The organism is Lysinibacillus sp. ACHW1.5, assembly GCF_022014815.1.
Lineage (GTDB): Bacteria > Bacillota > Bacilli > Bacillales_A > Planococcaceae > Lysinibacillus > Lysinibacillus capsici.
In genome coordinates, this window is the sequence record NZ_CP091777.1 from 3,516,739 (window position 1) to 3,747,424 (window position 230,686).

Annotated in this window: 218 protein-coding genes, 41 tRNA genes, 4 rRNA genes, 1 other RNA gene, 1 pseudogene and 1 riboswitch (2 of these 266 running past the window's edge); of the genes and pseudogenes, 62 read left to right on the forward strand and 203 right to left on the reverse strand. The window is 37.5% G+C overall.

Going from position 1 to position 230,686, the window contains the following annotated elements:
* A protein-coding gene (locus L6W14_RS17520) for a diaminopropionate ammonia-lyase (protein ID WP_237898529.1) crosses the window boundary here: on the reverse strand, nucleotides 1–568 show its 5' portion. It extends 647 nt beyond the left edge of the window; the window shows 568 of its 1,215 coding nt (coding positions 1–568); it begins with the start codon at nucleotides 566–568; the stop codon falls past the left edge of the window.
* A 134-nt stretch (nucleotides 569–702) separates the two neighbouring features.
* Complete coding sequence (locus L6W14_RS17525; protein ID WP_131521249.1) at nucleotides 703–1,683, reverse strand: ABC transporter substrate-binding protein; 981 nt, start codon at nucleotides 1,681–1,683, stop codon at nucleotides 703–705.
* Nucleotides 1,684–1,842: 159 nt separating this feature from the next.
* Between L6W14_RS17525 and L6W14_RS17530 the strand changes: the two genes are divergently transcribed.
* Genes L6W14_RS17530 through L6W14_RS17540 form a run of 3 tightly spaced genes read left to right on the forward strand, consistent with a single transcriptional unit; the run spans nucleotide 1,843 to nucleotide 4,709 of the window.
* Nucleotides 1,843–2,844, forward strand: coding sequence for a FecCD family ABC transporter permease (locus tag L6W14_RS17530; RefSeq protein WP_131521248.1), 1,002 nt, complete (start codon nucleotides 1,843–1,845; stop codon nucleotides 2,842–2,844).
* Nucleotides 2,844–3,899 (forward strand): FecCD family ABC transporter permease, encoded by a 1,056-nt coding sequence (locus L6W14_RS17535; RefSeq protein WP_048391031.1) that lies wholly within the window; start codon nucleotides 2,844–2,846, stop codon nucleotides 3,897–3,899. Before L6W14_RS17530 ends, L6W14_RS17535 begins: the two co-directional genes overlap by 1 nt.
* Nucleotides 3,900–3,914: 15 nt before the next feature.
* The gene (locus L6W14_RS17540; protein WP_131521247.1) at nucleotides 3,915–4,709 is read left to right on the forward strand and encodes an ABC transporter ATP-binding protein; all 795 of its coding nucleotides are present in this window, start codon (nucleotides 3,915–3,917) and stop codon (nucleotides 4,707–4,709) included.
* Nucleotides 4,710–4,848: 139 nt separating this feature from the next.
* Here L6W14_RS17540 and L6W14_RS17545 read toward each other — a convergent pair.
* The 22 genes from L6W14_RS17545 to L6W14_RS17650 form a co-directional block, all read right to left on the reverse strand.
* Nucleotides 4,849–4,920 (reverse strand) — tRNA-Glu (locus L6W14_RS17545).
* Between the two features lie 2 nt (nucleotides 4,921–4,922).
* Nucleotides 4,923–5,013 (reverse strand) — tRNA-Ser (locus L6W14_RS17550).
* Between the two features lie 11 nt (nucleotides 5,014–5,024).
* Nucleotides 5,025–5,101, reverse strand: a tRNA-Asn gene (locus L6W14_RS17555).
* Between the two features lie 4 nt (nucleotides 5,102–5,105).
* Nucleotides 5,106–5,182, reverse strand: a tRNA-Ile gene (locus L6W14_RS17560).
* A 1-nt stretch (nucleotide 5,183) separates the two neighbouring features.
* A tRNA-Gly gene (locus tag L6W14_RS17565) sits at nucleotides 5,184–5,257 on the reverse strand.
* Between the two features lie 5 nt (nucleotides 5,258–5,262).
* A tRNA-Phe gene (locus L6W14_RS17570) sits at nucleotides 5,263–5,338 on the reverse strand.
* Nucleotides 5,339–5,396: 58 nt separating this feature from the next.
* A tRNA-Asp gene (locus L6W14_RS17575) sits at nucleotides 5,397–5,472 on the reverse strand.
* 3 nt (nucleotides 5,473–5,475) lie between these two features.
* Nucleotides 5,476–5,550, reverse strand: a tRNA-Met gene (locus L6W14_RS17580).
* A 53-nt stretch (nucleotides 5,551–5,603) separates the two neighbouring features.
* Nucleotides 5,604–5,696, reverse strand: a tRNA-Ser gene (locus L6W14_RS17585).
* Nucleotides 5,697–5,711: 15 nt separating this feature from the next.
* A tRNA-Ile gene (locus L6W14_RS17590) sits at nucleotides 5,712–5,788 on the reverse strand.
* 7 nt (nucleotides 5,789–5,795) lie between these two features.
* Nucleotides 5,796–5,869, reverse strand: a tRNA-Met gene (locus L6W14_RS17595).
* Between the two features lie 28 nt (nucleotides 5,870–5,897).
* A tRNA-Ala gene (locus tag L6W14_RS17600) sits at nucleotides 5,898–5,973 on the reverse strand.
* 15 nt (nucleotides 5,974–5,988) lie between these two features.
* A tRNA-Pro gene (locus L6W14_RS17605) sits at nucleotides 5,989–6,065 on the reverse strand.
* A gap of 9 nt (nucleotides 6,066–6,074) precedes the next feature.
* A tRNA-Arg gene (locus L6W14_RS17610) sits at nucleotides 6,075–6,151 on the reverse strand.
* An 8-nt stretch (nucleotides 6,152–6,159) separates the two neighbouring features.
* Nucleotides 6,160–6,248, reverse strand: a tRNA-Leu gene (locus tag L6W14_RS17615).
* Nucleotides 6,249–6,253: 5 nt separating this feature from the next.
* A tRNA-Gly gene (locus tag L6W14_RS17620) sits at nucleotides 6,254–6,328 on the reverse strand.
* A 36-nt stretch (nucleotides 6,329–6,364) separates the two neighbouring features.
* Nucleotides 6,365–6,449 (reverse strand) — tRNA-Leu (locus tag L6W14_RS17625).
* A 17-nt stretch (nucleotides 6,450–6,466) separates the two neighbouring features.
* A tRNA-Lys gene (locus L6W14_RS17630) sits at nucleotides 6,467–6,542 on the reverse strand.
* 7 nt (nucleotides 6,543–6,549) lie between these two features.
* A tRNA-Thr gene (locus L6W14_RS17635) sits at nucleotides 6,550–6,625 on the reverse strand.
* A 3-nt stretch (nucleotides 6,626–6,628) separates the two neighbouring features.
* Nucleotides 6,629–6,704, reverse strand: a tRNA-Val gene (locus tag L6W14_RS17640).
* A 10-nt stretch (nucleotides 6,705–6,714) separates the two neighbouring features.
* Nucleotides 6,715–6,830, reverse strand: a 5S ribosomal RNA gene (rrf, locus tag L6W14_RS17645).
* A 278-nt stretch (nucleotides 6,831–7,108) separates the two neighbouring features.
* Entirely contained in the window at nucleotides 7,109–8,179 is a 1,071-nt protein-coding gene (locus L6W14_RS17650) for a cysteine desulfurase family protein (protein ID WP_237900999.1), read from the reverse strand.
* Between the two features lie 100 nt (nucleotides 8,180–8,279).
* On the opposite strand from L6W14_RS17650, the gene nadB reads away from it, so the two are divergent.
* The 4 genes from nadB to L6W14_RS17670 all read left to right on the forward strand — a co-directional run bounded on the left by nadB (nucleotide 8,280) and on the right by L6W14_RS17670 (nucleotide 12,353).
* A complete protein-coding gene (gene nadB / locus L6W14_RS17655; protein ID WP_237898531.1) occupies nucleotides 8,280–9,866 on the forward strand; it encodes an L-aspartate oxidase in 1,587 nt (528 codons plus the stop codon).
* The gene (gene nadC / locus L6W14_RS17660) at nucleotides 9,823–10,683 is read left to right on the forward strand and encodes a carboxylating nicotinate-nucleotide diphosphorylase (RefSeq protein ID WP_237898534.1); all 861 of its coding nucleotides are present in this window, start codon (nucleotides 9,823–9,825) and stop codon (nucleotides 10,681–10,683) included. The genes nadB and nadC overlap by 44 nt, the downstream gene beginning before the upstream one ends.
* A complete protein-coding gene (gene nadA / locus L6W14_RS17665; protein WP_131522745.1) occupies nucleotides 10,670–11,773 on the forward strand; it encodes a quinolinate synthase NadA in 1,104 nt (367 codons plus the stop codon). Before nadC ends, nadA begins: the two co-directional genes overlap by 14 nt.
* 163 nt (nucleotides 11,774–11,936) lie before the next feature.
* Nucleotides 11,937–12,353: a VOC family protein gene (locus L6W14_RS17670; RefSeq protein WP_131522746.1), complete on the forward strand. Its 417-nt coding sequence runs from the start codon at nucleotides 11,937–11,939 to the stop codon at nucleotides 12,351–12,353.
* Between the two features lie 59 nt (nucleotides 12,354–12,412).
* Here the strand turns inward: L6W14_RS17670 and L6W14_RS17675 are convergent.
* The 24 genes from L6W14_RS17675 to L6W14_RS17790 form a co-directional block, all read right to left on the reverse strand.
* A tRNA-Glu gene (locus tag L6W14_RS17675) sits at nucleotides 12,413–12,484 on the reverse strand.
* Between the two features lie 2 nt (nucleotides 12,485–12,486).
* A tRNA-Ser gene (locus L6W14_RS17680) sits at nucleotides 12,487–12,577 on the reverse strand.
* Between the two features lie 11 nt (nucleotides 12,578–12,588).
* Nucleotides 12,589–12,665, reverse strand: a tRNA-Asn gene (locus L6W14_RS17685).
* A 4-nt stretch (nucleotides 12,666–12,669) separates the two neighbouring features.
* A tRNA-Ile gene (locus L6W14_RS17690) sits at nucleotides 12,670–12,746 on the reverse strand.
* 1 nt (nucleotide 12,747) lies between these two features.
* Nucleotides 12,748–12,821, reverse strand: a tRNA-Gly gene (locus tag L6W14_RS17695).
* A gap of 5 nt (nucleotides 12,822–12,826) precedes the next feature.
* A tRNA-Phe gene (locus L6W14_RS17700) sits at nucleotides 12,827–12,902 on the reverse strand.
* Between the two features lie 58 nt (nucleotides 12,903–12,960).
* Nucleotides 12,961–13,036 (reverse strand) — tRNA-Asp (locus tag L6W14_RS17705).
* 3 nt (nucleotides 13,037–13,039) lie between these two features.
* Nucleotides 13,040–13,114, reverse strand: a tRNA-Met gene (locus L6W14_RS17710).
* 53 nt (nucleotides 13,115–13,167) lie between these two features.
* Nucleotides 13,168–13,260: transfer RNA gene (locus L6W14_RS17715), tRNA-Ser, on the reverse strand.
* Nucleotides 13,261–13,275: 15 nt separating this feature from the next.
* Nucleotides 13,276–13,352: transfer RNA gene (locus L6W14_RS17720), tRNA-Ile, on the reverse strand.
* 7 nt (nucleotides 13,353–13,359) lie between these two features.
* Nucleotides 13,360–13,433, reverse strand: a tRNA-Met gene (locus L6W14_RS17725).
* A 28-nt stretch (nucleotides 13,434–13,461) separates the two neighbouring features.
* A tRNA-Ala gene (locus tag L6W14_RS17730) sits at nucleotides 13,462–13,537 on the reverse strand.
* A gap of 15 nt (nucleotides 13,538–13,552) precedes the next feature.
* Nucleotides 13,553–13,629, reverse strand: a tRNA-Pro gene (locus L6W14_RS17735).
* A 9-nt stretch (nucleotides 13,630–13,638) separates the two neighbouring features.
* A tRNA-Arg gene (locus L6W14_RS17740) sits at nucleotides 13,639–13,715 on the reverse strand.
* Between the two features lie 8 nt (nucleotides 13,716–13,723).
* A tRNA-Leu gene (locus tag L6W14_RS17745) sits at nucleotides 13,724–13,812 on the reverse strand.
* Nucleotides 13,813–13,817: 5 nt separating this feature from the next.
* A tRNA-Gly gene (locus L6W14_RS17750) sits at nucleotides 13,818–13,892 on the reverse strand.
* A gap of 36 nt (nucleotides 13,893–13,928) precedes the next feature.
* A tRNA-Leu gene (locus L6W14_RS17755) sits at nucleotides 13,929–14,013 on the reverse strand.
* A 17-nt stretch (nucleotides 14,014–14,030) separates the two neighbouring features.
* Nucleotides 14,031–14,106: transfer RNA gene (locus L6W14_RS17760), tRNA-Lys, on the reverse strand.
* A gap of 7 nt (nucleotides 14,107–14,113) precedes the next feature.
* Nucleotides 14,114–14,189: transfer RNA gene (locus tag L6W14_RS17765), tRNA-Thr, on the reverse strand.
* A gap of 3 nt (nucleotides 14,190–14,192) precedes the next feature.
* Nucleotides 14,193–14,268: transfer RNA gene (locus L6W14_RS17770), tRNA-Val, on the reverse strand.
* A 10-nt stretch (nucleotides 14,269–14,278) separates the two neighbouring features.
* Nucleotides 14,279–14,394: ribosomal RNA gene (gene rrf, locus L6W14_RS17775) — 5S ribosomal RNA — on the reverse strand.
* Between the two features lie 113 nt (nucleotides 14,395–14,507).
* Nucleotides 14,508–17,435 (reverse strand): 23S ribosomal RNA (locus L6W14_RS17780).
* Between the two features lie 180 nt (nucleotides 17,436–17,615).
* Nucleotides 17,616–19,168: ribosomal RNA gene (locus L6W14_RS17785) — 16S ribosomal RNA — on the reverse strand.
* Together the 16S, 23S and 5S rRNA genes with 20 tRNA genes alongside form the textbook arrangement of a ribosomal RNA operon.
* Nucleotides 19,169–19,438: 270 nt before the next feature.
* Complete coding sequence (locus L6W14_RS17790; RefSeq protein ID WP_237898538.1) at nucleotides 19,439–20,338, reverse strand: DMT family transporter; 900 nt, start codon at nucleotides 20,336–20,338, stop codon at nucleotides 19,439–19,441.
* Nucleotides 20,339–20,470: 132 nt separating this feature from the next.
* Between L6W14_RS17790 and L6W14_RS17795 the strand changes: the two genes are divergently transcribed.
* Nucleotides 20,471–21,193, forward strand: coding sequence for an MgtC/SapB family protein (locus L6W14_RS17795; RefSeq protein WP_004233792.1), 723 nt, complete (start codon nucleotides 20,471–20,473; stop codon nucleotides 21,191–21,193).
* Between the two features lie 14 nt (nucleotides 21,194–21,207).
* Nucleotides 21,208–22,191: a cation diffusion facilitator family transporter gene (locus L6W14_RS17800; RefSeq protein ID WP_237898541.1), complete on the forward strand. Its 984-nt coding sequence runs from the start codon at nucleotides 21,208–21,210 to the stop codon at nucleotides 22,189–22,191.
* Between the two features lie 53 nt (nucleotides 22,192–22,244).
* On the opposite strand, the gene L6W14_RS17805 is transcribed toward L6W14_RS17800, so the two are convergent.
* The 5 genes from L6W14_RS17805 to pruA all read right to left on the reverse strand — a co-directional run bounded on the left by L6W14_RS17805 (nucleotide 22,245) and on the right by pruA (nucleotide 29,148).
* Nucleotides 22,245–22,943 (reverse strand): hypothetical protein, encoded by a 699-nt coding sequence (locus L6W14_RS17805; protein WP_048395809.1) that lies wholly within the window; start codon nucleotides 22,941–22,943, stop codon nucleotides 22,245–22,247.
* A gap of 360 nt (nucleotides 22,944–23,303) precedes the next feature.
* Nucleotides 23,304–24,467, reverse strand: a complete 1,164-nt coding sequence (locus tag L6W14_RS17810; protein WP_237898542.1) for an iron-containing alcohol dehydrogenase — start codon at nucleotides 24,465–24,467, stop codon at nucleotides 23,304–23,306.
* Nucleotides 24,468–24,831: 364 nt separating this feature from the next.
* On the reverse strand, nucleotides 24,832–26,076 hold the full coding sequence (locus L6W14_RS17815) for a Glu/Leu/Phe/Val family dehydrogenase (protein ID WP_004233781.1): 1,245 nt from the start codon (nucleotides 26,074–26,076) through the stop codon (nucleotides 24,832–24,834).
* An 83-nt stretch (nucleotides 26,077–26,159) separates the two neighbouring features.
* A complete protein-coding gene (locus tag L6W14_RS17820) occupies nucleotides 26,160–27,353 on the reverse strand; it encodes an ornithine--oxo-acid transaminase (protein ID WP_004233780.1) in 1,194 nt (397 codons plus the stop codon).
* Between the two features lie 250 nt (nucleotides 27,354–27,603).
* Nucleotides 27,604–29,148, reverse strand: a complete 1,545-nt coding sequence (pruA, locus tag L6W14_RS17825; RefSeq protein ID WP_202342493.1) for an L-glutamate gamma-semialdehyde dehydrogenase — start codon at nucleotides 29,146–29,148, stop codon at nucleotides 27,604–27,606.
* Nucleotides 29,149–29,293: 145 nt separating this feature from the next.
* Here pruA and L6W14_RS17830 point away from each other — a divergent pair, with 145 nt between their 5' ends.
* Nucleotides 29,294–30,601 carry an AAA-type ATPase lid domain-containing protein gene (locus L6W14_RS17830; protein ID WP_237898546.1) on the forward strand — a complete coding sequence of 436 codons (1,308 nt, stop codon included), beginning with the start codon at nucleotides 29,294–29,296 and terminating at the stop codon, nucleotides 30,599–30,601.
* Nucleotides 30,602–30,642: 41 nt separating this feature from the next.
* On the opposite strand, the gene yugI is transcribed toward L6W14_RS17830, so the two are convergent.
* The 3 genes from yugI to L6W14_RS17845 form a co-directional block, all read right to left on the reverse strand.
* Nucleotides 30,643–31,020, reverse strand: coding sequence for a S1 domain-containing post-transcriptional regulator GSP13 (yugI, locus tag L6W14_RS17835; protein WP_004228409.1), 378 nt, complete (start codon nucleotides 31,018–31,020; stop codon nucleotides 30,643–30,645).
* 86 nt (nucleotides 31,021–31,106) lie between these two features.
* Nucleotides 31,107–32,759 (reverse strand): hypothetical protein, encoded by a 1,653-nt coding sequence (locus L6W14_RS17840; protein ID WP_237898547.1) that lies wholly within the window; start codon nucleotides 32,757–32,759, stop codon nucleotides 31,107–31,109.
* Nucleotides 32,752–33,300, reverse strand: coding sequence for an RNA polymerase sigma factor (locus L6W14_RS17845; RefSeq protein WP_237898549.1), 549 nt, complete (start codon nucleotides 33,298–33,300; stop codon nucleotides 32,752–32,754). The genes L6W14_RS17840 and L6W14_RS17845 overlap by 8 nt, the downstream gene beginning before the upstream one ends.
* 200 nt (nucleotides 33,301–33,500) lie before the next feature.
* Between L6W14_RS17845 and L6W14_RS17850 the strand changes: the two genes are divergently transcribed.
* Entirely contained in the window at nucleotides 33,501–34,841 is a 1,341-nt protein-coding gene (locus tag L6W14_RS17850) for a sodium-dependent transporter (protein ID WP_237898550.1), read from the forward strand.
* A gap of 78 nt (nucleotides 34,842–34,919) precedes the next feature.
* Here L6W14_RS17850 and L6W14_RS17855 read toward each other — a convergent pair whose 3' ends face one another.
* The gene (locus L6W14_RS17855) at nucleotides 34,920–35,180 is read right to left on the reverse strand and encodes a DUF1871 family protein (protein WP_004228396.1); all 261 of its coding nucleotides are present in this window, start codon (nucleotides 35,178–35,180) and stop codon (nucleotides 34,920–34,922) included.
* 72 nt (nucleotides 35,181–35,252) lie between these two features.
* Between L6W14_RS17855 and L6W14_RS17860 the strand changes: the two genes are divergently transcribed.
* Together L6W14_RS17860 and L6W14_RS17865 are read left to right on the forward strand one after the other, a co-directional pair.
* Entirely contained in the window at nucleotides 35,253–36,425 is a 1,173-nt protein-coding gene (locus tag L6W14_RS17860; protein ID WP_237898552.1) for a MalY/PatB family protein, read from the forward strand.
* Nucleotides 36,426–36,535: 110 nt separating this feature from the next.
* Nucleotides 36,536–37,954 (forward strand): magnesium transporter CorA family protein, encoded by a 1,419-nt coding sequence (locus tag L6W14_RS17865; RefSeq protein WP_237898554.1) that lies wholly within the window; start codon nucleotides 36,536–36,538, stop codon nucleotides 37,952–37,954.
* Between the two features lie 59 nt (nucleotides 37,955–38,013).
* On the opposite strand, the gene L6W14_RS17870 is transcribed toward L6W14_RS17865, so the two are convergent.
* Entirely contained in the window at nucleotides 38,014–38,226 is a 213-nt protein-coding gene (locus L6W14_RS17870; RefSeq protein WP_066038174.1) for a hypothetical protein, read from the reverse strand.
* Nucleotides 38,227–38,248: 22 nt separating this feature from the next.
* Nucleotides 38,249–38,836, reverse strand: coding sequence for a peptidylprolyl isomerase (locus L6W14_RS17875; protein ID WP_004228389.1), 588 nt, complete (start codon nucleotides 38,834–38,836; stop codon nucleotides 38,249–38,251).
* Nucleotides 38,837–39,073: 237 nt separating this feature from the next.
* Here L6W14_RS17875 and L6W14_RS17880 point away from each other — a divergent pair, with 237 nt between their 5' ends.
* Entirely contained in the window at nucleotides 39,074–40,924 is a 1,851-nt protein-coding gene (locus L6W14_RS17880; RefSeq protein ID WP_237898556.1) for a transglycosylase domain-containing protein, read from the forward strand.
* 474 nt (nucleotides 40,925–41,398) lie between these two features.
* Here L6W14_RS17880 and L6W14_RS17885 read toward each other — a convergent pair whose 3' ends face one another.
* Nucleotides 41,399–41,962, reverse strand: coding sequence for a DUF5366 family protein (locus L6W14_RS17885; protein WP_131522560.1), 564 nt, complete (start codon nucleotides 41,960–41,962; stop codon nucleotides 41,399–41,401).
* Between the two features lie 155 nt (nucleotides 41,963–42,117).
* Here L6W14_RS17885 and L6W14_RS17890 point away from each other — a divergent pair, with 155 nt between their 5' ends.
* The 7 genes from L6W14_RS17890 to mnhG are packed head-to-tail and all read left to right on the forward strand — an operon-like array spanning nucleotide 42,118 to nucleotide 47,876.
* Complete coding sequence (locus L6W14_RS17890) at nucleotides 42,118–44,532, forward strand: Na+/H+ antiporter subunit A (RefSeq protein WP_131522559.1); 2,415 nt, start codon at nucleotides 42,118–42,120, stop codon at nucleotides 44,530–44,532.
* The gene (locus L6W14_RS17895) at nucleotides 44,519–44,941 is read left to right on the forward strand and encodes a Na(+)/H(+) antiporter subunit B (protein WP_004228380.1); all 423 of its coding nucleotides are present in this window, start codon (nucleotides 44,519–44,521) and stop codon (nucleotides 44,939–44,941) included. Before L6W14_RS17890 ends, L6W14_RS17895 begins: the two co-directional genes overlap by 14 nt.
* Entirely contained in the window at nucleotides 44,941–45,282 is a 342-nt protein-coding gene (locus L6W14_RS17900) for a Na(+)/H(+) antiporter subunit C (protein ID WP_004228379.1), read from the forward strand. The genes L6W14_RS17895 and L6W14_RS17900 overlap by 1 nt, the downstream gene beginning before the upstream one ends.
* Complete coding sequence (locus tag L6W14_RS17905; protein WP_281115513.1) at nucleotides 45,275–46,762, forward strand: Na+/H+ antiporter subunit D; 1,488 nt, start codon at nucleotides 45,275–45,277, stop codon at nucleotides 46,760–46,762. The genes L6W14_RS17900 and L6W14_RS17905 overlap by 8 nt, the downstream gene beginning before the upstream one ends.
* Nucleotides 46,763–46,766: 4 nt before the next feature.
* Nucleotides 46,767–47,246, forward strand: coding sequence for a Na+/H+ antiporter subunit E (locus L6W14_RS17910; protein WP_131522557.1), 480 nt, complete (start codon nucleotides 46,767–46,769; stop codon nucleotides 47,244–47,246).
* Entirely contained in the window at nucleotides 47,243–47,524 is a 282-nt protein-coding gene (locus L6W14_RS17915) for a Na(+)/H(+) antiporter subunit F1 (RefSeq protein WP_131522556.1), read from the forward strand. The genes L6W14_RS17910 and L6W14_RS17915 overlap by 4 nt, the downstream gene beginning before the upstream one ends.
* Nucleotides 47,508–47,876, forward strand: coding sequence for a monovalent cation/H(+) antiporter subunit G (gene mnhG / locus L6W14_RS17920; protein ID WP_131522555.1), 369 nt, complete (start codon nucleotides 47,508–47,510; stop codon nucleotides 47,874–47,876). Before L6W14_RS17915 ends, mnhG begins: the two co-directional genes overlap by 17 nt.
* A gap of 44 nt (nucleotides 47,877–47,920) precedes the next feature.
* Here mnhG and cysC read toward each other — a convergent pair whose 3' ends face one another.
* The 4 genes from cysC to L6W14_RS17940 form a co-directional block, all read right to left on the reverse strand.
* Nucleotides 47,921–48,514 (reverse strand): adenylyl-sulfate kinase, encoded by a 594-nt coding sequence (gene cysC, locus L6W14_RS17925; RefSeq protein WP_237898559.1) that lies wholly within the window; start codon nucleotides 48,512–48,514, stop codon nucleotides 47,921–47,923.
* Nucleotides 48,511–49,650, reverse strand: coding sequence for a sulfate adenylyltransferase (gene sat / locus L6W14_RS17930; protein WP_237898560.1), 1,140 nt, complete (start codon nucleotides 49,648–49,650; stop codon nucleotides 48,511–48,513). The genes cysC and sat overlap by 4 nt, the downstream gene beginning before the upstream one ends.
* A 70-nt stretch (nucleotides 49,651–49,720) precedes the next feature.
* Complete coding sequence (locus L6W14_RS17935) at nucleotides 49,721–50,785, reverse strand: sulfate permease (protein ID WP_131522552.1); 1,065 nt, start codon at nucleotides 50,783–50,785, stop codon at nucleotides 49,721–49,723.
* 12 nt (nucleotides 50,786–50,797) lie between these two features.
* Nucleotides 50,798–51,499 (reverse strand): phosphoadenylyl-sulfate reductase, encoded by a 702-nt coding sequence (locus tag L6W14_RS17940; RefSeq protein ID WP_131522551.1) that lies wholly within the window; start codon nucleotides 51,497–51,499, stop codon nucleotides 50,798–50,800.
* Between the two features lie 464 nt (nucleotides 51,500–51,963).
* Here L6W14_RS17940 and L6W14_RS17945 point away from each other — a divergent pair, with 464 nt between their 5' ends.
* Genes L6W14_RS17945 through L6W14_RS17960 form a run of 4 tightly spaced genes read left to right on the forward strand, consistent with a single transcriptional unit; the run spans nucleotide 51,964 to nucleotide 55,833 of the window.
* Nucleotides 51,964–53,016 (forward strand): sulfate ABC transporter substrate-binding protein, encoded by a 1,053-nt coding sequence (locus L6W14_RS17945; RefSeq protein ID WP_237898561.1) that lies wholly within the window; start codon nucleotides 51,964–51,966, stop codon nucleotides 53,014–53,016.
* 11 nt (nucleotides 53,017–53,027) lie between these two features.
* The gene (gene cysT / locus L6W14_RS17950; protein ID WP_237898562.1) at nucleotides 53,028–53,861 is read left to right on the forward strand and encodes a sulfate ABC transporter permease subunit CysT; all 834 of its coding nucleotides are present in this window, start codon (nucleotides 53,028–53,030) and stop codon (nucleotides 53,859–53,861) included.
* 10 nt (nucleotides 53,862–53,871) lie between these two features.
* Nucleotides 53,872–54,747: a sulfate ABC transporter permease subunit CysW gene (gene cysW / locus L6W14_RS17955; RefSeq protein WP_048394442.1), complete on the forward strand. Its 876-nt coding sequence runs from the start codon at nucleotides 53,872–53,874 to the stop codon at nucleotides 54,745–54,747.
* 15 nt (nucleotides 54,748–54,762) lie between these two features.
* A complete protein-coding gene (locus tag L6W14_RS17960; RefSeq protein ID WP_237898563.1) occupies nucleotides 54,763–55,833 on the forward strand; it encodes a sulfate/molybdate ABC transporter ATP-binding protein in 1,071 nt (356 codons plus the stop codon).
* 43 nt (nucleotides 55,834–55,876) lie between these two features.
* Here the strand turns inward: L6W14_RS17960 and cysI are convergent, their stop codons facing one another.
* From cysI to L6W14_RS17995, 7 genes are all read right to left on the reverse strand, one after another.
* Nucleotides 55,877–57,592 carry an assimilatory sulfite reductase (NADPH) hemoprotein subunit gene (gene cysI / locus L6W14_RS17965; RefSeq protein WP_066038183.1) on the reverse strand — a complete coding sequence of 572 codons (1,716 nt, stop codon included), beginning with the start codon at nucleotides 57,590–57,592 and terminating at the stop codon, nucleotides 55,877–55,879.
* A gap of 123 nt (nucleotides 57,593–57,715) precedes the next feature.
* On the reverse strand, nucleotides 57,716–59,509 hold the full coding sequence (locus tag L6W14_RS17970) for an assimilatory sulfite reductase (NADPH) flavoprotein subunit (RefSeq protein ID WP_237898567.1): 1,794 nt from the start codon (nucleotides 59,507–59,509) through the stop codon (nucleotides 57,716–57,718).
* A 43-nt stretch (nucleotides 59,510–59,552) separates the two neighbouring features.
* Nucleotides 59,553–59,702, reverse strand: a complete 150-nt coding sequence (locus L6W14_RS17975) for a YezD family protein (protein ID WP_004228347.1) — start codon at nucleotides 59,700–59,702, stop codon at nucleotides 59,553–59,555.
* A complete protein-coding gene (locus tag L6W14_RS17980) occupies nucleotides 59,702–60,442 on the reverse strand; it encodes a sirohydrochlorin chelatase (RefSeq protein WP_237898568.1) in 741 nt (246 codons plus the stop codon). Before L6W14_RS17980 ends, L6W14_RS17975 begins: the two co-directional genes overlap by 1 nt.
* A 12-nt stretch (nucleotides 60,443–60,454) precedes the next feature.
* The gene (gene cobA, locus L6W14_RS17985) at nucleotides 60,455–61,228 is read right to left on the reverse strand and encodes a uroporphyrinogen-III C-methyltransferase (RefSeq protein ID WP_112116474.1); all 774 of its coding nucleotides are present in this window, start codon (nucleotides 61,226–61,228) and stop codon (nucleotides 60,455–60,457) included.
* 352 nt (nucleotides 61,229–61,580) lie between these two features.
* Entirely contained in the window at nucleotides 61,581–61,784 is a 204-nt protein-coding gene (locus L6W14_RS17990; RefSeq protein ID WP_016991509.1) for a hypothetical protein, read from the reverse strand.
* A 135-nt stretch (nucleotides 61,785–61,919) separates the two neighbouring features.
* Nucleotides 61,920–63,428: a leucyl aminopeptidase gene (locus tag L6W14_RS17995; RefSeq protein WP_131522543.1), complete on the reverse strand. Its 1,509-nt coding sequence runs from the start codon at nucleotides 63,426–63,428 to the stop codon at nucleotides 61,920–61,922.
* Nucleotides 63,429–63,551: 123 nt separating this feature from the next.
* Here L6W14_RS17995 and L6W14_RS18000 point away from each other — a divergent pair, with 123 nt between their 5' ends.
* Nucleotides 63,552–64,034, forward strand: coding sequence for a divergent PAP2 family protein (locus L6W14_RS18000; protein ID WP_131522542.1), 483 nt, complete (start codon nucleotides 63,552–63,554; stop codon nucleotides 64,032–64,034).
* Between the two features lie 89 nt (nucleotides 64,035–64,123).
* On the opposite strand, the gene L6W14_RS18005 is transcribed toward L6W14_RS18000, so the two are convergent.
* The 6 genes from L6W14_RS18005 to L6W14_RS18030 all read right to left on the reverse strand — a co-directional run bounded on the left by L6W14_RS18005 (nucleotide 64,124) and on the right by L6W14_RS18030 (nucleotide 70,330).
* The gene (locus tag L6W14_RS18005; protein ID WP_004228336.1) at nucleotides 64,124–64,453 is read right to left on the reverse strand and encodes a YuiB family protein; all 330 of its coding nucleotides are present in this window, start codon (nucleotides 64,451–64,453) and stop codon (nucleotides 64,124–64,126) included.
* Between the two features lie 245 nt (nucleotides 64,454–64,698).
* The gene (locus tag L6W14_RS18010) at nucleotides 64,699–66,492 is read right to left on the reverse strand and encodes a carbon starvation CstA family protein (RefSeq protein WP_237898570.1); all 1,794 of its coding nucleotides are present in this window, start codon (nucleotides 66,490–66,492) and stop codon (nucleotides 64,699–64,701) included.
* Between the two features lie 117 nt (nucleotides 66,493–66,609).
* Entirely contained in the window at nucleotides 66,610–67,353 is a 744-nt protein-coding gene (locus L6W14_RS18015) for a LytR/AlgR family response regulator transcription factor (RefSeq protein WP_131522541.1), read from the reverse strand.
* Between the two features lie 6 nt (nucleotides 67,354–67,359).
* Complete coding sequence (locus tag L6W14_RS18020; RefSeq protein WP_131522540.1) at nucleotides 67,360–69,111, reverse strand: sensor histidine kinase; 1,752 nt, start codon at nucleotides 69,109–69,111, stop codon at nucleotides 67,360–67,362.
* Nucleotides 69,112–69,136: 25 nt separating this feature from the next.
* Nucleotides 69,137–69,634: an NUDIX hydrolase gene (locus L6W14_RS18025; RefSeq protein ID WP_036078588.1), complete on the reverse strand. Its 498-nt coding sequence runs from the start codon at nucleotides 69,632–69,634 to the stop codon at nucleotides 69,137–69,139.
* Between the two features lie 321 nt (nucleotides 69,635–69,955).
* Nucleotides 69,956–70,330, reverse strand: coding sequence for a HesB/IscA family protein (locus tag L6W14_RS18030; RefSeq protein ID WP_048394421.1), 375 nt, complete (start codon nucleotides 70,328–70,330; stop codon nucleotides 69,956–69,958).
* Between the two features lie 186 nt (nucleotides 70,331–70,516).
* Between L6W14_RS18030 and L6W14_RS18035 the strand changes: the two genes are divergently transcribed.
* Entirely contained in the window at nucleotides 70,517–71,209 is a 693-nt protein-coding gene (locus L6W14_RS18035) for a DUF2225 domain-containing protein (RefSeq protein ID WP_237898572.1), read from the forward strand.
* 50 nt (nucleotides 71,210–71,259) lie between these two features.
* Here the strand turns inward: L6W14_RS18035 and L6W14_RS18040 are convergent, their stop codons facing one another.
* Nucleotides 71,260–71,496 carry a NifU family protein gene (locus L6W14_RS18040; RefSeq protein WP_004228295.1) on the reverse strand — a complete coding sequence of 79 codons (237 nt, stop codon included), beginning with the start codon at nucleotides 71,494–71,496 and terminating at the stop codon, nucleotides 71,260–71,262.
* Nucleotides 71,497–71,579: 83 nt separating this feature from the next.
* On the opposite strand from L6W14_RS18040, the gene L6W14_RS18045 reads away from it, so the two are divergent.
* Entirely contained in the window at nucleotides 71,580–71,915 is a 336-nt protein-coding gene (locus L6W14_RS18045) for a YuzD family protein (protein WP_237898573.1), read from the forward strand.
* A 53-nt stretch (nucleotides 71,916–71,968) separates the two neighbouring features.
* On the opposite strand, the gene L6W14_RS18050 is transcribed toward L6W14_RS18045, so the two are convergent.
* Nucleotides 71,969–73,033 (reverse strand): NAD(P)/FAD-dependent oxidoreductase, encoded by a 1,065-nt coding sequence (locus tag L6W14_RS18050; RefSeq protein ID WP_004228288.1) that lies wholly within the window; start codon nucleotides 73,031–73,033, stop codon nucleotides 71,969–71,971.
* 269 nt (nucleotides 73,034–73,302) lie between these two features.
* On the opposite strand from L6W14_RS18050, the gene L6W14_RS18055 reads away from it, so the two are divergent.
* Complete coding sequence (locus L6W14_RS18055; protein ID WP_004228286.1) at nucleotides 73,303–73,539, forward strand: YuzB family protein; 237 nt, start codon at nucleotides 73,303–73,305, stop codon at nucleotides 73,537–73,539.
* Between the two features lie 79 nt (nucleotides 73,540–73,618).
* Here L6W14_RS18055 and L6W14_RS18060 read toward each other — a convergent pair whose 3' ends face one another.
* Entirely contained in the window at nucleotides 73,619–74,371 is a 753-nt protein-coding gene (locus L6W14_RS18060) for a TIGR01457 family HAD-type hydrolase (protein WP_237898574.1), read from the reverse strand.
* Nucleotides 74,368–74,820 (reverse strand): DUF86 domain-containing protein, encoded by a 453-nt coding sequence (locus L6W14_RS18065; protein ID WP_009371987.1) that lies wholly within the window; start codon nucleotides 74,818–74,820, stop codon nucleotides 74,368–74,370. Before L6W14_RS18065 ends, L6W14_RS18060 begins: the two co-directional genes overlap by 4 nt.
* 88 nt (nucleotides 74,821–74,908) lie before the next feature.
* On the opposite strand from L6W14_RS18065, the gene L6W14_RS18070 reads away from it, so the two are divergent.
* On the forward strand, nucleotides 74,909–75,175 hold the full coding sequence (locus L6W14_RS18070) for a DUF3055 domain-containing protein (protein ID WP_009371988.1): 267 nt from the start codon (nucleotides 74,909–74,911) through the stop codon (nucleotides 75,173–75,175).
* Nucleotides 75,176–75,258: 83 nt separating this feature from the next.
* Here L6W14_RS18070 and L6W14_RS18075 read toward each other — a convergent pair whose 3' ends face one another.
* The 15 genes from L6W14_RS18075 to sufC all read right to left on the reverse strand — a co-directional run bounded on the left by L6W14_RS18075 (nucleotide 75,259) and on the right by sufC (nucleotide 89,233).
* The gene (locus L6W14_RS18075; RefSeq protein WP_175400780.1) at nucleotides 75,259–75,453 is read right to left on the reverse strand and encodes a hypothetical protein; all 195 of its coding nucleotides are present in this window, start codon (nucleotides 75,451–75,453) and stop codon (nucleotides 75,259–75,261) included.
* Nucleotides 75,454–75,504: 51 nt separating this feature from the next.
* Complete coding sequence (locus tag L6W14_RS18080) at nucleotides 75,505–76,032, reverse strand: D-glycero-alpha-D-manno-heptose-1,7-bisphosphate 7-phosphatase (RefSeq protein WP_131521226.1); 528 nt, start codon at nucleotides 76,030–76,032, stop codon at nucleotides 75,505–75,507.
* A 112-nt stretch (nucleotides 76,033–76,144) separates the two neighbouring features.
* Nucleotides 76,145–76,492 carry a YutD family protein gene (locus tag L6W14_RS18085; RefSeq protein ID WP_004228271.1) on the reverse strand — a complete coding sequence of 116 codons (348 nt, stop codon included), beginning with the start codon at nucleotides 76,490–76,492 and terminating at the stop codon, nucleotides 76,145–76,147.
* A gap of 33 nt (nucleotides 76,493–76,525) precedes the next feature.
* Nucleotides 76,526–77,443 (reverse strand): lipoyl synthase, encoded by a 918-nt coding sequence (lipA, locus tag L6W14_RS18090; protein ID WP_004228269.1) that lies wholly within the window; start codon nucleotides 77,441–77,443, stop codon nucleotides 76,526–76,528.
* 107 nt (nucleotides 77,444–77,550) lie between these two features.
* Entirely contained in the window at nucleotides 77,551–78,327 is a 777-nt protein-coding gene (gene yunB, locus L6W14_RS18095; RefSeq protein ID WP_131521225.1) for a sporulation protein YunB, read from the reverse strand.
* Nucleotides 78,328–78,370: 43 nt separating this feature from the next.
* Entirely contained in the window at nucleotides 78,371–79,480 is a 1,110-nt protein-coding gene (locus L6W14_RS18100; protein WP_131521224.1) for an HD-GYP domain-containing protein, read from the reverse strand.
* Nucleotides 79,481–79,513: 33 nt separating this feature from the next.
* Nucleotides 79,514–80,881, reverse strand: coding sequence for a bifunctional metallophosphatase/5'-nucleotidase (locus L6W14_RS18105; RefSeq protein WP_131521223.1), 1,368 nt, complete (start codon nucleotides 80,879–80,881; stop codon nucleotides 79,514–79,516).
* Between the two features lie 20 nt (nucleotides 80,882–80,901).
* Complete coding sequence (locus L6W14_RS18110) at nucleotides 80,902–81,726, reverse strand: sulfite exporter TauE/SafE family protein (protein ID WP_131521222.1); 825 nt, start codon at nucleotides 81,724–81,726, stop codon at nucleotides 80,902–80,904.
* Nucleotides 81,726–82,583 (reverse strand): DUF72 domain-containing protein, encoded by an 858-nt coding sequence (locus L6W14_RS18115; RefSeq protein ID WP_237898575.1) that lies wholly within the window; start codon nucleotides 82,581–82,583, stop codon nucleotides 81,726–81,728. Before L6W14_RS18115 ends, L6W14_RS18110 begins: the two co-directional genes overlap by 1 nt.
* A 156-nt stretch (nucleotides 82,584–82,739) precedes the next feature.
* Nucleotides 82,740–83,735, reverse strand: coding sequence for an ABC transporter substrate-binding protein (locus L6W14_RS18120; protein ID WP_237898578.1), 996 nt, complete (start codon nucleotides 83,733–83,735; stop codon nucleotides 82,740–82,742).
* A gap of 252 nt (nucleotides 83,736–83,987) precedes the next feature.
* Nucleotides 83,988–85,385 (reverse strand): Fe-S cluster assembly protein SufB, encoded by a 1,398-nt coding sequence (sufB, locus tag L6W14_RS18125; protein WP_016993620.1) that lies wholly within the window; start codon nucleotides 85,383–85,385, stop codon nucleotides 83,988–83,990.
* 98 nt (nucleotides 85,386–85,483) lie between these two features.
* Nucleotides 85,484–85,909 (reverse strand): Fe-S cluster assembly sulfur transfer protein SufU, encoded by a 426-nt coding sequence (gene sufU / locus L6W14_RS18130; RefSeq protein ID WP_036078619.1) that lies wholly within the window; start codon nucleotides 85,907–85,909, stop codon nucleotides 85,484–85,486.
* Nucleotides 85,899–87,128: a cysteine desulfurase gene (locus tag L6W14_RS18135; RefSeq protein ID WP_048394396.1), complete on the reverse strand. Its 1,230-nt coding sequence runs from the start codon at nucleotides 87,126–87,128 to the stop codon at nucleotides 85,899–85,901. The genes sufU and L6W14_RS18135 overlap by 11 nt, the downstream gene beginning before the upstream one ends.
* Nucleotides 87,128–88,435, reverse strand: a complete 1,308-nt coding sequence (gene sufD, locus L6W14_RS18140; RefSeq protein WP_131521219.1) for a Fe-S cluster assembly protein SufD — start codon at nucleotides 88,433–88,435, stop codon at nucleotides 87,128–87,130. Before sufD ends, L6W14_RS18135 begins: the two co-directional genes overlap by 1 nt.
* Before the next feature lie 18 nt (nucleotides 88,436–88,453).
* Entirely contained in the window at nucleotides 88,454–89,233 is a 780-nt protein-coding gene (sufC, locus tag L6W14_RS18145; RefSeq protein WP_016994918.1) for a Fe-S cluster assembly ATPase SufC, read from the reverse strand.
* Between the two features lie 589 nt (nucleotides 89,234–89,822).
* On the opposite strand from sufC, the gene L6W14_RS18150 reads away from it, so the two are divergent.
* Nucleotides 89,823–90,725 (forward strand): glutamate biosynthesis transcriptional regulator GltC, encoded by a 903-nt coding sequence (locus tag L6W14_RS18150; protein WP_131521218.1) that lies wholly within the window; start codon nucleotides 89,823–89,825, stop codon nucleotides 90,723–90,725.
* A gap of 38 nt (nucleotides 90,726–90,763) precedes the next feature.
* On the opposite strand, the gene L6W14_RS18155 is transcribed toward L6W14_RS18150, so the two are convergent.
* From L6W14_RS18155 to L6W14_RS18220, 14 genes are all read right to left on the reverse strand, one after another.
* A complete protein-coding gene (locus L6W14_RS18155; protein ID WP_237898580.1) occupies nucleotides 90,764–93,943 on the reverse strand; it encodes a hypothetical protein in 3,180 nt (1,059 codons plus the stop codon).
* Entirely contained in the window at nucleotides 93,940–95,361 is a 1,422-nt protein-coding gene (locus L6W14_RS18160) for a glycosyltransferase family 2 protein (protein WP_237898582.1), read from the reverse strand. Before L6W14_RS18160 ends, L6W14_RS18155 begins: the two co-directional genes overlap by 4 nt.
* Nucleotides 95,362–96,405 carry a HEAT repeat domain-containing protein gene (locus tag L6W14_RS18165; RefSeq protein WP_131521215.1) on the reverse strand — a complete coding sequence of 348 codons (1,044 nt, stop codon included), beginning with the start codon at nucleotides 96,403–96,405 and terminating at the stop codon, nucleotides 95,362–95,364.
* Nucleotides 96,402–97,274: a response regulator gene (locus L6W14_RS18170; protein ID WP_131521214.1), complete on the reverse strand. Its 873-nt coding sequence runs from the start codon at nucleotides 97,272–97,274 to the stop codon at nucleotides 96,402–96,404. Before L6W14_RS18170 ends, L6W14_RS18165 begins: the two co-directional genes overlap by 4 nt.
* 212 nt (nucleotides 97,275–97,486) lie before the next feature.
* A complete protein-coding gene (locus tag L6W14_RS18175; protein ID WP_131521213.1) occupies nucleotides 97,487–98,338 on the reverse strand; it encodes a MetQ/NlpA family ABC transporter substrate-binding protein in 852 nt (283 codons plus the stop codon).
* A gap of 68 nt (nucleotides 98,339–98,406) precedes the next feature.
* Nucleotides 98,407–99,075 carry a methionine ABC transporter permease gene (locus tag L6W14_RS18180; protein ID WP_131521212.1) on the reverse strand — a complete coding sequence of 223 codons (669 nt, stop codon included), beginning with the start codon at nucleotides 99,073–99,075 and terminating at the stop codon, nucleotides 98,407–98,409.
* Nucleotides 99,065–100,093: a methionine ABC transporter ATP-binding protein gene (locus L6W14_RS18185; protein ID WP_131521246.1), complete on the reverse strand. Its 1,029-nt coding sequence runs from the start codon at nucleotides 100,091–100,093 to the stop codon at nucleotides 99,065–99,067. The genes L6W14_RS18180 and L6W14_RS18185 overlap by 11 nt, the downstream gene beginning before the upstream one ends.
* A gap of 82 nt (nucleotides 100,094–100,175) precedes the next feature.
* A riboswitch (SAM riboswitch) is annotated at nucleotides 100,176–100,279 on the reverse strand.
* A gap of 56 nt (nucleotides 100,280–100,335) precedes the next feature.
* Nucleotides 100,336–100,647, reverse strand: coding sequence for a thioredoxin family protein (locus L6W14_RS18190; protein ID WP_036078640.1), 312 nt, complete (start codon nucleotides 100,645–100,647; stop codon nucleotides 100,336–100,338).
* Nucleotides 100,648–100,661: 14 nt separating this feature from the next.
* Nucleotides 100,662–101,003 (reverse strand): toprim domain-containing protein, encoded by a 342-nt coding sequence (locus L6W14_RS18195; protein ID WP_004228229.1) that lies wholly within the window; start codon nucleotides 101,001–101,003, stop codon nucleotides 100,662–100,664.
* Between the two features lie 91 nt (nucleotides 101,004–101,094).
* Nucleotides 101,095–101,475: a glycine cleavage system protein GcvH gene (gene gcvH / locus L6W14_RS18200; RefSeq protein WP_004228227.1), complete on the reverse strand. Its 381-nt coding sequence runs from the start codon at nucleotides 101,473–101,475 to the stop codon at nucleotides 101,095–101,097.
* A gap of 81 nt (nucleotides 101,476–101,556) precedes the next feature.
* Entirely contained in the window at nucleotides 101,557–101,913 is a 357-nt protein-coding gene (locus L6W14_RS18205) for an arsenate reductase family protein (protein WP_131521211.1), read from the reverse strand.
* A gap of 184 nt (nucleotides 101,914–102,097) precedes the next feature.
* Complete coding sequence (locus L6W14_RS18210; protein WP_131521210.1) at nucleotides 102,098–103,882, reverse strand: acyl-CoA dehydrogenase family protein; 1,785 nt, start codon at nucleotides 103,880–103,882, stop codon at nucleotides 102,098–102,100.
* A 126-nt stretch (nucleotides 103,883–104,008) separates the two neighbouring features.
* Nucleotides 104,009–105,181, reverse strand: a complete 1,173-nt coding sequence (locus L6W14_RS18215; protein ID WP_131521209.1) for an acetyl-CoA C-acetyltransferase — start codon at nucleotides 105,179–105,181, stop codon at nucleotides 104,009–104,011.
* A gap of 49 nt (nucleotides 105,182–105,230) precedes the next feature.
* Nucleotides 105,231–107,615: a 3-hydroxyacyl-CoA dehydrogenase/enoyl-CoA hydratase family protein gene (locus L6W14_RS18220; protein WP_054549465.1), complete on the reverse strand. Its 2,385-nt coding sequence runs from the start codon at nucleotides 107,613–107,615 to the stop codon at nucleotides 105,231–105,233.
* 353 nt (nucleotides 107,616–107,968) lie between these two features.
* Between L6W14_RS18220 and L6W14_RS18225 the strand changes: the two genes are divergently transcribed.
* Together L6W14_RS18225 and L6W14_RS18230 are read left to right on the forward strand one after the other, a co-directional pair.
* Nucleotides 107,969–108,313 carry a thioredoxin family protein gene (locus L6W14_RS18225; RefSeq protein ID WP_081010969.1) on the forward strand — a complete coding sequence of 115 codons (345 nt, stop codon included), beginning with the start codon at nucleotides 107,969–107,971 and terminating at the stop codon, nucleotides 108,311–108,313.
* 56 nt (nucleotides 108,314–108,369) lie between these two features.
* Nucleotides 108,370–108,873, forward strand: coding sequence for a C39 family peptidase (locus L6W14_RS18230; protein ID WP_237898584.1), 504 nt, complete (start codon nucleotides 108,370–108,372; stop codon nucleotides 108,871–108,873).
* A gap of 90 nt (nucleotides 108,874–108,963) precedes the next feature.
* On the opposite strand, the gene L6W14_RS18235 is transcribed toward L6W14_RS18230, so the two are convergent.
* The 9 genes from L6W14_RS18235 to L6W14_RS18275 form a co-directional block, all read right to left on the reverse strand.
* Complete coding sequence (locus L6W14_RS18235) at nucleotides 108,964–109,851, reverse strand: 5'-3' exonuclease (protein ID WP_193767380.1); 888 nt, start codon at nucleotides 109,849–109,851, stop codon at nucleotides 108,964–108,966.
* 115 nt (nucleotides 109,852–109,966) lie between these two features.
* Nucleotides 109,967–110,953 (reverse strand): agmatinase family protein, encoded by a 987-nt coding sequence (locus L6W14_RS18240; protein ID WP_237898585.1) that lies wholly within the window; start codon nucleotides 110,951–110,953, stop codon nucleotides 109,967–109,969.
* A 378-nt stretch (nucleotides 110,954–111,331) separates the two neighbouring features.
* Nucleotides 111,332–112,324, reverse strand: a complete 993-nt coding sequence (locus tag L6W14_RS18245) for a polysaccharide deacetylase family protein (protein ID WP_131521204.1) — start codon at nucleotides 112,322–112,324, stop codon at nucleotides 111,332–111,334.
* 4 nt (nucleotides 112,325–112,328) lie between these two features.
* Nucleotides 112,329–113,075, reverse strand: a complete 747-nt coding sequence (locus tag L6W14_RS18250) for a hypothetical protein (protein WP_227744941.1) — start codon at nucleotides 113,073–113,075, stop codon at nucleotides 112,329–112,331.
* Nucleotides 113,056–114,729, reverse strand: coding sequence for a GNAT family N-acetyltransferase (locus tag L6W14_RS18255; protein WP_237898586.1), 1,674 nt, complete (start codon nucleotides 114,727–114,729; stop codon nucleotides 113,056–113,058). The genes L6W14_RS18250 and L6W14_RS18255 overlap by 20 nt, the downstream gene beginning before the upstream one ends.
* Nucleotide 114,730: 1 nt before the next feature.
* Nucleotides 114,731–115,861, reverse strand: coding sequence for a glycosyltransferase family 4 protein (locus tag L6W14_RS18260; protein ID WP_237898587.1), 1,131 nt, complete (start codon nucleotides 115,859–115,861; stop codon nucleotides 114,731–114,733).
* 10 nt (nucleotides 115,862–115,871) lie between these two features.
* Nucleotides 115,872–116,507, reverse strand: coding sequence for a sugar transferase (locus L6W14_RS18265; RefSeq protein WP_131521202.1), 636 nt, complete (start codon nucleotides 116,505–116,507; stop codon nucleotides 115,872–115,874).
* 141 nt (nucleotides 116,508–116,648) lie between these two features.
* Nucleotides 116,649–117,098, reverse strand: a complete 450-nt coding sequence (locus tag L6W14_RS18270; RefSeq protein WP_237898589.1) for an SACOL1771 family peroxiredoxin — start codon at nucleotides 117,096–117,098, stop codon at nucleotides 116,649–116,651.
* 68 nt (nucleotides 117,099–117,166) lie between these two features.
* Nucleotides 117,167–118,768: a Na/Pi cotransporter family protein gene (locus L6W14_RS18275; protein WP_227744948.1), complete on the reverse strand. Its 1,602-nt coding sequence runs from the start codon at nucleotides 118,766–118,768 to the stop codon at nucleotides 117,167–117,169.
* A gap of 225 nt (nucleotides 118,769–118,993) precedes the next feature.
* On the opposite strand from L6W14_RS18275, the gene L6W14_RS18280 reads away from it, so the two are divergent.
* Nucleotides 118,994–119,611 (forward strand): 3-ketosteroid-delta-1-dehydrogenase, encoded by a 618-nt coding sequence (locus L6W14_RS18280; RefSeq protein ID WP_131521199.1) that lies wholly within the window; start codon nucleotides 118,994–118,996, stop codon nucleotides 119,609–119,611.
* A gap of 38 nt (nucleotides 119,612–119,649) precedes the next feature.
* Here the strand turns inward: L6W14_RS18280 and L6W14_RS18285 are convergent, their stop codons facing one another.
* From L6W14_RS18285 to L6W14_RS18295, 3 genes and pseudogenes are all read right to left on the reverse strand, one after another.
* A complete protein-coding gene (locus L6W14_RS18285) occupies nucleotides 119,650–121,263 on the reverse strand; it encodes a GNAT family N-acetyltransferase (protein WP_237898590.1) in 1,614 nt (537 codons plus the stop codon).
* Nucleotides 121,264–121,396: 133 nt separating this feature from the next.
* Nucleotides 121,397–123,085: an FAD-dependent oxidoreductase gene (locus L6W14_RS18290; RefSeq protein ID WP_237898592.1), complete on the reverse strand. Its 1,689-nt coding sequence runs from the start codon at nucleotides 123,083–123,085 to the stop codon at nucleotides 121,397–121,399.
* 222 nt (nucleotides 123,086–123,307) lie between these two features.
* Nucleotides 123,308–123,550: pseudogene (locus L6W14_RS18295) on the reverse strand (alcohol dehydrogenase catalytic domain-containing protein); the annotation flags it as partial.
* A 208-nt stretch (nucleotides 123,551–123,758) separates the two neighbouring features.
* Between L6W14_RS18295 and L6W14_RS18300 the strand changes: the two are divergent.
* The gene (locus L6W14_RS18300) at nucleotides 123,759–124,445 is read left to right on the forward strand and encodes a ZIP family metal transporter (protein ID WP_227744947.1); all 687 of its coding nucleotides are present in this window, start codon (nucleotides 123,759–123,761) and stop codon (nucleotides 124,443–124,445) included.
* 40 nt (nucleotides 124,446–124,485) lie between these two features.
* Here L6W14_RS18300 and L6W14_RS18305 read toward each other — a convergent pair whose 3' ends face one another.
* Nucleotides 124,486–125,547 (reverse strand): S-layer homology domain-containing protein, encoded by a 1,062-nt coding sequence (locus L6W14_RS18305; RefSeq protein ID WP_237898596.1) that lies wholly within the window; start codon nucleotides 125,545–125,547, stop codon nucleotides 124,486–124,488.
* 434 nt (nucleotides 125,548–125,981) lie between these two features.
* On the opposite strand from L6W14_RS18305, the gene L6W14_RS18310 reads away from it, so the two are divergent.
* The gene (locus L6W14_RS18310; RefSeq protein ID WP_237898597.1) at nucleotides 125,982–126,881 is read left to right on the forward strand and encodes a 3-hydroxyacyl-CoA dehydrogenase; all 900 of its coding nucleotides are present in this window, start codon (nucleotides 125,982–125,984) and stop codon (nucleotides 126,879–126,881) included.
* A 108-nt stretch (nucleotides 126,882–126,989) separates the two neighbouring features.
* Here L6W14_RS18310 and L6W14_RS23090 read toward each other — a convergent pair whose 3' ends face one another.
* The gene (locus L6W14_RS23090) at nucleotides 126,990–127,124 is read right to left on the reverse strand and encodes a hypothetical protein (RefSeq protein ID WP_256451365.1); all 135 of its coding nucleotides are present in this window, start codon (nucleotides 127,122–127,124) and stop codon (nucleotides 126,990–126,992) included.
* Between the two features lie 3 nt (nucleotides 127,125–127,127).
* Nucleotides 127,128–127,679, reverse strand: a complete 552-nt coding sequence (locus L6W14_RS18315) for a sigma-70 family RNA polymerase sigma factor (protein ID WP_131521193.1) — start codon at nucleotides 127,677–127,679, stop codon at nucleotides 127,128–127,130.
* A gap of 173 nt (nucleotides 127,680–127,852) precedes the next feature.
* Between L6W14_RS18315 and L6W14_RS18320 the strand changes: the two genes are divergently transcribed.
* Complete coding sequence (locus tag L6W14_RS18320) at nucleotides 127,853–128,011, forward strand: YvrJ family protein (protein WP_131521192.1); 159 nt, start codon at nucleotides 127,853–127,855, stop codon at nucleotides 128,009–128,011.
* Nucleotides 128,012–128,426: 415 nt separating this feature from the next.
* Here L6W14_RS18320 and L6W14_RS18325 read toward each other — a convergent pair whose 3' ends face one another.
* A complete protein-coding gene (locus L6W14_RS18325; protein ID WP_131521190.1) occupies nucleotides 128,427–128,924 on the reverse strand; it encodes a GNAT family N-acetyltransferase in 498 nt (165 codons plus the stop codon).
* Nucleotides 128,925–129,032: 108 nt separating this feature from the next.
* On the opposite strand from L6W14_RS18325, the gene L6W14_RS18330 reads away from it, so the two are divergent.
* Entirely contained in the window at nucleotides 129,033–129,611 is a 579-nt protein-coding gene (locus L6W14_RS18330; RefSeq protein WP_131521189.1) for a DinB family protein, read from the forward strand.
* 76 nt (nucleotides 129,612–129,687) lie between these two features.
* On the opposite strand, the gene L6W14_RS18335 is transcribed toward L6W14_RS18330, so the two are convergent.
* From L6W14_RS18335 to L6W14_RS18355, 5 genes are all read right to left on the reverse strand, one after another.
* The gene (locus L6W14_RS18335) at nucleotides 129,688–130,608 is read right to left on the reverse strand and encodes a DMT family transporter (protein ID WP_237898598.1); all 921 of its coding nucleotides are present in this window, start codon (nucleotides 130,606–130,608) and stop codon (nucleotides 129,688–129,690) included.
* A 37-nt stretch (nucleotides 130,609–130,645) separates the two neighbouring features.
* On the reverse strand, nucleotides 130,646–131,932 hold the full coding sequence (locus L6W14_RS18340; protein ID WP_237898599.1) for an McrC family protein: 1,287 nt from the start codon (nucleotides 131,930–131,932) through the stop codon (nucleotides 130,646–130,648).
* On the reverse strand, nucleotides 131,916–133,832 hold the full coding sequence (locus L6W14_RS23160; RefSeq protein ID WP_284705882.1) for an McrB family protein: 1,917 nt from the start codon (nucleotides 133,830–133,832) through the stop codon (nucleotides 131,916–131,918). The genes L6W14_RS18340 and L6W14_RS23160 overlap by 17 nt, the downstream gene beginning before the upstream one ends.
* Before the next feature lie 27 nt (nucleotides 133,833–133,859).
* Nucleotides 133,860–134,276, reverse strand: a complete 417-nt coding sequence (locus tag L6W14_RS18350; RefSeq protein WP_131521186.1) for an SRA domain-containing endonuclease — start codon at nucleotides 134,274–134,276, stop codon at nucleotides 133,860–133,862.
* A 301-nt stretch (nucleotides 134,277–134,577) separates the two neighbouring features.
* Nucleotides 134,578–135,426 (reverse strand): pyridoxamine kinase, encoded by an 849-nt coding sequence (locus L6W14_RS18355; RefSeq protein ID WP_131521185.1) that lies wholly within the window; start codon nucleotides 135,424–135,426, stop codon nucleotides 134,578–134,580.
* 178 nt (nucleotides 135,427–135,604) lie between these two features.
* On the opposite strand from L6W14_RS18355, the gene L6W14_RS18360 reads away from it, so the two are divergent.
* Together L6W14_RS18360 and L6W14_RS18365 are read left to right on the forward strand one after the other, a co-directional pair.
* On the forward strand, nucleotides 135,605–136,159 hold the full coding sequence (locus tag L6W14_RS18360) for an ECF transporter S component (protein WP_004228177.1): 555 nt from the start codon (nucleotides 135,605–135,607) through the stop codon (nucleotides 136,157–136,159).
* A gap of 131 nt (nucleotides 136,160–136,290) precedes the next feature.
* On the forward strand, nucleotides 136,291–136,731 hold the full coding sequence (locus tag L6W14_RS18365; protein WP_004228176.1) for a cell wall hydrolase: 441 nt from the start codon (nucleotides 136,291–136,293) through the stop codon (nucleotides 136,729–136,731).
* A 70-nt stretch (nucleotides 136,732–136,801) separates the two neighbouring features.
* On the opposite strand, the gene L6W14_RS18370 is transcribed toward L6W14_RS18365, so the two are convergent.
* The gene (locus tag L6W14_RS18370; RefSeq protein WP_131521184.1) at nucleotides 136,802–138,058 is read right to left on the reverse strand and encodes an MFS transporter; all 1,257 of its coding nucleotides are present in this window, start codon (nucleotides 138,056–138,058) and stop codon (nucleotides 136,802–136,804) included.
* A 135-nt stretch (nucleotides 138,059–138,193) separates the two neighbouring features.
* Nucleotides 138,194–139,654, reverse strand: a complete 1,461-nt coding sequence (locus L6W14_RS18375; protein WP_237898600.1) for an amidase — start codon at nucleotides 139,652–139,654, stop codon at nucleotides 138,194–138,196.
* Nucleotides 139,655–139,784: 130 nt separating this feature from the next.
* Here L6W14_RS18375 and L6W14_RS18380 point away from each other — a divergent pair, with 130 nt between their 5' ends.
* Nucleotides 139,785–140,516 carry a helix-turn-helix transcriptional regulator gene (locus L6W14_RS18380; RefSeq protein ID WP_131521182.1) on the forward strand — a complete coding sequence of 244 codons (732 nt, stop codon included), beginning with the start codon at nucleotides 139,785–139,787 and terminating at the stop codon, nucleotides 140,514–140,516.
* 157 nt (nucleotides 140,517–140,673) lie between these two features.
* On the opposite strand, the gene L6W14_RS18385 is transcribed toward L6W14_RS18380, so the two are convergent.
* From L6W14_RS18385 to L6W14_RS18425, 9 genes are all read right to left on the reverse strand, one after another.
* The gene (locus L6W14_RS18385) at nucleotides 140,674–141,570 is read right to left on the reverse strand and encodes a hydroxymethylglutaryl-CoA lyase (RefSeq protein ID WP_237898601.1); all 897 of its coding nucleotides are present in this window, start codon (nucleotides 141,568–141,570) and stop codon (nucleotides 140,674–140,676) included.
* Between the two features lie 19 nt (nucleotides 141,571–141,589).
* Nucleotides 141,590–142,945, reverse strand: a complete 1,356-nt coding sequence (locus tag L6W14_RS18390) for a tripartite tricarboxylate transporter permease (RefSeq protein WP_066037148.1) — start codon at nucleotides 142,943–142,945, stop codon at nucleotides 141,590–141,592.
* Nucleotides 142,942–143,382: a hypothetical protein gene (locus tag L6W14_RS18395; RefSeq protein ID WP_048394316.1), complete on the reverse strand. Its 441-nt coding sequence runs from the start codon at nucleotides 143,380–143,382 to the stop codon at nucleotides 142,942–142,944. The genes L6W14_RS18390 and L6W14_RS18395 overlap by 4 nt, the downstream gene beginning before the upstream one ends.
* Before the next feature lie 3 nt (nucleotides 143,383–143,385).
* Complete coding sequence (locus L6W14_RS18400; protein ID WP_237898604.1) at nucleotides 143,386–144,642, reverse strand: hydroxymethylglutaryl-CoA reductase, degradative; 1,257 nt, start codon at nucleotides 144,640–144,642, stop codon at nucleotides 143,386–143,388.
* A 137-nt stretch (nucleotides 144,643–144,779) separates the two neighbouring features.
* Nucleotides 144,780–145,328: a helix-turn-helix domain-containing protein gene (locus tag L6W14_RS18405; protein ID WP_237898605.1), complete on the reverse strand. Its 549-nt coding sequence runs from the start codon at nucleotides 145,326–145,328 to the stop codon at nucleotides 144,780–144,782.
* Between the two features lie 620 nt (nucleotides 145,329–145,948).
* Nucleotides 145,949–146,098: a hypothetical protein gene (locus tag L6W14_RS18410; RefSeq protein ID WP_237898606.1), complete on the reverse strand. Its 150-nt coding sequence runs from the start codon at nucleotides 146,096–146,098 to the stop codon at nucleotides 145,949–145,951.
* Between the two features lie 343 nt (nucleotides 146,099–146,441).
* Nucleotides 146,442–149,549 (reverse strand): Eco57I restriction-modification methylase domain-containing protein, encoded by a 3,108-nt coding sequence (locus tag L6W14_RS18415; protein ID WP_237898612.1) that lies wholly within the window; start codon nucleotides 149,547–149,549, stop codon nucleotides 146,442–146,444.
* Nucleotides 149,550–149,613: 64 nt separating this feature from the next.
* Nucleotides 149,614–151,323, reverse strand: a complete 1,710-nt coding sequence (locus tag L6W14_RS18420) for an HsdM family class I SAM-dependent methyltransferase (RefSeq protein WP_237898614.1) — start codon at nucleotides 151,321–151,323, stop codon at nucleotides 149,614–149,616.
* 704 nt (nucleotides 151,324–152,027) lie between these two features.
* Nucleotides 152,028–152,696, reverse strand: a complete 669-nt coding sequence (locus L6W14_RS18425) for a hypothetical protein (RefSeq protein WP_237898616.1) — start codon at nucleotides 152,694–152,696, stop codon at nucleotides 152,028–152,030.
* A gap of 323 nt (nucleotides 152,697–153,019) precedes the next feature.
* Here L6W14_RS18425 and L6W14_RS18430 point away from each other — a divergent pair, with 323 nt between their 5' ends.
* Nucleotides 153,020–153,361, forward strand: coding sequence for a helix-turn-helix domain-containing protein (locus L6W14_RS18430; RefSeq protein WP_237898617.1), 342 nt, complete (start codon nucleotides 153,020–153,022; stop codon nucleotides 153,359–153,361).
* A 98-nt stretch (nucleotides 153,362–153,459) separates the two neighbouring features.
* On the opposite strand, the gene L6W14_RS18435 is transcribed toward L6W14_RS18430, so the two are convergent.
* Together L6W14_RS18435 and L6W14_RS18440 are read right to left on the reverse strand one after the other, a co-directional pair.
* Entirely contained in the window at nucleotides 153,460–153,936 is a 477-nt protein-coding gene (locus L6W14_RS18435) for a hypothetical protein (protein ID WP_237898618.1), read from the reverse strand.
* Entirely contained in the window at nucleotides 153,933–154,769 is an 837-nt protein-coding gene (locus tag L6W14_RS18440; RefSeq protein ID WP_237898619.1) for a ParA family protein, read from the reverse strand. Before L6W14_RS18440 ends, L6W14_RS18435 begins: the two co-directional genes overlap by 4 nt.
* Before the next feature lie 1,007 nt (nucleotides 154,770–155,776).
* On the opposite strand from L6W14_RS18440, the gene L6W14_RS18445 reads away from it, so the two are divergent.
* From L6W14_RS18445 to L6W14_RS18455, 3 genes are all read left to right on the forward strand, one after another.
* Nucleotides 155,777–156,670 carry a hypothetical protein gene (locus L6W14_RS18445; RefSeq protein WP_237898620.1) on the forward strand — a complete coding sequence of 298 codons (894 nt, stop codon included), beginning with the start codon at nucleotides 155,777–155,779 and terminating at the stop codon, nucleotides 156,668–156,670.
* A 2-nt stretch (nucleotides 156,671–156,672) separates the two neighbouring features.
* Complete coding sequence (locus tag L6W14_RS18450) at nucleotides 156,673–157,245, forward strand: lecithin retinol acyltransferase family protein (RefSeq protein ID WP_237898621.1); 573 nt, start codon at nucleotides 156,673–156,675, stop codon at nucleotides 157,243–157,245.
* Between the two features lie 171 nt (nucleotides 157,246–157,416).
* The gene (locus L6W14_RS18455; protein WP_237898622.1) at nucleotides 157,417–157,884 is read left to right on the forward strand and encodes a JAB domain-containing protein; all 468 of its coding nucleotides are present in this window, start codon (nucleotides 157,417–157,419) and stop codon (nucleotides 157,882–157,884) included.
* A gap of 59 nt (nucleotides 157,885–157,943) precedes the next feature.
* On the opposite strand, the gene L6W14_RS18460 is transcribed toward L6W14_RS18455, so the two are convergent.
* Nucleotides 157,944–159,266, reverse strand: coding sequence for a hypothetical protein (locus tag L6W14_RS18460; protein WP_237898624.1), 1,323 nt, complete (start codon nucleotides 159,264–159,266; stop codon nucleotides 157,944–157,946).
* 243 nt (nucleotides 159,267–159,509) lie between these two features.
* Here L6W14_RS18460 and L6W14_RS18465 point away from each other — a divergent pair, with 243 nt between their 5' ends.
* The 6 genes from L6W14_RS18465 (at nucleotide 159,510) to L6W14_RS18485 (ending at nucleotide 163,048) form a co-directional block, all read left to right on the forward strand.
* Complete coding sequence (locus L6W14_RS18465; protein ID WP_237898626.1) at nucleotides 159,510–160,049, forward strand: hypothetical protein; 540 nt, start codon at nucleotides 159,510–159,512, stop codon at nucleotides 160,047–160,049.
* A 16-nt stretch (nucleotides 160,050–160,065) separates the two neighbouring features.
* The gene (locus L6W14_RS18470; protein WP_237898629.1) at nucleotides 160,066–160,476 is read left to right on the forward strand and encodes a hypothetical protein; all 411 of its coding nucleotides are present in this window, start codon (nucleotides 160,066–160,068) and stop codon (nucleotides 160,474–160,476) included.
* 8 nt (nucleotides 160,477–160,484) lie between these two features.
* Nucleotides 160,485–160,766: a hypothetical protein gene (locus tag L6W14_RS23215; protein ID WP_371824170.1), complete on the forward strand. Its 282-nt coding sequence runs from the start codon at nucleotides 160,485–160,487 to the stop codon at nucleotides 160,764–160,766.
* Entirely contained in the window at nucleotides 160,708–161,565 is an 858-nt protein-coding gene (locus L6W14_RS18475; protein ID WP_371824171.1) for a DNA primase family protein, read from the forward strand. Before L6W14_RS23215 ends, L6W14_RS18475 begins: the two co-directional genes overlap by 59 nt.
* A gap of 5 nt (nucleotides 161,566–161,570) precedes the next feature.
* Nucleotides 161,571–161,777 (forward strand): helix-turn-helix domain-containing protein, encoded by a 207-nt coding sequence (locus L6W14_RS18480; protein WP_237898630.1) that lies wholly within the window; start codon nucleotides 161,571–161,573, stop codon nucleotides 161,775–161,777.
* Nucleotides 161,778–161,881: 104 nt separating this feature from the next.
* Entirely contained in the window at nucleotides 161,882–163,048 is a 1,167-nt protein-coding gene (locus tag L6W14_RS18485; protein WP_237898632.1) for a site-specific integrase, read from the forward strand.
* 133 nt (nucleotides 163,049–163,181) lie between these two features.
* Here L6W14_RS18485 and ssrA read toward each other — a convergent pair.
* The 17 genes from ssrA to secG all read right to left on the reverse strand — a co-directional run bounded on the left by ssrA (nucleotide 163,182) and on the right by secG (nucleotide 180,386).
* Nucleotides 163,182–163,537, reverse strand: a transfer-messenger RNA (tmRNA) gene (gene ssrA, locus L6W14_RS18490).
* A 194-nt stretch (nucleotides 163,538–163,731) separates the two neighbouring features.
* The gene (locus tag L6W14_RS18495; RefSeq protein ID WP_131521159.1) at nucleotides 163,732–164,655 is read right to left on the reverse strand and encodes a DMT family transporter; all 924 of its coding nucleotides are present in this window, start codon (nucleotides 164,653–164,655) and stop codon (nucleotides 163,732–163,734) included.
* A gap of 208 nt (nucleotides 164,656–164,863) precedes the next feature.
* Nucleotides 164,864–165,172: a Zn-ribbon domain-containing OB-fold protein gene (locus L6W14_RS18500; RefSeq protein WP_237898635.1), complete on the reverse strand. Its 309-nt coding sequence runs from the start codon at nucleotides 165,170–165,172 to the stop codon at nucleotides 164,864–164,866.
* A 3-nt stretch (nucleotides 165,173–165,175) separates the two neighbouring features.
* Nucleotides 165,176–166,309 carry a thiolase C-terminal domain-containing protein gene (locus tag L6W14_RS18505; protein ID WP_112116596.1) on the reverse strand — a complete coding sequence of 378 codons (1,134 nt, stop codon included), beginning with the start codon at nucleotides 166,307–166,309 and terminating at the stop codon, nucleotides 165,176–165,178.
* Nucleotides 166,306–167,787, reverse strand: coding sequence for a class I adenylate-forming enzyme family protein (locus L6W14_RS18510; RefSeq protein ID WP_237898637.1), 1,482 nt, complete (start codon nucleotides 167,785–167,787; stop codon nucleotides 166,306–166,308). The genes L6W14_RS18505 and L6W14_RS18510 overlap by 4 nt, the downstream gene beginning before the upstream one ends.
* A gap of 11 nt (nucleotides 167,788–167,798) precedes the next feature.
* Complete coding sequence (locus L6W14_RS18515; protein WP_054549532.1) at nucleotides 167,799–168,275, reverse strand: PCC domain-containing protein; 477 nt, start codon at nucleotides 168,273–168,275, stop codon at nucleotides 167,799–167,801.
* Nucleotides 168,268–169,014 (reverse strand): SDR family NAD(P)-dependent oxidoreductase, encoded by a 747-nt coding sequence (locus tag L6W14_RS18520; RefSeq protein ID WP_036219397.1) that lies wholly within the window; start codon nucleotides 169,012–169,014, stop codon nucleotides 168,268–168,270. Before L6W14_RS18520 ends, L6W14_RS18515 begins: the two co-directional genes overlap by 8 nt.
* A gap of 17 nt (nucleotides 169,015–169,031) precedes the next feature.
* A complete protein-coding gene (locus L6W14_RS18525) occupies nucleotides 169,032–170,357 on the reverse strand; it encodes a TRAP transporter large permease (RefSeq protein WP_054549533.1) in 1,326 nt (441 codons plus the stop codon).
* Nucleotides 170,354–170,851: a TRAP transporter small permease gene (locus L6W14_RS18530; protein WP_131521155.1), complete on the reverse strand. Its 498-nt coding sequence runs from the start codon at nucleotides 170,849–170,851 to the stop codon at nucleotides 170,354–170,356. Before L6W14_RS18530 ends, L6W14_RS18525 begins: the two co-directional genes overlap by 4 nt.
* 11 nt (nucleotides 170,852–170,862) lie before the next feature.
* Entirely contained in the window at nucleotides 170,863–171,888 is a 1,026-nt protein-coding gene (locus L6W14_RS18535) for a DctP family TRAP transporter solute-binding subunit (RefSeq protein ID WP_237898638.1), read from the reverse strand.
* 164 nt (nucleotides 171,889–172,052) lie between these two features.
* On the reverse strand, nucleotides 172,053–173,153 hold the full coding sequence (locus L6W14_RS18540) for a CdaR family transcriptional regulator (protein ID WP_193767376.1): 1,101 nt from the start codon (nucleotides 173,151–173,153) through the stop codon (nucleotides 172,053–172,055).
* A gap of 45 nt (nucleotides 173,154–173,198) precedes the next feature.
* The gene (locus L6W14_RS18545; protein ID WP_237898640.1) at nucleotides 173,199–174,539 is read right to left on the reverse strand and encodes a (Fe-S)-binding protein; all 1,341 of its coding nucleotides are present in this window, start codon (nucleotides 174,537–174,539) and stop codon (nucleotides 173,199–173,201) included.
* On the reverse strand, nucleotides 174,526–175,941 hold the full coding sequence (locus L6W14_RS18550) for an FAD-binding oxidoreductase (protein WP_237898644.1): 1,416 nt from the start codon (nucleotides 175,939–175,941) through the stop codon (nucleotides 174,526–174,528). Before L6W14_RS18550 ends, L6W14_RS18545 begins: the two co-directional genes overlap by 14 nt.
* 236 nt (nucleotides 175,942–176,177) lie before the next feature.
* A complete protein-coding gene (gene smpB / locus L6W14_RS18555) occupies nucleotides 176,178–176,642 on the reverse strand; it encodes an SsrA-binding protein SmpB (protein ID WP_009373233.1) in 465 nt (154 codons plus the stop codon).
* Between the two features lie 71 nt (nucleotides 176,643–176,713).
* On the reverse strand, nucleotides 176,714–179,185 hold the full coding sequence (gene rnr, locus L6W14_RS18560; protein WP_048390899.1) for a ribonuclease R: 2,472 nt from the start codon (nucleotides 179,183–179,185) through the stop codon (nucleotides 176,714–176,716).
* A 38-nt stretch (nucleotides 179,186–179,223) separates the two neighbouring features.
* The gene (locus tag L6W14_RS18565) at nucleotides 179,224–179,970 is read right to left on the reverse strand and encodes an alpha/beta hydrolase (RefSeq protein ID WP_004228103.1); all 747 of its coding nucleotides are present in this window, start codon (nucleotides 179,968–179,970) and stop codon (nucleotides 179,224–179,226) included.
* Nucleotides 179,971–180,158: 188 nt separating this feature from the next.
* Nucleotides 180,159–180,386: a preprotein translocase subunit SecG gene (gene secG / locus L6W14_RS18570; protein ID WP_004228101.1), complete on the reverse strand. Its 228-nt coding sequence runs from the start codon at nucleotides 180,384–180,386 to the stop codon at nucleotides 180,159–180,161.
* A gap of 206 nt (nucleotides 180,387–180,592) precedes the next feature.
* On the opposite strand from secG, the gene L6W14_RS18575 reads away from it, so the two are divergent.
* The 7 genes from L6W14_RS18575 to dltD all read left to right on the forward strand — a co-directional run bounded on the left by L6W14_RS18575 (nucleotide 180,593) and on the right by dltD (nucleotide 188,154).
* Nucleotides 180,593–181,840, forward strand: coding sequence for a transglutaminase domain-containing protein (locus tag L6W14_RS18575; RefSeq protein WP_237898645.1), 1,248 nt, complete (start codon nucleotides 180,593–180,595; stop codon nucleotides 181,838–181,840).
* Between the two features lie 148 nt (nucleotides 181,841–181,988).
* Nucleotides 181,989–183,635 carry an alkaline phosphatase gene (locus L6W14_RS18580; protein WP_237898646.1) on the forward strand — a complete coding sequence of 549 codons (1,647 nt, stop codon included), beginning with the start codon at nucleotides 181,989–181,991 and terminating at the stop codon, nucleotides 183,633–183,635.
* Nucleotides 183,636–183,915: 280 nt separating this feature from the next.
* Complete coding sequence (locus tag L6W14_RS18585) at nucleotides 183,916–184,053, forward strand: teichoic acid D-Ala incorporation-associated protein DltX (protein ID WP_004228095.1); 138 nt, start codon at nucleotides 183,916–183,918, stop codon at nucleotides 184,051–184,053.
* A gap of 17 nt (nucleotides 184,054–184,070) precedes the next feature.
* On the forward strand, nucleotides 184,071–185,546 hold the full coding sequence (gene dltA, locus L6W14_RS18590; protein WP_237898648.1) for a D-alanine--poly(phosphoribitol) ligase subunit DltA: 1,476 nt from the start codon (nucleotides 184,071–184,073) through the stop codon (nucleotides 185,544–185,546).
* Nucleotides 185,543–186,706, forward strand: coding sequence for a D-alanyl-lipoteichoic acid biosynthesis protein DltB (dltB, locus tag L6W14_RS18595; RefSeq protein WP_131521148.1), 1,164 nt, complete (start codon nucleotides 185,543–185,545; stop codon nucleotides 186,704–186,706). The genes dltA and dltB overlap by 4 nt, the downstream gene beginning before the upstream one ends.
* A 42-nt stretch (nucleotides 186,707–186,748) precedes the next feature.
* Nucleotides 186,749–186,982, forward strand: a complete 234-nt coding sequence (gene dltC / locus L6W14_RS18600) for a D-alanine--poly(phosphoribitol) ligase subunit 2 (protein ID WP_016994756.1) — start codon at nucleotides 186,749–186,751, stop codon at nucleotides 186,980–186,982.
* On the forward strand, nucleotides 186,979–188,154 hold the full coding sequence (gene dltD, locus L6W14_RS18605) for a D-alanyl-lipoteichoic acid biosynthesis protein DltD (protein WP_131521147.1): 1,176 nt from the start codon (nucleotides 186,979–186,981) through the stop codon (nucleotides 188,152–188,154). The genes dltC and dltD overlap by 4 nt, the downstream gene beginning before the upstream one ends.
* 300 nt (nucleotides 188,155–188,454) lie before the next feature.
* Here the strand turns inward: dltD and L6W14_RS18610 are convergent, their stop codons facing one another.
* The 11 genes from L6W14_RS18610 to L6W14_RS18655 form a co-directional block, all read right to left on the reverse strand.
* Complete coding sequence (locus tag L6W14_RS18610) at nucleotides 188,455–188,982, reverse strand: DUF6241 domain-containing protein (RefSeq protein ID WP_237898650.1); 528 nt, start codon at nucleotides 188,980–188,982, stop codon at nucleotides 188,455–188,457.
* 340 nt (nucleotides 188,983–189,322) lie between these two features.
* Complete coding sequence (locus L6W14_RS18615) at nucleotides 189,323–189,586, reverse strand: site-specific integrase (RefSeq protein WP_256451379.1); 264 nt, start codon at nucleotides 189,584–189,586, stop codon at nucleotides 189,323–189,325.
* 187 nt (nucleotides 189,587–189,773) lie between these two features.
* The gene (gene eno, locus L6W14_RS18620; RefSeq protein ID WP_004228070.1) at nucleotides 189,774–191,066 is read right to left on the reverse strand and encodes a phosphopyruvate hydratase; all 1,293 of its coding nucleotides are present in this window, start codon (nucleotides 191,064–191,066) and stop codon (nucleotides 189,774–189,776) included.
* 2 nt (nucleotides 191,067–191,068) lie between these two features.
* Nucleotides 191,069–192,610 (reverse strand): 2,3-bisphosphoglycerate-independent phosphoglycerate mutase, encoded by a 1,542-nt coding sequence (gpmI, locus tag L6W14_RS18625; RefSeq protein WP_131521145.1) that lies wholly within the window; start codon nucleotides 192,608–192,610, stop codon nucleotides 191,069–191,071.
* A complete protein-coding gene (tpiA, locus tag L6W14_RS18630) occupies nucleotides 192,603–193,364 on the reverse strand; it encodes a triose-phosphate isomerase (protein ID WP_048390882.1) in 762 nt (253 codons plus the stop codon). Before tpiA ends, gpmI begins: the two co-directional genes overlap by 8 nt.
* 19 nt (nucleotides 193,365–193,383) lie before the next feature.
* On the reverse strand, nucleotides 193,384–194,568 hold the full coding sequence (gene pgk, locus L6W14_RS18635; protein WP_237898652.1) for a phosphoglycerate kinase: 1,185 nt from the start codon (nucleotides 194,566–194,568) through the stop codon (nucleotides 193,384–193,386).
* Nucleotides 194,569–195,105: 537 nt separating this feature from the next.
* Nucleotides 195,106–196,122, reverse strand: coding sequence for a type I glyceraldehyde-3-phosphate dehydrogenase (gene gap / locus L6W14_RS18640; protein WP_004228061.1), 1,017 nt, complete (start codon nucleotides 196,120–196,122; stop codon nucleotides 195,106–195,108).
* A 126-nt stretch (nucleotides 196,123–196,248) separates the two neighbouring features.
* Nucleotides 196,249–197,301, reverse strand: coding sequence for a sugar-binding transcriptional regulator (locus L6W14_RS18645; protein ID WP_054549559.1), 1,053 nt, complete (start codon nucleotides 197,299–197,301; stop codon nucleotides 196,249–196,251).
* Nucleotides 197,302–197,476: 175 nt separating this feature from the next.
* Nucleotides 197,477–197,599 (reverse strand): hypothetical protein, encoded by a 123-nt coding sequence (locus L6W14_RS23100; protein ID WP_004228055.1) that lies wholly within the window; start codon nucleotides 197,597–197,599, stop codon nucleotides 197,477–197,479.
* Nucleotides 197,600–197,860: 261 nt separating this feature from the next.
* Nucleotides 197,861–198,094: a glutaredoxin family protein gene (locus tag L6W14_RS18650; RefSeq protein WP_054549560.1), complete on the reverse strand. Its 234-nt coding sequence runs from the start codon at nucleotides 198,092–198,094 to the stop codon at nucleotides 197,861–197,863.
* A 52-nt stretch (nucleotides 198,095–198,146) separates the two neighbouring features.
* A complete protein-coding gene (locus L6W14_RS18655) occupies nucleotides 198,147–199,064 on the reverse strand; it encodes a DMT family transporter (RefSeq protein ID WP_237898654.1) in 918 nt (305 codons plus the stop codon).
* Nucleotides 199,065–199,186: 122 nt separating this feature from the next.
* Between L6W14_RS18655 and L6W14_RS18660 the strand changes: the two genes are divergently transcribed.
* Nucleotides 199,187–200,557: an aminotransferase-like domain-containing protein gene (locus L6W14_RS18660; protein WP_237898659.1), complete on the forward strand. Its 1,371-nt coding sequence runs from the start codon at nucleotides 199,187–199,189 to the stop codon at nucleotides 200,555–200,557.
* 54 nt (nucleotides 200,558–200,611) lie between these two features.
* On the opposite strand, the gene L6W14_RS18665 is transcribed toward L6W14_RS18660, so the two are convergent.
* From L6W14_RS18665 to L6W14_RS18675, 3 genes are all read right to left on the reverse strand, one after another.
* Nucleotides 200,612–202,885, reverse strand: a complete 2,274-nt coding sequence (locus tag L6W14_RS18665; protein WP_237898660.1) for a S9 family peptidase — start codon at nucleotides 202,883–202,885, stop codon at nucleotides 200,612–200,614.
* A 148-nt stretch (nucleotides 202,886–203,033) separates the two neighbouring features.
* Complete coding sequence (locus L6W14_RS18670; RefSeq protein WP_237898661.1) at nucleotides 203,034–203,783, reverse strand: TPM domain-containing protein; 750 nt, start codon at nucleotides 203,781–203,783, stop codon at nucleotides 203,034–203,036.
* The gene (locus tag L6W14_RS18675; protein ID WP_131521138.1) at nucleotides 203,783–204,364 is read right to left on the reverse strand and encodes a LemA family protein; all 582 of its coding nucleotides are present in this window, start codon (nucleotides 204,362–204,364) and stop codon (nucleotides 203,783–203,785) included. The genes L6W14_RS18670 and L6W14_RS18675 overlap by 1 nt, the downstream gene beginning before the upstream one ends.
* Before the next feature lie 133 nt (nucleotides 204,365–204,497).
* Here L6W14_RS18675 and L6W14_RS18680 point away from each other — a divergent pair, with 133 nt between their 5' ends.
* A complete protein-coding gene (locus L6W14_RS18680) occupies nucleotides 204,498–205,112 on the forward strand; it encodes a spore coat protein (RefSeq protein WP_004228038.1) in 615 nt (204 codons plus the stop codon).
* 87 nt (nucleotides 205,113–205,199) lie between these two features.
* Here the strand turns inward: L6W14_RS18680 and L6W14_RS18685 are convergent, their stop codons facing one another.
* The 4 genes from L6W14_RS18685 to L6W14_RS18700 all read right to left on the reverse strand — a co-directional run bounded on the left by L6W14_RS18685 (nucleotide 205,200) and on the right by L6W14_RS18700 (nucleotide 208,086).
* Nucleotides 205,200–205,922: an amino acid ABC transporter ATP-binding protein gene (locus L6W14_RS18685; protein WP_131521137.1), complete on the reverse strand. Its 723-nt coding sequence runs from the start codon at nucleotides 205,920–205,922 to the stop codon at nucleotides 205,200–205,202.
* Nucleotides 205,919–206,629: an amino acid ABC transporter permease gene (locus tag L6W14_RS18690; RefSeq protein WP_004228035.1), complete on the reverse strand. Its 711-nt coding sequence runs from the start codon at nucleotides 206,627–206,629 to the stop codon at nucleotides 205,919–205,921. Before L6W14_RS18690 ends, L6W14_RS18685 begins: the two co-directional genes overlap by 4 nt.
* Before the next feature lie 86 nt (nucleotides 206,630–206,715).
* Entirely contained in the window at nucleotides 206,716–207,513 is a 798-nt protein-coding gene (locus L6W14_RS18695; RefSeq protein WP_131521136.1) for a basic amino acid ABC transporter substrate-binding protein, read from the reverse strand.
* A 498-nt stretch (nucleotides 207,514–208,011) separates the two neighbouring features.
* Nucleotides 208,012–208,086 (reverse strand) — tRNA-Arg (locus tag L6W14_RS18700).
* 309 nt (nucleotides 208,087–208,395) lie between these two features.
* Between L6W14_RS18700 and clpP the strand changes: the two genes are divergently transcribed.
* Nucleotides 208,396–208,986, forward strand: coding sequence for an ATP-dependent Clp endopeptidase proteolytic subunit ClpP (gene clpP, locus L6W14_RS18705; protein ID WP_004228025.1), 591 nt, complete (start codon nucleotides 208,396–208,398; stop codon nucleotides 208,984–208,986).
* Nucleotides 208,987–209,040: 54 nt separating this feature from the next.
* Here clpP and L6W14_RS18710 read toward each other — a convergent pair whose 3' ends face one another.
* From L6W14_RS18710 to L6W14_RS18775, 14 genes are all read right to left on the reverse strand, one after another.
* A complete protein-coding gene (locus L6W14_RS18710; RefSeq protein WP_004228023.1) occupies nucleotides 209,041–209,298 on the reverse strand; it encodes an HPr family phosphocarrier protein in 258 nt (85 codons plus the stop codon).
* A gap of 112 nt (nucleotides 209,299–209,410) precedes the next feature.
* Complete coding sequence (gene whiA / locus L6W14_RS18715) at nucleotides 209,411–210,358, reverse strand: DNA-binding protein WhiA (protein WP_004228019.1); 948 nt, start codon at nucleotides 210,356–210,358, stop codon at nucleotides 209,411–209,413.
* 65 nt (nucleotides 210,359–210,423) lie between these two features.
* A complete protein-coding gene (gene yvcK / locus L6W14_RS18720; RefSeq protein ID WP_054549565.1) occupies nucleotides 210,424–211,419 on the reverse strand; it encodes a gluconeogenesis factor YvcK family protein in 996 nt (331 codons plus the stop codon).
* Between the two features lie 4 nt (nucleotides 211,420–211,423).
* Nucleotides 211,424–212,317 carry an RNase adapter RapZ gene (gene rapZ, locus L6W14_RS18725; protein WP_054549566.1) on the reverse strand — a complete coding sequence of 298 codons (894 nt, stop codon included), beginning with the start codon at nucleotides 212,315–212,317 and terminating at the stop codon, nucleotides 211,424–211,426.
* Nucleotides 212,318–212,326: 9 nt separating this feature from the next.
* Nucleotides 212,327–212,794 carry an NUDIX hydrolase gene (locus tag L6W14_RS18730; protein WP_131521135.1) on the reverse strand — a complete coding sequence of 156 codons (468 nt, stop codon included), beginning with the start codon at nucleotides 212,792–212,794 and terminating at the stop codon, nucleotides 212,327–212,329.
* A 349-nt stretch (nucleotides 212,795–213,143) separates the two neighbouring features.
* Nucleotides 213,144–214,088: a thioredoxin-disulfide reductase gene (gene trxB, locus L6W14_RS18735; protein ID WP_237898662.1), complete on the reverse strand. Its 945-nt coding sequence runs from the start codon at nucleotides 214,086–214,088 to the stop codon at nucleotides 213,144–213,146.
* Between the two features lie 162 nt (nucleotides 214,089–214,250).
* Nucleotides 214,251–215,774, reverse strand: coding sequence for a tetratricopeptide repeat protein (locus L6W14_RS18740; RefSeq protein WP_237898663.1), 1,524 nt, complete (start codon nucleotides 215,772–215,774; stop codon nucleotides 214,251–214,253).
* 90 nt (nucleotides 215,775–215,864) lie between these two features.
* Nucleotides 215,865–216,482 carry a bifunctional phosphoribosyl-AMP cyclohydrolase/phosphoribosyl-ATP diphosphatase HisIE gene (gene hisIE, locus L6W14_RS18745; RefSeq protein ID WP_131521133.1) on the reverse strand — a complete coding sequence of 206 codons (618 nt, stop codon included), beginning with the start codon at nucleotides 216,480–216,482 and terminating at the stop codon, nucleotides 215,865–215,867.
* A complete protein-coding gene (gene hisF / locus L6W14_RS18750) occupies nucleotides 216,479–217,240 on the reverse strand; it encodes an imidazole glycerol phosphate synthase subunit HisF (protein WP_237898668.1) in 762 nt (253 codons plus the stop codon). The genes hisIE and hisF overlap by 4 nt, the downstream gene beginning before the upstream one ends.
* Nucleotides 217,234–217,866 (reverse strand): imidazole glycerol phosphate synthase subunit HisH, encoded by a 633-nt coding sequence (gene hisH / locus L6W14_RS18755; RefSeq protein ID WP_131521131.1) that lies wholly within the window; start codon nucleotides 217,864–217,866, stop codon nucleotides 217,234–217,236. Before hisH ends, hisF begins: the two co-directional genes overlap by 7 nt.
* Complete coding sequence (gene hisB, locus L6W14_RS18760; RefSeq protein WP_004227994.1) at nucleotides 217,863–218,462, reverse strand: imidazoleglycerol-phosphate dehydratase HisB; 600 nt, start codon at nucleotides 218,460–218,462, stop codon at nucleotides 217,863–217,865. The genes hisH and hisB overlap by 4 nt, the downstream gene beginning before the upstream one ends.
* A 4-nt stretch (nucleotides 218,463–218,466) precedes the next feature.
* On the reverse strand, nucleotides 218,467–219,741 hold the full coding sequence (gene hisD / locus L6W14_RS18765) for a histidinol dehydrogenase (RefSeq protein ID WP_237898670.1): 1,275 nt from the start codon (nucleotides 219,739–219,741) through the stop codon (nucleotides 218,467–218,469).
* 42 nt (nucleotides 219,742–219,783) lie between these two features.
* Nucleotides 219,784–220,419: an ATP phosphoribosyltransferase gene (gene hisG, locus L6W14_RS18770; protein WP_048390844.1), complete on the reverse strand. Its 636-nt coding sequence runs from the start codon at nucleotides 220,417–220,419 to the stop codon at nucleotides 219,784–219,786.
* Nucleotides 220,412–221,584 carry an ATP phosphoribosyltransferase regulatory subunit gene (locus L6W14_RS18775; RefSeq protein WP_131521129.1) on the reverse strand — a complete coding sequence of 391 codons (1,173 nt, stop codon included), beginning with the start codon at nucleotides 221,582–221,584 and terminating at the stop codon, nucleotides 220,412–220,414. Before L6W14_RS18775 ends, hisG begins: the two co-directional genes overlap by 8 nt.
* A 524-nt stretch (nucleotides 221,585–222,108) precedes the next feature.
* Here L6W14_RS18775 and L6W14_RS18780 point away from each other — a divergent pair.
* The gene (locus L6W14_RS18780) at nucleotides 222,109–222,312 is read left to right on the forward strand and encodes a hypothetical protein (RefSeq protein ID WP_237898672.1); all 204 of its coding nucleotides are present in this window, start codon (nucleotides 222,109–222,111) and stop codon (nucleotides 222,310–222,312) included.
* 92 nt (nucleotides 222,313–222,404) lie between these two features.
* Here the strand turns inward: L6W14_RS18780 and L6W14_RS18785 are convergent, their stop codons facing one another.
* The 9 genes from L6W14_RS18785 to L6W14_RS18825 form a co-directional block, all read right to left on the reverse strand.
* Nucleotides 222,405–222,947, reverse strand: a complete 543-nt coding sequence (locus L6W14_RS18785) for an acyltransferase (protein ID WP_237898674.1) — start codon at nucleotides 222,945–222,947, stop codon at nucleotides 222,405–222,407.
* 5 nt (nucleotides 222,948–222,952) lie between these two features.
* Nucleotides 222,953–223,594 carry a pyrophosphatase PpaX gene (ppaX, locus tag L6W14_RS18790; protein WP_237898675.1) on the reverse strand — a complete coding sequence of 214 codons (642 nt, stop codon included), beginning with the start codon at nucleotides 223,592–223,594 and terminating at the stop codon, nucleotides 222,953–222,955.
* A gap of 13 nt (nucleotides 223,595–223,607) precedes the next feature.
* Nucleotides 223,608–224,429 (reverse strand): prolipoprotein diacylglyceryl transferase, encoded by an 822-nt coding sequence (gene lgt, locus L6W14_RS18795; RefSeq protein WP_131521125.1) that lies wholly within the window; start codon nucleotides 224,427–224,429, stop codon nucleotides 223,608–223,610.
* Nucleotides 224,430–224,472: 43 nt separating this feature from the next.
* Entirely contained in the window at nucleotides 224,473–225,408 is a 936-nt protein-coding gene (hprK, locus tag L6W14_RS18800; RefSeq protein ID WP_131521124.1) for an HPr(Ser) kinase/phosphatase, read from the reverse strand.
* Between the two features lie 142 nt (nucleotides 225,409–225,550).
* Entirely contained in the window at nucleotides 225,551–225,874 is a 324-nt protein-coding gene (cccB, locus tag L6W14_RS18805) for a cytochrome c551 (protein ID WP_048390832.1), read from the reverse strand.
* Between the two features lie 48 nt (nucleotides 225,875–225,922).
* Entirely contained in the window at nucleotides 225,923–226,765 is an 843-nt protein-coding gene (locus L6W14_RS18810; protein WP_004227970.1) for a YitT family protein, read from the reverse strand.
* A gap of 164 nt (nucleotides 226,766–226,929) precedes the next feature.
* The gene (locus L6W14_RS18815; protein WP_131521238.1) at nucleotides 226,930–228,159 is read right to left on the reverse strand and encodes an EAL and HDOD domain-containing protein; all 1,230 of its coding nucleotides are present in this window, start codon (nucleotides 228,157–228,159) and stop codon (nucleotides 226,930–226,932) included.
* A 164-nt stretch (nucleotides 228,160–228,323) separates the two neighbouring features.
* Nucleotides 228,324–228,971 (reverse strand): VTT domain-containing protein, encoded by a 648-nt coding sequence (locus L6W14_RS18820; protein ID WP_004227966.1) that lies wholly within the window; start codon nucleotides 228,969–228,971, stop codon nucleotides 228,324–228,326.
* Between the two features lie 249 nt (nucleotides 228,972–229,220).
* Nucleotides 229,221–230,686, reverse strand: the 3' portion of a protein-coding gene (locus L6W14_RS18825) for a fatty acid--CoA ligase family protein (protein ID WP_048390826.1). The gene runs 82 nt beyond the window's last position; only the last 1,466 of its 1,548 coding nucleotides appear in the window; its start codon lies off the right edge, out of view; it ends in the stop codon at nucleotides 229,221–229,223.

The window sequence follows — 230,686 nt, forward strand, 5'->3', positions numbered from 1 at the left end:
CTTGTGCAAGCTGTGAGGTATAACGAACAGTATCGTCATAATTCATTGTCGTAATTTCAGCAAAAGCCCCTTCACTTTTAATATGCAGTAACCGCTCAGCGGCGCTACCAGCTGGCATATATATTCTTGCTTGAAAACCCAGTTCTCTTGCAGCCCATGCCACACCACGACCATGATTTCCATCTGTCGTTGAAATAAATGTTAGATTGCCTACTTGCGCTCTTACTTCTGGAGTTTTTAACTGTTCAAACGATAGCTCCTCTATATTCCTTCCAAGCTTATTGGCAACATATTGCGCAATTGCATAAATACCGCCTAAAACTTTAAAGGCATTTAAACCAAATCGATAAGATTCATCTTTAATCATAATTTTTTCTACATCTATATATGAAGATAGTGCCTCAAGATGATGGAGTGGTGTCTTCTCAAATTGCTTATATGTACGCTGAAATTGACCAACCTTCCTCACTTGATCTAGTGAAAAATATGGAAGTATTGCTGTTGCTTGTTTTATATGATCTTGCTCTAAATAATGCTGATTATAAACCCACCTTAATTTTTCCTTCATCGCCATCCCCCTCAATTTATGATCACTCTCTACATCATAGTCTATCTAACTTTAAAGTACCAGGAGAGTATATATTAGGAAATAAAAAACTATACATGTATCGAACATCGATACATGTATAGTTTATAAGAAAATTATTTAACAAAGATTTCTTGCACTTGATCTAGCATAATATTCGCAGCTAAAATGCCTCCAGCCGTATTCCAAATGACATCATCCACCTTATGTGCTTTGCCTTTTTGGACTGCTGTTAAGTTTTTCCAAAGCGGGTCTTGTGTCCATTCTTGTTCAGTTGCTAGTGCTGAATCATCGCCTGTTGGCATGTACGTGAAGTAGAAAATAACATCCCCATCCATTTGAGGGATCGCTTCTTTCCCTACTTCAATCGCTAAGTTTCCTAGTTTAGCATTATCTTTAAATAAATCTGCTTGCGCTGCAACACGTTTAAATCCTAAAGCATCAAAAATCACACCTGAGAATGAATCTGTGTAATAGATACGAGATTTATCGGCCATAAAGCGTACAAATGAAACTTCTTGGTTGGTTTGTTCTCCAAGTTCTTCTTTCAGAGCTTGTAACTTATCTTCGTAAGCTTTTAGAACTTCTTCACCTTTTGTTTCTTGATTTACTGCTTTAGCGTATAATTTAAAATTCTCTTTCCAGTCACCACGTAATGTATCAGAAAACACAGTTGGAGCAATTTTGCTAAGTTTAGCATAATCTTTTTCTTGTCGTAATTTATTGCCAATGATTAAATCTGGCTTTAAAGAAGCAATTTTTTCGATATTTATTTCATGTTCAATACCGACAACCTCTACACCTTCCATTTGATCCTTGATGTGATCATACCATGGATCGCCTGTCCAAGATTGAACAGCACCTACTGGTTTAATACCTAGAGCTAATAATGCTTCTGTTCCTTCATTAGTTAAAACAACGATACGTTTTGGTGTGTCTTTTACTTCAGTTGTCCCCATTGCATGGTCAACACTGTAAGCATTGCTTTCTTTTGTACTTTCTTCTTTGGCATTATCTTTAGAAGTACCGCATGCTGCCAGAACAAAAATAGCAACCACAGCTAGTAAAACTAATAGTTTTGGAAAAGCTTTTTGCACCTTTTCTTCCTCCAATGTATATGATAAAATGTTTAAGCATATTTGACGAGAATGAAAATCACTTTCATCTGTCTAAGAACGATATTAATCGTATTGTATGTAACTATCAATGTCAATAACTAATTTATTAATTTTCCAAGAAAAGAGTACACGTTAAATATGATATTAAAAAATAATTATTCTAAAATGATTGCTTTACTAGTAGGAGTCATACTATTACTTCTTTCTATGGGGATCAGTATTGTGTATGGTTATGCAAATACTTCTATTCAAACTACGTATGAATCTTTTAGACAATTTAACCATTCAAATGAGCATCTTATTATTCAAAATGTTCGAATTCCAAGAGCTCTTATAGCCAGTTGCGTTGGTGCTTCATTAGCTATTACAGGCGTGCTTATGCAGACCTTAACGAAAAATCCATTAGCCTCTCCTGGAATTTTGGGCATTAATGCAGGAGCAGGCTTTGCTGTTGTCTTTGCCATGATTTTTTTCCACATTTCAAGCTTGCAATCTTTTGCGTGGATTGCATTTCTTGGTGCAGCAATCGCTGCTTTATCCGTTTATGGGATTAGTTTCTCAGGTAGAGATGCTGTTACTCCAGTGAAAATAACTTTAGCTGGTGCTGCCATCAGTGCCCTATTTGCATCATTTACGCAAGGTTTACTCGCTACAAATGAAGCAGAGCTTGATCAAGTTTTGTTTTGGTTAGCAGGTTCTGTACAAGGTAGAAAACTTGAAATTCTACTATCTGTTCTACCATATCTAGTAATTGGGTGGATTGCTGCCCTCATCATTTCCCCCAAAATGAATATTCTCGCTCTTGGCGATGATGTAGCAAGAGGTCTTGGTTTACGTTTAGGACTTATGAAGATATTGGTCGGTCTTATTGTTATTTTTTTAGCAGGGGGAGCAGTTGCAATTGCTGGCCCCATTGGTTTTATAGGGATTGTCGTTCCCCATTTTGCGCGCAAGTTTGTCGGCACTGATCATCGATGGCTTATTCCTATGGCTGCTTTACTTGGGGGGATACTTTTATTGCTGGCTGATGTTGCGGCTCGTTATATTATCATGCCACAAGAAGTTCCAGTAGGCGTCATGACTGCTATGATTGGCACACCATTCTTTATTTACCTTGCGCGAAAAGGTGGAAAAAAATAATGAAACATGTAAAAACAATTCGTTTACTTCAACAAAAAATTTCATTTTTAATAGATGTACAAGCTATAAAAAAATTAACAGTGATTTGCATACTAACTCTTGCCGTGTTCTTTCTTAGTGCATCATTTGGTGATTCATTCATCAATCCATTTAAAGTTTTACAAGCTTTTTTTGGTTACGGCTCAGATTTTGATCAACTGATTATTATTGATTTTCGAATGCCTCGAATTTTCATGGCCTTGTTTGCTGGAATGGCGTTAGCCGTCGCAGGTGCAGTTTTACAAGGAATCATTAAAAATCCACTTGCCTCACCTGATATAATCGGCATATCTGCTGGTGGTGGGGCAGCGGTTGTTGGTTTCTTAGCCATTTTCAGTGATTCTAATCACTCTTTAACAGTTAGTATAGAGTGGTTGCCATTAGCAGGATTCATAGGTGCTACTATCGTCGGATGTATAGTCTACCTATTTGCTTGGAAAGATGGTGTCACACCAAATCGTCTTGTCTTAATCGGTATTAGCGTGTCGGCATTCATGCAAGCAATTACTACAATGTTAATGATTATCGGCCCAATTTATCAAGCAAGTGAAGCGAATAAATGGATTACGGGTAGTGTCAAAAGTTCGGATTGGGATCAAGTACAAATCGTTGTTCCATTGATTATTGTACTTCTACTTATAACCTTTTTTATTACTCGGCAGTTAAATGTTCAAGAATTAGGTGATGATACAGCATCAAGCCTAGGGCAGCCTGTTCAAAAAACACGCCTTTACTTAATTCTATTATGTTCCAGTTTAGTAGCGAGTGCCATAGCATTTGCTGGTGCTATTGGGTTTGTAGGATTAATGGCTCCTCATATTGCACGACGCATTGTTGGTTCATCGTTCGGTGTACTTATTCCAGCATCCGCTGCAATTGGTGCATTGCTTGTAATGGTTGCAGATATTATAGGTCGTACAGCATTTAGCCCATTAGAAGTACCCGCAGGCGTCTTTACTGCTGCTATCGGTGCTCCTTACTTTATCTATTTATTATTTAGAAACCCTAAAAAATAAAGGAGTCTATACTACATGACTGAATCTTTATTAACCAAATCCCTAACATTAAGTTATGGTGATTTTAATATTATCGAAGATCTCAATTTATCTATTCCTTTGAATGAAATTACTGTATTAATCGGAGCGAATGGCTGTGGAAAATCCACACTCTTACGCTCCATTGCTCGATTATTAAAACCTAAAAAAGGCTCCGTTTTATTAGACGGTGAGGATATTTTTAAATTATCAACAAAACAAGTGGCTAAAAACCTCTCTATTCTTCCTCAATCTCCTGTTGCACCAGAAGGGTTAACTGTCCTACAACTTGTGAAACAAGGTCGCTATCCTTACCAGAGTTGGCGACAACAGTGGACTGAAAAGGATGAAGAAATCGTTTTAAACGCTTTAAAAGCTACAGGCACTGAGCATTTACAAGATAGACCAGTAGATGAGCTATCAGGAGGACAACGTCAACGTGCTTGGATAGCTATGACGCTTGCTCAAGATACAGATATCATTCTTTTAGACGAGCCTACGACATACTTAGATTTAACTCATCAAATAGACGTTTTAGATTTACTATACGAATTGAACCAACAGCAAAAGCGAACTATTATTATGGTCCTACATGATATTAATCTTGCTTGTCGCTATGCCGATCATATTATTACAGTGCGTGACCGTGGTGTCTATCGTCAAGGGAAACCAGAAGAAATTATGACCACTGATTTAGTTAATCATGTGTTTGACCTTGATTGCCAAATGACGACAGATCCAATCTTTGGTACACCTCTTTGCATCCCATATGGAAAAGGACGAAAAATTTAATCACTATTTTAAAAAAAAACAAGCCTACACAGTTTAATCATTCTGTGTAGGCTTTCATTTATTATAGCTAAGTTATAAATCTAAATATCAAGTAAATTAAAAAGTGCAGTAGATGTAAATTCATCTACTGCACTTAGTATGACCCGTACGGGATTCGAACCCGTGTTACCGCCGTGAAAGGGCGGTGTCTTAACCACTTGACCAACGGGCCCATGGCGGAGAAGGAGGGATTTGAACCCTCGCGCCGGTTACCCGACCTACACCCTTAGCAGGGGCGCCTCTTCAGCCTCTTGAGTACTTCCCCAAAATAAAAAATGGCTCCGAAGGCAGGACTCGAACCTGCGACAACCTGATTAACAGTCAGGTGCTACTACCAACTGAGCTACTTCGGAATAATGGTGGGCCTAAATGGACTCGAACCATCGACCTCACGCTTATCAGGCGTGCGCTCTAACCAGCTGAGCTATAGGCCCTTGGAGCGGGTGATGGGAATCGAACCCACGACATCAGCTTGGAAGGCTGAGGTTTTACCATTAAACTACACCCGCATAAATGGTGGGTCAGGACGGAATCGAACCGCCGACACTTAGAGCTTCAATCTAATGCTCTACCAACTGAGCTACTGACCCATTTCGTCCATGCTAAGCTTTCTCACTCTTTTGCTTCTCATGACTTTTATTTTAAAAATGGCGGTCCCGACCGGGATCGAACCGGCGATCTCCTGCGTGACAGGCAGGCATGTTAACCGCTACACCACGGGACCTTTTGGTTGCGGGGGCCGGATTTGAACCAACGACCTTCGGGTTATGAGCCCGACGAGCTACCACTGCTCCACCCCGCGATAATTTTATGTTGTTTCGAGTTTTTAAAGCACCATTTATAAAAATTTAAAACTGGAGGAGGTAGAGGGATTCGAACCCCCGCGCGGTGTTACCCGCCTGTCGGTTTTCAAGACCGATCCCTTCAGCCAGACTTGGGTATACCTCCGTTACAATATATAAATGGTGGACCTTGCAGGACTCGAACCTGCGACCGGACGGTTATGAGCCGTCTGCTCTAACCAACTGAGCTAAAGGTCCTTTAAGATGGCGGCAGAGGGGATCGAACCCCCGACCTTACGGGTATGAACCGTACGCTCTAGCCAGCTGAGCTACGCCGCCAGGATCTTTATACTGGTTAATTTACTTATGGTGGAGCCTAGCGGGATCGAACCGCTGACCTCCTGCGTGCAAGGCAGGCGCTCTCCCAGCTGAGCTAAGGCCCCATAATTTTTTGGAAATGGTCGGGAAGACAGGATTCGAACCTGCGACCCCTTGGTCCCAAACCAAGTGCTCTACCAAGCTGAGCTACTTCCCGTTGTTCTTATGGCGCGCCCGACAGGAGTCGAACCCATAACCTTCTGATCCGTAGTCAGACGCTCTATCCAATTGAGCTACGGGCGCATTTAAAATGGTGCCGAGGACCGGAATCGAACCGGTACGGTAGTCACCTACCGCAGGATTTTAAGTCCTGTGCGTCTGCCAGTTCCGCCACCCCGGCACATTTGGAGCGGAAGACGAGGTTCGAACTCGCGACCCCCACCTTGGCAAGGTGGTGTTCTACCACTGAACTACTTCCGCATGTGCATAAGCTTTTTTATCTGGCAATGAAAATAATGGTGCGGGTGAAGGGAGTCGAACCCCCACGCCTTGCGGCGCTAGATCCTAAGTCTAGTGCGTCTGCCAATTCCGCCACACCCGCTTATTATTATTTAAAAATGGTGAGCCATGAAGGACTCGAACCTTCGACCCTCTGATTAAAAGTCAGATGCTCTACCAACTGAGCTAATGGCTCGAAAAAATGGTGCCGGCTATAGGAATCGAACCCACGACCTACTGATTACAAGTCAGTTGCTCTACCTGCTGAGCTAAACCGGCATATGGTGGAGGATGACGGGCTCGAACCGCCGACCCTCTGCTTGTAAGGCAGATGCTCTCCCAGCTGAGCTAATCCTCCTGGGTATTATGCCTAGCGACGTCCTACTCTCACAGGGGGAAGCCCCCAACTACCATCGGCGCTAAAGAGCTTAACTTCCGTGTTCGGTATGGGAACGGGTGTGACCTCTTTGCCATCATCACTAGACTTTGTTATGTATCTTGTTTTGAAGTTGTTTACCTGTCCTTCAAGACAAGAATTATTGTATAACGTTTTCTAACATTGTGCAATACTTTTTTATAAAAAAAAGAAATTATTACTTTTTAAAGATATTTTTGTTAAGTAAGAGAAAATATTGCCCTGCAAAATATTATAGCAATTGTTGGTTCAAAAGAAAACAATTATTTTATTTGGCCGATATTATTAGCTTATAATCTATTTCAATACAAGTGAAGAATATAGATAATCCTTCACTCGTCTATTCATTAAATATTTGAAAGCTCTATTTTTAATTTTACAATATCCTCAAGTGTAGTGGCGGGACCAAAAGATATTCTAAAAAATTGGCGTGCCGCTTCCAAAGAGAATCCCATTGATAGAATAGCCTTTGTTCCCGATTTACTACGAATATCACATGCACTACCTGTAGAGATACAGATTCCCGCCTCATTTAACTTTAAAAGAACATATTGCCCCTCTACTTTTTCCATCATTACCCCACAAATATTAGGTAGTTGCTGTTTACACTCAACGAGCTGACATTTTTCAGGTAAATTATTTTCAAAATAATTTCTTAGCGTTTCATAATGTTGCAATTCATATTGATAGTTTTCAATTGCCGCGGCAAAGGCCACGATTGCAGGAGTATCTAATGTCCCCCCTCTAAGACCCCTCTCATGTGTCAAACCCGGTGTTAATGCAGGTACTCTGATTGCAGGGTTCAGATATATAGCACCACAGCCCTTTGGTCCGCCTATTTTATGAGCCGAGATGGTAATCGCATCTGCCCCTTTTGGTATAGCTAGTTTGCCAAATGATTGTACACAATCAACATGACAGAATATATTTGATTTTCTTGCCATCTTTACGATTTTCTCTACAGGCTGGATTGAACCAATTTCAGAATTGACATGTTGAATGGTAATCAAAGCAGTCTCTTCCCGGATTGCTTGTTGCAATTGCCCCAGATCCACACAACCATCCTTCTGCAAAGGTAATTTTGTTACAGTAAAGCCCTTTTTCTCAAGTGTATTCAAAGCCGCATGCACTGACGTATGCTCAGCTTGAGATGAAATAATGTGTTTTCCTTTTTTTGAGGCTAGCGCTAACGACAAGATGGCTATGAGATTTCCTTCTGTTCCACTACCCGTAAAAATTACGCCATCACTAGTTACACCTAGGGCTTGGGCTACAACCTCCCTTGATTGCTGGACAAAATAAAAAGCTTGTCCCCCTAAATCATGCAAACTCGCACTATTTCCATAATACCGTTGTGCCACCTCTACATATGCCTCAAGAGATTCCCTCATCATAGGTGATGTTGCAGCATAATCCATATAAATCATCGTCTTCTTCCTCTCTTGTTCATCAGGTCTTGTTTTCTTTTATATTTTATGTAAAGATAAGTGTCAAGACAACTGTAAAGAAGGTATAACGATGGATGTAAAGACAGACATCCTTATAATTGGTAGTGGTATTGCTGCACTTCAGGCTGCTTTAGTGCTTGAAAAACATTTTCAAATACAAATTGTTACAAAATCATCTGTATATATGAGTAGTTCTTATCGTGCACAAGGTGGGATTGCTGCTGTTACCAGTGAGGAGGATCATATTCAACATCATATTGCTGATACATTGAAAGCTGGAGAGTATCATCATGAGAAAAGGCATGTTAAAACACTTATAAAAGATGGCACTGAGATTATGCAAAACTATCTAAAGGATGGCCTCCCTGTTGATCGGCAGGTCGATGGAAAACCTGTTTTAGGACTTGAAGGAGCACATAGTCATCATCGTATTCTACATGCAGGTGGTGATCGTACTGGTCAGATTTTCATAGATTACTTGCTTCATAAACTTTCGCCCAAAACAAAGATCAATTGCTATGAAATGGCTTATGAGCTTTTACGGAATACAGATGGTGACTGTGTAGGAGTACTAACTAAAGGAGAAAAAGGTACAAAACGTTATTTGGCTCATCATGTTATTTTAGCGACAGGTGGCGCAGGTGCCCTTTATTCAAGTACATCTAATTTTCCAACTAATACAGGGGATGGGATCGCATTAGCATTTCGGGCAGGCGCTGCCATTAGTGATATGGAATTTATGCAATTTCACCCGAGTCTTCTGTGGTGTAAAAATGAAGCAAAGGGATTAGTTTCTGAAGCTGTCAGAGGGGCTGGTGGTATTTTTGTTAATGCCCAGCATCAGCCCATTATGACAGGTTTACATGCTCAACTTGACTTAGCACCAAGACATATTACTGCACTTGCCCTATTTACAAAACGTGCAGCGGGTGAAGAAACGTTTATTGATATCACTAACATTCAAGACTTTGAAGTAAAGTTTCCAACAATTGCTCAGCTGTGCCATGTTCACCGCGTTCATTTACAAGATGGTCTAATCCCCGTGGCTCCAGGAAGTCATTTCTTGATGGGTGGTGTTATTGCTGATGACAAAGGAAGAACTACGATACCGAACTTATATGCAGTCGGTGAGGTTGCCTGTACAGGCGTACATGGTGCGAATCGTTTAGCAAGTAACTCCCTATTGGAAGGTATTACATTTGGTCAAAAAATGGCGCAGTTCATTATTCAAAAAGGGTGTCATCAAAAAAACTTTTTACTGGAAAAGCATCAATGTGCTGATAAAATGCCACCTTTATTTAGCAAACCCCAATTACAGCAAAACATGATGCGGTTCCTAGGTATTGTTAGAAATATGGATGACTTGCAGCATTTTGTAAAGCAACTCCCCTCCTTGCAATCACTTATTCAAGTTAATTTAAAGGGTTTAGAACTAGCTGAGTTGGAATTATTTATGATGCATGTAGTCGCCACATTAATGGCACATGCAGCAATTACGCGAACGGAAACAAGAGGAGCTCATATTCGGACCGATAAACCCGAAATGGAATCACACTGGGCAAGCCGATGGATTATTTTTTCGCAAGGACAAATGAAAGTGAGGAACTCATTGTATGAATATCATCAAACTCGAGGAAATGCTCAAGCAATTTTTTAATGAGGATTTAGGAGATGGAGATTTAACGAGTGAATTTATCTTTTCAGCCGAACAACAGGGAGCTTTTTCTTTTTACGCGAAAGAAAGCGGAATTTTTTGCGGAGCTAACATTATTGAGCATGGCTTTCTCTTACTCGATCGATCAATCGAAGTCAACCTTCATACAAAAGATGGGGAGATGGTGAAGTCAGGTGATGTACTCGCTGTGATTAAAGGTCCCTTACAAAAATTATTAATCGGTGAGCGTGTCATTTTAAATCTTATTCAACGTATGTCTGCTATTGCAACTGCAGCCCATCTTGCCGTTCAAGAAACAGTAGGTACTCACGCAAAAATATGTGATACGCGTAAAACACTACCAGGACTGCGTATGTTAGATAAATATGCTGTTCGAATTGGTGGTGCTTTTAATCATCGTAATGGCCTGTATGACGCAATTATGCTAAAGGATAATCATATTGCCTTTGCTGGTAGCATTACAAAGGCAGTTCAGGTAGCTAGGGCGAAAGTCGGTCATACCGTGAAAATTGAAGTTGAAATTGAAACAAAAGAACAATTAGAAGAAGCTGTCCACGCAGGAGCAGATATTATTATGTTTGATAACCGTAGCCCAGAAGAAATCCGTGCATGGCTTCCCATTGTTCCTCCCACTATTGCGACTGAAGCATCTGGGGGCATCACACTTAAAAATTTAAAGGCATATGCCCAATCGGGTATTCAATGGATTTCTCTTGGCTCCTTAACACATTCAGTTAAAGCTTTTGATATTAGTGCACTCGTTCAAATGAAAGGAGATCATTCCCTTGTCCATCACTAGTTTATTACAACAGACGACATTACTCCCAGAGCATTATCGGGCACTATCTGTAAAGGAAATGGAATCTCGTATTTTATCAATAAAGAAAAAATTAGGTCCTAAATTATTTATTCCTGGCCACCATTATCAAAAAGATGAAGTCATTCAATTTGCAGATGCAACTGGGGATTCTTTACAGTTAGCGCAATTATCCGCAGCAAATAAGGAAGCTGAACACATCGTATTTTGCGGTGTACATTTTATGGCAGAGACTGCTGATATGCTGACAACGAAACAGCAACATGTCTATTTACCAGATATGCGCGCTGGTTGTTCAATGGCTGATATGGCAGATATTTATCAAACTGAACAAGCATGGCCAATTCTTCAAGAACTCTTTGGGGATACGATTATTCCTCTAACCTATGTTAATTCAACTGCGGCTATTAAAGCCTTTACTGGAAGACATGGTGGTGCTTGTGTCACTTCGTCGAATGCAAAGGAACTTGTTCAATGGGCTTTTACCCAAAAACAGCGTATCTTCTTTTTACCTGACCAACATTTAGGAAGAAATACTGCCTATGATTTAGGTATACCTCTTGAAAATATGGCTGTTTGGAATCCACATAAGAACATGCTCGAAACAAAAGAGCCTCTTGAAAATATCCAAGTTATTCTTTGGAAGGGTCACTGCTCTGTGCACGAAGGTTTTACTGTTCAACATACAGAGGTTATTCGCAAAGAACACCCGACTATGAGGATTATCGTTCACCCAGAGTGCAGCCGTGAAGTGGTAGCAGCGGCTGATGATGCAGGCTCCACAAAATACATTATTGATACAATCAATCGAGCTCCAAGCGGATCTGCATGGGCAATTGGAACAGAAATGAACCTTGTCAATCGCATTATTAAGCAGCATCCTGATAAACATATTGTCTCCTTAAATGAAAACTTTTGTCCTTGTTTAACAATGAATCGAATTGACCTTCCACATTTGTTATGGAGCTTAGAAAGTATTGATCAGGGTCAACCTCATAACCGTATACAAGTAGATGAACATACTACTTCTGAAGCACTTAGTTCACTTGAAAGAATGCTAGCCAGAGGATAAATAGTTAAAGCTTTTTAAACAGAAAGGTTGAAGATATAACCTTTCTGTTTTTTTTGACATAACACCTACTTTCAATAGTGCTGATGGCTTCATTTTCGCCTGTATTGCTATAATTGACACGACTTTATGCTCCATGATACTGTCAATTTGGAGGTGATACTAAATGGCTTTTCAATCGAAAAATATCTTTATCAATTTACCAGTAAAAGATCTAAACAAATCTATCAGTTTTTTTAAGGAATTAGGTTTTGCGTTCAATCAACAATTCAGTGATGAAACAACAGCCTCAATGATTATTAGTGAAAATATCTTCGTATTAATAATGGTTGAAGAACGATTTAAAGGATTTAGTAAGAAAGAAGTTACAGATACTACTACTTCTGCAGAAGCAATCTTATGTCTCTCTGCTGAAAACCGAGAACAAGTAGATCAATTAGTGAATAAGGCACTTGCCTCTGGTGGTAAACCTTATAGTGAACCACAAGATCACGGATTTATGTATGGTTGGGGTTTTCAGGATGTAGATGGACATATCTGGGAAGTAGTTTATATGGATGAAAATGCATTGAATCAAGAGTAAATTTTGTATCTATGAATATCAAAAAACAGTAGATGCAATTGCATCTACTGTTTCTAGTATGACCCGTACGGGATTCGAACCCGTGTTACCGCCGTGAAAGGGCGGTGTCTTAACCACTTGACCAACGGGCCCATGGCGGAGAAGGAGGGATTTGAACCCTCGCGCCGGTTACCCGACCTACACCCTTAGCAGGGGCGCCTCTTCAGCCTCTTGAGTACTTCCCCAAAATAAAAAATGGCTCCGAAGGCAGGACTCGAACCTGCGACAACCTGATTAACAGTCAGGTGCTACTACCAACTGAGCTACTTCGGAATAATGGTGGGCCTAAATGGACTCGAACCATCGACCTCACGCTTATCAGGCGTGCGCTCTAACCAGCTGAGCTATAGGCCCTTGGAGCGGGTGATGGGAATCGAACCCACGACATCAGCTTGGAAGGCTGAGGTTTTACCATTAAACTACACCCGCATAAATGGTGGGTCAGGACGGAATCGAACCGCCGACACTTAGAGCTTCAATCTAATGCTCTACCAACTGAGCTACTGACCCATTTCGTCCATGCTAAGCTTTCTCACTCTTTTGCTTCTCATGACTTTTATTTTAAAAATGGCGGTCCCGACCGGGATCGAACCGGCGATCTCCTGCGTGACAGGCAGGCATGTTAACCGCTACACCACGGGACCTTTTGGTTGCGGGGGCCGGATTTGAACCAACGACCTTCGGGTTATGAGCCCGACGAGCTACCACTGCTCCACCCCGCGATAATTTTATGTTGTTTCGAGTTTTTAAAGCACCATTTATAAAAATTTAAAACTGGAGGAGGTAGAGGGATTCGAACCCCCGCGCGGTGTTACCCGCCTGTCGGTTTTCAAGACCGATCCCTTCAGCCAGACTTGGGTATACCTCCGTTACAATATATAAATGGTGGACCTTGCAGGACTCGAACCTGCGACCGGACGGTTATGAGCCGTCTGCTCTAACCAACTGAGCTAAAGGTCCTTTAAGATGGCGGCAGAGGGGATCGAACCCCCGACCTTACGGGTATGAACCGTACGCTCTAGCCAGCTGAGCTACGCCGCCAGGATCTTTATACTGGTTAATTTACTTATGGTGGAGCCTAGCGGGATCGAACCGCTGACCTCCTGCGTGCAAGGCAGGCGCTCTCCCAGCTGAGCTAAGGCCCCATAATTTTTTGGAAATGGTCGGGAAGACAGGATTCGAACCTGCGACCCCTTGGTCCCAAACCAAGTGCTCTACCAAGCTGAGCTACTTCCCGTTGTTCTTATGGCGCGCCCGACAGGAGTCGAACCCATAACCTTCTGATCCGTAGTCAGACGCTCTATCCAATTGAGCTACGGGCGCATTTAAAATGGTGCCGAGGACCGGAATCGAACCGGTACGGTAGTCACCTACCGCAGGATTTTAAGTCCTGTGCGTCTGCCAGTTCCGCCACCCCGGCACATTTGGAGCGGAAGACGAGGTTCGAACTCGCGACCCCCACCTTGGCAAGGTGGTGTTCTACCACTGAACTACTTCCGCATGTGCATAAGCTTTTTTATCTGGCAATGAAAATAATGGTGCGGGTGAAGGGAGTCGAACCCCCACGCCTTGCGGCGCTAGATCCTAAGTCTAGTGCGTCTGCCAATTCCGCCACACCCGCTTATTATTATTTAAAAATGGTGAGCCATGAAGGACTCGAACCTTCGACCCTCTGATTAAAAGTCAGATGCTCTACCAACTGAGCTAATGGCTCGAAAAAATGGTGCCGGCTATAGGAATCGAACCCACGACCTACTGATTACAAGTCAGTTGCTCTACCTGCTGAGCTAAACCGGCATATGGTGGAGGATGACGGGCTCGAACCGCCGACCCTCTGCTTGTAAGGCAGATGCTCTCCCAGCTGAGCTAATCCTCCTGGGTATTATGCCTAGCGACGTCCTACTCTCACAGGGGGAAGCCCCCAACTACCATCGGCGCTAAAGAGCTTAACTTCCGTGTTCGGTATGGAAACGGGTGTGACCTCTTTGCCATCATCACTAGACTTATTCGACCTTCAAAACACGGCGTATTACTGCGTCTTGAAGCTCTCTTTTTTGTTGAAAGATTTGTTCTTTCAAAACTGGATAAACGGTGCATTGAATGTTTCAAACTTTTTTGGTTAAGTCCTCGATCGATTAGTATTCGTCAGCTCCATGTGTCACCACACTTCCACCTCGAACCTATCTACCTCATCGTCTTTGAGGGATCTTACTTACTTGCGTAATGGGAAATCTCATCTTGAGGGGGGCTTCATGCTTAGATGCTTTCAGCACTTATCCCGTCCACACATAGCTACCCAGCGATGCCTTTGGCAAGACAACTGGTACACCAGCGGTGTGTCCATCCCGGTCCTCTCGTACTAAGGACAGCTCCTCTCAAATTTCCTACGCCCACGACGGATAGGGACCGAACTGTCTCACGACGTTCTGAACCCAGCTCGCGTACCGCTTTAATGGGCGAACAGCCCAACCCTTGGGACCGACTACAGCCCCAGGATGCGATGAGCCGACATCGAGGTGCCAAACCTCCCCGTCGATGTGGACTCTTGGGGGAGATAAGCCTGTTATCCCCGGGGTAGCTTTTATCCGTTGAGCGATGGCCCTTCCATGCGGAACCACCGGATCACTAAGCCCGTCTTTCGACCCTGCTCGACTTGTAGGTCTCGCAGTCAAGCTCCCTTGTGCCTTTACACTCTACGAATGATTTCCAACCATTCTGAGGGAACCTTTGGGCGCCTCCGTTACCTTTTAGGAGGCGACCGCCCCAGTCAAACTGTCCGCCTGACACTGTCTCCTGCCCCGCTAAGGGGCATGGGTTAGAATTTCAATACAACCAGGGTAGTATCCCACCGACGCCTCCTTCGAAGCTGGCGCTCCGAGATCTCTGGCTCCTACCTATCCTGTACAAGTTGTACCAAAATTCAATATCAGGCTACAGTAAAGCTCCACGGGGTCTTTCCGTCCTGTCGCGGGTAACCTGCATCTTCACAGGTACTATAATTTCACCGAGTCTCTCGTTGAGACAGTGCCCAGATCGTTACGCCTTTCGTGCGGGTCGGAACTTACCCGACAAGGAATTTCGCTACCTTAGGACCGTTATAGTTACGGCCGCCGTTTACTGGGGCTTCAATTCGCAGCTTCGCTTGCGCTAACCACTCCTCTTAACCTTCCAGCACCGGGCAGGCGTCAGCCCCTATACGTCACCTTACGGTTTTGCAGAGACCTGTGTTTTTGCTAAACAGTCGCCTGGGCCTATTCACTGCGGCTCTCATGCGCTTGCACGCTCAAGAGCACCCCTTCTCCCGAAGTTACGGGGTCATTTTGCCGAGTTCCTTAACGAGAGTTCTCTCGCACACCTTAGGATTCTCTCCTCGACTACCTGTGTCGGTTTGCGGTACGGGCACCTCTCACCTCGATAGAGGCTTTTCTTGGCAGTGTGAAATCAGGAACTTCGTCCATACGGACTCGCCATCACAGCTCAACGTTACAGTGTGCGGATTTGCCTACACACACGCCTTACTGCTTGGACGCGCACAACCAACGGCGCGCTTACCCTATCCTACTGCGTCCCCCCATTTCTCAAACGGTGAGGAGGTGGTACAGGAATATCAACCTGTTGTCCATCGCCTACGCCTATCGGCCTCGGCTTAGGTCCCGACTAACCCTGAGCGGACGAGCCTTCCTCAGGAAACCTTAGTCATACGGTGGACGGGATTCTCACCCGTCTTTCGCTACTCATACCGGCATTCTCACTTCTAAGCGCTCCACCAGTCCTTCCGATCTGACTTCAACGCACTTAGAACGCTCTCCTACCACTGACATCGTAGATGTCAATCCACAGCTTCGGTGAATCGTTTAGCCCCGATACATTTTCGGCGCAGCGTCACTCGACCAGTGAGCTATTACGCACTCTTTAAATGATGGCTGCTTCTAAGCCAACATCCTGGTTGTCTGTGCAACGCCACATCCTTTTCCACTTAACGATTACTTTGGGACCTTAGCTGGTGGTCTGGGCTGTTTCCCTTTTGACTACGGATCTTATCACTCGCAGTCTGACTCCCGTGTATAAATATCTGGCATTCGGAGTTTGTCTGAATTCGGTAAACCGGGATGGCCCCCTAGTCCAAACAGTGCTCTACCTCCAGTATTCTCATCACGAGGCTAGCCCTAAAGCTATTTCGGAGAGAACCAGCTATCTCCAAGTTCGATTGGAATTTCTCCGCTACCCACACCTCATCCCCGCACTTTTCAACGTGCGTGGGTTCGGGCCTCCAGTAAGTGTTACCTCACCTTCACCCTGGACATGGGTAGATCACCTGGTTTCGGGTCTACGACCACGTACTACTTCGCCCTATTCAGACTCGCTTTCGCTGCGGCTCCGCCTTCTAAAGCTTAACCTCGCACGTAATCGTAACTCGCCGGTTCATTCTACAAAAGGCACGCTATCACCCATTAACGGGCTCTAACTACTTGTAGGCACACGGTTTCAGGATCTCTTTCACTCCCCTTCCGGGGTGCTTTTCACCTTTCCCTCACGGTACTGGTTCACTATCGGTCACTAGGTAGTATTTAGCCTTGGGAGATGGTCCTCCCGGATTCCGACGGAATTTCACGTGTTCCGCCGTACTCAGGATCCACTCAGGAGAGAACGAACTTTCGACTACAGGGCTTTTACCTGCTCTGGCGGACCTTTCCAAGTCGCTTCATCTAACTCGCTCTTTTGTAACTCCGTATAGAGTGTCCTACAACCCCAAGAGGCAAGCCTCTTGGTTTGGGCTCTTCCCGTTTCGCTCGCCGCTACTCAGGGAATCGATTTTTCTTTCTCTTCCTCCAGGTACTTAGATGTTTCAGTTCCCTGGGTCTGCCTTCAAGACGCTATGTATTCACGTCAAGATACTACGCGATTAAACGTAGTGGGTTCCCCCATTCGGAAATCTCCGGATCAAAGCTCACTTACAGCTCCCCGAAGCATATCGGTGTTAGTGCCGTCCTTCTTCGGCTCCTAGTGCCAAGGCATTCGCCGTGCGCCCTTAATAACTTAACCAAGTTATTAAGCCTATAAAAAACTTAAAAAATAAATGTGTTTGTTACAATTTCAATGTCGTTTTATCCAGTTTTCAAAGAACAAGTTTTGAAGTGTTTCATTCAGAAGAATGAACCTTCAAAACTGAACGCAAAACGTAATCTTACAAACCCAAGGTTTGTATTCCGAAATAATCCTTAGAAAGGAGGTGATCCAGCCGCACCTTCCGATACGGCTACCTTGTTACGACTTCACCCCAATCATCTATCCCACCTTCGGCGGCTGGCTCCAAAAGGTTACCTCACCGACTTCGGGTGTTACAAACTCTCGTGGTGTGACGGGCGGTGTGTACAAGGCCCGGGAACGTATTCACCGCGGCATGCTGATCCGCGATTACTAGCGATTCCGGCTTCATGTAGGCGAGTTGCAGCCTACAATCCGAACTGAGAACGACTTTATCGGATTAGCTCCCTCTCGCGAGTTGGCAACCGTTTGTATCGTCCATTGTAGCACGTGTGTAGCCCAGGTCATAAGGGGCATGATGATTTGACGTCATCCCCACCTTCCTCCGGTTTGTCACCGGCAGTCACCTTAGAGTGCCCAACTAAATGATGGCAACTAAGATCAAGGGTTGCGCTCGTTGCGGGACTTAACCCAACATCTCACGACACGAGCTGACGACAACCATGCACCACCTGTCACCGTTGCCCCCGAAGGGGAAACTATATCTCTACAGTGGTCAACGGGATGTCAAGACCTGGTAAGGTTCTTCGCGTTGCTTCGAATTAAACCACATGCTCCACCGCTTGTGCGGGCCCCCGTCAATTCCTTTGAGTTTCAGTCTTGCGACCGTACTCCCCAGGCGGAGTGCTTAATGCGTTAGCTGCAGCACTAAGGGGCGGAAACCCCCTAACACTTAGCACTCATCGTTTACGGCGTGGACTACCAGGGTATCTAATCCTGTTTGCTCCCCACGCTTTCGCGCCTCAGCGTCAGTTACAGACCAGAAAGTCGCCTTCGCCACTGGTGTTCCTCCAAATCTCTACGCATTTCACCGCTACACTTGGAATTCCACTTTCCTCTTCTGCACTCAAGTCCCCCAGTTTCCAATGACCCTCCACGGTTGAGCCGTGGGCTTTCACATCAGACTTAAAGGACCGCCTGCGCGCGCTTTACGCCCAATAATTCCGGACAACGCTTGCCACCTACGTATTACCGCGGCTGCTGGCACGTAGTTAGCCGTGGCTTTCTAATAAGGTACCGTCAAGGTACAGCCAGTTACTACTGTACTTGTTCTTCCCTTACAACAGAGTTTTACGATCCGAAAACCTTCTTCACTCACGCGGCGTTGCTCCATCAGGCTTTCGCCCATTGTGGAAGATTCCCTACTGCTGCCTCCCGTAGGAGTCTGGGCCGTGTCTCAGTCCCAGTGTGGCCGATCACCCTCTCAGGTCGGCTACGCATCGTCGCCTTGGTGAGCAGTTACCTCACCAACTAGCTAATGCGCCGCGGGCCCATCCTATAGCGACAGCGAGATGCCGTCTTTCAGTCTTTTACCATGAAGCAAAAGAGATTATTCGGTATTAGCCCCGGTTTCCCGGAGTTATCCCAAACTATAGGGTAGGTTGCCCACGTGTTACTCACCCGTCCGCCGCTAACGTCAAAGGAGCAAGCTCCTTTTCTGTTCGCTCGACTTGCATGTATTAGGCACGCCGCCAGCGTTCGTCCTGAGCCAGGATCAAACTCTCCATAAAAGAAATTTGATTAGCTCAAATTGTTTTGCTGGCATCATGTTTGATGTCCAAAATTGTGTTTCGTTCACCAGTGAAACTAGCTACTTAAAACTTTATTGATTACGTTTTGCTTGTTCAGTTTTCAAGGTTCATTTTACCTAAGTCGTTTTCAGCGACTTTATTATCTTATCTCATTACCAACTAAAAGTCAACAACTTTTTTAAAACTTTATTTTTAAGTGTTCCTTCTTGTTAAGGACAAGTAATAATATATAATATAGCATTTTAAAAATCAAGCATTTTTCATAAAAAAATTAAAAATCTTTTTAATATCTATTACAAACAATAGAATTCCTGCTAATACAATCAATCCGCCGATGATTTGTGTCATGATTAAATACTCTTTAAATATCACCAAAGCTAAAAGAGCAGCTCCTACAGGCTCAAATAATATAGCAATTGAAACAACATTCGTACTAACATATTTAATTGACCAATTAAACAAAGTATGACCAAGTAGATTTGGTATTAATGCTAATAAGATAAACCATAACCAATCCATCGAAGAATATGGACCAAAGGATTCTCCTTTAACCATTACATAAATAAATAAAGTGATGGTACTTACAACATATACAACCATTGTATAGGTCACAAGTGATAATCTCTTACGTACATCCTGCCCTAATAGAAAATAAGCTGTCGCTAGTGCACAAGCAACGAGCGCAAGTACATCTCCATAAAAGGCTGTTCCACTTACTTTAAAATCGCCCCAACTAATTAAAACACTTCCTAGTATTGCAATTGAACCTGCTATGATGGTTTTCATCGTTATTTTCTCTTTAAAGAAAAAGGAAGTGCCCACAAACGCAAACAAAGGTTGTAGCGTTACTAAAACTGTTGAACTTGCTACTGAAGTATAGTTGAGTGATTCAAACCATAATATAAAATGAAAAGCTAAAAAAATCCCCGCAACTGAAGAAAATAACCAATCACGTCTTTTTAAAGTTGCTAACTCCTTTGTATATCCCCTTAAAAACCATGGCGCCATGATTAAAACGGAAAATAGCATGCGATAAAATGCTATAATTCCCGCTTCCGCAGATGCTAATTTCACAAAAATAGCTGACATCGATACTGAAATAACACCAATCACAATCGGGATGTATGGATGAATTTTTGGCTGCTCCAAAAAACCTCACCTTCCTAAAAAAATACTTATATGTCCTTACTTCATGTTGTACAATACAAAAAAGTGATGCACATATAATAATGACAGTTTGCATATCTCTTAGCAATACGAAATATCAATGGAGGGTTGTGTATGGAAACATTATTCGAAAATATGATTACATATGAAGTTGGCATAAAATTAGTTATTGCAGCCACATTAAGTTTAGTAATCGGTATCGAAAGGGAATTAAAGAAAAAACCAGTTGGATTAAAAACAAGTTTAGTTATTGCTACTTTCAGCTGCTTATTAACGATTATCTCCATTGAAACAGCCTACTCAACCCCCGCTAGAGAAGATATTAATATTACGATGGACCCTCTACGTTTAGCCGCACAAATTGTTAGTGGAATTGGCTTTCTTGGTGCAGGAGTCATTCTAAGACGCGGTAATGACAGCATTACGGGTTTAACAACCGCTGCTATGATCTGGGGAGCCGCTGGTATCGGTATTGCAGTTGGTGCAGGTTTTTACATGGATGCAACACTAGCTGTTGTGATCATTGTTTTTGGAATTGAAGTACTATCACCTTTTCTTATGAAAATCGGACCAAAGCGAATTCGTATGCGGGAAATTTTATTAAAAGTTCAAATTGATGATGACAACCATACAGAATCATTTCTTTTATTTTTAAAGGACAACAACATTATCATTGAAAATATACGCATTAAAGATGTGCACTTAAAAAACGATAGTGTTTTACATGAGTTAGATTTACGCCTTTCCTTAATCGTCTCGGATAATTTGTTGTCATTTTATCGTTCATTACGAGCACTATCTTATATAGAAAAAATCGAAATGGAAATTTTAAACTAGTTGGAGGATTTTTTATGGCAGAACTATTAAAACTACTAAAAGACGGTAACAAACCCTCTCTAATGGCTGCATGTGTAAATGCATTTTTAGGAATTATTAAAGGAATCGCCTTTTTCTTTACAGGTAACGTTGCGATGTTTGCAGAAATGATGCACTCTCTAGGCGATGCTGCAAACCAATTATTTGTATATATAGGTTCAGCACTCTCTAAAAAGGCACCTACAAAACAATTTCCCGGTGGCTTTGGTCGTATTGTCAATTTAGTATGCCTTTTTGCCGTAATAATTGTAGCTATCCTTTCTTATGAAACAATAAAGGAAGGTTGGCATCATTTTATTCATCCCGCAGGCGAGTCTAGCGGGATACTGATTGCCCTAGGGGTATTATTCATCGGGATTGTTTTAGAAGGGACAGTGCTAGCTAAAGCGGCTGCAGAAGTGTTACATGAAGCAGGTCAAGAAAAGGCAGGTATCGCAGCTATTCCCAAAGCCTTCTCATATTTGAATAGGGCAAAACCGGCAACAAAATTAGTTTTTATGGAAGATTTAGTTGCTACTGGGGGCAACTTCTTAGCCTTTGCTGCTATTTTAATTGCTTATTTTACAGGTTGGAGTCGAATAGAAGGTCTCGTTTCGATGATAATTGGGATCATGATGTTTTATGTAGTCGGTAAGGTGTTCCTCGATAATGCACGTGGCGTCATTGGCGAGACTGATGAAGAGATGTTAAACCATATTGCTCACCTTGTAATGGATGATCCGAATATTAAAGATATTGTGCGTCTTGAAGTAATTAAAGAAGGAGAGTTTTTACATGTAGAATTAGTAGCTGAAGCTGATCCGCTTTTATCGTTAGCCTTTTTAGATGATGTTCGTGATCATTTAACCGAGGTAATCCTAAGCCAAAAAGGAGTATCTAAAGTAGCTATATTATTCGACGAAGATGATGGGAAAACAAGCTGGATACATGTTGGTGAAAAACCAAACAACTCCATTTAATACTTTATAAAAACAAATAGCCAATTGCCGTATTTCAGGCAGTTGGCTATTTGTTAGACTAATTTTAAATTAGGAATATCCTCATAACCTACATAAACATGGTTTGTAATCATAAAAGTAAGTAATTTATTACAAGCAATCATTTGTCTTTTACCATTCTGCTGAATAACGATTTTTGAAAATAGTAAGGAGGCTTGACGATTAGCTAATGCATATTCTTCTGCATTGAGAATATTTCTGCCATCCACATGACAACCCAACACGAAATTTCCTAAAAAAGAATCCTTTAATACATTCGGATGCATGGATTGATAATGTACTTCAGCAATTGAATCTTCTATATTCATAAATTGATGGGCCACCAAATAATGTTTTAAAGCACCTTTTAAATCAATTGCAATAGCTGTATCTGCTAAAATTGTTCGATAATAAACAGGAACAATCTCAGCACCCCCCAAATACGGCTTAACTTCTACAACAATTTCTCCAGAAGGACGAACAAATAATTGTACAATTGCTTTATTTACACCATCCGAAAAAATAACATTCGTTCGCCCAAAACGCACGCTTTTAAAAAATATACTTTGATCAACAATGTATCCAGTGATAATTTTATCATTTTCAATTTGCAATGATTTCGCTTCAATCCCCAATACCTCTACACAATTTTGCATTTTATAAACATGTTGCTGAAATGGCATTTCTATACAACTTAATGTAACAATACGATCCTGTAGCAATTGTTTCAACATTTGATCCCTCTCCTCTTTGTTTAATATTGTAATTATTTTAGTAAAGGTGGCTGAACAACTTCTGAACATTGACACACGAATTGACTGATTACGACAAAAAACTATACTTTTCTGTCATTCCATAAATCACCTTATAGTAAAATAATCTATAATATAAGTTGAATGACTCAGCTAAAAACATGACTTTTCTCACTTAAAATAAAGAAAAATACATTTATATTCCTTCTATTATGTATCTATTTTATTATATTGCAGGACTAAAGAAACTTCTACGACAAAATTCTACATTAATCGTTAATTTTTCTTAACCTTGCAATAAAAAAAGTATGAGGCTATAAGCATAGCCTCATACTTAAAGTATTAAAGAGAATTTCGTAAAATGGTTCTTACATCTTCCTCTTGCAATCGATTAAAGTTGCCAAAAGGGCCATTTTGCATAGCATGATCTACAATTTGCTGGAATTTCGAATCATCAATATCGTAATCTGCCAAACGACTAGGTGCCCCTAATGATGTCCAAAATGCAGATAAACGATCAATCCCCTCATAAGCAACCTCTTCTACTGTTTTGCCTGTTGCCTCGACTCCAAACACACGTGTTGCTATACCTGCAAAACGCTCAGGATTTACTGGTACATTTAAACGCATCCAATGCGGTTGAAGAATGGCTAAACCACCTGCATGTGGAATGTCATATACAGCAGATACAGCATGTTCAATATTATGAGATGCCCAATCCCCTCGTGAACCAATTGATAGAAATCCATTTAAACCAATTGTCCCTGCTAATAGAATGGTTTCGCGTAACTTCGTATTTTCTAGGTCCTCTAATAATTTTGGAGCTGTCGTAATAACTGTTCGCAATACCCCTTCACACATTTCATCTGTGATAGGAGTATTCGTTGTATTGTGGAAATATTGCTCAAATACATGCGACATCATATCCACTATTCCATACACAGTGTGATTTTTAGGTACAGTCACTGTATATGCTGGATTTAGTATTGAAAATTTCGGGAAGGCTGCTGGACTACCCCAACTTAGTTTTTCTTCTGTAGCAGCATTCGTTATCACAGATCCAGCATTCATTTCTGAGCCTGTAGCAGCAAGTGTTAATACCGTTCCTAGTGGTATAGCTTGTTCTACAATCACTTTACGTTTCACGATATCCCAAGCATCGCCATCATACTTAGCGCCAGCAACAATTAATTTAGAACAATCGATTACTGAACCACCACCAACAGCAAGAACTAAGTCAATTCCTTCAGTTTTGCATATCTCAATACCTCGTCTAGCTGTTTCTACTCGTGGATTTGGCTCTACACCACCTAATTCAAATACGGTTTTATCCGCCTGTTGTAATTTTTCTATAACAGCATCGTATACACCATTCGATTTAATACTTCCGCCACCATATACAACTAATACCTTGTTTCCAAATTGCTCTAATTCTTTCGGCAATTTTTCAAGTGCATCCTCACCAAAATGTAGTTTCACTGGGTTAAAAAAAGTAAATGAATCCATCTAATTCGCCCCTTTCTAGTTGGATTTTCTCATAATTACGCTAAAGAAAGCAAAGATTAAACGCTGTCAACACTTCGCTATTTCGAAAGCGTTTTTCAAACTGTTCAGATTTTGTTCAGGCAATAGTTGTATAGTACTATACATTACATAAAGTAAAAGGAACTTTTGCACATGCTTATTATTGTAATTGTTGTTGTAATCATAATTTCGAGCCTTTTTCTTCTAAGATTTTTTAAAATCAAAAAAATAAGGAACGAAAAAAAGATGCTATTAGAACAGCGTCTAGACCACCTTCTTCAATCGAATAAAATTGAAAAAAACGAGTCATCCGATTAAGGAAATGACTCGTTTTTTCATTTTTTGCTTAAACCCAACCACGGAAGCGAGAAGCTTCTGCAGTACGGCGAACACCTACCATGTAAGCTGCTAAGCGCATGTTGATGTTACGTGTTGTTGCTGTTGTATATACATTATCAAATGCTTCGACCATTTTTTTGTATAGACGTTCTTCCACTTCTTCTTCTGTCCAATAATAACCTTGGTTATTTTGCACCCATTCAAAGTAAGAAACTGTAACTCCACCTGCAGAGGCTAATACGTCTGGTACAAGTAAAATGCCACGCTCTGTTAAGATTTTAGTTGCTTCAGCTGTTGTTGGACCATTTGCTGCTTCTACTACGATATTTGCTTTCACATTATGTGCATTGTCAGCAGTAATTTGGTTTTCAATAGCAGCTGGTACTAAAATATCACAATCAAGCTCTAATAGTTCTTTGTTTGAAATTGTGTTTTCAAATAAAGTAGTTACTGTTCCGAAGCTATCGCGACGATCTAATAAATAGTCGATATCTAAACCTTCAGGATCATGAAGTGCACCATAAGCATCTGAAATACCGATTACTTTCGCACCTAAATCATGCATGAATTTCGCAAGGAAGCTTCCTGCGTTACCAAATCCTTGAATAACAACACGAGCACCTTTAATATCAATACCACGTTTTTTTGCTGCTTCTTCGATTACGATTGTAACACCTTGTGCAGTCGCACGGTCACGACCTTGAGAACCACCAAGTACTAGTGGCTTACCAGTGATGAAGCCTGGAGAGTTGAACTCATCCATGCGGCTATATTCATCCATCATCCATGCCATAATTTGTGCATTTGTAAATACGTCTGGCGCAGGAATATCTTTTGTTGGTCCTACGATTTGACTTACCGCACGAACATAGCCACGGCTTAAACGTTCGATTTCGCCCATTGACATTTGACGAGGATCACAAATGACACCGCCTTTACCACCGCCGTACGGTAGATCGACAATACCACATTTCAATGTCATCCACATTGAAAGCGCTTTAACTTCCTCCTCAGACACTTGTGGGTGGAAACGAACCCCACCTTTAGTTGGTCCTACAGCATCATTATGTTGTGCACGGTAACCAGTAAATACTTTTGTTGTACCATCATCCATTTTCACTGGGATACGTACTTGTAGCATGCGAAGCGGTTCTTTTAGTAATTCATACATTGCTTCATCATAGCCAAGTTTATTTAGAGCATCTTGAATGACATCTTGTGTTGATGTGAAAAGATTTAAGTTTTCAGACATTATTAAATCGCCTCTTTGTTTTTTTTAATGATAGTTATCGGCATCATTGTAACATACTTCCGAATTAAAATGTGAACATTTTGTTAAAGTTTAAATACTTTTTCAATTTGTTCAATTGACCAATCTAAATCCTCTTGAGAAATAACAAGTGGTGGGGCAAAACGAATTACTGTATCATGTGTTTCTTTACATAATAGACCTAATTCTTTAAGTTTTTCACAATATGGACGAGCTGCTTCTGTTAGCTCCATACCGATAAATAAACCACGACCACGTACTTCCTTAATAACTGGGTTGTTAATTTCTTTTAATTTACCTTTGAAGTATTCACCAAGTTCGTGTGAACGCTCTGCTAATTTTTCATCTAATAATACTTTAATAGATGCAATTGAAACTGCACAAGCTAAAGGATTACCTCCGAAAGTTGAACCATGTGAACCTGGGTTGAAAACACCTAAAATACTACGGTTTGCAGCCACACAAGAAATTGGGAATACGCCGCCACCTAGAGCTTTACCCAAGATATACATATCTGGTTCTACTTCTTCCCAATCACAAGCAAACATTTTACCTGTACGTGCTAAACCAGCTTGAATTTCATCAGCAATGAATAGTACATTATTTTCACGGCAAAGTTCACGAGCTGCTTTTAAGAAGCCTTCTGTTGGAATGACGATACCCGCTTCACCTTGAATCGGCTCAATTAAAAATGCAGCAGTGTTTGGTGTAATAGCAGCTTTTAAAGCTTCAAGATTACCATAATCTACTAATTTAACATTTGGTAGCATTGGACCAAAACCACGACGGTATTCTTCATCAGAAGATAAAGATACAGCTAGCATTGTACGACCATGGAAATTACCATTACATGCAATAACTTCAGCTTTACCCTCTTCTACGCCTTTTACATCATAGGCCCAACGACGAGCTGCTTTAAACGCAGTTTCTACTGCTTCAGCACCAGTATTCATTGGTAATACCATTTCTTTATTTGTTAATTTCCCTACTAGCTCATACCATTCACCAAGGTTTTCACTGTAAAAAGCACGTGAAGTTAACGTTACTTTATCAGCTTGCTCTTTTAAAGCAGCGATAATTTTTGGGTGACGGTGTCCTTGGTTTACTGCTGAATAAGCAGATAACATATCTAAATATTTGTTACCTTCTGGATCTTTAACCCAAGCACCCTCAGCCTCTGAAATAACGATTGGAAGTGGATGATAGTTTGCTGCACCAAAATTTTGTGTTTGTTCAATAACTTGTTGAGTTTTTGTCATATCCTATTCTCTCCTTACTAATCATGTTGAAAAACTTTATAAAAGAAAGGGACTATGTATCACTATAAGTAGAATGATTAAGCATATAGCAACAATTCAAACGGTAAATTTGCTAACTTCTCCAAGGTAAACTACGTCATGAAAGTCTACGGTTTTAGCCAGGGTAGCGTTACCTGGAGAAGTGTCACAAATTCATTCAAAATGCCTCAATTTCTACCTACTTTGAACAGCCCTCACGTCAATGTGAAAATTAAAGCATTTCTGAAGTTGTTTTTGCTTGCATATGCAGTTGTAGGTAGTCTGGGCCACCTGCTTTTGAATCTGTACCTGACATGTTGAAGCCACCAAATGGTTGGTAACCAACGATTGCACCTGTACAGCCACGGTTGAAGTAAAGGTTTCCTACATGGAATTCTTCACGCGCTTTTTCTAGGTTCATGCGGTTTGTTGTGATAACAGCGCCTGTTAAACCGTATTCTGTATCGTTTGCAATTTCAATCGCATGGTCGAAATCTTTTGCTTTTGCAATGGCTACCACTGGTCCGAAGATTTCTTCTTTCATAATACGAGCTGAAGGATCTACGTCCGCGAACACAGTTGGTTGTACGAAGTAGCCAACTGAATCGTCTGCTGTACCACCAGCTACTAAACGACCTTCGCCTTTACCGATTTCAATGTACTCTGTAATTTTATTGAATGCTGCTTGGTCAATTACTGTTGCCATGAAGTTGCTGTAATCAGTTGGGTCACCTACTGTTAAAGCGTTTGTTAACTCTTCTACGCGATTTACCACTTGCTCATACACATCTTCTACGATGACAGCACGCGAACATGCTGAACATTTTTGACCTGAGAAACCAAATGCTGATTTCACGATGGATTGTGCAGCTAATTCTAAATCTGCTTCTTTATCCACTACGATTGTATCTTTACCGCCCATTTCAGCGATGACACGTTTAATCCAAATTTGGCCTTCGTTTAATACAGATGCACGTTGGTTGATACGTAAGCCAACATCACGTGAACCTGTGAAGCTGATGAAGCGTGTTTTTGGATGATCCACTAAGTAGTCACCTACTTCAGCACCAGAACCTGGTACGAAGTTCACCGCACCTGCTGGAAGACCAGCTTCTTCTAATACTTCGATAAATTTATACGCTACAACTGGCGTTGTAGAAGCTGGTTTTAATAACACTGTATTCCCTGTTACTAAAGCAGCTACTGTTGTACCAGCCATGATTGCAAATGGGAAGTTCCAAGGAGAAATGACAATACCGATTCCTAATGGAATGTAGTCATAACGGTTGTATTCACCTGGACGGCTTTCGACTGGCTGACCGTTTTTAATGCGTAGCATTTGGCGGCCATAGTACTCCATAAAATCGATTGCTTCCGCTGTATCTGCATCAGCCTCTGCCCATGGTTTCCCAGCTTCTTTTGTTAATAATGCAGAGAATTCATGTTTGCGACGACGGATAATCGCTGCCGCTTTGAAAAGAACGTCCGCACGAATGGCTGGATCAACTTTTTTCCACGTTTTGAATGTTTCATCTGCCGCTTGCATCGCTTTTTCAGCTAAATCTTTGCTTGCTTTCGAAACGCGACCAATGACTTCTGTTTTCTTTGCAGGATTGTACGAAACGATTTTATCTTCTGTTGTAATGCGCTCACCACCAATAATTAGTGGGTAGTCTTGACCTAAGTAACCTTCAACTTTATTTAAAGCCTCTACATAAGCATTGTAGTTTGCCTCTTGTGAAAAATCTGTGAATGGTTCGTGTTTGTATGGAATCATACTTAATCCTCCCTTGTGAGATGTGTTTGGGTATGCAAAAAACATTGACGCAAAATATCTTTGCGTATAAAATATTCTTACACTTATTATAATGCAAAATTTCGTTGCATATTTCAAGTAAAAAATTTTTGAGGTGCACATTTTTATGAAAAATTCTGAACCTTTACTACCTTTTTATGAGTTTATTGCAACAAATGTATCCGTTGGTATTCATGCAGTAGACCTATCTGGTAAAACGATTATTTACAATACGAAAATGAAAGAAATTGAAGGGTTTCATTTTGATGAACTTGCGGATCGTTCCATTATTGAAATGTTTTCCTTCCGTCAACATGAAAGTACATTAATGCGTGTTCTACAAACAGGAAAAAAAGAAATTAATGTTAAACAATCCTACTGGAATAAAAATGGTCATGAAATTACAACAATCAATGATACTTTTCCACTTTTTGTTGAAGGCAAACTGATTGGCGCAATCGAATTTGCACGTGATATTACCTCACTGGAAAAGCTTGTTTATCAACCCCTTCGTCGTTACGATGAACCTTTAACATTTGATATGATTAAAGCTGATTCTGAATCCATGAAGCAGGTTATCGACAACGCTAAAAAAGCAGCTGCTGTAAAATTACCAGTATTATTAATTGGCGAATCTGGCACAGGGAAAGATTTAGTAGCAGAGGGAATTCACCACGCAGCTTCACCTGATCCTGATGCCTTTGTGACACTCGTTAGTCGCCGTTCAGCTCAATCGGTGCTCGATAAATTACAACAATTACTAGAAGAAGATAAGGATTACACCTTTTTCTTCGAACGTATCGATTTTTTGAGCTTAGACATTCAAGAGCAACTTTTAGATATACTACATTCACTTCCACAGTCCAAATATATGCTAATTGGCAGTGTGGGTAGTGATCCCATTACATTGATTGCCGAAAAGAAGCTGTCAAAATCGCTATATTATTTCTTTGCAACAATGGCTATTACTATTCCCAATTTAACGGATCGAAAAGAAGACATACTTCCATTTGTAGAAGATTATTTTAGTCGACATCGAGAACGATTTGCCTCACAAGTCACTGAACTTGCACCAGACGTACAGGAATTATTTTTACAATATGATTGGCCAGGAAATCTAAAAGAGCTTGAGCTGCTACTGGATGAAATTGTTTCATTTATGACAACGGAATCCACTGTTACTTCAGATTTATTACCATTACATTTCCGCTTCAAAGTGCAGCAGCAAGATACAAATAATCGTGAACCAGAATTTTTTATGTTCCATCAAAATAACAATGTCATGCCACTCGATGCCTATTTGCGTGAAGCCGAATCATATTATGTGCAAAATGTCTTAAATTTATATGAGGGCAATATTACAAAGGCAGCAAATGCACTTGGTATGAGCAGACAAAACCTACAATATCGAATCCGCAAAATAAAAAAACAATAGAAAAAACGAGGATACTTTCATTCGAAAGCATCCTCGTTTTTTTATTGACCAGATTGTTCAATCCAGTCCTGCAATTTATCTTTTAAGGAATTAAAACCATTTGCATCCGATTCATCTACACGGTCCTGCAATGATTTACGTGGTGGTGCGTCTTTTTTTCTTACTGTTGCTGGGCGATCCTGTAGCGCTCTCATCGATAAACTAATTTTTTCGGCCTCTTCATCGATTTCAAGAATTTTGACTTCAACTTCTTGCCCAACAGCTAAAAATTCACTAACGTCCTTCACAAAGCCGTATGTTATTTCCGAAATATGCACAAGGCCTTGCGTATTGTCATCTAGTGCAACAAATGCACCGTATGGTTGAATACCTGTAACTTTTCCGGTCAACACGTCTCCTAATTCATATTTTTTTACCATAACCTTTGCCCACTTTCTTTTGTTTGCTACGTATATATCGCTTAAATTATAACATACGTGTAAAAACGGGGCAAAAAATCATCTCATCAATCCATGATACCAATTATACGGTAAAAGCCATCTTCATTTTGAGATAATCTAAACAAAATCTGCTTGCCATACTCTTTTTGATGTTCTTCATCAAGTCGTACAGCCACCATTGGGTAATTTCCGTTGTATTGCGACATTTGGCTAATAATGGATAAGTTTTTTACTTTGTTTAAAAAATCAGACTCTATTTCTACATTTGATAGGATTACTTTCTCTTGCAATGATTCATCTCCAATAGAAATTGCATATAAATAAAGGGAAACCATATTTAAAGGACTGAGCTGATTAATAAATGGCTCAGGGTCACTTTTCAAATACTGATCATAAATTCTCTTAACTTGTGCAATCTCCGCATCATCGATGTCTACAATATTAAATTCTTCAACTGCCGTATCTTTCCTAACTTGCAAAATGGCCGTTGAAATATCTTGTATTGTCAGCCCTACTAACGTTTCTGAGTTATTATATTGGTGTAATTCATTTAAAATAGTTGCTGCATTCTTTGTCATTACCTCCCCATACTTTCCATTAGCGACTTTTTGTAAAAAATTCAGGTATTCTTTATTAACGATTCCCTTTTCAGCATACACTTGATAATTAGTGGATCCTTTCATTAGAGCTAACCAAGTATTTTCAAATACTGCCTTTAATTCCTTATAAGTAACATTCCCCGTATTGATATCAAACAGCAATGAACGCTCCATAATTTTTAAGGATTCAGCTGTTTCTTCTCGTGTATACCTCAAGCCTTCTTCTCCTACTAAAAATCCCTTTTGTAAAAACTCAAAGTAACCAAAAATATCAGGATGCATGTATTTTATAGGTTCAAAAGCAAATTCCCCATCGATGGGATTAGCTTTAAAATAATAGGAACCATCCACATCCAAATGAAGTTCCATATATTGCTTGTTTGCTGTTTCAATGATTGCTTTTAAATCTGATGGATACTGACTACGATCTATCTTTTTCTTTAAAAACTGTTCATAAGGTTCAAGTAAAGAATTAAAATACATTTCTATGTCATTAAGCGATTGCTTATATAAGTTAAAGATTCCATAAGATTCATTAAAGGATAATGGCCCGTATCCTTTGATTGTCTCTAAGGCTCGTCTCGGGGTCATTAATCCGTCTAGAATTTCCTTCTCCATTATTTGCAATTCCCAATCCTCCTTTATCGGACGTTCGTAACTCGTATAGAAGGCCAACATGGAATCTGCATTTTGAATATATGAAAAAGTATTCAGTTCTTCTACTGAAACTTTCAACTCCCTACTTATATCTTCTTTCACTCTCTTGTATTTCTTGGTGATTCGCTCTACCCATTTTTCATACGTCCCTATCGTGTTGTCATCATTTTCTTGGGAAATCTGTTTATCACTGTTATTGTATGTTTCAGGCTGTCCAATCATATATGAAGTTCCCAATAAACCCACTAATAACACGCTCGCAATACTTACAAACCAAACAACCGACTTTTGCCATCTGGAGGGGCGCTGATGACCTTTATTGATAATTTCAAAAGATAATTCCTTGGATATATCCTCTTCTTCAATTTGTTTAAAGACAGTATCAGGATCAAGCTTCGCTTCCATTCGTTCATAGGATTTTTTCAGTAGTGCCATACGTTGGTCAAATTGCTTATCATCCATTTTCAACACTCCCATCTTGCATTAATGCTGCCTTTAGCTTTTCCTTCGCTCGTAATAATCGCACTTTCACCGTCGATAACGAAATATTTAAAACCTCAGCGATTTCTTCGTATTTTAATTCGTGGAAATAAAACAACACGAGAGGATAACGGTATTTTTCGTCAAGTGCCTGAATAGCACCATGTAGATGCCTGTCCTCTTCAAACAAAAGAACATTCTCTTCAGCAGATGAATGAGTCTTTTGCTGTTGGGCCTGTAGCTTGTCCTCTTTAGCCTGCTGCCGTTTTTCCTTACGATAATAATCACGCGTAGCATTTAATGTGATTTTATAGAGCCACGTGGTAAATCGATCCTGTTTAAATTGGTGTAAAAAGCGATACAGTTTAACAAATACCTCCTGTGAAACATCAGCTAAATCATTTGTATGTACGCCACATTGAAAGGCAAACTTTTCAACGGTTTGCTGATGTATGCGGATAAGCTCGATATAGGCATCTTTATCTCCTTGCTGCGCCCTTGCTATTAGTTCAACCTCCGTCATAGCTACCCCCCCTTTTTGATAATGAAACGAAGCATTCTACCTAATTGTTACATAATTTAAATGTCTTTCCTCACATGTCATCTCTCTATATTTTTACTCCTTCAAATGTCTTTCTTGCTATCATCAATTTTCTGATATTTGCTTGTGTTATGAGAATATTGAGGTAAAATAATACTTTAGTATAAGGAGGATTTATTTTCGTGTCATCGAGGGATCAATTTACAACAAAAATTGGGTTTATTTTAGCTGCCGCAGGAAGTGCTATAGGGTTAGGAGCCATTTGGAAATTCCCCTATATGGCGGGTACGAATGGCGGTAGTGTCTTTATTTTATTATTTATTTTATGTACTTTCTTTATTGGCTTACCCGTCCTCATTGCTGAGTTCATGATTGGTCGTCGAGGTCAAAAGGATGCTGTTACTTCCTTTAAGGAACAAGCGCCAGGAAAGCCATGGTATTTGATTGGCTGGGGCGGTATGGTAATCGCAGGCCTTATCCTATCATTCTACAGCGTTGTTGGTGGATGGATTTTAAGCTACTTGGGTCGTGCCTTTACATTTAAGCTAACGAATGCTGGCTCTGACATCAACTACGCTGATTTATTTGGCGATATTATTTCAAGCCCTTTTGAAGCAGTACTTGTACAGGGACTATTTATGTTATTGACAGTGGTCATTGTGTCAGCAGGTATTAAGGGCGGAATTGAAAAAGCCAGCACATGGATGATGCCTCTCCTCTTTATTTTCTTTATTGTCCTAGTTATTCGCTCTTTAACTTTAGACGGGGCTATGGAAGGCGTTAAATTTATGTTTGTACCTGATTGGTCCTATTTAAATGCTGAAACATTTTTAATGGCCTTAGGACAAGCATTCTTCTCACTAAGTGTAGGTATTGCGGTTATGATTACATATGCTTCCTATTTATCTAAAACAGAGAAGATTGGTAACTCTGCGATTAATGTAGCATCTATGAATATTATTATCTCTTTACTTGCAGGACTTGTTATTTTCCCAGCAGTGTTTGCGCTTGGTTATACGCCTGATCAAGGGCCAGGCTTAGTATTCATTATTTTGCCAGCTGTATTCGAGCAGTTACCTCTTGGTGGCTTGTTCTTAATAATCTTCTTCATTCTATTGCTTTTTGCTACAGTCACTTCTTCCATTTCCATGTTAGAAATAGTCGTAGCAATCGCTATTGGTGATAAACCAGAAAAACGCAGAAAAATTGCTTGGATTGGTGGAATCATTATTTTCATCGTTGGTATTCCAAGTGCCCTTTCATTTGGTATATTAGCAGATGTAAAAATAGTAGATCGCTCTATTTTTGACTTTGTTGATTTTATGACTAATAGCATCGGTATGCCGATTGGAGCTATGTTGATTTCAATTTTTGCAGGTTATTATTATACAAGAGATATTTCACGTAAAGAATTAGCTGCGTCAAGCTTCATGTTTAATATTTGGTACATTTTAATTCGCTACGTCTCCCCACTCGCCATTCTTATTATTTTCATTCAGGGGATTTTGCCTTTATTTAAATAAGTCTTAGCCTCAAAGATGTATTAAAAAAGAGGTTGTCCATTGACAACCCCTTTTTTTATAAGGAATATGCAAAATATTTTAAATAATACATTTCGCTTCAAATTTAATGGCAATTAGTTTGTAAGAAATGGCTACACAATCTTCAAATGGAATCCATTGCTCAAACGAATGCTCATATGTTTCTTGAATAACTTTTGCAAGTGTTGATGGATCATCAATCCCTTGTAATGCTGCAACTACATCTGCTGTTTCTGTATCATAATGGTCTGGACCTAAGTGGAATGGATCCCACTCCTCTAGCAGATGGACAGCTGCTTGATTCATTTTTATATTTTCCAAAATACTCACCTATTATCCTTTGATCATACTCGTATGATACCATAGTAAAAAAAAAAGAAAAGAGTGATTTACTTGTCTATTTTTGATCAAACTATCAAACGTCGATGTACAAACTCTGTCAAATGGGACGCAATGGAAAAGGTTTATGGCCTAAACGATGCCTCAGATATCTTACCTATGTGGGTAGCCGATATGGATTTTGCGGCTCCAACAGCCGTTTCAAAGGCTCTACAACAACATGCTGAACATACTATTTTTGGCTATAGTTATATGAGTGAGGAAGCGATTCAATCCATTGTAGACTGGCAAAGTACTCGCCATGACTGGCACATTGAGAAAGAAGCTATCCTATTCTGTAATGGTGTGGTGGCTGCATTAGCTAACAGCGTTGTTGCCCTAACTAACCCTGGTGACAAAGTACTCATTTCACCACCAGTTTATCCGCCATTCTTTAACATACCAAAAAGTAATGGTCGTGAAGTTGTGAGCTGTCCATTAATTGAAAAAGATGGATTGTTTGTCTATGATTTTGAATCCTTCGAGCAGTCTTTAGCTCAAGATGTGAAAGCCTACATACTATGTAACCCACATAATCCAGGAGGCTATGTATGGGATGAAGCTACTTTAAAGGAAATTGTACGACTTTGTGCTAAATATGATGTCATCATTATTTCTGATGAAATCCATGCTGATTTAATGATTAATGGGGATAAACATATTCCTTTAGCTAAAGTTGCAGGTGATGAAATCAATCGCATTGTTACGTGTATGGCTCCTACTAAAACATTTAACTTAGCAGGAATTCAAGTTTCATATATGATCGTAACAGATAAGGAAAAACGCTTGAAGCTAGAGGCCATCAATATGGCAAGTGGTCAAGGCTCATTAAATACATTTGCCTCTGTTGCCCTTCATGCAGCATACACAGAAGGGGCTCCTTGGTTACATGAATTACTTCCTTATATTTCTGCCAACATGGATTATGTGAAAACGGAGTTAGAGCAGATTCCAGGTATTCGTGTTACGATTCCTCAATCCACTTATTTAATCTGGATTGATTACCGAGAACTAGCGCTTGAAGAGAAGGAGATCATGAACCGCTTACTTGAAATCGGGAAGCTAGCTCTAGAACCAGGGACAAAATACGGAGAAGAAGGTCGTGGCTTCCTACGTATGAATGTTGCTTGTTCATTTGATACTGTGAAAGATGGAGTCGAGCGTTTTAAAAAGGTCTTTGCGCAATAAAATGATTGAAAGGATATCTCTCCCCTTAGAGCTATCCTTTTTCTATGTTTAAAAACAAAATTTTGTGGAAAAGGTTCTTATCAATCGGATTTATAAAGAGGTGATTTTACATGGACATTGTCCCATTAACGATTAAACGTGCTTATATGACATTCCTATTCCCCTTCGCCTATTCCGAAAAAAATCGTCAAAAAATCAGTGATATACTACTAAACGAGGGCTTTTTCTTTTTCACCTTAAACAATACATCTCTTGAAGACGCTTTTTATGGTGATATGACGATTATACATGAGGAACTTGCCCAATTTTTCTATCCTTTTTTGGAGGATAAATTATTTCCAAACGAAATGAATAACCCTGACTTTATTCGTTTTTCGAAAGCTTTTTATACACAAGGCGCCTTACATCTGCAAGAAAGTCAAATCAAATATGATTACGAAGTGATGAGTATTGATGTGACACTATGTCCTTTTGGGAATGGGATTATAACAGTAAGAACAAATATTACAGATCAATCACATGATCTAAGTGATATTTTAAATTTTATCCACTATTTTAGAGTATTAGAGGCTAAACTAAGAGAGGAGAAAGGTGCAAGTCATCATTTTTCATTTGGTCATTGTTCTTCTACGAGTGAATTATTATTTAAGTATTTTATACCTTTTTTAAAACCTTTTCTATTACATCAACAAGACCATAGCTACGAAGGCTTACCTTTCTTTGAAGATGAGCGAATGTTTGCCTCAGCTTATTTAATGGCAGAGGAAGAAGCTAAAATTATACCTGAGCATTTATTTCGCTTAGGACAAGTAGACGGTAGGACACCTGCTGGCAAACCCTTTATTTCTAGCACTAATCCTTCATATATCTCTAATTATGTACAAGAGCATGCCCATAAACGCTGGGCTCCTAACAGTTATATTATCACCTCCTCACAAGCACAAATAACGATTACAAATAGGCCGTTTGCCAAATGTACACATAGTATTCAAGAATTTATGGGTACGCACTATTATAATTTGTTCATTCATTATTTTTATAAAATGATGCTCTTAAAGCTTTCCTATGAGTATAGTGAAATAAAGTGGGGCAAAGATAAACAGATTGTCAATGAACTAATCGAGCTGATTACAAAGTTTTCTGCACGCTATTATTTTGAAGAAGTTATCGTACGAACAGAAGGCAGAGAAATTGCTCAATTGCTACGAAAGTACTTCCGTATAAATGAACATTATGTAGAAACGAAAGAAACATTGAATAGTTTGTATCGAACACAGGAAGATCAATCCGATAATCGAAGTAATAATTTACTATTTATTTTAACAGTCTTTACTGTGGTATCGGGCATTTATGGGATGAACTTAGTCATTGAAGGGTGGAAAGATAGCAGTGATTTCGATAGCATCGGTAGTTATACACTCTTTGAATGGGTAGCCTTTATTACTGCATTGAGTGGGATTGGCTTGTCACTTGTACTGGTTTGTTTCACTGCCATCAAGGCCCTGCAAAATACTATTCGACGCTTTTAAAAAAATTGATACAATAAAAAAGAATCTGCTCGCCCTCTGTGGCAAGCAGATTCTTTTTATTAGACATTCTGTTGATTGTTTGTGTTTTTCTTTTCTGCTAAAATACGTGCTTCAATTTCTTTTGATTTTAATTCTTGTTTCTTAGAAATTTTTCTGAAAAGCGTAAACACGATAATACATAGAATAAGCATAATTAAAAATTCAAATGCTGCTGGAATATAACCTGATTTGTCTTCTGGGAAATATAAAAATTGATACATAAAGTTCTGCATGTTCTACACGTCCTTATACGTATTATTCAAAGACTGTAATTGACTCAATTTTCACATCTTCTAATGGTTTGTCACGGAAATCTTTTTCCACATCTGCAATTTTATCCACAATGTCCATACCTTCTACTACATGACCGAATACTGTGTGTTTATGGTCTAACCAAGGTGTACCACCGTTTTGAGCATAAGCTTCGATGATCTCTTCAGGGAAGCCCGCTCCTTGTAATTGGCGAAGCATATCACTTGGAAGGTGCTTCATTTGTACAATAAAGAATTGAGAACCATTTGTGTTTGGTCCTGCATTTGCCATTGAAAGCGCGCCACGTAGGTTAAACAATTGCTCTGAGAACTCATCTTCAAAGGAATTACCCCAAATTGATTCTCCGCCCATTCCAGTACCAGTTGGGTCGCCGCCTTGAATCATGAAGTCTTGAATAACACGGTGGAAAATAATGCCGTTATAGTAGCCTGATTTAGCATGACCTAAAAAATTCTCAACCGTTTTCGGTGCGTGCTCAGGGAATAATTTAATTTTGATAGCACCTAATGTTGTGTTCATTTCTACAAGCACTTCGCCTGCTTGTACGTCTGTTGTTAACTGTGGAAACATGGAAGTCTCTCCTTTAATGATAAATTTCAGTTTCAATGAAAAAGATGCCCTTGCACCTTTTCTGACCTCATTTTAGTCTAACATACTTCCTACTGGTTTTCTCCCTCTAAGTATTGACGATTTTTGCACTTTTACTATTCATGTTTAAAACTATGTAAATAGGTCTGAGCGAGTATTTGGAATCAATCCAAAATATGTTATTCTGATGAAGGATTTATAGAAAGAGTGGAGGCACACATGAAAAAGGCTTTTGGTTTTTTTATTATAGCTCTATCCCTTCCTGCTTTATGGTGGATTAGCTCAAACATTAAAACAGAAATCAATATTGCACAAGCACATGAGGAACAAATGACTAATGCAATACATTTACCCGAGGTAGAGGCCCAACTACCTGTTACCCTTATTGATCGAAATGGGCAAACTTTTAGTGAGGAATATGTCGAATGGCGGCAGCCACTAAGTTTACAAGAAATTCCACAAATTGCCCAGGAAATATTCATTACTAGTGAGGATGCTGATTTTTATACGCATATTGGCTTTGATTTAAGTGCTATTATTCGTGCAGTTGTAGCCAATTCAAATAGCAACACAACCTCTCAAGGAGGTAGTACAATTACGCAGCAGCTTGTCCGGATGCGTTATTTATCTGAGGAAAAAACATATGAACGGAAATTAACAGAGCTTTTTTATGCCTATGAATTAGAAAAAGAATTTGATAAAGAAGCCATTTTAACGATGTACCTAAATGAGTCCTATTTCAGCAATCAAGTTTATGGCATTGGCGGAGCAGCCACCTATTATTTTCAAAAGCCACTCCAAGAATTATCCATAGCTGAAATAGCTTTCATTGCTGCCATCCCAAATAACCCTTCCCTTTATAATCCTTTAAAGAATTATGATCAAACTAAAGCAAGGCAGGAGCGTTTGTTAGATACCCTTGCAGCAAATGAAGCTATTACAGAGGAAGAGGCAAAAAACTATAAGGCTGATCCCATTACATTAAATGTGAAAGATAAAATTCAAAGTTATCCAATGTATAGCACTTATGTTCTTCAAGAGCTAAAATGGCTTATTGCAGAAAAAGAAGGTTATGCGGATCGACTAAGCTTAACAGAGAATGAGGAAGAAAAGAAAAAAATTAAAGCACAATTAGACAATCGACTCAATACATTATTTCAAAATGGACTCATCATTCACACAGCGCTTGATCCTACTAAACAGCAGCATGATGAGGAAAAAATGTCAGCTATTTTAGGTACTAGCCCATTCCAAGCAGCAGGTGCAGCCATTGAAAACCAATCAAGAGAAATAGTCAGTCTGTATGCAGGAAAGAATTATGAAAAATTTGATTTCCATCGTGCATTCCAAGGAACACGTCAGCCAGGTTCAGCTTTTAAGCCTCTGGCAGTCTATGCACCATTCTTCGAAACAACATCTCATACACCTGATTCGATTGTCAATGGTGGGCGTTATTGTGTGGGCTCGTTTTGCCCACAAAACTATGGGGGCTATACGTATGGTGATGTGTCAATTCGTACTGCTTTTCGACATAGCTATAATACATCTGCACTTCGTCTCTTTCAAACCGTTGGCGTCGAGACAGCCTTTCATTATCTTAATCGCTTTCACTTCCGCTCGATTGTAGAGAAAGATTATAATTATGCCGCATCATTAGGAGGACTAACCTATGGTGTAACAGCATTAGAACTAGCAGATGCTTATACTAGCTTTATTGATGGCTCTTATGTACTTGCTCATAGTATTCGCAAAGTCACAGCATTAGATGGAACAGAGCTTTATAGTTGGGATACACAGCGTGATCAAATTTGGTCTCCGAAAACAGTAAAATACATGCGTGAACTCCTTGCAGATGTTGTAGCAAACGGTACGGGTCAAGGTGTCTATAGTAACAGCAGCTACGTTGGTGCAAAAACAGGGACAACGAATGACTATCGTGACTACTGGCTTGCTGGACTCAATAATGAATATACTGCTGCTGTATGGCTAGGGTATGATAAACCTCAATCGATGCAGCAATTAGAAGAGTACAAAATCCATCACCAATTATTTAATGTTTTGCTTGAGTAGTGAAACATGCAAAAGGTAGTAGTCTCAATCGACTACTACCTTTTCAACGTGTTAAAAAACAAAACCATCCATAAAATTTTTATGAAAGATGTAAATGGTTTTCCGTTTCAGGCTACTTGCTTTCCTATGGGCGAGCATCAAAAGCCTTCTACTCTAACCCTTAAAAAGGTTAGCTTTTTAGCAACAGTTTTCAAATAAAGTGAAAGTGTTCACTATTCTCTATGGAGGGTGGGTCTCACTCATCGCTTCTCAACATTGAAAATAAGAGCCTACCCTCTCTCTAATTATACAAAAAATGGGTTATTTTGTTTATGCAGCTAGTAAAAAATAAGGAAAAGGCAATTTTGCACCTGGTTGATTGGAGAGGAGCCAGCTTCACTCCTAGGGATTTAGCGTCACAGATGGGACGCTGGCGGAACGGAAATCAATCCCTCGCTTTTTCTACTATTAACATCACCATTTTAATAGTATGTATTAATTTGCAAACGGCAGACTTGCCAAAATGCCATTATATAGCTTTAATACGACATAAACAACTAATGTTAAAAGAATCGTCCACATAAAAAGCTCAAAGATTAATAGACCGATTGTGCCGCCCATTGATATAAAATGACTCATTTTATAAATCAGATAAACAAAGTAGGTAAATATCGTTATGACAAAAATACCTATTAAAACATAAATAAATTGGATGGCAAATGCAGAACACATAGCACCTACAAATAAAATAATATAGCCACCTCGAGCCTGACTAACTGTGGCTCCTTCGTTGTCCTTTGAAAAGAACAGCATTCCTACCTCATGAATGGTTTCGCCTACAAGTTTAAGGGCAGAAAATAACATAAAAAAAACAATGGCAAAGACGATGAGTAGAAATACACGTAATTCAAAATCTGATAAAAACTCTCGCATTCCTGAATATACACCGATGGCTTGAAAAATCTGTAATGATTTACCAACAGCATACATCCCAAATGTCAAACTAAACAATAAAATTGTAATTAATGGTAGATAACCATAGATATATGGGTTCTTCATAAAAAATTTTTTTCCTCTATTTTTATTGATAACTTCCTATTTATAATATAACGAAAATTCTCCAACGACCGCAAGCTAAATCCCAATAGTACATATGCATTCCCAATTAAAGTACGTTATAATTGATTTACTTACCTGCATAAAGGAGGGTTTTTTTGTTACAAGTACTTTATATTTTTATTCCAATGCTTGTTGCAATATTAGTGCCATTTTTATATAAACGCATGAATAATATTCACACAGGTTGGTTTGTTCTTGCTGTACCTGTTACGCTTGCTGTTATTTATGCAACATATATTGCTCAAGTTGCTAAAGGTGAAGTATTTACTGCAGAGCTACCTTGGATTCCATCGCTTGATATTTCCATCATCTCATATTTAGATGGACTTAGCTTATTATTCTCATTACTCATTACTGGAATTGGCTCGTTAGTTGTGCTTTACTCCATTTTTTACTTAGATAAACATAAAGAAAAATTACATAACTTTTATGTTTACCTACTGTTATTTATGTCAGCCATGCTGGGAGTAGTACAGTCAGATCATTTAATTACACTCTATTTCTTCTGGGAGCTAACATCCATATCATCATTTTTACTCATCGGCTATTGGTATAATCGGGATGCCTCACGCTTCGGCGCATTAAAGTCTATGATGATTACAGTTGGCGGCGGCTTAATGATGCTAGGTGGCTTCGTTCTTCTTTATTTAATGGGAGGAACCTATTCTATTCGAGAATTGATTGTCATGGCACCAAATTTAGTAGATCAGCCTTTATTCACTTGGTCACTTGTCCTATTACTCTTGGGAGCATTTACAAAATCCGCGCAATTCCCATTCTACATTTGGTTACCAGATGCCATGGAGGCGCCAACACCAGTAAGTGCATACCTTCACTCAGCAACAATGGTCAAAGCAGGTATCTATTTAGTTGCACGATTTACGCCGATTTTTGCAGCCTCTGAGCTTTGGGTGTGGCTTGTAACAGGTGTAGGTATCTTAACTTTATTCTGGGGTTCCTTCTTTGCAGTGAAGCAAACTGATTTAAAAGGCATTCTAGCATTCTCTACAGTCAGTCAGCTTGGGCTTATTATGTCACTACTTGGGGCAAGTGCTGTTGCTTTTCATGCAAATGGCTCAGTCGATACCATTAAGTTTGCTGCATTTGCTGCCATTTTCCACCTTATTAATCATGCCACATTTAAAGGTAGTCTCTTCATGATTGCAGGCATTGTGGATCATGAAACAGGAACTAGAGATATTCGTAAACTCGGTGGCTTAATGAGTATTATGCCAATTAGTTTTACCGTGGCTGCAATAGGAAGTTTATCAATGGCTGGTCTTCCGCCATTTAATGGCTTCTTAAGTAAAGAAATGTTTTTAACAGCCATGCTTGCACTTCAGAAGTTTGAATTATTTGGCTTTGAAACATGGGGAGCACTCTTCCCTATTGTTGCGTGGATTGCTAGTATTTTTACATTTATCTATAGCTTCTATTTTGTTTTCCGAACATTTAATGGGAATTACAAACCAGAGCAGTTACCTCATAAACCACATGAGGCGCCGATTGGTATGCTAATTTCACCTATTCTTTTAGGGACTTTAGTTGTGACAATCTTCTTTATTCCAAACATTATCGGTAATATCTTTGTAAAACCAGCCGTTCAAGCGATACAGCCATTTTTGTATGATTCGCCTCAAGCTGTTGATATTCATGTATCAGCTTGGCATGGTAAGATCACTCCTGAGCTACTGATGACTATTGGAATTATAATTGTAGGGGTATTGTTATTTGTTGCCTTACCAAAATGGCAAGGGATGTATCAACGATTCCCGCAAGCGTTAACATTAAACAATGCCTATGACAAAATCATGCAGGGATTAGATGTTGGCTTAAATCGTATATCTCGACGCTATATGACAGGTTCTATGCGTCACTATTTACTCTATATGTTTAGCGGAATTACTATTATTGTTATCGGCTCTCTATTCGTGAAAGATGCATTTAATATTTCATTCCAAGGAGCCTCCCCAATTAATCTATACGAAATTATCTTGATCATTGTCTTATTAATTGGTACTGGCATCACCATCTTGGCAAAATCGCGATTAACGGCCATTATTGGGCTTGGTACTGTTGGCTATACAGTCGCCTTATTCTTTGTCATTTTTAACGCACCTGATTTAGCGCTGACCCAGCTCGTTATTGAAACGATTTCAGTTGCACTATTTTTATTAGCATTTTACCATCTACCTAAGCTTGGTAAACGAGAGGAGCGAATGAGGTTCCAGTTAAATCGTGCCATTGTTTCAGTTGCAGTTGGTGTGATGGTAACACTTGTTGCGCTATCAGCTCATTCTCAAAAACTAATTCCCTCTATTGCTAAGTACTACGAGGAAACCGTCTATTCATTAGCTGGTGGTGGAAATATTGTAAACGTAATTTTAGTAGACTATCGTGGTTTCGATACATTGTTTGAAATTACAGTACTCGGCATAGCTGGCATGGGCATCTTAGCTATGATTAAGTTACGTATGAATAGAAAGGAGAACACTCATGAAAACAAATGATGTGATAATACAATTTACAGCTAAAATTGTATTTTTCATTATTTTCTTCTTCTCCATTCATATTTTTTTAGCTGGTCACTATACGCCTGGTGGAGGCTTTGTTGGGGGGCTGTTAACATCAAGTGCACTTGTTCTTTTAGTGTTAGCCTATGATATCAACACAGTCCGCCATATTCTACCTATTAATTACACGTATTTAACAGCCATTGGCTTACTATTAGCCCTTGCTACTGCGGCATACCCAATGTTTGTGGGCAAACCGTTTTTCACACATTTCTTTGATTATTTCGATTTACCGCTTCTAGGCAAACAGTCATTACACACGGCTATGCTTTTTGATAGCGGGGTCTATTTGGTTGTTGTCGGCGTTACGATGACCATTATTCAAACGATTGGAGAGGATGAATAATGGAAATAATTATGGCCTTTGTGATCGGCTTTCTCTTTATGGCAGCGGTCTATTTAATCTTATCAAAAAGTTTATTGCGCATTATTATTGGAACAGGTCTGTTAAGTCATGGTGCTCATCTACTCATCTTAACAATGGGTGGTCTTGGTGGTGAAGCTCCACCCGTCTTAAACGAAGGAGCCAAAACATTTGCTGATCCCTTACCCCAAGCACTTATTTTAACTGCAATTGTTATAAGCTTTGGGGTGACAGCATTCTTCCTTGTACTTGCCTACCGTTCCTATCAAGAGCTTAACACGGATGATATTAGCTTAATGAGAGGAAGTGATGAGGATGAATAACTTCCTACTATTACCCATTATCATCCCGTTTTTCTTCGGTATGATTTTAATGTTTGGACAAAAAAATCTAACTTATCAGCGATCATTTTCATTACTTGGGATTGGACTAGCCCTCCTCTCTGCCCTCTCTCTGCTTTTAACAGTGAAAGAAGATGGTATTCAAAAGGTCACATTTGGAAATTGGCCTGTTCCTTACGGTATTACAATGGTATCTGATATGGTGTCTGCATTGCTCGTTACAACGACATTGCTCATTGCGCTATTTGTTGTTTGGTATGGCTTCGGTTCCATCACGAAGGAACGCGAACGCTTCTTTTATTACCCTGGTATTATGTTTATTTTAACTGGGGTCAATGGTGCCTTTACAACAGGAGATATTTTTAACTTATTTGTGTTCTTTGAAGTATTGTTAATGGCTTCCTATTTACTCATTGTTTTAGGTGGTGAGAAGGGGCAACTGAAAGGGTCTATTAAATATATTTTAATCAATGTTATTTCTTCGGCCTTATTTGTCATAACCGTTGCCTATTTATATTCTGTAGTAGGAACATTAAACATGGCTGATATTGCGGTAAAAATTGCTGAAATTAATCAACCAGGAATTATTACTGTTATTGCCGTACTATTTTTAATGGTATTTGGACTTAAAGCAGCTATTTTCCCATTATATTTTTGGCTTCCTACTTCGTATGCAGCAGCACCGATACCTGTCTTAACTCTATTCGGCGCACTGCTCACAAAGGTTGGGGTATATGCCATTACACGTACCTATACACTATTTTTTGTACATGATTTATCCTATACGCATGATTTACTAATGGCATTAGCTATTGCAACAATTGTGGCTGGTTGTATTGGGGCGCTCGCTTATTTTGATGTAAAGCTCATTATTATCTATAACATTGTCATTGCAGTAGGTGTCATTTTATTTGGTGTCTCTCAAATGAATGAGGCTTCTTTAAAAGGAGCTATGTTTTATTTAATTCACGATATGCTAATTAAGGCAGCACTCTTTATGTTAATCGGCATTGTCATCTACATTACTGGTACATCTGACTTGCGTAAAATGGGTGGACTTATGAAAAAATACCCTGCACTGGGTTGGTGTTATTTAATAGCAGCGTTTGGCTTAGCTGGAATTCCACCACTTAGCGGGTTTGTTGGAAAGCTGTTAATTGTTCAGGGAGGCTTTGAGGCTGGAAGTATGTGGAGCAGTATTTTCATTTTAGCATCTTCATTGCTTGTTTTACTATCCGTGATTCGTATTTTCCTTTATGCCTTTTGGGGTGAGGAAAAAGAAACACAAGGTACCGTCGACAAATCTACCTATAAAATGCTGTTTATGCCTACTGCCTTTTTAGTACTTATTACAGTCGCATATGGTGTGGGTTCTGAATGGATTACGCCATTTATGGATGATGCTGCAAAACTATTAAATGATCCATCTATCTATATAGATGCTGTGATGAAGGAGGATTAGCACTATGGCATTTCAAATGATTTTAAATTTTGTACTTGCCTTTGTCTGGATGTTCCTTTCCTCTAATTACACAGCAACTGGTTTTATCATAGGATTCATAATGGGCATACTTTTACTTATTCTCATGCGGAGGTTTTTCAAGTCTCGTCTTTATGTCTATCGATTATGGGCTCTGCTAAAATTAACGTTGTTGTTCTTTAAAGAATTAATTTTAGCAAATGTTCAAGTGTTGAAAGTAGTGTTGAAGCCTAAACTGGACATGCAACCAGCCTTTTTTGCTTATCCAACTGTTTTAACACAAGACTGGGAAATTACGTTATTATCAAGTCTTATTACTTTAACACCAGGAACAGTGGTAGTGCATGTTTCGGATGATGCGAAAACATTGTATGTACATGCCATTGATATTAACGATGTGGATGAAGCCATTGCTTCCATTCGAGATTCATTTGAAAAAGCGATTTTGGAGGTGAGTAAATCATGACAACATTTATTATTGCTGTAATCGTAGTGATTTGCTTATCAATGATAGCGGTCATTTATCGAATGGTAAAAGGTCCTTCCTCATCCGATCGTGTTGTAGCTTTGGATTCACTAGGTGTTTCACTCATTTCCCTAATCGGACTATTTTCGATTTTAGTGGAAACAAGCTTCTTTCTTGAAATCATTTTATTGCTAGCAATTTTATCGTTTATCGGTACGATGGCTTTCTCTAAATTCATAGAGAAAGGAGATATCATCAAACGTGACAATTCTCGCTAATAGCTTAGTTATCTTTTTCATTACTGTTGGAGTACTCTTTATTGTCGTGACAGCTATCGGACTTGTCCGCTTACCCGATTTGTATACACGTGCACATGCCGCTTCAAAAAGTGCAACACTTGGCGTCATGTGTGTACTAATTGGTGTATTCTTTCACTTTTGGCTGATTGAAGATCATTTCAACCCTCGTATTTTACTGGGGATACTCTTCCTCTTTATTACTGGTCCTGTTGGTGGACACATTATGACACGTTCTTCCTATATTGCTGGTGTTAAGCCATGGAAAGGTACCGTACGTGATGAACTAGGTCCTGAAATTGACAAAATGAAAAAGGAACAAGGTGTAAAATAAACGTAAAAATCTGCCCGATTACTAAATCGAGCAGATTTTTTTAGTTAAATATATCCCTTGGCAGTTAAAATATTTGTCAGTTGCTCCACGCATTCTTCAATGGAATGCTGTTCTGTATCCAAAATAACTTCTGGGTTAATCGGTTCTTCATATGGAGCGCTAATCCCTGTAAAATTAGCAATTTCAGCATTCCTTGCTTTTTTATACAAACCTTTAGGATCTCTTTTTTCACATGTTTCTACTGAACACTTTACAAAGACCTCTAAAAATTCACCATCCTCTACAAGTTCACGGACTACCTGACGATCTTCTCGATAAGGTGAAATAAAAGCCGTTAGCACAATTTGACCGCTCTCTATAAATAACTTTGAGACTTCACCTATTCGACGAATATTTTCCTTGCGCCCTGCCTCATCGAATCCTAAGTCACTATTTAAGCCATGACGCACATTATCACCATCTAATACGAAGGCTTGATTGCTCCTTTCAAATAATCGACGGGCAAATGCATTAGCCACTGATGATTTTCCTGAAGCAGATAAACCCGTAAACCATAAAATAAAGCTTTGATGTTTATTTTTTGAACGGCGTTCGTCTTTTGTAATGGAGGCTTCATGCCAAACAATGTTTGAACTCATTTCACTACCTCCTTACTCATACCTTTAATTAAAATGTCTACGACTTCTTTACGACTGAATGTACTTGGTGGTACTTCTCCATTTCGTAGCATCTCACGTACCTTCGTTCCTGATAGAATGACATGGGCAGAGCTATCATGTGGACACGTCTTTGTCGTCGCCATGCCTTCACATTGCTGGCAATAAAAGCTATGCTCAAATTTCAGTGGGACAATTCCTAATTCATCTTCAGTAAACTGTTCAAAAATCTTTTGTGCATCATATGTGCCATAATAATCACCCACACCTGCATGATCACGACCAACAATAAAATGCGTACAGCCATAATTTTTTCTAACAAGTGCATGGAAAATAGCTTCCTTTGGTCCTGCATACCGCATAGCGGCTGGAAAAATACCTAATTGTACACGACTTTCAGGATAATAGTTTTCTAATAAAACCTCATAGCTCTCCATACGTATAGCAGCTGACACATCATCTGACTTTGTTTCTCCAACAAGTGGATTTAGAAATAACCCATCAATCGTTTCAAGTGCTGCCTTTTGAATATATTCATGCGCCCTATGGACTGGATTACGTGTTTGGAAGCCAACAATAGTTTTCCATCCCTTGTCAGCAAATAATTGTCGCGTTTCTATTGGGTCAAATGAATAAGCAGGGAACTTTTGTGTAAGACGTTTAATTAACGTAATTTTCCCTCCAACATAAATGGCAGGACGATCAAAAAGCTTTTGAACGCCCGGATGTGCTAAATCCTCTGTTCCATAGACAAGTAAAGCCTCTTTTCGTTTATTCGGCTCATAAATATCTGCTACTTCAATAACGCCATATACTTCATCACCATAAACCAGCTTCACCTCGTCACCAGGCTGTAAAATGAACGCTTTCTCTTTTGTAACAGGTAATGTAATCGGAATACTCCATACTACACCTGATGCTAAACGACTTTGTGCCACGACTGACTCATAGTCTACTTGTGTTAAAAAACCTTCAATTGGGCTATACCCCCCTATAGCAATTAGCTCTAAATCACTCAACGAAATTGCATCCAACTCAATTTCCTTATGAATAGTTGTGATTTTTTTTTCCGGATTAAATGCTTGCACAAGTAGTCCACCATGTGGTTGTAGACTCATAAAAATCTCCTCCTAATTCTAGTTAAATACTAAGTTTTGTAGTCAAAAGATAGTGATGATATGATTCAATTTAAATGCCTTCCCCTGCATCATAGATAGACTGCTCTTCTTCACGCATCGTACGCATCAGACTAATGACCCCTAGCGTCCCAACAATAATGCTGCCATTTAAAATAATGGCATAAAGGTCTTTTTCTAAAAATAACTGCACTAAAAAATAAGAAATGACTAATGAAAAGATGGGTGATACAACCCAAATACGTATAATTTTTTTCACAATATGCTTATGGAAGATTTGCTTTCCGTTTTTCGCCATCCCCATACCAATGATGGATGAAGAAGTGACTTGTGTTAAGGGTACTGGAAGCCCAAAAATTGAGCTTACGCCAACAAGCAGTGCACCTGTACTTGAAATGAGAATGCCCTCTGCCTTTTGAAAGCGCACTATTTTTTTACCGTTTGTTTCAAGCACTCGTTTACCAAGTAGCAGAGCACCTATTGCGACAAATGCACCGCCAAGCACAATGCCCGTTGTCACATCTATCATTCCTGCTCCCACCAACGGCCCAACTGCATTGGCAACATTATTCATCCCCGCTGAAAATGCTTCGAAAAATCCTGCTAAAACGAGAAGAACAGTTAAAATTGGTCGATCTTTCAGCAACCCTGTGTTTTGTAACTTATATAATAACTTTCCACAGACAAGAGCAATGACAAAGGCAACAAGCGGTACAATCACCCAAAATGATATAATGACAAGCAGCGAATTGACGAATAGTACTTTATAGGCAATTCCTACACCCACGACAGCACCCACTGTTACTTCACTCGTTGATAAGGGAATGCCTAAAAGATTGGCGAAAAATAACGAGCTTGTCGCAGAAATCAAGATAATGATAACAACCTTTACCGTAATATATTCCTGGGGCATAATGCCTGAGCTTATCGTTTTAACTACCTCTCCTCCGCCTAATACAGCTCCACTGTAGACGCCTATCGCGCATAAAAGCAATGCTTGCCACGCTTTTTTGATGGCACCTGCCCCATAAGCAACACCCATTGAGGCTGCTGCACCACTTGCTCCTATGTTCATCGCAAAAAATAAACTAATAGCTATTGCAAAATATTCAAGCATGGCAGAACTCCTTTATTCATGTAACCCGCACTCGGTTTTACCAGAGCCTTGCCATCTACCTGAACGTAAATCCTCCATTGTAAATGCTGGTTTCGTACAATGCTCACAGCCGATGCTTGGATAGCCTTGATCGTGTAACGGATTATATGGCAAACTGTACTTTGAAACATAACGCCAGACATCCTTCCAAGTCCAATGAATCAATGGACAAACTTTAATCGATTTAAATTTATCGTCACGATTTAAAAAGTTTGTTTGTTGACGTGTTGGTGATTGCTCACGACGTAAACCTGATATCCAAGCCTTTTTACCTGATAAGGCTTCGTGTAAAGGTTTTATCTTACGAATATCACAGCACTTATTTGGGTTGGTTTTCCATAGTTCGTCACCATGTTGTGTCGCTTGTTGCTCAAGTGTAAGGGTTGGCTTTTTCATGACAATGTTGAGTTGTGGATATTTTTCTTTGACTTTATGAATGGTTTCATATGTTTCTTTAAAGTGTACATCTGTATCTAAAAATACAATCGTAGCGTTAGGCTTTACCTTTGAAATGAGATCAATTAAGACAATGCCCTCAATACCAAAGCTACATGCATAGACGATTTCATCTCCATATTCTTGATAGCTCCACTGTAAAACCTCTAGTGCAGCCTTATACATATCATCAACCTGAAAATCAATGATCGGTTCTTGCCAATTTTCGTAAGTTAACATCGAATCCCCCTCATAGCAAAAAAGGCGTTTTAACAAAAGACATAGGAAAAACAGGTCTTTGTTAAAACGCCTCTAGTTTGACTAGCCAGCTCTATATTTAATGATTGTTCACTAGTAGTTGTTACCTCGTACTACAATCATTCTTCTTATTACCAAATATATACTAAAGTACACCAAGCAGTCAACTAGGTTTTTTAAATATCTTTTCCATACACCCATTTTTTTTGCTCTTTGCTGCATATGATGAGTGGTATCTAAGGACACTTTTATTAATTTTCAAAATAAATAATCTTTTTTATAATTCCTTGTTGACTAATAGGAAATATATGTTTAATGTATTACTAAAGCTTTGACCTAAAAAAAAACGCTGATCAGAGGATCTGAAGGCCATCTACCCAATGTTGTCATGTCATTGTGGGTGATGGCTTTTTGCATTCTTAAGACAGAAAAGGGGCGGATTTACTATGAAAAAAAAGAGCTATGTTCTCCAATCATTGGCATTATTAACTATTCTAACGCTTAGTTTAACTGGCTGTGGAAGTGCTAACTCAGATGAAAAAGCAAGCGGTCAGGAAGACAAGAAGTCTGTAGAGCTACTAAATGTTTCCTATGATCCAACACGGGAGCTTTACGATGAGTTCAACAAAGATTTTATAAAAAAATGGAAGGATGATACTGGCCAAGACGTCACAATCAATCAATCACATGGTGGATCTGGCAAACAGGGGCGTGCAGTGATTGATGGTCTTGAAGCCGACGTTGTGACACTCGCACTCGCTTACGATATTGATGAAATTGCTCAAACGCGTGAGCTGCTGAATAAAGATTGGCAAACCGAATTTGATCATAATTCGACTCCCTATACATCTACAATTGTTTTTTTAGTTCGCAAGGGCAATCCAAAAAACATACAAGATTGGGATGATTTGATTCAAGATGATGTAGCTGTCATTACACCTAATCCCAAAACCTCTGGAGGTGCACGTTGGAACTACCTAGCTGCTTGGGCTTATGCCGGAAAGTTATATAACAATGATGAGACAAAAATAAAAGAATTTATGAAATCACTTTACAGCAATGTAGAAGTACTTGATTCTGGCGCTCGTGGAGCTACAACAACATTCGTAGAACGTAAAATTGGAGATGTCTTAATTGCGTGGGAAAATGAAGCATACCTCTCTCTTAATGAATTAGGTAAGGATGAATTTGAAATCATCACGCCTTCATTAAGTATTTTAGCAGAGCCACCAGTTGCAGTTGTAGACAAAATCGTAGATAAAAAAGGGACACGTGAAGTCGCTGAAGCTTACTTACAGCATTTATATAGTGATACAGGGCAAGAAATTGCGGCGAAAAATTATTATCGACCACGTAGTGAAACGATTCTAGCAAAGTATAAAGATCAATTCCCTCAGCTTGAACTTGTTTCCATCGATGATTTTGGTGGTTGGTCACAAGCACAAGCAACCCATTTTAAAGATGGTGGTACCTTTGATGAAATATACGTACCACAATAAGGAGCGTTTTGATGAGCAGTTTAATCATTCCTAAAAAATCGCGTCGAATTATTCCAGGCTTTCATTTATCTCTTGGTTATACAATGCTTTACGTAAGTTTACTAGTGTTACTACCACTTTCCATGATTTTCATTCATACCATGTCCTTAAGCTGGTCAGCATTTATCGATATCATTACAGATCCCCGTGCTGTTGCTTCCTACAAAGTGAGCTTCAGCACTGCACTGATTGCAGGCTTACTAAATGTTTTTTTCGGTACGACTATTGCATGGGTTCTCGTTCGCTATCAATTTCCCTTTAAACGAATCATTGATGGGCTTGTAGACTTACCTTTTGCATTGCCTACTGCTGTCGCTGGAATTGCTTTAACATCTCTTTATGCACCAAATGGTTGGATTGGTCAATTTTTTGATTTTAAAATTGCCTTTACACCTCTTGGCATCATTATTGCTTTAACCTTTATCGGGCTACCATTTGTTGTACGAACGGTCCAGCCCGTTTTACAAAATATCAGTGCTGAGGTGGAGGAAGCTTCGGCAAGCCTTGGAGCCAATCGTTTAAAAACCTTCCGTAAAGTCATCTTACCAGAGCTAGTACCAGCAATTTTAACTGGCTTTTCCTTGGCCTTTGCGCGCGCTTTAGGTGAATATGGCTCGGTTGTTTTTATTGCAGGAAATATGCCGATGAAAACGGAAATTACGCCGTTAATTATTATGACAAAGCTTGAGCAATATGATTATGCGGGGGCAACTGCCATAGCTGTTGTCATGCTTGTGACATCCTTTATTTTGTTGTTCACCATTAACTTGATACAATGGCTAGCCAATCGTCGGTTTGTACATTAGGAGGTACTATATGGAACAATCAACTTTTATTCAGCAGGCTAGTACAGGAAAAAGGAAAGCAGCTACACAGACTGCTGCCTTACAGGAGCCTCGTATTATTCGCTATACGTTAATATTTATTGCCTTAGCTTTTTTAGCTTTCTTTATCGTACTACCTTTAGTATCTATTTTTATTACAGCCTTTCAAAAAGGATCCGATGTTTACTTTGCTGCGATTACACATCCAGATGCATTAGCTGCTATTAAGCTTACATTAATCGTCGTAGCCATTACTGTACCCCTCAATGCGATCTTTGGCGTAATGGCTGCCTGGGCACTTACAAAGTTTAATTTTAAGGGGAAAAATCTATTACTTACTATGGTAGATTTACCTTTTGCAGTTTCACCTGTTATCGCAGGTTTAGTGTTTATTTTATTGTTTGGCTCACAGGGACTATTTGGTGAATGGTTGTTTGCACATGATATTAAAATAGTTTTTGCACTACCTGGTATTGTCCTTGCCACAATTTTCGTCACATTGCCCTTTGTTGCACGTGAATTAATACCGCTGATGCAAACCCAAGGTATATCTGAGGAAGAAGCGTCCATTTCATTGGGGGCAAGTGGCTTTAAAACCTTTTGGTATGTCACATTACCCAATATAAAATGGGGACTATTCTATGGTTTGATTTTATGTAATGCACGAGCCATCGGAGAATTCGGGGCTGTGTCTGTGGTATCTGGTCATATCCGTGGCATGACAAATACGATGCCCCTTCATATTGAAATTCTCTATAATGAATATCAATTTGCAGCAGCCTTTGCAGTTGCTTCCTTAATGAGCGTAATGGCCATCTTTACATTAATTGTGAAAGACATTATTGCTTGGAAATCAAAATCTAGTTAAAAGGAGATGGTCTCAATGAGTATACAAATTCAAAACGTATCCAAAAAATATGGGTCCTTTCAGGCACTAGAGGATATATCCGTACATATTCAGTCTGGGGAGCTAGTAGCACTGCTTGGCCCTTCTGGATCAGGAAAAACCTCATTATTACGTGTGATTGCTGGGCTTGAAACAACGGATGTCGGCAATATTTTATTTGATGGTCAATCCATCACAGATCGTCATCCAAAGGAACGCAATGTGGGCTTTGTCTTTCAACATTATGCGCTTTTTCGCCATATGACGGTCTTTGACAATGTTGCTTATGGCCTGAAGGTACGTCCTCGAAAAAGCAGACCTTCAAAACAACAAATCAAAGATAAAGTGATGGAATTATTGCAACTTGTGAAGCTTGAAAATTTCTCAGATCGATATCCAACACAGCTCTCAGGTGGGCAACGACAACGTGTCGCACTGGCAAGAGCGCTTGCTGTAGAGCCAAAGGTACTGTTACTAGATGAACCATTTGGAGCTCTCGATGCAAAAGTACGCAAGGAGTTACGTCGCTGGCTTCGAAAGTTACATGATGAATTTCATATTACAAGTATTTTTGTGACACATGACCAAGAGGAAGCTCTCGATGTTGCAGATCGCATTGTGGTCATGAATAATGGCAAAATCGAGCAAATTGGTAGTCCAGATGAGGTCTATACAAACCCCAAAAGTCCGTTTGTCTATGACTTCTTGGGCAATGTTAATCTATTTAAAGGTCGCTTACATAATGGTAAGCTCATGCAGGGTGAAGTTGCACTTGATGTACCTGATGCCCTAACACATTCAGAGGACAATGCGATAGGCTATGTACGTCCACATGATATTCAGATTGAGAAAACAAATATTTCAGGTACAGTTCCTGTTAAAATCAGCCACATTCATTTGCTGGGACCTATCGTTCAAATTGAACTACGCCGTGAGGATCTTGATGAATTTTTAGAAGCGGAGTTATCAAAAGAACAATTTCATCTTCTTCAACTGAAGGTGGGCGATCAGGTATTTGTAAAGCCGAAACAATTAAAGGTATTTATTCCTGAGGATTATTCTATATAAAAAACCATGTAGCAAATTTTTCTTTGCTACATGGTTTTTATTTTTAATGAAATTCTCTTCCATCATAGACAGCTGTGACATACCCAGCACGAATGACAAAGTCTCCAAAATGTTCGCCCTCTAAACGTTCCTTTGAAAAATGCAGAAGAATTGGTCGTAGCTCTGCTAAAATTTCCTCCTCACCAATATTTTCACGATAGATTTTATTTAAGCGATTGCCTGTAAAACTTGCACCAAGGTACATATTGTATTTACCTGGCCCTTTGCCAATAAAGCCGATTTCACCCATTGCTGCACGTGAACAGCCATTTGGACAACCAGACATGCGAATAACAATTTCTGTTTCATTTAAGCCAGCCTCATCAATAATGGCATCAATTTTTGTTATAAGAGAAGGTAAATAGCGTTCTGCTTCTGCCATGGCTAAGCCACATGTCGGTAATGAGACACAGGCAATGGAATTGCGGCGTAAGGCAGAATAATGCGCACCGTCTGTTAGCTTGTATTGTTTAATAAGCGTATTTATTTGTTTCTTTTTCTGGGGTGTTACATTGCTAATCATTAGGTTTTGGTTCGGTGTTAAACGAAAATCACCCGTGTGCACCTTAGCTATTTCACGTAAGCCAGTTAACAACTGATAATCCTCAAAGTCTTTTATACGGCCATTTTGAATAAATAACGTATAATGCCAATGACCATCTGCCCCTTTAATCCAGCCAAATTCATCACCTGTACGCTCAAAAGTATAAGGACGAGCCTGCTGAATTTCCCAGCCTAGACGACGCGTTAATTCTTCTTGGAACCATTCAAGTCCTCTCGCATCAATCGTGTATTTAAATCGTGCATTTTTACGGACAGAGCGATTCCCATAATCACGCTGTATCGTTATTATTTTTTCTGCTGTTTCTAATAATTTATCTGGCGTTATAAAGCCAATTTCACGAGCAAGCTGTGGATAGGTTTCATGATCACCATGTGTCATGCCCATGCCTCCACCAACCGCTACGTTAAAACCAACAAGCTGATTGTCTTCAACGATGGCAATCAGTCCGATATCTTGTGAAAAAACATCTACATCATTACTTGGTGGAATCGCAATACCAATTTTAAATTTACGCGGCAAATATTGAGCTCCATAAATCGGTTCAATTTCTACATCCTGACTATCTACTACCTTTTCTCCATCTAACCATAATTCATGATAAGCGCGTGTTCGCGGCAGTAAATGCTCACTTAGTTTTGCAGACCAATTATAAACCTCTTCATGTAATGCAGACTGGTTTGGATTGACATTACACATCACATTACGGTTCACATCTCCACATGCAGCAAGAGAATCCAATAACACCTCATTGATTTCCTGCATATATTTTTTAACATTCCATTTTAAAATGCCATGTACTTGAAATGCTTGGCGTGTTGTTAATTTTAAAGAGCCATTGCCATACTTTCTAGCCATTTCATCCATCACAAGCCATTGCGCTGGGGTAGCTGCTCCACCTGGTGTTCGTACACGTACCATAAATTGATAGGCCGGTTCCAGCTTTTGTTTCTGACGTTCATTCCGAAGATCTCGATCGTCCTGTAAGTAACTGCCATGAAATTTCATAAGGCGATTATCGTCCTCTGGGATACCAGAGCTTAATGGATTATTCATGGTACGTTCGAGTGTTCCACGTAGGTAATTACTTTCGGTTTTAATACGCTCTACATCACTTGGTTTCCCGGGCTGTGGAGGTAACACTATTTTTTCAGTCATTCTTTATCGCTCCTTTAATCCATTACACCTCAGCGTATTGGGCATACCTGAGGGTTTACTTGCTAACAAAGAGATCAACTCATTAATAAGGGAAGGTTTTCGAGAAATTTGTGTTGAACTCCATTAATAAACGTCACGTTGGTAGCGTTTTTGCTGTTTTAATGCATTCACATAGGCTTTTGCTTCCTCTGGTGTTTTCTGTCCTTGCTGCTCAATAATTTGATGAATGGTTGCATCCACATCAGATGCCATTGATTTTTCGTCACCACATACATAAATGACAGCCCCCTGCTCCAGCCACTCATAAAAACTTGCGGCATTTTCTTGCAATTTATGTTGAACATAGATTTTTTGGTCTGTATCACGTGAAAAGGCTACATGCATGTGACTTAATGTGCCAGCAGCTAGCCAACGTTGCCAATCCGTTTGATAGAGGAAATCCGTAACAAAATGCTGATCACCAAAGATGAGCCATGCTTTCCCCTCAATCCCTAACTCTTCTCGCTCCTCTAGAAAAGCTCGATATGGTGCAACACCTGTGCCTGCACCAATCATAATAATTGGCGTTTCATTATTCTCTGGCAATCTGAAATTCGGATTTTTATGAACATAGATTGGTAATGTATCACCTATTTGTATTCGTTCTGCCACACTTCCAGAGCAAACACCAAGACGTTGTCTACCTGCTGTTTCATAGCTTACCTTGCCAATCGTTAAATGAACCTCTTCGCTATTGGCCTTTTGGCTACTAGCAATAGAATAAAGTCGAGCTGGAATTTTACGCAGTAACTCTACAAATTGCTGTGCACTCCAAGTAAATGGTGTAAATTCCTCTACTAGGTCGAGCAAGTCTCTTCCTTTTGCATAGTCCTTCCAGGCTTTTGGTTCTTCAAATAGCTTAGAAAATTCTTTATGCTCTGTATAAGCAGCAATTTTTTCGAGTAACGGTTTAGATAACACCGTAATTTCTAATTTTTTCTGTAGTGCTTCTTTTATTGTTATTGTTTCATCAAAAACAGTCACTTCTGTCTCCGAATCAAATTGAAGTGCTGTCAGCAATGCATTGACTAATTGTTCATCATTCTCTGGCAGAATGCCAATGCTATCGCCAGGTTCAAAATGAAAATTAGCTCCCTCAATCGATAATTCAAGATGACGCGTCTCTTTATTGGAGCCACGACCATTTAGATTTATATTTTCAAGTACTTCAGCGTAAAATGGATTTTTTCTTGAATATGTAGATTCTTCAAGTACTTGCGCCCCTTCGGTGTGTGCTGAAGTAGACGTTGCTGAAGTTGTATGCTGAAGAAATTCCTGTTGAACCGCGGAGAACCACTGTGCAGCTGCGTCATCATAATCTACATCGCAATCTATACGAGGAACAATTCTTGTTGCACCTAATTGCGCAAATCGCTCATCGAAGTCCTTACCTGTCTTACAAAAAAATTCATAGGAGCTATCCCCTAAAGCAAGAACCGAATATTGTAGGTGTTCTAATTTAGGCGCCCGCTTGCTATGCAAAAATTCATAGAATTGTATCGCTTGATCTGGTGGATCTCCCTCTCCATGTGTACTCACAATAAGTAATAGATTGGTGATCTTTTTTAAATTACTAGCTTTAAATTTCCCTAATGATGAGACAGTTACATCTACCTGCTGCTCTTTTAAAGCTGCTGCATACTTTTCAGCTAATCCTTGACTATTGCCTGTTTGGGAACCATATAAAATTGTTATTGTTTTGGTAATCGGCTGGGCTGCTGGTGGTGCCTGTTCAACAATTGCTTCAAGAGTTGCTTGGGGAGCACTTAGGTAACCGTTTAGCCAAAATTTTTGTTCAATTGTTAATTTAGGGAGAAGCTCGTTTAATAACTTCACCTGCTCTTCATTAAATGGACTGTTTATTACTTGTAATTTCAATCTTTGCCACCTCACGAATCATCTTCATTTCATATTTTTTAATTTATCGAAGCCTTATTTTTTCCTTTTTCTCAATCTGAACCACATAGGAATTTTGAACAATCAATGTAATTGATCCGTGGTTCACAGTATTTAACATTTGGCGGACATTATCTAATGCTAGATTTACATTTTCAGTTCTTTTATCTACCATTACGAAACACCTTCCTCTTTAAAATGTAGTAATTCATCAATACGTTCCACTAATACTTTTTTCACATTGTCGTCATAGCCTAAGCTTTCACATAACATAATGTTTTGACTGTCAAAGCCTTGTAATCGCTTGGCAATACTTTGTCTTAAAATGCCTGTAAATAATAAATAAGGGACAATAAAAACTTGCTGTTGCTTCCCTTTAACTTGCAGTAACCAGTCTTCAAAGGTTGGTCCCATTCCGTATAAGAAGCATGTATCAACGGCTTTATAGTGATATTTAGTACGTAGCCTTTTGGCAATTTTTGCTAAATCCCTCTTGACGGCTGGATCACTACTCCCACGTCCTATGAGTAAAACACTCGCATTGCTGTTAGGTTGCTGTTTTTCTATTATCCTAGCTTGTAATGTGTCAATTAATCGTTCATGAATGCCAAGAGGCTCACCATATGTAAACTTTACATATGGGTATAGTTTTTGAGCTTTTGCCATTTCTTTCGGAATATCATGTTTTGCGTGTTGAGCAGCTAGTAGGAGAATAGGCATTACGGCAATCGCTGTTGCCCCTTTCCGAATACAGCTAGCAATGCCTTCTGCAATGGTTGGTGTTGCCAGCTCTAGAAAGCATATTTCCTGAATAGGTACTGTCACTTCTTGTCGTACACCTTGAAGAAAGTTTACGGCCTGCTCTACACCTTCCTTGACACGACTGCCATGTGCAATATATAAAATAGCCTGCATAATCCCACAACCTTATCCCGTTATTTGGATTGGCTGTGCGGGGTTTTGCTCAAACCAATGAATGGTTTCTCTTAAGGTCACAACCTTCCCTACTAATATGATGCTAGGGTTATGAATATTTTCTGTACGCACAATTTCCTCAATTGTAGCTAAAGTCCCCGTAACAGTTCTTTGCTTAGTAGAAACTGTTCCCCAGTGAATAACAGCCACAGGCGTTTTTTCATCACGGCCAAATTTGAGTAATTGTTGACGGATATACGGAAGATTACCAACACCCATATAAATGGCAATCGTATCAATTCCTTTTGCAAGACTTTCCCAACGGATAGCATCTTCTTTTCCATCCTGCATATGCCCAGTAACCATAGCAAAACTTGAACCTAAGTTACGATGTGTGACAGGAATACCTGCATATGCTGGAGCTGCTATACCTGACGTAATACCAGGCACAATTTCAAAGGGAATTTGATGCTTCGCTAACACATCTGCCTCCTCTGCCCCTCTACCAAAAACAAATGGGTCTCCTCCTTTTAATCTTGTGACAACATATCCTTGTTGGGCATAATCAACAAGCGTTTGGTTGATTTGCTCCTGAATCATGGCATGTTGCTGAGGCAATTTCCCGCAAAAGATTAATTTAGCGTCTTTCTTGGCATAGGCTAATAGCTCTTTATTAATGAGTCTGTCATATAAAATGACATCTGCACATTCAATGCAACGTAATCCTTTAATCGTAAGGAGGTCAACATCTCCAGGACCTGCACCAACAATATAAACTTTCCCCATTTCATCTCACTCCTTCTGTCAATTACGCCTCGTTGTCATGGCATTTCAGATTGATTAAACTTACTAATAAGGGTCCTCGATTTTCTAAACCTGACACTTTGCTTTCGGTACAAAAACCTTTACTAAATTAAGATAAAGAAAAAAGGCTAATATTATCCTTAGACACAAAAATGCCTATGAATAATAAAAGCCTCTAGTTTGCTAGTCAGCCACATATTTAATTCTTAGTAATATAATAAGAATAATAAATAATTTAGTATATTCTGTCAACACTAATTTTGATACTTCGTTAGGCACAATAAAAACCAGTTGTCGATATCAAGATCGACAACTGGCTGATCTAATTATGTGCTTACCATGGTCTACGATATCGCGGACCTGGTCGAAAATATGGACCTGGTGGATATGGTCGATAGTTTGGATAATATGGATTGTAAGGATATTGATTAAATTGAGAGCCAAGGAAACTGCCTAAAAAACCACCAAAAAACGGTGCGCCAAATGGCCAAATAAAGCCTCCAAATCCTCCGCCTGGATAACCTCCGAAATTGCGCATATGCTACCTCCCCTTTTTACTCTATCGTATGAAGGAAGATACATCTATCATATGTAGAATGCCTATTCCATCGGGATTAGTACATAAATCACAAAAAATCAGCGAGAATAAACTCCCGCTGATTGACACGCTTTATTATTTTTCTTCCCCTAAACGTTGGACAAAATTCGCGAGTGTACGGACCATAACACCAGTACCACCCTTAGGTCCTAAATCATGTACAGCTACTGCATCAGATGTGCCTGCTATATCCAGGTGAATCCATGGTGTATCACCAACAAATTCGCCCACAAAACCGCCGCCGAAAATCATATGACCATCACGACCAGGTGAATTATTTAAATCAGCTACATCTGATTTTCGAATTCGTTTTTTATCATTTTCTGTTAAAGGCATACGCCAAACAAATTCATCAGTCTCTTTTGCAGCTTCCATAAATGCTTCAAAAAATGCATCATCATTTGCAAGAGCACCTGTTTTATCCATACCTAGTGCAGTAATAACGCCTCCAGTTAAAGTAGCAACATCGATCAGTGATGTAGCCCCTTGCTGTTTAGCATATGTAGTTGCATCTGCCAGAACTAAACGCCCTTCTGCATCCGTATTTAATACTTCTACCGTTTTTCCACTGTACGTCGTAATCACATCATCTGGTTTAAACGCTGTATCAGACACCATATTATCTGTAGAACCGATAACGGCTACAACATTTTTATTTGGACGTAATTCTCCGATAATTTTCATCGCACCAAGTACAGCAGCAGCACCACCCATATCACCTTTCATACCAACCATAGAGTCCTTTGGTTTTAAAGAATAGCCGCCTGTATCATACGTTACACCCTTACCAACAAGGCCAATTGGATCTTCAAAATCTTCAGTCGCTTTATATTTTAAGGTAATTAATCGTGGTTCTTCATAAGAGCCTTGGTTAACACTCAATATACCACCCATACCTAGTTCCTCTAATTGTGCTTTATCTAATATCTCTACTTCAAAATCGTATTCCACAGCAAGAGATTGTGCATAGTTAGCTAAATCCGTAGCTGTTAGTAGATTTGGAGGTAAATTAATTAAGCTACGAGCTTCATTGACAGCATCCGCGTAAATCACACCTACCTCAAAGCTTGCCACCACTTCATCTAAATCCTCTGCTGTAGTCACAAGGTGAACAGCATCAATACGTTTATCTACTTCGTTTGAAGTGGTTTTATAATGTGGGACAGCATAATAGCCAAGGCCAATTCCTTCACCCGCTAAAAATGCTACATCTGCTGTTGAAATTGACTCTGTTGTAAATGATTCAAGCCAGATGGAATACTCTTTTACTTTTAAAGATCTTAATTCTTTTCCTACCAAACCAAATGCTGCGCGAATATCACCTTCTGTTAGGTTTTTACGCTCATCTAAACCTACGAATACAATACGTTTCAGGTTGGCATGGTCTTTCACAAATGGTAATTTCGTTAATTTCTTTAATTCAGTTGAGACGTCCCCTGCACTAATCCATGTATCAAGGGCTTCACCGTAAAAAGTTGAAAAGCTTGCCCAGTCCTGCATTTGTTCACGATGTTTTGTGACTCCTACCACTAATAGTTCAGTAGAAATCGTTTCAAATGTTTTTGCTTCTTTTACAATATGCATGTAAATTCCTCCATTCCATATACTATTATAACGAAGTTTCTGAAAAGCGCGTAATATTTGCCTAAATCTTCTTTTAGAAAATAATGAATGTTATAATAAAAGCAATTATTTACGAAGGTTGTGATGAGATTGAGTTTACTCCAAAATACCCCATTACTAATTGCCCTCTTTGCGGTTCTCTTTGCACAGTTTGTTAAAATCCCCATTCATTTTTTAATGACCAGACAAGTAAAATGGGGGCTTTTTACCTCAACGGGTGGAATGCCTAGTTCTCACTCTGCTTCTGTCACTGGTTTGGCAACCTCAATTGCCTATGAGACGGGTTTGGAATCCCCAATTTTTGCGGTAGCCGCCATGTTTTCCATTATCGTAATGTACGATGCTAGTGGTGTTCGTTACCAAGCAGGGCAGCATGCAGCCATTTTAAATCAACTGCGTAAGGATTTCCAAACATTGCTTCATGATTTAAAAAAATGGCCACAGATGGACGGACAAGAAAAAATGGAGGAATTAAAAACATTATTAGGCCATAAACGAAGTGAAGTATTTTTTGGGGCTCTCACGGGTATTTTTATCGCTATCATAGCCTATGAGTTTTTCATCTAACAGACATCAACACATCCTCTAGAGGAGGCTGTGTTTTTTTGTATAAAAAAAGTATTCCCCCTTCAATTGAAGAAAGAATACTAAGCATGTTAGAACATGCGATAGCCACTTTTACGTAAATAAATCATCACGATACCCGCCACAATAGAACCTGCAAAGCCACCTGATAAAATAGCAATATCCACAAACTGAAGTGCCTGTAATTTATCAATTAATGCTGGGAATGCAGAACCTGGCTTAAAAATATAATCTAAGAAGCTTACTTCATCTACAATAAAGATGACAACAATTGGATACACAATTGCCATTAACCATGTCATTCGTAACAGCATATTTAACAAGAATCCGATACCAAAGAACATGACGAAAAATAACAAAATAGAAATGATTAACTGTACTAATGAAACTGGACCATCCATGTATGTATAACCTCCGTTTTCCTCTCATTAGTTTACATGATTACGACACCGCTTTCAATGAACATATCCTTGTTTTCGCTTGTTCGTCATATTTAGGAAAATCATCAATCGATCATCTATGGTTGATCTTTGAATTTAGGGGTATATGCTTCTTCCGCGGGTATTTGCTTCTCCTTCGTCGTAGATGCTTTTTTCACCAAAAAACTATTGAAGACAAATGCTTATCTTCAATAGTTTCTATGATTTTATGAAGTTGATTGAGCTACTAAAAACTTTGGTGATTTCCAAAGCTGTGCCCATTTTTTAAATGCTGTCAGCACAATTAAGAAGCCAAGCATTAACATGATAACAGATAAAATCCCATTTAACATATTAAAGCCTGCAGCGGCTGGATTCCAGTATACATTTTTAATCATCCAATAGCCTGCAACGTTGACCGTAATGTATAAATAAGCCAATGGGATAAAGCATGTCAATGCATAGATGCGTTTATCTGCGACCTTCAATACCATCGTCACGCCACATACTAGACCAATGGCTGCCATTAGCTGATTGGATACACCAAATAATACCCAGATTGAGCTTATATCCCCTGAATACAATAAATAGCCCCACATAAAGCAGGCAAGTGCACTAGCAAAAATTGTACCTGGTACCCAATTAGTACGCTTCAGTGGTTTATAAACATTGCCACCAAAGTCTTGTATTAAATAACGAGCTACCCTTGTTCCAGCATCAATGGCTGTAAGAATGAAAACCGCCTCAAACATAATGACAAATTGATAGAAGTACGAAGATAACTCTGCGAACCAAGGAATACCTGTAAAGATATCTGTCATACCAACTGCTAGCGTTACAGCACCTCCTGTTCGTCCTTCCAAGTCCATGCCGATACTTTGAGACAATGCTTGTAGATGAACGGGCTCCATTCCTAATGTAGCAAATACAGCTGGTGCTGAGTTAATCGCAAAATAGTCGGCTGGATGAAGAGCAGTAGCTGCAATTAAAGCCATCACACCTACTAGTGACTCTACTAACATAGCACCAAAGCCTACAATACGGATGTCCTCCCAACGATCAATCATCTTAGGTGTTGTTCCTGAGCCTACAAAAGCATGGAAGCCAGAAATGGCACCACAGGCAATTGTAATAGAAACAAACGGCCACACAGGACCGGCAATTACTGGTCCACCACCATGAATAAACTCTGTCAATGGAGGGAATTGAATAGCAGGATTAACAAAGAAAACGCCAATAATTAGTGCAATAAATACCCCAATCTTCATGAAACTACTTAAATAATCACGAGGTGCTAATAATAGCCACACAGGTAATGCAGCGGCGAAAAAGGCATAGATCGGTAAGATGATAGCTAGTGTATCCCGATCAAATGTTAAAAAATCACCGAATGCTGTGCCTTGAATCAGCGGTCCGATAAATACCCCAATCATTAATAAAATAAAGCCTACAGTAGATGTAACAATTAAATTGCCTGTTTTACGATAGGCAATACCCACAAGCATGGCGATTGGTATCGTAATACCTACCGCAAACGTTCCCCATGGATTGCGCTCTAAAGCACCTAACACCACCATCGAGAGACCTGCCATTGTAATCGTAATAATGAATAGCATCGCAAGGCCTGTACAGAAACCTGCGATAGGACCTAACTCCTCCTTCATCACTTCCGATAGGGATTTACCACCATGACGCATGGAAGCGAATAAAACAACAGCATCATGAACTGCCCCGCCAATTACTGCCCCGATTAATAGCCATAGAAGTCCAGGTAAATACCCAAATTGTGCCGCTAGGATTGGTCCAACTAAAGGCCCTGCTGCTGCAATCGCTGCAAAATGATGCCCAAAGGTTACCCACTTATTCGTCGGAACATAGTCTTTACCATCTTCCAAAGCGTGGGCTGGGGTGGGCGTATCATCTTTTATTTTAAGTACCTTCTTTGTAAAGAAAATGCCATACAAACGATAGCTGATCATCAAAATACAAATAGACCCTATCACTATTGTAATCGCATTCATGTAAACACCCCTTTTACTTTTTCCACATCATAGCAAAGGAATGTCCCTATTATTCATAAAATAACTGAAATGTCAGAATTTAAAGCTGAAAGGTTGTATTTGTCCGTTGAAATGCAATTACTTTGATAGGTCAAAAATTTTCCTTACCTCCTTCATATACAGCCTACTGACAGGAATAGAATGTCTGTTGTGCACAATTAAATTAAATTTAGAACTACTCCAAGGCTCAAGTTCCACAATATGCTCTAAATTGACAATATACGCGCGATGGACACGTACAAAGCCTTTTAAAGTAAGTCTTTTTTCTAACGCTGCCAATGATTCGGAAGCAATAAAACGTCCCTGCTCTGTTACAACAACCGTTTTACTATCCTCAGAGGTACAATATAAAATATCCTGTATTTTCAATAATAAAATTCGATCGTTTGCATAAACTGTTAACTTATCGAGCTTATCCAGCTGCGACACCTTTAACTCCTCCATTGTTTTTGCCTGAGCAGCTCTTTTTTTAGCTAACAGTTTTTCCACAGCTGTTTGTACCCTTTCTGCCTCAAAGGGTTTCAATATATAATCAAATGCATTGACTTCAAATGCCTGTAAAGCATAGTCATCGTAGGCTGTAGCAAAAATAATTTCAGGTCTCTGTGCATTCCGTAATAATTGTTTAGCTAAGTCAAGTCCATTGTTTATGCCTAATTCAATATCTAAAAATATACAATCGACTTCTTCAAGCTGTGCCGCTTTGCACAACTCCTCAAGATTTTCAGATTCACCACAAACATTCACTAATGCTGTTTGTTCTAATAAATAACGCAGTTCCGCTCGTGCTAACGGTTCATCATCCACAATATATACATTCAAATTTTTCTACTCCCATCTAGTCGCCTTTAACGGCAGTTGAATCATAATTTTTGTGCCCACATCTAACGTACTTGTTATATGAAAATCAGCCTCCGAACCGTAAATTTCATGAATTCGCTGATAAATATTCCATAAAGCCGTGCCTGTCCCTTGTTCCGATTCCATAATACGTTTACCTAGTTGTTTCACCTGTTCTTTCCTCATGCCACACCCATTATCCTCGGTCAACAGCAGTAGCTTATCGTTCACGCGTTGTACTTTGACATAAATCTTGCCTTCTTTACGATTTTTAAAGGCATGATAAATAGCATTTTCGACAAGAGGCTGTAAGGTAAATGGAGGAATCTGGACATCAAAGAGCGATTCATCCATCATAAACTCAACTTCATAGCGATTCGGAAATCTTGTTTGCTCAATGGATAAATAGGCTTCAACATGATCAATTTCATTTTTTAATGGAATAAGCATTTGTCGTGCGCCCTGCAGATTGCTTCTAAAGAATGTACTAAGCTTGATTAACAACGCTCTCGCCTCATCTGCATCTGTTCGAATCAAGCTCGAAATAGTATTAAGGCTATTAAAGAAGAAATGAGGATGGACTTGTGCTTGTAATGCTTTTATTTCAGCATCCTTTAATAATTTCCGCTGCTGTTCAATTTCAGCATATTCAAGCTGTGAGGAGAAAAGTCTACTTAAGCCCTCTGCTAGCTCCTTCTTCACCCCTGTCAAAGAATCCGCTTTAGTGAAATAAAGCTTTAAGCTTCCAACTGTTCGATGCTGTACCTTCAAGGGCAGGACAATGGCAGCACGTAATGGGCAGCTAGCGTGTGGACATTGAATTTCCTTTTCAGATGTAGCCATTAAAATTTTGCCTTCCTCTAATACCCGTTTCGTCAAAGCCGTCATAATTTCACGATGAATTAAATGATGATCCTCACCAACGCCAACATGTGCTAACACCCCATTTTTATCGGTAATAGCGACCGCATCTACTTTTATTTCTCTTTTAATAATTTCTGCAACCGTTTGGCATGATTCTTCATTCAAGCCCTTACGAAAATGCTCAATTGTTTGTTGGGCAATTGAAAAAGCTTGATGGGTTTGTAATGCCTTTGTTCGCTCCTCTTCATCAATAAACGTTTTAATAATCATGAAAAATAAAAATATCCCAAAGGCATTCATTAAAATCATCGGCATTGCAATTAATGAAACTAACTGCAAGGCCTGCTCAAATGGCTTCGCGACTACTAAAATCACCAGCATTTGAATCGTTTCTGCACAGATGCCGATAATGACTGCTTTCTTATAGGAAAAAGTTTGACGTATTTTAAAGCGTTTACTTAAACCACCTGTAATAAAGCCAGCTAGAATTGTTGAAACACCGCAGGCTATTGCTGTAAAACCACCAAGTGTAATTCGGTGAATACCTGCAATAATTCCTACACATACACCAACAAGTGGTCCACCAAAAATTCCTGCAATAGCGACACCAATTAATCTCGTATTAGCAATGGCCTCCTCCGCATTGATCGTACTATGTATCATCTGATTTAAAGGATGGATTGTCCCACTTTCAATTTTAATCCCTGTATAACTGCTGATAATACATAGGCTACTAAAGATAATAATGAGCCATATTTTCTCTTTCGTTCCTTGCTCCTGAAACAGCTTTTCTCGAAAGAGTCGCCATCTTGACATTAAAAAGGCAAACACAATGATCAGCCCAACTCGCTCTAACATAAATAAAAACAGCTCCATCAAAGGTCACCTCCTAAAAGTCATATTATTTTTTAAAGAATAAACGATAAGAGGTATAACCAAAAATATCACCAGGATTAATCCCTTCTATCGCCTCTAATTGATGTCTTTCAAATTGATTGGAAGCCATTTCCTTTAACATCACAGAGGTTGTTTCATCTTGTGCTAGTTCCTGTGGATACAACCATTTAGCTTCTAAAATTTCTTTTTCTTGAATGGAAACCTGCTGCTGCTCATCTAGCATTCGACAATAAAAAATCGCCATATTATCACTGATATCATCACGGATGACACCTGTTCTAAATCCAATTAAGCCTGAAACTCTACAATCGATGCCTGTTTCTTCTTTGATTTCACGAATAACCGCTTCATCTACCGTTTCTCCTGCATTAACAAAACCTGCTGGCAATGACCAACGTCCTTTCAATCCGCTATAAGCCTTTTTCACAACTAACCATTGTCCAAGCTCATTCACCGTAACACCTGATACACCCAACCATATTTTCCCTCGATCTTTTCTCATAACCTTCACCTCTATCTACCTATTATACCTGCTCATTTTCTATGGAATGAAGCATTTATTCTGAATTTTACAGTTAATCCACAGTGAAAATGCTTCTTTCATTCAACCTCAATGAAAGAAGCTATTATACATTGCCTTGAATTTCACTAAATAAGGTCATAAAAATTTGTTGGAAGTGTCAAATGATTTTTAACATAGTTACTTACAAACGGGAAAATAAAAAGAAAGAAAAAAGCTCCTTTCATTCATCATGTTTTGCAACATCATCAATCAAAGAAGCCTATTATTGTTAGCCCATTATTCGAATGGATTTATTTACTTTTACTCACAAACCTCAGGCGTACCTTCACGCTTTGCTGTTCTGAAAGACGTACCACAACCACATGATGCAATGGCATTTGGATTATCGATGGTGAAGCCACCGCCCATTAGCGATTGTTTATAGTCAATTTTTGTTCCCATCAAAATCGGCGCATCTTCACGGGAAACAAGAATTGTTAAACCATGCTGTACATCTTCAAAATCATCATCTTTTTTCTCTTTATCAAAATGCATGCCATAGGATAGCCCGCTACAGCCGCCACCATTCACCACTACACGTAAAAAAGAACCTTGTTCTTCATTATGCTCCATCATTTCATTAATATGAAAGCCAGCAGCCTGTGTCACTTCTATAATTTGCTTTGTACTTGTCATCCCAATCACCTTCCTTCTTACGTATTATCATAACAATTTTGACCATTGTATGACAAACATTCAGCTTCAAGTCGATTTTAAGTTATCATTCTCATATTTTTCACATTAATAGTATTTTTTATTCATGTTTATAAAAACATCATTGGTATAATAGTTACAACGAATTCTTGGCAGGGGGTAATATATATGGAGATTTCACCATATTATGAGAAAAAAATTCAATGTTTAAATTGCAAAAAAGAATTTCCAACATTAAAAGTGCGTTCAAAATTTATTAAAGTAGATCATACGGAAACAGATTTTCAACCTATTTATGCAGATGAAGTGAATGCTCTCTATTATAATGTTTTTGTATGTGAGCATTGTGGCTTTTCCTTTACAGAAGACTTTACAAAATATTTTGCACCGGGTATCCAAGATGATATACGTACACAAATTACAGAAAAATGGGTGCATCATGATTTCAAGGGTGAACGTACTGTATTTCAAGCCATTCAAGCCTATAAGTTAGCGTTTCTTTGTGGCACAATAAAAAAAGAAAAAAATGTTGCGATTGCTGGACTAACTTTACGTCTTGCATGGCTCTATCGTTCCTTGAACAATAGTGGACAAGAAGAGCGCTTTATGAAATTAGCTCGTGATTATTATATGGAATCTTATTCAACCGAGGACTACAGCTCCACACAAATGTCAGCTGTCCGAATTATGTATATGATTGCTGAATTATCTAGACGTATTGGAGATATTGAAAATGCGACACGCTTCTTTTCTAGAGTCATTGAAAAACAAAGTGTCAGTGGTGAGGCAAAAATTATAGATATGGCGAAAGAACAGTGGGCCATTATTCGTGAAGAAAAAGAACATGCGCGTCATAAATAGGTAAATAAAAAAGTTCTAGCTTGCAAACAGCTAGAACTTTTTAAAAAGGCTTAGAATACTTGCTCTACTTCCACGATACCTGGTACTTCTTCTAATAATGCTCGTTCAATACCAGCTTTTAATGTAATCGTAGAACTTGGGCAACTGCCACAAGCACCTAATAAACGTAATTTCACAACGCCATCCTCAACATCTACTAATTCACAGTCTCCACCGTCACGTAGTAAGAATGGACGTAATTTATCTAATACCTCTTGAACTTGGTCGTTAATTGTTGCTTCTGCCATTTATCTCGACTCCTTTCCTTATAATGATTATAATGTTAGCAACAGAAAAAATCCAATATTGAATCACAAGGAGAGAAAATACTATGCCATCAACAAAACCTATGATTGAAATTTATGGAACAGCTGTCATCTGTGCTAGCTGTGTCAATGCCCCATCTTCCAAGGATACATATGAGTGGCTACAAGCAGCCATCAATCGCAAATATCCAGATCAAGCATATGATATTCGCTATATCGATATTGAAGGTCCAATTGAGAATGAACGCGATCAAGAGTACGCGTCACGTATTCAAGATGATGAATTTTTCTACCCTCTTGTCCTCATTAATAATGAGGTAGTTGGAGAGGGCTATGTCCAATTAAAACCTGTATTTACAGCGCTTGAAACTTTAGGGTTTGTTCCAGACGAAACGGTTTAACAAAAAGAAAGGGAATGTTTCAAAATGATTTTGAAACATTCCCTTTCAGCTAATTAATCATTTTGACGTTTGTAATACCATAATAATCCTGATTTCATTAAGCGAGCGATACGCCCAGTTACTGTTGTATCAGCTAAGTATACAAAGCCTTGTTTTTTACCAAGAGCTCCCATAAAGCCTTTTAATTTAATATCTGGCATCTTCTCTGGTAAATGTTCACCTTTCCAACGCATACGAAGTACTTTCACAATTTGCTCCGCTTGTTCCTCTGCTAATTGTGCTGTTGGGGCTAAATCTGATGAAGCACAGTCTCCTACAACATAGACATGTTCATCATCGAGTAAATTAAAATACTGTGTGACAAGTGGACGGTCATGTTTATCTTTCTCAACATCCATATCACGAACAATTTTGACTGGCTGGACACCTGCAGTCCAAACCACTGCATCGAGTAAAATTTCATCATCATGATTAAAAATTTTACCTGGCTCTACTCTTGTAATATTTGAATTGGCAACCACATCAACATTATGCTTAACAAACCAATCCTTTACATACTTACTTAGTTTCTCTGGAAAATCTTTTAATATACGTTGACCACGGTCAAATAGCTTGATTTTTAAATCTGAGCGACTTTCACGTAGCTCACTTGCAAGCTCAATTCCACTTAAGCCAGCCCCTATAATTCCAACTGTAGACCCAGCTGGTAAACCACAAAGTGCTTGGAATGTTGCACGTGATTTGCCCATTGTTTGAATGCTGTACGTATACTCTTCCGCACCTGGTACACCATGATATTTATCTTCACAGCCAAGCCCAATGACTAAATCATCATATTCTATACGTTGTCCGTCTTCAAGAATGACTACTTTTTCCGCACGATTAATTTCAACGACTTCTCCATATACGGCTGTTAAACGTTCATGCTCTGGGAAGCTTACACGAATTTCTTTATCTGTTGCAGTCCCTGCCGCCAATGCATAAAACTCTGTTTTTAAACTATGGAAAGGGGCTCTATCTACTATAACTACCTCTCTGTCTAATGGTAGGCTGTTTAATAGACGAAGCATGACACGCATATTGCCGTAGCCGCCACCTAAAAGTACTAATTTTCCCATAATAGTCTCCTTTTATATCTCTTTTAATAATTGTTCACAAAGTATCCACAAACGAGTATAACCGATTGTGAGAAGTTTCACAATATCAGAATGAAATTTTGTGAAAGATTTCACAAAATAAAAGAGAACCTGTTCATTTCTATTGATTTTTAAGCCATTAATAACAAATTCCCTTTATCATTTATTAAAAAACGTTTCTTTTCTCTTAAACATAAATAATTGACGAAAATCGTAAAACCGAGTAGCATTACTTTGGTGAGGTGACATGGATGAATCCAATGGTTGAATTTTGTATAAGTAATTTAGCAAATGGCTCTCAAGCAACTTATGAAGTACTCGAACGCGATCCAAACATCGACGTTTTGGAATATGGCTGCCTCAGTTATTGTACAAAGTGCTCAGAATCCTTTTATGCAATAGTAAACGGTGAATTAGTAGAAGCTGATTCTCCTGATGAATTGACGAAAGCCATTTATCAATTTATTGAAGAAAATCCTTTATGGTAGTTTTCTAATATGCCTATATGAATAAATTTGAACAAATAAAAAGGATGTTATGCTGAAAATTAGCATAAACATCCTTTTATTACTTTAGTACGTCCACTACATATGTAGGTTGGCATTCTTTTTTGAGGACAGTCTCTGTAGGCGTCACACCAGTATTCACATGAATGGTGTCACAGCCAAAGCGAATGCCACACATAATGTCCGTATCATAATTATCACCGATCATTACCATGTCTTCTTTCGCAATTCCATGTTCGGTAGTAATTACTTCAAGCATGGCTGGCGATGGCTTACCAATATAGATTGGTTCAACATCTGCAACTTCTCCTACCAAGCGTGCAAAAGAACCATTGCCTGGTAAGAACCCGTATTCTGTTGGAAATTTAATATCCTGATTCGTGGCAATAAAGGTCGCTCCTTGCTGAACAAAAACCGTTGCTCTAGCAAGTGCCATATAATCAAGCGTACGATCAATCCCCATAACAAATACATCGGGTTCATGCTCAACAGGCACAATATTTTCATTGAGTAGTGCCTGACGAATACCATCTGTACCCATCATCGCTACTTTTTTGCCTGGAAAATGTAGGGCCACATACTTTGCTGTGACCAATGCACTTGAATAAATATGCTCTAATGGCGCGTTCACACCAATAGATAGTAAAGCTTCTTGCAGTTGTTCTCGCGTCTTGGAAGAATTATTCGTTACATAGAATGGCTCAATTCCTGCTTGCTGTAAACGATGAATAAAAGCTACCGCAGAAGGAATACCTTCCTTCCCACGGTAGACAGTACCATCTAAATCAAAGCAATAGGCCTTATATTGTTTCATTGATGATCCTCTGGCAAAAATGCTGAAACAGGTCCTAATTCATTTGTTAAATAATTATGAACTGCTGGCGAGAACTGCTTTAAAGCCGTTAGATTGGCTGTTAGTACATGGATAACCTCTTGGATATCTACCTCTATAAACTCACGCACTAGCATTTTACGTAAGCCAACAACTGCTTTGTATGGTGCTTCCAAATCAGCAGCTACAACTTTTTCATCGACTAAAATATCAATAATATCCTCGTAGCTTCCTGGATCGCGCATAATGAAACCGTCAATCATTAAATTTCCTACATCCATCATTGACTCCATAATGTTGTGTCCAATTCGCTCGATAGCTAATTTCTTTATATCATTCTGAAGCCAGTTATCCTCTGTCTCCAAAATAGTTAATAGCCCATCTAAGTACTGTAAATTTTTTGTGATTTTATTACGATCTACAAAATACACAAGGAAAGCCCCCATTCAAATCATTAAAAGTTGATAGTCTTTTCTCTTCTATAGTACCATAACTATAGGATTGGAAGGAGATTAAAAGATGGAACGTTTTTTTTTATATGATGATGTAGAAGATACGAAAACAAGATTTGTTAGTTTTGCTGGACAAAAGCTACGTTATGATTTAGCTATATTACAATCTGGCCGCTTCTTTGGAAAAGTGCTTGTCATGGATATCCAGTTCGGTCGCTTTGCTATTATTGGTCCTGATGATGTAGAAGAGCCTGGTTACTTAGAACATGTGTACAATCGCACAGAGGAAGAAACAATCGAATTACGGGAATACTTGCGTGAATTATTGAACTAACACCCATTTTATTGGGTGTTTTTTTATATAACATAAAAAAATTTCGCTAACCCTGAGCGATTGCGAAATCTTTTTACGTATTGTTATTTATTTAAAGTGGATGGATTATCTTTATTATGGGGCTTGTCTTTATTTTCATTATCATTTTGCTTTTTCGCTTGCTGATTTTGACCAATCACAGCTAAATCGTCTACACTAATATCAAAACCATACCCATATTCCTCTCGATCTAATGGCTTTTTATTGCGTTTTTCTTTTGCCAACATCATCACCTCCATTCATAAATTATCCCTTTTTTAATGATTTATACGCCCTTTTTCTCAATACGTTTAAGCTGTGACATCCTTAATAATCCACTGGGCAGCACTTATTAAATCTGGAAAGACAGCATCTGCTAATGAATCTTGTTCTCCTAGGAAAACACCCTTTGTTCCTGCCCGTTTTCCTGCAATAATATCCGTATCTGTATCGCCTACCATATAGGATTTTGATAAATCAATGTTATATTTCTTTCCTAAATCCACAATTAATTTGCTATTGGGCTTGCGGCAGGCACAACCTGACTTAGGTTTGTGTGGACAATAAACGACTTCATGGATCGTTGCCCCTTTTTTCTTTAGCTCCTTCACCATATGTTCATGTATTTTCTGTAAACCACTTTCCTTCATAAAGCCTAAACCAACCCCACCTTGATTTGTCACGACAAACACATAATCAAAATGCTTATTTAGCTTTCTGATTGCTTCAGGCACTTGCGGTAAAAAGTACAAATCCTTAGGCTTATTCACAAACTTCACACGATTTGTTAGCACTTCATTGATAACACCATCACGATCTAAAAATACGGCTCTTTTCATTTGCAACACACCTTCGATAAGCTGTTTTGTGCTTTAGTTTTCCCCAATTACACAAAAGCTAACAATGATAAAAAAACCTGATGCCTATCACATCAGGTTTTTGTATAAGAATTTATTCTGCTAAAGGTTCATGGTCTGTAGGCTTTGTTACTTCACTCATATCCACTACTTCTGGCTGTTTCATAACTTTCCCCAGTTTACGTAATACAAAATAAGCACAGCCAAAATTACAGTATTCGTATAGATAATCTTGAAGCGTACTTATTTTTGTATCAAAAGTGGATTTTTGATTTTTATCATCAAAAAACCCCTTTAAACGTAACTGGTTATAGCCCCAATCACCTACAATATAATCGTATCTGGCTAAGATATCTGAGTATCTTTCCTGAAAAACTTCCTCCTGAAAGGCCTCGCGATAATCTTCTATTAGTTCATATTCTAATCCTTCAACTATAATCAAAGTGACACCACCCTTTTCGTTCAGCCTTGACGTTTACACTTCCGCTTGTAATTGACGTTCTTTCGTTGCAGCATTTACTTGTTCGTCTGCATGATAACTACTACGTACAAGTGGGCCAGCCTCACAATGCTTAAAGCCTTTCTCCATGGCAATCTTACGCAGTTTACCAAATTCTATTGGTGAATAGTATTTTTTAACTGGTAAATGCTTTTTCGTTGGCTGTAAATATTGACCGATCGTCATAATATCTACATTATTTGCACGTAAATCGTCCATGACTTCTAAAATTTCTTCATGTGTCTCGCCTAATCCAATCATTAGTGATGATTTCGTTGGAATTTCAGGCTGCATCTCTTTAGCTAAACGCAGGAACTCTAAAGAGCGTTCGTATTTTGCACGAGCGCGCACTCTAGGTGTTAAACGGCGTACTGTTTCAATATTATGATTTAAAATATCTGGTTTTGCATCCATTAACATTTGAAGGTTCTCCTTCATCCCACCTAAATCTGATGGCAATACCTCAACAGATGTGAAAGGACTTTTACGACGAATTGCACGTACTGTTTCTGCTAAAACTTGCGCTCCGCCATCCTTTAAATCGTCACGTGCTACCATTGTAATAACAACATGCTTTAAATTCATAATGGCTACTGAATCTGCAACGCGCTCAGGTTCCGCCAAATCTAGTTCATTTGGTAAACCTGTTTTCACTGCACAGAAACGACAAGCACGTGTACAAACGGAACCAAGAATCATCATGGTAGCAGTACGTCTCTCTCCCCAGCATTCGTGGATGTTTGGACAACGAGCTTCTTCACATACTGTATGCAGATTTTTCTCACGCATCAGCTTTTTAAGCCCTTTATATTCATCATTCGTGTTTAGTTTTATTTTTAGCCAGTCTGGTTTTCTTACATGTTCTTCTTTACTTGTAGGTTTACAAGATGTCATACGAGTATCGCCCCTATCAAAAATATACATTTTTTAATATTAACTATCTTCACTGTTGTCAATGTAACATATTAAAGGCACTCCAACAACTATCACAACAAACATTTCTATTTATAAGGGACAGGTATTTCTATGGACGGTTGTGGCGCGTCACTACTATTGGTATAAATGTTTGGAACAGGTCCCCTTGTTAGGCCCATCGCTACAGGTATATCCTGCGCAACGGTAGAAGACTTACTAGCGAAAGGAACAATAATCTGAACATTTACCTCTAAATGAATACCTACCTCCACATAAGCACTATTGATACCAAATTCTTGAATAGAGGATGTCACATTACTATGAACATTCCCAATCACATGGAAACGGATTGGGATCTTCGGCCCTAAATTTCCAAGTAATGGGATATTAGCTGCTTGACCAAGCGGTACAAAAAAGACAATGCCATCACCATCTTGGATCCTGTTAATATCATATTCAACATTATCTAATTCAGGTAAATGGGATAGCTCTCCTTGTTCAGCTTGCTCCAAATACATTTTAACAAGCTCTAATGTCTCTGCCCGAACACGATTAATGATTTCTGTATTAAACTTAGTCGTCATCATTTCAGACGTACCTGGAGGAATATCTTCAATGATATCATTGACATCTAATACATTAGAGGTACGTGAATTAATGGCTTTACTCACAACATATGAGGCAATCTTCGTAGTTTGCACTTCCGCATATTGCAAATAGGTTGGCATGAGCCGTTCATTTAAATAATAAATAAATAATATAAGGCAAACAACCATACTAACAATTAAAATCGTTAATTTATTAAGACGCATTCCCCTTCTACCATATGAGCGTAATTTCATTCTTTTTCGAGGGAAAAACAAAAAATCTCCTCCTGTTCCATAACGTATGAACAGGAGGAGGAATTTATTCTACTTTTGCTGGAACCACATAATCCGTCTCAACATTTTCAATTGTTACATCAGGATAATCCACTAAATTAACTTCATATGTAGCTGTGAGCAATTGATCTTGTTCTTCAAAAATACGAATCCATGGTAATGCCGCATCCAACGTGTTTTGTCTCGATACAATCCCACGGCGTCCATCTGATAATTTTAAAATAACACCATTTGGATAATGAACGACAGCTCTTTTTAAAGCTTTTACAATTCGAGCATCATAAAGAGTACCAGAGCCAGCTTCAACAATAGCTAGTCCTTGTGAAGGGAGCATTTTCTCTCGGTATACACGATTCGTCGTCACCGCATCAAAAACATCTGCAACGCCAATTATCTTGGCAAATGGATGAATTTCAAAGTCAACAAGTCCTCTTGGATAGCCACTTCCATCAATACGCTCATGGTGTTGGAAAGCACAGTGCGCCACAAGCAGAGAGATTGAATGTAAATTCCGCAATAAATCAAAACCATAACGAGCATGCATCTTCATCATTTCAAATTCATCATTCGTTAAACGTCCTGGCTTTGTTAAAATATCTTTTGGTACCATTAGTTTACCGACATCGTGTAATAATGCACCGATCCCGATCAAACGTAAATCCTCAGCAGAGTAGCCAAGTTCTTTGGCAATGGCAATAGAATACAATGTCACTTGGAAAGAATGCTGATATAAATATTCATCAAATAAATAAGCATCTGTTAAAATGGTTAGAATTTCATTATTTCCAGTAACTGCAGAAAGTAATTCATCTACAATCGAAACAATTGTCTTTGATTGCTGATCTAATATATAAGAAGCATTTACTGGATTCAAACCATCAATGGACTGGAACGAATCCTTTATAGTTTTGATGACTTTATTTCGCATAGCAGGTGGAACAGTCTCTTCTACTTCGATACCCTCAGAAATCTCATCGTCAATATATAAATAATGTGTATTTAACTGTTGAAGTCTTTGAATAATACGGTCATTAATGACAACATCTTTCTTTAAAAGCGGATGACCTGCCTCATTCCAAATGGTTCTTCCTAATACCATTCCTTCTTTTAATACATCGATTGAAATTAATCGCATGACTTCTTCCCCATTCCATTCTTTAAACTCTCTCTATTGTTTAAAGAATCTTTGACCATAATCTATCATAATGTTTCGTAAAAATTCAGGTAAAATATATTGTTTTTTTGCATATTTAAAACTTGGATAAAAATAACCAAATGTAAACAGATCCAATGTGACCAGTTTATAAGTGTGATTTTGATCTGCTAGCTTACCATTAATTAATAATTGTCGATTTTCATTCATGGAAAATCCATATGTCAATATTTTTCCAAAAATGACGCCTCGAAACCCTAATCCTTTTAGTTCGATATAGGGCCATTCTTCATTTTTGGATTGCATATAAATTTCTTTCATTTCAGCGACGGATAATTCAATTGTACATAAATTAATGGGATGTGGAAAAATTCGGTGCAAATCTAAAGCAGTCACTATTCCCTTAGGAAGACCATCTAAAAATATCCCTGCATTGAATAATGCACAGTCGGCTCCGCTTTTTTCCAAAATTGCATGTGCAAATAAATCAGACAGCTGTGAATAATGGAACCATTCCTTGTTGTAGGCTTTTTTTGTTGTAAAAACTGGAGTATCCAATATTCTGTTTCCTTCATCCTCCAAAAACTGTACCATCATCTGTTCATTTTTAACAATTGGCAAATCCTTATTATGAATTAAAGTATCCTTTTTTTCAACAATTTTCCTCAATTTTTTATCATATTCTATGATAAGATGTCCAGTATATTGACCAAACTTACCTCCACCTGTCAGTAAAACCCCATTAATCACTTTGCCCTCTGGTAGGACATGATGCGTATGAGAGCCGAATATAACATCAATTTCTGGACACTCATCCGCTAAGAGCTCATCCTCTGTAATGCCTAAATGGGATAAGCATACAACAATGTCTACTTCTTCACGTAGTTGATGCGCTAAACGTAGTAGTGTACTTCGAGCATCGTCCATATGCCAATTTAATTCTTCATAATATACTTCAAACATGGCCGTGGCTGCAATGACGCCAATTTTCGTACCCATTGCTGTTGTTAAGATTACATAAGGCTTCATCCATGCTGGCTTCATCCCGTGGGAGGCATATACATTTGCAACTACAACATCAAAATTAGCATTGTCATACAAGTGGAAGAGCTCTTCATGGGATAATGTAATGCCTTCATTGTTGCCGATTGTCACCACATCGTAACCCGCCTCATTTAACAATCGCACATTCCCTTTCCCAACTGTTGCTTCTGTATAAATATTGGAACGATCTAAATGATCTCCGACATCAAACAAATAGCTTGTTTCCCCTATACTCCCTAATTTATTGCGCATTTCTTTCACATAGCTTTGCATTCGTGGCCAATACTTAAAATGACTATGCAAATCATTTGTGTGAAAAATATGGATCTTTTCAAGCATTAAAGCCACCTCACTTCAAATTAAGCTAATATGCCTTCTATAATAGACCGAATTCCTAGTAATAAGAGAATAATCCTTAAAGCTAGTACAAGTGTATCGGATTTAATTCTTTTATTTAACGCAGCACCCAGCTTTGCTCCAACATAAGCACCAGGAATAACTGGAATAGTATAAAGCCAAGGTACATGACCGAAATAAACATGGCTTGCAGAATTAACGATGGACGTTAAAAATACCATAAACATCGATGTTGCCACCGCGACATGTGGTGGGAATAAGAATAAAATAATCATTGCTGGCACGATCATGGAGCCGCCACCTATTCCAAATAAACCAGAAGCAAAGCCAATACCAAATGTTAATGTAATAGCAAACCAAATGGGATAGCCATATACATAGTTTTTTCCCTCAGAGTCAGTAAATTCTTGTTGCATACCATTTTTTACAAACCATTTTACAGGCTTCAGTTTGTCCCGCACAAGCAAAATAATCGATAAAATAATAAGTAAAATACCAAAATACAAATTAAAGGATGGTAAATCTAACCCTTTATTGACCCATGCGCCAAGGATTGTTCCTGGAATACTTCCAATAAAGAATATAAAACCACTTTTATAATCCACCGTTTTAGATTTCATATAGCTTAGCGTGGAGGCAAGTCCCGTGAAAATCATCATCACCACTGATAAACCGACTACTCTTTGTGGTGTAATATCTGGAATCATTCCTAAATTTAAGCCGATGTATAATGTTGCTGGTACTAATACTACACCACCGCCTAGCCCAACTAATGAGCCAATTAGACCAGCAAGCAAGGCAATGATGACTAATAAAATAAATTCCATTATAGTTCCCCTTCAAACATGTTTAATTGTTTAGGTGCCAACCCGACATCGTTAATATTTAACATACCTTGTAGCTCCTTTGCGTTTTTCGCTGCATGATTACCAGAATTATTATTAAATAAAACGAAGAGTTCATTGACCTCTGGTTCAAGCTTTTTCATGCTATCCCCAAGCTGCAGTAATTCTTCTTTATTATAATCATATAAGAAGCGAACTTTACGCCAATTTTCTGCATTTCCCGTGTTCCGCCATCCATGTATATTGCGACCATGAAGACGAATCAACGCTTTATTTGCAGTCACTACAGGGTAGAAAGGAACAGATCCTACACCAGCCTGTGGCTCATCACAAATCGTATGAATAAATTGATGTTCTCGTAAGAAATCTATCGTTTGCTTGACAACATTTTCTGCATACCATGTTTGATTTCGAAATTCAATCGCTACTTCAAAATCCTTTAGCTGTTGTCGGATATACAATAAATATTGCACATTTTTTCCCTGGCAATCAAACCATGGTGGAAATTGTACTAATACCATGGCTAGCTTTCCATAACGTTTAAATTCATTGGCACACTCAATAAATGCATTGAACATATCATTTTTTGATTCAAAGGGAATCTCTCCACGTAAATGACCCGTCATGCCTTGGTAAGCTTTCACAACAAAACGGAAGTTTTCAGGTGTATCCTCACACCATTTCCGAATATGCTCTTTGGCTGGTATGGCATAAAAAGAAGTATCTACTTCAACCGTTAAAAAATGACCTGTGTAATCAAATAATTTATCCTTTGAAGTAGTCACTCCACTATAAAGTGAAGGGTGATCGCCCCAACCAGTTAATCCTACTACAATCATGTGACATCCTCCTCTATGTACATAATCATAGCACACAGTATGTCACTACAAATAAACATCATGTAAAAAATCTACCTTCTTTTATCACTTAATTATGCCAAAGAAAAAGCATGAGTCCATATTCCATTGAACTCATGCTACTATAACAGGCGACGTTTATTTCACAAGATTTTGCTGAATAGCCTCTAAAAACTTAATTCGGCTGTATGCAGGGCCACCCTCCATTAATGGATCTAGTACATTAACAAATACTTGATCATTTTTAAATGCAGTAATATTTTGGATAATTGGATTCTTTTTAAAGTCTTCTAAAGCATTCGGCGCGTCCGCATTTTCATCTGTTGAAAACTGCACAAATAAATAATCAGGATTCATATCTGCAAGCTGCTCAACAGAAATAGCCTCTTGAGATTTAGCTTTAGCAACTTCATCAGGTACTGCTAAACTAAGCTCTCCATAAAGAACTGCATTTAAAAATACTTCTTTTGGATAAACATACGCTTGTCCTCCACGAATACGAATAGCCGCCACTTTTTGATCTTGTAGTTTTTCAGTTAACGTGGATTTAACAGCTTCAATATCAGCTTTATATGTAGATAATATCTTCTCAGCATCTGCTTGCTTACCAGTTAGTTCAGCTAGTAAATTCAAATTAGATTCCCAGTTCGTCGAAATATGTGAAACCAAAATTGTAGGTGCAATTTTCTCTAATTTACTTTGTACCTCTTCTGGAAACTTTGTGGAGCCTAAAATGACATCTGGATTTAATTCTACTATTTTTTCAAAATTTGGTTTAATCTTCTCACCAATAGATTCTGCTTTGTCTGTTACCGAAGCATATAGCTCAGGGAATTTGCCGCCAATAGCAATAGCTCCAACTGGGTGAACATCCAGCACAACCATATCCTCCATTGCTTCCATAGCTCCTGTTACAACAATTCTTTCCACTTTTTCTGGCACTTCATAGCTTTCACCAAGATATTCAATCGTTCTCGTGCCATTTTCATTTGTTGATTCTTCTTTTGTTTGTGTCACATCTTCTTTTCGTGTATCAGTGGAGGATTCCTCTTCTACTGCCTTCTTCTCCCCACATGCGGCGAGAATGAGTATAAATAATGCTATGAAACTAATAAATAAAAACTTCTTTTTCATTTACCGATTCTCCTTTGAATGATGATTGTTAGGATGATTAACTATCTCATCTGGTTTATTGAAGAACTGAACATCTTCTAGATTTATCAGCCCCCTTTAATTGATATTGATTCTCATTATCATTTTAGTATGTAATCTTTAAAAAATCCAGTACTATTTCGATATATTATAAATATCCATTTTTATTCTCAACGTAAAAACACAAAAAACCCCTAGTCACAATTTATGTTGTGACTAGGGGTGGCTAATAAATTAACCGATAGAACCTTCCATCTCGAATTTAATCAGACGGTTCATTTCTACTGCGTATTCCATTGGTAGTTCTTTTGTGAATGGCTCGATGAAGCCCATTACGATCATTTCTGTTGCTTCTTCTTCAGAAATTCCGCGAGACATTAAATAGAATAATTGTTCTTCAGATACTTTTGAAACTTTTGCTTCGTGCTCTAAAGATACATTATCATTAAAGATCTCGTTATAAGGAATTGTATCAGAAGTCGATTGATTATCCATAATCAGCGTATCACATTCGATGTTAGCACGTGCACCACTTGCTTTAGGACCGAAACGAACTTGTCCCATATACGTTACCTTACCACCTTGTTTAGCAATCGATTTAGAAACGATTGTTGAAGATGTATTTGGTGCCATATGGATCATTTTTGCGCCAGCATGTTGGTGTTGTCCTTTACCTGCTAATGCAATCGATAATGTCATACCACGAGCACCTTCACCTTTTAGGATACATGCTGGGTATTTCATTGTTAATTTGGAACCGATGTTACCATCAATCCATTCCATTGTACCGTTTTCTTCTACAACTGTACGTTTTGTTACAAGATTGTAAACATTGTTCGCCCAGTTTTGAATCGTTGTATAACGGCAATATGCATCTTTACGAACAACAATTTCTACAACTGCTGAGTGTAAGGAGTTTGTTGTGTAAACAGGAGCTGTACAACCTTCAACATAGTGTACGTGAGCCCCTTCATCTACAATAATAAGTGTACGTTCGAATTGACCCATATTTTCTGAGTTAATACGGAAGTAAGCTTGTAATGGTGTTTCTACTTTAACACCTGGTGGCACATAAATAAATGATCCACCTGACCATACTGCTGAGTTTAAAGCAGCAAATTTATTGTCTGTGTAAGGAATCACTTTGCCCCAATATTGTTTGAAAATATCTTCGTTTTCACGTAAAGCAGAGTCAGTATCTTTGAACACAATACCAAGATCTTCAAGGTCTTTTTTCATGTTGTGATAAACTACCTCAGACTCATATTGTGCAGATACACCTGCAAGATATTTTTGTTCTGCTTCTGGGATACCTAATTTATCAAAAGTTGCTTTGATTTCATCAGGTACTTCATCCCATGATTTTTGAGTAGCTTCTGATGGTTTTACATAGTACGTAATTTCATCAAAATCTAAATCTCCAAGATCGCCACCCCATTGTGGCATCGGTTTTGTATAAAATGTTTCAAGAGCTTTTAAACGGTATTCAAGCATCCATTCTGGCTCTTGTTTCATATTTGAAATTTCACGGACGATTTCTTCAGTTAAACCGCGTTTTGAACGGAAAATTGATACGTCCTTGTCATGGAAACCGTATTTGTAATCGCCGATATCAGGCATTTTTTTAGCCATCGTTTCTCCTCCGTTCATTGAGATGTATTTTCTAGGTAATCATCCCTTGCTTTGAGTGAAGCCATAGTAGCTTTCACTCAAGAACAAGGAAGTAAGATTTATTTCACACCTTTTTCCATTGCTTTCCAAGCCAATGTTGCACATTTAATTCGTGCTGGGAATTGTGAAACACCTTGCAGTGCCTCCACATCCTCTAGGTCATATTTATCACTGTACTCTTCACCCATCATCATTTTAGAAAAAATATCAGAAAGCTCAATAGCTTCTTCTACTTTTTTCCCTTTGATGAGCTGTGTCATCATTGATGCAGAAGACATAGAAATAGAACAGCCTTCACCATCAAATTTCGCATCCTCTACAACACCGTCAGTCACTTTTAATGTTAAATGAATACGATCACCACATGTAGGATTGTTCATATCAATCGTTACAGCATCCTCTTCTAAAGAGCCTTTATTACGAGGATTTTTATAGTGATCCATAATGACTGAACGATATAGTTGATCTAAATTATTAAAAGACATCGCCAAAATACTCCTTCGCAGAACGTAACCCTGCAACTAAACGGTCAATATCTTCCTCTGTATTGTACAGATAGAAGCTTGCACGCGCTGTCGCTACTTGCTGAAGACATTTCATTAGTGGCTGTGCACAATGATGTCCTGCACGAACAGCAATCCCGTTCATGTCAAGCACCGTTGCCACATCATGTGGATGTACATCATCTAGATTAAATGTTACTAATCCACAACGCTTCATAGGGTCACGTGGGCCGAAAATTTTCAAACCGTCAATTGTTTCAAGTTGATCCATTGCGTAGCCTGCAAGCTTATGCTCATGCTCTAGAATGTTATCTAACCCGATATCAGTTAAGAAATCAATAGCGGCTCCTAATCCTATTGCACCTGCAATAATAGGCGTTCCACCTTCAAATTTCCACGGTAATTCCTTCCACGTTGACTCATAAAGCCCAACAAAATCAATCATTTCGCCACCAAACTCAATTGGCTCCATCTTTTCAAGGTGTTCCTTTTTACCATATAGTACACCTATTCCAGTTGGTCCGCACATTTTATGCCCTGAGAAACCTAAGAAATCTACATCTAAATCTTGCACATCAATTTTCATATGTGGCGCAGCCTGTGCACCATCAGCTACCATGACAGCACCATTAGCATGTGCAATTTGAGCAATTTCTTTAATTGGATTTATTGTTCCAAGTACGTTTGATGCCATAGACACCGAAACAATTTTTGTTTTAGGTGTGACTGTCGCACGTACTTTCTCTAGGCTAAGAGTGCCATCTGCTTCAAGCTCAATGTATTTTAAAGTTGCATTTTTTTCTTTGGCTAATTGTTGCCAAGGAATAATATTGGAATGATGCTCCATATGAGTAATGACTATTTCATCACCCTCGACAACATTTGCACGTCCATAACTTGTCGCAACTGTATTTAAAGCGGTTGTTGTCCCACGCGTAAAAATAATTTCCTGTGTTGATTGTGCATTAATAAACTTACGAACCTTTTCACGAGCACCTTCATATTTATCTGTTGCACGGTTTCCTAGTGTATGCACCCCACGGTGAACATTGGAATTATCAAATTCATAATAAGCTTTAATCGCTTCAATCACTTGAACAGGCTTCTGAGACGTCGCTGCACTATCAAGATATACAAGTCTATGACCATTTACATCCTGATTTAAAATTGGGAAATAGCTTTTAATGTCTTTATTCATCATTAGCGAACTTTCCTTTCAATAACCTCCGTCAGTTGCTTTTGAACGCCTTCAATTGGTAATTGCGTAACAACTGGCGCAAGGAATCCATGGATAACAAGGCGCTCTGCTTCTGCTTTCGAGATACCACGGCTCATTAAATAGTAAAGCTGTAATGGATCTACTCGACCAACAGATGCTGCGTGTCCTGCTGTTACATCATCTTCGTCAATTAATAAAATTGGGTTTGCATCCCCACGAGCTTTTTCTGACAGCATTAATACACGTGATTCTTGTTGTGCATCGGCTTTTGTTGCACCATGCTCGATATAGCCAATACCGTTAAAGATTGATTGAGCTGCATCTTTCATGACACCATGCTTTAAGATATGCCCGTTAGAGTTTTTACCCCAATGACGAACCTCAGTAGTGAAGTTAAGTTTTTGTTCTCCACGACCAACTACGACTGTTTTTGTATCTGCATGAGAACCGTCACCAATCAAATGTGTAATGTTTTCAGAGATTGTGTCTGAATCATTCATTAAACCAAGAGCCCAGTCAACTTTCGCGTCACGTGCTAAACGTGCACGACGATTTACATAAGTCGTAAAGCCTTTTGCAAGGACATCCACTGCACCATATGTCACCTGTGCATTATCTTGAACAACAACTTCTGCAATAATATTCGCTTGCCCTTTTGCCTCTTCAACTGTTGAAACATATGTTTCAACATATGTTACAGCTGAATTCGCTTCTGCTACTACTAAAACATGGTTATATAATGAAGCTTCTGCATTGTCATTAAGGAAAACAACTTGAAGTGGTTGCTCAATGATCACGTTTTTTGGTACGTATACAAACACACCACCATTAACAAGTGCTGCATGAAGTGCTGTTAATTTATGCTCATCTACTTTAACTGCTTCAGTCATAAAGTATTTTTGAACAAGTTCGCTATGTTCACGAACTGCTGTGAAAATATCAGTAAAAATAACACCTTTATCCGCAAGTTCTTGTGATGCCTTAATATATGCTGGTGTATTATTACGTTGAATATATAGGTTTTCTTGTGCTTCAAGGTCAATTAAACCTTTTGCTTCTTCAGGTAGAGCATCCAATGAAGGGAATGCCTCACTATGAACTGCCAACGCTGGGAAGTTCATGAAATCCCATTTTGTAATATTTGTTCTATCTGGTTTTGGCAAATCTAAACCAGTTACTTTGTCTAGTGCTGCCGCGCGAAGTTCTGTAAACCATGTTGGTTCACCATTTGCTTCTGAGAACGAGCGCACGTCCTGTACTGTTACAGGCAAGTTAAGTTCCACTGTCATGCTAGTTCGTCCTCCTTCTTATGCTTCTTGTTCTTCTGTTTCTTCTTCGATTCCTAATTCTTTTTTAATCCAGTCATAACCTTCTGCTTCTAAGCGTTGTGCAAGCTCTGCACCACCTGATTTAACAACACGTCCTTGCATCATTACGTGTACATGGTCTGGTGTAATGTAGTTTAATAGGCGTTGATAGTGTGTAATCATTAAGCAGCCAAAGCCTTCACCACGCATTGCGTTGATGCCTTTTGAGACAACTTTCAATGCATCGATATCAAGACCAGAGTCAATTTCATCTAAGATTGCAAATGTTGGTTTAATCATCATTAATTGAAGAATCTCATTACGTTTTTTCTCACCGCCAGAGAAACCTTCATTTAAATAACGTTGAGCCATATCTTCGTTCATTTCAAGGAATTCCATGTTTTTATCTAATTCGCGGATAAATTTCATTAATGAAATTTCATCGCCTTCTTCACGACGCGCGTTAATTGCTGAACGTAAGAAATCAGCATTTGTAACACCAGCAATTTCAGATGGATATTGCATAGCTAGGAATAAACCAGCTTGAGCACGCTCGTCTACTTCCATTTCAAGCACATCTTCGCCATCTAACTCAACAGTACCTGAAGTTACTTCATATTTTGGATGACCCATAATAGCAGAAGCTAGTGTTGATTTACCAGTTCCGTTTGGTCCCATAATTGCGTGAATTTCGTTTGTATTAATTGTAAGATTTACGCCTTTTAAAATCTCTTTTCCGTCGATAGCAACGTGAAGATCTTTAATAACTAAAGTTGACATGAAAATACCTCCATAGTGTTCAGTGAATGGGTCAACCATTCCTTAATTATCATCATTCTAATCTTAACTGAAAATCGTTCTCTATGCAAACCATTTCAATTACTTTCCCATTCCTTAAATAAAATCTTTAAAAATAAAGACTTTGTAAGCATTTTCAGTTTATTACTACTTCACCTAAACAATGAGAATAGACTTTCTTCATTTTCAATAAAATCCCTCTAATTGAGAATTGATTTCATCTAGCTACATAGTGAAAACCTCGAGAAAAGTGCTAATTGTAGCGGTTTTGTGACAAATTAGCATAAACAACATATCTATACTATAACCTATTTCATGAAAATGGAATCAATTTAAGTTCATATTGCAAGAAAGAAATTTTGCTATAAAAATTGATGGATTGTATCCAACGTTTCTGCCATTTCTCCATTAATTTAGATGATATGCCCATAAATATCCTTTTATTTCCAGTAAAAATGCATCTAACAGCATATTATTTTTATTTTGACATGAACAGTCCTTTTTCATCTTAAATAATATATAATTAAGGTATAATCAATCTTATTTTTAGATTAATAGAGGTGAAATGTTAGTGGAGTTACGTCAATTACGCTATTTTGTAGAGGTTGCTGAACGTGAGCATATTTCCGAGGCTGCTGAGCATCTTCATGTAGCCCAATCTGCCATTAGTCGGCAAATCGCAAATCTTGAAGATGAGTTAGGCACTCCGTTATTTGAACGAGTGGGACGAAATGTCAAATTAACTCCAATAGGGAAGACATTTCTTGAGCATACCATTACAGCATTAAAGGCCATCGATTTTGCAGCAAAGCAGGTAGAAGAATATCTTGATCCTGCAAAGGGCTCAATTAAAATCGGCTTTCCAACAAGTTTAGCTAGCTATGTTCTGCCAACCGTTATTTCAGCCTTTAAACGAGAATATCCTGATTTACAATTTCAACTCCGTCAAGGGTCTTATCGATTTTTGATTGATGCAGTCAAAAATAGGGAGTTGAACCTCGCCTTTTTGGGACCCCTGCCCCCGAAGGACGAATCCATTCAATCAACCATTCTGTTTACTGAAAATATTGCCGCACTCCTACCAGCCAATCATCCATTAGCTAAAAGAGAAAGCATACAGCTTGCAGAGTTGAAAAATGATTTATTCGTATTATTTCCAGATGGTTACATTTTGCATAAGGTAGCGATGGATGCTTGTCGAGCTGCAGGCTTTTTACCTAATGTCATTTCAGAGGGGGAAGATTTGGATGCATTAAAGGGCTTAGTCGCCGCTGGCATAGGTGTTAGTCTATTACCAGAAAGCTCTCTTTATGATTCAGCAGCTCGCTTTACCATCAAGGTCCCTATTGAATCTCCTACAATCCCTAGAACTGTTGGTATTATTTCACCCGTAAATCGAGAAATTGCACCATCAGAAGTCATTTTCTTAGATTTTGTGAAAAACTTTTTTTCTCGTCTTTCACAATTTCAATAAAAAAGAGCTAAGGGTAGAAGAATCAACCCTTAGCTCCTTTAATATGATTTAAATAATTTTTGTAAAATATAATAGGATTGTTTTAAGCGCTCTTCATATTTTGGAACTTGCCATGTTTCCCATGTATAAGCAGACAGTGGTGGTAAAATACCATTAGTAGCTGCTGGCATAGATTGAACAACGTTGTTTTCTTTATCTACAAATAAAGCACCAATATAAATATTGTCTACTTTAACGGCCGCTTTATCGCCATCTTTATACAGGTTACCTATAAACTCACGCTGACTCGGATCTTTAGCTTGAATCAATAACCAAGGGATGCGAAGTTCGATAACATTGTCATCGGTCCAAGAATAATCAACTAAAGAATCATAATCTTTTGCTTCTGGATTAGCATTTCCTTGAAGTAATTTTCCTGTTTCGTAGATACTAAAATCAGTCGTTCTATTTTGCTCAGGTAAAAATAGTTGTTTATTTAATACATAGTAAATAGGGGCGAACTTTCCACTATTTTTCATGGCATTAGCCATTCGGGGAGCAATTAAATTTAAACGGTGGCCATATAAATAATCATAGAAATCGTAGTATTCATCAATAACAACCTTAGATTGACCATTTTTATTGAGCTCAACTATAAAATCAACACCATTTGAAAACGTCATATTTTTTATAGATGTAGCAGACGTATTTCCTTGATCTGGTACAACATCTAATAAAATGCGAGGGGAGGTATTGGCTAACTCCTCACTTTTTAATTTAATGTACATATAGCGCTCATCATAGTCTACTGCAAAATCTGTTGGATTGTTTGGTGCAGTATCATATAGCTGTTTACCCGTCCATTCCGTTGTCTCTCCATCTACTTTTACCTTCAGTCTATCAAAGCTTAATAATCCAAACTGTTGCTCATTTGTTTGAGCATTGGACCAAAATGGTCGACGATTCGGATCATCATAATCCATCGTATTCCATGTTCGTTTAAACCACTCATCTTGCCATGTAAAAACAAGTCCTCCCAGGAGCCCTTCATGCATAATATCCTCAAATAAATGTTGAAGTGTTTCTCCCTGTGCTTGTTCTGACATTTGCCCCTGATTCCAACCATATACATTATCATGTGTTTTACCACGTGATGCTGGGATACCAAATTCCGCAATAAGAACAGGCATAGTATGAGCTTCATGGAGCTCTTTTAAATAACCTGCATAGCTATTTTTATTCCCTCGGAAATCGACATAATTTAAATAATCTTTATCGAAATTAAAGAAGTCAGGGTAGTAAGGATACACATGATAGGAAGCAAATTGTCCAGGCGCAGTCATTTCTCCTTTTGTATAAATAACATTTGGATTGACCCCTACTAAATCTTCCTCCTCTGATGGCTCTGACGGATGTTCAAGAATGTCAGTTGTGACCCAGTTCGTGAAACTCATTGGACGTAGCCAGTTATATTTTTCCTTTTCATAAACTGACACCACATCCATTTGTTCTGCTAGCCAATGCTCAAACGGAGAGGCACCCTTGGTTTCAAAAAAAGTACCGTTGTATTGACCAATATTTGCATGTTTTTCATTTGTTCCCACAACCATGTGTGGATACCATTCAATTCCTAGTACCCATCCTATAACATATTTTGATACGTCTACATCATACAAGCCAGATGCATGTCCTGGGCGAGGCTCCACATAGATATTTCCATGAATGACATCTACCATTTGTTTCATTTCTAATTGGAAATCTTCTAACGTATCTTTATCATAGGCGTCCAATGAACCTGCTAAGCCCTCTTCATTAATCCAAACCCCATGTAAAACATATAATGGTTTTTTTGGATGTTCTTCATTATATTTAGCAAGTGCTCTATAAAAGCCTGGTGGATGTAATGTATAGACTCGTATCGTATTAGCATTCATGTCTGCTATTTGTTTAAACCATCGATAATATTCCTCTTCTGTAATGGCTGCTTCTCCAGGAAAGGCGCCAGGTTTCCCCATTCCGATATTGACACCCTTAAATACGATTGGTTCCCATTTGCCATCTCTTAGCACCTCAAAAGATTGTCCCTGAATCCTTGCATTATAGTTTAATTTCTCATGATTTACAGTATCCTGAACCTCTTTATGCTCAAATGCATCAAATATTTGATGCATTACTGGGATGTAAATGGACCAATAAAACGAACTGTCCGCATACTTCTCAGCATATTTATAGATTGTAGGTAACCCTTTTATTTTATAAATATTCGGTACCCGTGCGATATCATTAAAATCTCCCGCAAAATAATAACTAGATGTGTAGCTTTTATCTTGGCCTACAATTGCTGCAAATTGTTCTGGAATGCCATTATCCTTTAACAGCTCTGTTCCTTTTTTTGTTAAATCCCATTTATAATTTGCAAGAGCATCTTCAGCATATTTAGGAGTAATAATATCAAACCAATAATCGTATTGCGCCCGTGCAGATGAATGAAAGAATTTTTTCCCATTTTCAGTAAACTGCACTTGAATTCCTTCAGATTTAACATGCTTGTTCATCTCTAGAACAAGGAGCTCCTCAGTTATTTCGTTAAATAGTAAAAAGCCTCCACCTTTATATGACCAATTATCGCTATGTTCATCGATCACCCATTGCGGTATCTCTAAGTTTTTATGATAATCAAGCTCATCGAAATAACGCCCGATCCAGCCAGACCATGTGATTCCTAAATAATCCTGTAATTCTTTACGAACTTCCCCTGATGTTGGGGAAGCAAACGTGTTATACTCAGCTATTAACATACTCTTTTTTTTGCTGGCTAAGCGTTCGACGATTGCCTGCCATTCTTTTTGTTCAAGTCCCCCCACAATTTTTTCAGAACGTTCACCTAAACGTTTTGTTTGTTGTAAATCATCTTTATAAACTCCGTACGAATCTGCCAAATAAATGACATCATAGTCCCTATAATCCTTTGGTAAATTCTTTTCTACAACACTTTTAGTTTCATCGTTTGGGACCGTACCATAATAATCGCGTTCTACGTCATAAGGTTCATTATTTAATCTATATTTATAATGGTTTAAAAACCAATTCACCCCTAAGTGCTCTCGGTAAGACTCATTCGGAACGGTTTTATCTATAATGGCCACATTAAGCTGTTTTTCATCTTCTAAGTACCACCATGTAATAGGGATTATCACGAGGACTAGAACGACCATAACCCCTATATAGATTCGTTTCATACACTTTTCTCCTTTTCAGCAATGCCGACACGTTTCATATTACCCCAGTCACTTTTTCTTAAGACAAAACGAAGTAATCCCTCACAGCGCCAGAATAATGTTAGTGGGCGATACCAAAAAATTTCTGTAAACGCTAAAAGAATCATGCGTAACAACTCTCTTTTTTTCGGATACGTATTCATACTCCACGATTCAAACAATATTGCCGCTATTGAAAAAATAACACCATAAATAACGAATAGTAGTAGCAGCATGAGTGCAACCTCATAATAAATTTTCCCTAAGAAAAAGGCTATGACAATATAAATATATCCTCCTAACTCGACAAGAGGCCCTAGACATTCCACTAGCCAAAAATACGGGAACGAAAGAAATCCAATCATTCCATATCTAGGATTCAAGGTCATTTTTTTATGCTTCCATAGACTTTCAAATAACCCTTGATGCCACCTTCTTCGTTGATTGCGTAGTACTCCTAATGTTTGAGGTGCTTCCGTCCAGCAAACTGGGTCAGGTACAAATTCAATACGCTTATTTTCTTTTTTTTCTTTTATAAGTCGATGGATATTCACCACCAGTTCCATATCTTCCCCAATAATATTGGTTGAATATCCACCTGCTTCAACAGCCCATTTTTTAGAGAAAACACTAAATGCTCCGGAAATAATAAGGACTAAATTGAATTTACTTAACGCTATTCGCCCCATTAAAAATGCCCGAAAATATTCGATTACTTGCATGATTACTAAGTAATTACTAGGTAATTGAGTCTCATAAATAGAGCCAAACTGCATCTTTGCACCATTTGCAATACGAATATTACCTCCTGCTGCAATGACCTCACCATCAGATAAAATGATAGGCTTCATCACCCGCAGCAAGGATTTTTCATCTAAAATGGAGTCCCCATCAATAGAGCAAAAATACGGATATTGAGATACATTAATACCCACATTTAGTGCATCAGCCTTACCACCATTTTCTTTATCAACTAAAATACAATTTTTATAGATTTCAGATTCATATATTTGCTTAATGTCTTTTGTAGGGATATTAGTTCGGACAATTTTATTGATTGGCTTCATTTGAAAATGTTCGATGACCGTTTGAAGGGTTTTATCTGTAGACCCATCGTTAATAATGATAATTTCAGTTTGAGGATAACGTAAATTCAATAATGAATAAACTGTATCTACAACTCCTACTTCTTCATTGTAAGCAGGAACAAGTAACGATACCGGTTTTGAATAAAGGGCATCTATATGTGCATCATCATACTCTGATAGATCAAGACGATAGCGTTTTCTTAAATCCAGCATTGCAATGATGAACATTGTACAATACGAAACGATAACGAACAGCATATAAAATAAAATGATGCCTCCAAAAAACAACATGCAATAATCAATTATTTTCATTTACTTCCCCTCTTTTCTAGCTGCAATTTCCTGGGCCATTTCAACTGCATATTGGTCATTTGAGGATTCAATGAATTGCTGTAATTTAGCTATACCATGTCGATCTTCTACAATCGTTTTTGCCGCTTGGGAACGTACCCACCAATTCTCATCTTGAAGAAGCTGCTCTAAATAACTATAAGTGTAAGTAAGTGGGACATGCTTAAAAATTTTGGCAACCATTAACCTGGCTTCCCACATTTCTGAAGTCACAAAAGGGACAAAGGGATCCACCTCATCAATAATTCCTATTTCATATAGCCCTTTTAATGCTCTGATGTTAATCTCTGGTGTATCATGGCCTAATAATTTTTTTAATTCATCCAAATACTCCATATTTCTTTTTACAGCAGCAGTATCAATAACTGCAAATTGCATATTAGCCGACAAACTATTAAAATCATGGAAAAATCGAGTAAATACATTATCATCTAATAATACAAATAGTCTTCTATATTCACTTTCAGCGTGATTTACATTGGAATTTTTTATTTTCTCCATAAATAAATCTGGTTGGAAAAGGGAGTATATTTTTAATAACTGGAAATGTTCTTCATCTGTAATGTTATTTTTTTCGAATTCTTGGCACTTCGTTAGCAATTCATCTATTTGTAAGTCTGCAATTCGATAGAGGGCATTCATTCGAATACTCCATCGTCTACTGGATAAATCTTTTTCGTAGAATGCTTTTAAATATTGATTGGAGAATTGTTTAATTTTTAATTCCACCTGTTCATTCCTTATATTCTTTAAATAGGATGAAAAAATTTTTTCAATAGCTTCTACTTGGGGGCTTCCTCGAGGTACTAATACGATACTAAAAAATGCGTTATTGAATAAGTAATCATACCAAAGTTGAGAATAATTTTGTAAATAACGGTCACAAACTTTTTCAAAATAGCTTTCACGCTGTCGCTGAACAAGTAAATACATTAAAAAGATAAAGAGCACAACTAATAAGAAGGAAACTATTGCTAAAAGCGTCGAAATAGTCAGCTTAATCATAACCAAAACCTCGCAAACGTTCTTTTAATTTTGGCTTCTAGCAAACGTAAATTAAATGGTTTGACAATATATTCATCAACACCGCCCTCATAAGCATTAAGCGCTGCCCCTTCAGAATTGCGTTCTGACATCATATAAATAATAAATTTCTTTTCATTTGGCATATGTCGTAAGATATGCAATATTTCTAAGCCATTTTTTAGCGGTAAAATATCATTCATAAGAATTAGATGCATATGCCCCGATTTATAATCATCCGATTGCAAAAAGCTATAGCCATCCTCATAAACCTTTACCTCTAAAGAAAAATAAGGGATATTTATTTGGTTAAGCGTTGACTCTAATACTTGTCTAAAAATGGCGTTTTGCTCAATAATACTAACTTTCACTAATTCAGTTGGTTGCTCACAGTAATCCTTTACCTCTGCTATACTCCATGTTAATTGCTCATCCCCTGATAACATCTGTTTATTTTTATTTAACAGCTCTTCAAAAATAACGTTATTATTTCTTATTTCTGTTATAGAGGCCTTTAATGCAATCTGTTGGAACTTCCGTTCTGCTTTTAAGATGGCAAATATTCGTTTTAAAAACGCCCTAGCTTCTACATCACTACTTTGTAAAAAGAAGATGCCCCAATGATCCCCATCGGATAATTGAAAAAGCAAGTCTGTCTTGCGTATTTTTGATTGTAAAAACGAGGTAACTTGATCATTCACATTTTCATTTAGTTGTGTAGCATTAGCTGTTTTTAAAAAGACTGCTGTTATAGTAAGGCGTGATCTAATCACACTTTCTCGCCATATTTTAAAGTAGCGCTCTACTTCATGTTCTTGCATGATGTCATGGGTGAATTTTATATCATTCATTAGAATCACTCCATCTAGTTTTTTCTTATTATTACTTTCTATCATTTATTTCGCAAATTAACAACATTACTATAGTAATAAATGTGACTAAACAATATCTGAACATAAATAGACGTCATAAAAAATACATAGTTTCTCATCAATTTAACTACAAATAAAAAAGAGTACATAAGTCGTTAAACTTATGTACCCTTTTATAAAATTTCTAATTCTTATTTTACCGGTACTACTGCACCTTTCCACTCTTCTAAAATGAAGTCTTGGATTTCTTTAGATGTTAATACTTCTAATAATTTTTTAATTTCAGGTTTTGTTTCATCACCTGCACGTACAGCGATGATGTTAACATATGGAGATTCTTTATCTTCAAGAGAAATAGCATCTTCAATTGGGTTTAAACCGTTATCGATGGCAAAGTTAGAATTGATAAGTACTGCATCGCCTTCATCATTTTCGTACATTTGTACAAGCATTTCTGGTGCAGTATTTGCATCGAATTTAAAGTTTTTAGGATTTTCTTCAATGTCCTTTAATTCTGCTGCTGTTTTATCAATGCCTTCTTTTAATTTAATTAAGCCTTTAGCCTCTAACAATGACAGCATACGACCATGGTCAGATACTGAGTTAGAAAGTAAAATTGTTGCGCCTTCAGGCAGGTCTTCTAACGTTTTATATTTTTTAGAGTAAATTCCGATTGGTTCAATGTGAACGCCACCTGCATTAACGAAATCATAGCCATTGTCTTTAATTTGTAGCTCTAAGTAAGGAATGTGCTGGAAATAGTTTGCATCAATATCTTTTGACTCTAAATCTTGGTTTGGTAAAACATAATCTGTATATGTTTCAATTTCAAGATCAATACCTTCTTTAGCTAAGATCGGTTTTGCTTTGTCTAAAATAACTGCGTGTGGTGTATTAGAAGCACCTACTTTTAATGTTACGTTTTCTTTACTATCTGTTTGATCGCCAGATGCTGATTTTTCATCTTCTTTTTTATCTGTACCGCAAGCTGCTAATGCTAGTACAAGTATTGATAAAAATAATCCTGCTAATAACTTTTTCATTTATGACACTCCCTTTTATTTGTTTTAAATATGTTAGCGGTAAAAACCGGAATAACCTCAATTTCGTGCTAGCGTTTATCAATTTTCTCAGTAATTAAATCACCAATCCATTGAATAATAAATACGACTACTAAGATCAAAATAGTTGCCATTAATGTCACATCTTGGCGATTTCGCTGGAAGCCGTCTAAGAAAGCTAAGTTACCAAGACCACCTGCACCAATAATTCCTGCCATCGCTGTATAACCTACAAGAGCAACAGCCGTTACGGTGATACCAGAAATCAAAGCTGGTAATGATTCAGGAACCAATACTTTCCAAATAATTGTAGAAGTTTTCGCTCCCATTGAACGAGCCGCTTCAATGACACCTTTATCAATTTCACGTAACGCAATTAATACCATACGAGCATAAAACGGTGCTGCACCGATAATTAAAGCAGGTAACGCCGCATTGGCACCACGAATTGTACCTAGTAACAACTTCGTAAATGGAATTAATAAAATAATTAATACGATAAATGGAATGGAACGGAAAATATTAACGAGTGATCCCGTTAAAAAGTTAACGATTTTATTTGCCCATAACTGATTGGGACTAGTTAAAAATAGAACAATACCAATGACTAACCCAAGAATAAATGTCACAACCGTTGATATAGCTGTCATGTATAAAGTTTCATACGTAGCTTGCCACATATTTTCCCAGTCTACATTCGGAAAGAGATTAGTTAGCATTTTCAATCACCTCCGTCTGTACTTCCACTGTATTTAAATAACGAAGGGCTTCAGTGACGTTTTTCTGAGAGCCATCAATTTGCACAATCAATGTACCATATGCACCATTTTTTGTTTGTGAAATATTTCCGTGAACAATACTTACTTCTACATCAAATTGTTTCACAAGATGTGAGATGACTGGCTGTTCTGTTTTTTCACCAACAAAAATAAGTTTGACAAGTTGTCCAGTTGGATAGTTTGTTTTAATTTGTGCTACCGTATCCTGTGTTTCCTTAGTGTCTGTAATTTGAGATACAAACTTCTTAGTAATAGCCGCCTGTGGGGCTTGGAAGACTTGCAATACCTCACCACGTTCCACAATTTCGCCTGCCTCCATCACTGCTACACGATGACAAATTTTGCGAATGACATGCATTTCGTGGGTAATCAGGACGATAGTTAAGCCTAAGCGTTCATTTATATCAACGAGTAAATCAAGAATAGCATCCGTTGTTTCAGGATCGAGTGCCGATGTCGCCTCATCACATAGTAAAACCTCTGGATTATTCGCTAATGCACGTGCAATTCCTACACGCTGCTTTTGTCCACCAGAAAGCTGGGATGGATATGCCTTATCGCGCCCTTCTAAGCCTACAAGGGCAATTAATTCCTTCACACGTGCTTCACGTTGAGCCTTTGGGAAGCCTGCGATTTCTAAAGGGAATGCAATATTTTCGGCAACTGTTCTAGACCAAAGTAAATTGAAATGCTGGAAAATCATACTTACCTTTTGTCTAGCCGCTCTAAGCTTTTGCCCTTTTATCGATGAAAATTCTTGATTGTTCACCGTTACTGTTCCTGCTGTCGGTTTCTCTAAACCGTTTAATAAACGAATCATGGTACTTTTACCAGCACCACTATAGCCAATAATGCCAAAAATTTCACCTTTATTAATAGTAAGGTTGACGTCTTTGACTGCCGTTAATTCGCCATTTGCTGTTTTGTATTTCTTTGTAATATTTTGAAGCTGGATCATAGCGAATACTCCTTTTCTCATATAGAAAACCCCTTCACTCACAGACAAGTAGAAGGGGTCACGTATAATACGTTAAACCGTTCTCTCATCTTTCAAAGAAAAATCTTTGGGTGATTTGGCACCTTTTCACATTGTGATGGTTGCCGGGCTTCATAGGGCACTTCCCTCCGCCACTCTTCATAAGAGTTCGATATATTTAATGTTTTAGTAATATATTTGATACTTTACCACGCTAGTAAAGTTCAGTCAATTGATTTTTTTAACAATTCATATAAAAATGGTACGGATTGAAAAGCATAAATCTTTTCTGTCACTTTTCCGCCATCACTGATGAGTAGACATGGAACACTTTCAATTTGATGCTCATAAGCAATGTGTTCCAAAAAGTTGATATTTGCTTTACCAATTTGTAGCTGTGGCAGTAATTGTTCAATAATGGACATCATTTTAGATGCCACTGCACATGTTCCACACATCGGTGTATATAAATAAAATGCAGTTTTCTCTCCTGACTGTTTAGCCGCTTCCCACTGCTCTGTTGACCATTCTTCCATTTACTCACGCAACCTTACAAAATATATTCATTATGGATTGAAAAATGTGCTCGCAGTAAAATCATCGCTAGCACTTTTCTTGGTGTCGTTTCTACTTCCTTATATGTTGGCATTGTGCGCAGATGCTCAGCTTCTGGATAATGTCTGTCCATTAATGCACGTAGCTTATCGCCAGAAGTATCTGCATCAAAAAAAGTAAATAGCTCACAGCCCTCATAGGGATCCAGTAGTTCTTCTAATTGATGCACACCAATTGTACCATTCGTACATAGTATTGTAACATTCTCATTCAAAATAGGCTCAATTTGTAGCTTATCTGAGCGTCCTTCTACTATCAAGCATTTTCCCTCGAACATTACGCCACCTCCATTTAGAGATCCCCACTTATAAGTCATTATATAACAAAAAACGCCGGTAGTTTCCGACGTTTTTCGATTATAGCTTGTCTTATTCAGCGATCATTTCTTCGTATTGCTCTGCTGTCATTAGTTTCTCAACTTCTGATGCGTCAGCAGGCTCAACAACGATCATCCATGCTTTTTCATATGGTGATTCATTAACGAATTCTGGGCTATCTTCTAAATCTGCATTTACTTCCACTACAGTACCTGAGATTGGTGCATATAATTCAGAAACAGTTTTTACTGATTCTACGCTACCGAATGGATCATCTGTTTTGATTTCGTCGCCAACTTGTGGAAGCTCAACGAATACGATATCTCCTAATTCAGATTGTGCGAAGTGAGTAATACCAATACGTACTTTTCCATCTTCTACTTTTACCCATTCATGTTCTTCAGAGTATCGTAAGTCTTTAGGTGTGCTCATGCAAAAAACCCCTCCATAAATATGTAATATATTCACTTTCAGTGTGCCATACTTCTCCTATAAATACAAGGTTTAATACGGTTATTTCCAAGCTTGCTCAAAATCTACTTCTTTAAAACCTAAAGTAACTTTTTTTCCATCTGTCACGATGGGACGTTTCATTAACATGCCATCTGAAGCAAGTAGCTCAAGCTGCTCATCCTCCGTCATTTCCGCTAACTTGTCCTTTAAGCCAAGCTCACGATATTTCATGCCTGAGGTATTAAAAAATTTCTTCAAAGGCTGTCCACTAGCTTGCCAAATAGCTGTTAATTCTTCTTTAGTGGGAGGTTGCTCTGCGATATGTACCTCTTCATAGGCAACCTCATGCTCATTTAACCACTTCTGTGCCTTTTTACATGTTGTACATTTCGGATAATGGAAAAATTGAATCGTCATTACAATGCTCCTCTTCTGTCTTTTTCTGTAGTATACCATCATAGTTGTTTTCAATGGTGAACTTCACTCTTTTTTGTAAGTTTATCCACCAGTTGTGCAAATTTATCCGCTCCTTTTACGATTATCCATCTCATATAAAAAAACCTAGCTATCTTTTGCAGATAGCTAGGTTAAATTTGCACTATTATACAATATATTTTTCAGCATCAATCAATTTAACGGAAGCCTCACGCTTCTTCGCAATTAAATTGTATGGATTATTACGTGTTAGCTTACGCAGTGCAGATAATGTCATACGGGCTGCATCGCCATCCGCTGAAGCAAGAATTGTGTCTTTTGCTTCTTTTTCGATTTCTGAGAATGCTTCTTGGCAGAAAATTTGTGTGTATAGCAATTTTTGATGTGCTTTTTCAGCACCGTCACGAGCAATTGCTTTTTCTGTACGTAAGACAGCTGATTCCATTGCAAATAATTGGTTAGCTATATTCGCAATGTTTACCAATACTTCTTGCTCTTGATCAAGCTTTGCACCAAAGCGTTGTGCTGCTAATCCTGCAGCTAATACAGCAATCTTCTTGGCATTTTTCACTAAATATTTTTCTTGTGCTAACGGCTCTGTACCGATATCTTCTGGCATTAGCATAAGCAGCTCTTGCTGTAAATTTTGGGCAACTTGTAATAATGGTAGCTCACCTTTTAGCGCCTTTTTCATAAATGTGCCAGGTACAATCATGCGGTTAATTTCGTTTGTACCTTCAAAAATTCGATTAATTCGAGAATCACGGTAAATACGCTCTACCTCATATTCAGCCATAAAGCCATAACCGCCATGAAGTTGGACAGCTTCATCAGCAATATAGTCTAAAGTTTCTGAACCGAATACTTTAGCAATAGAGCATTCAATGGCATATTCAGCAATCGCTCCTGCAATTACTTTACCTTGCTTTTGCTCTTCTAGGCTTAATTGGCTTAAACGATCCTCAAATAGACCCACAGTACGATAGTTTAATGATTCTGAAGCATACAATTGAGAAGCCATCGTTGATAATTTCTCTTTTGTCAGATTGAAATCAGAAAGCTTTGTCTTAAATTGCTGACGTTGGTTTGTATACTGAATAGCTAACTCCAATGCACGTTTCGATCCGCCAATTGTGCCCACGCCTAGTTTATAACGACCAATGTTTAAAATATTGAACGCAATAATATGACCACGACCAATTTCACCTAATAGATTTTCTACAGGTACTTCCGCATCTTCCAATACTAATGTACGCGTTGATGATGATTTAATCCCCATTTTCTTTTCTTCAGGACCAACTGAAACACCATTGTAGGCACGTTCTACGATAAAGGCGGAGAATTTATCGCCATCAATTTTTGCGTAGACCACAAATACATCAGCAAAGCCTGCATTCGTAATCCACTGTTTTTCACCATTTAAAATATAATGTGTTCCAGCTTCATTTAATTTTGCAGTCGTTTTTGCACCTAGAGCATCTGAACCTGAACCTGGCTCTGTTAATGCATAGGCAGCGATTAATTCACCTGAAGCAAGCTTAGGTAAATATTTTCTCTTTTGATCTTCATTACCGAATAGAACAATTGGTAATGACCCAATACCAACGTGAGCACCATGTGTGATAGAGAAACCACCTGCAACAGACATTTTTTCAGCGATTAAAGCTGAAGAAACTTTGTCTAATCCTAGCCCTTCGTATTCTTCAGGCACATCTGCTCCAAGTAAGCCTAATTCGCCTGCACTTTTTAGGAGACGCACTGAATGCTCAAATTCATGGTGCTCTAAATTTTCCACTACTGGTAAAACTTCATTTGTAACGTATTCCTCTGTTGTTTTAGCAATCATTTTATGCTCGTCAGTGAAATCTTCCGGTGTAAATACACGATCTAATTCCACATCTTCAATAAGAAATCCGCCGCCTTTAATGAAATCAGTTGTTTTTTCAGTCATGATTAATTCCTCCCAATATATCTTTTTGTTAGTTGATTCCCCTAATGATCATGTATAGAAAAGCTTGACGTATACAATGTTCGGAGGCAACCGTAAACAGTACACCTCAAGCTGATCTAGCAAAAATTATAGAATTTCAAATACGCCAGCAGCACCCATGCCGCCACCAATACACATTGTCACTACACCATATTTCTTCCCTTGACGCTTCAATTCATGAATTAGCTTTAATGTTAAAATAGCTCCCGTTGCGCCTAGAGGATGACCTAATGCAATCGCTCCACCATTCACATTGACTTTCTCTTGGTCGATGCCTAAATGACGTACCACCTGTAATGACTGTGAAGCAAATGCTTCATTGATTTCCCATAAATCAATATCTTCGATGGATAAACCTGCAATTTCCAACGCTTTTGGCACTGCCACGATAGGCCCGATACCCATTACTTCAGGAGGTACACCGCCAACTGCAAAGCCTAGGAATTTTGCCATTGGTGTCAGTCCTTGCTTGTCAGCCTCTTCACGATCCATTACTAGTACAGCTGCTGCACCATCAGAAGTTTGAGAGGCATTGCCCGCCGTTACACTGCCTTTTACGTGGAAAGCTGGACGTAGTTTGGCTAAACCTTCAACTGATGTACCTGGACGTACACCTTCATCCATACTGAATGTGAATTTTTTCACTTGTGCTTTATTGTTATCGTCTACGTAATGCTGTTCCACTTCAATTGGTACAATTTCATCATTGAATTTACCTTCTTTAATTGCCTTTTCAGCAAGCTCATGCGAGCGAACAGCAAAAGCATCTTGGTCTTCACGACTAACATTATATTGACGAGCTACTTCCTCAGCTGTATGCCCCATGCCCATATAATACTGTGGAGCCGTTTCTGCTAAAGTCGGATTTAAACGTGGTGTATTCCCTACCATCGGCACCATACTCATGGATTCTACACCACCAGCAAGAATAGCCTTTGAGTGTCCTAGCATAATTCGCTCTGCTGCATAAGCAATTGCCTGTAAACCTGATGAGCAAAATCTATTGATTGTCAAAGCAGGCGTTGTATCTGGTAATCCAGCAAGTGCCCCAATACTACGTGCTACATTCATTCCTTGCTCTGCTTCTGGCATTGCACAGCCTAAAATTAAATCATCAATTGGCCCTTCATAGCCTGCTCTTTTCAATGTTTCCTTGACTACAACAGCACCAAAATCATCTGGTCTTACTGTTGCTAAAGAACCTTTTTTTGCTTTTCCAATTGGAGTTCGTGCTCCTGCTACAATAACGGCTTCACGCATCGTATTAATCCCCCTTTGTTTCATGTGCAAGATTGATCTATTTCGTCAATTAGTTACGAAGTGGTTTACCTTTTAACAGCATGTGTTGCATTCTCTGCTGTGATAGCGGATCAGCAACAAGGCTAAGGAATGCCTCACGCTCTAAGTTCAATAAATATTGCTCATCGACTAATGTGCCGTACGGAACCTTTCCACCTGCAATAACATAAGCTAATTTTTTAGCAATTTTTAAATCATGTTCGCTAATAAAGCCTGACTCAAACATTCCTTGCGCACCGATGAGTAATGTACCATAGCCTGATGCACCGACCACTGGCACTTTTGTTGGTACAGGTGGTTGATAGCCCGCTTCATAAAGTGCTAATGCCGCCTGCTTCGCATCATACAATTGATGATCTGGATTAACTGAAATACCATCCGCAAAGTTTAGGAAATTATTTTCACGTGCTTCCTCACCAGATGTTGAAACCTTCGCCATCGCAATTGTTTCAAATACTTTATTAGCAATATGTTGATAGTCTACCTCTACGCCATTTGGTAAGCCCTTTAGGAATTTCTGATAGAGCGCTTTATTTCCGCCACCACCTGGGATTAATCCAACCCCTACTTCCACTAAGCCCATATATGTTTCCATTGTTGCTTGAATATGTGCAGCTGGTAAGCAAACCTCTGCTCCCCCGCCTAATGTCATGGCAAACGGTGCTGCTACAACAGGCTTACGTGAATATTTAATTTTCTGCATAGCATCTTGGAATGCTTTAATGACGAAATCTAGCTCAAATATATTATCATCCTGTGCTTCTACCAAAATCATTCCTAGATTTGCCCCAACACAGAAGTTTTTCCCCTGATTACCGATGACTAAGCCCTTATAGTTAGCCTCTACTTCATCTACCGCAAAGTTAATCATTTGAATAATATCCAAGCCGATTGCATTGGATTGCGAATGGAACTCCAGTAATGCAATTCCATCCCCTAAATCTATTAAACTAGCACCTGTGTTTGATTTAATCACACCATGCTTTTTCTTATAACGTTTTAAATTAATCTCTTTTTCATTGACTGGCACTTTCACATATTGTGAACCATTATAGTAAGCTAAATCTCCGTCTAATTCTGTATAGAATGTCTCCACGCCATTTGCTAACATCTCTTTGACAAAAGCAGGTACCTCTCGGCCCTCAGCCTCCATTTTCGCCACAGAATCTTTTACGCCTATAGCATCCCAAATCTCAAATGGCCCTTGTTGCCAGCCGAATCCCCATTTCATCGCGTTATCAATGGCTACGATATCATCTGCAATCTCCCCATGTAGCTGTGCAGAATAAAGGAGCGTTGGTGCAAAAATCCCCCATAATAGCTCGCCTGTACGATCCTTTGCATAGGTTAACGCCTTCACTTTATTGGCCAATCCACGAGTTTGTTTTGCCATTTCGATAGAAGGTGTTTTTAATTTTTTGGCTGGACTATACGTTAAGGTTGCTGGATCAATCTCATGTATCTCTTTTCCTTGTTTTAAGAAGAAACCTTGACCCGATTTTGCTCCTAGCCAACCGTTTGTGACCATTTTTTGTAAAAATTCAGGTACTGCAAATACTTGCTGCTCCTCACCTGTTGTTTGATCGTAAACATTTTTCGCTACATGAATGAATGTATCTAAACCAACTACATCTAGCGTACGGAAAGTTGCAGACTTTGGACGGCCGATAAGCGGACCTGTTACAGAGTCTACCTCACCAACAGAGTAACCACCTTTTAACATTTCCTGTAAAGTGATAAGTAAACCATATGTTCCGATGCGGTTGGCAATAAAGTTTGGTGTATCTTTTGCAAGTACAACTCCTTTACCAAGCACATCTTCCCCAAACGTTTTCATGAAGCTAACTACTTCAGGTGCAGTTGTATTGGCAGGAATCACTTCTAATAACTTTAAATAGCGAGGTGGGTTGAAAAAATGTGTGCCAAGAAAATGCTTTTGAAAATCATCTGAACGTCCCTCTGCCATCGCATTAATGCTAATACCAGATGTATTTGAACTAATGATTGTTCCTGGTGAACGAACCGCATCAATTTTTTCATAAAGACTTTGTTTAATTGGTAAATTTTCTACAACAACCTCAATAATCCAATCTACATCTTTTAGTTTCCCTAAATCATCCTCAAAGTTGCCAACTGATAGTAGTGATAAATTTTTCTTAGAAGTAAGTGGTGCTGGCTTTTGCTTTAATAACTTTTGCAAAGCTCCGTTTACAATACGATTTCTAACAGCTGGATGCTCTAAAGAAAGGCCTTTTGCTTCTTCCTCTTGCGTCAGTTCCTTCGGTGCTATATCCAATAGTAATGTTGGTATACCGATATTTGCTAAATGTGCTGCAATTCCAGAGCCCATCACCCCAGAACCTAGAACAGCTGCTTTTTTAATGTTGTAAGTCACAAGCAATTCCCCCTTATTCTCCCATTGAATGAATAGCCATTCATTTTTTGGCCAAAAAAATATCAAGTGTTCCTTAGTGAATTTTTTGTCCTTTTGTTGAATGAGATTCCCTCCACTCAACCAAGCACGACTAAGGTTTATCTTCGCTCCAAAATGACACTTCTCAATGAATGAAGATAAAACTACTTTTCTGTTTTTAGTGTAGATTATTTTGTCTAATTTAGCAATCTTTTTTCAAGAATTATTTTTGCAGTATACATCTTTTTTTGTTTTTAACGAGCTAAAAGAGGACAAGAGGTAGCGATTGAAACGGCCAAACAGAAAACTTTCAGATTGCGAGAAAAATGTGTAGAATGGAAAGCAAGGAGAGTGAATACTTAATGAAAACTATTACTACTGCAGAACAATTTAACGAATTAATCGCTGGCGACCAAAAAGTTTTAGTGAAATTTTATGCTGGCTGGTGCCCTGATTGCACACGTATGAATATGTTTATCGATCCAATCATTGAAGAGTACAACCAATATGATTGGTATGAGCTAAACCGAGACGAGCTTCCAGAAATCGCTGATAAGTACGATGTTATGGGAATTCCAAGTCTATTGATTTTCCAAAATGGTGAAAAACTTGCACACTTACATAGTGCAAATGCAAAAACACCTCAACAAGTAACAGAATTTTTATCTGCTCAACAATAATGGCGAGAGAGCTGCATTTCTTCTTGAAATGCAGCTCTTTTTGAAAGGAGTTTATTATGCGTCAACAATTGGCACTACGAGGGGCTTCACAATATGAGATTTCCATTGCACCAAGCTATCGCAATTCTGCCTGTGGACCTACTACGATTCATGTCATCTTAAAATTTTTAAATGAGTCAACTCCTTCCATTAATGAGCTATATAAACTGCTTGGTGGTACAAAAATTGGCTTATTCAAATGGAGACTGATTCACAATCTTCGTCAATTGCTTCCAACGTGGGATATTCGAACTTGTTCATTAAAGGAAGCTCTACAGGAAATTGACGCAGGTCGACCAGTTGCTATGCGTTTTGATCGTTATTTTAGCCTTCAGTGGCGAGATAAAAAATCTACCTTTGCTTATCATTGGGTACCGCTTATTGGGTATGAGATAAAAAATGATGAGCTATGGCTAATATTTCATGATAATGGTGGCCCACAACGTGATAGTCAAATTCGTCAGGCTCTCTATAAAGACAACGAAAAGGTATTATCCTTCGTGAAAATGGTTCCTTACTAGAGCAAAGATCAATTAGCCTTCTATTTGATCTTTATTCTTTTCCTTACAATAAAAAAAGCAGAGCATATGACTATACTCTGCGATGATTGATTAAATAAGCGAATATAAAGAACGGGCATGCTTGGCAATTAGCGTGTAGCCATGCTCTTCTATTGCTTTAAAAATATGTGGTTCATACGTTGGTACCACAAGACTCGTAAAATCAGCATCAATTGGTACATTGGTTTGAATTGTTGCAAGCTCATGTGATAGCTGCAACATTTCTAAATTATCTTGGATTTTTGTTCTTTGGCCTGGCTTCAATTCACCAATCGATGCCAGTATTTTGTCTATTGAGCCATATGTTTGAATAAGCGCTAACGCTTGTTTAGGGCCAATCCCTTTCACACCTGGATAGCCATCACTTGAATCACCCATAAAGGCTTTCACCTGTGCAAACTGTGAAGGTTCAATACAATATTCTTCTTTAAAGCGAGCATGTGTATAAATATCGTATTCTGTATAGCCCTTTTTCATAAACGCAATTTCTGTAGATGGCCTTAAAAGTTGAAGTAAATCCTTATCACCACTAATGACCGTAATGTCTGCCTCGTCCTGCCATTTCGTTATCATGGAGCCAATTAAATCATCTGCCTCCATGCCCTTCACCCCGAAATTTTGCCAGCCCATTTGCTGCGATAAATTTTTCGCCATATCAAATTGTGGTAGCATTTCCTCTGGAGGTGCTGGGCGATTCGCTTTATAACCATCAAATAAATCATTGCGGAATGTATGTGCACCCATATCCCAGCAAACAGCCATATGTGTTGGCTTCATAATAGTTTGTGCTGTTAGAACATGTCGCACAAATCCTTGGGCTCCATTCGTTGGTGTTCCATCTGCCAAGCGAATAAAATGCCCCATGGCAGCCGAAGCGAAAAAAGAACGGAATAACAGTGCCATACCGTCGACAATCAATAATCTTGGTTTTGTTGTCATCATAAATTTCCTCTCTATTACAATACAAAGTTTGTATTTATTTATTGTTTTCTACTTAAACATTATAGCAAACTTTTAACAATCAGCATTGTTAATACTCGGAAATACACTTGCTTTACAACATAACCTTTCCTTTTTTCGAGATACGATTGCGATGATCTAGCTGAATGCCTGTTAACCATTGTAAAAATGCGGTTACACCGATTTTAACAGTTTCTGGACGTAGTATACCTTCTTTAGGATCAGCATAAACAAAATCAATATGACGCACACCCTCATTTTCACCAATAAGCTTGAGGATATCAAATAACTCATAAGCCGTTAAACCACCAGGTGATGCTGCAGGAACATCACAGGCAAATACAATATCAAGTGCATCTAAATCCACTGACACATAAATGCGATCTACTTCATACATAAGCTGACGCAGCATTTCACGTATTGTGAGTTGAATACCATCACGTCGCATTTGCTTTAACGTAATCATATGGATGCCTTGTTCTTTAGCATAATGAATCATTTCGGGTGAATTGAAGAAGCCATGCAAACCGACATTATAGACATGTCTCCCCTCCACAACCCCTGCTGCAATTAACTGATGAATTGGAGAATCTTGCGCTAAACCAATTTCCTCTTGGTTCCTTGCATCTAAATGCGTATCAATCTGAATGATGCCAATGCGATCCTGTGGGAAAGCATTTTTTATACCTTTTATGGAGTGCGCGGTAATAGTATGATCTCCCCCAATCAAACAAGTAAAACTTTTTTGAAAGGCTATACTTAAATTTTCCGCAGCAGCCTCGATGGCAGATTCAGAAAGCATTCGATCATTTTCTAGAATCGCCACATCCCCGATATCCGCAACTGAAAGGGCACGTAAATTCACCTGCTCATCTAAATTATACGATTGAAAACCTGGCCAAGCTTTACGAAAGGCTGTTGGGTATTGCGCTTTTGACGACGCACCATTGGCATATGATAAAAGAGCGCCATATACGACAATATCCACCTCATTCGGATTCGGATTTGTTTGCTGCTTTATCCACTGATGCATCGCTGATCCATTTTCCTGCTTCCATTGGCATTCTGATTGTATAAACATATTCATCTACCACCTTCTTCTCTTTTCCATTCAAGTTCAATTGACCTAAATCAATTGGTGCTCCCCTATAAATGTCCTAACATATTTTCTTTATAATAATAGTACCATTCGTACAATGATTTTCGTCAAAGATTTTCTTTTTTCCTTTTATATTGAAAATATTCTTTTGATCAAACAAAAAAAGCAAACTTGAAATCAGTTTGCTCAGAAATTGCATGTATTTAGGTTAGGGTTATGTCATTTCTCTGCTTTGTGAGTTGGTTTCAACCTGCTTTTATCTAATACTCTTCAAATAGCGACCGTTATTTTGACAACACTTAGGTCAACTCTTCGTCCAGAAATCCCTCTTATATCAAGCAGAGTCTCCTTCCATTTCGACTACTTTTGCTGTTTCGAATGGCTTTCGCAAAGTTCTGCTACCTCATACATGGAATAGCTTTGAAAATTATATTGACTACGCAGTTCTTGATGATAACTTAATAGTTCTTCTAGCATCGCCAAATTCTTATCAATATGCTTGCCAAAATTATGAGGATGCCACCATAAATGATAAAAGGCTTGTGCCTGTGCAGCCTTGAGCATACCTTCCTTTATTCGCTTTACTTTTAAATTTTCGAATATACGCAATGGACTACAGTATGGCCTTAAAAAAGCACTTGATCGAATATTAATCAGTTGCTCCTCTTGCATTTCTTCCAGAGTGGCGAAATGATGACCAGTTATATTCCAATAGCTATCTAACCACTTCTTAGCACCTAAAAGTCTTCCCTTTTTCGTAAACTTTTGTGCATCATATAGCACATGATTTTCGGTGCCTCTGTAGCAAACATACCCCGCTTCTAGGCATGCTTTTAAATAGTCTTTGTTTACTTGATTACGAGGAAAGACTATGGATTTCATGGGCGCAGTATAACCGTCACTAATTGTTTTGGTTGCATGTAAATCTGCACAAAAGGCAGCTTCTGTTTGGCCCTTCTCCAAGCAATAAAAATGAGAAAAGGTATGACTTCCTATTTCCTGATGTGGTGTACGTTTAATTTCCTCTATTAAAGATTTACCAAAATGCAGTAGATCCTCTTGTTCATTTTCGCCAACTTTTGCTAGCTGTGTATGTGCTGCAAAGCGCATATTTTCATATTTCACAGGGATACCTCGCAAATAATGAGCCATTTCTGCCTTTGATTCAGCAAACAATAATCCAACTGTAGCCCAAGTTGCATGGATGTCATATTGCTCAAATAACGCTAATATCCTGGGCAAGGCTTTACGGACACCATATAGGTTTTTATTGTATTGGCCATAACGAAATACGTCATGGACACCCCAATTCAGCTCAAAATCTAATGAAATAACGAGACCCCCACCATTCATGTTGCTACTTCCTCCATTTTTGCACACCTAATAGTAGTGCACGTATTTTTGATTGGATAATGTAGCCTGAGTAAACATGAACAACCTGGCCACCAAAGCTTAATTTAAAGGCTCGTACATTTCGATTGTCCGTTAATTCTCCCATATCATATAAGTCAAAACCTTGCTCCTTTAGGTGTAGCAGGTTATGCCAAATTAAAAACCGATTTGCATAACGGAAAGGTCGTTTTAATTGTGCAGGTAATGCGGTTGCATGACACGTTGCCTCGAAATAAGACATCGCTTTTTTCTCATGCACAATATCTAATCGATAACATAATGTCTGTCCACAAAAACTCTGGATCTCCGATAATAATAAGGCGCCCTGTTCATTAAGGAGCAGAATGGTTTCCATTTGCGACTTGCCGATTGCTTCAATTTTTTTTCTTTTGGCAAACTGATTGTAAAATTGCTGAAAGGCTTTCAAATTTTCTATGGATGGCTCTTTATACAAAATGACTTGATAGGATTCTTTTTGGGCACGTCGTAAGATTTTACGATTACCTTCAGACAGTGCTAAATACAATGAAAGCTCATGCTCTTGCAAATAAATGTGGATCGTTTCGCTTTTTACAAGCTTCCGACTTGGTACTAATGAATGCGTATAGCCTACAACTTTCATAGACTTTCGAAAATTGGCTGGCTTTTCGAGAAAATAAAAATGCTGCATTGCGATATTCCATCGCTTACTTTTAATGGACAGAATGTACATCGCCCCCACTCTCTGTATTTTTTTCTACACGGTGTCGCTCAAAACGAGCAATTTTATAATGTTTCATTCGAGAAATAGGTTTATAGCCTAGCTGTACTAAGCGCTTGCGCTTGCGCCATTGCCAAAAACTTACCGTTACCCACAATGTTTGTGCTGGTTTTATTTTCCGTAAAAAAGCTGTAATAATATCGATTTGTTTGAAAACATCATAGGCTAAAAAATAGGTTTGTTTCGGTAAGGCTTCTACAATTTGCATTGAATCCACCCGCCAGTTTGTAGCATGTAATGCAAACGCAAGCTTATTCGTTTCCGCAAAGGAGTCTTTATAAATCGTATAGCCCTTATAAAGGAGGGCCATGACTTCTTCCTGATCAAGCTGCATCGCTTCCTGAATCGACATTTCTTCAAATAAGTTTCCAACAGGTTGCTGTGGTGATATGTCCTCTGATGGGGATAATTCATACAGCTCCACTTGTTTCAAACGAATAAATTTTTCTACGAATTGTTGTCCATATTCTAGCCAATCTTTTACCTTTCCATACTTTACTAAGTATCGTAAATGGCCCAGTGTGTTACGCTTCCAATCTACGACTCGTTGGTTCCCTTTCATAAATTCTTTGAGCCTTTGCTTTAACGATAAAAAACCTGCCAGTAGATTTGTACGTTTCGTACCGCTGCTAGCAAGCATCTGTCTTGTAAAATCAATGTCTGAGCGCCAATCAAATTTATAAGATTCATAGCCTATGCTCATATCATATAAGCGATAGTTAGCAGTAAACGTTCGCTGGATGGCTTCCTGAGTGACTATCCGACCAGCACCAAATAAATTAAAAGTTGGCTCATGCGCAAGAGCATATGTTACATAGCGGCCACGACAGCATAATCCATAGGTAAAAGCAATCCACTGGTTTTCAAAGACAAGTGCATCGACCTCTACCTGTAACGCCTCATCTTTAAGCATCGTTAAACGCTCAAAAAAATCTCTTTTCTTGCCTTTTGTAAAGCCACTTGTATCTAGTTTTTTTGCCCATCGCCGATCAAATAATCGAAACATTTGCCAAAGCTCGTCCTGTGAAGGCTCACGTCTTTCTAAGGAGCCTAAATTTCTTAGTTTTCGTTCTCGTCGATCAACGCCATGCATTTTTCGACGTTGATTGAAATGGCGCTGAAAATCTATTTCTGAAAAAGCAAGATAGGGTGTCACAACTCGGAATAGGCTTGTTCGTAATTGTCGTTCTACAAAGTATTGCTCTAAGATTTTAGTAGACACCTTACTTTCTAATAACCCATGCAAGGAAAAAAGAATATGCCGATGCTTTTTAATTAGCTCATCAAACACAAAGGTTGTAACTTGCTGTAACCATTCCTTTTTAGCCACAACCCCTGTATAATTGGCGATGTTTTCACCCGCAAAAGTATACACTCTTATCCCCCAACAAATAGACACTGTAAAAGGAAAAAAAGCCCTAATTGTCCCTTCATGCTCAATAGCATAAAGCTCTACCCGCTCTTTCCGACCTACAATTTGCCACCAATTATAAAACCACGCAAATTCTATAAATGGATTATCATTGTTCTCTTCTTCTAAAATGGCATCCCAAATTTCCTTGTACCACATAAGCTCATCATCAGTTCTAATGCGAATTAATTGCAATTTAATCCCCTTTCTTCACTAATTCTGAAACAGCCTGTTGATAAACCATTAATGTTTTTTGATACATGGGAATGAAGGTGAAGTACTGTAAATAACGCTGCTCACTTGCCGTCCCCATTTCCCCTCTTAAAGGAGCATCCATTAATAATTGATGCAGCCTCCTCTTCAATAATTCATTATTCTCTCGCTCCACTAAAAACCCATTGTTATGATCATTAATAAGTTCCTTCACACCACCTACATTTGTTGCGATAATAGGAAGTCCTACACGCATCGCTTCAATAATCGAAATCGGCAAGCCTTCCCAATCTGATAACAGAACAAATAGGTGGCATTTCTCAAGATAAGAATGAACGTCTAATTGATTACCTAAAAATGTTACACGATTTGATAAACCATTTTGTTCAACGAAATGTTCTAGAGCTGGACGCAGAGAACCATCCCCAATCAATTGAAGGTGCCAAGGGATATCCGTCAGTTCCGCTAAAGTCTTTAACAAGACATCTTGTCTTTTAGGCACTTCAAAACGAGCAACCATGACAATGACTGGCTGCTCCATGCATATCTTTTCAGTTGCCTTCTTTCTCTCTATAGGGGCAATGCCGTTGTGAATAGTCAACAATTTATGAGCAGGAGCGACCTTTTTCAGTAGTGCTAGTTCCCGATCATATTCAGACACCGTAATAATTTTTGTCGTAAATGGCTGAATGGATCTTTCCATCCGTTGATAGAACCGCTTTTTCTTGTAAGGAACGCCTTCTGTAAAGCTCCAGCTATGTGCCGTAAAAATAGTTGGAATCTGTAACAACCTACCAACTACGCGTCCAATCACACCAGCCTTAGAGGAGTGGGTGGCTATAACGTCTGGTTGTAGATGTTTGAAAACGGCTCTTAATTGCCAAAATGCTTGAAAATCTTTTGCCAGATGAATAGCCCGTTGAAGAGCAGATATACTGATAACAGGAATTTTATGCTGTTGTAAGTGCCACAGTGATGGTTGATAGGAGCCCGTCACTATTGTGACATCATGCCCATCCTGTTTTAAGTGGATAGCAAGTGCCTCCACATGTTTTTGCGCACCTCCAATTTTATCCATTCGTGTAATAAGCTGAACGATCTTCAGTATGGCCACTCCTTATTTTTTAATAAGCACCTGTGCGTGCAACTACAACATAAATTGTCTTCAACAAAATTTGGACATCCAACCAAAAGGAATAATGATCAACGTATTCAATGTCATATGATATTTTTTGTCCATGTGAAATATTCGACCTACCATTAATTTGAGCGAGGCCTGTTAATCCTGGCTTTACCTCCAAACGCCGAGCCTGTAAGGAATTATATGCATTCGTGATCGTTGGTACCTCAGGACGTGGACCTACAATGCTCATATCACCTTTTAACACATTTAAAAGTTGTGGAATTTCATCAATACTGAGTTTTCGAAGAATAGCGCCCACTTTTGTGATGCGTGTATCTTGCTCTGTTTTAAAATAATAATCATCAGGGATACCATCAGCACAAATAGTCGGCATATTGACTGGGACTGCCTGAATACACATTGTTCGTAGCTTCCAAATCACAAAGCGGTGATGATCGAGGCCAGTTCGGATTTGTTTAAAAAAAATGGGGCGCCCTGTCGTTATGAGTAAAATGAGGAATATAGCTAGCATTAGAGGGATCGTTATAAAAAGCAAAAATAACGCCCCAATAATATCGAATATTCTTTTGCCGTACTGACCATAGAATGTGAGATTCTGAGCTGTATGAACGTGCAATACATCATCCTTTGCATTTTTTTAGCACTTAACTCTATATATTCATTTTGAACATTTCTAGAACTATTTTAGAAAAAGTGCTTATTTTATGAAAAAAAGAGTTATATCAGCGTTACTTGCTGAATAACTCTTGCTGTCTTATTATATGCTCGCTTCAAAAATATGAACATCACATTCAATCACAACATTACCTTTTAATGCTTTACTGATCATACATGTTTGTTCTGCCTTGTGTGCCAAGCGTAAAAGTTTTTTTTCAAGATGTTCTGTTAGCTCTTGCACAATAATAGTCGGTCTATGCACAATTTTTTCATACGTAAAAATGCCATTTTCTACACTAACAAATCCGTGTGCCTGCATGGATAATTCCAGCACATCTATTTCTGATCTTTCGAATAAAGCAGCTAGTGTAATTAAATAGCAGGTTGCAGCTGCCCCTAAAAGCATTTCATCTGGATTTGTACCAATGCTAGGTCCATTCATTTCCCGAGGAATAGAAATTTGTGTTTGCAAATTACTAGCTTGGATATTTCCTGTACCGTTTCTTCCTCCTGACCAAGTTAAGTCCATTGTAAATTTATGCTGAACCATTCTAGATCCTCCTTTATTTGTGAAGCGAAGAAAAATGCCCGCTTACAAACGTAAGACGAGCATTCCATTTATTCAACTGTTACTGTATTTTTTTCTGTGTCAATATGACGACCTTTCTTAGTCACGGTTTGGTACTCTGCAAGACGGGCGGTCGTTCGCCAATAGTGATAGACAAGTCGATCAATCCACAGCAAAGTCTCCACTTTCGATACGGCTGTCTCTAACTCTACCACATTTTCAACAGTATGCTCAAAATATGCGTTTCGTTTATCACGACGCACCGCAGCCATTTCAGAGGAAGTAACCTCAAGCAAGGTTGCAATCTCAGGTAGACGTTCATCCTCATCAATGATTAGTAATACTTTTTCCAATACCTCTAACCACTTTTGGGTTAATGTCTCCTGTAATTGAAAAGCATTTGGATGTTGCTCACGTAATGCCTTTGACAAACGATATAAGTGATCTAAAGCATGTAAAAGGGCAATATGCTTATACCGTTCTTTTTGAGAGGAAGATTGGATAGCATCCATAAATAAACGTGTTTTTTCGATTGCCTCATCTATTTGAGTCAATCTACTGTCTGTTTCAGCTGTGCGTTTTTTTCCGTGAATAAGAGAAACGAGTACAGTCGTCATTTCCTTAGTAATATCTTGCAATGTATTAAAGGATACCTCTACAGCAACCCCAGGTAGTTTGGCAACACTACTATCTAAATTACGAGTTAAATAATTTCCTTTTTCAGGTATCATTTTTTCAATGGCCTTTGCAAAAGGACGAACAAATGGCACAAAGAGTATCGCACCAATCACACTAAATAATGTATGAAAAACAGCAATGCCCAGTGTTTCATCAAAGCTACCGTTGATGGATTTTGTGACGAATTCTGTAAGAGCAAACATAAACCTTGCACCGAATGTCACTAGTATAGCCGTTACTACATTGAACATAACATGTGTGACAGCTGTTCGTTTTGCAGCTGTTGATGCACCAATCGCAGCAAATAACGCTGTAGCTGTCGTCCCGATATTTTGACCAATGACTAAATAAGCAGCCTGTTCAAAATCAATAGCACCTGCATATAAAGCTGTTAAAGTGGCCGCTATTGCAGCACTAGAAGCCTGCATAATAACCGTCATGATAAGACCCAAAACAATTAAAATTAGCTTGCCACTAATAGAATTTGCACTAAATGCATCGAATGGAATTTTATCTTGTACCGCAGCCATTCCTCCCTGAAGAACATCAATACCTAAAAATAATAAGCCAAAACCAGTCACTAGCCCTCCAATTGCTTTGTAATCACGTGGTGCGAGCAATTGGACAAAAACACCAAGCGCAATAAAAGGCAAGGACATTGTCTGCATATTGATCTTAAAGCCGATCAATGAAATAATCCAACCAGTACTCGTACTCCCGATATTGGCCCCAATAATAACGCCAATCGATTGGACAAATGTGAGAAGTCCAGCACTGACAAAACCTATCGTAATCAAGGTCGTGGCCGTGGAGGATTGTACAAGCATTGTCATAAATGTACCAGATAATACCGAGCTAATAGTCCCCCCAGTAAAACGATTGAGCCATTTTTTTAAGGCATCTCCTGCCAATTCCTTTAAACCGTTTGTTAGCATCGTCATTCCAAGTAAAAATAAACCTATGCCCCCAAGCACATTGATCAACCTATCAACACTCCCTACTAAAATTGTATCTCTATTATGAAAGACTCCTTTTTAAAGGAGCTTTATTCCCCAAACATTCTTAATAGTACCATTATTAAATTTGAGAAAATAGGGATATTTCCCTGCATTGTACAAAATCAACCATTATTTTACGAAAAACAATGTGATAATTTTTATGGTAGAATAGAATAAATAATTCTTTAGGAGATTTTCAAAATGATTTTAACAAAGCAAGAAGCAATACAGGCACTTAAAAAGAACAAATTCATCGGTTTTACTATTACAACGGGTAATATTATTATGAAAAAGATTAATAAAACCGAGTATAATATTTTTGTTTTCGAAGAAGGAAGAGAAAAACCATTACGCTATGTAGGCTCTATCATGAACGTGATGGCGACAATGAGCGATAAAGCTTCTAAGAAAGATTTTGTGATTGTTGAACAACTACCAGCAGGAAACAGTGCTAAAGAAACTCAATCTTCTGAACAAGAAGCAACAACAGAGGAAAAAGTAGCACTAAATGAAGAAAAGCCTTTAGTTGAAGGACAAGAAGAAAGTCGTGCAATCGCTGGCTATGAAGGCTTATATGAAATGACGACAAGTGGTCGAATTATTACAGTAAGAGAAAACCGCCCATTGGCTCGCTGTAATGATGAATATGGCTTCCATATTGCGCGATTAACAAAGGACGGCAAAGCATCCAGCCATAATGTCTTTGAACTTTGGAAACAGACATTCCCAGAGCTGGAGCACACTCTTTTCAAAGGTGCCCTAAAAGCCAAGTATGGTACAGGCTGTAAGCTAATTGATAAACCTGGTATTCATTTTTAATGAAACACCCTCAGCAAATATGCTGAGGGTGTTGTTATTTAGATATCGTATATTTTTTGCCACTTGAAAATCTTTATTATATTAATTTTAGCTACTTTATGGAAACCTGCCTGCATGAGCTTTCTTCGTCTGGATCTCTTATACCAAGGGACTATTGTACAGACTGCTCTCCCTTCCCGCTGCACATCTGCAACGATCTCCTCTAGTCGCAAGCTATCATATTCTTTTATAAACGACATATTGTCTGACAGCTTGTAGGAATAGTTAACCGTTTCTTCGGTAACCGTTTGATCGTGTCGTCTATAGATGACATGATCGCTATCTGCAAAGAGTCGATAGCCCTTATAGAAATCTGTAACATTTGTCGCTCGATCCTTCGTTGTCATGATGTCTTTCATTGATAATTCTTGAAATCTCACATTTCTGTTATTCTGTTGTTGCTCTGCAATATAAACGTCTAAAATATGAATAGCTAGCATTCGTTGGAACATTTTTGTAACAGCTCGTAGCCAATCTTTTATGCTTGCATGCTTCAGAAAATAACGCAGTTCTCCTAATCGGTCTCGCTTCAATTTTACTAGCTGATGATTATTTGTTAATAGCCCTTTTAGGCGATCACGTATGACCATCCATAAACGAATACTACGCTCTTTAACTCCTTTTGTACTCATCACAAATTTCCTAGTAAAGTCAATATGTGTATACCATTCAAATTTATATGGCTCATAGCCACTTCCTAAGTCATAATAACGATAGCCAGCTTGATGTGCTTTTAGCATATTTTCTTTTTCAATGAGGCGACCTGGACCAAATAGATTAAAGTCTGGCTCATGGCCCATTGCCTGACAAAAATTGCGCTCTCTACAGCATAGATCAATTGTAAAAGCAATCCACTGTCCTTCAAATTGTAAGCTATCAACTTCTACGCGAAGCTCCTTACTGTTGCATTTAGCTAGCCGCTCATAAAATAGACGAGTTTGCTTTTCGGTAAAGCCACTTTTATCAATTTTCTTTTGCCATCTTCTCTTGAATAACGTAAACATGTCTTGTAGATGATTGTGATTTACTTCCCGAAAGACGACATGACCAAGTGACTTTAATTTGTTTTCACGCCGTTTAAGGCTTTTGAATTTCTTGTGATGCCTCTTTAGAAATGTTTCCATAGGAATGGTTTGGAAATCAATATAAGATGTGACAGTTCGAAAAATCGAATGAGGCATTTGATATTCGATCGCAAACTTTTCTAATTCTTGAGAGGTATTTTTACTTTCTAATAATCCATGTAACACGATTAAATAACGCTTATATTTTCGTGAAAACTCCTTCAAAAGAAACGTAATAGAAGGTTCTAACCACTCCTTGTCAGCGATCACTTCCATATAGGTCGCAAAACCTTGTCCTAAAAAGCTAAAATAATGGATTGTACCAAATCGTACAGTATGCACTAACGGAAAAAAGGCAACTGCTACACCTTGATGTTCCACTATGTAAATCTTGACATTGTCATGAATCCCGAGCGTTGTCCACCAAGTTGAAATCCATTCGTACTCAATAAAAGGGTTATTATTATACTCTTTTTCAAGAATCTCTGACCAAGTGCTCCGATAGGGCTCTAACTCTTCGATAGTCGTTATGAGTTTATAAGCTAGCAATGAACTCAATCGCTCCTTTTCACGTGATCATCGCCATACATTTAGTAGCCACTATATTCCTAGCAATAAAGTATTAGAACATTACACCAACGTAAAAACCCCTCCTTATTAGAAAGGAAGGGCTTCGTTTCATTTACACGTTTACAAGTGATACCTCTGCCTTTGTCACTGCATTGGCCATATGTGCTGTCGCCACAAAGCTTAGTGTCATACCAGGCCCAATGGTTGCGCCTGGGCCAGGATACGTTTCCCCCATGATAGACGCTGAACAATTGCCAGAAGCATACAACCCCTCAATGGGTTCGCCATTCTCCTTTATTACCCGAGCATATTCGTCCACTACGAGGCCACCTTTTGTGCCGATGTCTCCAGGATAAAGACGCAATGCATAGAAGGGTGCTTTCTTGATTTCTGCTAAATTTGGATTTGGTAGTGTCGGGTCACCGTAGTAATTATCGTAGGCACTATCTCCTCGATAAAAATCATCATCATGTCCGTTCCGCACAAAGTCGTTAAAACGATTCACCGTCGCTACTAGGCTCTTCACTGGCACATCCATTTGTCTAGCAAGCTCTTCAATCGTTTCAGCACTTTTTGCGACTCCATGCTCAAACCAACTTTTCGGGAATGCCTGTCCTGGGAACAATCCTGTAAAAATATAACGGCTTTTAGCTGAGGCATCAATTAATATCCAGGAAGGAATCGCCTGCTTTGTGACCTCTTGATGCTTATACATCGTATCCACGAATTCATGATATGGAGCCGCTTCATTAACAAAACGTTGCCCCGCACTATCCACTACAATCATATTGGGCACGCCACGATCTGCCACTAGGAAGAATGGATGTCCTTGTGGATCAATAACAGAAGGTGCTCCCCATACTTTATCCATTAAATCCAACATTGCACCAATTTTTACGCCAGGTTCAAGGATGTCACCTGTTTGACCTTCTGGAGAAGAAGTCCATGCAGCATTCGTAGGACTTGGTAAATACTTTTCACGAAGTGTCTGATTATGTGAGAAGCCACCTGATGACAGAACAACACCTTTCTTCGCCTCAATTCTAAGCTCTTGTCCATCTCGTTCCACAATAATTCCAATTACTCTTCCTTTGCCCATAATGAAATCTTTAAAGGCCGTTGATAGCCAAAGCTCACCATTTGCTTCTGCAAGGGAGAGGCGTAAACGTGCAATTAAAGCTTCTCCTAATGCTACCGGATCGCTCTTAGTCACCTTTGACTTGACTAAACGCGCCCCTAATTTCAGTGCAGTAGTTTTACCTTTTAGCGTCCGGGTAATCATATTCACCTTATGAAACTCGTAGCTATTCATCGTGAAGCCTTTTGTTGATAGAGTTGCACGACGCATAGAATTTGCTAAAGAGCCCATTTTTGTTAAATCGAAAATAAGTGGTTCAATGGAGCGTCCCTGTGACAAGCCACCTGGTTTTTCTGGATAATAATCCGAGTAGCCTTTTGCATATTGGAAGCGCATATGCTTTGTTTTATTGTATAAAAAGCGTAACATTTCAGGCCCTCTCGTAATATAGGCTTCCTTTAGCTCTTCTGGCACACGATCACCGATTGTTGAATCTAGATATTGGCGTGCAAGTTCATGTGTATCTGGGACACCTGCACCTTTAATGATATGATTATTAGGAATCCATAAGGCACCGCCTGAAATAGCAGAAGCACCACCATAGCGATCTGTTTTTTCGATCACTAATGATTTCATTCCTTGTAACTTTGCTGTTAAACCTGCTGTCAATCCCGCTGCACCAGAGCCTACTACTACTACATCATAACTAGCATCCCATTTCATTCAACCATTCCTCCCTATATGAGCTAAATCGATGAATCTGTCCTTTCTATTAAAAAGTATAGAATTAAACCAATATTCAGTCAATTTAAACCATTCCCTATTTTTCCACAAAAAAAGGAGCATGCTCACTCGATTTAAGGTTTTAGAATCACCATAGGCTTTACTTGCTTCTTCTAATGGCAATAAAGTGTAATGATTTCTGTCGATGGCATTATTATAACCTCCACACGATACATTAAATGGCAAGATGACACGGTCACCCTTTTTCACTTTTGTCACATCTGCTCCTACCTATTACATAATCCTTAAGTGAAGGAATAGCGCCTTGGTAAATATGCAAATCAGTTCCACGAATAGCAGTAGAAGTGATTTTCACAATAATATGTCCTTCTTTTTATAGTTGGATTCTCTACTATACATTTTAACTTGGATATCTTTAATTCCCTGATAGGTTACAGCCTTCACGACAACACTCCCTTAGCATAGTACCATCACAACAAGCATTAGATTTTCAACTCTATTCTTTGCTTCGCTAACCTGCAGTATGCACATCTTTGTCATTATCGTTTTTATACAGGCAAATCAATGTCAAGCATATTCATTTCTACTTAGCATATAGTTTGAAAAGACATTAAGTTGATGATAGGGCGGAGGAATTTTACAGGTGAGTGCAATGATACTTGGTGGTTTTCTATTTTTCAGTGTGAGCATTGGGGGCGCGATTGCCTGGATTTTCTCTAAGCTATTTCAGCATACGACACAGGGATTATCATTATTGTGCGGAGGTTTTTTAGTAGGCTTACTTGTGCTAGATATCATTCCTTCTTCCTTTCAAATCTATCAATCATTTGGGATTATATTAGGTATTTTTATTGGGTATTTTATCTTTCAACTACTAGATACCTTATTTCATGCTTCTCATGCACAAAATCCCTCTGTCTCTCTATTAACACTTGCTATGATTATCCATACAATCCCTATTAGTCTCACTGTCGGAAATTTACTTGGAAATGCTGCATTAAGTATTTCTCTCACAGCCTCCATTATTCTTCACCATGTTCCAGAGGGATTTGCTCTATCTACTGCACTCATCTCTCAAGGTGAAAGGCTTTGGAGACTTTTCATTTATTTCTTCATCTTCTCCATTTTCTTTAGTATTTTCATCTGGTTTGGTCAGTATTGGGCCTTACCTGAAAAAGCACAAGGGATCTTAATGGGCATTTCGATAGGATTGATTGCTACAGCTAGTATTTCTGAATTCATTTTGCATCAGCTACAGAAAGTCTCATTTAAAGCATTCTTTATGTATCTATTTCTAGGCTATTTCCTAAGCTATATTTTCCATATACTTGTTGAATAACAAAGGGATGTCTCCACACAAGAGACATCCCTTTCCTCTTTTATTCTTCTTCACTAACTAGCATTAAAGTAAGCGTTAAAATTTTAGAAACCTCTGCCCGAGTAAGATTACCTTTTGGGTTAAACTTACCATTCGAACCATTTAAAATACCTAGATGTTGCAATAGACCAATAGCATCTACTGTTTCTTGACGCATTTGATTTTTATCTGTGAATGAATTGTTTTTGCTCACTTGCGCAACATCCACTTCCATACCTTCTAAATATCTAGCAGTAATATAGGCCATTTCCTCTCGTGTAACGGGCTTTTTCGGCTCAAATTTTTCACCATTGAAAATGTCGATTAAGCCATACTCTTCAAGAATCGCTACTTCCTTAGCACCCCAGAAACCATTAAGATCCGTATAAGAAGCAGGGCCCTCATAATCATCATTCACATTTAAGCCAGATGCACGGAAAATAATAGCCGCCAGTTCTCCACGCGTCACTTGTCCATTTGGATTAAACGTAGTAGCCGTTGTTCCATTAATGATATCTGTTTGATACAGTAACTGAATATAGCTTTCAGCCCAATGACCAATAGCATCCTTGAAATATCCACCTGATTTTAACTCAACGTCGGCACGAGCAAATACCTGTACCATATCATTTAAATCCTCTGCACTAACTGCTTCCCATTTGCCAGCAGTATATACTTCACTTTTATAGCCATTACTAGTTTGTGTAATTTTTATTTGAATCGCCTGACCAAATAACTTCTTCAGTTCTTCATAGTTTTCCTTAAACTCTTTTTCTCCCTCTGGATAGAGGTTTGTACCATCTTTGTACGATTGAAGAATCGCCTCTAATGAAATTTTGACTGTAATACTATTTTTTGTTGTAACAATCGACACTTCGTTATTTCCAAAGCCTATTTTAGATAACAAAAGCATTTTATAAATATCTTGATAGGGCATGGCTTGTAACTGATTAGTGGCTACCACATTCTGTTTTGGATGAATTATATTTGCCACATTCACTACATCCTGTGCATACGCCTGTCCACCAAACCCTCCTGTAAAACATGCAATACTCAGTGCACCAGCTAACATTATTTTCTTCACTGTTTTTCCCCCTTCGATTCATAGATTCAGTGTACTAAAACAACAGTTTATAAATCTATAAAAATATGGGAATTATACAATAATTATATAAAAGTCCTATTATTAACACATTATAATTTTCCTATTTTTACTTTTGAGTTTGAAACTAGTTTAACAGAAGAACAAATTACATAATGCTATCTACAACAATTACATATGTAATTAGCTATATCTCTTAAATAAAGGCAGCTTAAAGGCTGTTCTTTGTTATATTTCTTTAACAGTGGGTACATACTTGGAAAGAAACTTCTTTCAGATAACTTTATATTTATATAATATTAGAGGCTTTCATTTGATTTTTATTCGTAGGTAGAAGTAGTATGGAATTGTAATGAAGGATTATCTACATATCCACACTATTATATTAATGTAACAATTTCAAAGGAGGAATTTCGATGAATTATCAAAACATTACAGTTGCAGGTAGCGGTGTATTAGGGAGTCAAATTGCTTATCAATCTGCTTTCAAAGGTTTTAATGTAACAGTGTATGACATTAACGATGAGGCGTTAAAAAATGCACAGGATCGTATTACAAAATTAAAACCATTTTATCAACAAGATTTAGGTGCTACACAAGAAGAAGTGGATGCAGCCTATGCACGTCTTACATTTAATAGTGACTTGGCGCAAGCCGTTGCCGATGCTGATCTTGTTATAGAAGCAATCCCTGAAGTTGTGAGCATCAAAACAGAATTTTACACGAATCTTGGAAAAGTAGCACCAGCAAAAACAATTTTTGCAACAAACTCGTCTACTTTATTACCAAGCCAATTTGCTGAAGCAACTGGCCGTCCTGATAAATTTTTAGCTCTTCACTTTGCTAATACAATTTGGAAAAACAATACTGCGGAAATTATGAAACACCCTGGTACAGATATGATAGTATTTGATGAAGTGATTGAATTTGCACGCGCCATTGGCATGGTACCACTACCATTGCATAAAGAGCAACCTGGCTATATTTTAAACTCATTACTCGTTCCGTTTTTAGATGCAGCTGAATCTTTACTTGTAAAAGAAGTGGCCGATCCAGAAACAATCGATAAAACATGGATGATTGGTACAGGCGCTCCACTAGGACCATTTGCTATTCTAGACATCGTTGGCATTAACACTGCCTATAACATTGTAGAAGCGAAAGCAACTGCCACTGGTGATGAAAACATGAAAAAATTAGCTAACCTCTTAAAAACAGAGTACATCGAAAAAGGCAAATTGGGCCGCGCAACAGGTGAAGGCTTCTACACATATCCAAATCCAAGCTTTGCGAAACCAGATTTCTTAAAGGGTTAATGATTAAAAAGAGCAATTGTCCTTCTTAAAAGGGCATTGCTCTTTTTTTATCATACAAAAAAATTCCAAAAACTAGGTGTGTTTTCAAATTCCTTCGTTGTCAGCTTTTCAATAATTTTTCAGCTTAATCTCCTGCTCTAAGTCTTCTCTATCCTGGTAACTTGTTTGATGAAGACACTGCTTAATTTTTGGCGTAAAATTTTCAATAATTATTAGCATCTCCTCATTCATATTGTCCTGCATTGACTAAATCTCCTCCTTTCTAATATTTTGATGATGAAGCTTCTTTAAAGCCTTTCGATGAAGATTGGATATGTTCTGTGGTGTTGTTTGAAATGTCTCAGCGATTACTTTTATAGAATAGTCTTTGACATAAATCATTTCTAAAATTTGAAGTTGCTTGTCTGTTAATTTTTGTAAGCCTTTAAAGAGCTGTTCATTTTCAATTTTTTCTAATAATCCTTCTTCTCCGCTATCTTCGTCTCTTATACCGTCGTCCATTAGGCCACTATCTGCGACTAATAAAAAGCGATTTTGCAATCTTCTCTTTTTTTTATCGAAATCCAGGCTAAAGAAATAAATTAAATTGCTGATATACTTTATTTTCTGTACCCTTTGATAATGAGCTTGAAATGTTTCATCAACCATTTTCAAATTACAATCATTGGGATATAAGATTGCATGTTGTACCAAATAAAGATTTTGTGCATCTGCCAAAAAACTTCTGATAATTGGATTTTTAACCTGTTCTCTATTTCTGTAAAAAAACTCTTCTATTATTTTGTACTCATTACACATTCGCATCACTCCTATATATTGGCCTTCTTGTTCATTAAAGTGAATATCATATATCTATTATAAACCAAAAACAGAACAAACGTTCCCTAATTTATTCATTCATATTGATTTTATTAATCGTACGTTCACTTTTAATAACTGTAAGCATCACAATAATGAGGGAGGAAGATGTTATGATACCAGTTGAAACTATACAAATGTGGGTTCACCTAATAGGTAATTCAGGTTTCCCTATTGCCATTACCATCTATCTCTTTATGCGTTTTGAAAAGAAAATAGAAAATTTGGAAGCGATCATCTTGAAGTTGTTAGATAAAAGGGAAAATTCATAGGTCTACAAAAAATTTACGGCAGCATCCTTTTTAAAGGATGCTGCCGTGTGACTTAAAGATGCCTCTGCATACCATATATGTAAGAACAATTATGTAGATGGGGGGATTTTATGGAGCTTATATTGACCATTTTACTCATGCTAGATATTCCCTACAATTACTTTCACCATTCATTCCCCATTATGATTGAATACTTGGGGAATCTTGGATTTTGGCTGGCACTCCCATTATCGGTCCTTACTATCTTGCTAAGTCTATGGTTACTTATAAAAAAAGTGGGCATTGTTAGCTCTTTACTTATTCTTTTTATTACGGGGATTCTTTTATTCCTTGCTTTAATTCCATTGTTCCATTGCTACTCATCCTAATAAATTGAAGCCTTTGAAGATGGAACTTCAAAGGCTTTTTAGCATTTTTAGAAATACAGCACCATATAATCCTCATCAAAATATTGCTGCCCTATTTTTAAGGCGTTTCGTTCTGTTCCAAAAACGTGAAAACCTAACGATGTGTATAATCCTTTTGCTGATTCATTGGAAGAAACAACTGTTAAATTAATTTGCTCGACGTCTACGAGTGTTTTGGCTTGATTGATGATCTCTACCATTAGTTGTTTTCCTATGCCCAATCCCCGTTTTTTTGAAGAAACATAAACGGCAAAAATACTCGCTTTATGCTTTAGCTTCATTTTATTTGCGTGCACCAATGTCGCCACACCGAGTAAATCCTCCTGGTCAAATGCCCCAAATGTAAATGTTCCCTGTCCTTCGAGCCTACTTGCAAACGACTCAAGTGACAAATCCTTTTCTTCCTCGAAGCTAGCGCCAAAAGCTTCTGGATTTGTTTGCAATCCCTCTAATCTTAAATCTCTATATACCTCAGCATCTGCAGCTGTTAATTGTCTAATTTCCATGCCTTTTCCTCCTATCATACTTTTCCTCTTTATCGGCCATAACGATTGGCATTTGATGTACTTTTCCAGCAGTAATCCTTAAAATGGAAATAAAGGAGCTAAAAATCTATGAAATCTACTAATATGTCAAAACATTTTCTTACGTTACAGGCACAACGAGCACACTATCTACCAGCTTTTCATTCACTTTCACAGGAAGAACTATGGCAAGTAACACGTGAAGGAAAATGGTCCATTGGTGAACACTTTTATCACCTTTATTTGATTCTCAAAATGCTCCACACAGCAACCAAATATTCTTTATTCCTCACGCCTATCGCTAAAATGCGAAGAAACAAGCCATTCTCTACTGAAATACATGATATTTATGAAGAATATCAATCCAAAAAAGGACAAGGAATGCGAGCACCAGGTATTTTAGTTCCACCTAAGAAAATACGCTTTGTATTAAACAGTTATGATATCGACCAATTACTTATCAACGAGACACTTGCTTTGCAAAAGTTAGTACAAAATATAGACGAGGATGTTGCAGGGCACATTGTTTTTCCTGATCCCATTGCGCATTATCCTAATCTCATTCAAGCTATTCAATTGTTGGCTATTCATGAGAGGCATCACTTTAATAGGATGGAAGGGCTTTTAGGAGAAAAGAATTTGAAAGGTACAATTAAAGAAATCAAATAGAGCCATTTTGATTTTATGCCCATCAAAACTGGCTCTGGATTTTTCAGTATAGCAACTTTGTCATGGAAAAATTTTATTAAGAAACGCTACGATCTCTTTGTTCTAGAACTACACTTAAAATTCCAAACAATAACAGTAATAAGACACCTATTAATGTAATATTTGACCATTGTAGCCTTGTATCGAATAGCTGAAAAAAGAAGGTAAATACAGGAATAAAGCACAATGACATCATGACTAGAAATACTTCACAATATTGAATACCCTTCTGTAATAAATACATTGGTATTAACACACCGATGACTGTCATCAATAAAATCCAACCAATGTTTTCAAGCAAATAAGTAAACATGACATCATATGTAGCGATAAATGAAAGCAAAATGATACCATAAAATCTTTTTGATAAAATCATCGAGCTTGTCCATCCTAATTGACTGAGCTGCTTAGAATAGACTGTACATAATACTGCACCAAGTCCACACAATATGCTTGCCCCGACTCCTAAAATACTTGATTGGTCCCATGTTTGTACAGCCGATTTCCCTGTAAAAATAGCACCAATCAGTAATAAACTAGCTGCAAATATGCCAATTGCAAGACCCCACTGTGCATTTATCACTCGTTTTTTCTGCTGTATCGCAAGTAGCAATGCAAACAATGGGCCTAGTCCCATTTCAAGAGAGCTCACTATCGCTGGCTCAATATATTTTAATGCAAAGTAAAACCCCATAAAGGCTAATATGGAAGCACCGTTTAACTTCCATAAAGATGATCGTGCCTCTTTCCAGCAGGGCTCTATCTTTTGCTTACTTGTGATTAATTGAAAGAAGACAGTCGTAAGAAAAAAACTAATACCGGTGAAGAGAAATGGATGCACTGCTTGTACACGGTTCGAGTAATACACTTGGCTAATAGACGTTAAAATGGCTGACACTAGTAAACTTATTACCCCTATTGCATATAGTTGACGTTTATTCTCAACTCTAGCTCCCATAGATTCCCCCCTGATAGCATATCTACTCTTATGTTTACTATTGCGTTGCTAGAGTAAACTTCTTTACTAGTTTCTCCAAACTGTTCTCTACATGATGACAGTCGACAAAAAACACCCTCACTTCGGCACTTTGATCCCCTTCATTTGTGTTAAAATAAATTTCTTTCATTTGTTCAACTTCCGTATTCAGTGGATAAAGGAGCCATATTTCTTTAGCGTGATATTTTTTAGCATACGCATACATTTGATACATATCTGCCTGTGAAATGCCATAGTTATTGTGTGGCGTGTTACTTAGCATTTTCCATTTTGTATCTAAAATAATGTTGCCAGTGACATTTGTTAATACAATATCTGGTCGTAATGCAAATTTCCCTTGAAATAAATGATAGCCTTTATCCTGTAATTGTACATGCCACGCTGAATCACTTAGTAGCTTTTTCAGATGAAAGCCAATATAAGACTCAAAAACTTTTTCCATTGGAAATAATAAGGCTTTAGCAAATGAATGTCCTGAAAAAGTTGTAAAGCTTTCATTATTTAAAAAAATTTTAGACCATTGCATAATCGTTTCATAATCTTTTGAGTTACGATCAATCTTTACCTGGGAAAAATCCTTACTGTAGTTTTTTGATTGCTCAATGAGTTCAAAGTGTATGAGTTGCTTACGAATTTCATTTATATTGTCATTGCTAGTAGATTGTTTTAACAAATAAAGCAATGTAGCCTTGATTAATCGATTTTCTGCTCGATTCATTCCAAACTCATCATAGCGTGTATAGAAACGTTGACGATGAACAAGGTTATATTTTAATTGCTGTGAGAATACCATTTTTCCTTTGTATACATTTAAGTTATCCTCCATCGCATAATACGATGATTTAAGTCCTTTTTTAATCAGTTTTTGTACTTCTTCAATGTACAATCGAATGAAAATTTCCAATAACGTCATATGATCTGTACGAAGACTAGTCTCATTAAAGGTTTTGCTAGGAAATTCTTGTAATGACTTAAGCATTTTCAAAAATGTTTTTTTAGGGTCAATGGCTGTTTTCCCATATATTTTTGGCAAAATTTGAATTTGTGTACCATTTTTCAATTGCACAATCCCAACATAATTTTTTGCACGAATGACCTTCCCTACATGCCGCTTTGTGGAGACAGAGAAAAAATCGTATGCATCCACATCTTCCATATCATTACAGTCCAAAATCATATTTTCAAGCTGCTCGAAAGAATCATTGTCTAAGTATACATACTCATCTTTAAAAGCTTTATTGCATGTCAGGATATCGTATTCCTTTATTTCAATTAACTTCTTCATTCTCGACCCTTCCATATATGCCGATATAGCTTAATGGTTCCTCGAATGCACTTGCTTGAAGATGGAATTTCGTTTCTGGGAGGTCTATATCAATGGCTCGACCAAATAATCCTTTTATACTTAATTTCTCATCCAAAATAAATCGATATTGCTGGGGTTTTAAATGATCTCCTAACACTAACTGAATCTTACTATAATCTTCATAAAAATATTCTTGAAGAAGTGGAATAATCGCATTCTTAAAAATATTAGCTAGATTTTCTAATGAACTGTCTTCTTTTAAGCTCATAAAATAGGCATGACCAATAGTATGTTCACGATCATACAGTGCTTCAATACGAGCGTTCATAACTTCCATTAGACGTTGAATATGGATATGCCCAACTTTTATATCAGCTACTGCATTCAAATTTGGCAGCATTTCAATAAATTCAAAGCGTCTTCTAAGTGCTGTATCCATCAGTGCAATGGAACGATCTGCTGTATTCATCGTTCCCAGCAAATAGACATTTTGAGGGACACCAAAATCCTTTTTAGAATATGGAAGCTTCACATGCATTTCTTCTAGTGCTCCAATTCGTTTTGTCGGTTCAATTAATGTAATAAGTTCACCAAAAATCTTCGATATATTGCCTCGATTAATTTCATCGATAATAAAGACATAGTTATTAGTATTTTCTTCCACATCGATTTGATCATTTTGCGAGTATTTTAAAATTAAATTATTCACATCATTGATTGATAGTCGCCAAAGCTCATAAATGGTTTGCTGCACTAAGTTCGTTTTGCCATTTAGCTCGTAAATATTTTCATAGATATCCGTGGCAATCCACTCTACTTCACGACTTCTTTTAAAATCTTCCTCTGCCTCTAACCATTCAGGCTCTCCTGTGATAATGCCAATTGCATCAATATGCTTTTGATCTCCTAAAGAAAAGACGATATCGCCAACACTCATTCCCTCATAGAAATAGTACAAGGTATCTGAAGGATATTCCCCATCCTCAATAAAATCAGTACCTTCCTCATCCCAGCCTATACGAATTTGATTGTCCTTAAAGCATTCTTCTTTCAGCCAATTCTTGCCACTGCCTCCTAAAGAAATCTTCCAAACTTTTTTATTTCCTTCCATCACCTGATCATGAGCAGTTAATTTTAATTGCTGCGCTTGCTCACAAAATTCTTTAAACACGCCTGATTCAATTTTATATTGAATGCTCTCTTCTGCTTCATCGTTTAAAACAGGCTTAATTCCCTCGATAAACTCTTCATATCCATATGATTGATGAAAAGTAACGAATCGAATCTGACCTTGCTTTTTATACGTAAGATAACGTTCAAAAACATCTTGATACGCTTCTGCGCAAATCGCCATAAATTCTTTATTCTCAATAATACTAACCGCGTAGTTCACCGTATTATAAGTTTTTCCTGTTCCTGGTGGACCGTACAGGATGGTATTGATATTGCATTGACTCATTTTTGGGGAATCCTCCTCAATTATTAGGTTTGTTAAAATGAAATGAGTAAACTTTCCTTCAATGAAATCATATAATTCAGCAATTTTTTTCTGACCCATTATGGTCGTTACGGTTATTTCTCTATTTAATGCAGGGCGTTCTTTTTGGTTATTAAATTCTCCGTAATAAGATAGTCTTCGCTTAATCGAATCATTAAAATCTCCTGCCACTAGATAGTTATAAATAGAACCAGTAGCATTTGCTACACAGTGAGATGATGCCAATGCAGGAGGAATTATATCTTTGTTTAATTCCTCCGCTTTTTTAACAATTTCACTCTGCTTAAAATACAAATCTTCACTTTTAACATTCTCTTTTTCGATAAATTTTTCATATGTTAATATTGCTCCTGCTAACCAAATAGCCTCTACCTTTTTCATAAAAAACCCTCTCTCGATCTGGTTCTATTAAAGTAAATTATCAGCCTTTTTCAAAGGAAATACCCAAACATTACGCATTCGTCCATCAACATCTTTCTGAAGATCAGTGTACGGATCGGCAGCGAGAACTACCTCACCTCGATATGTATATTTCCCCTTTGTCATAACTTCAAAATAATGAACTGTTATACCATTTGATTTGGATTCAGCTAATGTCTTATTTTGTGACTTTAAATGCTGATCGCCCTTTTGTCCCATGCCAGTATAGTGATAAATTTCATTTACAGTCCTGTCATCATATAATTTTGTTCGATCTGATATTAACACTAAGGTATTTGTTCGGTGTGATCTTCTCATGCCACCCTGTGGAGAACATTTAAAAATTTCACAAAGTTGATGGTTATCAATTATCGTATTTATTTGTAAATCTTTTATTTCCTTCAATAAATTACACTCCCTACACTCATTATTTTATTTCCATTATAGTACCATAAATTTGTTCTAATTTTACTAATTGTTAATGAAATCAAACATAATTTCCAGTTATTTTTCACTAATTTATTCAAGTCTTTTAACAGAATTATTTGCTGAAAATTCCCTTTAAAGAAAAAAGACGTGTAAGCAATAATAGCCTTCACGCCTTTCTATTTAATTTTTTCATGATTATCAACACTTAAAATTTTTTACGGATCAATTCATAAAAAATCAAATTGATACAGAGAATATTCCAAGTTAATTGCATCTTCTAAAGTAGCATGCTTAAAAACTTTTCAAAATGCACGCCTGCCTCACGAGGTACTTGCTCCTTCGAAGTAGCTTCAATTGCAGCGGCTAAAAATGTTTCTGCTAGTGTCATTGAGGCCATTAAATCTTGTCCGCGCATCATGCCACCCATTATGATGGATGCGAAGAGGTCGCCCGTGCCTGAATAGCTCTCACCATTATAGTTGCGGATACTATGAAAAGACCGCTCAGAATCGACAAACATATTCCCAACATAACGCTTGTCCGTATCACCTACTGGTGGATTCAAACCCGTAATAATGACGTTTGCTCCAGTTGCTTGCTGTAACTGCTGACCTGCCTCTTTAAGGGCATGAATATAATCAGTATCATTTGGATAGCTCAGTAGCCTTTCATAGGATAAACCTGTAAGCAAGCAGCATTCCGTGACATTTGGCGTAATAATATCAGCACACTTTACTAACGCTTTCATACGATCAAGCAATTCACCAGTAAACATTTTATAGACCTCACCATGATCACCCATTACTGGATCGACAAGCAACGTCGTCTTATTTGAGTGAAACACGTCTAAAAAGCGAAATATATTATCGATTTGCTCCTTACCTGTAACAAAGCCTGTATGAATCCCTTCAAAGGTAGCTCCAAGCTTACTCCACTCATCTATAAAAGAGTCCATCTTTGACGTTAAATCTTCACAATAAAAGCTTGAATATCCTGTTTGTGCCGTTAAAATAGCTGTTGGTAATGGGACTGCTTGCACACCCATCACAGAGAGTACAGGCATCGCAGCCGTCAATGAGCACTTTCCAAAGGACGACATATCTTGAATTACAGCAACTTTTTTCATCATACATTCCACCTAACTCATCCTGCTTTTACTCTCCCCATCGTATCACAATTCGAAAGATGCGAAAATAACCTCAAACTGACCCTTAACTTTTTTATAAAATTGACACTTTTACAATAGTCAGTCCTTTGTTAAAGTAAAAATCATCAAAATATTCATCATAGTGAGGAAGAGACAAATGCAAAATATACAAAGGCCAACATCCTATACAAAATCACGCACAAAAACATTTGATTTAGTCATTACAGCCATTTTAGCAGCACTTGTTTTCGTTGCTACAATGTTTATCAATCTGAAGCTACCGATTGGGCAAGGGGGCCTTATCCACTTAGGAACATCTATGCTGTTTATCTCCGCTATTTTATTCGGGCCTAAAAAAGGAGCACTTGCTGGAGCTATTGGAATGGGTTTATTCGATATCGTAGGTGGCTGGTTAATTTGGGCACCCACAACCATTATTTCACGCGCATTACAAGGCTTCATTGTCGGTAAAATTGCTTGGTCAAAAGGACATAAAGGTGATAATCTTGGGCTGAATATTTTAGGAGCAGTAGTATCAATGCCTGTGATGATTGCTGTTTACTATGTTGGGCAAGCCATTATGTTCAACAGCTGGATTGCCCCGCTGGCATCCATTCCTGGGGACGTCATTCAAAACATCGTAGGCTTAGTTATCGCCATCCCAGTATGTGTTGTACTGAAAAAAACGCCATACTTCAAAAATAATTTTTAATGAAAAACACCATCTTGCTGTTGAACAGTAAAGATGGTGTTTTTTATGGAGTGATATACAAAAACAACGAATTTCAAGATAAAGTGAAACTAGCCTTGTTCTTTTTCATACTATAAGGTGGAGGTGGAAAAATGCCAAGAGTAAAATACCGTGATGCAGACGTTGCTTTAATGGCAAGGATGATGAGAGCAGAAGCAGAGGGTGAAGGTCAACAAGGTATGCTTTACGTGGGCAATGTCATTGTGAATCGTGCTGTGGCATCCTGTTTAGATTTCAATGATGTAAGAACAATTGAGCAGGTTATTTACCAGGTACAAGGCGGAAATTATTCTTTCGAAGCTGTTCAAAAAGGCAATATGTTTTACCAACGAGCGAGAGAAACGGAAAAAAGATTGGCGAAACAAAACTTAGATTTCTGGCGTGAACATCCAGCAAAATACGCACTCTGGTACTTCAATCCATATGCACCATGTCCCCCAACATGGTATGGTCAGCCGTTTACAGGACAATTTAAGAATCATTGCTTTTATGAACCTGCTCCAGATACTTGTGCCAGTGTATATATGGGATAATACGTTCAACGTTAAAAAGGGAATACCTCTATTGCAGGTATCCCTTTATACTCATATTTTATAGCATGGCTTAATCCATCACCTTTAAAAGCTTTTCCTTAAACATCATTACTCCAATCAAGCCAATGATAGAAAATATGACTGGCGAAATGAAGCCATAGTAGTATCCATCACTTACATTGCCTGTGGCAGCTTGAAAGTAATCTAAAATAAACCCAAAAATAATGGGCAGCAATGCGGCACTTAGAAAGCCCCCAGTATTGGCAAATCCAGAAACAATGCCTGATTCATTTAAAGGGAAAGTTTGACGAACTGCCGCAAAGGTTAAAGCACTTGCACCATAGCCAAAGCCAATGATAAAGAACAGGACAATGAGCATGAAAATGGACGGATGCCCTTTCAATAAAAGAAAGGCAAACCAACTAGCTAAAACCGCAATATGCACAACAATATAGGGTCTCTTAATTGTACCTAACCAGCCAGCAATCCAGCTCATTAAAGGTGCTCCTAAAAGCGCTCCGACTAGACCAATCATAATTAACTGACTAGCCTCTGACCGTGACATCTCATACATATTGATCCCATATGGTACTGCCCACGAGCTAATAAAGCCAACATACCCGCCCACAACGCCAAAATGACAAAAAAATAAAGCCCACGCTTGCCTGCTTGAAAATATTCTTCGTAATAATATGGAGCTTTTTTCACGTTTTATTTCTTTAGTTATGCTTACAGATTCCTTTGAAAAAATGCGTTTTGTGTTTTGTACAAGCACAAAATAAAGAAGTACACCACATAAGCATAGTAAAAGTCCTGTAGAGAAAAAGGTGATTCGCCAACCTAATAAAAGAATCAATGTAGCAAAAGGCACCGTTGCCAATAAGAAACCTAAGCTCCCTGTCATACCTGCAAAGCCAATTAATCGGACAAACTCCTTTTTATGAAACCATTGTGCCAAAATAAGCACCATATTCACCCATATGGTGGCATCTCCTATACCAGTAAGTATTCTAGAAAAGAATAGAATGAATTCATGTGTACCTAGACTGTAAAGAATGGTTCCTATACCTGTTAGGGTGGCACCAATGATGAGGAAAACGTTTGGCCCAAATCGGTCAGCTAAAATCCCCATCGGAATTTGCAAACTCGTGTACACAAAAAATTGAATACTCGTCAATAAGCCAATTGTCGAAGCCGTTACCCCAAAATCCTCCATCAATTGATCTGTAATTAACCCTGGAGCAGTTCGCTGACTTGCCATTAACAAATAGGTAAACAATACAGCAACAAACACAATCCATCTGTACTTATGTTGTTGTTTGTCCAATAATCACTACTCCTATTAGCTTTTATTTTATGTATATGAGTTCGAGGTCAGGATAAAACCTGCTTTTAAGGAAGCTTGAAAATTACGACCGCAAAAAAAACGCACCTAGTCTCTACTAAGTGCGTTCATGCTAGATTATACTGCTGGCTGAGGCTGTTCACTGACATGTACTGCTGGTTGACGGTCTTTCCAAGGCATGGCTTCCTCTAGCTGTCTACCTAGCTGTAATAACGTCATTTCATCTGCAAATTTACCCGTCATTTGTAGACCAATTGGTAGGCCTGATTTACTTTCGGCTAAAGGCAATGATATGGAAGGCTGGCCTGTAGCATTGAATAAATTTGTAAACGGTGCATACGTGAAAATTTGCTCTGTCCATTCAACAGCCGAAATATTAGGGTTGTTGGCATTTAACTCACCAATTTTAGCAGGAAGTGTGCCAATAGTTGGACTCAATAAAATATCATAGTCTTCAAAGAATCCTGCTACTTGACGTGAAACGACTGCATTTGTATGAATAGCTTCCAATAAATCAGCCGCCTTTAATTGTCCACCATATTCATAGCATTTCCAAATGGCTGCTTCAATATAGTCTGGAGAAACTGTTTTACCAGTGCCTGCTGCAGCCCCCTTAATCATTTGATAAATATTCGCTGTCCAAATATCGACCGTCGCCTTTGTGAATGATGCTTGTTCATATTTCGGACGCGCCTCTACTACCTCGTGTCCTAGTTCTTTTAATACTTGAACTGTTTTATGAACCGCTTCTATACATTCCGGATCGACAAATGCCCCAGAATTTGTTTCAGTTGTCCAAGCAATTTTTAGCGGGCGCACTGTTTCCTGGATAAGTTGTCCATACGGTGCATGTGTTACTTCTAATTTGGAATAGCTCCCTAAGTCAGGGCCTGCTACTTGATCCAATAGCACCGCTGTATCACGAATTGTACGAGTCACAGCGAACTCAATGGCAATACCATTTAAAGGCTCGCTATTGAATGGACCAGCTGGAACTCTTCCACGTGTAGGCTTTAATCCCACTAACCCACTACAGGAAGCGGGAATACGAATAGAACCACCACCATCATTCGCATGGGCAATTGGCACAATACCACTTGCAACAGCCGCTGCTGCCCCACCACTTGAACCACCTGGACTATGCTGTAAATTCCACGGATTGCGCGTTGCGCCATAAATTAGCGCTTCAGTCGCTGCATTATAGCCAAACTCAGGTGTTGTTGTAGTACCTGCTAAAATCAAGCCAGCCTTTCTAAAACGCGCCATTAATTCACTATCGACGGGTATAACCGTATTTTCTCCAATACGACTCCCCATACTATGCGGAACACCCTCTGCATGTAGCACAAGTTCTTTAATTAAAAACGGAACACCTGCAAATGGCGCATTTTCATCAACCTTCTCAATTGCTTTATCAGCCTGCTCTTCTAACACACTAACGACCGCATTAATGGATGGATTGACTTTTTTTATTCCTTCTAACGCTAGCTCCTTTAACTCCTGTGGTGTTACCTCCTTTGATTTTACTAGCTCTGCCAACCCAATACCGTCATAGGATGCATACTCTTGTAAATTCATATCATCACCTCGTATAGTAGTAATCTTGCAACTATAATGTACTGAATATTCTAAATTTAAGATATTACCCAAAAGGATAATTCCGTTTTAAGTAGAATATAAATGCATAATAGAGAAATGAGGTGTTTTCATGTTTTTAGAAAATGATTTAGAAAACATTCTTAAGGCAAGCTATCATATTTCAAATATGAATGTGAAACAAAGCAATGAAGGGTTTAAACAGGAACTATTGCAAACAATTAGTCAGCATCTCGGCTATCACCATATGTTATTTTGGGAAATAGCAAATAATGAGTTAACCGCCCCAGTGCTTTTTAATATAGAGCGTCATACGATTAATGACTATTTGCAAAGATATAAAAACTTTGATCCATTACACCCCCAAAATATAACTACACAGCCTTCCATTCAGCTAATGAGTAGGAATGAAGTGATGTGCCTGCAAAAACAAACCCATTATAAAGAAGTTTTTTTGAAAGAAAATCGCTATGAAGATGAAATGGCCATGTATTTAAGAATAGACAATAGGCTCGTAGCCGTTATTGGCTTTTTAAGGAAAACAGGAGAGAAGCTATTTAATGACAAAGATATTTTAAAGTTAGTGTATTTGAAAAGAAATATCGAAAACATGTATTCCTTACATCACTTTTCACAGCCCTCCATCGTGTTGGAAATGACAGATCGAGAACGAGAAGTTTTAAAGTTTGTATTCAAAGGCTTGAAAAACCTAGATATCGCCCAGCAATTATTCGTCAGTGAAAATACAATCAAAAAACATCTTCAAAACCTATATAGAAAGTTTCAAGTAACCAATCGTACCCAACTGCTGGCAAAGTGTTTGAAGTATATTGATCATATTTAGGGGGGGATCACCTATTGAATTCAAAGGTAGTATGCTGATTAATTGGCATAAAACTATTTTTCCTCAGTAAAAAGACTGCCCCACCAATTGGTAGAGTGTGTCTAACAATTGGTGGGGCAGTTCTCATTTTAATTCTAACTATAAAGGGCTCTTTTACTTAATTACTTTGCACTTTATATACTTTACTATCAAGCTGTCTATCAATTGCCTGCTGTAAAAATCGCGTAGCGGTAAATAGTTTTTCTTCATCAATATTCGTTTGCACGCCTAAACGGTGCAGGAAATTTACTAAATCATTCGTTGACACATTGCCGCTTGCACCAGGGGCATAGGGGCATCCCCCTAAACCTCCAATAGCACTGTCGTATTTTGTAATCCCCTGCTCAAGTGCTGCAAATATATTTGCTAAAGCACGTCCATACGTATCATGAAAATGAAGGGCAAACAAATCACGATCGTATTGAGTGAGCAGCTCTGATAAAATAGCCTTTACTTGTACAGGATCCGCTACCCCAATTGTATCGCCTAGTGAAATTTCAGAAACGCCCATTGCTAGATAGGCATCAATGATTTCCTTCACTGTTTGAAGCTTTACTTCATCACCAAACGGACTGCCAAATACAGTTGAAATATAGCCTCTTAACGATATACCTTCACGATTTGCTGCTTCAGCTACAGCTTTTAAGTTCTGTAAAGATTGGTTAATTGAAGCGTTTACATTACTTTGATTATGCTCCTCAGAAGCAGAAATAAATAACGCAATTTCATCAACCTTTTGTTGAATGGCTCCTTCTACCCCTTTCAAATTAGGCACAAGAGCTGTATACGTTATGTTTTCATGACGTGCGATTTGCTCAAACACTTCATGATGATCGGCTAAAGCTGGTATCCACTTGGGACTAACAAAAGAGGATACTTCGATATGACGGACACCTGTTTCACTGATTAAATTAATCCATTGTACTTTCAAATCAGTTGGAATAAAAATTTTCTCGTTTTGTAAGCCGTCACGAGGACCAACTTCTCTTATTTCCACTTGTTTTGGTAAAGTCATCAAGATACACTTCCTTTAATTAAATGCCGAACAGCTGTAGCATAATCCAGCTTGATGCGTAGAATACCATGAATTGCACACCAGCCCCTACACCTAAAATACGATTCAATAATCCACCAACAGTTGCGACTGTAAATGTTAACACTACTCCTAGCAATTGTGCCTCGTTATAGGCAAGCAAAAATGCTAAACCGATGAACATCGCTACGATTGCTTCCTGGCTAATATATTTCAATACTAATACAGATGCTTTACGGGCATAATTCATCGCAAATGGATAAGCAATTAAAGCGGCTACACTAATACCGATTAACCCAAAAATGAAAAAGTCCCATGAAGACATTAGCGTGTGTAAGTTGTTAACTGGATCTACTGTAAAAATAGGTGGTGCATTAAATAAAGGTGATGCTGGTCCAAGTGCTACTGGGCTTAACGGAATACCGAATGCAATTAATGGAATAATCGCTTCAGCTATATATGTCGATTCCGTTACACCATTCATGACAGTAAGACTCGTTGTTGATTTTTTATAGGCACCTTTTGTACGTGAGCCTACAATTTCTCCCATCAATGACGTCATCCCGACAGGACTGAAGACAAATGTAAGGGAGGAAAGAAACGTTGTAATGCTCGTAAAAATGGTCTGCCTTTTCGATAAAATTTTAAATGGATTCGGGAAATAGCCTTTCCATGATTTCGTTTCAGGAGCAAGATTATATTGATTTGGCTTACTGCGTGCTAGATCATTTTTAGCAACGGAGGAAGCCGCCATTAAAATATTACAAAACATCGGTCCAATGGCAATTCCTAAAAAGAATGTAATACTTAAATGTTTATCCAGCATCGCGAAGCTAACGCTATCTAAAGCTTTAATGAAAAATGCAAATGGAATAATAATTAAAATACTTGCCCATTTTCCTTTTGAAAAGAATGCGATTAAAATTGCGGCAAGTGTAAAAATGATGCCTGATGAAGATTTAAAAAAGTCGGCAAATTGACCTAAAAACTGACCTAACAATACAGCGGTTGGTAGGGCGATAAATGCACCGATAACACCGCCAGAAATCATTTTACGTAGTGCAACGTGCGGCATCCCTAAACGGCGTAATGTATTGGCATGGTCGATCAACGGTACAGCCGTTGTATCCCCTGGAATGCCTAATAACGCAGTTGGGACAGCATGTGTTAAATGCTTAGCTAACACGCCCGCCATGAAAAAGGCGAATACCCCTTCAGGAGGCGCTCCCAGCAAAATAACTAACAATGTAATGGGTACCATAATTGCTGTTTCATCTGTACCTGAGATAAGACCAATGACAGTAAAGATAGCTGCACCAAGAAGTGCAAATAAAAGAGCTATTACATAAATACTCATTTTTTATCCGCTCCCTTCAAGCCTTGTAAGCTAGAAAGAATACCAAAATCCTCAAGCTCTTTTTTTGTCACTGGATCTTCCTCGATTAAGCGTATTTCCTCGTCTATATCAATTTGTAAATCCTCAAATGCTTCCTTTAAAGAATGACTAGATGCTTCATCTTCTACTAAAATACGTTTTGGTTTAAAAAGAATCGTATTAATAGCAACAACAATCAGAATACCCGTGATGCCTGTTAACAATGAATAGGAGTTAATCATTTGAGGGTCTGCAAACTTCGGAAAAACCCACTGGCCAAACTGATAGCCTAAAAAGCTTGCGGCAACACTTAAAATAATTGAAATAATTAATTGATTACCAGAAACCGTGTCTCCTAAAATTTCAATAAACTTCTTTTCCTCTACATTTTTTTGCTCATTGTATGGAGTATTCGCCATGTATTATTCACCTCGCAGAGAGTTTGTAATCTCTAAAACACGATCATAACGGAAATCCTTCTCTTCTACCGCCTGCTGCACAACACGATCAATAATATCGCCTGTAGCCCCAGCCATTACAGCCAAGTTTTTCGCATGCAGACGCATATGACCAGATTGAATACCCTCTGCTGAAAGTGCGCGTAAGCTTGCTAGATTTTCTACTAATCCTACTGCGGCAATGTAGCTGGCTAGCTCCTCTGCAGATTGCACATCCATAATTTTTAGCGCTGCTTTTGCAACAGGATGAGTCTTCGTAGCCCCTCCCACAATACCAACAGCTAATGGCAATTCCAACGTCCCAACAAGATTGCCTGCTTTATTCAGCTCCCACGTTGTTAAAGAACGATATCTACCAGAACGAGCAGCATAGGCATGAGCACCAGCCTCAACAGCACGTGTATCGTTACCCGATGCTAATACCGCAGCTGTAATACCATTCATAACCCCTTTATTATGTGTGGCAGCCCGATACGGGTCAGCATCTGCAAATTCGTAAGCACTTACAATATTTTTCGCAATCTCTATTCCCCCGAGCATTTCTGTTGAGAATTCACCACGCGCACGAACAATACGCTTATCTGCTAAATTTGAAATAATCCGTAGCACAACTCGTCCATTTGTAATCCGTTCGATTAATGGTGACACAGATTCCGCCATCGTATTAACAGCGTTTGCCCCCATTGCATCCTTCGTATCAACGATTAAATGGACGACAACCATAGTTTCTTTTGCTGTGTCGATTAAGTGCACTTCTATATCCTTCACTCCACCGCCTAACTTGACTAACGTTGGATCTTTTTCATTACAATGCTCGATGATCTCATTTTTATGTTCAAAAATTTTCGCCCTCGCTGCATGAGGGTCCTCAATATTTAATACCTGAATCTGTCCGCGCATAACTGTTCCCGAGCTGGAAGTAAAAATACCCCCTAACTCATATGCTGCACGGGCAGCATTACTAGCCGCAGCAATTACTGACGGCTCTTCAGTAGCCATCGGAATAAATATCTCTTTGCCATTCACCTTAAAGTTGGCCGCTACCCCTAGAGGCACTGAAATATGTCCAATAACATTTTCAACCATTGCATCAGCAAGCTCTAATGAAATTCCACTTTTTAAAGCTTCAACTTCCTCTTTGGTTAAATTTGACTTTTCAGCGATTAACTTAATTCGCTCTTCTACTGAAAGTAAATAAAATCCCTTAATACGTGAAGTCATCCCCATACCCCCAAAATTAAAAAAGTGTAATATAATTCAACTTAGTTGAATTATATTACACCAATTGTAAATTGTCTGAATAGTATTGTAAACAAGAAATTTGTATTTTCGATAATATTTACGTTTAAAAGAAAGATTTAATCCTCAACATAAATCGTTAATACCTTTGAGTTTTCTGCAGAATTATTAATAAAGATATGCTCCTTTTTCCCAGAAAAATACGCAGAGTCCCCTTCTTCTAAATTGTAAAATTTATGATCGTATTTCAAGACGATACTACCCGAAATGACATAAATAAATTCATCATTATCGTGTGTATAAGGCGCTAAATTTTCCGCCCCATTATGTACGGTAACAATAGAAGGATTGATATTACTCATATAGCTCTTATTCGCTAACAGCTCATATTGATAGCCAAGTTCATTCGTCTCAACCGTCTCATTGCGTTCTTTTTTCGATACAATCGAAATGCCATCAAATTGATCCTGAATAACAAACCAAGCCATTGGCACATCAAATATTTCCGCAATCTTAGATAATGTCACCAGACTCGGTGTCGCTTTGCCATTTTCTATTTTTGAAATATGGCTTTTCGTTAAATGAATCTGCGAAGCTAAATCATCCTGAGACATTTTATTTTTCTTCCGCATCTGCTTTATTTTTACGCCAACTTCTAGTAAGTTCATCTATTCCAGTCCCCTCAATCATTTCGGTTTTTACAATAACTATACTATATTTTTAAATGATGGATCGAAAAATACGGAGCGTATAATACTTCTGCATTTTTCATCTGTTCAATTGAATACAAAAGGATGTGCTGAAAGTTTCTAGACTTTTAGCACACCCTTCTACATTATAGTGATGACATTCACATCTTCTTAGGCTGAATCCCGAGCAAGATTGTTGCATTATGCTTCACAATAAACACGTTGAGAGGCCAAAATCAGCTTAAGTTGAACTGAAGAGAGACCAATAATTCAAAAGCTCTTGATAGAATCGATGACATTTCCGACCTTGTCATAAAAGCATTCAAAAAAATGAAAATGAGATGGATTAATTCTCTCAAATTTTCAACGATTTCATTTGTTTCAAAAGAGAGTGTCTTCCCTATGACAACAAATGCACGGAGTATGAACAAATAAAAACTCTAGGGTGGTACGGTACATGAAATGTTAAGAGGAATGGATATCTGATAATAAGTTTTCTGTCATCGAATCTGCCATTTAGGAGAATAATAAAATATACCGCAATTTTATGTTAAAGAAAAACATAGGGAGATTTTAGTCTTCCTATGTTTTCATTCAAATTATTGATCTGTTTGTTCTTGCTTCTTTTTCAAATACGCCGCACGTATTTTCTCAAGTTGCTGCTTTTTATCAAATTGGGCTGGCTTGTTTTTTTCATGATACTTTGCCACAGCCACCTTACCTTTAGTATCCAATTGATATTTCCCCACTTAGGTTCACCTTCTTTTCCTGCCTTTAAAGAAATCTATTCAACAAATATAGTATACCTTATTTTGCCGATGTAAACCTTTTTCCTATATTGGTGTACTGCTTAACCTTAATTTCGGTAAAAGCTTAGTAAATAATTCATAGCCAAATGTATTTAAAATATCTGTATCCACCCATATATCAGAAGATGATACCTTTATCATTATTTACCGCTACAATATTGCTCACCTTTATGTATGGAGACGGCGGGAGTCGAACCAACCGTCTCGGAATATTGTTAAATCAAGGGTTGCGGGGGCAATGAATTTTATTAACTATATTTTTGACTATTTCATACAAATAAAATTAATTTTCTAAGGCATTTTTAATATATTCTTTATATTCTACTGGTAAATTATACAGTCTATATACCAGTTCATTTATTCTAGCATTAAGCATTTTTATTCTTTGTTGAAGTTGTTCTTTACCAACATCCGTTGTCCCTGCTTTATGCATTTTTTGAAACGCATCAAGAATTTGAGCTACCATTTTTGAAATATTACTAAATAAATCTTTATTATCCTCATTAATCAATGGCACATATAGATTTTCTATTCTCTTTTTATCTACACCATAATAAGAACCTTTATGTTTTGAACCTCTTCTTACAATTTGATATGAAACTACTTCTGAATTTAGAATTCCAAGTAAGGATAAATAATTATAATCAGATTGATCGGGCAAGACTATTGCGCCTCCACCACCGCCTCCAGCACCACTTCCTACAAAATAGTACTCTCCATCCGAATCATAACAAAAGCTACTACCCTTTGATATCGCTGGAAATACTATTTTTAATTGGTCCATCCTCGTGTGATTCTTTTTGTAAATATATTTATACCACTCATTATAATTCGGATTAATATCCAATTCTCTCTCAATACTTTTTCTTTTTGCTAATCTTTCTTTACAAGACTCTAAGTATTTCCATGTTTCTGGGAAACACTGTTTGTAAGTTGTTTCGGGAATTAAATCAGAAGTATTTTCCGAATTGGTATAAGGGAAAAGTAACCACTTATTAACATTTGAAAAAGTATATTTCTTTATATCTAGAGAACCTTTTAAAAATGGTTTTAAATGATCTTTTTCAAACTTGTGTACTTCAGTAGTATATTCTGACTTACAATATAAATAATTTTCTTCTTCATAAACTTCTTCTAAAATATATACTGGATCACAGTCTGTCTGAACACCAACAAAAACCCTATCACTAATGGTTTCAAGTAAAACCATATTTTCTTCAAAGAATTTGTAAATTTCTTCATCAGTATTGCTTGATAAATACCAAGGAGCACTAGTGAATTCGGTATGATCTACCACTTTCCGATCTGAAGATTCTCCAGCTTTCCAAGTATTTAAATCAATCACTCTTTCAATAATTATTTCATCTGGATTAGTTTTATCTAAAATTAATATACAAGTATAAGTAGTAGCATTATTAAATATTTCATTAATTCCAAAATCAATGATTTCATATAATAATTTTTCTGAAGTTATTAACTTGCGCAATTTTTCTCCATATTGTGTAGTAAAAAATTTGTTCATCACAATATATCCCAATATCCCTTGGTCATTCAAGAGCGATAATGCTTTTTCTATAAACACGACATATATATCAAAGTTAAATTTTTCGGCAGAAACGTATTTTTTTTTCAAATAATTAACTACATCTTTTCCATATAACTCTTCAAAAATTTGAATTCTTATATAGGGTGGATTGCCTAATATTACATCAAAACCTCCGTTATCTATAATATCAGGAAAAGCATATTCCCAATCAAATGGTAATGTTGCATCAATATCGTAAGTTATATCATCTTCAAATAAAATTTCATTATCTATTATTGAGTTACCATGTTTAATATTATCATTTAAGTCTGGTAATATAGGTCTTAATGTACCTTCTCTGTATCCTTCTTCTAACATGGTTATATAAAGACTTAATTTCGCTACCTGAATTGCTTGTGAATCTATATCTACCCCAAAAATATTTTGCTGAAGTATCCCCTTTTTATGTTCCATTGTTAACATTAATTTTCCATTGTCTATAAATACTAAGTTATTACTAATTAATGTTTGAACATCCGCTTCCGAACATTTGGAATAAATATATTGAAATTTATCAATTAAATATTTATATGATGAAATTAAAAAGCTTCCTGAACCACAAGCTATGTCAGCTATTTTTATCTGTTCTAAATTTTCAATTGTAATATCATCATGTAATTTTTTGGATAATGTATTTTCTACTATTTTTTCAACTATATATGAAGGTGTATAATAAACACCCCCTGATTTTTTATTAATATCTTTTAATCCTAACGTTATTTTTCCATCAATTATTTCAATTTTTTCGCCCAAAAATTGCTCGAATATTCGTCCTAAAATTTCTGGTTTAATTAATCTAAAGTTATAAGGAGACTTTGGATAATATAAATTGTCAATAATAGCTAATAAAATTTCGTTATCTATCAACGTTTCGTTAACAAATGTATGGTCATGGAAAACTAATCCATTAAATTTCTTATTTAATTCAATACATAGATTATCTAGTTCATTTTTCACTGAAATCGAATTATCTTGTTCGTGCATTTCTACAATTTCTTTTAAAAACTCTTTTGATTCAATATTTCTGTCTTCAATGATACGGATAAATATCAGTCTATCTAATATTCTCTGAACTACTTCATTAATTACGTTAACATTAAGTGAATTATTATTAAAGATATTTTCAGCTAATGATTTTCTCCATATTTTCAAATTTTTCAAGAAAGATATATCCAGTAATGATGCACCTTTATCAATTTGATAATTAAGTTTAAAAATTAAATCTGGACTATCTACTATATTTCTTCTTTTAGCATAAAACTTGGCTAAACTTCTGTTAGCAACTGCTTCTCTGCTGAATAATTCCCATAACTTATCAAAGTTTTGAACATATTCTTTATAATCAAAACAATATTCTTTCACTTTATCTGTATCCGGTTGATTGTGTAAAGGTTCAGTTGAAACGTCATAAAATCTGAACTCTTTAAAATTTGTTAAAATGACAAATGGAATCTCCGTAGTAAATGCATAACTTTTAGCCTGAAAAATATGATCTTTTTTAGAAAGATTTTCAGCTGGCTTTTTAGCTTCTACCAAAAACTGAGTCGTTCTATTAATTTTAAAAACATAATCTATATACTTTGTAGATTTTTCCGTTTCTAAACTTTCTTCTATAATCACTTCTAAGTCTGCTGGATTAGTTATTCTTTCAGGGCGCATTTCCCATCCAAAAAGTTCAAAAAAGGGATCTAAAAAACTAGATCTTAAAGTTGCCTCTTTATAATCCGAAGCACTATATGTACTTTCATACTTCTCGAACTGTTGAACTAATTGTTCTAATTTTTTTTTAGATTCTACCCTATTCATTTTTCTCCTCCTATTATAACAAAAGCAATATTGCATAGATAAATTCATGCAATATTGCTTTGTTTTAATGATTTCGTAAAGACATAAGTACCTCAAAAATTGTAAATAAATCGTTAGAAGAAACTTGATTTGTTTGACAAAAAATATCTATCATGGTTTCGAAATCTTCACTTGTAATAAATTGTAACATCATTTGAATTTTCCTCATATCATAATTTTCATGTTTTATAAAATTAACATGATTTTCTAATACATATTCTGGAATATCATCTGTGCTAATAATAGTCGCAATCATTCTTATTTCATTACCGATTGGAGACATTCTTCTATAAAGAATAACAATATCGTTACGAATATATCTGTTTTCATTGCTTACTACGCAATAATTATACTTCGAGTTCTCCAAATTTATACCATCTAAATTAATGCTTGGTCCCATAATTAGTGGAATTGAATCTTCAACATATTGATTATATATATCATCTTTATTCTGATTCCAAACAAAATTCCCAGTCCCAATTTCAAATTCAGTAATGTAATTTAGAATTTCCATTTCTGATAAATGTCGAGCCATATTTAGTTCAAATTCAGATTTAAAAACTGGAATGACTTGATTTTTATTGTTAATTAAATTTAATGGTAATATTATTGTTTCGAAATTTTCGAAATCATTGTAAGGTATACCAACCTGATAATAATCTAAATTTCTTCTATTACTGAAATAAAGTATCATTATATCTTGCTGAACTAAGAAAGATTTTTCATGAGATTTATCACTAATTATTAATTCGAGTCTGCATTTTTCCATTATCTCTTGTCTTAATTTTTGGTAATAAAAACCTGACAACATTGATTGAGGTAAAAATAAAACTGATTTTCCATTTGTTTTTAAATGTTGAATTGCCCAATGAACAAAAATACTTTGGATATAATTATGTCCATAGCTAACACAATCACATATTTCATTTTTATCATCAGGTTCTATTCTAAAAAAAGGAGGGTTTCCTATAATCAAATCAAATTCTAAGTTCGTAATCCTATTGTCGTTATTTTTGCATTGTAAAGAACTTACTGTATTATGAAGAATTATATTTTTAAAATAAAATTCTTTACCGCTAAAGCTTTTCTTAGATTTTACAAAAAATTCTCCAATTAATAATTTTGACATGATAATTGAAAAGGGAAAAATATCGAAACCATAAATATTATTTTTAATCGTATCAATATCTAATAACTTTCGATTTTGTAGTTCCTCTAAATATTCGAGGATGAAAAACCCACTACCACATGCCGGATCGACTACTTTGTTGTTAGTATCCATCTCTAAACTTTGAAAAGATAATCTTATTAGCTTTTCTGGAGTATAATATTCACCATACTCTCTTTGATCCACTTCTTTAAAAAAATCCTCTAAAGAATTTTTAAGCCATTTTTTAAAATCCTTGTTTTCTTTTACATCAATATCAATAAAACCATAATATTCACTGTGCATTTGAAACGGATAATATTCAATTATTTCTTTAATATTACTTATTATATCTAACCTAGATATTCTATATTTCAATTCTAAATATGATAAAGTAATATTTATAAGAAAATTTTCTAATTTATACCTTTCTATTATATCTAATTTACTTGTATATATATTTCTTGGCTTTATATTCTCAATATAATTCTTATATTTATTATATGCATTTTCCCCAATTTCTTCATGTAAAAATGCATTACTGAAATTCACTTCAAAACTGGGATACTCCGTATACTTTTTTAACATCTATAAAATACCTCAATTTTAATTTTTATTTATTGTAACACAAAACGAACATACATTCCTTTAAGAGGATATTTAATTCCTTCAACTTATATACATTACACTTTTATTATAGATAATTCAAAGATATATTATTGGTACTTAAATACCGTTTTTTTACACTAGTTCCGTATCTACAAAGTATTCAAATATATATTATTCCTTAGAATATGATATTCACATTCTAAGGAGGAATCTATTTTGAATAAATCTAATGAAATCCTAATTAAACAAATTGCTGCTAAGCGTGTACAAATCGTTGAAGTAAAACTAGTTAGAGAGACATCTTTAAAGTATAAAGAAAGAAAAATACGCTCCCCCTTCAGCCTACTTGTATTCAAATTGTTCATATTGGTAGCCTAAATGCCAGTATCGTTCATCCTCGTGAATCAATAAAAGTAATGAAAAGCCTACTAATGAATTATACGCTCGTAAATACACCCATTAAAAATCAAATTAAATATTCATAAATGAAAGAGTGAGAAAGATGCCGGGACAAAACTGGTCAAAACCTTAAAAGCGCGAGAAATCAATTTTAGAAACATTGATTTCTCGCGCTTTTCTGATGTGAATTTTATCATTCTACTTTGAAAATATAATTATGCCCCAGCCTTATTCTTACAAAGCTTTTAGCCATTGTCCCTAAAATTAATAAATTATAATTAGTATTACATATCTTTCAAAACACTTTGTGCTTGCTTATAATATTCGGACTCCTCGGTAAAAGATTCAAAGATTTTAACTGCTTCTTCATAATTACCGTCATTCCACAGAGCAGCCGCCTTATTATAAAGCAAATAGTCTTTGCCATCTTTAATTAATTTTTGCGCTTTTTTATATTGTATTGAATCTTTTGGTATTTTTTTGGCGACTTCAACAGATTCTTTTATTTCACCTTCATTCCATAATTCTACCGATTTACTATAAAGCAAATGTTCTTCGGCATTTTTAATTAATTTTAGTGTTTTTTTATACTGCCTTGAATCTTCTGGTATTTTTTTTGCAACCTCAAGCGCTTCTTTTATTTCACCTTCGTTCCATAAATCTACTGCTTTATTATATGTATTAACATCTTGGTTTAAATAAAGGTAACCGCCGATCGGTATACCGAGTATTATTAATATCCCTAATACTCCCCCAAAAAAACTTAAAATTATAGCGCCTTTAGAAGTCTTTTTACGGTACTCCTGTTCATTTTTTTTAATATTTGTTAAAGGGTCATCTTTTTCGTTATAATATCTTTTTCTAACAGCTGAATCTTTGAAACTTAGCTCACATTTTTCACAATAATTATTTTCGACGGGATTTAGATGTCTACAATACCTACAGATTTTCATACTAACACCTCAAATACTATATAAAACAAAGCTTTTGATTCCATTAATAGAATTATCATATTTTAATTGATCCTCCGCACCACCAATTATATTCATTTTAGTAATTATTAGGTAATATCAAAAACTTATAATCCATTCTTAATTTCTTCATGGAGAGTTAAAATATTTAGCAATAATTCTTTATACTTTTATGATCTTTTCCTGTCAGTAATATAATTATACATAAAAAGATACACATAGTATATATTTCTATTAAATAGATATTAATAGTATGTAGAATTAATTAAACCATCCTACTAGGGTTATCTTAGAGGGGGGATTGTTTGGATAGTTTAGTCAAGTCTGTCGGATTGCAAATTCGTATATTAAGGAAAAGTAAAAAATTTAGTCAAGAAGAGCTTGCTTTTAAAGCCAATGTTCACCCAACATATATTGGTCAAATTGAACGTGGGGAAAAAAACTTAACTATCTCTAGCCTTAATCAAATTACTAATGCACTAGAAGTTAATCTTGCTGATTTTTTTTCAGTTATTGGAACAAATTATGATTCTACAGAAAATCTTCCTTATCGATTGATTATTGAAATATTACAAGAAATAGACATAGATGAACAAAAACAGTTATTTGAAATTCTAAAGAAAATCGTTGAGTTCAAAAAAAAATAAGGAACGCCCATTGGTACCCCGTAAATCTATAATAAAATCCGAATCAAGAAATAATCTTGATTCGGATTCTTTACTGTTTTAAGTGTAGTTTGAATTATTCATTTATCTAAATCTTCGTTTTTCTTTATAATGATATCTGACCATTTCATTAAATCATTGATTGAATCTTTTTTATCTATATCCTTCTTTTCTTTTAAAATTGTTAAAGCACTTCTTTTAAAATTATTTGCCTGCTCAATGGAAGAATTTTTTATAAAAATTTTTATTTTATCAATTTTATCATCTTTATTTAATTTATTTGTTTTAATATTCATAGTTTTTTCAATTAAATAAGATAGTTCATATGATTTAATTCTTTCTAAATGTAGATCTTCTATTATCTTTTCTTTATACACTTTTTCTTCACTTGATTGACTATCTTCTTGTACCATTTGTTCCAACAATTGCGCTAATAGTAAACAGGTTTCTCTGTCTTTTAAAATTAAGCTAGCTGATTTTAACACTTGTTCATCAAATTTGGAAAGAGCTTCAATGATACTTAGTAAATTTTCAATCTTTTCTGAATTTATCGTCATTTTATTCCCACTTTTCCTGCTAATTCTTTTGTAAATCTTAAAAATTCATTAGACTTTTCCCATCTAGCATATGATGTTCTGAATATAGGTTTATTTTCTCTTGCCCCTTTTGCATAGGATCTTGAAAAAGAAATTTCATTTTCAAAAACTTGGATTGCTAAAGTTTCTGCAACCTCGCTTACATTTATTTTAGATTTATCTTCTTCTGGTGAATAATCATCAGTTGCATTAAATACTATTCCGGCAATCTCTATATTACTATCTGGATATTTTCTTTTATGTTCTTGAATGGATTGATAAAGTAATGGTAAACCAATAGAAGATAGATATTCAGGTCTTACAGGTACTATTACATAATCGCTACATAAATATGCTGCCTCAGTTAAAATAGAGTCGGTAGGGGAACAATCAATTATGACAATATCATAATTTTGTTCAACTTTATCCAGAAATTTTTTTAAATTATGTACCTTATCGCCTGGATTTTTTAACGTATAAGCTAATTCTAGCTGAGCCGGCAAAATGTCAATAGTGCTCTTATCTGTATAGTGAACCACACTTTTAATGACATTGTCTAAATTAATTTCTTTAAAAGATGGGTTATGTTGTTCAAAAATATGGAAGACAGTTTCTTCTTTGTTTTCAATAATCTTTGAATATTTCTCTACACCAAGTAAATATTGACTTGCATTAAATTGTGGATCTAAATCTATTAAAAGAATTCTTTTTCCTTTCCAAGTATCATACCCCGCAAAATGCCATGCTAAATTTACGGCTAACGTAGATTTACCTACGCCACCCTTCATATTAATCATTGATAATTTAATAGCCATTAAAAACCCTCCTGTAAATTTATTCAAAGTACTTAGTTCTACAAAGAGGTATGTTTTACCTTTTAATTTGTAATATTTTCAAGATATTTTTCATATGTCACACAAGATCCTACGAGTATATTTCCTAGCTTAGAAGTGAAGTACACCATCAACTTATGATAGTGTTTTTCCATTATAACACTAAGAATAGTTTACTAATTTTATTTATTCAAAATTTATTGAATCAACAACAACCTTGATTAATATAATCTACAATTTCATCTATTGAAAACTTCTGTGACTTAATGCAAATGTATCAACTTCGCATACCTCTTCTTGGAATATAACCCCACTAAAGAGATATTACTGCTTTTTTCTCGTTAATTTCTCTTTTTAACAGACTCTTAAATTCATAATCTGACCAACAAATTTTAATAAAGTTTTGCGATAAGAATACAACAACAAATCTAGAATTTAAGCTGAATTGAAGACTTTTATTAAGGCTACATTTACTTTGATTTCAATTATATATTATTAATGAGCAGCTAACCCTTATTTAATCTGGATTAGCTGCTCTATTTTTAATACAAAATGAGTAAATACGAAATAAAAATTAAAAGCTTATTTTAAATATTTTCGTAAAAATTTCATTTTGTAAATATTATAAATGCAGTGTTGTAATTCTATAAAAGGAGGTGTATTCGAATGAAACTGGAATTTTTTCTTAAATTTATTACTAACAAATATTAAAATTCAAAAAGGTAATATAAGATTACCTAAGTGCTTAGTAAAGCCTGATTTATCATGAGGTAATTATTCAGCACAGAATTGTAATATTGGTTATGCCTTATAATTACAAAACTCAGATTAATTCACATTATTGATTGTAATTGTCAACATTTATAATTTTACGGCCTAAACTCGGTTTTCAACGGATGCTCTACTACTTATTAATAAAATACGATAAATCAAAACACAATTAAACCATTCCAAATCAAAATAAAAATTGAGATAGCACGTTTGAAAATTTGAAACATACTTCAACAGTTAAACTTGACGATGTTTTAATATTCTATGAGTTTTCCAAAGAAAAAAGCAGCAATAGTCTCCGTATAAAAGATTTACTTTTTGAAAATGTCGTTTTGTCTGATGATAAATCCAATTCCGAAAAAATAACGATTTTAATTACACGTAAAATTAAATATATCCACGATATTAAAATTGCTCTCGTTAATAATAAAACAAGTAAAGTGATTGTAGATTATAACTTATTAAAGTTTAAAGTAGATATTAATGCCTTTTATGATGCGGGTTTCGAAGAATCAGAAATAACTAGAGAGACATTTTCTAAATATATTGCCTATTACCTTTTATCAACTAAAGGTAAAGCTCAATTAGCGAAATGCTTTGATACTAATGAAAATGATGTTATACAAACTTTAAATATCAGTTATTTAAAAGAAATTTGCATTCCATTTTATCCTCGAATTAAATATGTAGTTGAAGAAATAGAAAATCAAATTCATTGGAAAGATGCTGAAAATTATTCGAACCAATTAGATTATTCAGAATCAATGTTTAAAGCCTTTGAATCCATTATTGCAAGTTTAAAAAATTCATCCACTACAACCTACTTTGTTCAAAAAGATCTTTTTACAGCAAACGAATTCGGTTTGATGATGGCTAAATATTTAGCAAATACACCGTTCTATGACGATATAATGATTTCTGTTGTTTTAGAAAGCGCGGTTCATTATCGTTTATTCGAAATTTATCAAGAAAAAGATTGGGAAGAAGAAACAGTTGAATTCTTTAGTCCCCATCAGGAAATTGAAGGTGACATCATAATTGTTATTCGAAAACCTAATCAACGTTTAAATTTACCAAAACATGCAAAAATAATCTATTTAGAGGAGCGTTAGGTATGGGATTTTTAAGAGAAATAATAGAATGTGCAAAAGATATTTCAAATATCAATAAGGAGTTTATTAGTGATGTGAAAATAATTGTATCTGAGACAAAACGAGACATTATTCAAGATTGGAAAAAGGATGCTCCCACCCTTGGAAAAATGTCCGAAAAATTCGATCGAGGCATTACGACAATAAAAAATATTACCGAGCAAATACCAAATCCAAAAAATACACTTAGAAATCTTGATAAAGAATTAAAAAAATCGCCGCACCTCGCCAATAACGTTAAGAATAAAATCACTAAAGTGGAACATTTAAAAGTTAATCGTACCATCTATTCTCATCATGCTCTATCTTTGAATGAACAAGAAATAATTCATTATCAAAATGGCATTGTTAAAATAGACTCACTCGAAAACTTTGCTAAAGGAGCAGCTATTTATATAATCAATACTCCTAGGCTCTACACTATAAATGAAGTAATCGACCGTGCTTATTCACGTTTAAATGAAGTACGATATAACTTGGTATTCAATAATTGCGAGCATTTTGTTAGATGGGCTTTGAATGGTGAAAAATTATGAAAACAATCTAGAATCATTTTAGTTATATCAATTCTGAGGTTTTTCTAACTAATTAATATTAATACGTTAATCCGGAAAAACATTAATTTCAAATATATATTATTAAAGTGAATAGGACCTATCATTTATAGAATGATAGGTCCTTAAATAATGTTTAGGAGTGAATACAATATGAATATAAATGAATCAATGATCAAACCTGCAAAACGAATACAAATCGTTCAAATTAAATTAGTTCGTGAAAAATCCATGCTTTATAAAGGACGTAAAATACGTTCTCCTCTTGATGCTTACGAATTAATGCAAGAATTTTTAGGTGACGTAGATCGCGAGCATTTTATTGTTATGTGCCTAGATACTAAGAATCAACCTACATGCATCCAAGTTGTACACATTGGAAGTTTAAATGCTAGTATCGTTCATCCTCGCGAAGTAATGAAATCCGCTTTATTAAGTAATGCAGCATCAATTTTAGTCGGGCATAATCACCCGAGCAATATAAGTACGCCTAGTACTGAAGATATTGAAGTAACAGAGAGACTTAAAGAAGCAGGTAAAATTTTAGGAATTGACTTGATAGATCATTTGATATTGTGTACGGATAATTTTACTTCACTTAAGGAGAAAGGCTACATTTAGAAAACACCGGTATCAAAAGTAGATAGTGTAAAATAACGCTATCTACTTTTCATTTTTTCCTAATACACAGAATGTATATTTTTTCCTATAAATTCATACAATTTATATTCCTCTCCTGGACAATTAATATCAAATACTTTAATTTCTTCGAGAGAATTAATTATATTTTCATATGGTTCAAAGTTGGATAATTGTAATATTACTATTAATTGAAGATAATATTGCCTCTCTGATTCATTATAATTATTAAGTTGGTTTTTAATTGAGTCATATACAAAGTTGAAAAACTCTAACTTTAATTTTTCTATCAAATTATTAAAAAAATCAACAAAATACTTAGTATTCTCTAACAAAGATTCTATTTCATAATCCTTTTGATTCAAAAAAAAATTTTTTAAACTTAGTCCACTAATCCCATTCAGTAGTAATCGGTTATTTAATCTTTCTTTATAATCTAACAGATATTCTCTGTTTATTTTTTGCTGATTTTCATCTGTGTTTTCACTCTCTTCTACATAATCATCTTTTAAAATTAGTTGTTTCTTTTTTTTATTTATGAAATTAATCTTATTTGATAAATATTTAGGATTGCTGATACTATAAAAGAATTCTATGTCATAAGATCTCTTTGATTGATTAAATAAATGTAAACAGAGAGATTTATTAATATTTTCAAACTCATCAGTCCCCATTTTCAACCAATTTAAAAATAAAGAGAAAATCTGTCTATCCTTAATAAATTCATCCTTCCAATTTACATTTTTATTTTTAGGCGAGTATAGTATAAATTTTTTACGAGCTAAAAATCTAATATCTTTAAATTTTTTTATATTTATAGAATCATATAACTCATTAAAGTTGAAACTAAATAATAATACAAACAAAAAATATAAAGAATTTTGTTGAGTTATTTGGTTAACATAGGTACCACTATTTATATCTTTGTTTAATAAAACACCCTCAAATAATTTTTCATTTTCAAGAGAGTCTAATATGATTTTAATTTTATTATCCATGATTTTTCGATCACTTATATAGATTTTATTCAGAATATCTTCATTTATATCTTCTTTTATATTTTCATTCAAAGCAAAAGTACTTAAAACGTCTAACGCTTCTTTCAAAGCAGCAATTAATACATCTTCTTTTATTACCTCAATAAATTCCTTAATATTAACTTCAGCAAAATATTTAATAAATAAATCATTAAATTCTTCAGAGTTCAAAACTAATTGCATTCCGTTTTTCCATTTTAAAGGGACAGTCTTTTCAAATAAATCTTCAAACTCTTTTTGAACATTATCATACAGTAATGAATCACCAGTAAAATCCATGTCTATTATACGTGTTCGGTCACCTAATGCTTTTTTTATTCTGTTCATCGCGTTCACCTATTTCAATAATCTTTAAAAACACTTAAATAATATGTAATAATATGTTATTTATAGTTTATTTTAATTGATAATTAAATGATTGAACAGAATGAACATGCCTTTTATCATATTTTTTAATAAAGTAAAGGGAGAAAAAATCATTAAATTTTCTTCCCTATAGTTATTTTCATAAATTTTGTATCTTGGAATTAACATCTTATAGATGATTAGATTCTAAGGAGAGAAATTAAATTGAAAAAAGACATAATCAAATCATTCAACAAAGCTGTAAAAAAAGCTACCGAGGGCGATTCAAGATATCAAGCTATATTAGTTAATGAAGGTGCTCCCAAAATCAATGGAATTGCAGAGGTGGGGATAGATCCCGAAAAGTTTATATTTTATCATTCAAATGATCAGGGAGAAAATTATTACTACAATTTCAATAACAAACAAATTGATACTATAAACAAATTCTTAATTGTTATTGATGGTAAAAACCCTGAAAATATCAAACTTTTATATAAAATAAATGATAACATTTATCATTCAGACGAAAAATTAAATTGTACTTCATTAATCTATTGGGAATATTCCTACTACACTTGTTTAGTTTACACATTTCACAATAAACAAACTGAACAAACTATAACAAAATGTCTTATACAAAATACCGTATCTGATAGAATATTTTTATATAATTTGTTAATGAACCTACTACCTCAAACTCAAGTGAAAAATGTATCTAAACTAAAAGAAAATATAACTGAAAATGATTTATTTAATATTTGAGTGAGGTATTTATTATATGTCTAAAACAAACCATATTAACAAATCAAGAATCATCCCAGCTCTTCCTTATGCATTAAATAATTTAAATTCAAAGCTGAAAATAAAAAAGCCTAAATATTCAATGAGTACATCTTTCAAAAAATTTCAGCAATCCAATGTTCAAAGTAATAATAATAAAAAAGCCATTATTGATTCTGAAATTAAAACATCTTTGAAAAATGACAATCAAAAACATCTTTCTATTACAGCTTATGATTTGGCAAAAGATCTATTAAAGAAAAATGAATTGGTAATCATAGAGGATATTCTATATTACTGGGATACTTTACAAAGAAAATATGTTGATTTAAATCAAGCAAATGCGATAAATTTGTTAGACAAAAAATCGAAAATAAATACAAATATAAAATCAATAGTAATTCTATAAAGGAAATAATTCTTTGGATTAAATCAAGAGAAGAAATTATTATAGACCATAAAATACTAGATGATCAAAAATCGTATATTCCTTTCAACAATGGAATATACGATTTAAAAAACGATGCATTACTTGAATCAAATGCAAGTTTTTACTTTACCTATTCCATTAATGCTAAATTTAAAAAGAAAAAAAGCTTGGACAGAACTATATTTAATGAATTTCTTTTCCAAATTACAAATGGTGATCCTGATCAAAAGATTACAAGAACTCTTTGGATATGTTATCTCTGGATATAGAGAACTAAAGTACTTACCTTTTTTGTTAGGTGTCAAAGATTCTGGTAAATCTATAATTTTGAAATTACTAGAGTATCTAGTAGGAATTGAAAACACAACAAATCTAAGTTTTGAGCAATTGAATAAGTCTGAGTATCTAGTTGAGCTATTCAATAAAAGATTAAATACTTGCGGTGAAACTTCAGAAGTATCTTTAAATAAGCTCGATGTTTTTAAGAAAATTACTGGAGGGGATTTTATTATGGCAAGGCAATTATACAACCAGCCAATAAAGTTTGTTAATACCGCTGTATTAGTATTCGCGGGAAATCATTTACCTATTATTAAAGGACAAGATTCTTATAGTGCATTTAGTAAAAGATTATTGATATTTCCTTTTGATTATTCAGTTCCTAAAGAATCACAAGATATTCAGCTTTATGACAAATTAATTGATGAAATTGATTATATTGCTTCGTGGGCAATAAAAGGCTTAAAAAGATTGATAAAAAATAACTTTGAATTTACTACAAATGAATATATTGAAGCTATTCTTGATAATTTTATCAATAATAATAATAGCATTTCTAATTTCATTAATCGCTGCTGTGAAATAAATGTCACAAAGCAAACTCACACCTATGAACTTTATAAAGCATATGAATCCTTTTGTAATATTAACAATTATACATTGGAGTCCAATAACCAATTTTGTGCCTTTCTAAATAACCTAAGTGGATTACAGAAGACAAGATTTCGAAAGAATGATGAAAATAAATTAGGTTATAAAGGAATTAAATTAATAGAGGGAGAGAACTAAAAATTATGAAAGTAATAGAGCATTCTACATCAGAATATTCGTTTACCCAAAAATCATGGTTTTCATTAAAAGAAGCCGCCAAATACGCTGGAGTTTCATACAATACCTTCATTAAATTTCGTACCATGGGCTTAAAAGTATGCGAAATTGACGGAATCAAACGAGTTTCAAAAAAAGAAGTCGACCGTTTTTTAGAAGAATATAGCTATTAAAAGCTACGAGAGGATTTTTCCCCAGTTAAATTATATATTATAACTGTGAGGATTAATCCTCTCCTTTTATATCTTGCCCCCGCAAGGATATTAGGAGGATCACTATGACTAAAAATAATTCTTCACCTATCAGGAGCTATCAAAATAAAGAGGGTAAAACTTTGTATATGTTTCGTGTTTATTTAGGTACAGATGGGTTAACTGGTCAACCAAAAAATACAACACGTCGAGGTTTTAAAACAAAAAAAGAAGCAGAACTTGCATTAGCTAGAATTAAGCTTCAAGTATCTGAAGGAACATACAAACAAACTAGCGTGGAAACTTACCAGGAAGTATATGATTTGTGGATCACTCAATACGAAAAAACTGTTGAAGAAAGTACTTTTGTTAAAACAGTTGGTTACTTTAAAAATCATATATTACCTTCTATGGGGAAGTATCGTGTTGAAAAAATTACGATAGCTATATGTCAAAAACATTACAACGAATGGGCTACAAAAGTTCAAAAGGCTCGTACGATTAAATCATACGCAAAAAAAGTTTTAGACTTTGCAATTGTACATGGCATTATTACAACCAATCCATTTATTCACGTTGAAACAAAAGTAAAAAAAGTTTTTACTGAACCATCAGAAGAAGCAAATGAAAACTTTTACACACGTGATGAATTACTTTTATTTTTAGAGAAAGCAAAAGAGCATCTAAATTATAAAGCCTATGCTCTACTACGCTTAATTGTATATACGGGGATGCGAAAAAGTGAAGCACTAGCTTTAACCTGGAATGATGTAAATTTTGTTGAAAACGAACTCACAATCAATAAAGCTATTGGTCGAGGTAAACAAACTAAACTTTATCTAAAAACCACCAAAACCGGTAAGCCTCGAATGATTAAATTAGATGAGACCACTTTAACGATTCTAAAAGAATGGAATAAGCTGCAAAAGCAGCAATATATCCAGCTTGGTATCAATACAATGAAAAAAAATCAATTGATGTTCAGTAACACTAGAAATGATTATATCCAACCTGTTCAAGTACAAAAATGGATGTATAGCGTACAAAATAAATATTCTTTGAAAAAAGTATCGCCACATGGATTACGGCATACCCACTGCTCACTTCTATTTGAAGCAGGTGCAAGCATCAAAGAAGTTCAAGATAGTTTAGGCCACTCTGACGTAAAAACCACTTTAGATATTTATACGCACGTCACTAAAAAGGCTAAAGAAGGCGCCATACAGAAGTTTGTTTCCTATTTAGAGGGTTAATTTTCTGACTCACATTTGACTATAAATTGACTATATTTAATTGAAAACAGATGAAATCAGATGAAATAAAAAAAGTGTCAAAACCCTTTCATATCAAGGGTTTTGACACTCATTGAAATCATTTGATTTCTTATAATGGAGACGGCGGGAGTCGAACCCGCGTCCAGAAACTCCAATACTTCAGCTTCTACGCGTGTAGTTTGCCTATTTACGATTCACGTAACATTATGCCGACAAACAGGCGTCCTGTACGCTAACCTGGAAATCTCTTGCCGATGACTCAGGTGGCACCATCGACCGTATCCCACTAAAGTTGGGCCCCACGTTCTCTACATGGGCGATAGAGAGGCAGAGCGCTTACGAGCTTACGCTGCGAAAGCTAAGTTTTGTTGTTTGCCAGTTATTATATAACTGTCGTTGATGACGGAGCCGAGCCCTCCGACGCGCGACCAAAGCTTGAACCATCCCTGTCGAATCCGTAACGTCCCCGGATATAATCCGGTTATAAACCGTTCGGACAACGCTGCATAAGGCAGGTTGTAAATGAACATCGTATGAGTAGATGCTCACTGGCATGTGTTACTATTATAAAATAAATAGCTTAAAACATCAAGTAGAGACACTTTATAAGTTGGATCAGCGTTCTTATAGAAGCCTTGGAAAAGTTGAGCATCTCTACTTTTCTAACACTCTAGTTTATCGCGATTTTTTTTCCTTTGAAGAAGTCTTTCCTCTAAATTGCTTGTGCCGATTATAACGCCTGAAATAATAATTAAACTGCCTATAAATTGCTGCAGTGTAATGATTTCATGTAAAAATAAGGCCGCTCCAATGAGTGCGAATATGGTATTGAAATTCACAAAAATAGCGGATTCCGCTGCACCAATGTGTTTTATACATAAATTATATAGTGTATGTCCGATCGAAGTAGCTAAAATAGCAGACATAAAAAATACGAGCCATATGAAAGGGCTGAAGGATACAAAAGCCCCGTAGCTTCGAAGGCTTGTAGCGAATGTGAAAATTAATAAGAGTGATGAGCCTATGAGAAGCATCCAGCCTGTCATCAGCATGGGAGAGATGACTTCCGTGGCACGGCGAATTGCAATAAAGCTAAAGGCCTGCAAAAAGAATGACATAAAGACGAGAAAATCACCTAGCTGTAAATTCGTTAGTTCGGTAATGTCGTCCACCACTGCGAATAGCACGCCAACTCCACCAAGTGCAAAGCCAATTAATTTAGATTTTGTCATAACCGTGTCTTTAAATAATACGGCAATAAGTGCCGTGAAAAGTGGACTTAAGCCACTAATAATGGCTGTTTTCATGGCTGTTGTTTGAACGATGCCATATGCTAAAAAGACATGGTGACAAATGACGCCGAAAAAACAACCAATGAATATGTACTTAAATGGCATTCCTTTTACATAAAGCGGCTGCTTCGTTAGCTTTAAAATAATAAAAATCGTAATAGCTGCAAGAAAAATACGCGCCGTTTGTATCGTTAATGGATCGCCATTGGAAACAATTACTTTTAGCCATGTAACATTCATGCCCCAAAGAAACATAACGAAAACTAAAATGGAATAAACCTTTGCATTTGCCAAGTCATCACCTCCTGTTTTATTCGATCGCAAGATAAGTAGCCTCTCCATGTTCAATGGGACATCAGGCTAACACCTGCAGCAGGACCCAAATTGAAATTCCCCTCAATAAAGGAGCATTTATAATAAGTCTAGTAGACTATTCATAAGAAAGTAGGCTGCCAGGAAAGACATCGCCTTCCAAACAGCCTACCATACTTCATCCCCATCCTTAAGCAGTTCTCACCTTTTGATACATGTATGTTCCATCTTTCATTTCATCTAGCTGTACGAGGTCACCGATTTGGACACTTTCTTGAATACGCACTGTTAGCTTGGCTGTTGAATCATTTAGCTGTACTAGTGCCACAGTATACGGTGCCAAATGGGCATATTCTGCTGGTGCAATATGAATGACCGTAAAGCTGTACACGGTTCCCTCATCTGGGACTTCTCGTTCATTTTTAATTTCTTGGCGGCAGGTGCTGCAATACACTTTTTTCGTTACTGACTCTACACCACAGCATTCATAAACCTTCATCTGCTACACCCTTTCTAATATGTGGACTACCGAATAAGAACCAGTGCCACCTAAATTTTGTGCAAGTGCTAATCGCGGTCGTTTTTCTAGCTGGTTTGGTGCGTGTCCGCGTAATTGTAGTACTAATTGGTAAAACTGCGCCACACCTGTTGCGCCAATAGGATGTCCTCTTGATAAAAGCCCTCCGCTTGTATTGACAGGCTTTTCTCCGTTCACGCGCGTTTTTCCTTGCTCAATAGCTAGCCAGCCTTCTAATTTCGGGAAAAAACCAAGCTCTTCAATGGCCAACATTTCTGTCATGGAGAAGCAATCGTGAATTTCCACAACATCAATATCCTCAGGACCAACCCCTGCTTTTTCATAGGCTTGCTGACCTGAAATGCGAATCGCTGGTAATGATAGTAAATCAATGGCATCCTGCATCATTGTCGGTCCTGACGCCTGTGCAGATGCTACTATTTTAATATCCGATGGCTTACGAGATAACACAACTGCTGCTGCTCCATCTGTAATCGGTGAACAATCGAATAAGCCAAGTGGATCGGTAATCATGCGTGCGTTCATTATTTCTTCGAGTGTTGCTGGTTTTTGGAATTGGGCTAATGGATTTTGCAATGCATTTTCACGGTTTTTCAACGCTAATTTTGCTAAATGGGATTTATTTGCACCTGTCTCATGGAAATAGCGGTTTGCGACTACACCAAAAAATCCTGGGAAGGTTAGACCCGCATAACGTTCGTTAGTCGTCTGATCCATTGCAGAGTTAATAAATTGCGTGACAGTGGCGGTTGGGGCATGCTTCATTTTTTCTACACCAACAACTAAAACGCTTTCATATTCGCCACTTAATATACCTAAAATACCTTGTCGTAATGCAATACCACCTGATGCACAGGCACCCTCTAATTTGGCTGTGGGGATGGGGCCGAGCCCTAGGTCATTTGCTACGATTGCACCTAGAATTTCTTGATTGGCTAAGCTACCTCCCATATAGTTACCAACAAAAACCGCATCGATTTTTAAGTCTCTTGCCTCATCTAGCGCCTCTCGACTAGCAGTGAGCATTAAATCCTTCAATGAAGCATTTTCATTGTTACCGAACTTCGTCATGCTTACACTATGAACATATACCGTCATTGTGTCACCTCCATATGCTGTTTTACTAGCTCACGTTTTAAAATCTTCCCATAGGAGCTTTTTGGTAGGGCTTCTACTACGAAAATTTCTTTTGGCTTTTTAAAGCTCGCTAAATGTTGCTGACAAAGCTCGATTAAAGCATCCTTCTCAATTTCCCCACGGCCGTTTGGCACGACATAGGCGACAATGGATTCGCCCCATTTGTCATCTGGAATACCAATTACACATGTTTCCTTGACGAATTCATGCTTGTTCAACACTTCCTCTACTTCGCGAGGATAGATATTAACGCCACCTGAAATAATGACCTCCTTTTTGCGGTCCACGATCGATAGGTAGCCATGCTCATCTAGCTTGCCTAAATCGCCTGTATGAAGCCAGCCATCACGCAATGTTTCGGCAGTCGCCTTTTCGTTATTCCAATAGCCTTGCATAATAAGCGGGCCCTTTGCCGTAATTTCGCCTATTTCTCCTACTGGACATTCATTGCCCTCAGCATCCACGATTTTCACATCAACAAATGGTCCAACTCTACCACATGAATCAAGGCGAGATGGTAAATCCTCGCGTGGCATCATAGAAATGCACATCGGTCCCTCTACTTGACCATAGGTTTCTACAAATTTTGTTCCTACTTTGTCTAGTGCCTCTTGCAACTTAGCGGCAGCGATCGGTGAGCCTGCCATATTAATCGACTTAATGGTACGAAGCTTCTGCGGGTTGAACTGATCGTGCTGAATCATAAGGTTGACCATCGTTGGGACTAGGAAAATGATTGAAATACGGTCCTGCTCTAATAAATGAACAAATTGCTCTGGCTCAAATTTATCGTAAATAACTTGTGTTAAGCCGTAGAGCCATGCCACATGACTTAAAAAGTTTGCCCCGTGTGTCAGTGGTGCGACGTGACCGAGCATATCCGTATAGTCAACTTCACACGCTATTGCTAAGGATAGGGCTCCACTAACCATATTGCGATGTGATAGCATAACGCCCTTCGGATTACCTGTCGTTCCTGAAGTATACATAATGGCCATCGTATCATTTTCTTCCACTTCATTTTCATGGGACTGTCCTTTAAACTGTTTCACTACTAGCTCATACGGTTCTCCACAATAAAGAATTGGAAAGTCAATTTGTAGCGGATCAATTAATGATTTTTCACCAATCATCAGACTCATACCTGAATCCTTCACCTGATACTCATGTTCTTTCGGATGCAAGCGGTAATTAAGTGGGACTTTAATAAGACCATATAAAGAAACAGCTACATCAAGCTCTATATGCTCTAATCGATTTGACATTAAAATACCTACGCGCTCTCCTTTTTGTAAGTTAAGGCTTTTAAAATAAGCTGTTAGTGCATAGGCACGTTCCATCAAATCGGCATAGGAAATCGCACGATCTTTGAATTTAACTGCTATTTTATCTGGATACGCTCGAGCCGATTTCAGTGCTAATTGGCCAATTGTACTCATTTATCTTCCCCCTATTCATCAAAATGAAAAATTAGAACCCCAAATTGTTGATCCTTCCGTCTTTTCGGTATCGCCTCTCTTAATGGATAGAGGATGAATTCGACTGTGATAGCGATTTCATTTTCTCCTTCAAGAAAATGTCCACCAGTAAAATGTTGATCACAATCGACAAAAGATCCATGGAAATGAATATCTAAATCATTCGTCTCCATATCTATCCCAATAAACCCTAAACCAGAAATAAGTTCGACCGGAGAGGTAGTTTGCCGTTTTGGTGAATAAACAATGGTCCCTTGCTTTTCACCTCTTTGAACTTGGACATAGGTAGCCTGCTTTAGGGATCCCATGCATTGAAATTGCCCTCCCTTTACCCCAAAGTGATTGCAAACCTCTTTCATCCCAGTAAATAAATCCGTTCCTGCTTTCAATCTTCCGATAATTCTATCCGTAGGTCGGTCATACAAAGCTTGCCAACGAGAATTATCCAATACTAATCCCTCCATCTACCTTTAACACCTGAGCAGTTGCATAGCTAGCCTCCCTCGATGCAAAGTATAAGACAGCACTTGCAATATCATCAGGTGTGCCGATACGCTTAATAACCTGCTGATCTAAATTGTATGGAACCCCTGTTGTAATACCTGTTAAGGTTGCGCCTGGTGCCACGGAGTTACAAGTAATATTAAGTGGGCCAAGCTCTTTTGCTACCCATTTCGTAAGGGCAATTACCCCTCCTTTTGAGGCAGCATAAGCTGGACCTGATCGACCTGTACCATCTTCACCAGATGTAACACCACCGTTTAAACCTGAAACTGAGCTAATATTAATAATCCGACCATATTGAGCATCCTTCATATGTGGGTACACACATGCCTGGGTAAACATAAATGTTGCTTTTAAGTTCGTATCAAGATCACGCGACCATTCCTCAAAAGTCATTGTTTCAATATTTTTGCGACTACATGTCCCAGCATTGTTCACCAAAATATGAATCTCTCCATACTTTTCAACTGTGCGATTGACTGTTGCTTTCACAAACTCTGCATCACGAATATCTCCTAAGCATTCTAAATAGCTATCATGTGCTAGTTTTTCAATTGTCTTCTCACATGAATTTAAGTCAACTAAAACAACATGTACCCCTTGCTTTGAAAGCTGGACCGCAACTGCTTGTCCAATCCCACTTGCTGCTCCTGTAACAATCGCTACATCATCTTTTAATGTCATAATAGTTTTCCCCTTTGCTATTTAATATTTAATAAATCTGGTAAAAATGTTGATAGAGAAGGTATATAGGTTACAAGTAATAAAACGATAACCGAAGCAACAATAAACGGGACCACCCCTTTGGAAATTTGAATGATATTAGCCTTTGACATACTTGCTGCAACATATAAATTCAAGCCAACAGGTGGTGTAAATAAGCCGATTGCTAAGTTAATTGTCATAAACACGCCAAATACAGCTGGGTCTACATCGAGCATTAACATAATTGGAAGTAATATCGGGACGAATATATAAAACGCAGAAATGGCATCAATAAATGCACCCGCAATTAATAAAATAATATTTACGAGTAGTAAAATAATGATTTTATTATCTGTTAAACCTAAAACCGTATTTGAAATAGTAGAGGCGATTTGCTCTGTTGTGACAATATAGGCAAAGACAGAGGCGGCACTTACGATAATCATTACAACAGCTGTTTGTAACGCCGACTCAATAAAAATACGATACATCATTTTTATGTAGCCTTTTCGATGAATGAACAGTCCGACAATTAGTCCATATACAACCGCAATAACTGCCGCTTCTGTTGGTGTGAAAAACCCTCCATAGATACCACCTAAGATAATGACAGGAATCATTAATCCTGGTAGTGCCTTTATAAATGCATCCCAACGTTCTTTTCCTGTACTTTTTTGCTTAGTTGCTTCCACAGAGTCATTAAAAATACCCTTTTGAATATCACGTTTGCGGACATACATCCCAGCAATAAATAAACCGATACCTACTAAAATACCTGGTATAACCCCTGCCATAAAAAGACGGTTAATTGTAATTGGGATTTGATCTCCTGCTACTACTGCAAAAATAATGAAGGCAATCGATGGGGGAATAATAATACCTATCGCACCCGCACTCGCCACTAATCCACCAGCAGTTTCTTTACGGTAGCCGTTTTTCACCATTGCTGGAATGAGAATACCTCCAATTGCAGCAACTGTGGCTGGACCAGACCCTGAAATAGCAGCGAAGAAAATCGCTACTAATACCGTTACAAGTACAATCCCACCTTTACGATGTCCTACTAATGTTTGTGCAAAGTCGATTAAACGCTTAGAAATTCCGATATGGTCCATAATGACACCAGCTAAAATAAAGAATGGAATCGCTAATAGCGTAAACTTTGCCACGCTCGTATACATAATATCTGTTAGTGCCTCAAAACCAGATAGTCCTTGTGATGTAAATAGGACTACCATTGAGGCTACCGCTAAGGAAGCAGCGATTGGTACCCTTAAAAATACGAGCAATATAAAGGAGCCAAAAAGTAATAATGCTATCATACGAGCTCATCCCCTTTCGCTCCATTCCCTTCATTACTCACTGCTTTATACTCTTCAACCATTGCTTGAACTGTACGAATTAAGCACAGTAATGCACCTAGTGGTAATGCCGAAGATAAAATCCACTGCGGCATCCCTAAGGCTGGTGTTGTTTGATTAATCTGCATTTGGAACAATACCATATCAATGCCGTAATAAAGTAATACTGCAAACAATACACCACTCGCTACTGATGAAATAATAACAATCGCCTTTTTTGTCAGCTTGTTCCCTTTATCGAACAATAAGGTAAAACCAAGGTGTGCGTATCTCCGCACACCTAATGCTGTACCAACAAATGTAAGCAATACTAACAAATTAACTGTGATTTCTTCTGTAAAAGAAAGGGATAAGTTGACTAAATTACGAGAAACAATGTTTACAAATGTTATAAATGTAATCGCTGCAAATGTAACGCTTAATATAATCTCTTCAAAGTAGTCTAAGAATTTCATATGTTTCCCCCTTATGGCGTAAACGCTTTCAGTAAATCTTCTCCCCAAATATCTGTGTATTTATCATAAATAGGCTGAACAGCTTTTTTAAACGCTTCCAATTCTGCATCTGTTGGGGTATAAACATTCATTCCTTTAGCTTTCAAATCTTCAATTTGTGACGCTTCTTTTTCACGTGCAATTTTCACTTGATATGCAGCTGCCTCTTTACCCAGGCGATCAAATAATTCACGGTCTGCATCACTTAAAGAATCATAGAGCTTTTTATTCATACCTAACACTAATGGATCATATGAATAGTTCCACAATGTTAAGTAATCCTGAACTTCGTCAAGCTTTGACGAAGCAATAACATCAATAGGATTTTCTTGCCCATCAATCGTTCCTTGCTGCAATGCTGTAAACACTTCTGAGAATGTCATTGTTGCAGGATCTGTTCCTAATGAACGGTATAAATCTGTGTACATGGTAATACCAGGTATACGAATCTTTAATCCATTTAAATCTTCTGGTAGCTTAATTTCACGCTTACTATTCGTTATTTGACGGAAACCATTTTCTCCATAGCCTAAAGCTTGTACACCCTTTTCAGCTAAAAGTTCTTTAAGCTTTTCTCCCCCTTCTCCATTAAACACTTTATCTACCTCTGAATGATCCTTAAGTAAAAAAGGTGCACTTGTCACACCAAAACGTTGATCTAAAATCGAATAAATAATCGTAGAGTTAAATGTTAAATCGATTGAACCCTTTGCTAAGCCTTCAACAGCCTTACCCGAATCTCCCCCAGATAATTGTTCATTCGTAAATACTTCAATTTTAATGCGACCATCTGTTTCTTTATCCATATCATCTGCCAGTTTTTTTGCTGCCTCATACCATGTTGATGAATCTGATACTGTGACAGACATTTTTAATTTATATGACTTTTCTTTATCATCAGCATTCCCGCTACTGCTACCACCACAGGCAGCTAGTATTGCTGATACAATCAAGAGCATAGCCAAGAGAAGATTTCTCCCTTTTAAAAATTTCCTCATAAAATATATCCCCCTACTCTTTTTATATTAGATTCTATAATTATTTTATAATTCCGAAAAATCTAAATATATATTCCTAGGGGATAAAAAGTTACATGATAATTGAGTGATTTTTGTCTCTAATAAATAAAAAACATACAAATAACAGCATTTTAAGTATTTCATTAAACGCTTTTTCTTTTTCGAAACAGCAAAATAGCAATCATTAATTCCAATTTATTTTCATTATTATTAATATCGATCTTTAAAAGCTTTTCTATTTTTTTCAAGCGATATTTTAATGTATTTTTATGAATATGAAGGGCATCAGCAATTTCCTGTAAGCCCCCTTTACTTTTTAGCCACATTTCTAGATTGTATATTAGTTCTTCTTCCTCTATTAAAGAGCCAATTGTTCTGCCGATGAAATGGCCAACCTTTTGTTCATCAAGGTCGGACAATAGTAACTCTAATTTCAAATCCTCTTCAAATACTATTTGTCTATTTTCTATAGCAACCGTTAACGCTATATTTGCTTCATTATAGGATTCATTTAGCTCAAAGAAGGAGTGTGAGTTGCCGACACCTATAAATATATCTTCATCATAAAGCTTGATAAGTTTGCGGTTAAATGAATGAAGTGTTTGCTCTAAATGAATACGCGTTATGTTTGGGACAAGCAGCACTAGCTTATCAAAGCTCCATTGAAAAATATGTAATTGAGGATGGATTATTTGAATTGCACGCAAATAATCCACCCCCTTCTCATCGATTCTCCTATTCAATTGAATTATAATAATTCGATTGTAGAGCTCTGTATCAATATTTAACATTTCTGCTCGTTGCTCTAGCAACAATTGATTTACCTGACCATTTAATAAATCTAGCAGGAAGAGCTCAAACATTTTAGTCTCTCGTTCTTTTTTACGGTGCATTAAAAAATCTTCCACAAAAAACTGTGTAATTTTCTGAACAAGCTTCCCGTATTTTTCTATTTCCACAGGTTGTCCAGTAACACCAATTACTCCGATTGATGTATCTTCAATAACTAATGGCATGACAAGACCCTCCCGCACACCCTTCAATTGAACCGACAGTTCCTTCGTCATATGCATGACTTCTTTGTTTTTCATGGCTATTAAAGCACCCTCATGAAATTGATTCATCCTCGACATGTCTGTGCTGGCAATAATAAATCCATTATGATCGATTACAACAACATTTTGATCAATCAACTCACCAAGCTCTCTTACAATTTTTGTGCCAATTATTTGCAAATCAAACATTGTGCCACCCCCCATAAAGATTAATATACTGATTATGCCGAAAATTTAGTATATTTTAGCTATTTTACTACAGTTTTCTATGCTCTTGTAGATAAAATCAACAATATGTGCGGCTTGCATGCTTGCTTCTAGATTTTCTTTATGGATACCAGATTGAATTTGCAGCAAGCAACCAGGATTGGCTGTGACAATCACTGTAGGCTGTAGCGCCTTAATCGTAGCCATTTTTGTAGTTAAAATATTATCTGCTGATGCAGGCTGCAATAAATTATATATTCCTGCTGAACCACAACATGTATTGGCATTTGGCAGCTCTTTAAAGTGCACATTCGGTAGGGCCTGTAAAATCATTCTTGGCTCATTGAAGATTTTATTAACATTGCGTAAATGGCAGGAGTCCTGATAGGTTACAAGAGTCTTGTTTACTTGTTGTGGCAAGGTTGCTAAATAATCCAGTAGCCCAGCTTTGACAAGCAGACTTGAAATATCAATTGTCTTCGTTGAAAATCGAACTGCTTTTTCACGATAGCGTTCATCACTATGTAAGTGCTTTTCATATTCCTTTAAGAAAGCACCACAACCACCTGCGTTATTAACAATATAGGTATAATCATCTGAATCAAATAGCTCTACATTACGAATTAAGTTTTGCTTACCACGTTTTAGCTCCCCACTATGCCCATGGAGAGCCCCGCAGCAACTTTGATTATCTGGAATAACGACATCAACACCAAGCATTTGTAGCAAGAATACTGTTTTATCGTTTGTTTCCTTATAAAGTGTATTCATTAAACAGCCTGTAAAAAAGGCCACCTTCATCGAAGCTGTTTTTACCTTCTTTAATGGCTGTACCTTTTTAGCTACGGGTGGTAAAGATGCCTCCATTGTTTTTAAATGCTTTGGGAATAAATTTAAAAAGCCAATTTTCCGTACAGCTTTTTGTAGACCTGTTTTTTGATAAAGATGCACTAGACTAACTGCATGCTCCATATTTTTTTGCTTGACGAAAAGATGATTGAAAACAATTTTTCTTGTTGTTTTTTCTACGAAGGAAGATTGCTTCACTTCTTGTACGGCTTCACGGGTTTGCTCGATTAAAGCACCATACTGTACACCAGCTGGACATGCCGGCTCACATGCGCGACATCCTAAACATAAATCGAATGATTGTTCTACAGATGCATCGAAAGGTACAATCCCGTCACGTACTGCCTTCATTAAGGCAATGCGTCCACGTGGTGATTGTGCCTCATCCTGCTCCATGTGAAGATAGGTCGGACAGCTTGGCAAACAGAAGCCACATCTCATACAGTCGAGCAATAGATTTTCATCGACATGTGTCTGGAAGGATTGCTGCATTTGCTGTTGTACGTTAGTTACCACCATGTACCACCACTCTTTTCTTCGTTTCTTTAGCAAAGACTTTGCCAGGATTCATAATATGGTTAGGATCGAAAGTTTGCTTAATGTTTTTCATTACATTGATACCAATAGGACCAATTTTCCATTCTAAATAAGGTGCTTTCATTTCACCTACACCGTGCTCCCCTGTAATCGTGCCACCTAGCGACAGTGCTGCCTCAAAAATTTCCGAAAATGCCGCTTCCACACGGTGCATCTCCACTTCATCTCGCAAGTCTGTTAAACATGTAGGATGCAAATTTCCATCCCCTGCATGACCAAATGTGGCAATATTGACATTGTACTTTTCGGATATATCATTAATTCTCATCACCATTTTGGCCAGCTCTGATCGTGGTACTGTGGCATCCTCTAAAATAACTGTCGGTTTTAATTTTGCTAATGCTGATAAAGCGACACGTCTTGCTGTTTTAATTTGCTCCGCTTCCTGTGCATCTTTTGCAATTTGCGTAAAGAGAGCTCCATTTTCTTCAGCGATTCGTACCATTTCTTTGACATCTTGTTCTACTTGATGCATTTCACCATCCTGCTCAAGTAATAGCATTGCTTCTACATCTGTTGAGAGTCCAATTTTCATATATTGCTCGACGGCGCTAATTGTTTTTTTATCAAGAAATTCTAGCGTTACGGGAATGATTTTATTGGCAATAATACTAGAGACTGTTCTTGCTGCATCCTCTAAGGATTCAAAGTATGCGATGCTCGTCATTTTATATTGGGGCAACGGAATAAGCTTTAAAGTAATCGCTGTTACGACACCCAATGTTCCCTCTGCTCCAACAAATAATGATGTGAGGTCATAGCCCGCTACGTCCTTTGCTAGTTTGCCACCTGTTTCTAAAATATCCCCGTTTGGTAAAACAACTTGTAGACCTTTGACATAATCCTTTGTTACACCATATTTTAAGCCACGCAAGCCACCTGAGTTTTCACTAACATTGCCACCAATCGTAGAAATTCTCATGGAGCTTGGATCAGGAGGGTAAAATAAACCATGTGCTTCGACGAATGTACAAAGATTCTCAGATATAATGCCAGGCTGGACTGTAATCGTTAAATTTTCCTTATCGAAATTTAAAATTTGATCCATTCTATTAAATAAAATCACTACGCCCCCATCGTAAGGCACCGTTCCTGCTGCAAGATTTGTTCCAGAGCCTCGCGGAATAATTGAAATTCTATATTCATTACATACTTTAATTACCTCAGCAATTTCCTCTGCATTCCCTGGTGAAATGACAAGATCAGGTAAGCGCTGAAAATTTGCCGTTGCATCATAGGAATATGCTAAAAGCTGTGCAGTTGAGTTTTTAATGTATTTTTCACCAACAATGTGCGTAATTTTTTCGATAACTGTTTTATTCATAAGACTCACCTCGAAATGAGATATTTATTACTACAATTTTAATTGTTAGAATTTTCTAAACATATGTCTTGTAAGATAAAAAAGTGTAATAAATTTTAATTTTTTTGTGTTATAAGACCAAAAAAATAGAAGTTATCGGACAAATTCCAATCAACTTCTAAAATTTATACTATTCTTCCATAAAATATAAAAGGCTGATGAGAAAGTGGCACTTGCCTGCTTTCTCATCAGCCTTTTTAACGCTGGCGTTCCTTGAAGGCACGTTCCATCTCGCGTTTGGCTTCTTTTTTGCGCATGTCGCTACGCTTATCGTAATCTTTTTTCCCTTTACCAATGCCGATAAGGAGCTTGGCATAGCCATCCTTGATGTACATTTTCAATGGAACGATTGTGTAGCCGTCACGTTTTACGGCACCGACTAGCTCGCCGATTTGCTTTTTGTGGAGCAGCAGCTTTCGGGTGCGTAGTGGATCGTGATTGAAACGGTTGCCTTGTTCAAAGGCACTAACGTGCATATTGTTGATCCATGCCTCACCATTGCGGACGCGGACAAAGGAGTCTTTCAGTTGGACTTTACCTGCACGGATGGATTTGATTTCTGTACCTGTTAGGACCATGCCTGCTTCGATTGTTTCTTCGATGAAGTAGTCGTGGCCTGCTTTTTTGTTTTGTGCTAATACTTTACCAGAACCTTTTGCCATATCTTTCACCCTCTACTTAAAAGGTTGAGCTTAAGCGAAAGCACCCTTTCAATGAATACTTTCACTTAGGCTTATTTACGTTTTGTTTTTTTCTTTTTGCCTTTTTTGGCAATGCCCTCATAGAACTTTTGCTTTTGCTTCACGCGTTTTTTAGGACCTGGGCTTGAGTCATCTTTGCGGCGTCCACGTGGATCACGGTCACTTTCGCGTCGTTCACCTTGCTTTGATGAGCTACGAGTTCCACGGTCATCCTCTTGACGACCGCCTCTACGATTGCCACCACGTCCGCCTTTTTCCTCATCACTGCGTGTGCTTCGGCGACTGCGTCCACCTTTGTTATCGCTGTAATTTTTACGTGCATGAATAACAGTTGGTGCTGCTTTGCGTGTTCGTCCATATGAAGTTACCATTCCAACGATTTCAAAGTCAATGGATGACTCCTCAATAATGACATTTGCTACACGAACTGTCACTTCATCCCCAATACGGAATTGGCGATTCGTTCGTTCCCCGATCATAATCATTTGACGATCATCGAAGCGGTAGTAATCATCAGTCATATTGCTAATATGGACAAGTCCTTCGATGGTGTTTGGTAGCTCCACGAAAATACCGAAGTTTGTAATGGATGAAACAATCCCTTCGAATTCTTCACCAATTTTGTCGGACATATATTGTGCTTTTTTCAGTGCGTCTGTATCACGTTCTGCATCAACAGCACGACGTTCACGCTCAGACGTGTGGTCAGCAATTTCATCCATCGCCATACTCCACTGTGCAATGGTTTCTCTCGATGTATCCTTGTTAATTAAATACGTACGAATTAAACGGTGTACAACTAAGTCAGGATAACGACGAATTGGTGATGTGAAGTGTGTATAGAAATCCGTTGATAAGCCAAAGTGTCCAAGACTTTCAGGGTAGTACTTCGCCTGCTGCATTGAACGTAGGAGCATCGTAGAGATAACAGGCTCCTCTGGCATCCCTTCAATAGCCTTCAAAACATCCTGTAATGCCTTAGGATGAACGGTATTACCAGTACCTTTAATTAAAATACCGAAGTTCGTGACAAATTCAAAGAAGCGTTGAAGCTTTTCAGGCTTTGGATCTTCGTGAATACGGTATAGAAACGGTACATTCATCCAGTGGAAGTGCTCTGCCACTGTTTCATTGGCAGCTAGCATGAAATCTTCAATTAATTTCTCCGCTACTGTTCGTTCACGTAATTCAATATCCACTGGCCATCCTTCTTCGTTTACGATCACCTTAGATTCTTTGAAGTCAAAGTCAATAGCTCCTCGCATTTCGCGTTTACGGCGTAAAATACCAGACAGCTCAGCCATGTTTTTAAACATTGGAACAAGTGGCTCATAGCGTTCAATTAATGCCTCATCCTGCTCCTCTAAAATCTTGTAAACGTCCTTATATGTCATACGTTCAGTCGTTTTAATGACGCTTTGGAAAATTTCATGTGCAACCACATTACCATTCGCATCAATAATCATTTCACAGGAGAGTGTTAAACGGTCAACCTGTGGATTTAATGAACAAATGCCGTTTGATAAACGATGTGGAATCATTGGAATGACACGGTCTGTTAAATAAACACTTGTCGCACGATCATAAGCTTCAATGTCAATGACCGAGCCTTGCGTTACATAATAACTTACATCTGCAATATGTACGCCAAGTTTATACGTTCCATCTACATTTTTCGTTACGGTTACGGCATCATCTAAATCCTTTGCATCTGCACCATCAATTGTCACAATCGTTTCATGACGTAAATCACGACGCCCTACTAAATCGGCCTCGGTAATTTCATCTGGCACACGCTGTGCCGCAGCAATGACTTCATCTGGGAATTCAGGTGGAATGTCATGCTTATACAAAATGGATAAAATATCCACACCTGGATCATTTTTATGCCCTAAAATTTTTGTAATATAGCCTGTAGCAGATTTTAAATCCTCTGGCCATGTTGCTACCTCAACAACAACTTTATGTCCATCGACAGCTCCTAATGTATCTCCTTTGGCAATAAAGATATCCATTGGTAGCTTTTTATCGTCAAGAACAACAAAGCCGAAGCCACGGTTAGCTTGGAATGTGCCGACAAAGCTTGTTTGACCACGCTCGACAACCTTTGTTACCGTACCCTCACGTCGATCACCAAATGATTCCTTTAAAACACGAATCAGAACGATGTCTCCGTTAATGGCACCGTTAATTTCATGCGGCGGAATGAACACATCATCCATGCCCTCGACATCAGGTGTCACGAAGCCAAAGCCCTTCGCATGTCCGATAAATTTACCTCTTAGTAAATTCATACGCTCTGGTAGGCCATAGCGATTGGAGCGAGAGCGTACAACTAAGCCTTGCCCCTCCATGCGGACAAGAGTTTTCACAAGCTCCTTGAACTCCTCCGCATCCTCAAAGCCGAATTCATCCTCGATTTCACCGACGGTTAGTGGTTTATAATCATCTTTGCTGAAAAAATCGAGTAAACGACTTTGTAGTGTATCTTTTTGGTCTTTCATACATATTCCCTCCTTCATGAGAAAATCCTATTTATTATTTATTGTGCCCAATTTAGGCTTTCTAAAAAGCGATAAATGTCCTCATGTAATTGATCTTTTTCTTGATCTAATGTAATAACATGTTTTGAGTTTTCATACCACTTGATGTGCTTTTCAAGTGACTCAGTTTGATTATATATAATGTTGGCAGATTCTGTCTCTATTACTTCATCATTTGTAGCTTGTACGACGAAAATAGGCGCGTAAATCATGTCAATTTCTTGACGAGTGCGAGCTATAAATTCTCGTAGCTGCTGTAGAGATGGCATGCCTTTGTCAGCAATGCTTGCAACTTCAGCTTCAATTTGTTCTTCCTGTTTCCCTTGGAACTTTTTATAGTCCCTTGCATATTTCAAAACACCCTCAAACATAACGTCGGTTGTACGCATTGTCATAGGGGCACACATTGTCACAATGCCTTTAACAGGATTATTTAATGCAACGTTTAATGCCATAACACCGCCTAATGAAAGGCCAGCAACGGCTATTTCCTGATAGCCAGCATCCTGTAACTGTTTGTAGGCGGCAATAACATCCTGCCACCAGTCTGCTGGACCTGTTGTGATTAGTTCTTCTGGTTCCACACCGTGACCTTTATAGTGAGGTGCTAATGTAGTATACCCTTTTTTCTCTAAAAATCTACCAAGCATTCGTACGTCTGCAGAGCTCCCTGTGAAGCCGTGTAATAATAAAACAGCACGAGGTCCTGCCTGAAAGAAAAATGGCTGTGATAATGATTTGTTCACTGTAAGCACTCCTTCATTCTAAAACACTTATACATACTATACCCATTCTCGTCATCTCGATGATGCCTAGCAGATGACATTGGTTATTGTGTTACAATTCATTTTTTACTACTGAGAGAGAAATTACCATTTAACTATGATAAAAGAAAACGCCCAACCAATTCGGTTAGGCGATATATCTTCAACTATTAGATTTTTGTAATAGCGATTGCTAATAAAAAGAACACTATAGCTAACACAATTGTTGCACGGTGAAGGATTAAATCCATACCACGTGCTTTTTGCTTTCCAAATAGTTGCTCAGCTCCACCCGAGATGGCACCTGATAAGCCTGCACTTTTACTAGATTGAAGTAATACCACAACGATTAACGCCAATGATACGATAACTAATGAAACTAATACTACTGTATGCATTCACTGCACCTCCCGAACTTTGAAACATCACAACAGACTACATTATAACAAAAAAAGGTTGTGATGACAAACTTCGCTTTATGTTTTGCTGGAAATTCTCCGCCTCATACTTCCACCCTTGTCGACTTATGCTACTATTTGTGGATGTCACTCCCAATAAATTAAATTATAATGGCAAAAATGAACTTTTTTTGGAGGGTGGGAAAATGAATAAAAAAATAACAGCGCTGCTAGTACTATGCTGCATGATTCCCTTTCTTACGGCATGCTCAAAGGCCATTGACCTACTTCTTGAGGAAGAGGATGTAACAACTACAACCTTAGCAGAAGATACAGAGAATGATATGAAGAAACCAGAAAGTAAAGCGCTATCTGCCTCTTTTTCACCTAATGATCTTTTCTCAACCTCATTATTTAAGGATGATCCTGCCTTACTACAATTCACTAAAAAAGTTGAAAAACAAGTAGCAAAGTTTGAACAGCACTTTGAAGTCCCTTATACTGGGAAGCTAAACTTCGAAGATTTTGAGGTGCAGCTGAATGACTTAAATAGCCTGCTTTCCTTCGTCGATCCCTATACAGCTGGTTATTTTCTTACTTATGAATGGACGGCTTGGGAAATAGATAATGGCTATTTGGTAGAGTTGTCGATTGATTACTTAACAGATGCCAAAAAGGAGCAAAAGGTCGATCAATATGTAGAGGCTTTTGCTGACCAGTATATTAAGACAGATATGACAGATTTTGAACGTGCTAAAATCATTAATGATACGGTCGTACAGTTAGCCACTTATACAGAACAAGGCTCTACTGAGGGACAGACGGTTTTTGAGCTGATAGACGAGGAAACTGCGGTATGTCAAGCCTATGCTCTACTAGCTTATCGCCTACTATTAGCTTCAGATGTAGAAGCGAAATACGTATATGGCTATAGTGAGGATCAGCTGCATGCTTGGAATTTAGTCAGTATCGATGGCAATTGGTATCATCTTGATACAACGTGGAATGACGTGGATTCAGCGGAGCCTTATGCGATTTCCTATGAATACTTTTTAGTCAGTGATGAAAAACTAAGACAAGATCATTTATGGGTAAATGAAAATTATTTTACTGCTACAAATAACAATTATGATTTTATGCATGATATGTGGTATGCCAATACTGTGGATGATGTGATTTATTATAATAGTATCCATGATAATATGGTCTATTCCTATAATTTAGACACAAATGAAAACAATCAAATTACAGAAACGGCATGCTATTATTTAGCTACTTATGATGATTTCATTTATTGCAGTGACTATGACAATGCTGGTTATTTAACAAAAATAAATGTCCAGGACGGTTCGGAAGAAGTCTTACTTGAAGATGAAGTCCTCAACTTGTACATCGAAGAAGACATTTTATATTATGAAACAATTGATGGCGCACAACATCAGGAAAATTTGTAATGCCCCAAAAGAATCTGTGTGACTTTTACACAGATTCTTTCCTTCCCCAATATTTACATAATTACCATATTCCATTAACAAACCTTTAACGCTAGCTTTACACCATTCCTTTACACTTACAATTGAATTCACCTAAAGGAGGAAAATCATGAAATACGCAAAAAAATGGACTTCATTGTTCTTAGCAAGTGCAGTGACTTTATCCGCAGTTAGTATCCCACAGCAAGAGGTACATGCAGCCGAAGTAAAGAAACCGACGAATGTCATTATGCTTGTGATGGATGGTAGCAGTAATAATGCTGTCACTCTTTCTCGCTGGTATAAAGGTGAAAGCCTAGCAATGGATGAAATTTTATCGGGTGCTATGCGCACATATTCTGCTGAATCTGCCATTACTGATTCTGCACCAGCTGCGACAGCATTAGCAACTGGGCATAAATCGAACGATAAATATATAGGTGTGCTGCCCTCTGTGATCAACTCCCCTGGATTAGCGCAAATCGCTAAGGAAGATGCCTTCCGACCTGTAGCCAATGTGCTAGAAGGAGCTAAGCAGCAAGGTATGTCCACTGGATTAATTTCTACTTCCGAAATTCAACATGCTACACCTGCTGGTTTTTCTGCCCATGTCAACAATAGAAGTCAATATGGGGATATAGCAGAGCAGCAGGTTTATCAAAATATTGATGTTGTCTTAGGCGGTGGTCTGGAATCACTATCACCAGGCACATCGAAAAATGCTCGTCAAGATGGCGAGGATTTAATCAAGGTTTTGAATGAAAAAAATTATGATCTCGTTAAAACGCGCGATGAGCTATTTAACAGTCAATCCTCAAAAATTTGGGGAAGCTTTGCGCCAAGTGCACTTGCTTATGATTTAGATCGTGCTAAAACAAGAGCATCTGAGCCTACACTTGCTGAAATGACAAATAAAGCAATCAATACGCTGAAAAAGGATGAGGATGGCTTCTTCCTCTTTGTAGAAGGTAGTAAGGTTGACTGGGCTGCACATGCCAATGATACTATTGGTATCATTAGCGATATTTTATCATTCGATGATGCAGTGAAAGAAGCGGTTGATTTTGCGAAGGAAGATGGTAATACTTTAGTCATCGCAGTAACTGATCATGGAAATAGTGGCATTACGATGGGGAACGCTAACACTACTAGTACCTATTCCAGCATTCCAGTTTCTGCCTACATCGACCCGTTAAAAAAAGCTACAATGACCATTGAAGGAGCTTTAAGCCAACTAAAAGAAGATCGCTCTAATTTAGTTGAGGTCGCTGCTCTTTATGGCTTAGATTCATTAACGGAGGACGAGCTTAAAACATTACAGTCTGCTAAAGACTTAGGCAATGAAATGGTAAAAATGCTAGCCAATCGTGCAAACATTGGTTATACAACAGGTGGTCATACGGGGGAAGATGTATTCTTATATTCATTTGGTCCTTCTAAATTGACAGGATTAGTAGAAAACACTGATTTAGCCCATACAATGGCACGCTTTATGGGCTTTGACTTAAACACATTAACAAATGATTTATATGTGCCTGCAACGAAGGCATTTACGGAAAAAGGATTTACAACAAAAATTGACTTATCGGATAAAGAAAACCCAACATTTATTGCACAAAAAGCAGATATCACAGTGAAAATTCCAGTCAACAAAAACACGATGACGTATGAACAAACTTCCTCAAACACGGCAAAGACTCATACATTTGATACAATCAATGTCTACAATGGCTCTGAATTTTATGTATCTAAAAAAGTTATTAATGAAGTGAAATAAAAATAATAGCACGAACATAAGTTGAGATTATTCCCTTATGTTCGTGCTTTTTTTACATAAGTAAACCAGCCAATAATTTGTAAACTCTACATATCCCCCCAAAACCTTAAATTTACCTTAAATTAATCTTATGATTTACTGAATTCATCTTAATTCAGCAACATTTTTCTCCACATTCCGTCAAATCAGTGTTAAAAACATAAGGTAAGGATTTTTAACTAGTAAATTACTATTTTTTTGAAAGTTTAATCCTATACTTTTTTTCATTGGAGGTGGACAAATGCAATCCATCAAGAATAATGAGTATTTACGCTTCATTGGCTTCACGCTGTTTTATTTGATTGTTTTGGTACTGCTGTTTCTTATACATGGCTTCCATGATATGAACGCTGGACCATTTATATATACGGAATTTTAAATAAAGGAGATTAAAATATGTTAAGTATTTTGGCAGCTATTGAACGTGTGGCCCTCCAGCAGCCACAAAAAACTGCTTATCAGACACACAATGCCTCCTTAACTTATAGTGAGCTTTGGCATTTATCAGATCGTCTTGCCGATTATTTAATGAAGCTTAAGTTGCGGAGACAACAACCTATAGTCATTTATGGACATATGTCCCCCCTACAAATTGTTGCGTTTATCGGAGCTGTAAAGGCTGGCCATCCATATGTACCTGTTGATTCGTCAACACCATCCGAAAGATTACAGCTCATTACAGAAGCTTCTGGAGCAGGTTTAGTATTGACAACAGAGCTATTACAGATGCCGTTGAACCTGCCAGTTATGGCAGTGCATGATATTCTGGATGCCTCCTCAAAGGACGTGATCCTATCATCCGCAACATGGGTTCGAGATGAGGATATCCATTATATTATTTACACTTCTGGTTCAACAGGTCAACCAAAAGGGGTACAAATAACAGCTAGTAATCTAACACACTTTGTTAGGTGGATGCAGGAACACTTCCCTTTACAGCAAGACGGCGTATTTTTAAATCAAGCACCTTATTCCTTTGATTTATCTGTTATGGATCTCTACCCAGCTCTTGTAGGTGGACACACACTTTATGCGATTACACAGCAAGAAATTGCTAATCCAAAAGCCTTGTTTGATTCTTTAGCGACGTCAAATACTCGTGTATGGACTTCTACACCTTCTTTTGCCAAGATGTGTTTGATGAACAAAGAATGGGATCAAAAACTCATGCCTAGGTTGGATACTTTTTTATTTTGCGGAGAGGTTTTACCAATAGCGGTATGTAACGAGTTGATGTTCCGTTTTCCACAGGCAACAATTTATAATTTATATGGTCCTACGGAAACAACCGTCGCTGTATCCTATGTAAAGGTGTCGAAAGAGCTAGTAGCACGCTTCGAACAATTACCGATTGCCCCTATAACGGAGCCAAACGTATCTGTAGCTGAGGATGGAGAAATTATTATTTCAGGGCCAACCGTTAGTGCCGGGTATTTGGGAGCGCCTAAATTAACAGCTAAAGCTTTTCCGATCGTTAATGGCGATCGCATCTATCAAACGGGTGATATAGGCTATGAGCAGGATGGTTATTTGTTCTTTTCAGGTCGTAAGGATTTCCAAGTGAAATTACATGGCTACCGTCTTGAGATTGAAGAGATTGAAAAACAAATCAGTAACCTGCCACCTGTTTCAAGCTGTGTTGTTGTACCTGTTTATAAAGAGAAGGAAATCATTTCTCTTAGTGCCCATATTGTTTTACATGAGCCATTAACAGACGCTGCTTTTAAAACAACAAAGCAATTGAAGGCTCTTTTATCGGCGTACTTACCTGCCTATATGATACCGAAAACATTTAAATATATGGACGCTTTACCACTAAATCCAAATGGTAAGGTAGATCGTAAAGGATTGGCGGTTATGGAGACAGTATGACGCCTTATGGAAATATAGCATTTTTTGTGATCATCGGACTTTTATTATTACCTACCATCCTCTTAGGGTTACGAGGCAAATCTTCGAAACGTTATAATCTTTTTGTATCGGTCATTGTCTTAGCATTAATCTTCGGACATTCATTAAACGGGACGATCTCGCTCGTACTATTTACTGTCTTTCAGGTTGTACTTATTGTGGCTTATCAGCGTTACCGACTTCAGCAAAATAGCGGTACAATTTTTATAATAGCAGTGCTTTTATCCATATTACCCCTGATTCTTGTGAAGGTTTTGCCAATTCTCGGGTTACATCATGTATTTGGCTTCCTTGGTGTGTCCTACATTACGTTTAAAGCGGTACAAATGATTTTAGAAACCCGTGATGGCTTGATGAAAGAGAAAATTTCTGTAGTAGAGCTAGTCTATTTCTTATTATTCTTTCCTACCGTATCATCGGGACCTATTGATCGTTGGCGTCGTTTTACAAAGGATTTTCATACCGTACCTTCCTCGGGAGATTACCAAAAGCTGCTATTGAGTGGCATTAATTATATTTTTGTCGGCTTTTTATATAAGTTTATTTTGGCTTATTTAATTTACAACTACACGCTTATTTATTTGCCTAACCATACGTATAACTATTTGACACCTTTTCAGGGGCAGCTAGCGTATATGTATATGTATAGCTTTTACTTATTCTTTGATTTTGCTGGCTATAGTGCATTTGCTGTTGGTGTGAGCAGACTAATGGGTATCCAAACACCAATTAACTTTAATCGCCCATTCGCCAGCCGTAATATTAAAGATTTTTGGAATCGTTGGCATATGAGCCTTTCCTTCTGGTTTAGGGATTATGTCTATATGCGCTTTGTCCTTTGGATGACAAAGAAAAAATGGCTAAAAAATAAATTTGCTATTTCGTATATAGGCTTCTTTTTACTATTCTTTTTAATGGGTATTTGGCATGGTCTGGAATGGCACTTTGTGGTCTATGGACTCTATCATGCCCTATTGATTATCAGCTTTGATAAATTTGAACGCTGGAATAAAAAGCATAAGCGTTGGCCAAAAAATAAATGGACGCATGCTATTGGCGTAATTATTACGTTTCATGCTGTATGCTTCGGCTTCTATATTTTTTCTGGCACATTATTTTAAACAAAGGGCTGTAAGAGCCTGTTCACTAAAGGAGAATTATTAATGGATCAACAACAAGTTTTAGAAATGCTAGTCGAGTTATGTGAAGATGAAATTATTGTAGAAAACCCAGATATTGATTTATTTGAAGAAGGTTTACTAGATTCGTTTGGAACAATTAATTTACTAGTCGAAATTGAAAATCGTTTTAATATTTCTGTCCCTATTACTGATTTCAATCGTGAAGAATGGAATACGCCTAATCGAATTGCAGGGAAATTAGCTGAAAGACAATGATCAAAAAAGGCTTTCTTTCTTTATTTATTGCATGTGCTCTTTTTACTGGCTTTGTCTTTTTTCCTAATGCTTGGATTAAAGCCTGGATATCCAATGAGGATGTGGAGCAAGCCAAAACGAACATGTCTCCACTTGTATTTCAGGGCACCTATTTACAGGAGCGAATGTTGCAGGAGCCTAATTCCATGCCACTTTATGGCTCCTCGGAATTAAACCGTTTTGATCCGTTCCATCCATACAATTATACGCGAGCAACTGATGCTCCGTATTCGACATTTATGATTGGGCGTGGAGGCATGCAGTCCATTACCCACTTCTTGAATTTTGCAGCACAAGAAAAGAATTTAAAGGATAAAAAAGTGGTCTTTATCATCTCCCCGCAGTGGTTTACAGAGAAGGGCATGGGTGAATTTCACTTTTCACCGAATTATTCCATGTTACATGCTTATGATTTAGCCTTTAATCAGGAAATGGATGCCAACCTTCGTAAAAGAGCAATGGAGCGCCTACTAGAATTTGATACTGTCAAACGAGATCGCCTCTTAAAGACCATGTATCAATATCAAATGTCTAACGGCAAGGAAAAACCAATTACTGGACGTATGGCTATGGTCGCGGGGCGTTTCCACAAGGAGTTACTAGAAAAGAAGGACTTATATTATTCCCTTTTCCCACGTAAAGGTCATGCATTAAAAAGTAATGACAAGCTCATTGCCAATCAAAGCTTTGAGCAACAATTGCAGCATGCAGAGGCATATGGGGAGAAGCGTGTATCCAATGACTATATGATTGAAGATCGCGCCTATCAACGACTTGTAAATGCTAAATTTTCAACGTTTAAAGATATACGAAAAAAAGAGGATTATACAAACTCTCCTGAATATGAGGATTTCCAACTCGTGATAGATGTTTTAAAGGATGCAGGTGCGAAGCCACTATTCGTCTCCATTCCAGTTAATGGCTATTGGTATGATTATAATGGCTATCCTGAGGATCGTCGTCAAAAGTATTACGATAAAATGGAGCAAGTATTACAGGATTCAAGGGTTGCTTATGTTGATTTTTCAGATCATGAATATGATCCTTATTTTATAATGGATACAATTCATCTTGCCTGGAAGGGCTGGGTCTATCTCGATCATGAACTAGATCAGCATTGGGCACAGCCATAACAATAGTCAGGACAGTCTAATATAGTAGACTGTCCTTTCTTATTATCGTAAGACGCCTTTTATGTAAAGCGCCTTTTGTTCACTTATCTTGCTATAGCTGTCACACTAAAAAGCATTCTTACCTCTTGTGCTACGATGTTGAAACCTGCACCGTATTGGCCTGCTCGTGCCGCTTCTTTCTTCGTTCATAAATAAAACCCTCCACCGATAATGTTTTTGTATCCTAGTAATTGGTGGATTTTGTGTAATAAATATTAATGGTAACAAACAGAAAAATTTGCATACAATTTAAAAATTCACCTATTTTTCATCTGTGTAAAATTGTTCAATATACTGCTCTTCTTCCTCGGGCGATAATAAACGAGTTGCTCTTCCTGAATTTGTTGTGTCATCGCCACCTTGCAATTCCCAAATTTTGTTATGGTCGTCAACGGCGTTTGAAAAGTCACCTTTCGACCATCTTTCTAATATTGAAATGTAAAGATCTTTATATTTATAATCGTTCATTTTAACTACAGTTAACAATCGGTCAACTTTTTCTTGTGTTATTCGCTCACGACCCCATTGAGAAGCAGCTTTCACTTTTTGGTGAGACATGCTATGGATGGTTTCATTTACTTTGCTTTCTATTAAATTGTCAGGATAAAGCAATTCTTCTTTTGTAACTTTTTTATCTTCAAGCGCTACTCCGTCAACAACAATAGTGGCTCTTTCTTTTTTGGCAACAGTTTTTTCCATTTGTTCGGTGGATTTAATGTAACCAAAAATCCCTCCAAAAATTATCAATATTGCAATGATAACAATTGCAGATTTTGTTTTTCTCTTCATGTTATTAACTCCTCATTGTAATTTATATCATTATATCATTATGTAATTATGTATTGGTTTATATTATGTAATTAGGATAATAATAACAGAGTGTTCAATGACTATAGTACGAACACTGTTCGTAGATAATGGTATATACTTTGTATACAGCATGTTAACCAATGCAAAATTGCGTTCTATATTTAAATACAACTAATACAATTTTGTATGCGTTAATCCGTCACAGGTGCTCTCTATAGAGGAGAGTACCTCTGCTGAGATATCTAGCATTTTGCAAGGTACATAACGTTTTTGTTTTGCGACTCCCTCCAAGGGTCTGAATAATGTTACGATAATGTGCCTACCTTTCATCACACAACGATTCGGCGCGTGCCATAATGTTTAATGTGACATATTCTTCCGCCACCAAATACGTGTAAAACGACCTCAACGATTTAATTACAGTATTAATGTAAGTCGCCTTTTTACCAAGATTTAATTGATGTTGCATATATTTTTTTACATGAACTGTAGAAATGTCTTCCATTTCATTCATCTTATGAAACTCGTCCAGATATTGAATGAAGTGAGTTGTATTGTAGTTATAAGTTTCTGTTGTTCTGATTGACTAATTTTTAATCTGTAATTCGAATGTAAATTCCTTCAATAAATCTTTAATAAGCACGAAAAAACCTCCAATCTACAAGTGTTTTATTACACTTATAAATCAGAGGTTGTTAAATGTACAACATGGTTCAAAGATAAAAGCTGTATTTTACTAAGTTCAAACCATTTTCTCTTCAATCAAATACTTATTTTAAGTTATAGAATGAATTTAAACCAAGATACTCTGCAGTTGAACCAAGTTGATCTTCGATGCGAAGAAGTTGGTTGTATTTAGCTACACGGTCTGTACGTGATGGAGCACCTGTTTTAATTTGACCAGCATTTGTTGCAACAGCGATATCAGCAATTGTCGCATCTTCTGATTCACCAGAACGGTGAGAAATAACCGCTGTGTAGCCTGCACGTTTGGCCATTTCGATTGCTTCAAATGTTTCAGTTAACGTACCGATTTGGTTTACTTTGATCAGGATTGCATTGCCTACACCTTGCTCAATACCTGCTGATAACTTTTTCGTATTTGTTACAAATAGGTCATCACCTACTAATTGTACGCGTTTGCCGATACGGTCTGTTAATAGCTTGTGTCCAGCCCAGTCGTTTTCATCTAAGCCATCTTCAATTGAAATGATTGGGTATTTATTTGTTAACTCTTCGTACCAATCCACCATTTCTTCAGAAGTTTTGACAACACCTTCACCATCTAAGTGGTATTTGCCATCTTCTTTATTGAATAGTTCAGAGGATGCTACGTCCATTGCAAGTTTCACTTCGTCACCTGGTTTGTAGCCTGCTTTTTCAATCGCTTCTAAGATCACTGTAATTGCTTCTTCGTTAGAGCCAAGGTTTGGTGCGAAACCACCTTCATCACCTACTGCTGTGTTGTAGCCTTTTGCTTTTAGAACAGCTTTTAGGCTATGGAAAATCTCCGCGCCAATACGTAATGCATGACGGAATGATTCTGCACCAACAGGCATAACCATGAATTCCTGAATGTCAACATTGTTATCTGCGTGAGCACCACCGTTTAGGATGTTCATCATTGGTACTGGTAATTGCTTAGAATTGAACCCACCAAGATATTGATAAAGAGGTACATCTAAATAATCTGCCGCAGCATGTGCAACTGCCATGGATACACCTAGAATTGCGTTGGCACCAAGCTTGCCTTTGTTTTCTGTGCCATCTAGCTCGATTAAAGCTTTGTCGATGACTACTTGATCAAGAACAGAATAGTTACCTTCTAATTCTTCCGCAATAATTGTGTTTACATTTTCAACTGCTTTTAATACACCTTTGCCTAGGTAACGAGATTTGTCACCATCGCGTAATTCTACCGCTTCGTATTCACCTGTTGATGCACCTGATGGTACGATTGCGCGGCCAAATGCGCCTGATTCTGTAAATACTTCAACCTCTACTGTTGGGTTCCCACGTGAGTCTAAAACTTCGCGCGCATAAACTTGTGTAATAAATGGCATAATTAATTCTCCTCTTTTTCAATTAATGATTGTCCTGTCATTTCAGTAGGCTGTGACACCTCTAATAATTCTAACATGGTTGGCGCTAAATCGGCTAAAATACCACCATTTCTTAACATTATATTTGATTTTGTCACAATTACTGGAACAGGATTTGTTGTATGAGCTGTCATTGGCTCACCTGCTAAAGTTAACACTTCATCAGAGTTGCCATGGTCAGCTGTAATAATAGCTGCGCCACCTTTTGCAAGGAGTGCGTCTACTACTTTCCCTAAGCATTCATCTACTGCTTCAATGGCTTTAATTGTTGGCTCCAGCATTCCACTATGACCAACCATATCAGGGTTGGCAAAGTTAAGAATAATGCCATCAAATTTTTCAGCCGCAATTTCTGCAAGTAAGGCTTCTGTCACCTCATAGGCAGACATTTCAGGTTTTAAATCGTATGTCGCCACCTTTGGAGAAGCAATTAAAATACGTTCCTCACCAGGGAATTTTTCCTCACGTCCACCACTCATAAAGAATGTAACATGTGGATATTTTTCAGTTTCCGCAATCCGCAACTGTGTTTTCCCATTCGTCGCTAATACTTCACCAATTGTATTTTTCAAGTTGTCATTTTCATAAGCAACCTGTGCGTTGACTTCATCACTATAGTGGGTGAAGGACACAAATTTTAAATTCTTTGGATGATTTGCAGATATAGCAAAGCCATCGAATGCTTCATTTGTAAAAACTGTTGACAGCTGAATGGCACGATCGGGACGGAAGTTAAAGAAAATCACTGCATCATGATCGCCAATTGTTGCTACTGGCTCACCATGCTCTTGAATGCTAAATGGGATGACAAATTCATCGGTTACTTCACGCTCATAGGATGCTGCTACACCACTTTTAGCACTCTCTGCTGCTTGGCCAACACCATCTACCAATACATTATACGTAAGTGCAACACGATCCCAACGCTTGTCACGATCCATAGCGTAGTAACGTCCATGTATGGAAGCAAATTGCCCTATGCCTATTTCAGCCATTTGCTTTTCCGTTTCTTCGATATAGTCTAATGCTGTTGTTGGACCAACATCACGACCATCTAAGAAGCCATGTACATAAACTTCCTCTAATCCCTGCTGTTTAGCTAGCTTTAATAGTGCAAACATATGCTCATAATGACTATGAACACCACCGTCTGATAATAAGCCCATAACATGTAGCTTTGACTGATGAGCTTTCACATGTGCTACTGCATCTAAAAAGGCTTGATTCGTGAAGAAATCTCCATCACGAATAGATTTATTTAAACGTGTTAAGCTTTGATAGACGATACGTCCTGCACCGATATTTAAGTGCCCCACCTCAGAATTCCCCATCTGTCCTTCAGGTAATCCAACGGCTTCTCCCGCTGCTGTTAATGTCGCATGAGGAAATTGATGCCAATATCGATCAAAATTAGGCTTATTGGCCTGTGCTACTGCATTCCCGAATGTTTCATCTCGAAATGCAAAGCCATCTAAAATAATTAATGCTACTGGCTTTTTAGGCATTTGCTGCCGCCTCCAATAATGTTAAATAAGATTCTGGTTGTAAGCTTGCTCCACCAACTAAAGCACCATCAATATGTTCTTTCGATAAAAGCTCCTGAATGTTATCAGGCTTAACACTGCCACCATATTGAATACGCACAGCATTCGCAGTTTCAGCATTATATAGCTCTTCTACTACTGCTCGAATCGCTCCGCATACTTGATTTGCATCGTCTGCCGTAGCCGTTTTACCAGTACCAATCGCCCAAATCGGTTCATACGCAATGACCATATGCTCTACTTGCTGTGCTTCAAACCCAGCAAGTGCCGCTTTAATTTGGCCTGCCACTTTTTGCTCTGTTGTGCCTGCTTCACGTTCTTCGAGTGTTTCGCCACAGCAAATAATAGGTACGATAGTATGTGCAAGTGCTGCAGCTACCTTCTTATTAATCGCTTCATCTGTTTCATTGTAGTATTCGCGACGTTCAGAGTGTCCTAAAATGACATAGTCAACATCCACACTTGCTAGCTGCGCTGGACTAATTTCACCCGTAAAAGCACCTTCATTTTCATAGTGCATAGTTTGTGCACCAATTGCCAGCTCTGACTCACTAGCAACTTGTACAAGTGTAGGTAGGTAAAGAGCTGGTGCGCAAATAACAGCATCTACTTTGTCATTGGAAGGAAGTTTTTCTTGTACAGCATCTACAAACTGAATAGCCTCTTCAAATGTTTTAAACATTTTCCAGTTACCTGCAATAATTGGTTTACGCATTATTTTGCCTCCGATTAGCTTATTTATCGTTTAGTGCTACAATCCCTGGAAGCTCTTTGCCTTCCATTAATTCTAAGGAAGCACCACCACCTGTAGAAATGTGATCCATCTTATCTGCTACCTCAAATTTTTCAACTGCTGCAGCTGAATCACCGCCACCGATTACTGTGTAGCCAGCTGTTGTTGCCATTGCATCAGCAACTGTTTTGGTGCCGTTTGCAAATTTGTCCATTTCAAAGACACCCATTGGTCCATTCCAAATGATTAATTTAGAGTTTTTGATAACTTCTGCATAGTTTGCAGCCGTTTTAGGTCCAATATCTAGACCCATCCAATCAGCTGGAATAGCATCTACATCAACGATTTGTGTTTCAGCATCCTGTGAAAATTCATTTGCCACAACAGCGTCGACTGGCATATGTAATTGCACACCTTTTGCTTTTGCCTTCTCAATAAAGGACTTTGCTAGCTCAATTTTATCTTCCTCTAGCAATGATTTACCGATATCGTGGCCTTGTGCCTTAATAAAGGTAAAGGATAAACCACCACCGATAATTAAGTGATCTACTTTTTCTAAGAGGCTTTCAATAACACCAATTTTATCTTTTACTTTGGCACCACCAATAATGGCTGTAAACGGATGCTCAGGGTTAGACAATGCCTTACCAAGTACATCTAATTCCTTTTGCATTAAGAATCCAGATACAGCTGGAATATGCTTAGCAATTCCTTCTGTAGAAGCATGGGCTCTGTGGGCTGCACCAAAAGCATCATTAACATAAATATCTGCTAGCTGAGCAAATTGCTGTGCTAATGTTGGATCATTTTTCTCTTCGCCAGCATGGAAGCGTACGTTTTCAAGCAGTAGAATGTCTCCATCTTGCATGTTTGCAACGGCTTCTTCCACTGCTTGCCCAATGGATTCATCAAGCTTCGTAACAGGCTTGCCCATTAATTCTGCTAAGCGAATGCCAACAGCTGTTAAACGCATATCTTCTTTTACTTCACCTTTTGGACGACCTAAGTGAGAAGCTAGAATAACTTTAGCACCCTGTTCTACTAAATACTCAATTGTAGGAATAGCTGCACGAATACGCGTCTCATCTGTAATAGCACCGTCTGCCATTGGTACATTAAAATCTACACGTACAAAAACGCGTTGACTCTTAACATCAATATCTTTCATTGTTTTCTTATTTAACATGAAGAAACTCCCTTCAAAGTTCGTTTTAGTCTTACACTCTTGTGTTTTACCCATCTTGGCTCTACACCATGCTTACTAAATTGAAAAGTCATTTTGGTACTTTTTCAGCATCACTATCTCGTGTAAGTAGGATTCTCCAACTTTTGATAATGAACCCTAATACTTGTTTTTATAGTAGCAAAAGTTAACTGCGATGTCTTGCATCAACATGTATCAATTACGCCACTGCGTAATTGCCTCCAGATTTTTTTCGAACTTGCTCCTCTTCAAAATCTGTGACATTCGCTGAGGCTTTTATCTTCTTGTTTCAGTCGGTGATTGGACACTAATGAATCAAGAGAGTAATTTGTGTGTTCATCTCACCACCTATAGAGGTGGGCGTTTTCTGCTGAATCTAGAAAAAAAGGAGTAAGGGTTATCCCTTACTCCCAATACCCTTGTATATTATATCTATTCGATATTATAAAGGCTATACTTTTTGTGCATAAAAAGCAGTAATATGTCACACTTTTTACTCAAAATGTCGAAATATGATACTTATTTATGGTTTAAGCCTTGTTCAGCAATGTATAAAGCTAGGTCCATTAAGCGAGTAGAGTAACCAATTTCGTTATCATACCAAGCTAAAACCTTCACCATTTTGTTTTCTAACACCATTGTTGAAAGGCCATCTACCGTAGAAGAATAATGGTTACCGTTATAATCAATTGATACTAATGGTAGCTCATTGTAATCTAAAATGCCTTTTAATTCATTTTCAGAAGCTTCTTTTAATGCTGCATTAATCGTTTCTTTCGATACATCTGCTTTTAGCTCTACAACTAAGTCAACACATGATACGTTAGGTGTTGGCACACGCATAGAGAAACCATCTAGCTTACCTTTTAATTGTGGCAATACTTTTGATACAGCTACTGCTGCACCTGTTGTTGTTGGAATCATAGATACCGCTCCAGCTCGTGCACGACGAGGGTCAGAGTGTGGGAAGTCTAGAATTCGTTGGTCATTTGTATAAGAGTGAATTGTTGTCATCATACCACGTTCAATGCCAAATTTCTCATCAAGCACTTTAGCTACTGGTGCTAGACAGTTAGTTGTACAAGAAGCATTGGAGATCACATCATCAGTTGCTGGGTTATAATCCTCATGGTTTACACCCATAACAAATGTAGGCATTGCGCCTTTTGCTGGTGCCGATAGAATCGCTTTTTTCGCCCCTGCTTCAATATGCTTGCCTACTTCTTCCATTGAACGGAATCGACCAGTACATTCAAGCACTACATCTACGCCTAATTCACCCCATGGTAATTGTGCAGGATCTTTTTCAGCATATACTTTTACACGTTGACCATTTACTACGAAAGAATCTTCATCTGCATTGACTTCAGCATCATAGATACCGTGTACTGAATCATATTTCAATAAGTGCGCAAGCTGACCAGCATCTGTTAAGTCGTTTACGGCTACTACTTCAAATTCATCATGCTTCATTGCCTCACGAAATACTAAACGTCCAATACGTCCAAATCCATTAATCGCTAATTTTAATGCCATTGTTAATTCCTCCAATAATGTGTGATGTCTGTCTCTATGAATAGAGACATCAAAATTTACTTTATGCTCATTCAAAAAATGCTTAAGCACTTTCTGAGATCGAGTGACATGTTTACAACTTTGCCATCATTCAAGATGCTTATTTTCTATAGAAGATATTTTAGCAGCAATTGCTTTGGCCGCTGCTTCATCTGTTACAAATATGGTTTGCTTAGGTGCTACTTTGAAATAAGAAAGCATTGCATTGACCTTCTGTTTTCCTGCTGCAACTGCAATGACCTGCTCACTGTTTTGTACCTGCTCAAGCTGGATACCAATTGTGCGTATACGATGTACTATTTCTCCGTCTGCATTGAAATAATAGCCGAAAGCCTCACTCACAGCGCCTTTTTCCTCAAGAATTCGCAAATCCTCAGGAGATGAGTTACGACGAATCGCCATTTCCTCTGCAGAGCCAATCCCATGAATGACGCAATCTGCTTGATCATAGAAGGCCATCATTTCTGTTACCATAGGCTCTGTTAGCATCGCTTGATAAGCTTGCTCACTTAAATGCTCTGGTAAAAATAAAGTACGGTATTGTGTTTCCATTTGCATGGCAAATGTTGCAACAAGTGTATTGGCCTGCATTTGCATTTCATGTCCAATCCCCCCGCGTGCAGCTACAAAAGTGATATCCTTTTGTCCGTCTAAAGGATGTAAAAACTGCGCAAGTGAGGCAACAGATTTTCCACCAGTGACAGCTACAACTTGCTCATCAAAAGCAGCCGACATAAATTGCAAGGCTGCTTCTTTGCCTAGCATGCTTAGGATTGTATGATCCTCATTGTAATCACCAGGAACTACGACTACACGTTGGATGCCAAAGTGGCTTTCAAGCACTTTTGCAAGCTGGGTTAAACCAGACCATTCATAAACGATGGCTCTTAATTTTTCAATGACTATTTCACCATCATCTGTACATACCATACCCGACTTTTGCGCATCTAATAACCCTTGTTCACGTAAAATATCAGTTTCTTTGCGTATTTCTCTTTCTGTCATTTTCAGTGAATCAGCTAGTGTACGTCGTCCGATTGGTTGCATGAGTTGAACGGCTTGCAATATTCGATATCTTGCTTGCAGAAGCGGATACATTTCAGGAAGTAGCCTTTGCTGTGCCTCTGGAACAGTTAACATATCTATCTACTCCCCTAATTAATAGTGGTGGGTTTATTTTTAACCCACTTAATTGTTTTGTGTCCCACTTATGCTTTTATTATAATATGCATTGTTTTAAAGTGCAAGTAGTTGTATTGTTCTGGATAAAAAAAAGCCTCATAGCTCTAAAAACAGCTACAAGACTTTGTTGAACTTATTTAGTGAAAGATAAAATTGCGTTCTTTTTAAAACCTTCTAAAGCTTTTGTTGCTTCAGTTTTATTTGTAAATTCAAAAATACGAACGTCCTTTTTCTCAAATACTGTAATAACCCACATTGTAAAATCTCCCTTCACATCATTCATTTTTGTAATATAACAACCACTAAAATTTGTGATACATTCGCTAAACTGTTTTATAACAACTTCTTACTTGATACCTATTCTACTCCGATTTTTAGGAAAAGAAAGTCTAATGTGAAGGTCTTCACAAACTGTTCAAATTCAAACCGCTTTCATTGAACAATTTGTGAATTGTGAGAATGACAGCTAATAATAAAGTCATTTATACCGTTAATAACTCTTTATACTTTCAGTAGATTAACTGCCTAATCGCTCCATTAACGTGGCATAATCTAAATGACCATACTGAATGACGACACCCTCTTTTTCAACAACCGGAATCATTAGCATATATTTTTCATGTATACGATCATCCTGCTCTATATCAATTATTTCAATATCAAATAGAACATCTTCCTGAACAAGCTTTAATGTCTGTAGCCCTTCTACACATAAAGGACAATTCGCCCGACTAAAAAATTTAATTTTCATAGATAGCACCTCCTCCTTTATTATAAACGATGTGGCAATGAAGAAATGGCTACTATTCTTTGATGATGTTTATTTGAGCTGTCTTAGCATCCTTCTTTGTAATGGTTGTATTTTTGCCAACAATGACGGAAATCACAACAATCATTGCCACGACGATCGTAAACCAAGAGATGGATTCATTTAAAAATAGCGTAGCAAAAAGAATCATTAAAAATGGCTGTAAATATTGGATCTGACTAACTCTTGCAATACCTCCTAAAGCCATTCCCCCATACCAAGCAACATATGCTAAAAACTGACTGACAACAGCTAAATATAACAGGCTAACCCACGCTGTAAGAGGGGCATGTAGCATTTCCAAGGAAAAATTAGAAATGACGGGGACAATAAAAAAGGGAGCCGCCATCAAAATAGCCCAAGCAATCACCTGCCAGCTCCCTAATTCCTTCGCTAACTGTCCTCCTTCTGCATAGCTAAGACCTAATATTACAACTGCTGCTAATAATGCTAGATCTGCCATATGTAATTGGCCTAAGCCTAAAAAGCTAGCATATATAATAACGGCTATAGCCCCAATAACACTCGATAACCAAAACTTAAATGAGGGACGTTCACCTGCTCTGAATAGAGCAAAGCCCGCAGTCGCTAAAGGTAAAAGTGCTAATTCTACCGCTCCGTGAGAAACTGGTAACCTTGTCATTGCCCAAGATGTAAGTAAAGGAAACCCTAATACAGCCCCAAAAGATACTATTATCAAGCTTTTAAATTGTCTAGCAGTCGGTAGTCTTTCTTTTCTTACAAGTAAAACAATGGCGACGATGAACGCCGCAATGACAGCTCTCCCCAATCCTACAATTGTCGCTCCAAAATATGGTACAGCTGTACTTGTTGCGGGTAACGTTAGACTAAAGCAAATTACGCCCACAAATCCTAACAGCAAACCTATTTTTTCTTTTCTTTTATCCTGCATGTTCTCATCCTTCCATTTTCCTCTCCATCTGTCCCTGGTATAATCCATAGTAAGTGGCACTACCTCAAAAATAAACAGAATTTTCTACCAACTGTCCTGGTACAGATAAAGGAGGAAAGATGATGATTGCAAAATATTTAGAGGTTGTAGAGGACATTAAAGAGCAGCTTGCTAATGGTGTGCTCCTTGCAGGCAGTAAACTACCTTCCGTTCGACAACTGTCTGAGCAATTTTCCTGCAGTAAAAATACAGTGATAAGAGCGTATAATGAATTAGAAAAGGAGCATCTTATTTTTTCCAAACCCAAAAGTGGCTATTATGTTGTGAATAACATAGAGCAACCAACTACAAACCAACAAGTTATTGATTTTTTATCAGCTGGCCCAGACAAAAGCATTATGCCCTATATTGAATTTCAGCATTGCATCAATCAAGCTATTGACACATATAAAGAAGAATTATTTAGTTATAGTGATCAGCAAGGGCTTTACTCGCTGCGTGTACAATTGGCTAAGTATCTACAGGACTTACAGGTCTTTACTGAACCTGATCGATTATTTGTTGTCTCGGGCTCACAGCAAGCATTACATTTACTAGCGGCAATGCCTTTTCCGAATGGTAAAAATAATATATTAATAGAACAGCCTACCTATTTTGGTTTTATAGAATCTGTCCATCTGCAACAAGCTACAACTTTTGGGATTGATTTAACAATGGAGGGCATTGATTTAGATCGTCTTGACTATATTTTTCGCAATAATGACATTAAGTTTTTTTATACTGTGCCGAGATTCCATAATCCTCTTGGTCATAGCTATACAAATGACGAAAAAAGAAAGATTGTGGAATTAGCAGAAAAATATGATGTTTATATTGTGGAGGATGATTTTTTAGGAGATTTAGATCCTAATAAAAAAGCGGATCCGTTTTTTTCTTTTAATCCCACTGGCAGGGTTATTTATATTAAAAGCTTTTCAAAGGTATTTCTACCGGGTTTAAGAGTAGCGACAGTCGTCCTTCCCACTATAATGACAAATCATTTTCTACGTTATAAATTTAGTGCTGATTTCAATAGCTCTGTGCTCTCGCAGGGTGCCTTAGACATTTATTTAAAAAGCGGTATGTTTAATAGTCATATTAAAAAGATTAAAGAGCTTTATGTAAGAAAAATGAGCGTTTTACAGGAGGCTTGCGAATCATTACTTCCCACCTCTACTAACTATACGAAACCAGTATCAGGCTTTTATCTTTCCATTTTTCTTCCTGATAATGTAAGTGCTAGGCAGGTGGTTCATTTATTAAAGGAAAAAAATATATTGATGGATGACGCTGCTAGAATGTATCTACCAGAATTTAAAAAGGATAATCTTATTCGTTTAAGTATTTCTCAGGTAGATGAACCATTAATTTATACTGGTATCGAGCAACTAGCACTGTGCATTTCATCATTTGAACGTAAAATGCGCTATCCAAAGCCCATTCACCTATTGTAATAAAAAAAGGCATTGATTGTGAGCAAGCTACACATCAATGCCTTTCGTTTTAAATTATTTTAAATGACTATCGAAGAATTTTACCATGGCATTATAGAATTCAATTCTATTTTCTTCATTGGCAAAGCCATGTCCTTCATTATCTTTTAGCATGTACTCTACATCCACACCTCTAGCGCGTAAGGCTTCCACAATTTGATCGGATTCTGCTTTGTTTACACGTGGGTCATTTGCTCCTTGTGCGACAAATAATGGTGTTTTGATTTTATCTGCATGGAAAACTGGTGAAACAGCAGTTAACAATTCTTTGTCTTTCTCTGGATGACCTACGCGCTCATAAAACATGTTACGCATAGTTTCCCAGTAAGGAGGGATGGTATTTAATAATGTAAATATGTTAGATACCCCGACATAATCAACTGCAGCAGCATATAAATCAGGTGTATACGTAATACCCGCTAATGTTGCATAACCACCAAATGATGCCCCATAAATACCGATGCGATCAGGGTCTGCAATGCCTTGGTCAATTGCCCATTGGACACCATCAGTGATGTCATCTTGAATCTTCAGACCCCATTGCTTATTACCAGCCTGAAGGAATTCTTTACCATATCCAGTTGATGAACGGAAATTCACCTGTAGCACTGCATAGCCACGATTAGCTAATAATTGTACTTCTGGGTTGAAGCCCCACATATCACGTGCCCAAGGCCCACCATGAGGATTGACAATAAGAGGGAGATCTTTTGCTTCTTTATTTTTCGGTAAAGTTAAATAGCCATTAATCGTTAAGCCATCTCGGCTCTTATATGAAATTGGATGCATTTCGGCAAGTTCATTCGGATTTAACCAAGGGCTTAAAGTGGCCAACTCGGTTAATTCATCTGTCGTAGAATCGTAATAATAATATTTTCCATAGACAGTATCACTTGAAACACTCACAATAAATTTTGTCATTTCTTTATTGTAATCATTGATACCAAGCTCACTTTCATGCACATTCAGCTTACTTTGAATTTTACGGAAAAGCTTTTCAAAGTTCTCGTCAAAGAATTGGTAATGTGTTTTATCTGTTATATATGCACCATATAGCAATTTATCGTGTTCGGCACTATATAAGACACCCGAAACATCTACCTGATCATTAGACATAATTACTTCTTCATTACCTTTTAAGTCGTATTTCACAACTTCTACTTTGTCTCTACCTTTGTTAGATGTAGCGTAAATGTATTGATTGTCTTTTGAGAAAGCTAGTGGCATTACTTCATCTCCAGCTTCCATTTCAATAAATGGCTTGAATTCATCCTTTTCAGAATCTCGATAAAGAATCGTTCCTTCCACACCATCTGAGGCTACAGCAATTCGTACATTTCCATTGCGATCTGCTAGCCAGCTCGTAATATTACCCGGATTTTTTGCAACGTGAGTTGTTTCCCCAGTCTTTACATTCAACTTGTAGACATCAAAAACTGTTGCATCTTCCTTATTCATCATGATAAGTATTTCATCTTTAACACCTTGTAGGCCACTTAATATCCCAACTGTGACGTTTGGATATGGCGTTAGATCTTTTTCCTCAGAGCCATTAAATGTTGTAGAATAAATATGGAAGTTTTCATCTCCACCTTTATCCTTTACGTAGAGTAAAGCATTATCCTTCCAGAAAAATCCTGCAACGTCCCGATCTTTTGAATTCGAAACACGAACAGGCTCACTATCATCATTCATCTTTTTCACGAAAACATTGGATCTATTCTCCCAAGCAGAAGAAAAAGTAATGTAATTGCCATCTGGCGAAAGTTCATAACCGAAATTTCCAGGATTTTTCATAAAGTCTTCAACTGAAATTTCCTTTACACCTTCATGATTAGAACCATTTTTTATTTGTTTTGCATTGTTTAAAATTTTTACTGCATCTGGTTTTGAAATTGCTTCTGAATTTAATGATAAACCATTAAATACACCAATCTTATTGGCCTTCTCTAAATACTCAGCAAGTGAAGTCTCTTTTTCTTCTTTATTTAAAGCTCTAACTAAAATTCGAGCCACTTCATCACGTTTAATAGTCAAACTTAAATCTGTGAATTCTCCAGCCTTTACCCATTTATCAATAATTTGTTGACGCATTGAATCTGAGCCGTGCTGGAATGTTAAAGTTGTTACAGCTAAATTCAAAAATTCCTGCGCTGATACACGTTCTTCTTGTGCTATTACGCCGCTATTTGTTTCATTGGCAGCACGAACATCTTGCATGGTTGCAGGAATAACCACAGAGGTTGTTAAAATGATTGCTAACGATGCAGATAAAAATCTTTTTTTCAAAATGATTCCTCCCTATATCAGTTTACGTTATATCGATTGTCGATATATTTAAATTATAGCAATTCTAGCATTATTGTCAATAATTGAGAGTTTTTTTATTCAGCCAAAATGAAAGCGAACTAAATAGAATAGTTCGCCATTACCTCTATTAAAATTTCCTGCTTGCTCCCCCACCAGCAGAAGATCCGCCACCAAATCCGCCAAAGCCCCCTCTACTCGAATGTCCTCCACCAAAACTACCTGGATAACCGCCATAGCCTCCAGAGCGAGGACCTCCGCCACCCTTCGAAAAGAATGAATAGATAATAATAACAACGATAATGATTAGGATAATTAACCAAGTGGGTATGTCATCCTCTTCTTTTGTTTGCGCTGGCAAATCACCGCTCCAATTATACTCTTGGGCAACAGCGCGAAAAACTTCAGAATAGGTTGCTTGAAAAGCTTGATCTAAATTACCAGTACTTGCTGAGGGATAAAATGCATTATCTAAAATGCGTCCTAATTTACCATCTGGTAATGCTCCCTCTAATCCCTGACCCACGGCAATTACAACGTCGTTATTTCCTTCCCCTTGACCTAAGGTAGCTAAAATCAGGACACCGTTATTTTTTTCCTTGTCACCAATGCCCCATGACCGAATCAATTTTGTCGCATACATTTTCGGCTCTTGTCCATGAAGACTATCAACTGTGACTACCATGATTTCAGCACCCGTGCCTTGATCCAACTGCTCAGAATATTGATTTATCTCTTCTTTGACATTCGCAGAAATTACATTGGCAAAGTCATGTATATACGTATTTTTCATCGGTGATGGCATCGTTGCTTCTGCTAGATTCGAGAAAAAAAGAAGCACCGAACAAACGACGATCATCTGTATAATGCAACGTTTCATTAATGTGTACCTGATTGACTAAAATCGATAGATGGTGCTTTGTCAGCTCCTGCTGTGGCTTTAAAGTATTCTTTTTGTTCAAAGCCAAACATCCCTGCCATTAAATTCCCCGGGAAACGTTTAACATGTTTATTGAATTGCTGTACCTCATTATTGTAATCCTCACGTGCTACTGCCAGACGATTTTCGGTACCTGCTAGCTCATCCATTAACTGGCGGAAATTTGCATCTGCCTTTAAGTTTGGGTAATTTTCTACAACTACTAGTAAACGACTAAGAGCGCCCGTTAAAGCATCATTGGCAACAGCTTGCTCCTCTGGTGAGCTTGCACTTCCCATTTGTGCACGTGCCTCCGTAATATTGGCTATCACCTCTTGTTCATGATTCGCGTAGCCTTTCACAGATTCCACTAGATTGGGAATCAAATCATAGCGACGTTGGAGCTGATTTTCAACTTGTGCCCATTTAGAATCAACATTTTCCTCGGCTGTCACCAAACTATTGTATTTAGGTATAAATAATAAGGCGATTACAATAAAAATGATGACAATTATTCCAATTGGTCCAAGTAACTTTTTCAATTTTAATCCTCCTTGACTTGCTTTTCCTTCTATCTTTAGTCTACATTTTTACCTTTACATTTATACCGTATGAAATTGAATTGACACGACATACTAAATACTGCAACAAAAAATTATTGAGGAGGCGTTTTTTTTGTCACAATCGTTTTACAATGAATCATCAAACCAAACAAATTTAAATCAACAACATAGCCTAAATCATGGTGGACATGAAATGATGGACATGCATGAAACAATTGGCGAAATTATTGCAGGTATGAACCAAGCGATTATTTTGCGTCCCCATGTAAAAGATCCTGAATTACTCAACATTTTGGATCGCCAATATAATTTCACTCTTGGTATGTACAATACGATCGTAGAGTCCTTTAAAACAGGACACGATCCATCTGTTCCAACAGGACGCTACCAAATGGAAACAGGAAATGATTTCAAATATGGCCTAAATCCAGGTCAACCAAAAAAACCAATGCAAAACGCTAATGAAATTAATGATGAGGCTATTTCTGGATTTTTACTTGGAGCTCAAAAAGGAGCAGCAAAATGTATGACAACTGCTGCGTTGGAGACAACAAACCCTGTAGTTCGTCGCGTTGTTGCGGATAGTATTCCTAACTGTATTGAAATGGGATACGAATTATCTATTTATCAAAATAAACACGGCTATTATCAGGTGCCTCAGTATTCCCAACAGGATATGCAAACGATGCTGAATGCATTCGACACAACATCTAATCCCCTTCATTAAATAAGAACAGTGCATGGTGAATATTCACCATGCACTGCTGTTTTTAACATAAAAAAGCGAACGAGCATATCGTTCGCTTTTTCAGCTTTATAATACTTTTCCTAAAAACGCTTTCGTACGGTCACTTTGTGGATTGCCGAATAGTTCCTCTGGAGACCCTTCTTCTACAATATAGCCCCCATCCATGAAGACTACTCGATCGCCTACTTCACGAGCAAAGCCCATTTCATGTGTCACAACAACCATTGTCATCCCTTCAGCTGCTAGATTTTTCATAACATCTAGTACCTCTTTTACCATTTCAGGGTCAAGTGCTGAAGTTGGCTCGTCAAATAAAATAGCTTTTGGCTTCATTGCTAAGGCACGAGCAATCGCCACACGCTGTTGCTGACCACCTGATAGCTGCTCAGGATAATTATAGGCCTTGCTGTCGAGTCCAACCTTGTTTAATAGCTCATGTCCTAGAGCTTCTGCGTCTGTACGATTCATTTTACGAATTTGCATAGGTGCCATCGTGACATTATCGATAACAGTCATATGCGGGAATAAGTTAAATTGTTGGAACACCATACCCACTTCAGCGCGAATTTCATTGATATTCGTTTTAGGATCATTAATTTTTACATTTTCAATATAAATAGCACCATCCGTTACTTCTTCTAACATATTGATACAACGGAGAAATGTACTTTTTCCTGAACCAGACGGCCCAATAACACAGACAACTTGTTTTTCTTGAATTTCATAATCGATTCCTTTTAATACTTCAAGCTTGCCAAAGTATTTGTGTAGGTTTTCAATTTTTATCATCTTGCTTCCCGCCCTTCTACCTTAGCTTTACGAGGGACATAACTATTGCTAAATCGTTTCTCGATAAATGCTACAATCTTCGTTACACCATATGTCAAAACTAAATATAATAATGCTGCAACGATATACGGTTCCCAGAAGCGGAAGCTCGCACCAGCTACGACCTTACTAGCGTATAAAATATCTGGTGCTGCAATTACAGTTACAAGTGAAGAATCTTTTAATAATGCAATAAATTCATTCCCCAATGGTGGAATCATACGTCTAAATGCTTGCGGCAAAATGACCTTACGCATCGCTTGGTTATGCGTTAATCCAAGAGAGCGAGCAGCCTCCATTTGCCCTTTTGCAATACTTTGAATCCCTGCACGGAAAATTTCAGCATTATAAGCAGCACAGTTTAAAATAAGTGCTGTAATCCCCGATACCATATAACCTAAAGAATGACCAAAAATTGTCGGAATAACTGCTAAGTGAATTAACAAGATTTGTACAAGCATTGGTGTTCCACGGAATAAATCGATATATAGTTTAGATGGCCAATAAATCCATTTTTTACTCGATAATTTTCCAAGGCCTAAAAATAGCCCTAATAGAATACCGCCAAAATAACCACTAAGTGTCAAAATAAGTGTTACGCCAATACCTCGTATAAACATATCTCGGTAGTTCCAGACAATGTCCCAGCGTAAGTCAAAGATGTCCATCCGAAAACCCCATTCCCCTTTAAATTACGATTAATAAATGAGCCGTTAGCACAATCACTATGTTAATAGCATCATTTCATTCATTTTTATTCAAAATCAATGCCTGTAATTTCTTTTAATTTACCGTTTTCTTTAATCTTTTTAAGACCTTCGTTTAATTTATCTAGCAATTCTTTATTCCCTTTTTGAACCATGAAGCCATAGTATTCTTTTTCGAATGCATCATCTTCAATTACTTTTAGTTTTTGATCTGGGTGAGCTTTGATATATTCATAAACTACTGCGTTATCTCCGATAGCTGCATCAACATTCCCATTTAACATTTCTTGAATAGCGATTGGCTGACTTTCAAAAGCCATAATATTTGTACTTGCTTCCCCTTGTAGCTTTTTCGCCGCCATATGACCAGTAGCATTGATTTGTACAGATACTTTTTTATCTTTTAATTCATCAAGAGATTTAATCTTTGAATCTTCTTTCACAACAATTAATAACTGAGACTCATAATACGGTTCTGTAAAATCAAATGATTCTTTACGCTCTTCCGTAATTGTGATTCCAGAAGCACCGATATCTGTTTCACCGTTTTTAATTGTTTGGAACACTGGCTCCCATCCAATATTATTCCACTCAACCTCAAAGTCCATCTCATCTGCAATAGCTTGTAGAATATCGACATCAATCCCCACAATTTTCCCTGAATCGTCAACAGATTCAAATGGTGCAAAAGTGGCCTCAGTACCTACTTTATAAACTTTTTTGCCATCTCCACCATCTTCTGAAGAAGAGCTACCTGAAGATGCATTATCTTTTGTACCACATCCTGCAAGTGCTAATGTTAATGCTGCAATTATCATCAATAACATCCAACCTGTTTTTTTCATTGTATTTCCCCCTAGTTCGATAATTTTCCGAATTACGTATTATTTTTCGCAATTCGGAAATGTTAGACTATTAGGTCAATTATATTAACATTATAGTATTTAGACAACAACTTTTCGCATAAAATAAAATATTTTTTCATATAAATTTATAAGAAATTCATATAATTTGAGAAAACATGTATAAATAACAAGAAAATTAACCTAAAACTAATATATATACAATATGAACCATGCCAAATTTCGATAAATTTAGGCAAAAAAAAGAATCCCCTCAGATAGGATTCTTTTTTTTCGACTATTACTAGTCTCACGTACAGTATGTTCACTAAAAAATAATTTGGAGTTGTTGCTTTTTTGAAGGTTTGAAAGGAATAAATAGGGGAATAATGCCAACTAGGACAGTATTCCCTTTATTCTTCCTCTCGATCTCCAGTAAGCAGGCTGCTAAACTACTTATTAGGAGATGAGCTATAACAGTATATCAATTAATCAGTAAAATGGCGCCCTCGGAGGGAATCGAACCCCCAGTGCAAGAACCGGAATCTTACGTGTTATCCATTACACCACGAGGGCAAAAGACACAAAAAAAAAGTACTCACTCTAGGCTTACGAAAAGCATGATGTAGATAACCCTCATTTTTGAAGCATACCTGCAAAATAGTGTCCTGTACTTTAAACCTTATAACCTTAATCATTATACAAGCCTATCCTATATAATTCAACCATAGAATGCAAAAACAATTTATTTTTTTTAATTTCACTTTAGCAGGGTTAATATTTGACCTTCCCTGACTATAATGTGTATGATAAGGATACAGCTGAAATACAAAGGAAATTTTTCAGCAAAGGTATTCGAATTTAGCTTTTTAAGGAGGATTTAACATGAATTTAATTCCTACAGTTATTGAACAAACTAGTCGTGGTGAGCGTGCATATGACATTTATTCACGTCTACTTAAAGACCGTATTATCCTTTTAGGAAGTGCTATTGATGACAATGTTGCTAACTCCATTGTCGCACAGCTTCTTTTCCTACAAGCAGAAGATCCAGATAAAGATATCTCTCTTTATATTAACTCACCTGGCGGATCCATTACGGCTGGTATGGCTATCTATGACACAATGCAAATCATTAAACCACAGGTACAAACAATTTGTATTGGTATGGCTGCATCAATGGGAGCTTTCCTACTTGCAGCTGGAGAACCTGGTAAACGTTTTGCCTTACCAAATGCTGAAGTCATGATTCACCAACCACTAGGTGGTGCACAAGGTCAAGCGACAGAAATTGAAATTGCTGCTAAACGTATTCTATTCTTACGTGAAAAATTAAATGGCATTTTATCTGAACGCACTGGTCAACCACTTGAAGTCATTGCAAGAGACACAGATCGTGATAACTTCATGACTGCTGAACGTGCAAAAGAATACGGTTTAATCGATCATATTATGCACCGTAGCGATAATAAATAAAAAATAGAAGGCATCACAGAATTACTCTGTGATGCCTTTTATATTTAATGAATGTTAATCTTCATTTTCAATAATTGTTGCCAATGCTGTAACCGCTTGCTCAGCATCGTTACCTTCACTGCTTAAAGTCACTTCGGTACCTTTAGCAACTGCTAAGCTCATAACACCCATAATGGATTTGGCATTTACTTTTTTCTCATCTTTTTCTAGAAAGATATCAGCACTAAAACGATTTGCTTCTTGCACAAATAGTGCTGCTTGTCTAGCTTGTAGTCCTAATTTTAATTTAACCTGGACTCTTCTCTCAATCATTCTCAAAACTCCCCTTCACTACCGTTCGTCTATTAGTTTTATCTTACCTTACTTACTGGCAAAAGAACAATAAGCGATTAGCATGACATTCATACCTGAAAAGTATGATAACTTAACCACCTATTTTTTCACCACGCCTTAATGCATCCGCAATCTCATCAATTTTTCTCAATCGATGGTTAACACCAGATTTACTAACCGTTCCACTAGATACCATTTCACCAAGCTCTTTTAATGTCACATCTTGGTATTCAACACGGAGACGTGCTATTTCACGAAGCTTCTCTGGTAGTTGATCAAGACCAATTGAATTTTCAATAAATCGAATATTCTCAACCTGCCGTAATGCTGCTCCAATGGTTTTATTTAAATTGGCAGTTTCACAGTTCACAATACGGTTGACACTATTACGCATATCTCGCAAAATCCGAACATCTTCAAATTTCATCATAGCCTGATGCGCTCCAACAATATTAAGGAAATCTGAAATTTTTTCCGCTTCCTTTAAGTAAGTTACAAAGCCTTTTTTACGTTCAATTGTTTTGGCATTGAGTTCAAATTCATTCATCAAATCCATTAATGCCTCACCATGTTCTTTATATAAAGAATAAACCTCTAAATGATAAGCCGATGTTTCTGGATTATTGACGGAACCTCCTGCTAAAAAGGCTCCTCTTAAATAAGCTCTTTTTTGGCCACTCTTTTGAATGAGCTTTCTTGAGATAGTATGGTTAAATTGAAAGTCGTCTGAGATGATTTCTAAATCAATTAATAGCTCACGCGCTCCTTCTCTAACACGGCATATATACACATTATTTTTTTTCAATCGCATTTTCTTACGAACAAGTAATTCAACATTGTACGGATACAATTTTTTCATAATCGTATATAGTCTTCTAGCAATTGCAGCGTTTTCGGTTTGCACGTCTAAGCTTAGTTGTTTATTTGCAAAGGATAATGAACCATTCATACGAATTAGGGCAGAAACTTCTGCTTTCATACAATGATTGTCCGCTTCTATTTGTGTCAATTCTTTTTTTGTTTCAGAAGCAAAAGACATATCACGCCCCCCTTTCATTCATGATTTCTATGTATATGTTCATCTTACCATATACAATAAAGCCATTATGTTTCTATTATTGGTCCTCTTACTTTTTGATGGTAAATATCAGCATAATCTACCAGCCATTCTGCAACATTTGTAGCATTATGTCGAACCGTTCCATCTGGACGAATTGTAGCAATGTCTCGTTTGATAACTTCTAATCCCATACTTTCAAGCTTTGCTACGTCAAATGTTACTGGTTCCGCTCTTTCTTCTTTATACAGTTCTTTTACAGGGTTAGGGAGTTCTTCATCATTTACTAAAATGGAATCGATAAAATCATGGCCAACATGCTTATGTATAGCTGTTACATGATCGCCTGCTGTATAAGAAATGGTTTCACCCTTTTGTGTCATTAAATTACAAACATATATTTTTCTTCCCTTAGCCTTAACAACTGCTTCACCGATTTCCTTAACAAGCAAATTCGGAATAATACTTGTATATAAGCTTCCTGGTCCTATTAAAATATAGTCTGCACGAAGTATTGCACGAATAGCTTCTGGCAACGGTTGCACATTTTCAGGTACTAAAAAAACGCGATTAATGCGTTTTGTCGCTGTCGGAATTTTTGATTCTCCCTCGATAATTGAACCGTCCTCAAGCACAGCATGTAAGGTGATTTTTTTATTAGCAGCTGGAATAACTCGACCATGAACTTTTAAAACCTTTCCCATCTCACTGATAGCATGATTGAAATCACCGGTAATATCAGTAAGAGCTGTAAGCATTAAATTCCCTAAGGAGTGACCTCGTAAGTCTTCAGATGCCGAAAAACGGTATTGAAACATTTGCTCTACAAGGGGCTCAATATCTGATAATGCTGCAATCACATTGCGTACATCACCAGGCGGTGGGATATCGTAATCATCACGTAAACGACCTGAAGATCCACCATCATCTGCTACCGTTACAATAGCAGTAATATCAAATGGGTGATGCTTCAGCCCGCGAAGTAACGTGGAGAGCCCTGTGCCACCACCAATTACCACAAGCTTTGTTTGCTTTTTCCCCATTCACTCATTCCTTTCTACGATTAATATCACGATGCGTAATAACCGTATTTTCCTTGCCCGCAAAGTATGCACCAAAAAATTCTGCTAATGTCACGGAGCGATGCTGGCCCCCAGTACAACCAAAAGCAATAACAAGCTGTGATTTACCTTCTTGTCGATAGAGAGGAATCATAAAGTCTAATAAATCCGTCAGTTTTTGTATAAGGATCTGCGTATCTTCCAACGCTAACACATAAGAAGATACCTCTGTTTGTAGACCCGTTTTTGGACGTAGCTCCTCCACATAATACGGGTTTTTAAGAAAACGAACATCAAACACTAAGTCCGCATCAATCGGCATACCATGTTTAAAGCCAAAGGACATAATGTTAACGGTAAAAATAGTGTCTGCCTCACTTGCAAATTCTTTGACGATTTTTTCACGTAATTGCTTTGGTTTCATGTTAGATGTGTTATAAACAAAATTGGCACGACCCTTTACTTCAGATAAAAGTACTCGTTCCTGTTTAATTCCATCTAGAGGTAAACCATTCACTGCTAATGGATGTGCACGTCTTGTTTCTTTATAACGTCTGACTAATGTGGCATCATCTGCATCTAAAAATAAAATACGAGCAACAATATCGCCTTCTTTTAGTATATGGTCTAATGCGCCAATTAGAGCATCAAAAAAGTCACCTCCGCGCATATCCATTACTGCTGCAATTCGGGTACTGTTTTTACCAGAATCTCTTAATAAGGTTAAAAAAGTTGTAAGTAACGCAGGTGGTAAATTATCAATACAGTAATACCCTAAATCCTCAAAGCTTTGAATAGCTACTGTTTTCCCAGCCCCAGACATTCCTGTAATAATAACCAATTCATGTGTACTTTGTTGGCCTTCAACCACCACTGTCATGCAACTCCTTTATTGTTCTTTTGAAATTTGTATTTTCTGATGAAGTAATTCAAAATCTGTTGTATAGTCAAACGTGCCATACTGAATGCCTGATTGCGAAACAGCAAATTGTAAATTAGTTCGATCTCCTTCAGCCATTGGCAAATGTGCTAAATCCTCTACTGGGTGCCATGCAAGTTTGCCTTCTCTTGTTTCTTCGAACGGTACTCCATCTACATCCTTTGCAACAAATGTATAGAGCATCCATTCATCCACTACGTCATTGTTTTCTTTAATGATCATCGTATAAACACCCTTTAAATGAACATGTAAAGGTATGACGTTTGTCTCTTCTTGAAACTCTCGAATAGCAGCCTCAAAGATTGACTCGCCACTCTCCATTTTCCCTCCAGGAGCTACATACCAGCCTCGTCTTGGTTTCTGAAGTAATAATACTTTACCGTCTTTTACGGCTATTAAATTTGCAATTCTTTGCATTAGGCACACCTCTAATCACTTTTGCATTCTACTCTTCATTATAACAAGACCTTGTAAGTTTTGTCCTCATTTACAACTCTTGTACGTAGACAATTAACAATTTAGTTCTATTCAAAGATAACCATTTCATCTTGGGCGAAATTTACATTTTCGTGATATTATTATTTGATTTTTTACGCATAAAAAAAGTAGGTTGCTCCCACCTAATGGAGGCGGCAACAACCTACTAAACAAAATAAAAGGGGGATTGCTAATTACATTTTTAATCATACACCTTTTATATGTCATTCAAGTTACAGCAATATTAAAACCACATTAAAATTGTATTTTTTTCCTTAAAATAGCCATATTAGGCATTAATTTTCTCAAATAGCTCTTCTACATAATGTTGAACAGCTTGCGCGGCAATACTACCGTCACCAGTTGCTGTTACAATTTGACGAAGTGATTTTTCACGAACATCTCCAGCTGCAAAGATACCTGGAATTTTTGTTTCCATTGTTTCATTTGTCAAAATATAGCCAGCCTCATTTAAAATACCTAATGACTCAAATGGTTTAGTTAAAGGTAGCATACCTATATAGACGAATACACCATCTGTAGCAAATTCAGATTCTGTACCATCAACAGTTGATTGTAGTGTTACACTGCCAACTTTACCATTCGCTTCATTGATTTCTTTTACAGTTGCATTCCAAATGAAATCAATTTTTTCGTTGGCAAAGGCACGATCTTGTAGAATTTTTTGTGCACGTAATTTATCGCGACGGTGGACAATTGTCACTTTGTCAGCAAAGCGAGTTAAATAAACACCCTCTTCAACAGCTGAATCTCCGCCACCTACGACAACTAGATTTTTTTGTTTAAAGAATGCACCATCACATACTGCACAGTAGCTGACACCACGGCCACCAAGTTCTTTTTCACCAGGCACACCCATTTTTTTATACTCAGCACCAGTGGTAATAATAATGGCACGTGTTTTATATTCTTTTGCACCTGATTTAATTGTTTTATATTCTTCTCCATCGATGATTTCTGTGACATCACCATAGGCATATTCAGCACCAAATTTTTTAGCGTGCTCAAACATTTTTGTAGAAAGCTCTGGTCCTAAAATTGTCTCAAAACCTGGGTAGTTTTCTACTTCTTCTGTGTTTGCCATTTGTCCACCAGGAATGCCACGTTCAATCATTAGAGTTGACAAATTTGCACGAGATGTATAAACAGCGGCAGTCATCCCAGCAGGACCTGCACCAATAATTACTACATCATAAATTTTTTCTTCCGACATAAATACTTCCCCCTAAACAGAATACTTTTTATCTTCATTCAACCAATACATGTAACGCCATCTATAGAAGAAGATCAATGACGCTAAGGAAAAATTGGTGATAGCGTTAGTATGTTCATCGTATGTGAAAGTATAAAGTTATTCAACTATGTTGCTCACACATTAATTATGACTGTTTGGCAAAAACGTTAAGATTTCGTCAATATACTTCGATAAAGTAGATACAGATACTCCATATTGCTGCGCAATTTCCTTTTTTGTCACTTTAAGCATTTGTGAAGATCTGAATAAATAATCGTTTGCTCCTGCAATTGCTGTTGGATTTGTAAAACGATAATTTTCTATTAAAGCTTGTTCACATAGCACAAACCACATTTGAAACATCGGTACAATTAATGATGATAGCTTTCCATACTGTTCTAATAAAATTTCTGAGACCTGTACTGATCGTAAAAAGCTTGCTTCTACTTTATTTTTCTTATCAAATTCATGTCCAAGTGCATAAGCCAAAAACAATTTTTCAAAAGAGCCGAATTGTTCAATATTTATCCATTTTGGATGGGCGATAATTTCTTGCTTATGCGCTGTACCTTTCAGTAAAAATAAACCAAAAATGCGCTCACTTGTATAAGTACTCTCTAATTTTTCAACAATAAAATCACGATCATGCTCCAATGCATCGAGTCCAAATTCATTTTCTTGTTGGCGCCAAGGTTCGAAGCCTTCTTTGTCTGGGTCTAGCTCTAGTAGCTGATCCCACGCACTTTTCGAAATCTCCTCATGTCCGGAGAAATAGGCAGCATGTGACAGCCAAAAGTAAAATCCTGCATCTCCTACATAGCCTCTCTTTTGCATACTGCGCAACCATTTATAGGCTAATTCATATTGGCCGATTAAGGCTAAGGTAGCACCAAGTTTATAACGATGCTCCCAAGTATAGGGTTGAATTTTAACAAGAATATTTAACAGTTCTTGTAAATCATCTTCATTTTTTTCATAATACGCAATCACCGTTAAATTGCATAATGCGTGTAGATTGCCCTTATTTTCACGTAGCACTGTATGCAAGAGAGCCTTTGCTTGCTCTTCTTCTCCAACATAAAAATAAGCGAGTGCTAGATTATTATAAGCTGACCAAAATGCTGGTCGATCTTCAATTAAATCTTCTAAAATAGTAATAGCTTCAGGAAAATCTCCCTTTTCCATACAACGACGGGCTTGCTCCTGACGATATAAATCCTCACCAGAGCCTTCAAGTTCTTCAAAATCATCTTGCTCAAAAGCAACAAACTCTAATATTTCTGCTGCTTCATCCGCATAAGCACCCTCAGGTTCTAGCTTTAAATATTCTTCTGCAAAGCGTTTTGCATCATGCATGATGCCCACACACCCTGATACTTCTGCCATGTAAAATATGATTTCTGGATTATCTGGATCAATTTGATAGGCGCGACGAAGTAGGTCATACGCTTCCTCAAAACGTTGACCTTCTAACTCTACTATGGCTAACTGCAAGATAATCATTGGATCGTCGGGACTTAAATCTACCGCACGCTGTAAATATTTATAGGCTTTATTCATTTGTCCACTGTTCATTGCTTGAATTGATTTCTTATAATAATAGTCGCCTGTTGGAATGAACGACACTATATTCGATTGAGTCTCATTTTGACGTTTCTTTTCCAATATATTTCCTCCGAAACAAGAAATAAGGAACGTATTCTACGTTCCTTTACACAGTAACTCCTATTATACCACACAATCAATAATATGCTGTTATTTCTCCTCGTGACGTTTTTCCAACACATGTAGAACATCATAAATGCTTACTTTTTGTTCTTGCAATAATACGAGTAGGTGATAAATTAAATCAGCTGCCTCCCATTTTACTTCCTCAGCATCTCGGTTTTTGGCACCAATGACCACCTCTGTTGCTTCTTCTCCAACCTTTTTACAGATTTTATCAATACCCTTATCAAATAAATATGTAGTGTATGCTCCTTCTGGCATTTCCTGCTCTCGCTTTTCGATGACACGGGCAAGTTTAGAAACGATGTCCACAGAGCCTACCTTCTCTTTTTGCTGAATAACCTCAGTGAAGCAAGAAATTGTACCATTATGACATGCTGGTCCTGTCGGAAGAACCTCCACTATTAACGCATCTTGATCACAATCAGCTTTGATTGAAATCACTTGTTGTGTATGGCCACTTGTTGCTCCCTTATGCCAAAGCTCTTGACGGGAACGAGAATAAAACCAAGTTTCCCCTGATTCAATTGTTTTAGCTAACGACTCCTTATTCATATAAGCTACCGTTAATACCTCTTTTGTATTGGCATCTTGTACCACAGCTGTAACAAGACCTCTCTCATCAAATTGAATGTTCTCTATCATCTTACTGCCACTCCTTTTTCACGTAAGTATTCCTTTACTTGGGCTACACTTGTTTCTTTATAATGGAAGATGGAGGCTGCTAGTGCAGCATCTGCATCAACCTCTTTTGCTAATACTTCGTAAAAATGTTCGGCATTTCCCGCTCCACCACTAGCAATCACAGGGACTGTCACAGCTTCACGCACAGCTTTGGTTAAGGATAAATCAAAGCCTGATTTTTCTCCATCTTGATTCATACTTGTTAATAAAATCTCACCAGCTCCTAAGCGTACAGCCTCTTTGGCCCACTCAATGGCTGACCAAGATGTTTTGTTGCGTCCACCATGTGTATAAACCATCCATGTGCTATCTTCCTCACTATAGCGAGCATCGATTGCTACAACAATGCATTGTGCGCCAAAGTAATCAGAGCCTTCCTGAATAAGGGCAGGTCTTTCCAACGCGGATGTATTCACTGAAACTTTATCAGCACCTGCTCGTAAAATACGCTTCATATCATCCAACGTACGAATGCCTCCGCCAACAGTAAAGGGTATGGCAAGCGTAGCCGCTGTTTGACGAACGACATCTACCATCGTTTCTCGACCTTCATGCGAAGCAGAGATATCTAAAAATACAAGCTCATCTGCTCCTTGTTCATCATAAAACTTCGCAAGCTCCACGGGATCCCCTGCATCTCGGATAGAGACAAATTGTATACCTTTTACAACACGACCTTCCTTCACATCAAGACATGGGATAATACGTTTTGTTAGCATGCCTTCACACCTTTCAACCATTGCTCTAATAAATAAACACCTAATTCCCCTGATTTTTCAGGGTGAAATTGCATGCCAGTCACAGAACCATTCGTCATAATACCAGGTACTTGAATGCCAAAGTAATCAGCATAGGCAACAAGCTCTGATTCTACGATATCTGTTGCATAAAAGGAGTGAACAAAATAGACATGCTTCGCTGATACTTCATTGTGTAACCATGCAGGACGATTTGTCACAATCAGTTCATTCCACCCCATATGTGGTACTCTGTATGCTTGGCCTTCTTGGCTACCACTAAAGCGTTTAATACACCCCTTGAAAAAACCTAGCCCTTTTGTGGGGGTTACTTCATCACTTTGCTCGAATAATAATTGCATACCTAGACAAATTCCTAAAAGAGGACGGTTTTCTCTTTGTGCCTTCTGTAAATATTGGTCTAAGCTTGTTTCAGCTAAACGTTTTCTGGCATCAGGGAATGCACCCACCCCAGGTAATAAAAGTGCGTCAGCTGCATCTAACGCCTTCTCATCAGCAGTTATAATAACTTCACAGCCTAGCCTTTTTAATGCCTGCTCCACACTAAATAAATTACCCATTCCATAATCAATGACACCTATTTTCACGTCAACAGCCCCTTAGTCGATGGTACGCCTTTAACACGCGGGTCAATTTCCACTGCGGCATCAATCGCACGTGCTAATGCTTTGAAAATTGCCTCAATAATGTGATGTGTATTCTGTCCATAAGGTACTATTACATGAACATTCATCCTTGCCTCAAGGGCAAATTTCCATAAAAATTCATGCACTAATTCTGTATCAAACGTTCCTACTTTTTCTTTTAATGCTGGCACACGGTACTCTAGATGAGGTCGATTCGAGCAATCGACCACTACCTGAGCTAGTGCGTCATCCATCGGTACAAAGGCGTTACCATAGCGTTTTATGCCTTTCTTATCACCAAGTGCTTCTCGAACAGCCTGTCCTAATACAATACCAAGGTCCTCTGTTGTATGGTGATCATCAATATAAGTATCGCCATTTGCATGTATTGTGCCGTTAAATAGTCCATGCTTAATAAATAAGTCAAGCATATGGTCCATAAACCCCACGCCTGTTTGGATATCTGCCTTGCCTTCACCATCTAAATCAATTGCTACAGAAATTTGCGTTTCATTCGTTGTACGCTCTATCTTTGCATATCGTTTCTTTTCTGTCATCGTCCTATTCCTTCTCCCATCCACGTGATTCCACTGCACGAGCATGGCCCTCTAAGCCTTCCATACGCGCTAAACGTGCAATTTTTGGTGCATTGTCTCTCCAGGTTTTTTCACTATAGTAAACAATACTTGATTTTTTCACAAAATCATCAACATTTAAGCCACTTGCAAAACGAGCCGTACTATTGGTTGGTAGTACATGATTGGTCCCTGCAAAATAATCACCAACTGGCTCAGAACTATACCGACCTATAAAAATACCACCAGCATGTCTTATTTGCTCAGCTAACGCCTCCGCATTTTCCATCACAATTTCTAAATGCTCCGGTGCTAATGAATTAATGGCTTCCACTGCATCTGCCAATGTTTCAGCTACATAAATTACCCCAAATTTCTCTATGGAAGCACGAGCTACTTCTTGACGCGGTAAGTTCAGCAGCTGCTTCTCTACTTCCTCACCTACTTTTTTGGCTAATTGCTCTGAGGTTGTGACAAGAATTGCACAAGCTAGTGGATCATGCTCTGCTTGTGATAAAAGGTCTGCAGCAATTTCATCAGGATAGGCTGTGTCATCAGCCAGCACAGCAATTTCACTCGGTCCCGCAATCATATCAATGGCCACTTCTCCAAATACCTCACGTTTGGCAAGTGCCACATAAATATTTCCTGGACCTGTTATTTTATCGACTGAGGAAATTGTTTCCGTGCCATAGGCAAGTGCAGCTATTGCTTGTGCCCCACCAACTTTATAAATCTCATCAATACCTAAAAGGTGAGCCGCCACAAGTACACCTGCTGGTAGTTTCCCATTCGGCCCTGCAGGTGAGGTAATAACAATACGTTTCACCCCTGCAACCTGCGCTGGTATCACATTCATCAATACCGATGAAGGGTAGGCCGCTGTACCACCTGGAACATATAGTCCTACTGCATCTAAAGCCGTTACCCGTTGGCCTAACCAAGAACCATCTCCCAGTTCTAGGCGATACCCTGAACGTATCTGTTGTTCATGATAAAAACGAATATTTTCTGCTGCTTCCGCTAAGTCCTTATATAGTTGAGGGTCGAGTTCACTTACAGCTTCTTGTATCTCTTCTTCAGAGACACGTAAACTGTTAGGGACATAGCCATCCCATCGCTCAGTATAGGTGCGTAACGCCACATCTCCCTGTGTCTTAACATCCGAAAGCACTTGTCGTACAACTTTTATTTGTTCCTCATTTCCTCCTTCAAGTGGTCTCTTTAAGGAAATGCCTTTTTCAAGCTTTGTTATTTTCATAGGATTAATCCCCTTTAGTCCTTCATATGTAGCTACAAATGATTACTTTTTCTGCTCATTCACACATTTCTTTAATCGCCTCACAAGATCAATAATACGCTCACCTTTCATACGATAACTTACCGGGTTTGCAATTAATCGCGAAGAGACAGCAGTAATAAATTCATATTCTACTAAGCCGTTCTCTTTTAATGTACGACCTGTAGAAACAATATCGACAATTCGATCAGCTAAGCCAATCATTGGTGCTAATTCAATAGAGCCGTTGAGCTCGATGATTTCCACTTGCTCTCCAATGCCTTTGTAGTACTTCATGGCAATATTCGGATATTTCGTAGCAATTCTAGGTGCAATCTCATTCATGGAGGTGTTTGGTAGGCCTGCAGAAGCGATATAGCAATTACTAATTTTCAAATCAAGTAATTCGTGCACCTCTCGCTGTTGCTCTAACAGAACATCCTTTCCAGCAATACCAATATCAGCAACACCATGTTCAACATAGACAGGAACATCCATTGGCTTCGATAAAATAAAGCGAATCTTTTCCTCTGGTATTTCAATCATTAATTTACGTGACATTTCTACTTCTTCTGGTAAATTAAAACCTGCCTCTAACAACATTTGATATGCCTCTTCAAAGATTCTTCCTTTGGGCATTGCAATCGTTAATTCATTCACCGCCAACTTCCTCCTGTCCAACTACCACCACTTCTGTAAAGTATGCTAAAAAGGCCGCCTCATCGACTAGACTACTACGTAACTGCAAAGTAGCTAATTTTCCTGCTGCTCGTAAATTTTTAACCTTTAGTAAAGCTTCCTCAAATTGTTCTTCTTCAAAAAGAACAACTGTTGCTTCCTGTCGTTTCACTGACTGCCCATCTAATGTTTCTAATAAACGATCCACACGAATACTAAATCCTGTAGCACCAACCTTTGAACCAAAAACTTCTAACAAGCCATCATAACGACCACCATTTCCTAATAAAAAGCCACTTCCCACAGCAAATACTTCAAATAGCATACCCGTGTAATAACTCATATGACTCGAGAGTGTGAAATCGAAAGCTACATAATCAGCTAAATCAGCCATTTCAAGTAGTTGAGCAAGTTGTTGCATATATTCTAACGCATCATTTTTGCGGACATATTTTTCAATATCTCGTATATCTCTGACATTCATGGCTTCTTCAATAAATTGTAAGAGGGCATCGGATTTAGCTTTAGGCAGATCAAATGACTCTACTGCTTCTTCAAACCCTACGTAATTTCGTTGGACAAGCAATGTTCTAAGCGTTGTTTGCTGTTCGATACTCTCTGTGTAATCTTGTAAAATGCAATTTAATATACCAGCATGTCCAATTGTGATTTTAAACTCTTCCAATTTAAAGTGCTTTAATAGCTCCATTGCCGTTACAATAACTTCTGCATCGGCAAAAACGGATTGATCACCTATTAACTCAATTCCCATTTGATCAAACTCAGCAGGCCTGCCTCCCTCTGCTTCCTGAGCCCGAAAAACGCTTGCAAAATAGGCAAGACGTAGTGGGATCATTTCCTTTAATAGTTTCGATGTAGCTACTCGAGCAATCGGTGTAGTCATGTCAGGTCGCAGCACTAACGTATTTCCTTGGCTATCCACTAGCTTAAATAAATGAGCATCAGCAATCGCTGAAGCCTTCCCTACTGTATCGAAATACTCCACCGCAGGCGTTTTAATAAACTCATAACCCCTTTTATATAAAAAGTCTCTGCCCGCATGTCTAACTGCTTCAACTTTCTCATAGATTTGCGGGAATGTATCGCGCATTCCAAGTGGCTTTTCAAACATTTTTATCGACGACATATGGACACTTCCTCACATTTCACTTTAATTCACTAGAGTATTAGAGAATTAGATTATGAAAGAATTTTAACTTATTTCATTAAGACAGTCAACGATATCCTTATTAATTATCGAAATCTTTAAATACTTATTATTCTGTTAATTATACACATTGAATTGCAAAGACTTCCAAAAAAGCATCACTATGAGAATATGTCCAAATTGTGACTAACCAAATTTTAATCACTTTAAGTATTCGCTAAAAATTGATAATGATTCTCTCTTAACAAATCATTGATAAAAATAAAGAGTTTTCAATAGAGTATTCTCAATATCGAAACCCAATAATTATATCTATATAATTATTTTTACCCAATCGCTTAAAATGATTCTCAATCTCATTATCATCAACAATACTTTTATATCAATACATTTATTGATTATTACTCTCATTCTATTTTACTTTTTACATTTCAAAAAACTCAATATAGAATAGCATTAATAACAAAAAGAACCATATACATTACACATTGGAGGGATTTATTATGGCATGTCCATTCATACAAATTAGTGAGCAAATGATCGTTAGTATTTGTAAAGGCGAATTTTATCCTGGTGACAAGGTAACACTTCATACAAATGAAGACATTGATGGGACTGCAATTAAATCAACTTTTGTTGAAACAACTTGCTTAGGTGATCATAACACTTGTGAATTCAAATCAGATTATGACGCAGCTCTTGCTTAAACAGTAAAAGCTACTCCAAAAGCTAGTGTTTTTGGGAGTAGCTTTTTATGCAAAAAACTCACGAAGTATATCTCTATACTACGTGAGTTTTATTATTTCTTTGGTGTACACCACTCTACAGCCTCATTACGTTTGCGCGCTGCCATTTGTTCAGCAGTATATATTATTCGCATTGGATTACCCCCTGCTAAACAGCCTGCTGGCACATCCTTATGTACAAGAGTGGCAGCTGAAACAATGGCACCATCACCAATTGTTACACCTGGTAAAATAGTTGTATTTGCCCCTATCATTACTTCTTTTCCGATATGAACATCACCTAAGCGATATTCCTCTATTAAATATTCATGCGCTAAAATGGTTGTATTAAAACCAATCACAGTATTGTCTCCAATGAAAATACGTTCAGGAAACATGGTATCTGGCATGACCATTAAGGCTAATGACGTTTGCTTACCAATAGTCATGTTTAAAAAAGTACGATATAGCCAGTTTTTCACACGTAAAAATGGTGTGAAGCGTCCAATTTGAATGACAATGAAACACTTCATCACCTTCCAAAAGGACACCGTGTCATAGATATTCCAAAGTGAATTGGCTCCTTCGACACGGTAACGTTCGGTTTTACGCGCCATCTACCTTACCTCTCTTTCACAATATCAAATAAATCTGACATATGCTGCAACATATATTCTGGTTGATACTGCTGTAAGTAAGCCTCTCCCTTAATTGCCCAAGCAACACCCGCTGCTCTTACACCAGCACGATGTCCAGCTTCAATATCGTGCGAATTATCACCAATCATAATCGCATAGTCTTTTTCTATCCCTAATCGTTCCAACGCAAGCAATACTGGCTCTGGATCAGGCTTCACATTGTTCACATCATCTGTACCAATACGCACATCAAATAGCTGCGTTGCACCAAGAATAGCAAGTCCACGATCGATGGTCTCATTACGTTTCGTCGAAACAATAGCCAATTTTATACCTTGAGCTTTTAACTGCTCTAGAGTTGACACAACATCAGGATATTGGCTGACTAGGTCATCATGGTGTGCGATATTCCAAGCGCGATACATCTCTATCAAATCGTCTTCTTCACCTGGTGCAATGTCATTAAATGTCTGTTTCAATGATGGACCAATGAATTTCAGGCAATCTTTTGGCGAATATTGCCCGGGAAATCGCTCATTTAATACATGCATAAATGTTTGAATGATTAAATCATTTGTATTTAGTAAAGTCCCATCGAAATCAAATAGTAGTGCCTTTACAGCCATCTTTTACAACCCCTTATTTATTTTCCAAGTATTTTACGGCTGGTTTCACCTTTATTCTACGATAAATAATTGCACCTAGACCAACTACAATACCAATAATGGAAACAACCTGTGCTGAACGTAAATCTCCCACTAAGTAAAGGCTATCTGTACGCATTCCTTCGATATAGAAACGACCAATTGAATACCAAATTAAATAGCTAAAGAATATTTCTCCACGATGTAAGTTCACTTTACGCAAAGCTAATAAAATAACAAGCCCAATCAGGTTCCAAATCGATTCATATAAAAAAGTGGGATGAACATATGAACCTAATTCTTCAATATACATTTGATTAATAATCCAATCTGGTAGCATTAGGTTTTCTAAAAATGCTTTCGATACCTCGCCACCATAAGCCTCTTGGTTCATAAAGTTGCCCCATCGACCAATAATCTGCCCGATTAAAATACTAGGTGCTGCAATATCTGCTACTCGTAAAAAGCTTACATTTTTTATACGAGTATATATGTAAGCTGTGACAAATGCCCCGATGAGTGCACCATGGATGGCAATACCACCATTCCATATCTCTATGATTTTGCCTGGATTTTCGCTATAGTAATCCCATCGCATTGACACATAGTAAATACGTGCACAGATAATGGATATAGGAACTGCCCATAATAATAAATCTGCAAGAAAGTCTTCAGGCAAACCTCGTTTAACGGCCTCTCTTTGCCCAACAATATAGGCTAAAATGATTCCCGACACAATTAGCAATCCATACCAACGAACTGGAATTGGTCCTAAATGAAAGGCAATCGGGTCAATTTGCAATAGTAATAAATCCATCTTCTACTCCTCTCAATATGTCATAAACAATGTTGTTCGCTTTTTAATCGTCTAACACATCATTTGATGTAATCACTTCATCTAAACGTCTTGAAAATTCCTCTGCCGCATTGACGCCCATTTTCTTTAAACGATAGTTCATCGCTGCCACTTCAATAATAACGGAGACATTGCGTCCTGGTCTTACTGGAATTGTTAGTTTTGTTAGTTCCGTATCAATTATTTTCATTTTTTCTTCTTCTAAGCCCAATCGATCATAAACTTTTTGTGGATCCCATATTTCGAGCTCAATGATGAGGGTAATACGTTTATAGGGGCGTACTGCACTTGCACCAAAGAGTGTCATAATGTCAATAATGCCGATGCCTCGTATTTCCAATAAGTGCTCTAACAAAGGTGGAGGGCTTCCAATTAATAGGTTTTCTGATTCTTGACGAATTTCAACACAATCATCAGCAACTAAACGATGGCCCTTTTTTACAAGCTCAAGTGCTGTTTCACTTTTACCTACGCCGCTTTTGCCGATTATAAGCACACCAATGCCATACACATCGACAAGTACACCATGTGCTGCTGTCATTGGAGCTAAGCGCCCCTCTAAGTAGTTCGTCAATCTACTCGAAAATTTGGTTGTTGTCATATGTGTTTTAAACACAGGTACATGCTTTTCGTTTGAGGCCTGAATAAGCTCCTCTGGTACTTCTAAATCTCTAGAAATAATAATAGCAGGTGTATCCTGTGAACAAAGTAAACGCATACGCTCAAGCTTAACATCCGCTGGGAGCATTTCAAAAAAGGAAAGTTCAGTCTTGCCAAGCAATTGGACTCGATTTGCTGGATAGTGAGTAAAGTATCCTGCCATCTCAAGCCCTGGTCTTGAGATATCACTTGTCACAATTGTCCTGCCTATTCCTTCTTCACCAGCTAATAACTCTAATTTAAATTTCTCCATAACATCTCTTGTTAATACTACGACCAATGAAAAAGCCTCCAATCAATGGATAAGGTTCATCTTATTTTAGCATGTCTATGTGTAAAAGAAATGTATTTACTCTCAATACAGCGTTTACTTGCACTAAAAAAACTAGCGGCTCTCCAGCCCGCTAGTTTTTAAAAAGCAATTATTTTTGAGTTGCTAACCATTTAGCAACAGCTTCAGCATCTGCACCTTTTACTAATCCTGCAGGCATGCCGTTTTTACCATTATTTATAATATCTAAAATTTCTGATTCAGACAAACGTGAACCTACATCATTTAATGCTGGACCATTTGCACCTTGTAGCTCGCCACCATGACAAGTAACACAAGATTTCATCGCTATTGCTTCGCCATCTGGCTCTGTAGCAGTCTCATTACCATTATTTGATGCAGTTTTATCTCCGCCGCCACATGCAGCTAAGAAGATTGCTGATCCGAACACTAATGTTAACATTGCTTTTTTCATTAGTACCCCTCCTCATAATAAATACCTTACGCCGCCATTATACCAAAATTATGCACGTTTGAAACCTTCTCCTAATACCTCATATGCATCAGAAACGATAACAAACGCTGATGGGTCAACGCTTTTAATGAGTTGTTTCAGCTTTGTGAATTCTGTTTGATAAACAACAACCATCAGAACTGGTCGTGCTTCTCCTGTATACCCTCCAATTGCTGGTAACTTCGTTACACCACGATTAATTTCAGCATAAATGGCTTCCCTTACCTCATCTTGTTTCAATGTAATGATATAGACCATTTTAGACTGACTAAAACCTAGCTGAATAATATCAATCGTTTTTGTGGTAACATAAAGTCCAATCAGAGCATACAAACCTTTTTCTAAGTCAAAAACAATTGCTGCACTAATTGCGATAACGCCATCTATTAACAGCACACTTGTTCCAAGCGACAATCCTGTAAACTTCGTAATGATTTGCGCCAGTAAATCAGTGCCACCAGTTGAAGCATTCCCCTTAAAGACCAGTCCTATTCCTAGGCCAACAACAATTCCACCAAAAAGAGCACCCAATAAAGGATTATCAGTCCAGGGCTCCCAGCTATTCGTTAATAAGACGATAAAAGGTAATGTAATTGTCCCAATAAAGGATTTTATTCCAAATTTTTTGCCCAACAATAAAACACCAGCAATAAAAAGCGGAATGTTAAATGCATACTGAACAATTCCCGGATTCCAACCAAATAAACCATGCAAAATCGTACTTATTCCACTTACCCCACCTGAAGCGACTTGATTTGGTAATAAAAAGACATTAAAACCAATAGCAATTATTGCCGCTCCTACAATGACATACACATACTCCACAATGCTATCTCTCACATCATGTTTCATTTCCCCACGCCCACTTCAACTATCAGAATTTTTTAAAGACGAGATGATTATAGCAAATACTTTTAGCATTGAGAACTTCATCATGATGAAGGGATACTAGATTGAGGAAGGTATAAAATAAGCTATCTTACAGTATTCAATAAGATAGCTTTTGTTGATTTGGTTTAAAATGATTTTTCTGCCCATTCGATGGCTTCATAATATAAAAGATCAATGTCAACTAACTGAATATTCAACTGTACAGCTAGCTCTTCTAATCGTAGCCAATCAAGTTTACTTAACGCAATACTAAACTCCAAATATGGGGTCATTTCCGTTTCAAAGCCTAAAATGGTATTCGTAATCGCCTCTGAGAATGGTAGCTGCTGTAAAATAACATTCATCGGTCTTTGAAGTAATGTATCAATTAGAGAAAACATGCCGACTAAAAAATATTCTGAGAAATTCTTTTTATAAGCAAGCTTAGCTAGTTTTTCACAAACCTTAGCTCGGAATAAAGACGTGCACATCACTTCTTTAAAAAGATCAGAATCAGCATCAATATCAATTTCACGCATGGCCAATAAATAAATCCATTTTCGTAAATTGGATACGCCCAATAACACAATCGCTTGCTTGATGGAGCGCACTTTAGATTTAGAACGTTTAGATGAGTTATTAATCATTTGCAATAATTTGTATGTCAATGAAATATCACGTTCAATATTTTCCGCTAACAAATGAATATTTGGTTCTTCCTCTTTTAATAAAGAGATAATGTGAATATATTGAATCGCATTTGCTGGAATGTCTGTTGCTCGTATTATTTGCGGTTGTTCAAAAAAATAACCCTGAAATAACACATAGCCTGAGGATTTAGCGACTTCAAATTGATGACGCGTCTCTACTTTTTCAGCGAGCAATTGAATATGTGGAAATTTCTCCTTAACTTTATTTTCGATTTCCATTCTTTTTACAATGGAAGATGCTAAAAAATCCACCTTAATATAATCAATTTGTTCAAATAATTCATCATAAACTTCCACTTGATCATCCATCATAAAATCATCCAAGGCAATTTGAAACCCATGTTTTTTTAGCTCAATTACACGCTCCACTAATTGAGCGGTAAGTGGAACATCCTCTAATATCTCAATCACTACCTGTGAGGGATTTAAAAATTCATGGATAGAGCTCATCAATAAGTTTTCAGTAAAATTAACAAAACCAGGTTTACCTTTCGTTACCTCTTCAAAACCAATTGAAAGAAATGAGTTCACAAGTACATCAATCGTTGCTGCATCTGAATCGACCAGTGGAAAGGCATTTACATTTTTGCTACGGTATAACAATTCATATGCAATGACTTGCTCATGAAGATTAAATATAGGCTGTCTGCCAATGAATACTTCCATTCCATTGCCCCCCATTTCTCCATTTTCTAGTAATTTATAGTATAACATTTTTTACGACCTGATGCTTATACTTCAAGCTAACTTAACAGGCCAACTTGGCTTTTTCAGCCAATAAAAAGGAAAGGACAGTCCCTGTGATAATAATCACTTAAGGACTGTCCATATTATTTACCTACTTTGGATTTTATTGCACCAATCACTGCAGGCACAACAGATATAATGATAATCAAAATTAGTACAACTGAGAAGTTATCTTTAATAATTGGAATATTCCCAAAGAAGTAACCTAATAATGTACAACTGAATACCCATAAAATTGCACCAAAAATATTATAAAATAAGAAATAACTATATTTCATTTTACTTGCACCCGCCACAAACGGGATAAATGTACGAATAAATGGCATGAAACGTGCGATTACGATCGTTTTCCCACCATGTGTATTAAAGAATTTTTCAGCTGCTTCCATACGCTCTTTTTTAACAACTCTACCGAGGAGGCTCTTTGGCGGAATAGATGTCCCTACCTTATGTCCAATATGATAGTTCATCGTATCTCCCAAAATAGCTGCAGCTAAAAATACAGGGATTAAAATCCACATATCGAATGCGCCCATTGCCGCAGCTAATGTTCCACTTGCAAATAACAAGGAATCACCAGGTAAGAATGGGAAAATAACAACTCCTGTTTCTACAAAAACAATCGCAAATAAAATAAGATAGCTCCAATTGCCAAAATCACGAATAATTTCTTCTAAATGCACATCGATATGCACAATAAAACTTATTAACTCCTTAATGAGTTCTAACATGTTTTTGTATGCTCTCTTTCAATAGTATTTTTACCTAAAAGCTTTGACGTGGCTTCACCTCAAAGGGTTCCAGTTTTGTACGTCTTTTTACATTACTTCCTCACTATATGACAAGCTCTTGAAAAGTATGTAGAAGATTTCACAAGTTTGATTTTATCACTTACAGTCATCTACTCTCAACTGATTTTACTATTATACGAATAATGTACAAAAAAAGAGCTACCATTTTTCAATAGTAGCTTTTCTCGTTTAAACTTTTTCTTTTAATGAACGTCTTAATATTTTTCCTGTTGTGTTTTTTGGTAGTTCATCCAGTATTTCAATTACTTTCGGAACCTTATACTTCACCATATGTTTAGCACAATAGGATAGTAGATCATCTGTTGTAGTAGCAGCTACTTCTTTCAGCACAACATAGGCATGTACTGCTTCCCCTAAGTTAGGGTCTGGGAAGCCTACCACTGCTGCTTCTACAATATTATTATGGGCAAACAGCACTTCCTCCACTTCACGAGGATAAACATTAAAGCCCCCTACAATAATCATATCCTTTTTACGATCGACAATGTAAAAATACCCTTCTTCATCTACCTTTGCTAAATCTCCTGTATAGAGCCAGCCGTCACGAATCGCCATCGCCGTTTCTTCAGGCATTTTATAGTATCCCTTCATCACGTTTGGACCACGTACAATTAGCTCTCCAACTTCGCCCACAGGTACTTCCTGACCATTAACATCGACAACTCTATTCTCGACATTACTAATGGATGTTCCAATAGAACCAGCTTTACGATCACGATCTAATGGGTTAAAACATGTAACTGGTGAAGCTTCGGATAAGCCATAGCCCTCTGACACACGCACATTAAATTTCTGTTCGAAATTATGTAATAGCGCAACAGGCAAGGAGGCACCACCTGAAATAGCTAAGCGAATTGTTGAGAAATCCTCTGGATTGCCTTCAGGTAATTGGTACAAGAAATTATACATAGTAGGAACACCAGCAAATACCGTTGCTTTTTGCTCTCGTGCTAAAGCGAAAATTTCGCTAGGGCTAAAGCGTGGGGCAAGTAAAACTGTTGCTCCACTTAATAAAGGCGCATTCACCACTACCGTTAAGGCAAATACATGGAAAACAGGTAGTGTCGCAATAACACGGTCCTCTGCATTAATGCCTAAATAATGCGCAACATCACGTGCATTTGAGTACACATTGCCATGTGTCAGCATAGCTCCCTTTGGACTACCTGTAGTTCCTGAAGTATATAAAATAATAGCATTGTCATCCTCTGCAACTTCAACAGGTTGTAAAGATTGAGTGGTTTTGGCGATTACATGTGTAAATAAATGTGTTTTTTCTTGTGCTTGTGGTGATAAAGCTGCCACTTTTTCTGCTATATCTGGTGTGGTTTCACAAACTATAAATGTTTTTACCTGTGGAAATGCTTGTACACCTTTTTCAACCAATGGTAGCAACATATCTAGAGCAATGACTGCTTTTACATCTCCATTATGCAAAATGTAAGAAATTTCATCCGGTGTATAGATTGGATTAACAGGTATTGCTGTTGCCCCTAAGCGCATTGTTGCATAGAGAGCGATTAAGTAGTGTGGCGTGTTGCCGAGTAAAAACGCCACATGATCCCCTTTTTCAACGCCTAAATCTTGTAATCCCTTTGCAAAGCGGCCAACTGTATGCTCAAATTCCCCGTAAG

Bases quoted from the DNA above. Each gene is read 5' to 3' on its own strand.
- L6W14_RS17530 (WP_131521248.1), top strand. From the start codon at position 1,843: ATGATATTAAAAAATAATTATTCTAAAATGATTGCTTTACTAGTAGGA.
- L6W14_RS17535 (WP_048391031.1), top strand. From the start codon at position 2,844: ATGAAACATGTAAAAACAATTCGTTTACTTCAACAAAAAATTTCATTT.
- L6W14_RS17540 (WP_131521247.1), top strand. From the start codon at position 3,915: ATGACTGAATCTTTATTAACCAAATCCCTAACATTAAGTTATGGTGAT.
- L6W14_RS17650 (WP_237900999.1), bottom strand. From the start codon at position 8,179: ATGGATTATGCTGCAACATCACCTATGATGAGGGAATCTCTTGAGGCA.
- nadB (WP_237898531.1), top strand. From the start codon at position 8,280: ATGGATGTAAAGACAGACATCCTTATAATTGGTAGTGGTATTGCTGCA.
- nadC (WP_237898534.1), top strand. From the start codon at position 9,823: ATGAATATCATCAAACTCGAGGAAATGCTCAAGCAATTTTTTAATGAG.
- L6W14_RS17670 (WP_131522746.1), top strand. From the start codon at position 11,937: ATGGCTTTTCAATCGAAAAATATCTTTATCAATTTACCAGTAAAAGAT.
- L6W14_RS17795 (WP_004233792.1), top strand. From the start codon at position 20,471: ATGGAAACATTATTCGAAAATATGATTACATATGAAGTTGGCATAAAA.
- L6W14_RS17800 (WP_237898541.1), top strand. From the start codon at position 21,208: ATGGCAGAACTATTAAAACTACTAAAAGACGGTAACAAACCCTCTCTA.
- L6W14_RS17805 (WP_048395809.1), bottom strand. From the start codon at position 22,943: ATGTTGAAACAATTGCTACAGGATCGTATTGTTACATTAAGTTGTATA.
- L6W14_RS17810 (WP_237898542.1), bottom strand. From the start codon at position 24,467: ATGGATTCATTTACTTTTTTTAACCCAGTGAAACTACATTTTGGTGAG.
- L6W14_RS17815 (WP_004233781.1), bottom strand. From the start codon at position 26,076: ATGTCTGAAAACTTAAATCTTTTCACATCAACACAAGATGTCATTCAA.
- L6W14_RS17820 (WP_004233780.1), bottom strand. From the start codon at position 27,353: ATGACAAAAACTCAACAAGTTATTGAACAAACACAAAATTTTGGTGCA.
- pruA (WP_202342493.1), bottom strand. From the start codon at position 29,148: ATGATTCCATACAAACACGAACCATTCACAGATTTTTCACAAGAGGCA.
- L6W14_RS17830 (WP_237898546.1), top strand. From the start codon at position 29,294: ATGAAAAATTCTGAACCTTTACTACCTTTTTATGAGTTTATTGCAACA.
- yugI (WP_004228409.1), bottom strand. From the start codon at position 31,020: ATGGTAAAAAAATATGAATTAGGAGACGTGTTGACCGGAAAAGTTACA.
- L6W14_RS17840 (WP_237898547.1), bottom strand. From the start codon at position 32,759: ATGGATGATAAGCAATTTGACCAACGTATGGCACTACTGAAAAAATCC.
- L6W14_RS17845 (WP_237898549.1), bottom strand. From the start codon at position 33,300: ATGACGGAGGTTGAACTAATAGCAAGGGCGCAGCAAGGAGATAAAGAT.
- L6W14_RS17865 (WP_237898554.1), top strand. From the start codon at position 36,536: ATGGACATTGTCCCATTAACGATTAAACGTGCTTATATGACATTCCTA.
- L6W14_RS17870 (WP_066038174.1), bottom strand. From the start codon at position 38,226: ATGCAGAACTTTATGTATCAATTTTTATATTTCCCAGAAGACAAATCA.
- L6W14_RS17875 (WP_004228389.1), bottom strand. From the start codon at position 38,836: ATGTTTCCACAGTTAACAACAGACGTACAAGCAGGCGAAGTGCTTGTA.
- L6W14_RS17880 (WP_237898556.1), top strand. From the start codon at position 39,074: ATGAAAAAGGCTTTTGGTTTTTTTATTATAGCTCTATCCCTTCCTGCT.
- L6W14_RS17885 (WP_131522560.1), bottom strand. From the start codon at position 41,962: ATGAAGAACCCATATATCTATGGTTATCTACCATTAATTACAATTTTA.
- L6W14_RS17895 (WP_004228380.1), top strand. From the start codon at position 44,519: ATGAAAACAAATGATGTGATAATACAATTTACAGCTAAAATTGTATTT.
- L6W14_RS17900 (WP_004228379.1), top strand. From the start codon at position 44,941: ATGGAAATAATTATGGCCTTTGTGATCGGCTTTCTCTTTATGGCAGCG.
- L6W14_RS17905 (WP_281115513.1), top strand. From the start codon at position 45,275: ATGAATAACTTCCTACTATTACCCATTATCATCCCGTTTTTCTTCGGT.
- L6W14_RS17910 (WP_131522557.1), top strand. From the start codon at position 46,767: ATGGCATTTCAAATGATTTTAAATTTTGTACTTGCCTTTGTCTGGATG.
- L6W14_RS17915 (WP_131522556.1), top strand. From the start codon at position 47,243: ATGACAACATTTATTATTGCTGTAATCGTAGTGATTTGCTTATCAATG.
- cysC (WP_237898559.1), bottom strand. From the start codon at position 48,514: ATGAGTTCAAACATTGTTTGGCATGAAGCCTCCATTACAAAAGACGAA.
- sat (WP_237898560.1), bottom strand. From the start codon at position 49,650: ATGAGTCTACAACCACATGGTGGACTACTTGTGCAAGCATTTAATCCG.
- L6W14_RS17935 (WP_131522552.1), bottom strand. From the start codon at position 50,785: ATGCTTGAATATTTTGCAATAGCTATTAGTTTATTTTTTGCGATGAAC.
- L6W14_RS17940 (WP_131522551.1), bottom strand. From the start codon at position 51,499: ATGTTAACTTACGAAAATTGGCAAGAACCGATCATTGATTTTCAGGTT.
- L6W14_RS17945 (WP_237898561.1), top strand. From the start codon at position 51,964: ATGAAAAAAAAGAGCTATGTTCTCCAATCATTGGCATTATTAACTATT.
- cysT (WP_237898562.1), top strand. From the start codon at position 53,028: ATGAGCAGTTTAATCATTCCTAAAAAATCGCGTCGAATTATTCCAGGC.
- cysW (WP_048394442.1), top strand. From the start codon at position 53,872: ATGGAACAATCAACTTTTATTCAGCAGGCTAGTACAGGAAAAAGGAAA.
- L6W14_RS17960 (WP_237898563.1), top strand. From the start codon at position 54,763: ATGAGTATACAAATTCAAAACGTATCCAAAAAATATGGGTCCTTTCAG.
- cysI (WP_066038183.1), bottom strand. From the start codon at position 57,592: ATGACTGAAAAAATAGTGTTACCTCCACAGCCCGGGAAACCAAGTGAT.
- L6W14_RS17975 (WP_004228347.1), bottom strand. From the start codon at position 59,702: ATGGTAGATAAAAGAACTGAAAATGTAAATCTAGCATTAGATAATGTC.
- L6W14_RS17980 (WP_237898568.1), bottom strand. From the start codon at position 60,442: ATGCAGGCTATTTTATATATTGCACATGGCAGTCGTGTCAAGGAAGGT.
- cobA (WP_112116474.1), bottom strand. From the start codon at position 61,228: ATGGGGAAAGTTTATATTGTTGGTGCAGGTCCTGGAGATGTTGACCTC.
- L6W14_RS17990 (WP_016991509.1), bottom strand. From the start codon at position 61,784: ATGCGCAATTTCGGAGGTTATCCAGGCGGAGGATTTGGAGGCTTTATT.
- L6W14_RS17995 (WP_131522543.1), bottom strand. From the start codon at position 63,428: ATGCATATTGTAAAAGAAGCAAAAACATTTGAAACGATTTCTACTGAA.
- L6W14_RS18000 (WP_131522542.1), top strand. From the start codon at position 63,552: ATGAGATTGAGTTTACTCCAAAATACCCCATTACTAATTGCCCTCTTT.
- L6W14_RS18005 (WP_004228336.1), bottom strand. From the start codon at position 64,453: ATGGATGGTCCAGTTTCATTAGTACAGTTAATCATTTCTATTTTGTTA.
- L6W14_RS18010 (WP_237898570.1), bottom strand. From the start codon at position 66,492: ATGAATGCGATTACAATAGTGATAGGGTCTATTTGTATTTTGATGATC.
- L6W14_RS18020 (WP_131522540.1), bottom strand. From the start codon at position 69,111: ATGGAGCTGTTTTTATTTATGTTAGAGCGAGTTGGGCTGATCATTGTG.
- L6W14_RS18025 (WP_036078588.1), bottom strand. From the start codon at position 69,634: ATGAGAAAAGATCGAGGGAAAATATGGTTGGGTGTATCAGGTGTTACG.
- L6W14_RS18030 (WP_048394421.1), bottom strand. From the start codon at position 70,330: ATGACAAGTACAAAGCAAATTATAGAAGTGACACAGGCTGCTGGCTTT.
- L6W14_RS18035 (WP_237898572.1), top strand. From the start codon at position 70,517: ATGGAGATTTCACCATATTATGAGAAAAAAATTCAATGTTTAAATTGC.
- L6W14_RS18040 (WP_004228295.1), bottom strand. From the start codon at position 71,496: ATGGCAGAAGCAACAATTAACGACCAAGTTCAAGAGGTATTAGATAAA.
- L6W14_RS18045 (WP_237898573.1), top strand. From the start codon at position 71,580: ATGCCATCAACAAAACCTATGATTGAAATTTATGGAACAGCTGTCATC.
- L6W14_RS18050 (WP_004228288.1), bottom strand. From the start codon at position 73,033: ATGGGAAAATTAGTACTTTTAGGTGGCGGCTACGGCAATATGCGTGTC.
- L6W14_RS18055 (WP_004228286.1), top strand. From the start codon at position 73,303: ATGAATCCAATGGTTGAATTTTGTATAAGTAATTTAGCAAATGGCTCT.
- L6W14_RS18060 (WP_237898574.1), bottom strand. From the start codon at position 74,371: ATGAAACAATATAAGGCCTATTGCTTTGATTTAGATGGTACTGTCTAC.
- L6W14_RS18070 (WP_009371988.1), top strand. From the start codon at position 74,909: ATGGAACGTTTTTTTTTATATGATGATGTAGAAGATACGAAAACAAGA.
- L6W14_RS18075 (WP_175400780.1), bottom strand. From the start codon at position 75,453: ATGGAGGTGATGATGTTGGCAAAAGAAAAACGCAATAAAAAGCCATTA.
- L6W14_RS18080 (WP_131521226.1), bottom strand. From the start codon at position 76,032: ATGAAAAGAGCCGTATTTTTAGATCGTGATGGTGTTATCAATGAAGTG.
- lipA (WP_004228269.1), bottom strand. From the start codon at position 77,443: ATGACATCTTGTAAACCTACAAGTAAAGAAGAACATGTAAGAAAACCA.
- L6W14_RS18100 (WP_131521224.1), bottom strand. From the start codon at position 79,480: ATGCGATTAATTTCAATCGATGTATTAAAAGAAGGAATGGTATTAGGA.
- L6W14_RS18105 (WP_131521223.1), bottom strand. From the start codon at position 80,881: ATGCTTGAAAAGATCCATATTTTTCACACAAATGATTTGCATAGTCAT.
- L6W14_RS18110 (WP_131521222.1), bottom strand. From the start codon at position 81,726: ATGGAATTTATTTTATTAGTCATCATTGCCTTGCTTGCTGGTCTAATT.
- L6W14_RS18115 (WP_237898575.1), bottom strand. From the start codon at position 82,583: ATGATTGTAGTAGGATTAACTGGTTGGGGCGATCACCCTTCACTTTAT.
- L6W14_RS18120 (WP_237898578.1), bottom strand. From the start codon at position 83,735: ATGAAAAAGAAGTTTTTATTTATTAGTTTCATAGCATTATTTATACTC.
- sufB (WP_016993620.1), bottom strand. From the start codon at position 85,385: ATGGCTAAAAAAATGCCTGATATCGGCGATTACAAATACGGTTTCCAT.
- sufU (WP_036078619.1), bottom strand. From the start codon at position 85,909: ATGTCTTTTAATAATTTAGATCAACTATATCGTTCAGTCATTATGGAT.
- L6W14_RS18135 (WP_048394396.1), bottom strand. From the start codon at position 87,128: ATGATGAATAAAGACATTAAAAGCTATTTCCCAATTTTAAATCAGGAT.
- sufD (WP_131521219.1), bottom strand. From the start codon at position 88,435: ATGACAGTGGAACTTAACTTGCCTGTAACAGTACAGGACGTGCGCTCG.
- sufC (WP_016994918.1), bottom strand. From the start codon at position 89,233: ATGTCAACTTTAGTTATTAAAGATCTTCACGTTGCTATCGACGGAAAA.
- L6W14_RS18155 (WP_237898580.1), bottom strand. From the start codon at position 93,943: ATGAAACGAATCTATATAGGGGTTATGGTCGTTCTAGTCCTCGTGATA.
- L6W14_RS18160 (WP_237898582.1), bottom strand. From the start codon at position 95,361: ATGAAAATAATTGATTATTGCATGTTGTTTTTTGGAGGCATCATTTTA.
- L6W14_RS18165 (WP_131521215.1), bottom strand. From the start codon at position 96,405: ATGATTAAGCTGACTATTTCGACGCTTTTAGCAATAGTTTCCTTCTTA.
- L6W14_RS18170 (WP_131521214.1), bottom strand. From the start codon at position 97,274: ATGAATGATATAAAATTCACCCATGACATCATGCAAGAACATGAAGTA.
- L6W14_RS18175 (WP_131521213.1), bottom strand. From the start codon at position 98,338: ATGAAAAAGTTATTAGCAGGATTATTTTTATCAATACTTGTACTAGCA.
- L6W14_RS18180 (WP_131521212.1), bottom strand. From the start codon at position 99,075: ATGCTAACTAATCTCTTTCCGAATGTAGACTGGGAAAATATGTGGCAA.
- L6W14_RS18185 (WP_131521246.1), bottom strand. From the start codon at position 100,093: ATGATCCAGCTTCAAAATATTACAAAGAAATACAAAACAGCAAATGGC.
- L6W14_RS18190 (WP_036078640.1), bottom strand. From the start codon at position 100,647: ATGGAAGAATGGTCAACAGAGCAGTGGGAAGCGGCTAAACAGTCAGGA.
- L6W14_RS18195 (WP_004228229.1), bottom strand. From the start codon at position 101,003: ATGTTCGAGGGAAAATGCTTGATAGTAGAAGGACGCTCAGATAAGCTA.
- gcvH (WP_004228227.1), bottom strand. From the start codon at position 101,475: ATGAGCACACCTAAAGACTTACGATACTCTGAAGAACATGAATGGGTA.
- L6W14_RS18205 (WP_131521211.1), bottom strand. From the start codon at position 101,913: ATGACGATTCAATTTTTCCATTATCCGAAATGTACAACATGTAAAAAG.
- L6W14_RS18210 (WP_131521210.1), bottom strand. From the start codon at position 103,882: ATGACTGAAAAAACAACTGATTTCATTAAAGGCGGCGGATTTCTTATT.
- L6W14_RS18215 (WP_131521209.1), bottom strand. From the start codon at position 105,181: ATGCGTGAAGCCGTTATTGTAGCAGGAGCACGAACTCCAATTGGAAAA.
- L6W14_RS18225 (WP_081010969.1), top strand. From the start codon at position 107,969: ATGGAAAGCAAGGAGAGTGAATACTTAATGAAAACTATTACTACTGCA.
- L6W14_RS18230 (WP_237898584.1), top strand. From the start codon at position 108,370: ATGCGTCAACAATTGGCACTACGAGGGGCTTCACAATATGAGATTTCC.
- L6W14_RS18235 (WP_193767380.1), bottom strand. From the start codon at position 109,851: ATGACAACAAAACCAAGATTATTGATTGTCGACGGTATGGCACTGTTA.
- L6W14_RS18240 (WP_237898585.1), bottom strand. From the start codon at position 110,953: ATGTTTATACAATCAGAATGCCAATGGAAGCAGGAAAATGGATCAGCG.
- L6W14_RS18245 (WP_131521204.1), bottom strand. From the start codon at position 112,324: ATGAATGGTGGGGGTCTCGTTATTTCATTAGATTTTGAGCTGAATTGG.
- L6W14_RS18250 (WP_227744941.1), bottom strand. From the start codon at position 113,075: ATGTACATTCTGTCCATTAAAAGTAAGCGATGGAATATCGCAATGCAG.
- L6W14_RS18270 (WP_237898589.1), bottom strand. From the start codon at position 117,098: ATGGTTCAGCATAAATTTACAATGGACTTAACTTGGTCAGGAGGAAGA.
- L6W14_RS18280 (WP_131521199.1), top strand. From the start codon at position 118,994: ATGATTTTAACAAAGCAAGAAGCAATACAGGCACTTAAAAAGAACAAA.
- L6W14_RS18290 (WP_237898592.1), bottom strand. From the start codon at position 123,085: ATGAAATGGGATGCTAGTTATGATGTAGTAGTAGTAGGCTCTGGTGCA.
- L6W14_RS18300 (WP_227744947.1), top strand. From the start codon at position 123,759: ATGATACTTGGTGGTTTTCTATTTTTCAGTGTGAGCATTGGGGGCGCG.
- L6W14_RS18310 (WP_237898597.1), top strand. From the start codon at position 125,982: ATGAATTATCAAAACATTACAGTTGCAGGTAGCGGTGTATTAGGGAGT.
- L6W14_RS23090 (WP_256451365.1), bottom strand. From the start codon at position 127,124: ATGCAGGACAATATGAATGAGGAGATGCTAATAATTATTGAAAATTTT.
- L6W14_RS18315 (WP_131521193.1), bottom strand. From the start codon at position 127,679: ATGTGTAATGAGTACAAAATAATAGAAGAGTTTTTTTACAGAAATAGA.
- L6W14_RS18320 (WP_131521192.1), top strand. From the start codon at position 127,853: ATGATACCAGTTGAAACTATACAAATGTGGGTTCACCTAATAGGTAAT.
- L6W14_RS18325 (WP_131521190.1), bottom strand. From the start codon at position 128,924: ATGGAAATTAGACAATTAACAGCTGCAGATGCTGAGGTATATAGAGAT.
- L6W14_RS18330 (WP_131521189.1), top strand. From the start codon at position 129,033: ATGAAATCTACTAATATGTCAAAACATTTTCTTACGTTACAGGCACAA.
- L6W14_RS18335 (WP_237898598.1), bottom strand. From the start codon at position 130,608: ATGGGAGCTAGAGTTGAGAATAAACGTCAACTATATGCAATAGGGGTA.
- L6W14_RS18340 (WP_237898599.1), bottom strand. From the start codon at position 131,932: ATGAAGAAGTTAATTGAAATAAAGGAATACGATATCCTGACATGCAAT.
- L6W14_RS23160 (WP_284705882.1), bottom strand. From the start codon at position 133,832: ATGAAAAAGGTAGAGGCTATTTGGTTAGCAGGAGCAATATTAACATAT.
- L6W14_RS18355 (WP_131521185.1), bottom strand. From the start codon at position 135,426: ATGAAAAAAGTTGCTGTAATTCAAGATATGTCGTCCTTTGGAAAGTGC.
- L6W14_RS18360 (WP_004228177.1), top strand. From the start codon at position 135,605: ATGCAAAATATACAAAGGCCAACATCCTATACAAAATCACGCACAAAA.
- L6W14_RS18365 (WP_004228176.1), top strand. From the start codon at position 136,291: ATGCCAAGAGTAAAATACCGTGATGCAGACGTTGCTTTAATGGCAAGG.
- L6W14_RS18375 (WP_237898600.1), bottom strand. From the start codon at position 139,654: ATGAATTTACAAGAGTATGCATCCTATGACGGTATTGGGTTGGCAGAG.
- L6W14_RS18380 (WP_131521182.1), top strand. From the start codon at position 139,785: ATGTTTTTAGAAAATGATTTAGAAAACATTCTTAAGGCAAGCTATCAT.
- L6W14_RS18385 (WP_237898601.1), bottom strand. From the start codon at position 141,570: ATGACTTTACCAAAACAAGTGGAAATAAGAGAAGTTGGTCCTCGTGAC.
- L6W14_RS18390 (WP_066037148.1), bottom strand. From the start codon at position 142,945: ATGAGTATTTATGTAATAGCTCTTTTATTTGCACTTCTTGGTGCAGCT.
- L6W14_RS18395 (WP_048394316.1), bottom strand. From the start codon at position 143,382: ATGGCGAATACTCCATACAATGAGCAAAAAAATGTAGAGGAAAAGAAG.
- L6W14_RS18400 (WP_237898604.1), bottom strand. From the start codon at position 144,642: ATGACTTCACGTATTAAGGGATTTTATTTACTTTCAGTAGAAGAGCGA.
- L6W14_RS18405 (WP_237898605.1), bottom strand. From the start codon at position 145,328: ATGAACTTACTAGAAGTTGGCGTAAAAATAAAGCAGATGCGGAAGAAA.
- L6W14_RS18415 (WP_237898612.1), bottom strand. From the start codon at position 149,549: ATGAATAGGGTAGAATCTAAAAAAAAATTAGAACAATTAGTTCAACAG.
- L6W14_RS18420 (WP_237898614.1), bottom strand. From the start codon at position 151,323: ATGTTAAAAAAGTATACGGAGTATCCCAGTTTTGAAGTGAATTTCAGT.
- L6W14_RS18425 (WP_237898616.1), bottom strand. From the start codon at position 152,696: ATGAAAATCTGTAGGTATTGTAGACATCTAAATCCCGTCGAAAATAAT.
- L6W14_RS18435 (WP_237898618.1), bottom strand. From the start codon at position 153,936: ATGACGATAAATTCAGAAAAGATTGAAAATTTACTAAGTATCATTGAA.
- L6W14_RS18440 (WP_237898619.1), bottom strand. From the start codon at position 154,769: ATGGCTATTAAATTATCAATGATTAATATGAAGGGTGGCGTAGGTAAA.
- L6W14_RS18450 (WP_237898621.1), top strand. From the start codon at position 156,673: ATGGGATTTTTAAGAGAAATAATAGAATGTGCAAAAGATATTTCAAAT.
- L6W14_RS18455 (WP_237898622.1), top strand. From the start codon at position 157,417: ATGAATATAAATGAATCAATGATCAAACCTGCAAAACGAATACAAATC.
- L6W14_RS18460 (WP_237898624.1), bottom strand. From the start codon at position 159,266: ATGAACAGAATAAAAAAAGCATTAGGTGACCGAACACGTATAATAGAC.
- L6W14_RS18470 (WP_237898629.1), top strand. From the start codon at position 160,066: ATGTCTAAAACAAACCATATTAACAAATCAAGAATCATCCCAGCTCTT.
- L6W14_RS18475 (WP_371824171.1), top strand. From the start codon at position 160,708: ATGGTGATCCTGATCAAAAGATTACAAGAACTCTTTGGATATGTTATC.
- L6W14_RS18480 (WP_237898630.1), top strand. From the start codon at position 161,571: ATGAAAGTAATAGAGCATTCTACATCAGAATATTCGTTTACCCAAAAA.
- L6W14_RS18485 (WP_237898632.1), top strand. From the start codon at position 161,882: ATGACTAAAAATAATTCTTCACCTATCAGGAGCTATCAAAATAAAGAG.
- L6W14_RS18500 (WP_237898635.1), bottom strand. From the start codon at position 165,172: ATGAAGGTTTATGAATGCTGTGGTGTAGAGTCAGTAACGAAAAAAGTG.
- L6W14_RS18505 (WP_112116596.1), bottom strand. From the start codon at position 166,309: ATGACGGTATATGTTCATAGTGTAAGCATGACGAAGTTCGGTAACAAT.
- L6W14_RS18510 (WP_237898637.1), bottom strand. From the start codon at position 167,787: ATGAGTACAATTGGCCAATTAGCACTGAAATCGGCTCGAGCGTATCCA.
- L6W14_RS18520 (WP_036219397.1), bottom strand. From the start codon at position 169,014: ATGACATTAAAAGATGATGTAGCGATTGTTACAGGAGCAGCAAGTGGG.
- L6W14_RS18525 (WP_054549533.1), bottom strand. From the start codon at position 170,357: ATGATAGCATTATTACTTTTTGGCTCCTTTATATTGCTCGTATTTTTA.
- L6W14_RS18530 (WP_131521155.1), bottom strand. From the start codon at position 170,851: ATGAAATTCTTAGACTACTTTGAAGAGATTATATTAAGCGTTACATTT.
- L6W14_RS18535 (WP_237898638.1), bottom strand. From the start codon at position 171,888: ATGAGGAAATTTTTAAAAGGGAGAAATCTTCTCTTGGCTATGCTCTTG.
- L6W14_RS18540 (WP_193767376.1), bottom strand. From the start codon at position 173,153: ATGTTTGATTTGCAAATAATTGGCACAAAAATTGTAAGAGAGCTTGGT.
- L6W14_RS18545 (WP_237898640.1), bottom strand. From the start codon at position 174,539: ATGGTGGTAACTAACGTACAACAGCAAATGCAGCAATCCTTCCAGACA.
- L6W14_RS18550 (WP_237898644.1), bottom strand. From the start codon at position 175,941: ATGAATAAAACAGTTATCGAAAAAATTACGCACATTGTTGGTGAAAAA.
- smpB (WP_009373233.1), bottom strand. From the start codon at position 176,642: ATGGCAAAAGGTTCTGGTAAAGTATTAGCACAAAACAAAAAAGCAGGC.
- rnr (WP_048390899.1), bottom strand. From the start codon at position 179,185: ATGAAAGACCAAAAAGATACACTACAAAGTCGTTTACTCGATTTTTTC.
- secG (WP_004228101.1), bottom strand. From the start codon at position 180,386: ATGCATACAGTAGTATTAGTTTCATTAGTTATCGTATCATTGGCGTTA.
- L6W14_RS18575 (WP_237898645.1), top strand. From the start codon at position 180,593: ATGAATAAAAAAATAACAGCGCTGCTAGTACTATGCTGCATGATTCCC.
- L6W14_RS18580 (WP_237898646.1), top strand. From the start codon at position 181,989: ATGAAATACGCAAAAAAATGGACTTCATTGTTCTTAGCAAGTGCAGTG.
- L6W14_RS18585 (WP_004228095.1), top strand. From the start codon at position 183,916: ATGCAATCCATCAAGAATAATGAGTATTTACGCTTCATTGGCTTCACG.
- dltA (WP_237898648.1), top strand. From the start codon at position 184,071: ATGTTAAGTATTTTGGCAGCTATTGAACGTGTGGCCCTCCAGCAGCCA.
- dltB (WP_131521148.1), top strand. From the start codon at position 185,543: ATGACGCCTTATGGAAATATAGCATTTTTTGTGATCATCGGACTTTTA.
- dltC (WP_016994756.1), top strand. From the start codon at position 186,749: ATGGATCAACAACAAGTTTTAGAAATGCTAGTCGAGTTATGTGAAGAT.
- dltD (WP_131521147.1), top strand. From the start codon at position 186,979: ATGATCAAAAAAGGCTTTCTTTCTTTATTTATTGCATGTGCTCTTTTT.
- L6W14_RS18610 (WP_237898650.1), bottom strand. From the start codon at position 188,982: ATGAAGAGAAAAACAAAATCTGCAATTGTTATCATTGCAATATTGATA.
- eno (WP_004228070.1), bottom strand. From the start codon at position 191,066: ATGCCATTTATTACACAAGTTTATGCGCGCGAAGTTTTAGACTCACGT.
- gpmI (WP_131521145.1), bottom strand. From the start codon at position 192,610: ATGCCTAAAAAGCCAGTAGCATTAATTATTTTAGATGGCTTTGCATTT.
- tpiA (WP_048390882.1), bottom strand. From the start codon at position 193,364: ATGCGTAAACCAATTATTGCAGGTAACTGGAAAATGTTTAAAACATTT.
- pgk (WP_237898652.1), bottom strand. From the start codon at position 194,568: ATGTTAAATAAGAAAACAATGAAAGATATTGATGTTAAGAGTCAACGC.
- gap (WP_004228061.1), bottom strand. From the start codon at position 196,122: ATGGCATTAAAATTAGCGATTAATGGATTTGGACGTATTGGACGTTTA.
- L6W14_RS18645 (WP_054549559.1), bottom strand. From the start codon at position 197,301: ATGTTAACTGTTCCAGAGGCACAGCAAAGGCTACTTCCTGAAATGTAT.
- L6W14_RS23100 (WP_004228055.1), bottom strand. From the start codon at position 197,599: ATGTGGGTTATTACAGTATTTGAGAAAAAGGACGTTCGTATTTTTGAA.
- L6W14_RS18650 (WP_054549560.1), bottom strand. From the start codon at position 198,094: ATGAAAATTAAATTTTTTAGTCGGGCGAATTGTCCTTTATGTGTAGAA.
- L6W14_RS18655 (WP_237898654.1), bottom strand. From the start codon at position 199,064: ATGCAGGATAAAAGAAAAGAAAAAATAGGTTTGCTGTTAGGATTTGTG.
- L6W14_RS18660 (WP_237898659.1), top strand. From the start codon at position 199,187: ATGATTGCAAAATATTTAGAGGTTGTAGAGGACATTAAAGAGCAGCTT.
- L6W14_RS18670 (WP_237898661.1), bottom strand. From the start codon at position 203,783: ATGAAACGTTGCATTATACAGATGATCGTCGTTTGTTCGGTGCTTCTT.
- L6W14_RS18685 (WP_131521137.1), bottom strand. From the start codon at position 205,922: ATGATAAAAATTGAAAACCTACACAAATACTTTGGCAAGCTTGAAGTA.
- L6W14_RS18690 (WP_004228035.1), bottom strand. From the start codon at position 206,629: ATGGACATCTTTGACTTACGCTGGGACATTGTCTGGAACTACCGAGAT.
- L6W14_RS18695 (WP_131521136.1), bottom strand. From the start codon at position 207,513: ATGAAAAAAACAGGTTGGATGTTATTGATGATAATTGCAGCATTAACA.
- clpP (WP_004228025.1), top strand. From the start codon at position 208,396: ATGAATTTAATTCCTACAGTTATTGAACAAACTAGTCGTGGTGAGCGT.
- L6W14_RS18710 (WP_004228023.1), bottom strand. From the start codon at position 209,298: ATGATTGAGAGAAGAGTCCAGGTTAAATTAAAATTAGGACTACAAGCT.
- whiA (WP_004228019.1), bottom strand. From the start codon at position 210,358: ATGTCTTTTGCTTCTGAAACAAAAAAAGAATTGACACAAATAGAAGCG.
- yvcK (WP_054549565.1), bottom strand. From the start codon at position 211,419: ATGGGGAAAAAGCAAACAAAGCTTGTGGTAATTGGTGGTGGCACAGGG.
- rapZ (WP_054549566.1), bottom strand. From the start codon at position 212,317: ATGACAGTGGTGGTTGAAGGCCAACAAAGTACACATGAATTGGTTATT.
- L6W14_RS18730 (WP_131521135.1), bottom strand. From the start codon at position 212,794: ATGCAAAGAATTGCAAATTTAATAGCCGTAAAAGACGGTAAAGTATTA.
- trxB (WP_237898662.1), bottom strand. From the start codon at position 214,088: ATGTCGGAAGAAAAAATTTATGATGTAGTAATTATTGGTGCAGGTCCT.
- hisIE (WP_131521133.1), bottom strand. From the start codon at position 216,482: ATGATAGAGAACATTCAATTTGATGAGAGAGGTCTTGTTACAGCTGTG.
- hisF (WP_237898668.1), bottom strand. From the start codon at position 217,240: ATGCTAACAAAACGTATTATCCCATGTCTTGATGTGAAGGAAGGTCGT.
- hisB (WP_004227994.1), bottom strand. From the start codon at position 218,462: ATGACAGAAAAGAAACGATATGCAAAGATAGAGCGTACAACGAATGAA.
- hisD (WP_237898670.1), bottom strand. From the start codon at position 219,741: ATGAAAATAACAAAGCTTGAAAAAGGCATTTCCTTAAAGAGACCACTT.
- L6W14_RS18775 (WP_131521129.1), bottom strand. From the start codon at position 221,584: ATGTCGTCGATAAAAATGTTTGAAAAGCCACTTGGAATGCGCGATACA.
- L6W14_RS18780 (WP_237898672.1), top strand. From the start codon at position 222,109: ATGGCATGTCCATTCATACAAATTAGTGAGCAAATGATCGTTAGTATT.
- L6W14_RS18785 (WP_237898674.1), bottom strand. From the start codon at position 222,947: ATGGCGCGTAAAACCGAACGTTACCGTGTCGAAGGAGCCAATTCACTT.
- ppaX (WP_237898675.1), bottom strand. From the start codon at position 223,594: ATGGCTGTAAAGGCACTACTATTTGATTTCGATGGGACTTTACTAAAT.
- lgt (WP_131521125.1), bottom strand. From the start codon at position 224,429: ATGGATTTATTACTATTGCAAATTGACCCGATTGCCTTTCATTTAGGA.
- cccB (WP_048390832.1), bottom strand. From the start codon at position 225,874: ATGAAAAAAGCAATGTTAACATTAGTGTTCGGATCAGCAATCTTCTTA.
- L6W14_RS18810 (WP_004227970.1), bottom strand. From the start codon at position 226,765: ATGAAACATGATGTGAGAGATAGCATTGTGGAGTATGTGTATGTCATT.
- L6W14_RS18815 (WP_131521238.1), bottom strand. From the start codon at position 228,159: ATGGAAGTATTCATTGGCAGACAGCCTATATTTAATCTTCATGAGCAA.
- L6W14_RS18820 (WP_004227966.1), bottom strand. From the start codon at position 228,971: ATGTTAGAACTCATTAAGGAGTTAATAAGTTTTATTGTGCATATCGAT.